Annotated in this window: 202 protein-coding genes, 3 tRNA genes, 1 pseudogene and 2 riboswitches (2 of these 208 cut by a window edge); of the genes and pseudogenes, 124 read left to right on the top strand and 82 right to left on the bottom strand. The window is 40.7% G+C overall.

All coding sequences use genetic code 11. From position 1 onward, the window contains the following. Both N6A79_RS10525 and N6A79_RS10520 read left to right on the top strand, forming a co-directional pair. Nucleotides 1–5 carry the 3' portion of a site-specific tyrosine recombinase XerD gene (locus N6A79_RS10525; RefSeq protein WP_182417581.1) on the top strand. 943 nt of this gene lie to the left of the window's left edge, so the window shows 5 of its 948 coding nt (coding positions 944–948); its start codon lies off the left edge, out of view; the stop codon is at nucleotides 3–5. A gap of 163 nt (nucleotides 6–168) precedes the next feature. After that, nucleotides 169–1,122 carry an acetyl-CoA carboxylase carboxyltransferase subunit alpha gene (locus N6A79_RS10520; RefSeq protein WP_182417580.1) on the top strand — a complete coding sequence of 318 codons (954 nt, stop codon included), beginning with the start codon at nucleotides 169–171 and terminating at the stop codon, nucleotides 1,120–1,122. A 152-nt stretch (nucleotides 1,123–1,274) separates the two neighbouring features. On the opposite strand, the gene N6A79_RS10515 is transcribed toward N6A79_RS10520, so the two are convergent. Continuing rightward, the gene (locus tag N6A79_RS10515) at nucleotides 1,275–1,730 is read right to left on the bottom strand and encodes a hypothetical protein (RefSeq protein ID WP_268545899.1); all 456 of its coding nucleotides are present in this window, start codon (nucleotides 1,728–1,730) and stop codon (nucleotides 1,275–1,277) included. A 651-nt stretch (nucleotides 1,731–2,381) separates the two neighbouring features. Here N6A79_RS10515 and infA point away from each other — a divergent pair. After that, nucleotides 2,382–2,600 (top strand): translation initiation factor IF-1, encoded by a 219-nt coding sequence (gene infA, locus N6A79_RS10510; protein ID WP_182417578.1) that lies wholly within the window; start codon nucleotides 2,382–2,384, stop codon nucleotides 2,598–2,600. Between the two features lie 329 nt (nucleotides 2,601–2,929). After that, nucleotides 2,930–3,553, top strand: coding sequence for a Maf family nucleotide pyrophosphatase (locus N6A79_RS10505; protein WP_410007262.1), 624 nt, complete (start codon nucleotides 2,930–2,932; stop codon nucleotides 3,551–3,553). A 111-nt stretch (nucleotides 3,554–3,664) separates the two neighbouring features. On the opposite strand, the gene N6A79_RS10500 is transcribed toward N6A79_RS10505, so the two are convergent. The 6 genes from N6A79_RS10500 to N6A79_RS10475 all read right to left on the bottom strand — a co-directional run bounded on the left by N6A79_RS10500 (nucleotide 3,665) and on the right by N6A79_RS10475 (nucleotide 10,194). Continuing rightward, on the bottom strand, nucleotides 3,665–4,927 hold the full coding sequence (locus N6A79_RS10500) for a porin (RefSeq protein WP_268545898.1): 1,263 nt from the start codon (nucleotides 4,925–4,927) through the stop codon (nucleotides 3,665–3,667). Between the two features lie 509 nt (nucleotides 4,928–5,436). Continuing rightward, nucleotides 5,437–6,924, bottom strand: a complete 1,488-nt coding sequence (locus N6A79_RS10495) for an acetyl-CoA hydrolase/transferase family protein (protein WP_268547580.1) — start codon at nucleotides 6,922–6,924, stop codon at nucleotides 5,437–5,439. Nucleotides 6,925–7,029: 105 nt separating this feature from the next. After that, complete coding sequence (gene pyrF, locus N6A79_RS10490) at nucleotides 7,030–7,731, bottom strand: orotidine-5'-phosphate decarboxylase (RefSeq protein WP_182417577.1); 702 nt, start codon at nucleotides 7,729–7,731, stop codon at nucleotides 7,030–7,032. A 262-nt stretch (nucleotides 7,732–7,993) separates the two neighbouring features. Next, entirely contained in the window at nucleotides 7,994–8,728 is a 735-nt protein-coding gene (locus N6A79_RS10485; RefSeq protein ID WP_262078518.1) for an amino acid ABC transporter ATP-binding protein, read from the bottom strand. 84 nt (nucleotides 8,729–8,812) lie between these two features. Next, nucleotides 8,813–9,523: an ABC transporter permease subunit gene (locus tag N6A79_RS10480; RefSeq protein ID WP_268545897.1), complete on the bottom strand. Its 711-nt coding sequence runs from the start codon at nucleotides 9,521–9,523 to the stop codon at nucleotides 8,813–8,815. Between the two features lie 5 nt (nucleotides 9,524–9,528). Then, a complete protein-coding gene (locus N6A79_RS10475) occupies nucleotides 9,529–10,194 on the bottom strand; it encodes an amino acid ABC transporter permease (protein WP_268545896.1) in 666 nt (221 codons plus the stop codon). Between the two features lie 222 nt (nucleotides 10,195–10,416). On the opposite strand from N6A79_RS10475, the gene N6A79_RS10470 reads away from it, so the two are divergent. From N6A79_RS10470 to N6A79_RS10450, 5 genes are all read left to right on the top strand, one after another. Next, a complete protein-coding gene (locus N6A79_RS10470) occupies nucleotides 10,417–10,827 on the top strand; it encodes a hypothetical protein (protein ID WP_182417573.1) in 411 nt (136 codons plus the stop codon). 170 nt (nucleotides 10,828–10,997) lie between these two features. After that, nucleotides 10,998–12,005 (top strand): sulfate ABC transporter substrate-binding protein, encoded by a 1,008-nt coding sequence (locus tag N6A79_RS10465; protein WP_268545895.1) that lies wholly within the window; start codon nucleotides 10,998–11,000, stop codon nucleotides 12,003–12,005. Between the two features lie 128 nt (nucleotides 12,006–12,133). Beyond that, nucleotides 12,134–12,955, top strand: a complete 822-nt coding sequence (cysT, locus tag N6A79_RS10460) for a sulfate ABC transporter permease subunit CysT (RefSeq protein WP_268545894.1) — start codon at nucleotides 12,134–12,136, stop codon at nucleotides 12,953–12,955. Nucleotides 12,956–12,957: 2 nt separating this feature from the next. Next, nucleotides 12,958–13,851, top strand: a complete 894-nt coding sequence (cysW, locus tag N6A79_RS10455) for a sulfate ABC transporter permease subunit CysW (protein ID WP_268545893.1) — start codon at nucleotides 12,958–12,960, stop codon at nucleotides 13,849–13,851. A gap of 7 nt (nucleotides 13,852–13,858) precedes the next feature. Next, a complete protein-coding gene (locus N6A79_RS10450) occupies nucleotides 13,859–14,893 on the top strand; it encodes a sulfate/molybdate ABC transporter ATP-binding protein (protein ID WP_268545892.1) in 1,035 nt (344 codons plus the stop codon). Nucleotides 14,894–14,972: 79 nt separating this feature from the next. Here the strand turns inward: N6A79_RS10450 and N6A79_RS10445 are convergent, their stop codons facing one another. From N6A79_RS10445 to N6A79_RS10435, 3 genes are all read right to left on the bottom strand, one after another. Next, nucleotides 14,973–16,262 (bottom strand): adenylosuccinate synthase, encoded by a 1,290-nt coding sequence (locus N6A79_RS10445; RefSeq protein ID WP_182417568.1) that lies wholly within the window; start codon nucleotides 16,260–16,262, stop codon nucleotides 14,973–14,975. 422 nt (nucleotides 16,263–16,684) lie between these two features. Continuing rightward, nucleotides 16,685–18,523: a dihydroxy-acid dehydratase gene (ilvD, locus tag N6A79_RS10440; protein WP_182417567.1), complete on the bottom strand. Its 1,839-nt coding sequence runs from the start codon at nucleotides 18,521–18,523 to the stop codon at nucleotides 16,685–16,687. A gap of 389 nt (nucleotides 18,524–18,912) precedes the next feature. Beyond that, the gene (locus N6A79_RS10435; RefSeq protein WP_268545891.1) at nucleotides 18,913–20,319 is read right to left on the bottom strand and encodes an MATE family efflux transporter; all 1,407 of its coding nucleotides are present in this window, start codon (nucleotides 20,317–20,319) and stop codon (nucleotides 18,913–18,915) included. Between the two features lie 298 nt (nucleotides 20,320–20,617). Here N6A79_RS10435 and N6A79_RS10430 point away from each other — a divergent pair, with 298 nt between their 5' ends. After that, nucleotides 20,618–22,015, top strand: a complete 1,398-nt coding sequence (locus tag N6A79_RS10430) for an MFS transporter (protein WP_268545890.1) — start codon at nucleotides 20,618–20,620, stop codon at nucleotides 22,013–22,015. A gap of 216 nt (nucleotides 22,016–22,231) precedes the next feature. Continuing rightward, complete coding sequence (gene ispG, locus N6A79_RS10425) at nucleotides 22,232–23,467, top strand: flavodoxin-dependent (E)-4-hydroxy-3-methylbut-2-enyl-diphosphate synthase (protein WP_268547579.1); 1,236 nt, start codon at nucleotides 22,232–22,234, stop codon at nucleotides 23,465–23,467. A gap of 256 nt (nucleotides 23,468–23,723) precedes the next feature. Here ispG and N6A79_RS10420 read toward each other — a convergent pair whose 3' ends face one another. The 3 genes from N6A79_RS10420 to N6A79_RS10410 all read right to left on the bottom strand — a co-directional run bounded on the left by N6A79_RS10420 (nucleotide 23,724) and on the right by N6A79_RS10410 (nucleotide 26,792). Next, nucleotides 23,724–25,481, bottom strand: a complete 1,758-nt coding sequence (locus N6A79_RS10420; protein WP_268545889.1) for a lysozyme inhibitor LprI family protein — start codon at nucleotides 25,479–25,481, stop codon at nucleotides 23,724–23,726. A 22-nt stretch (nucleotides 25,482–25,503) separates the two neighbouring features. Continuing rightward, complete coding sequence (locus N6A79_RS10415; RefSeq protein WP_268545888.1) at nucleotides 25,504–26,427, bottom strand: LysR family transcriptional regulator; 924 nt, start codon at nucleotides 26,425–26,427, stop codon at nucleotides 25,504–25,506. Nucleotides 26,428–26,546: 119 nt separating this feature from the next. Then, nucleotides 26,547–26,792, bottom strand: coding sequence for a hypothetical protein (locus N6A79_RS10410; protein WP_182417562.1), 246 nt, complete (start codon nucleotides 26,790–26,792; stop codon nucleotides 26,547–26,549). Between the two features lie 334 nt (nucleotides 26,793–27,126). Between N6A79_RS10410 and grpE the strand changes: the two genes are divergently transcribed. The 9 genes from grpE (at nucleotide 27,127) to N6A79_RS10365 (ending at nucleotide 37,372) form a co-directional block, all read left to right on the top strand. Beyond that, nucleotides 27,127–27,783, top strand: a complete 657-nt coding sequence (gene grpE / locus N6A79_RS10405) for a nucleotide exchange factor GrpE (RefSeq protein WP_182417561.1) — start codon at nucleotides 27,127–27,129, stop codon at nucleotides 27,781–27,783. 293 nt (nucleotides 27,784–28,076) lie between these two features. Further along, entirely contained in the window at nucleotides 28,077–29,534 is a 1,458-nt protein-coding gene (locus N6A79_RS10400) for a DUF4139 domain-containing protein (RefSeq protein WP_268545886.1), read from the top strand. Nucleotides 29,535–29,635: 101 nt separating this feature from the next. Then, nucleotides 29,636–31,093, top strand: coding sequence for a DUF4139 domain-containing protein (locus N6A79_RS10395; RefSeq protein ID WP_268545885.1), 1,458 nt, complete (start codon nucleotides 29,636–29,638; stop codon nucleotides 31,091–31,093). Nucleotides 31,094–31,244: 151 nt separating this feature from the next. Continuing rightward, nucleotides 31,245–32,702, top strand: a complete 1,458-nt coding sequence (locus tag N6A79_RS10390) for a DUF4139 domain-containing protein (RefSeq protein WP_268545884.1) — start codon at nucleotides 31,245–31,247, stop codon at nucleotides 32,700–32,702. Between the two features lie 36 nt (nucleotides 32,703–32,738). Further along, nucleotides 32,739–34,205, top strand: a complete 1,467-nt coding sequence (locus N6A79_RS10385; protein ID WP_268545883.1) for a DUF4139 domain-containing protein — start codon at nucleotides 32,739–32,741, stop codon at nucleotides 34,203–34,205. Nucleotides 34,206–34,374: 169 nt separating this feature from the next. Further along, nucleotides 34,375–34,725: a hypothetical protein gene (locus N6A79_RS10380; RefSeq protein ID WP_268545882.1), complete on the top strand. Its 351-nt coding sequence runs from the start codon at nucleotides 34,375–34,377 to the stop codon at nucleotides 34,723–34,725. A 107-nt stretch (nucleotides 34,726–34,832) separates the two neighbouring features. Then, on the top strand, nucleotides 34,833–35,879 hold the full coding sequence (locus N6A79_RS10375; RefSeq protein ID WP_268545881.1) for a DUF4139 domain-containing protein: 1,047 nt from the start codon (nucleotides 34,833–34,835) through the stop codon (nucleotides 35,877–35,879). Between the two features lie 66 nt (nucleotides 35,880–35,945). Continuing rightward, a complete protein-coding gene (locus N6A79_RS10370; protein WP_268545880.1) occupies nucleotides 35,946–36,242 on the top strand; it encodes a hypothetical protein in 297 nt (98 codons plus the stop codon). Nucleotides 36,243–36,265: 23 nt separating this feature from the next. After that, the gene (locus N6A79_RS10365; RefSeq protein WP_268545879.1) at nucleotides 36,266–37,372 is read left to right on the top strand and encodes a DUF4139 domain-containing protein; all 1,107 of its coding nucleotides are present in this window, start codon (nucleotides 36,266–36,268) and stop codon (nucleotides 37,370–37,372) included. Nucleotides 37,373–37,456: 84 nt separating this feature from the next. Here N6A79_RS10365 and hydA read toward each other — a convergent pair whose 3' ends face one another. The 4 genes from hydA to N6A79_RS10345 form a co-directional block, all read right to left on the bottom strand. Further along, on the bottom strand, nucleotides 37,457–38,914 hold the full coding sequence (gene hydA / locus N6A79_RS10360) for a dihydropyrimidinase (protein WP_268545878.1): 1,458 nt from the start codon (nucleotides 38,912–38,914) through the stop codon (nucleotides 37,457–37,459). A 70-nt stretch (nucleotides 38,915–38,984) separates the two neighbouring features. After that, nucleotides 38,985–40,232, bottom strand: coding sequence for a Zn-dependent hydrolase (locus N6A79_RS10355; RefSeq protein ID WP_268545877.1), 1,248 nt, complete (start codon nucleotides 40,230–40,232; stop codon nucleotides 38,985–38,987). A gap of 199 nt (nucleotides 40,233–40,431) precedes the next feature. Beyond that, entirely contained in the window at nucleotides 40,432–42,726 is a 2,295-nt protein-coding gene (locus N6A79_RS10350; protein ID WP_182419736.1) for an NADP-dependent malic enzyme, read from the bottom strand. Between the two features lie 234 nt (nucleotides 42,727–42,960). Further along, nucleotides 42,961–43,197, bottom strand: coding sequence for an Lrp/AsnC ligand binding domain-containing protein (locus tag N6A79_RS10345; protein ID WP_262078489.1), 237 nt, complete (start codon nucleotides 43,195–43,197; stop codon nucleotides 42,961–42,963). Between the two features lie 433 nt (nucleotides 43,198–43,630). Here N6A79_RS10345 and N6A79_RS10340 point away from each other — a divergent pair, with 433 nt between their 5' ends. After that, the gene (locus N6A79_RS10340) at nucleotides 43,631–43,987 is read left to right on the top strand and encodes a DUF930 domain-containing protein (RefSeq protein WP_246708062.1); all 357 of its coding nucleotides are present in this window, start codon (nucleotides 43,631–43,633) and stop codon (nucleotides 43,985–43,987) included. A gap of 802 nt (nucleotides 43,988–44,789) precedes the next feature. Here the strand turns inward: N6A79_RS10340 and N6A79_RS10335 are convergent. Further along, nucleotides 44,790–45,152, bottom strand: a complete 363-nt coding sequence (locus N6A79_RS10335; RefSeq protein ID WP_268545876.1) for a hypothetical protein — start codon at nucleotides 45,150–45,152, stop codon at nucleotides 44,790–44,792. Between the two features lie 528 nt (nucleotides 45,153–45,680). Here N6A79_RS10335 and N6A79_RS10330 point away from each other — a divergent pair. Further along, nucleotides 45,681–45,905, top strand: coding sequence for an alcohol dehydrogenase catalytic domain-containing protein (locus N6A79_RS10330; RefSeq protein ID WP_268545875.1), 225 nt, complete (start codon nucleotides 45,681–45,683; stop codon nucleotides 45,903–45,905). A 56-nt stretch (nucleotides 45,906–45,961) separates the two neighbouring features. Here the strand turns inward: N6A79_RS10330 and N6A79_RS10325 are convergent, their stop codons facing one another. After that, a complete protein-coding gene (locus N6A79_RS10325) occupies nucleotides 45,962–46,180 on the bottom strand; it encodes a hypothetical protein (RefSeq protein WP_268545874.1) in 219 nt (72 codons plus the stop codon). Nucleotides 46,181–46,189: 9 nt separating this feature from the next. Between N6A79_RS10325 and N6A79_RS10320 the strand changes: the two genes are divergently transcribed. After that, complete coding sequence (locus N6A79_RS10320; RefSeq protein WP_268545873.1) at nucleotides 46,190–46,411, top strand: hypothetical protein; 222 nt, start codon at nucleotides 46,190–46,192, stop codon at nucleotides 46,409–46,411. Nucleotides 46,412–46,462: 51 nt separating this feature from the next. Here the strand turns inward: N6A79_RS10320 and N6A79_RS10315 are convergent. The 4 genes from N6A79_RS10315 to N6A79_RS10300 all read right to left on the bottom strand — a co-directional run bounded on the left by N6A79_RS10315 (nucleotide 46,463) and on the right by N6A79_RS10300 (nucleotide 49,435). Then, nucleotides 46,463–47,220, bottom strand: a protein-coding gene (locus tag N6A79_RS10315; protein WP_268545646.1) for an IS5 family transposase whose coding sequence is annotated in 2 segments (ribosomal slippage) — nucleotides 46,463–46,887 and nucleotides 46,887–47,220 — 759 coding nt in all. Because the reading frame shifts where the segments join, the coding sequence is not laid out codon by codon here. A 283-nt stretch (nucleotides 47,221–47,503) separates the two neighbouring features. Next, nucleotides 47,504–47,929, bottom strand: a complete 426-nt coding sequence (locus N6A79_RS10310) for a hypothetical protein (RefSeq protein ID WP_268545872.1) — start codon at nucleotides 47,927–47,929, stop codon at nucleotides 47,504–47,506. Next, nucleotides 47,926–48,366 carry a hypothetical protein gene (locus N6A79_RS10305; RefSeq protein WP_268545871.1) on the bottom strand — a complete coding sequence of 147 codons (441 nt, stop codon included), beginning with the start codon at nucleotides 48,364–48,366 and terminating at the stop codon, nucleotides 47,926–47,928. Before N6A79_RS10305 ends, N6A79_RS10310 begins: the two co-directional genes overlap by 4 nt. 49 nt (nucleotides 48,367–48,415) lie before the next feature. After that, nucleotides 48,416–49,435, bottom strand: coding sequence for a LacI family DNA-binding transcriptional regulator (locus tag N6A79_RS10300; RefSeq protein ID WP_182417546.1), 1,020 nt, complete (start codon nucleotides 49,433–49,435; stop codon nucleotides 48,416–48,418). A 419-nt stretch (nucleotides 49,436–49,854) separates the two neighbouring features. Between N6A79_RS10300 and N6A79_RS10295 the strand changes: the two genes are divergently transcribed. From N6A79_RS10295 to groL, 4 genes are all read left to right on the top strand, one after another. Then, nucleotides 49,855–50,136 (top strand): HlyU family transcriptional regulator, encoded by a 282-nt coding sequence (locus tag N6A79_RS10295; RefSeq protein ID WP_262078481.1) that lies wholly within the window; start codon nucleotides 49,855–49,857, stop codon nucleotides 50,134–50,136. 54 nt (nucleotides 50,137–50,190) lie between these two features. Continuing rightward, complete coding sequence (locus N6A79_RS10290) at nucleotides 50,191–50,505, top strand: DUF2293 domain-containing protein (protein ID WP_268545870.1); 315 nt, start codon at nucleotides 50,191–50,193, stop codon at nucleotides 50,503–50,505. 292 nt (nucleotides 50,506–50,797) lie between these two features. Continuing rightward, a complete protein-coding gene (groES, locus tag N6A79_RS10285) occupies nucleotides 50,798–51,094 on the top strand; it encodes a co-chaperone GroES (RefSeq protein ID WP_182417543.1) in 297 nt (98 codons plus the stop codon). A gap of 75 nt (nucleotides 51,095–51,169) precedes the next feature. After that, nucleotides 51,170–52,813, top strand: a complete 1,644-nt coding sequence (groL, locus tag N6A79_RS10280; RefSeq protein ID WP_182417542.1) for a chaperonin GroEL — start codon at nucleotides 51,170–51,172, stop codon at nucleotides 52,811–52,813. 147 nt (nucleotides 52,814–52,960) lie between these two features. Here the strand turns inward: groL and N6A79_RS10275 are convergent, their stop codons facing one another. Next, complete coding sequence (locus N6A79_RS10275) at nucleotides 52,961–54,229, bottom strand: mechanosensitive ion channel family protein (RefSeq protein ID WP_268547578.1); 1,269 nt, start codon at nucleotides 54,227–54,229, stop codon at nucleotides 52,961–52,963. A 359-nt stretch (nucleotides 54,230–54,588) separates the two neighbouring features. On the opposite strand from N6A79_RS10275, the gene N6A79_RS10270 reads away from it, so the two are divergent. The 3 genes from N6A79_RS10270 to rpoD all read left to right on the top strand — a co-directional run bounded on the left by N6A79_RS10270 (nucleotide 54,589) and on the right by rpoD (nucleotide 59,957). Beyond that, nucleotides 54,589–55,287 (top strand): fumarylacetoacetate hydrolase family protein, encoded by a 699-nt coding sequence (locus N6A79_RS10270; protein ID WP_268545869.1) that lies wholly within the window; start codon nucleotides 54,589–54,591, stop codon nucleotides 55,285–55,287. Nucleotides 55,288–55,565: 278 nt separating this feature from the next. Continuing rightward, the gene (gene dnaG / locus N6A79_RS10265) at nucleotides 55,566–57,488 is read left to right on the top strand and encodes a DNA primase (RefSeq protein ID WP_268545868.1); all 1,923 of its coding nucleotides are present in this window, start codon (nucleotides 55,566–55,568) and stop codon (nucleotides 57,486–57,488) included. A 456-nt stretch (nucleotides 57,489–57,944) separates the two neighbouring features. Next, nucleotides 57,945–59,957, top strand: a complete 2,013-nt coding sequence (rpoD, locus tag N6A79_RS10260) for an RNA polymerase sigma factor RpoD (RefSeq protein ID WP_182417539.1) — start codon at nucleotides 57,945–57,947, stop codon at nucleotides 59,955–59,957. A gap of 208 nt (nucleotides 59,958–60,165) precedes the next feature. Here rpoD and N6A79_RS10255 read toward each other — a convergent pair whose 3' ends face one another. Together N6A79_RS10255 and modA are read right to left on the bottom strand one after the other, a co-directional pair. Continuing rightward, nucleotides 60,166–60,720, bottom strand: coding sequence for a hypothetical protein (locus tag N6A79_RS10255; RefSeq protein WP_268545867.1), 555 nt, complete (start codon nucleotides 60,718–60,720; stop codon nucleotides 60,166–60,168). 96 nt (nucleotides 60,721–60,816) lie between these two features. Beyond that, a complete protein-coding gene (gene modA, locus N6A79_RS10250) occupies nucleotides 60,817–61,560 on the bottom strand; it encodes a molybdate ABC transporter substrate-binding protein (RefSeq protein WP_268545866.1) in 744 nt (247 codons plus the stop codon). A 68-nt stretch (nucleotides 61,561–61,628) separates the two neighbouring features. Here modA and N6A79_RS10245 point away from each other — a divergent pair, with 68 nt between their 5' ends. Genes N6A79_RS10245 through N6A79_RS10230 form a run of 4 tightly spaced genes read left to right on the top strand, consistent with a single transcriptional unit; the run spans nucleotide 61,629 to nucleotide 64,924 of the window. Beyond that, the gene (locus tag N6A79_RS10245) at nucleotides 61,629–62,708 is read left to right on the top strand and encodes an ABC transporter substrate-binding protein (RefSeq protein WP_268545865.1); all 1,080 of its coding nucleotides are present in this window, start codon (nucleotides 61,629–61,631) and stop codon (nucleotides 62,706–62,708) included. A gap of 53 nt (nucleotides 62,709–62,761) precedes the next feature. Then, entirely contained in the window at nucleotides 62,762–63,769 is a 1,008-nt protein-coding gene (locus tag N6A79_RS10240; RefSeq protein ID WP_268545864.1) for a FecCD family ABC transporter permease, read from the top strand. Next, entirely contained in the window at nucleotides 63,770–64,546 is a 777-nt protein-coding gene (locus N6A79_RS10235) for an ABC transporter ATP-binding protein (RefSeq protein ID WP_268545863.1), read from the top strand. A gap of 30 nt (nucleotides 64,547–64,576) precedes the next feature. Beyond that, nucleotides 64,577–64,924, top strand: a complete 348-nt coding sequence (locus N6A79_RS10230) for a hypothetical protein (protein ID WP_182417534.1) — start codon at nucleotides 64,577–64,579, stop codon at nucleotides 64,922–64,924. A gap of 23 nt (nucleotides 64,925–64,947) precedes the next feature. On the opposite strand, the gene N6A79_RS10225 is transcribed toward N6A79_RS10230, so the two are convergent. The 5 genes from N6A79_RS10225 to N6A79_RS10205 all read right to left on the bottom strand — a co-directional run bounded on the left by N6A79_RS10225 (nucleotide 64,948) and on the right by N6A79_RS10205 (nucleotide 68,980). After that, on the bottom strand, nucleotides 64,948–66,267 hold the full coding sequence (locus N6A79_RS10225; RefSeq protein WP_268545862.1) for an NAD(P)/FAD-dependent oxidoreductase: 1,320 nt from the start codon (nucleotides 66,265–66,267) through the stop codon (nucleotides 64,948–64,950). A 119-nt stretch (nucleotides 66,268–66,386) separates the two neighbouring features. Continuing rightward, nucleotides 66,387–66,599: a helix-turn-helix domain-containing protein gene (locus N6A79_RS10220; protein WP_182417532.1), complete on the bottom strand. Its 213-nt coding sequence runs from the start codon at nucleotides 66,597–66,599 to the stop codon at nucleotides 66,387–66,389. A 2-nt stretch (nucleotides 66,600–66,601) separates the two neighbouring features. Further along, nucleotides 66,602–67,180: a DUF2975 domain-containing protein gene (locus N6A79_RS10215; RefSeq protein ID WP_268545861.1), complete on the bottom strand. Its 579-nt coding sequence runs from the start codon at nucleotides 67,178–67,180 to the stop codon at nucleotides 66,602–66,604. Between the two features lie 427 nt (nucleotides 67,181–67,607). Further along, nucleotides 67,608–67,817: a cold-shock protein gene (locus N6A79_RS10210; RefSeq protein WP_182417530.1), complete on the bottom strand. Its 210-nt coding sequence runs from the start codon at nucleotides 67,815–67,817 to the stop codon at nucleotides 67,608–67,610. A 383-nt stretch (nucleotides 67,818–68,200) separates the two neighbouring features. Beyond that, nucleotides 68,201–68,980, bottom strand: coding sequence for an acetoin reductase (locus N6A79_RS10205; protein WP_268545860.1), 780 nt, complete (start codon nucleotides 68,978–68,980; stop codon nucleotides 68,201–68,203). Between the two features lie 410 nt (nucleotides 68,981–69,390). Here N6A79_RS10205 and N6A79_RS10200 point away from each other — a divergent pair, with 410 nt between their 5' ends. The 8 genes from N6A79_RS10200 (at nucleotide 69,391) to N6A79_RS10165 (ending at nucleotide 78,353) form a co-directional block, all read left to right on the top strand. Further along, nucleotides 69,391–70,935, top strand: a complete 1,545-nt coding sequence (locus N6A79_RS10200) for an ArnT family glycosyltransferase (protein WP_268545859.1) — start codon at nucleotides 69,391–69,393, stop codon at nucleotides 70,933–70,935. A gap of 44 nt (nucleotides 70,936–70,979) precedes the next feature. Next, a complete protein-coding gene (gene tam, locus N6A79_RS10195; RefSeq protein ID WP_268545858.1) occupies nucleotides 70,980–71,753 on the top strand; it encodes a trans-aconitate 2-methyltransferase in 774 nt (257 codons plus the stop codon). A 15-nt stretch (nucleotides 71,754–71,768) separates the two neighbouring features. Then, on the top strand, nucleotides 71,769–72,755 hold the full coding sequence (locus tag N6A79_RS10190) for a TraB/GumN family protein (RefSeq protein ID WP_268545857.1): 987 nt from the start codon (nucleotides 71,769–71,771) through the stop codon (nucleotides 72,753–72,755). 210 nt (nucleotides 72,756–72,965) lie between these two features. Then, nucleotides 72,966–74,618: an electron transfer flavoprotein-ubiquinone oxidoreductase gene (locus N6A79_RS10185; protein WP_268545856.1), complete on the top strand. Its 1,653-nt coding sequence runs from the start codon at nucleotides 72,966–72,968 to the stop codon at nucleotides 74,616–74,618. Between the two features lie 843 nt (nucleotides 74,619–75,461). Next, entirely contained in the window at nucleotides 75,462–76,211 is a 750-nt protein-coding gene (locus N6A79_RS10180) for a carbonic anhydrase (RefSeq protein WP_268545855.1), read from the top strand. Between the two features lie 183 nt (nucleotides 76,212–76,394). After that, complete coding sequence (locus N6A79_RS10175) at nucleotides 76,395–76,949, top strand: biotin transporter BioY (RefSeq protein ID WP_182417523.1); 555 nt, start codon at nucleotides 76,395–76,397, stop codon at nucleotides 76,947–76,949. Beyond that, nucleotides 76,946–77,926, top strand: a complete 981-nt coding sequence (gene bioB, locus N6A79_RS10170) for a biotin synthase BioB (protein WP_268545854.1) — start codon at nucleotides 76,946–76,948, stop codon at nucleotides 77,924–77,926. Before N6A79_RS10175 ends, bioB begins: the two co-directional genes overlap by 4 nt. Nucleotides 77,927–78,119: 193 nt before the next feature. After that, a complete protein-coding gene (locus N6A79_RS10165; protein ID WP_268545853.1) occupies nucleotides 78,120–78,353 on the top strand; it encodes a hypothetical protein in 234 nt (77 codons plus the stop codon). Nucleotides 78,354–78,666: 313 nt separating this feature from the next. On the opposite strand, the gene N6A79_RS10160 is transcribed toward N6A79_RS10165, so the two are convergent. Continuing rightward, nucleotides 78,667–79,227 (bottom strand): ActR/PrrA/RegA family redox response regulator transcription factor, encoded by a 561-nt coding sequence (locus N6A79_RS10160; protein ID WP_268545852.1) that lies wholly within the window; start codon nucleotides 79,225–79,227, stop codon nucleotides 78,667–78,669. 242 nt (nucleotides 79,228–79,469) lie between these two features. After that, nucleotides 79,470–80,756: an ActS/PrrB/RegB family redox-sensitive histidine kinase gene (locus N6A79_RS10155; RefSeq protein ID WP_182417520.1), complete on the bottom strand. Its 1,287-nt coding sequence runs from the start codon at nucleotides 80,754–80,756 to the stop codon at nucleotides 79,470–79,472. 291 nt (nucleotides 80,757–81,047) lie between these two features. Between N6A79_RS10155 and N6A79_RS10150 the strand changes: the two genes are divergently transcribed. The 5 genes from N6A79_RS10150 to N6A79_RS10130 all read left to right on the top strand — a co-directional run bounded on the left by N6A79_RS10150 (nucleotide 81,048) and on the right by N6A79_RS10130 (nucleotide 86,792). Further along, a complete protein-coding gene (locus N6A79_RS10150; RefSeq protein WP_268545851.1) occupies nucleotides 81,048–82,160 on the top strand; it encodes an S-(hydroxymethyl)glutathione dehydrogenase/class III alcohol dehydrogenase in 1,113 nt (370 codons plus the stop codon). A gap of 36 nt (nucleotides 82,161–82,196) precedes the next feature. Beyond that, nucleotides 82,197–83,039, top strand: coding sequence for an S-formylglutathione hydrolase (fghA, locus tag N6A79_RS10145; protein ID WP_268545850.1), 843 nt, complete (start codon nucleotides 82,197–82,199; stop codon nucleotides 83,037–83,039). A 104-nt stretch (nucleotides 83,040–83,143) separates the two neighbouring features. After that, on the top strand, nucleotides 83,144–84,247 hold the full coding sequence (gene ychF, locus N6A79_RS10140; protein WP_268545849.1) for a redox-regulated ATPase YchF: 1,104 nt from the start codon (nucleotides 83,144–83,146) through the stop codon (nucleotides 84,245–84,247). Nucleotides 84,248–84,405: 158 nt separating this feature from the next. Continuing rightward, nucleotides 84,406–85,713 (top strand): aminotransferase class V-fold PLP-dependent enzyme, encoded by a 1,308-nt coding sequence (locus tag N6A79_RS10135; protein WP_268545848.1) that lies wholly within the window; start codon nucleotides 84,406–84,408, stop codon nucleotides 85,711–85,713. Nucleotides 85,714–85,868: 155 nt separating this feature from the next. After that, nucleotides 85,869–86,792 (top strand): YiiG family protein, encoded by a 924-nt coding sequence (locus N6A79_RS10130; protein WP_268545846.1) that lies wholly within the window; start codon nucleotides 85,869–85,871, stop codon nucleotides 86,790–86,792. A gap of 153 nt (nucleotides 86,793–86,945) precedes the next feature. Here N6A79_RS10130 and N6A79_RS10125 read toward each other — a convergent pair whose 3' ends face one another. The 7 genes from N6A79_RS10125 to fabA form a co-directional block, all read right to left on the bottom strand. Next, on the bottom strand, nucleotides 86,946–87,515 hold the full coding sequence (locus N6A79_RS10125) for an adenine phosphoribosyltransferase (RefSeq protein WP_182417515.1): 570 nt from the start codon (nucleotides 87,513–87,515) through the stop codon (nucleotides 86,946–86,948). Between the two features lie 126 nt (nucleotides 87,516–87,641). Continuing rightward, nucleotides 87,642–88,499, bottom strand: coding sequence for a cytochrome c1 (locus N6A79_RS10120; RefSeq protein ID WP_268545845.1), 858 nt, complete (start codon nucleotides 88,497–88,499; stop codon nucleotides 87,642–87,644). After that, nucleotides 88,493–89,755, bottom strand: coding sequence for a cytochrome b (locus tag N6A79_RS10115; RefSeq protein ID WP_268545844.1), 1,263 nt, complete (start codon nucleotides 89,753–89,755; stop codon nucleotides 88,493–88,495). The genes N6A79_RS10120 and N6A79_RS10115 overlap by 7 nt, the downstream gene beginning before the upstream one ends. Before the next feature lie 3 nt (nucleotides 89,756–89,758). Continuing rightward, on the bottom strand, nucleotides 89,759–90,307 hold the full coding sequence (gene petA, locus N6A79_RS10110; protein WP_268545843.1) for a ubiquinol-cytochrome c reductase iron-sulfur subunit: 549 nt from the start codon (nucleotides 90,305–90,307) through the stop codon (nucleotides 89,759–89,761). Nucleotides 90,308–90,640: 333 nt separating this feature from the next. Then, a complete protein-coding gene (fabI, locus tag N6A79_RS10105) occupies nucleotides 90,641–91,459 on the bottom strand; it encodes an enoyl-ACP reductase FabI (protein ID WP_268545842.1) in 819 nt (272 codons plus the stop codon). A gap of 112 nt (nucleotides 91,460–91,571) precedes the next feature. Further along, nucleotides 91,572–92,792: a beta-ketoacyl-ACP synthase I gene (gene fabB, locus N6A79_RS10100; RefSeq protein WP_262078432.1), complete on the bottom strand. Its 1,221-nt coding sequence runs from the start codon at nucleotides 92,790–92,792 to the stop codon at nucleotides 91,572–91,574. A 309-nt stretch (nucleotides 92,793–93,101) separates the two neighbouring features. Beyond that, entirely contained in the window at nucleotides 93,102–93,614 is a 513-nt protein-coding gene (gene fabA, locus N6A79_RS10095) for a 3-hydroxyacyl-[acyl-carrier-protein] dehydratase FabA (RefSeq protein WP_182417509.1), read from the bottom strand. Nucleotides 93,615–94,051: 437 nt separating this feature from the next. Between fabA and irrA the strand changes: the two genes are divergently transcribed. Continuing rightward, complete coding sequence (gene irrA, locus N6A79_RS10090; protein WP_182417508.1) at nucleotides 94,052–94,483, top strand: iron response transcriptional regulator IrrA; 432 nt, start codon at nucleotides 94,052–94,054, stop codon at nucleotides 94,481–94,483. A gap of 530 nt (nucleotides 94,484–95,013) precedes the next feature. On the opposite strand, the gene N6A79_RS10085 is transcribed toward irrA, so the two are convergent. The 7 genes from N6A79_RS10085 to N6A79_RS10055 form a co-directional block, all read right to left on the bottom strand. Continuing rightward, entirely contained in the window at nucleotides 95,014–95,319 is a 306-nt protein-coding gene (locus N6A79_RS10085; protein WP_268545841.1) for a SelT/SelW/SelH family protein, read from the bottom strand. A gap of 11 nt (nucleotides 95,320–95,330) precedes the next feature. Next, a complete protein-coding gene (yihA, locus tag N6A79_RS10080; RefSeq protein WP_182419731.1) occupies nucleotides 95,331–95,981 on the bottom strand; it encodes a ribosome biogenesis GTP-binding protein YihA/YsxC in 651 nt (216 codons plus the stop codon). Between the two features lie 5 nt (nucleotides 95,982–95,986). Beyond that, on the bottom strand, nucleotides 95,987–97,903 hold the full coding sequence (gene yidC / locus N6A79_RS10075; RefSeq protein WP_268545840.1) for a membrane protein insertase YidC: 1,917 nt from the start codon (nucleotides 97,901–97,903) through the stop codon (nucleotides 95,987–95,989). Beyond that, entirely contained in the window at nucleotides 97,893–98,294 is a 402-nt protein-coding gene (rnpA, locus tag N6A79_RS10070) for a ribonuclease P protein component (RefSeq protein ID WP_182417505.1), read from the bottom strand. The genes yidC and rnpA overlap by 11 nt, the downstream gene beginning before the upstream one ends. 21 nt (nucleotides 98,295–98,315) lie before the next feature. Next, on the bottom strand, nucleotides 98,316–98,450 hold the full coding sequence (rpmH, locus tag N6A79_RS10065) for a 50S ribosomal protein L34 (protein WP_005864709.1): 135 nt from the start codon (nucleotides 98,448–98,450) through the stop codon (nucleotides 98,316–98,318). Between the two features lie 253 nt (nucleotides 98,451–98,703). Further along, nucleotides 98,704–99,675, bottom strand: a complete 972-nt coding sequence (locus N6A79_RS10060; protein ID WP_268545839.1) for an Lnb N-terminal periplasmic domain-containing protein — start codon at nucleotides 99,673–99,675, stop codon at nucleotides 98,704–98,706. A 174-nt stretch (nucleotides 99,676–99,849) separates the two neighbouring features. Beyond that, nucleotides 99,850–100,785, bottom strand: a complete 936-nt coding sequence (locus N6A79_RS10055) for an Lnb N-terminal periplasmic domain-containing protein (RefSeq protein WP_268545838.1) — start codon at nucleotides 100,783–100,785, stop codon at nucleotides 99,850–99,852. A gap of 388 nt (nucleotides 100,786–101,173) precedes the next feature. Between N6A79_RS10055 and N6A79_RS10050 the strand changes: the two genes are divergently transcribed. Next, the gene (locus tag N6A79_RS10050) at nucleotides 101,174–102,055 is read left to right on the top strand and encodes an alpha/beta hydrolase (protein ID WP_268545837.1); all 882 of its coding nucleotides are present in this window, start codon (nucleotides 101,174–101,176) and stop codon (nucleotides 102,053–102,055) included. A 91-nt stretch (nucleotides 102,056–102,146) separates the two neighbouring features. Here N6A79_RS10050 and N6A79_RS10045 read toward each other — a convergent pair whose 3' ends face one another. Further along, nucleotides 102,147–103,358 (bottom strand): CynX/NimT family MFS transporter, encoded by a 1,212-nt coding sequence (locus N6A79_RS10045; RefSeq protein ID WP_268545836.1) that lies wholly within the window; start codon nucleotides 103,356–103,358, stop codon nucleotides 102,147–102,149. Between the two features lie 520 nt (nucleotides 103,359–103,878). Here N6A79_RS10045 and N6A79_RS10040 point away from each other — a divergent pair. Next, nucleotides 103,879–105,231, top strand: coding sequence for a methylmalonyl-CoA mutase family protein (locus tag N6A79_RS10040; protein WP_268545835.1), 1,353 nt, complete (start codon nucleotides 103,879–103,881; stop codon nucleotides 105,229–105,231). A gap of 115 nt (nucleotides 105,232–105,346) precedes the next feature. Here N6A79_RS10040 and N6A79_RS10035 read toward each other — a convergent pair whose 3' ends face one another. Together N6A79_RS10035 and N6A79_RS10030 are read right to left on the bottom strand one after the other, a co-directional pair. Further along, on the bottom strand, nucleotides 105,347–106,660 hold the full coding sequence (locus N6A79_RS10035) for a hypothetical protein (RefSeq protein ID WP_268545834.1): 1,314 nt from the start codon (nucleotides 106,658–106,660) through the stop codon (nucleotides 105,347–105,349). A gap of 43 nt (nucleotides 106,661–106,703) precedes the next feature. Then, entirely contained in the window at nucleotides 106,704–107,699 is a 996-nt protein-coding gene (locus tag N6A79_RS10030; protein ID WP_268545833.1) for a LacI family DNA-binding transcriptional regulator, read from the bottom strand. 215 nt (nucleotides 107,700–107,914) lie between these two features. On the opposite strand from N6A79_RS10030, the gene ptsP reads away from it, so the two are divergent. The 3 genes from ptsP (at nucleotide 107,915) to N6A79_RS10015 (ending at nucleotide 113,293) form a co-directional block, all read left to right on the top strand. Further along, entirely contained in the window at nucleotides 107,915–110,461 is a 2,547-nt protein-coding gene (ptsP, locus tag N6A79_RS10025; protein ID WP_268545832.1) for a phosphoenolpyruvate--protein phosphotransferase, read from the top strand. Beyond that, nucleotides 110,461–111,393: a 1-phosphofructokinase family hexose kinase gene (locus N6A79_RS10020; protein ID WP_268545831.1), complete on the top strand. Its 933-nt coding sequence runs from the start codon at nucleotides 110,461–110,463 to the stop codon at nucleotides 111,391–111,393. The genes ptsP and N6A79_RS10020 overlap by 1 nt, the downstream gene beginning before the upstream one ends. A gap of 127 nt (nucleotides 111,394–111,520) precedes the next feature. Then, nucleotides 111,521–113,293 carry a PTS fructose transporter subunit IIC gene (locus N6A79_RS10015; protein WP_268545830.1) on the top strand — a complete coding sequence of 591 codons (1,773 nt, stop codon included), beginning with the start codon at nucleotides 111,521–111,523 and terminating at the stop codon, nucleotides 113,291–113,293. A gap of 101 nt (nucleotides 113,294–113,394) precedes the next feature. On the opposite strand, the gene N6A79_RS10010 is transcribed toward N6A79_RS10015, so the two are convergent. Further along, nucleotides 113,395–114,246, bottom strand: a complete 852-nt coding sequence (locus N6A79_RS10010; protein WP_268545829.1) for an LOG family protein — start codon at nucleotides 114,244–114,246, stop codon at nucleotides 113,395–113,397. Nucleotides 114,247–114,389: 143 nt separating this feature from the next. Here N6A79_RS10010 and dapD point away from each other — a divergent pair, with 143 nt between their 5' ends. Both dapD and N6A79_RS10000 read left to right on the top strand, forming a co-directional pair. Then, complete coding sequence (dapD, locus tag N6A79_RS10005) at nucleotides 114,390–115,244, top strand: 2,3,4,5-tetrahydropyridine-2,6-dicarboxylate N-succinyltransferase (RefSeq protein ID WP_268545828.1); 855 nt, start codon at nucleotides 114,390–114,392, stop codon at nucleotides 115,242–115,244. A gap of 237 nt (nucleotides 115,245–115,481) precedes the next feature. Then, nucleotides 115,482–116,162 (top strand): DUF1266 domain-containing protein, encoded by a 681-nt coding sequence (locus tag N6A79_RS10000; protein WP_268545826.1) that lies wholly within the window; start codon nucleotides 115,482–115,484, stop codon nucleotides 116,160–116,162. A gap of 148 nt (nucleotides 116,163–116,310) precedes the next feature. On the opposite strand, the gene N6A79_RS09995 is transcribed toward N6A79_RS10000, so the two are convergent. After that, nucleotides 116,311–116,401, bottom strand: a tRNA-Ser gene (locus N6A79_RS09995). 502 nt (nucleotides 116,402–116,903) lie between these two features. On the opposite strand from N6A79_RS09995, the gene N6A79_RS09990 reads away from it, so the two are divergent. From N6A79_RS09990 to N6A79_RS09955, 8 genes are all read left to right on the top strand, one after another. Next, nucleotides 116,904–118,277, top strand: a complete 1,374-nt coding sequence (locus N6A79_RS09990) for a porin (protein WP_268545825.1) — start codon at nucleotides 116,904–116,906, stop codon at nucleotides 118,275–118,277. Nucleotides 118,278–118,596: 319 nt separating this feature from the next. Continuing rightward, entirely contained in the window at nucleotides 118,597–119,715 is a 1,119-nt protein-coding gene (locus N6A79_RS09985; protein ID WP_268545824.1) for an aminotransferase class I/II-fold pyridoxal phosphate-dependent enzyme, read from the top strand. Next, nucleotides 119,712–120,089 carry a DUF423 domain-containing protein gene (locus N6A79_RS09980; RefSeq protein ID WP_246708058.1) on the top strand — a complete coding sequence of 126 codons (378 nt, stop codon included), beginning with the start codon at nucleotides 119,712–119,714 and terminating at the stop codon, nucleotides 120,087–120,089. Before N6A79_RS09985 ends, N6A79_RS09980 begins: the two co-directional genes overlap by 4 nt. Nucleotides 120,090–120,135: 46 nt before the next feature. After that, a riboswitch (TPP riboswitch) is annotated at nucleotides 120,136–120,257 on the top strand. A 130-nt stretch (nucleotides 120,258–120,387) separates the two neighbouring features. Next, on the top strand, nucleotides 120,388–121,350 hold the full coding sequence (thiO, locus tag N6A79_RS09975; protein ID WP_268545823.1) for a glycine oxidase ThiO: 963 nt from the start codon (nucleotides 120,388–120,390) through the stop codon (nucleotides 121,348–121,350). A gap of 87 nt (nucleotides 121,351–121,437) precedes the next feature. Beyond that, complete coding sequence (thiS, locus tag N6A79_RS09970; protein ID WP_268545822.1) at nucleotides 121,438–121,635, top strand: sulfur carrier protein ThiS; 198 nt, start codon at nucleotides 121,438–121,440, stop codon at nucleotides 121,633–121,635. Nucleotide 121,636: 1 nt separating this feature from the next. Next, nucleotides 121,637–122,410 carry a thiazole synthase gene (locus N6A79_RS09965; RefSeq protein WP_262078402.1) on the top strand — a complete coding sequence of 258 codons (774 nt, stop codon included), beginning with the start codon at nucleotides 121,637–121,639 and terminating at the stop codon, nucleotides 122,408–122,410. After that, nucleotides 122,407–123,015: a thiamine phosphate synthase gene (locus N6A79_RS09960; protein ID WP_268545821.1), complete on the top strand. Its 609-nt coding sequence runs from the start codon at nucleotides 122,407–122,409 to the stop codon at nucleotides 123,013–123,015. Before N6A79_RS09965 ends, N6A79_RS09960 begins: the two co-directional genes overlap by 4 nt. Continuing rightward, entirely contained in the window at nucleotides 123,012–123,755 is a 744-nt protein-coding gene (locus N6A79_RS09955) for a hydroxymethylpyrimidine/phosphomethylpyrimidine kinase (RefSeq protein WP_268545820.1), read from the top strand. Before N6A79_RS09960 ends, N6A79_RS09955 begins: the two co-directional genes overlap by 4 nt. 15 nt (nucleotides 123,756–123,770) lie before the next feature. Here the strand turns inward: N6A79_RS09955 and N6A79_RS09950 are convergent, their stop codons facing one another. Further along, nucleotides 123,771–124,178 (bottom strand): STAS/SEC14 domain-containing protein, encoded by a 408-nt coding sequence (locus N6A79_RS09950; protein ID WP_268545819.1) that lies wholly within the window; start codon nucleotides 124,176–124,178, stop codon nucleotides 123,771–123,773. Between the two features lie 540 nt (nucleotides 124,179–124,718). Between N6A79_RS09950 and N6A79_RS09945 the strand changes: the two genes are divergently transcribed. The 5 genes from N6A79_RS09945 to N6A79_RS09925 all read left to right on the top strand — a co-directional run bounded on the left by N6A79_RS09945 (nucleotide 124,719) and on the right by N6A79_RS09925 (nucleotide 130,262). Next, a complete protein-coding gene (locus tag N6A79_RS09945) occupies nucleotides 124,719–124,961 on the top strand; it encodes a GlsB/YeaQ/YmgE family stress response membrane protein (RefSeq protein ID WP_268545818.1) in 243 nt (80 codons plus the stop codon). Between the two features lie 305 nt (nucleotides 124,962–125,266). Further along, a complete protein-coding gene (locus N6A79_RS09940) occupies nucleotides 125,267–125,998 on the top strand; it encodes a L,D-transpeptidase (protein WP_182417481.1) in 732 nt (243 codons plus the stop codon). A 78-nt stretch (nucleotides 125,999–126,076) separates the two neighbouring features. Next, on the top strand, nucleotides 126,077–126,736 hold the full coding sequence (locus tag N6A79_RS09935) for a GNAT family N-acetyltransferase (protein WP_268545817.1): 660 nt from the start codon (nucleotides 126,077–126,079) through the stop codon (nucleotides 126,734–126,736). A gap of 138 nt (nucleotides 126,737–126,874) precedes the next feature. Next, nucleotides 126,875–128,479 carry an ABC transporter substrate-binding protein gene (locus N6A79_RS09930; RefSeq protein WP_182417479.1) on the top strand — a complete coding sequence of 535 codons (1,605 nt, stop codon included), beginning with the start codon at nucleotides 126,875–126,877 and terminating at the stop codon, nucleotides 128,477–128,479. A gap of 181 nt (nucleotides 128,480–128,660) precedes the next feature. Beyond that, a complete protein-coding gene (locus N6A79_RS09925) occupies nucleotides 128,661–130,262 on the top strand; it encodes an ABC transporter substrate-binding protein (protein WP_268545816.1) in 1,602 nt (533 codons plus the stop codon). A 241-nt stretch (nucleotides 130,263–130,503) separates the two neighbouring features. Here N6A79_RS09925 and N6A79_RS09920 read toward each other — a convergent pair whose 3' ends face one another. From N6A79_RS09920 to N6A79_RS09910, 3 genes are all read right to left on the bottom strand, one after another. Beyond that, on the bottom strand, nucleotides 130,504–133,626 hold the full coding sequence (locus N6A79_RS09920; RefSeq protein WP_268545815.1) for a multidrug efflux RND transporter permease subunit: 3,123 nt from the start codon (nucleotides 133,624–133,626) through the stop codon (nucleotides 130,504–130,506). Nucleotides 133,627–133,746: 120 nt separating this feature from the next. After that, on the bottom strand, nucleotides 133,747–134,880 hold the full coding sequence (locus tag N6A79_RS09915; protein ID WP_262078394.1) for an efflux RND transporter periplasmic adaptor subunit: 1,134 nt from the start codon (nucleotides 134,878–134,880) through the stop codon (nucleotides 133,747–133,749). A 130-nt stretch (nucleotides 134,881–135,010) separates the two neighbouring features. Continuing rightward, nucleotides 135,011–135,565, bottom strand: coding sequence for a TetR/AcrR family transcriptional regulator (locus tag N6A79_RS09910; RefSeq protein ID WP_262078393.1), 555 nt, complete (start codon nucleotides 135,563–135,565; stop codon nucleotides 135,011–135,013). A gap of 367 nt (nucleotides 135,566–135,932) precedes the next feature. On the opposite strand from N6A79_RS09910, the gene N6A79_RS09905 reads away from it, so the two are divergent. The 3 genes from N6A79_RS09905 (at nucleotide 135,933) to N6A79_RS09895 (ending at nucleotide 138,801) form a co-directional block, all read left to right on the top strand. Beyond that, nucleotides 135,933–137,045, top strand: a complete 1,113-nt coding sequence (locus N6A79_RS09905; protein ID WP_268545814.1) for a PLP-dependent cysteine synthase family protein — start codon at nucleotides 135,933–135,935, stop codon at nucleotides 137,043–137,045. Between the two features lie 92 nt (nucleotides 137,046–137,137). After that, nucleotides 137,138–137,569: a Cu(I)-responsive transcriptional regulator gene (cueR, locus tag N6A79_RS09900; protein WP_268545813.1), complete on the top strand. Its 432-nt coding sequence runs from the start codon at nucleotides 137,138–137,140 to the stop codon at nucleotides 137,567–137,569. 80 nt (nucleotides 137,570–137,649) lie between these two features. Then, nucleotides 137,650–138,801 (top strand): alpha-hydroxy acid oxidase, encoded by a 1,152-nt coding sequence (locus tag N6A79_RS09895; protein ID WP_268547577.1) that lies wholly within the window; start codon nucleotides 137,650–137,652, stop codon nucleotides 138,799–138,801. A 58-nt stretch (nucleotides 138,802–138,859) separates the two neighbouring features. On the opposite strand, the gene carA is transcribed toward N6A79_RS09895, so the two are convergent. Beyond that, nucleotides 138,860–140,056, bottom strand: a complete 1,197-nt coding sequence (carA, locus tag N6A79_RS09890; RefSeq protein ID WP_268547576.1) for a glutamine-hydrolyzing carbamoyl-phosphate synthase small subunit — start codon at nucleotides 140,054–140,056, stop codon at nucleotides 138,860–138,862. Between the two features lie 411 nt (nucleotides 140,057–140,467). Between carA and N6A79_RS09885 the strand changes: the two genes are divergently transcribed. Beyond that, nucleotides 140,468–140,920: a GatB/YqeY domain-containing protein gene (locus tag N6A79_RS09885; protein WP_182417472.1), complete on the top strand. Its 453-nt coding sequence runs from the start codon at nucleotides 140,468–140,470 to the stop codon at nucleotides 140,918–140,920. A 376-nt stretch (nucleotides 140,921–141,296) separates the two neighbouring features. Continuing rightward, nucleotides 141,297–141,902, top strand: coding sequence for a glutathione S-transferase family protein (locus tag N6A79_RS09880; protein WP_268545812.1), 606 nt, complete (start codon nucleotides 141,297–141,299; stop codon nucleotides 141,900–141,902). A gap of 220 nt (nucleotides 141,903–142,122) precedes the next feature. On the opposite strand, the gene N6A79_RS09875 is transcribed toward N6A79_RS09880, so the two are convergent. Further along, complete coding sequence (locus tag N6A79_RS09875; protein ID WP_182417458.1) at nucleotides 142,123–142,593, bottom strand: 6,7-dimethyl-8-ribityllumazine synthase; 471 nt, start codon at nucleotides 142,591–142,593, stop codon at nucleotides 142,123–142,125. A gap of 53 nt (nucleotides 142,594–142,646) precedes the next feature. Next, a riboswitch (FMN riboswitch) is annotated at nucleotides 142,647–142,793 on the bottom strand. 296 nt (nucleotides 142,794–143,089) lie between these two features. Between N6A79_RS09875 and N6A79_RS09870 the strand changes: the two genes are divergently transcribed. The 5 genes from N6A79_RS09870 (at nucleotide 143,090) to N6A79_RS09850 (ending at nucleotide 147,574) form a co-directional block, all read left to right on the top strand. Continuing rightward, on the top strand, nucleotides 143,090–143,539 hold the full coding sequence (locus N6A79_RS09870) for a MarR family winged helix-turn-helix transcriptional regulator (protein WP_268545811.1): 450 nt from the start codon (nucleotides 143,090–143,092) through the stop codon (nucleotides 143,537–143,539). After that, nucleotides 143,536–145,245 carry an MFS transporter gene (locus N6A79_RS09865; RefSeq protein WP_268545810.1) on the top strand — a complete coding sequence of 570 codons (1,710 nt, stop codon included), beginning with the start codon at nucleotides 143,536–143,538 and terminating at the stop codon, nucleotides 145,243–145,245. Before N6A79_RS09870 ends, N6A79_RS09865 begins: the two co-directional genes overlap by 4 nt. Nucleotides 145,246–145,326: 81 nt before the next feature. Beyond that, the gene (locus N6A79_RS09860; protein ID WP_268545809.1) at nucleotides 145,327–146,454 is read left to right on the top strand and encodes an HlyD family secretion protein; all 1,128 of its coding nucleotides are present in this window, start codon (nucleotides 145,327–145,329) and stop codon (nucleotides 146,452–146,454) included. Nucleotides 146,455–146,605: 151 nt separating this feature from the next. Next, nucleotides 146,606–146,845, top strand: coding sequence for a hypothetical protein (locus N6A79_RS09855; RefSeq protein ID WP_268545808.1), 240 nt, complete (start codon nucleotides 146,606–146,608; stop codon nucleotides 146,843–146,845). Nucleotides 146,846–147,421: 576 nt separating this feature from the next. Further along, a complete protein-coding gene (locus tag N6A79_RS09850; RefSeq protein WP_268545807.1) occupies nucleotides 147,422–147,574 on the top strand; it encodes a hypothetical protein in 153 nt (50 codons plus the stop codon). Nucleotides 147,575–147,600: 26 nt separating this feature from the next. On the opposite strand, the gene N6A79_RS09845 is transcribed toward N6A79_RS09850, so the two are convergent. Both N6A79_RS09845 and N6A79_RS09840 read right to left on the bottom strand, forming a co-directional pair. Further along, nucleotides 147,601–148,221 carry a hypothetical protein gene (locus N6A79_RS09845; RefSeq protein WP_262078383.1) on the bottom strand — a complete coding sequence of 207 codons (621 nt, stop codon included), beginning with the start codon at nucleotides 148,219–148,221 and terminating at the stop codon, nucleotides 147,601–147,603. 788 nt (nucleotides 148,222–149,009) lie between these two features. Beyond that, nucleotides 149,010–149,387: a hypothetical protein gene (locus N6A79_RS09840; RefSeq protein WP_268545806.1), complete on the bottom strand. Its 378-nt coding sequence runs from the start codon at nucleotides 149,385–149,387 to the stop codon at nucleotides 149,010–149,012. A 276-nt stretch (nucleotides 149,388–149,663) separates the two neighbouring features. On the opposite strand from N6A79_RS09840, the gene N6A79_RS09835 reads away from it, so the two are divergent. Then, nucleotides 149,664–150,665, top strand: coding sequence for a hypothetical protein (locus N6A79_RS09835; RefSeq protein ID WP_268545804.1), 1,002 nt, complete (start codon nucleotides 149,664–149,666; stop codon nucleotides 150,663–150,665). Between the two features lie 587 nt (nucleotides 150,666–151,252). Here N6A79_RS09835 and N6A79_RS09830 read toward each other — a convergent pair. Together N6A79_RS09830 and N6A79_RS09825 are read right to left on the bottom strand one after the other, a co-directional pair. Then, nucleotides 151,253–151,432: a hypothetical protein gene (locus N6A79_RS09830; RefSeq protein ID WP_268545803.1), complete on the bottom strand. Its 180-nt coding sequence runs from the start codon at nucleotides 151,430–151,432 to the stop codon at nucleotides 151,253–151,255. Between the two features lie 158 nt (nucleotides 151,433–151,590). After that, nucleotides 151,591–152,079: a hypothetical protein gene (locus tag N6A79_RS09825; protein ID WP_268545802.1), complete on the bottom strand. Its 489-nt coding sequence runs from the start codon at nucleotides 152,077–152,079 to the stop codon at nucleotides 151,591–151,593. 212 nt (nucleotides 152,080–152,291) lie between these two features. Here N6A79_RS09825 and N6A79_RS09820 point away from each other — a divergent pair, with 212 nt between their 5' ends. After that, nucleotides 152,292–153,749 carry an alkaline phosphatase gene (locus N6A79_RS09820; protein ID WP_182417468.1) on the top strand — a complete coding sequence of 486 codons (1,458 nt, stop codon included), beginning with the start codon at nucleotides 152,292–152,294 and terminating at the stop codon, nucleotides 153,747–153,749. Between the two features lie 188 nt (nucleotides 153,750–153,937). Continuing rightward, complete coding sequence (locus tag N6A79_RS09815) at nucleotides 153,938–154,390, top strand: hypothetical protein (RefSeq protein WP_268545801.1); 453 nt, start codon at nucleotides 153,938–153,940, stop codon at nucleotides 154,388–154,390. A 69-nt stretch (nucleotides 154,391–154,459) separates the two neighbouring features. Here N6A79_RS09815 and N6A79_RS09810 read toward each other — a convergent pair whose 3' ends face one another. The 3 genes from N6A79_RS09810 to N6A79_RS09800 all read right to left on the bottom strand — a co-directional run bounded on the left by N6A79_RS09810 (nucleotide 154,460) and on the right by N6A79_RS09800 (nucleotide 158,276). After that, the gene (locus tag N6A79_RS09810) at nucleotides 154,460–154,840 is read right to left on the bottom strand and encodes a DUF1090 domain-containing protein (protein ID WP_182417470.1); all 381 of its coding nucleotides are present in this window, start codon (nucleotides 154,838–154,840) and stop codon (nucleotides 154,460–154,462) included. 970 nt (nucleotides 154,841–155,810) lie between these two features. Next, a complete protein-coding gene (locus N6A79_RS09805) occupies nucleotides 155,811–156,149 on the bottom strand; it encodes a zinc ribbon domain-containing protein YjdM (RefSeq protein WP_182419727.1) in 339 nt (112 codons plus the stop codon). Nucleotides 156,150–157,061: 912 nt separating this feature from the next. Continuing rightward, nucleotides 157,062–158,276 carry an MFS transporter gene (locus tag N6A79_RS09800; RefSeq protein WP_268545800.1) on the bottom strand — a complete coding sequence of 405 codons (1,215 nt, stop codon included), beginning with the start codon at nucleotides 158,274–158,276 and terminating at the stop codon, nucleotides 157,062–157,064. 1,095 nt (nucleotides 158,277–159,371) lie between these two features. On the opposite strand from N6A79_RS09800, the gene N6A79_RS09795 reads away from it, so the two are divergent. The 24 genes and pseudogenes from N6A79_RS09795 to murB all read left to right on the top strand — a co-directional run bounded on the left by N6A79_RS09795 (nucleotide 159,372) and on the right by murB (nucleotide 188,069). Continuing rightward, nucleotides 159,372–159,887, top strand: coding sequence for an Hcp family type VI secretion system effector (locus tag N6A79_RS09795; RefSeq protein WP_263499734.1), 516 nt, complete (start codon nucleotides 159,372–159,374; stop codon nucleotides 159,885–159,887). 331 nt (nucleotides 159,888–160,218) lie between these two features. Next, nucleotides 160,219–162,942 (top strand): type VI secretion system tip protein TssI/VgrG, encoded by a 2,724-nt coding sequence (gene tssI / locus N6A79_RS09790; protein WP_326848734.1) that lies wholly within the window; start codon nucleotides 160,219–160,221, stop codon nucleotides 162,940–162,942. A 9-nt stretch (nucleotides 162,943–162,951) separates the two neighbouring features. Then, nucleotides 162,952–164,142, top strand: coding sequence for a DUF2169 family type VI secretion system accessory protein (locus N6A79_RS09785; protein WP_263499735.1), 1,191 nt, complete (start codon nucleotides 162,952–162,954; stop codon nucleotides 164,140–164,142). Then, the gene (locus N6A79_RS09780; RefSeq protein WP_268545798.1) at nucleotides 164,132–164,542 is read left to right on the top strand and encodes a PAAR-like domain-containing protein; all 411 of its coding nucleotides are present in this window, start codon (nucleotides 164,132–164,134) and stop codon (nucleotides 164,540–164,542) included. Before N6A79_RS09785 ends, N6A79_RS09780 begins: the two co-directional genes overlap by 11 nt. A 16-nt stretch (nucleotides 164,543–164,558) precedes the next feature. Continuing rightward, nucleotides 164,559–169,328 (top strand): RHS repeat-associated core domain-containing protein, encoded by a 4,770-nt coding sequence (locus N6A79_RS09775; protein ID WP_268545797.1) that lies wholly within the window; start codon nucleotides 164,559–164,561, stop codon nucleotides 169,326–169,328. A 4-nt stretch (nucleotides 169,329–169,332) separates the two neighbouring features. Next, a complete protein-coding gene (locus N6A79_RS09770; RefSeq protein WP_268545796.1) occupies nucleotides 169,333–169,935 on the top strand; it encodes a hypothetical protein in 603 nt (200 codons plus the stop codon). Between the two features lie 213 nt (nucleotides 169,936–170,148). Further along, nucleotides 170,149–170,751 (top strand): hypothetical protein, encoded by a 603-nt coding sequence (locus N6A79_RS09765; protein ID WP_268545795.1) that lies wholly within the window; start codon nucleotides 170,149–170,151, stop codon nucleotides 170,749–170,751. 97 nt (nucleotides 170,752–170,848) lie between these two features. Beyond that, nucleotides 170,849–171,046: a hypothetical protein gene (locus N6A79_RS09760; protein ID WP_268545794.1), complete on the top strand. Its 198-nt coding sequence runs from the start codon at nucleotides 170,849–170,851 to the stop codon at nucleotides 171,044–171,046. A 270-nt stretch (nucleotides 171,047–171,316) separates the two neighbouring features. Then, on the top strand, nucleotides 171,317–171,529 hold the full coding sequence (locus tag N6A79_RS09755; protein WP_268545793.1) for an RHS domain-containing protein: 213 nt from the start codon (nucleotides 171,317–171,319) through the stop codon (nucleotides 171,527–171,529). 18 nt (nucleotides 171,530–171,547) lie between these two features. Then, on the top strand, nucleotides 171,548–172,129 hold the full coding sequence (locus N6A79_RS09750; protein ID WP_326848773.1) for an RHS repeat-associated core domain-containing protein: 582 nt from the start codon (nucleotides 171,548–171,550) through the stop codon (nucleotides 172,127–172,129). Between the two features lie 9 nt (nucleotides 172,130–172,138). Next, entirely contained in the window at nucleotides 172,139–172,618 is a 480-nt protein-coding gene (locus tag N6A79_RS09745; protein ID WP_268545792.1) for a DUF7919 family protein, read from the top strand. Nucleotides 172,619–173,322: 704 nt separating this feature from the next. Then, a tRNA-Thr gene (locus tag N6A79_RS09740) sits at nucleotides 173,323–173,397 on the top strand. A 256-nt stretch (nucleotides 173,398–173,653) separates the two neighbouring features. Next, a pseudogene (locus N6A79_RS15910) lies at nucleotides 173,654–173,812 on the top strand (SMI1/KNR4 family protein); the annotation flags it as partial. Nucleotides 173,813–174,031: 219 nt separating this feature from the next. Then, nucleotides 174,032–175,018 carry a 16S rRNA (cytosine(1402)-N(4))-methyltransferase RsmH gene (gene rsmH / locus N6A79_RS09735; RefSeq protein WP_268545791.1) on the top strand — a complete coding sequence of 329 codons (987 nt, stop codon included), beginning with the start codon at nucleotides 174,032–174,034 and terminating at the stop codon, nucleotides 175,016–175,018. Then, nucleotides 175,015–175,407 (top strand): cell division protein FtsL, encoded by a 393-nt coding sequence (gene ftsL / locus N6A79_RS09730; protein WP_182417434.1) that lies wholly within the window; start codon nucleotides 175,015–175,017, stop codon nucleotides 175,405–175,407. Before rsmH ends, ftsL begins: the two co-directional genes overlap by 4 nt. Continuing rightward, a complete protein-coding gene (locus N6A79_RS09725; RefSeq protein ID WP_182417433.1) occupies nucleotides 175,404–177,137 on the top strand; it encodes a peptidoglycan D,D-transpeptidase FtsI family protein in 1,734 nt (577 codons plus the stop codon). Before ftsL ends, N6A79_RS09725 begins: the two co-directional genes overlap by 4 nt. Nucleotides 177,138–177,542: 405 nt before the next feature. Further along, complete coding sequence (locus tag N6A79_RS09720) at nucleotides 177,543–178,985, top strand: UDP-N-acetylmuramoyl-L-alanyl-D-glutamate--2,6-diaminopimelate ligase (RefSeq protein ID WP_182417432.1); 1,443 nt, start codon at nucleotides 177,543–177,545, stop codon at nucleotides 178,983–178,985. Further along, on the top strand, nucleotides 178,982–180,475 hold the full coding sequence (locus tag N6A79_RS09715) for a UDP-N-acetylmuramoyl-tripeptide--D-alanyl-D-alanine ligase (RefSeq protein ID WP_268545790.1): 1,494 nt from the start codon (nucleotides 178,982–178,984) through the stop codon (nucleotides 180,473–180,475). The genes N6A79_RS09720 and N6A79_RS09715 overlap by 4 nt, the downstream gene beginning before the upstream one ends. Before the next feature lie 167 nt (nucleotides 180,476–180,642). Further along, on the top strand, nucleotides 180,643–181,716 hold the full coding sequence (gene mraY / locus N6A79_RS09710; protein ID WP_262080627.1) for a phospho-N-acetylmuramoyl-pentapeptide-transferase: 1,074 nt from the start codon (nucleotides 180,643–180,645) through the stop codon (nucleotides 181,714–181,716). Between the two features lie 37 nt (nucleotides 181,717–181,753). Beyond that, complete coding sequence (gene murD, locus N6A79_RS09705) at nucleotides 181,754–183,181, top strand: UDP-N-acetylmuramoyl-L-alanine--D-glutamate ligase (protein WP_268545789.1); 1,428 nt, start codon at nucleotides 181,754–181,756, stop codon at nucleotides 183,179–183,181. A gap of 179 nt (nucleotides 183,182–183,360) precedes the next feature. Beyond that, nucleotides 183,361–184,515: a putative lipid II flippase FtsW gene (gene ftsW / locus N6A79_RS09700; protein WP_268545788.1), complete on the top strand. Its 1,155-nt coding sequence runs from the start codon at nucleotides 183,361–183,363 to the stop codon at nucleotides 184,513–184,515. Nucleotides 184,516–184,519: 4 nt separating this feature from the next. Then, nucleotides 184,520–185,686, top strand: a complete 1,167-nt coding sequence (gene murG / locus N6A79_RS09695) for an undecaprenyldiphospho-muramoylpentapeptide beta-N-acetylglucosaminyltransferase (protein ID WP_268545787.1) — start codon at nucleotides 184,520–184,522, stop codon at nucleotides 185,684–185,686. Continuing rightward, the gene (gene murC / locus N6A79_RS09690) at nucleotides 185,670–187,073 is read left to right on the top strand and encodes a UDP-N-acetylmuramate--L-alanine ligase (protein WP_268545786.1); all 1,404 of its coding nucleotides are present in this window, start codon (nucleotides 185,670–185,672) and stop codon (nucleotides 187,071–187,073) included. Before murG ends, murC begins: the two co-directional genes overlap by 17 nt. A 24-nt stretch (nucleotides 187,074–187,097) precedes the next feature. Then, on the top strand, nucleotides 187,098–188,069 hold the full coding sequence (gene murB / locus N6A79_RS09685) for a UDP-N-acetylmuramate dehydrogenase (RefSeq protein WP_268545785.1): 972 nt from the start codon (nucleotides 187,098–187,100) through the stop codon (nucleotides 188,067–188,069). Between the two features lie 75 nt (nucleotides 188,070–188,144). On the opposite strand, the gene N6A79_RS09680 is transcribed toward murB, so the two are convergent. Beyond that, complete coding sequence (locus tag N6A79_RS09680) at nucleotides 188,145–188,468, bottom strand: YodC family protein (RefSeq protein WP_268545784.1); 324 nt, start codon at nucleotides 188,466–188,468, stop codon at nucleotides 188,145–188,147. Between the two features lie 143 nt (nucleotides 188,469–188,611). Continuing rightward, nucleotides 188,612–189,007 (bottom strand): VOC family protein, encoded by a 396-nt coding sequence (locus N6A79_RS09675; RefSeq protein ID WP_268545782.1) that lies wholly within the window; start codon nucleotides 189,005–189,007, stop codon nucleotides 188,612–188,614. A gap of 218 nt (nucleotides 189,008–189,225) precedes the next feature. On the opposite strand from N6A79_RS09675, the gene dld reads away from it, so the two are divergent. Next, nucleotides 189,226–190,950, top strand: coding sequence for a D-lactate dehydrogenase (gene dld, locus N6A79_RS09670; protein WP_268545781.1), 1,725 nt, complete (start codon nucleotides 189,226–189,228; stop codon nucleotides 190,948–190,950). Nucleotides 190,951–191,051: 101 nt separating this feature from the next. Then, nucleotides 191,052–191,882 (top strand): formate dehydrogenase accessory sulfurtransferase FdhD, encoded by an 831-nt coding sequence (fdhD, locus tag N6A79_RS09665; RefSeq protein WP_268545779.1) that lies wholly within the window; start codon nucleotides 191,052–191,054, stop codon nucleotides 191,880–191,882. Nucleotides 191,883–191,975: 93 nt separating this feature from the next. On the opposite strand, the gene N6A79_RS09660 is transcribed toward fdhD, so the two are convergent. Further along, nucleotides 191,976–192,266 (bottom strand): putative quinol monooxygenase, encoded by a 291-nt coding sequence (locus tag N6A79_RS09660; protein ID WP_268545778.1) that lies wholly within the window; start codon nucleotides 192,264–192,266, stop codon nucleotides 191,976–191,978. 284 nt (nucleotides 192,267–192,550) lie between these two features. On the opposite strand from N6A79_RS09660, the gene N6A79_RS09655 reads away from it, so the two are divergent. From N6A79_RS09655 to N6A79_RS09640, 4 genes are all read left to right on the top strand, one after another. Further along, nucleotides 192,551–195,013 carry an ATP-dependent helicase gene (locus N6A79_RS09655; protein WP_268545776.1) on the top strand — a complete coding sequence of 821 codons (2,463 nt, stop codon included), beginning with the start codon at nucleotides 192,551–192,553 and terminating at the stop codon, nucleotides 195,011–195,013. 165 nt (nucleotides 195,014–195,178) lie between these two features. Then, a complete protein-coding gene (hflK, locus tag N6A79_RS09650; RefSeq protein WP_268545775.1) occupies nucleotides 195,179–196,372 on the top strand; it encodes an FtsH protease activity modulator HflK in 1,194 nt (397 codons plus the stop codon). Nucleotides 196,373–196,374: 2 nt separating this feature from the next. Beyond that, nucleotides 196,375–197,259, top strand: coding sequence for a protease modulator HflC (gene hflC / locus N6A79_RS09645; RefSeq protein ID WP_268545774.1), 885 nt, complete (start codon nucleotides 196,375–196,377; stop codon nucleotides 197,257–197,259). A gap of 153 nt (nucleotides 197,260–197,412) precedes the next feature. Then, nucleotides 197,413–198,042 (top strand): hypothetical protein, encoded by a 630-nt coding sequence (locus tag N6A79_RS09640; protein ID WP_268545773.1) that lies wholly within the window; start codon nucleotides 197,413–197,415, stop codon nucleotides 198,040–198,042. A gap of 46 nt (nucleotides 198,043–198,088) precedes the next feature. On the opposite strand, the gene N6A79_RS09635 is transcribed toward N6A79_RS09640, so the two are convergent. Beyond that, nucleotides 198,089–198,271, bottom strand: a complete 183-nt coding sequence (locus tag N6A79_RS09635) for a hypothetical protein (RefSeq protein ID WP_268545771.1) — start codon at nucleotides 198,269–198,271, stop codon at nucleotides 198,089–198,091. 385 nt (nucleotides 198,272–198,656) lie between these two features. On the opposite strand from N6A79_RS09635, the gene rimP reads away from it, so the two are divergent. From rimP to N6A79_RS09600, 7 genes are all read left to right on the top strand, one after another. After that, a complete protein-coding gene (gene rimP, locus N6A79_RS09630) occupies nucleotides 198,657–199,355 on the top strand; it encodes a ribosome maturation factor RimP (RefSeq protein ID WP_182417415.1) in 699 nt (232 codons plus the stop codon). Nucleotides 199,356–199,423: 68 nt separating this feature from the next. Continuing rightward, nucleotides 199,424–201,070, top strand: a complete 1,647-nt coding sequence (gene nusA / locus N6A79_RS09625; protein WP_268545770.1) for a transcription termination factor NusA — start codon at nucleotides 199,424–199,426, stop codon at nucleotides 201,068–201,070. Between the two features lie 69 nt (nucleotides 201,071–201,139). Beyond that, on the top strand, nucleotides 201,140–201,781 hold the full coding sequence (locus tag N6A79_RS09620) for an RNA-binding protein (protein ID WP_268545769.1): 642 nt from the start codon (nucleotides 201,140–201,142) through the stop codon (nucleotides 201,779–201,781). Next, nucleotides 201,778–204,678 (top strand): translation initiation factor IF-2, encoded by a 2,901-nt coding sequence (gene infB, locus N6A79_RS09615; protein ID WP_268545768.1) that lies wholly within the window; start codon nucleotides 201,778–201,780, stop codon nucleotides 204,676–204,678. Before N6A79_RS09620 ends, infB begins: the two co-directional genes overlap by 4 nt. 231 nt (nucleotides 204,679–204,909) lie before the next feature. Next, entirely contained in the window at nucleotides 204,910–205,314 is a 405-nt protein-coding gene (rbfA, locus tag N6A79_RS09610) for a 30S ribosome-binding factor RbfA (RefSeq protein WP_182417411.1), read from the top strand. 26 nt (nucleotides 205,315–205,340) lie between these two features. Beyond that, a complete protein-coding gene (gene truB, locus N6A79_RS09605; RefSeq protein WP_268545767.1) occupies nucleotides 205,341–206,303 on the top strand; it encodes a tRNA pseudouridine(55) synthase TruB in 963 nt (320 codons plus the stop codon). A gap of 326 nt (nucleotides 206,304–206,629) precedes the next feature. Beyond that, a tRNA-His gene (locus N6A79_RS09600) sits at nucleotides 206,630–206,706 on the top strand. Between the two features lie 103 nt (nucleotides 206,707–206,809). On the opposite strand, the gene N6A79_RS09595 is transcribed toward N6A79_RS09600, so the two are convergent. Further along, complete coding sequence (locus tag N6A79_RS09595; protein WP_262078337.1) at nucleotides 206,810–207,286, bottom strand: Lrp/AsnC family transcriptional regulator; 477 nt, start codon at nucleotides 207,284–207,286, stop codon at nucleotides 206,810–206,812. Between the two features lie 321 nt (nucleotides 207,287–207,607). On the opposite strand from N6A79_RS09595, the gene putA reads away from it, so the two are divergent. Together putA and N6A79_RS09585 are read left to right on the top strand one after the other, a co-directional pair. Then, nucleotides 207,608–211,279 (top strand): trifunctional transcriptional regulator/proline dehydrogenase/L-glutamate gamma-semialdehyde dehydrogenase, encoded by a 3,672-nt coding sequence (putA, locus tag N6A79_RS09590; RefSeq protein WP_268545766.1) that lies wholly within the window; start codon nucleotides 207,608–207,610, stop codon nucleotides 211,277–211,279. 117 nt (nucleotides 211,280–211,396) lie between these two features. Continuing rightward, entirely contained in the window at nucleotides 211,397–211,930 is a 534-nt protein-coding gene (locus N6A79_RS09585) for an RNA 2'-phosphotransferase (protein ID WP_268545765.1), read from the top strand. 48 nt (nucleotides 211,931–211,978) lie between these two features. Here the strand turns inward: N6A79_RS09585 and N6A79_RS09580 are convergent, their stop codons facing one another. From N6A79_RS09580 to N6A79_RS09565, 4 genes are all read right to left on the bottom strand, one after another. Next, the gene (locus N6A79_RS09580) at nucleotides 211,979–213,292 is read right to left on the bottom strand and encodes an ammonium transporter (RefSeq protein ID WP_442784231.1); all 1,314 of its coding nucleotides are present in this window, start codon (nucleotides 213,290–213,292) and stop codon (nucleotides 211,979–211,981) included. Nucleotides 213,293–213,471: 179 nt separating this feature from the next. Next, nucleotides 213,472–214,092 (bottom strand): DNA-3-methyladenine glycosylase I, encoded by a 621-nt coding sequence (locus N6A79_RS09575; RefSeq protein WP_268545764.1) that lies wholly within the window; start codon nucleotides 214,090–214,092, stop codon nucleotides 213,472–213,474. Between the two features lie 21 nt (nucleotides 214,093–214,113). Then, entirely contained in the window at nucleotides 214,114–215,709 is a 1,596-nt protein-coding gene (xseA, locus tag N6A79_RS09570) for an exodeoxyribonuclease VII large subunit (protein WP_268545763.1), read from the bottom strand. A gap of 83 nt (nucleotides 215,710–215,792) precedes the next feature. Next, entirely contained in the window at nucleotides 215,793–217,166 is a 1,374-nt protein-coding gene (locus tag N6A79_RS09565; RefSeq protein WP_182417404.1) for a glutamate--cysteine ligase, read from the bottom strand. Nucleotides 217,167–217,658: 492 nt separating this feature from the next. On the opposite strand from N6A79_RS09565, the gene N6A79_RS09560 reads away from it, so the two are divergent. Continuing rightward, complete coding sequence (locus N6A79_RS09560; protein WP_268545762.1) at nucleotides 217,659–219,134, top strand: catalase; 1,476 nt, start codon at nucleotides 217,659–217,661, stop codon at nucleotides 219,132–219,134. Between the two features lie 180 nt (nucleotides 219,135–219,314). On the opposite strand, the gene N6A79_RS09555 is transcribed toward N6A79_RS09560, so the two are convergent. The 3 genes from N6A79_RS09555 to N6A79_RS09545 all read right to left on the bottom strand — a co-directional run bounded on the left by N6A79_RS09555 (nucleotide 219,315) and on the right by N6A79_RS09545 (nucleotide 223,902). Further along, entirely contained in the window at nucleotides 219,315–220,109 is a 795-nt protein-coding gene (locus N6A79_RS09555; RefSeq protein WP_268545761.1) for a hypothetical protein, read from the bottom strand. 312 nt (nucleotides 220,110–220,421) lie between these two features. Continuing rightward, nucleotides 220,422–221,219: a hypothetical protein gene (locus tag N6A79_RS09550; RefSeq protein ID WP_268545760.1), complete on the bottom strand. Its 798-nt coding sequence runs from the start codon at nucleotides 221,217–221,219 to the stop codon at nucleotides 220,422–220,424. A 226-nt stretch (nucleotides 221,220–221,445) separates the two neighbouring features. Further along, the gene (locus N6A79_RS09545; protein ID WP_268545759.1) at nucleotides 221,446–223,902 is read right to left on the bottom strand and encodes a hypothetical protein; all 2,457 of its coding nucleotides are present in this window, start codon (nucleotides 223,900–223,902) and stop codon (nucleotides 221,446–221,448) included. Between the two features lie 87 nt (nucleotides 223,903–223,989). Between N6A79_RS09545 and N6A79_RS09540 the strand changes: the two genes are divergently transcribed. The 3 genes from N6A79_RS09540 to N6A79_RS09530 all read left to right on the top strand — a co-directional run bounded on the left by N6A79_RS09540 (nucleotide 223,990) and on the right by N6A79_RS09530 (nucleotide 226,578). Continuing rightward, a complete protein-coding gene (locus N6A79_RS09540) occupies nucleotides 223,990–224,718 on the top strand; it encodes an NAD-dependent deacylase (protein ID WP_268545758.1) in 729 nt (242 codons plus the stop codon). A gap of 70 nt (nucleotides 224,719–224,788) precedes the next feature. Then, nucleotides 224,789–225,478 (top strand): hypothetical protein, encoded by a 690-nt coding sequence (locus N6A79_RS09535; RefSeq protein ID WP_268545757.1) that lies wholly within the window; start codon nucleotides 224,789–224,791, stop codon nucleotides 225,476–225,478. Nucleotides 225,479–225,579: 101 nt separating this feature from the next. After that, nucleotides 225,580–226,578, top strand: a complete 999-nt coding sequence (locus N6A79_RS09530) for a cation diffusion facilitator family transporter (RefSeq protein WP_268545756.1) — start codon at nucleotides 225,580–225,582, stop codon at nucleotides 226,576–226,578. 71 nt (nucleotides 226,579–226,649) lie between these two features. On the opposite strand, the gene N6A79_RS09525 is transcribed toward N6A79_RS09530, so the two are convergent. The 5 genes from N6A79_RS09525 to N6A79_RS09505 all read right to left on the bottom strand — a co-directional run. Further along, nucleotides 226,650–227,165, bottom strand: a complete 516-nt coding sequence (locus N6A79_RS09525; protein ID WP_268545755.1) for a GNAT family N-acetyltransferase — start codon at nucleotides 227,163–227,165, stop codon at nucleotides 226,650–226,652. Between the two features lie 172 nt (nucleotides 227,166–227,337). Then, a complete protein-coding gene (locus N6A79_RS09520; RefSeq protein ID WP_268545753.1) occupies nucleotides 227,338–227,871 on the bottom strand; it encodes a DUF934 domain-containing protein in 534 nt (177 codons plus the stop codon). A 1-nt stretch (nucleotide 227,872) separates the two neighbouring features. Beyond that, on the bottom strand, nucleotides 227,873–229,543 hold the full coding sequence (locus tag N6A79_RS09515) for a nitrite/sulfite reductase (RefSeq protein ID WP_268545752.1): 1,671 nt from the start codon (nucleotides 229,541–229,543) through the stop codon (nucleotides 227,873–227,875). A gap of 78 nt (nucleotides 229,544–229,621) precedes the next feature. After that, complete coding sequence (locus N6A79_RS09510; protein ID WP_268545751.1) at nucleotides 229,622–229,915, bottom strand: DUF2849 domain-containing protein; 294 nt, start codon at nucleotides 229,913–229,915, stop codon at nucleotides 229,622–229,624. Between the two features lie 42 nt (nucleotides 229,916–229,957). Further along, nucleotides 229,958–230,686 carry the 3' portion of an NAD(P)-dependent oxidoreductase gene (locus N6A79_RS09505; RefSeq protein ID WP_268545750.1) on the bottom strand. 339 nt of this gene lie beyond the right edge of the window, so 729 of the gene's 1,068 nt are visible here — the last part of the coding sequence; its start codon lies off the right edge, out of view; the stop codon is at nucleotides 229,958–229,960.

The following is a 230,686-nucleotide window of genomic DNA, read 5'->3' as shown; positions in this document are numbered from 1 at the left end:
GGTAAAAAAATAAAATTTGCCATGGAAAGGGCGTTTTTTTGTTTTCTTTTAAGCGCAATCATTGTTAAAGAAAGTAAAATTGTCCCAAATACTTTGGTCTTTAACGCTTGCTTCATGAAAAGTGCATAGAAGATAGCTCCAAAATTACTCGTGTGGATTAAATAGTTGATGTATAATTACCTTGATTTTGAAAAACCTGTTGCAGATCTCGATGCCCAGATTTTTGAGCTTAAAAAGCTTAGCCAAGAAAAAGACAGTGTCAATATGAGTGATGAGATTGACCGTCTTGAAAAGCGCTCTGCGCAGGCATTGCGTGATCTTTATAAAAAATTGACCCCATGGCAAAAGACGCAAATTGCGCGTCATCCGGATCGTCCGCATTTTTTAGATTATGCCAACCACCTATTTAGCGATATCACTCCATTAGCTGGAGATCGTAAATTTGGTGAAGATGAGGCTTTGCAAGCTGGCTTTGCTCGCTTTCAAGGGGAAGCTATTGCCTATCTTGGTCTTGAAAAAGGTCATGATACGCAAACACGCTTGAAACATAATTTTGGCTCCGCCCGTCCTGAAGGCTATCGCAAAGCCGTTCGCATCATGGAAATGGCTGAACGCTTCAATCTTCCTGTGGTGTCAATCATTGATACAGCCGGAGCTTATCCTGGTGTTAGTGCGGAAGAGCGCGGTCAAGCGGAAGCCATTGCTCGGTCAACGGCTGAAATGCTAAATCTTAAAGTTCCTGTTGTTGCTATCGTTATCGGCGAGGGCGGTTCTGGCGGTGCTATTGCTATAGCCGCTGCTAATCGCGTTTACATGCTCGAGCATTCGATTTATTCAGTTATCTCACCAGAAGGTGCAGCTTCTATTCTTTGGCGCGATGCCACCCGCGCAAAAGATGCAGCGACCAATATGCGCATTACAGCGCAAGATCTTTATGAGTTAAAGATTATTGATGGTATTATTCCAGAGCCTTTGGGCGGTGCACATCGTGATCGTGAAGCAGTGATGGATGCAACTGGAAATATTATTGCTGCTGCGCTTAAAAGCATGGCCGATAAGGATGGTATTACTTTACGTGATGAGCGGCGTGAAAAATATTTGGCTATTGGTCGCAACCTTTAATCGACTGTTTTTTGTATTGTTTGATTTTTTTCTTAGAATTTTATTCGGCATCAAATAACAAAAGCAAAATAAAAAGACCTATCTGATCGATCATGAAATCAGATAGGCCAATTGGTTAGCTTGATTTTAGCTAACGGGGATTTTTGAAATTTTTAACGCAAATGCTGTGGTGCAATTTTAGCAGCATTAATGCGGCCTTGGTTTGCGGTCTTTGCTTCTGACTTTTCAGGAACAATAGTAATTGAAATATTTAAGCCAGCAGATGCGGTACGGCCACCTGTTGCGCCAGCACTACCACCTGCACCACCGCTAACTGCCATTGAGCGCGCACGGCTATTTACAGCGGCTAATTGCGTTGAAAGCTTATTGGTTTCAACGCAACCTTTTTGATTTCCAACAGTCACATAGCACCAAGCTGAATTGCAAACACCAACATTAACTTCAGTTCCCTTAGCAATTGTGCTTGTTATAGCGGCACCATTTGCAGGTGCATTATGCAATGATAAGGCAGGGGCTGAAATTGTGGTTGCTTGTGCAGTAAGTGCGCTGCCAATTACAGCAATTGCTAGAGTTGAAGCTACGATAATTGATTTTGCAAAACGGTTCATGATCTTAGTCCTTTAATTTTTATGGAAGAACCGCAAAACCCGTTATTTTTAGCAAAGTTTCTCTATTCGCGAAAACTCGTTTCGCGCTTATTTGCTTCAAATTTTGACAAGGTTAGACTGTTAACGGGAAGCGCTTTTGGCTTCCTGTTGTTAAATTCTTCTGAGTTGTTCGATTAATTCTCTTAGCTGCTTGGCTCAATTACCATCTGTCAGCGTCCATACAACAAAAACGACTTAGCCGGCAAAAGGTTCCAGAAAAAGTTTACAAAAAGTAAATTTTTATAAATATAGATATATTTATAAAAAGCGTTTCATTTTGTTAATCCTAATTTAGATATATGGAATTTTAAATTTTCAAAAAATTGCTTTTTAAGTATTCAAATTGATAAGTGATTCTGTATTGCTTTGGGCTTTTATAAGTTGGTCTTGAAATCTTGATGTTTTTCTGTTATAGAGCCGCTAAGTGTTGCTGATTATGGCTGTTTTCATTGAATTTGATGCAGATAAATGTGCTTTTCATGTAAAAATTATGTGGCAAGTATGCTTTATTATTCACAAGGTGACAATTATCATATAGGTTTCGCGCCAAGGTGGCGAGGGCCGGCCCGTAAATGGGTTTATTATTTTTTTATTCAATAGAATAGGGTTTCAATGGCTAAAGAAGAAGTTTTGGAGTTCTCAGGTATTGTTACTGAGCTTCTACCAAATGCAATGTTTCGGGTAAAACTTGATAATGAGCACGAAATTATTGCCCATACAGCCGGAAGAATGCGTAAGAACCGTATCCGCGTGCTTGCAGGCGATAAGGTCATGGTCGAAATGACCCCTTATGATCTGTCTAAGGGTCGTATTACCTATCGTTATAAATAGTCTATTTTTATTTACCATAGCAGCTTTTAATTCATACTATGGTTCAAGATAAAAACTCTAGATTAATATGGTATAAAGATGAATAATAGAGGTCTATTAATAGATCTCTTATTTTTATGTCTTTTATAAAAATCAGGCTTTGTTTTGGTGTTGCTTTTTTCAAGCAAGCATTTGGCTTTTTCATATAGCCGCTAGTTATTTTCCATTTTATAATTTGATTTTACTTGATGTTAAAATAGTTGGTCTATTTTGCAGTCTGGTTGCTATTAAAGCAGCAGGAAAATTGTTTATTGACTATATGGCGGACAAAAATGCAGCATGATGAAGTGATTAAAAATGAAATGCCTTTAATATTGGCGTCAGCGTCACCACGCCGTATGGCATTATTGAAACAAATAGGTATTGAACCAGATCATTTACATGCAGCTGATATTGATGAAACACCAAAGCGTGGTGAACACCCATTTTATTTGGCAAGACGCCTTGCATTAGAAAAAGCTCAAAAGGCGGCGCAAGTCATACGGTTAATACCACAATATGAAAAAGCGCCAATTATTAGCGCCGATACGGTTGTAGCAGTTGGGCGAACCATCTTGCCTAAGCCTGATAGCGAGGATGAAGCTCGCGAATGCTTGCGCCTATTATCAGGGCGTAGCCATAAGGTTTTTACCGCAGTTTGTGTATTATGTGCCAAGGGTCATCTGCATCACCGGGTTGTCGAAACCCGCGTGCGTTTTAATCGTTTACCAAAATCTGTGATTGATGCATATGTTTTATCGGGTGATTGGCGCGGTAAAGCTGGCGGCTATGCTATTCAAGGTCTAGCCGGTAGTTTTGTATTACGCATTGTTGGTTCTTATAGCGCAGTAGTTGGCTTGCCATTGGCTGAAACAGCAGAACTGTTGCGATCTGTTGGTTATCCTGTTTATGAGAATTGGAGCATGATTTCTTAAAGGAAAGACTTATGCTGTAGAAGTTGGCAAAAATCGGTTTTAGCGGTCGAAAAAAAGCCGGCTTGGAATTATCCAAGCCGGCTTTTTAAATAGAATTTCTAATATTTAAGATTAGAATGAGCGTTGTAAACGAAGCATGCCTTGGAATGCATTTTCGCCTTTCATGCTATTGCGAACGCCAGAGCTTAACAATGCACCAGCATCGCTGTAAATTGCCTTATAACCGTAATTGCTATCCCATTTTGTGTAAGCAATTTCAGGGGTAATTGTTAAGCCAGGGACGATTTGGTGTGAAATATTAGCAGCGGCTGAAAAAGTACGCTCATCATCATAGCCAGCTTGGAAATTGAAGCTTGTATTTTTGGTAAATTTGTAGCTTCCACCACCCCAAACAACCCAATCGCCGCCCCAGTCACCGATGTTTGAGTTATAAATGCGTACTACACTGATATAGTCTTTTTTGAACGCTTTAACAGATGTATCAACTTTGTAGTAGTCGTCCATGGATTTATAGCCACCCATAACCCAAACTGAGAACTGATCTGTTACATTAAGATCAAGGCGAAGCTTACCAGCCCATTCCTCATTGCGGGCATCATAGGCAGCAACGGCAGAGACCGCACCCCAACCTTGTTTAAACTTCAAGCCACCCAAAACATGCGGTGCATAATCATCAATTTGCTGACCCACAAGTTTATAGCTCCGTTCAGCGATGTACCGATTAGCAACACTGTCATAATAGCGATTATAACGGGTACCATTAATATCACTTCCAGAACCTTGCTCAACACCAATAATTGCAGAAAAGCCGTTACCAGAATTATAAGTATAGCTAATCATATTTGTGCGTGTAGAACCTTTAGGTGATAACACGTCATCGTTCATGACTTTACCTAGGTAGCCAGTCCAATGTGCAAAGATTGACTCGTCCATACCAACGCGAAGACCGCCAAGTTCAATATATGCAAAACGCAATGATGTCTTATCGCCGGCTGCACCCCAGTTAGCGCCACCTTGCCACTCTGAACGTAGGTCAATATAAGTGCGTAGTGTTCCAAGTTCAGTTTCAGCTGCTGTATGGAAGCGTAGTGTCGCACGCGAACGCCATGCGTAAGTATCGCGTTCAATGCCATCACGCGAGGTCGCATATACGTCGTCGCCGCCTTTTATTTCGGCGCGAACATAGCCTGAAATACGCATGCAGGTTTCAGTGCCTGGAATATAGTAGTAACCAGCACCATATGCGTCGCAAACGCGAACATATTCAACCGGTTCAGGTTCAACGGGAACGACAACAGCATCTGCTGCATTTGCTGCGCTATATCCAGCGAGTAATGCGAGCGGCACTAGCGGTAAGGTTTTAAGAATTGACATTTATTTCTCCACTGCCAAATTTATTTCTTGGCAAGGATTAGAAAAACAATATTACAGTGCCGTGTTATGAGTGTTACAATAATATGAAACCATTGGATCAGTGCTTTAGTATAAGTGATGCATTGCTTTATGTGTTATTATTGCAACATATTTTTGTTAGAAAATACTAAACCTTGAGCGGGAAAGCAATTGGCATAGAATCACATACCTAATATTGACGCGATTAGAACAAATATTCCAAACCTTAGTAACTTTGAAAGGATGCAAATGATTGCTTAGGTGTAAACCATCATGGTTATTATGAGGGTATCGGAAAAATATAAACTATCCATAAGCTATTATGGGAAACAAATAACGCCAATCTTTGTATAAAAGACAAAACCGCAAAGGATTTTTAACCCCCTGCGGTTGAGAAAAATTAAAAGTTGGGCATTTCAATTTAAGGTGCTGGCTATAGTACTTGAATAGCCAGCTTCGAATGCAAAAATGATCTAAAAATTTTTATAAATTTAAAGCATGCTGCCTTCTTGTTGCATTTTTGTGTGCCATGAAAAGGCTTCTTCAAGCATATGCGGTGTGTGGCCGCCGCGTTTTACCGCACGGTCAAAATAATCCTGCATTTTATCGCGATAGCTTGGGGCAATACAGTTTTTGATGATGGTGGCGGCGCGCTCGCGCGGTGCAAGGCCACGTAAGTCGGCAAGCCCTTGATCGGTAACAAGAATATCAACATCATGTTCAGTATGGTCTATGTGGGTTACCATTGGTACAACCGATGATATTTTTCCCCCCTTTGCCAAGGATTTAGTGACAAAGATAGAAAGAGAGGCATTGCGAGCAAAATCACCAGAGCCGCCAATACCATTCATCATATGGGTGCCATTGACATGGGTTGAATTGACATTACCATAAATATCAAATTCCAAGGCGGTGTTAATAGCGATAAGACCAAGGCGGCGAATAACGCCGGGCATATTGCTGATTTCTTGAGGACGCAATATCAAGCGGTCTTTATATTTTTCAATATTGTCAAAAACGCGCTGACCGCAGGCTTGGCTTAAGGTAATTGATGAGGCAGATGCAAAAACCAGTTTGCCAGAATCCATTAAGTCAAAGGTTGAGTCTTGCAAAACTTCGCTATACATTTTTAGGTCTTCAAACGGGCTTTGCAAAAAGCCGCTTAAAACAGCATTTGCAATAGTGCCAATGCCGGCCTGCAGAGGCCGCAGTGATTGTGTGTAGCGTCCCTTTTTCATCTCATGAATAAAAAATTCAATCAAGTGATTTGCGATAGCTGCGGTTTCGGTATCAGCTGGCAATATATTTGATGGACTATCAGGCAGATTACTAATGACAATCGCAGCAATTTTTGCGGGATCAACCTTAATATAATTGGTGCCAATACGGTCCTCTGGTTTGACAATCGGAATTTGTGTGCGTCCAGGAATTAATTGTGGAATATATATATCATGCAATCCTTCCAATGCTGGATTGCAGGTCATATTAATTTCAACAATGACTTTTTTAGCTTGCTCCACAAAGCTTGCCGAATTGCCAACTGATGTGGTTGGAATGATGCCACCATCTTCACGAATAGCTACGGCTTCAACAATGGCAATATCAACAGGTGCTAATTGGCCGGCACGCAATTGCTCAACCGTTTCGGAAAGGTGCTGGTCAATAAACATAACTTCGCCGCGATTTATCGCATGGCGCAGGGTTGAATCTACCTGAAAAGGCATGCGGCGTGCAGTAATCCCTGCATTGCAAAGCAGTCCATCAATATCATGACCAAGGGAAGCACCGGTTAAAAGCGTTATTTTGAATGGATCTTGCTCAGCACGCTTTACCATAGCAAGCGGCACACATTTTGCGTCGCCCGCTCTTGTAAAACCGCTCATGCCAATAGTCATGCCATTTTGAATAAGGCTTGCCGCTTCTTCACTTGACACAATTTTCTGTCTTAAAGCTGCACTGCGGATACGTTGGTCATACATGATATTATCTCTAAAATTAGCACGAAGCATTACAAGGACACTGCTCTTTTTAATAAAGCAGTGGGCGAAATTTCCTCCCATTTGTATTATTATAACTCTTGCGAGTTAGACAGCAGCCTTTTCCATCTCCTCAAGGATAGACTGTGTCACCAAAACCGGATCTTCGGCTTTGATAATAGGACGTGCTACCACCAAATGGCTTGCACCGGCACGAATGGCGTCAAATGGTGTCATAACCCGCTTTTGGTCGCCATGGTCTGTGCCACTTAGGCGAATGCCCGGAGTAACGAGTGCCATAGTATTACCGATTACTTGGCGTAAAGCCATAGCCTCATTGGCTGATGCGACAATACCACCCATACCAATATCACGTGCTTGTTTTGCCCGTTTTAACACAAGATCTTGCGGTGTATCATTGTAGCCTGCATCTTTTAAGTCTTGTGCATCCATCGAGGTTAAGACGGTAACGCCAAGCAGGCATAAATCACTTCCCTTTGCCGCTTCGACCGCTGCTTGCATAGCTTTTGGGTAAGCATGAAGGGTTAGCATCGAAACGCCAAGGTTTAAAATACTTGAAACGCCACCAGCAATGGTATTATCGATATCAAGTAATTTCATATCAAGAAAGATTTTTTTGCCATCTTGGATGAGTTCTTTGGCAAAATCCAAACCACCAGTAAAAGCAAGTTGATGGCCGATTTTATAGAAGGTGGCATTATCGCCAAGGGTCTTGATAATAGCATTGGCTTCACTAACGGTTGCAACATCAAGGCCTACAATAAGGCGATCGCGCATATCCTGCGTCATTATTAACTCCTCTTCATGAGTTTGTTTTTGCATATTTTTAAAACTATTAAAAGCAAAAAATGCACGAATTTTTATAAGCAATGATCACTGTTTTTTGTGACAAAAAAATCAGAAAAAAGTGCTCTTTTAGGTTATTATTTATGCCCATCTAGTTATTAGTTTGATTCTAACTGCGCATGTCCATTTGCGGTTTATGCGCTGTTTTTTTGGCAAAATACTAGCATTACATTGTTTAATTGCGTTTTATATGAGTATTGGGTGGTTAAGCGTTTGTTGGCCGCATATCAGCCAAAAAATCTTTTATGCGTTGATGGCGCGGTGCATCAAAAAACTGCGGCGGCTCTGCATCTTCCAAGATTATACCCTTATCCATAAAAATTATCCGGTCTGCAACATTGCGGGCAAATTCCATCTCATGGGTAACCACAATCATTGTGAGACCTTCCTTGGATAGTCCTGTCATTACATCAAGCACTTCTTTCACCATTTCAGGATCAAGAGCGGAGGTCGGCTCATCAAAAAGCATGACTTTGGGTTTCATGCATAAAGCACGAGCGATGGCAACACGCTGTTGCTGGCCGCCGCTTAATTGCCTTGGATAGGCATCGGCCTTATCTTCAAGCTGCATGCGGGTTAAAAGTGAGCGTGCATAGCTTTCCGCGTCAGTCTTGGAGGTTTTACGCACACGGCGCATAGCAAGGGTTAGATTATGCAATACGCTCATATGGGGAAATAGGTTAAATTGTTGAAACACCATACCTACATCGCCGCCAAGCTCTAAAACATTTTTACAATCTGGTGCTAGATGATGACCAGCGATTTCAACCGTGCCACTTTTGCGTTGTTCAAGGCCATTAAGGCAGCGTAATAATGTTGATTTACCCGAGCCTGATGGCCCGCATAAAACAATACGCTCGCCCGATTTTACCGTTAGGTTTATATCATGCAAAATTTGCGTTTTGCCGAAAAATTTAACTAGGTTTTCAACCTTAATCATTTAGAAACCTTCATTTCCTTGCTGATTATATTATCAGTCTTGTTTTTAATTTGTTTTAAATTAGGCGTTTTAAAAATGAAAAATTTATTTCGTTCTCTGACCTGTTATCGATGCTGGTAAAAAATAATATTCCAACACTCTAAATATCATTGCAATGACAAAGCCAATACACAAATATAATATTGCTGCGGATAAAAATGCTTCGAAAGCGGATGAACTATTTGACATAAATGTTTTAGCGGTGCCAAATACGTCCATGACAGTAATAACACTAGCTAGCGAACTACCTTTTAAAACGATTACCATTTCATTGCCAATCGTTGGTAGTACATTACGATAAGCTTGCGGCAATAAAATATCGAAAAGTCGAAAGCGTTTTTTTAGGCCAAGAGAAATAGCTGCTTCGCCTTGGCCAGTTGGAATTTGCCGCAAAGCACCTAGTAAAATTTCTGCCATATAAGATGCTGAGTTAAGACCAATAACAAACATAGCACAATATTTAGCATCATTTAAAATGAACCATAATAAGCTACCGCGCTCAATTGCAAGCCCTGTGCTTATTTTGCCAAACAGATTATAAAAGATGAATAATTGTACGAGTAAGGGGCTACCGCGTGTCATGAAAGTGTAAATGGCAACTGGCCAATAAAAAATCGATGACTTAGAATAAAGCGCTAGGGCAAAAGGCAAAGCTAATAATTGTCCAATGAAAAAAGCACTAAGGGTGATTACAATTGTTAACTGTAAGCTTGGTAAAATTGCCGCGAAAGATTGTAAAAAGACATCAAGTGACATAGCGGCTATCTCCTTTGCGACATATATTTATCGCCCGACTTGAAAAGAATAGTCGAGAGAGTGGTAACAGCGATGTAAATCAATGCAGCAGCAATATAAAACTCCATCTGCGAACGTACAGCACTGCCGCCAACAGTAGCTTTGCGCAATAATTCTTCATAGCCAATAGCTGAAACGAGCGCGCTGTCCTTTAATATAATAAGCCATTGGTTGCCAATTGCTGGCCAAGCAAACATAAAAATTTGCGGTATAATAATTTGGATGAAGGTTGTTGCACGGCTAAGGCCAAGGCTAGTTGCTGCTTCCTTTTGTCCCGCTGGAATGGTATTCAAGGCACCGCGCAATATTTCAACAAAATAGGCCGATGAGACCGCTCCAAGGGCCAGAATTCCAGCAATTAACCCATTAACTTCAATATAAGTGCTAAATATATTCGTTAATAAAAATGTGCCGCCATAATAAAATAAGAAAATAATTAAAATTTCAGGGATACCCCTAATAAAACCAATATAAATAATAAATAAAAATCGTAACGGTGCAGGTACACTATTCCAAATAAAGGTGATAAAAGTTGCTAATAAAAGTCCAAGAAAAAAACCACCTATCGAGATTTGCAGGGTTACTATAAGCCCCTGCATTAATTGGGGGAAATAGGCTATAATTGCAGACATATGAAAATACCGAAAATTTGCACTTTATAAAAAATCTAGCGCAGTCTTATATGGTTTAAAAAGAATATGGAACCATTAAGGGTAATAATTATTGCAGAAGGGAAAAAAAGCAAGCTTTTCCACCAAGGATGGATTAATATAGTTTAATATTTTCATGCAAATAGCTACATTTGAAGTTGTATATGTTTTAATTCTAAAATAATAAGAATATTGCGAGGGATAATGCAAAACCACATAGATTTTTCATGCCAAAATATTCATATTGATTATAGCGATGATAATGTTAGATTCGCGGCAAGTGATAATGATCTTGATCCAAAGCAATATTTGATAATTGATATTATTACCAACCCCACAAGCCAAGACATACAGCTTGGCATGGTTGGTTATTATATTGAAATCCATAGTCAAATTTTGGAACAATTAATGCTTATTGAAACGCAACTGGGACAATATGGCGCCATAGCATCCATTGGTTTAACCAATACAGATTTGCGAATAGATTTTGATAAGGCAAGCCGAATTGGCAAGCAGGTGGATTTTCTAAAACTACACTTTCCCGAATATGAAAAGGCTAACATCCATCATTTTTTTAAAACTTATTTAGATGATCTTTTTAATGATGCAATTTAAGATAAATGACGCAGCCTTTACTAAAAACAGGCCATTATCGCATTTATTTTTTATAAAGATAATTTAGTGAGCAAAATTTTTTAATTAGCTACTAATAAAAACAAAGTCTGTTCTTTGAAAATTTTTCAATTGCCGCCACAAATAAGTTAAGTTTTATAGTGAGGGTAATTATGCGAAAGATTTTGACATTAGCTGCTGTTGTAACTGCATTTTGGGCAACACCGCTCAAGGCAGAAGACCAAAAAATTCTCAATGCTTCTTATGATATTTCCCGTGAGCTTTATGGCAAAGTTAATGAAGCTTTTATTCCGCTTTATAAAAAAGAAACTGGCATTGATCTCACCATTGATCAATCTCATGCTGGGTCATCAAAGCAGGCAAGATCTATATTAGAAGGCTTGGAAGCTGATGTTGTAACCTTTAATCAGGTAACTGATATTGATATTTTGGCAAAGGGTGGTTTTGTTGATAAGGATTGGCAGAATAAATTTCCCAATAACGCTTCGCCCTATTATTCTTTTCCCTCTTTCTTAGTGCGTGCAGGCAACCCAAAGAATATCAAAAATTGGGATGATTTGGTGCGTGATGATGTGAAAGTTGTGTTTCCAAATCCCAAAACTTCCGGCAATGCACGTTATACCTATCTTGCAGCCTATGCTTTTGCCAAAGAAAAATTTGCCAAAGATGATAATAGTGATGAAAAAGCTAAAGAATTTGTGAAAAAACTATTTGCCAATGTACCGGTTTTTGATACGGGCGGACGCGCCGCAACCACCACCTTTATTGAACGTAATATTGGTGATGTGCTGATTACCTTTGAAACGGAAACAATAAATATTGCGCGTGAGTTTGGTACCAAAAAGGCTGAAGTTGTAACGCCGGAAGTAAGCCTTTTGGCAGAATTTCCTGTCGCGGTCGTTGATCGTGTTGCTGATAAGCGTGGTACTCGTAAAACGGCAGAAGCTTATTTGAATTTTTTATACTCAGCAGAAGGACAAAAAATTCTTGCTGAAAACGGTAACCGCGTTAATGACCCAAGGGTCAAAGCCGAGTTTGAGGATAGATTTCCAAAAATTCGTCTTTTAACCGTGAGTGATGTTTTTGGCTCTTGGGATAAAATTCAAAAAGAGCATTTTGCTTCAGGTCAAATTCTCGATCAGCTTTATGAGCAACGCTAAGTTTAACCTATCCTATATTGGCTTATAAACCATGTGCTTTAAACCACATGGTTTTCTGTTTAACCAAAAGGCGAATGAATTGCCTTTTGGTAAGCTTTTTCTACAAAAATAAAATAAAGGAATGAAATGTGAAAAAGCAGGTTCTACCCGGATTAAAACTCTCGCTTGGTATTACGCTCATTTATGTTGCACTTATTATCGCCTTGCCTTTGGTTGCCTTGGTTATGAAGGCAGCAGGTTTAGGTTTGGCGGATTATTGGGCGATTATTTCAGCGCCGCGTGCGGTCGCAAGCTATATGGTAACGGCGCTTTGTGCACTGACTGCAACAATTTTTAATGTGTTTTTTGGTTTGGCTCTGGCTTGGGTCTTGGTGCGTTATGAATTTCCCGGTCGCCGCTTGCTTGATGCTATTGTTGATTTGCCTTTTGCTTTGCCAACCGCCGTTGCAGGTATTGCCATCACGACTTTTCTAACCAAGGGCTGGTTTTATGAAGGGCTTTTAAAGCCGCTAAATTGGCAAATTGCCTATACCCAATTGGGTATTATTATTGCTATGGCTTTCACCAGCTTGCCTTTCATTGTGCGTACCGTGCAACCCGTGCTTGAAGAACTTGATCCAGCCTTGGAAGAGGCTGGGCAATCTTTAAGCGGTAGTGATTTTGAGGTATTTTTTCGTGTTTTGTTGCCGCAGCTATATCCCGCCTTATTGACCGGTATGGCACTTTCCTTTGCGCGGGGCCTTGGTGAATATGGCGCCATTATCTTCATTTCAAGCAATCAACCGTTTAAAACCGAAATTACAGCTCTGCTTATCACTATTCGTCTTGATGAATATGAATATGGTGCGGCGGCTGCCATTGCCTCTGTTTTGCTTATCACTGCTTTAATCATGTTGGTCATCACCAATATATTGCAAAGTCGTGCATCGCGCTATTTGGTTAGGAGCTAAATATGGCACAATCTAAACATAAGCATCATGCACGCATTGGTGAAGCACCGCTTATTCGCTATGGCTTACTGGCTATAGTGTTTGTTATCACAGCCATTTTTCTTATTGCGCCGCTATTTGTTATTATGAATGAAGCTTTTTCTGCTGGCTTAAGCACTTATCTTGCGGCTTTAAACAATGCTGATACTTTGCATGCAATTTTTCTTACCTTGATAACTGCGTTGATTGTTGTACCCATTAATATGGTTTTTGGTATTATGGCAGCGTGGGCTTTAACCAAATTTACCTTTCCGGGGAGGCGCGCCCTTATTGTCTTGATTGAAGTGCCGTTTTCAATTTCACCGATTGTTGCGGGTACCGCTTATCTTTTTGTCTATGGGTTGCAAGGCTTTTTTGGTGAATGGTTACAAGCTCATGATTTGAAAATCATGTTTGCATTGCCCAGCATCGTGCTTGCCTCAATGTTTGTGACTGCGCCCTTTGTTGCGCGTGAACTTATTCCATTAATGCAAGTGCAGGGCAGGGATCTAGAAGAGGCAGCTACATCGCTAGGCGCGGGTGGTTTGCGGACTTTTTTTAGCGTGACATTGCCTAATATTAAATGGGCACTGCTTTATGGCGTTATTTTATGTAATGCTCGTGTCATGGGAGAATTTGGTGCTGTATCAATTGTATCGGGCAATATTCGCGGCCAAACCAATACATTACCGCTACATGTTGAGCTATTATACCATGATTATCAAACAGTTGGAGCTTTTGCGGCTGCGTCGATTTTGACATTGCTTGCAGTTATTACCATCATTGCCAAAATTACCGTAGAGCGGCTTGGTGCAGGGCGCAAACATCTTCACCAGCAAAAAAATATCACATCACAAAAAGCCAAAGCGGTACATTGAGGTTAAAATGAAAATTACCCTAAAAAATATAGAAAAAAAATTTGATAATTTTCATGCGGTGCATAATCTTTCATTAGATATTAAAAGTGGCGAGCTGATTGCTTTGCTTGGACCCTCTGGTTCAGGGAAAACTACTTTATTGCGCATGGTTGCTGGTTTAGAATTTGCAGATAATGGCCATATTTATTTTGGCGAACACGATGCCACCAATATACCAGTGCGCGATCGCGGTGTTGGTTTTGTTTTCCAGCACTACGCACTTTTTCCCCATATGACAATTTTGGAAAATATTGCCTTTGGTATGAAAACCAAACGCGCGAAAAAACGTAGCCAACCTGAAATAGAACAACGGGCCAAGGAATTATTGCAGCTTATCCAATTGGAAGGCTTAGCGAACCGTTTTCCAGCACAATTATCAGGCGGGCAAAAACAGCGTGTGGCTCTAGCGCGTGCTTTGGCGGTTGACCCTAAGGTTTTATTGCTTGATGAGCCTTTTGGGGCATTAGATGCCAATGTGCGTAAAGATTTGCGCCGCTGGCTGCGTGAAATCCATGATGAACTTGGTATAACAACATTATTTGTAACTCATGATCAAGAGGAAGCTCTGGATCTTGCTGACCGTGTGGTTATCTTGAAGCAAGGTAATATTGAGCAGCTTGGTACGCCTTATGACGTTTGTAATAATCCACAATCGGCCTTTGTGATGAAGTTCTTAGGCGACACCCATATTTTACCGGTTAAAATTAATAATGGTTATGCAAAGCTTGATAATCTAAATCTTGATGCAAGTGGCTTGCCAAATGGTGACGCGCAATTATTTGTTCGTCCTGATGATCTTAGCTGGGGTGGTGAAGTAGGGCAGAGGGATGATGCTTTGCCAGTTACAGTCACGAAAATTATGGATAGACCGGGCCATCGGCGTTTGGTGGTTAAAACCAATGATCACCATGTTTTGGAACTGGATGTGCCAGCGGAAACGATCATTGATGAAAAACAACAAGGCAGCGTTATCATTAAGCGTACGCAGTTTTTCACGATTTGATATTGGTTGTTAGCTTATTACCAACAAAAAAGGTTGCCATATTTCCATGGCAACCTTTTGTTTTTAAGAAGCTTTTTGGTTAATCCTCGAATGGATCGGTCACTAAAATGGTGTCTTCACGCTCTGGACTGGTTGAAAGCAATGCAACCGGTGCGCCAATCAATTCTTCCAAATGGCGAACATATTTGATTGCCTGTGCTGGAAGATCTGCCCATTTGCGAGCGCCAGCGGTGTTTTCTTTCCAACCTTCAAGAGTTTCATAAATTGGTTTAACGCGAGCCTGCGCCCCCATTGAAGCTGGCAAATAATCAATCACTTCACCATCTAATTCATAAGCAACGCATACTTTGATTTCATCAAGGCCATCAAGCACATCAAGCTTGGTAAGGGCAATGCCGGTAATGCCACAAACAGCGATCATTTGGCGTACTAATACTGCATCAAACCAACCACAACGGCGCTTACGACCAGTAACCACACCAAATTCATGGCCGCGTGTGCCAAGGAATTCACCAACTTCATTCATTTGCTCGGTTGGGAATGGGCCTTCGCCAACACGGGTTGTATAGGCTTTTGCAATGCCTAATACATAATCGATTGATGCTGGCCCCATGCCTGAACCCGTTGCAGCTTGACCGGCAATGGTGTTGGACGAGGTAACAAATGGATAGGTACCAAAATCATTATCAAGCAATGCGCCTTGTGCGCCTTCAAAAAGAATACGCGCACCACTGCGGCGTTGCTCATCAAGATATTTCCATGTGCGATCCATAAAGGGTAGGATTTCGCCTGCAACTTCCATCAATTCATCAAACAAGCCTTGTGCCTGAATTTCAGGCTCACCCATGCCACGACGCAGCGCATTGTGATGGGTTAAAACGCGCTCGATTTTTGCCATCAAAGTTTCAGGCTCAGCCAAATCGGTAAGACGAATAGAACGACGACCAACCTTATCTTCGTAAGCAGGGCCAATGCCGCGCTTGGTTGTGCCAATTTTCAAGCCAGTAGTGGCGTTTTCACGTGCTGCATCAAGATCGCGATGAAGTGAAAGAATAAGCGGTGCATTTTCAGCAATGCGCAATATTTCAGGGGTAATTTCAACGCCTTGATCGCGCAATTTTTTTACTTCTTGCACAAAGTGATGTGGGTCAACCACAACGCCATTGCCAATAACGGAAGACTTGCCACGTACAAGTCCTGATGGCAAAAGTGACAACTTATAGCTTACACCCTCAATAACCAGCGTATGCCCAGCATTGTGGCCACCTTGATAGCGCACAACAATATCAGCACGCTCTGATAACCAGTCAACAATTTTACCCTTGCCTTCATCACCCCATTGGGCACCGACAACGACTACATTGGCCATTTATAAACTCCGCTTTGGTTCTATGCGTTATATATTCTGATGTATCATGCCATTCTTAAATTTTAAGAAAATCCATGATGATAATTTTAAATTTTGCCTGTTCTAAAAGCTTTAAAGCACAGAAATTTATCTGAATAATATGACTTGGTCTCATGCTTTTAAACATATTTTATCCAAGGTGCAGCGTTTAAAAGCGGTAACACGCGCACAAATATTATCAGTTAAAACTGCAAGGCTTATAAGAATCGCCATATGTCAATCAAACCTAGCTTTTATAACCAAACTTTACAAAAGTTGCGACTCTTGATTTAGTGATTAACATAATTAAACCAAAACAAATTGTGGTTTAATTTCAGCAAAAAGCCCACGCTTCATAAAAAGCGTAGGCTTTGATATTTGATTGCCTAATGCCCAAAAACTATTTAAATTTCGCGCACAGCACCCTTGGCAGCTGATGTGGTCATTGCGGCATAGGCTTTTAAAGCCTTGGTGATTTTCCGCTTGCGTATTTCCAATGGCTTCCAAGCGTCCGTGCCTTTTTCTTGCATTTTTTCACGGCGGTGGGCAAGAACAGCATCATCAACGGCTAAATGGATTTTGCGGTTTGGAATATCAATTTCAATGATATCACCTTCTTCCACCAAACCAATTGTACCACCTTCCGCTGCTTCTGGCGAAACATGGCCAATAGAAAGACCTGATGAACCACCTGAAAAACGACCATCAGTAATCAAGGCACAAGCTTTACCAAGCCCCTTGGACTTTAAGTAACTGGTTGGATAAAGCATTTCCTGCATACCGGGGCCACCGCGTGGGCCTTCATAGCGGATAAGTACAATGTCGCCAGCCTTGACCTTATTGTTCAAAATGCCAAGAACAGCTGTATCTTGACTTTCAAAAATACGCGCAGGGCCTTTAAATACCAAGATTGAATCATCAACACCAGCAGTTTTAACAATACAACCATCTTCCGCCAAATTACCATAAAGTACGGCAAGGCCGCCATCTTGTGAATAGGCATGTTCTTTGGTACGGATAACGCCCTTTTCACGGTCAAGATCAACGCTTTCATAACGGCGCGACTGGCTAAAAGCAGTTTGGGTTGGAACGCCGCCCGGTGCTGCACGGAAAAAATCATGCACAGCCGGATCATTGGTTTGCTTTACGTCATAATTGCGCAACGCATCGCGCATGGTAGGCGAATGGACAGTATAAGTTGTGTTATTGATAAGGCCAGCACGGTCAAGCTCACCCAAAATGCCCATAATACCGCCAGCGCGATGAACATCTTCCATGTGAACATGGGCAACCGCAGGTGCTACCTTACATAAAACTGGAACTTTGCGTGATAAGCGATCAATATCAGCCATAGTAAAATCAACTTCGCCCTCTTGCGCCGCAGCTAAAAGGTGAAGAACCGTATTGGTTGAGCCGCCCATGGCAATATCAAGGGTCATGGCATTTTCAAAGGCTGGCAACGTTGCTATAGAGCGTGGCAAAACCGTTTCATCATCGCCCTCGTAATAGCGCTTGGCAAGTTCGACAATGCGGTGACCTGCTTCTTCAAACAAGCGTTTGCGATCTAAGTGGGTTGCAAGGGTTGAACCGTTGCCGGGTAAAGATAGACCAAGCGCTTCAGTTAAGCAATTCATTGAATTGGCGGTAAACATACCAGAGCATGAGCCACAAGTTGGGCAGGCAGCACGCTCAATGGCGTTTACTTCTTCATCGCTGTGGCTGTCATCTGCTGCAGCAACCATGGCATCAACAAGGTCAAGGGCAATTTCTTTACCGTTTAAAACAACCTTGCCAGCTTCCATTGGACCGCCAGACACAAAGATTGTTGGTATATTAAGGCGAAGTGAAGCCATTAACATACCCGGTGTAATTTTGTCACAATTGGAAATGCAAACCATTGCATCAGCGCAATGGCCATTGACCATATATTCAACAGAGTCGGCAATAATTTCGCGTGATGGCAGTGAATAGAGCATGCCGTCATGCCCCATTGCAATACCATCATCAATTGCAATGGTATTGAATTCCTTGGCAACACCGCCAGCCTTTTCAATTTCGCGCGCCACAAGCTGCCCAAGATCTTTCAGATGCACGTGACCTGGCACAAATTGCGTGAAAGAATTGACAACCGCAATAATTGGTTTGCCAAAATCATTGTCTTTCATACCTGTGGCACGCCACAGGCCGCGAGCGCCGGCCATATTACGGCCATGGGTGGAAGTACGCGAACGATAGGCAGGCATTGTAACCTCTTTTTGATTTATCGATTAAGCAGCAATTTATAGCACAATTGCTACTTTAAAACTATTCTTAAATTCATAATGGTTTTGCCGCAGACTAAAAATTTTCGCAAGCCTTATTTACTCAACAAGCGTCAATCCAGTAAGAAAAGTCGGTCATAAAAGACCACTCAAAAGCCGCCTAAAGGGAGGCATAGCGTAAGTCTTAAAAAAAATCTTTTAAAAATCAATGTATTAATCATTTATTATTGATAAGATTCTTATCTGCAACAAAATGAAAATCCGCTTTATCACATTGTTGTTATTTTTGGAAAGAAAAATATGCATTTTGCGCAACATTATTACCAAAAATAATTTTTGATGAATAATGCCAAGTTTCTTTCGCGTTGGATTTACGCATTTTTTTGCGTTTTTTCCGATGGTTGAGTCATGGAATTTTTACGCCATAAGCCGGTTTTATAATAGATAAAGGCGAGGATGAGGCAGGTGAAGGCACCAACTGGGAAGCTGATCCAAATCGCATCAGCACCAAGAATATTATAGGTAAGATAATAAAACCCAAGGCGTACAGGATAAAGAGAAACAAAGATAATTAACAATGGTATGATAACAACACCATTTGCACGCATGGTTGCAAATATCACCATGGCCATACCAAACAGCATATAGCTCCATGTTGCACGATATTGCATGTGGTCAGCAATAGCCATTGCGCCACTTTCTTTTCCTAAGAAAAGCCCAAGGACGGGGCGATCAAAAATCAATAAAATGGCAATGATTGAGCCCGTTAATAAAAGCGTTGATAGAAGTCCTGCTGTATTAACCTTGTTAACGCGCTCCCATTTTCCAGCACCGATATTTTGTGCAACCATTGCGCTTACTGCGGCACCCACCGCCATAGAGGGCATTTGCACATAGGTCCATAGTTGTTGCATGGCGCTATAGGCGGCAGTTGTCATCAAGCCTTCGCGGTTGACGAGGCTAATCATGACAAGAGCAGCGGTTGCCATCACCACCATTTGCAACCCCATAGGCACGCCCTTGCCAATAATTATTTTTAATAAGTTAATACGCGGGATAAGATAATTGAGTTCCCGTCCAACCAAGCGTAGCGGTAATTTACTCCAATACATCGTAACTATCATGGCAATTAATGAACCGTAGCCAGCAATAATAGTCGCGACCGCCGACCCAACAATGCCTAATTGGGGAAAAGGTCCAACACCTAAAATCAGCAAGGGATTAAGTATAATATCAAGTACGACATTTAGACCCATAAACCACATAGGAGTCATCGAATCGCCCGAACCACGCATGCCCATCATAACAATCACTGACATCATGGTTGATGGCAGGGCTATGAAAATTACCCGTAAATAGGCATGCGCCTGAGTAAAAGCATCTTGTGGGGTGTTAAGATGGGTTAATATCCAGTCGGAAAATGTCCAACCTAAAACGCCAACTAAGATTGATAATATTAAACAAAACCCAATTGCCGAACCAAAAATACGCCGTGCCGCATCAATGTCATGGCGACCAAAATATTGGCCTACCATGACCGTTGCTGCCATGCCAAAACCAAACACAGCCGAAAACACTAAAAACATGATGATGCTAGCATTTGCCGTTGCTGCCAAGGCCGTTTCACCTAAAAATTTACCAACCCATACAGTATTGATAGATGCATTAAGTGATTGCAATATATTAGAAAGCAATGTTGGCAAGGCAAAAATAGCCAAGGTTTTAAAAATCGGACCTTGGGTTAAATCTCTTGACTTGGTGGCATTGGCTGTTGGCATAAGATAACTTCCTACAATGAAGCAAAATTAAATAAAAGGTGTATTTAAAATTTAAAAACAAAATTTCGTTGCACGCTTGATATCACATCAACTTCAAAAGTGATATGAAATATACGTTACTTTTTAGCTCTTGGGAATTGATGATTAAATTGCTAAAACTGGTTAAAACAGGCGCGACCAAAATCTACGAATTGTTTGTGGCTTTGTAACAATGATTGTTCATAACAAGTTTATTTAAAAAAATGCAAATTTAAGTTATCGACAGAAAAACATCATTATTTTCGGTAAGGAAATTATTGTGATCCGTATTTTGCCACTTGTACTAGCAGTTGCTTTATTCATGGAAAATATGGATGCCAATGTCATATCTACCTCCTTGCCAGCGATTGCGCGTGATTTAGATACTAGCCCAATTGCATTAAAATTGGCGCTTACCTCTTATCTTGTGTCGCTTGCTATTTTTATTCCGGTAAGTGGCTGGATGGCAGACCGCTTCACCGCACGCCATATTTTTCGTATTGCTATGGCGGTTTTTATTTTTGGCTCAATCTTGTGTGCAATATCCAATTCCCTCACCGGTTTTGTTTGTGCGCGTTTTTTGCAAGGCATTGGCGGCGCCATGATGTCACCGGTTGGCCGCGTCCTCCTTATTCGCTCTACGCCCAAAGCTGATCTTATCAATGCTCTTGCTTGGCTTACCATGCCAGCTCTTATTGGACCCTTAGTTGGCCCGCCGCTTGGCGGTTTTATTACCACCTATTTTTCATGGCATTGGATATTTCTAATCAATGTGCCCGTTGGACTTTTAGGCATGTTTTTTGCAACGCTTTATTTGCCACGCGATGAAGTGCCGATATTGCGTCCACTTGATTGGCCGGGCTTTTTCCTTTCCGGTATTGGTCTTGCTGGTATAATTTTTGGTCTTTCTATGGTCAGTTTGCCAGCATTGCCAATGTGGTTGGCTTTTGTGACAATTTTGATTGGGCTTATTACGTCCTATTTTTATTTACGCCATGCAAAAACTGCCAAGCATCCTTTGTTAGATTTGAGCCTTTTTAAAGATCCCATTTTTCGCAAATCGATCACGGGCGGCAGTTTTTTCCGCATTGGGCTTGGCGCCTCGCCATTTTTATTGCCGATGATGCTACAAATTGCCTTTGGTCTTTCGCCTTTGCAATCGGGGCTTATTACCTTTGTTGGCGCAATTGGTGCGCTCGGTATGAAACTTGGTGCAACAAGTACCTATCGGCGCTTTGGCTTTCGCAAGGTCTTAATGTTTGGCTCTATTTTTTCAGCCGCAACAATAGCAATTAATGGGCTTTTTACACCACAAACATCATATTTGTTGATGCTTGGAATTTTGCTTGTCGGTGGCTTTTTGCGATCATTGATTTTTTCAGGGGTCAATTCATTATCCTATGCCGATATTGCCCAAGATAAAGTTAGCCAAGCCGCACCTATTGCATCTGTTGCGCAGCAATCATCGGTGGCTCTTGGTGTTGCTATTGCAGGTACCGTTCTTGAGGTGAGCCTTTCCATGCATGATGGTGGTTTAGGATTAACGGATTTTCATATCGCGTTCTTTATTGTCGCAGCAATTAGCGCAATTTCTTTCTTTATCTTCCGCACATTACCTAAGGACGCAGGACATGCTTTGGCGGAAAAGAAAGCAAAACTCATTAGAACTGAAAAATAATGCTTGATTGATGACGAAATGGAAACCATATGTCACAATTATGGCTTATAAAAATTATGGCTTATAAAAAAGCAAGACAAAGCAGTCTTGAATGATTATAAGTGATAAACGGCTAACACATTTGGTTGTACAAAATTCAAATGGAAAAGACGATTTTGATAAATATTATAGAACTCATAGATTTGAGTTTTGACGTTAACAGAGTATAGTTGGAATATGACCTCACAAAGCTATTTTTCTGCGCCTTTTCCTCGCCGTAAATCGGTTGCTGTAGGGGTTGGTGGTGTAACAGTTGGCGGTGATGCGCCGGTTGTTGTACAATCAATGACCAATACTGATACTGCTGATATTGATCAGACCGTTGCACAGGTTGCCGCGCTTGCTCTTGCTGGTTCTGAAATGGTGCGCCTCACCGTTGACCGTGATGAATCAGCCGCCGCAGTTCCTTATATTCGCGAACGACTTGAACGGCTTAATATTTTTGTACCCTTAATTGGCGATTTTCATTATATCGGCCATAAGCTTTTAACCGATCATCCGGCTTGCGCTGAAGCCTTGGCAAAATATCGTATTAACCCCGGCAATGTCGGTTTTAAAGATAAAAAAGATAAGCAATTCGCTGATATTGTTGAAATTGCTATTAAACACAACAAGCCCGTACGTATTGGCGTTAATTGGGGTTCATTAGATCAAGAATTATTAACCCGCCTTATGGATGAAAATGCAGCTCAAGGTGGAAAACTCTCAACCCAGCAAGTGATGCGTGAAACTGTGGTGCAATCGGCACTGTTAAATGGTGCTCTCGCCGAAGAAGTAGGACTTAGCCGCGACAAGATTATTTTATCGGCAAAAGTAAGCCAAGTGCAAGATTTGATTGCTGTTTATACAATGCTTGCAGCACGTTGTGATTATGCTTTGCACCTTGGTTTGACCGAAGCTGGTATGGACACGAAGGGCATAGTTGCCTCATCTGCTTCAATGGGAATTTTGTTGCAACAAGGCATTGGTGATACTATTCGTATTTCATTAACGCCAAAACCGGGCGGTGATCGCACCCGTGAAGTGCAAGTGAGCCAAGAACTTTTGCAAGTTATGGGCTTTCGCCAATTCATTCCAATTGTTGCCGCTTGCCCTGGCTGTGGGCGCACAACCTCAACCGTCTTTCAAGAATTGGCGGAAAAAATCCAAGCCGATATTCGCCGCAATATGCCAATTTGGCGCGAGCAATATCCAGGTGTTGAATCTTTAAATGTTGCGGTTATGGGCTGTATCGTTAATGGCCCTGGTGAATCAAAACACGCTGATATTGGTATTTCGCTGCCTGGTACTGGCGAAACACCGGCAGCACCGGTTTTCGTAGATGGCAAAAAAGTTGCGACCTTGCGCGGTGAAAACATCGCGGCAGACTTTGAAAAAATGGTTTCAGAATATATTGAAAACCGCTTTAGTTAAATAGTTGGCATACATTAAAGACATAGGCTTTTTTCGTTAGGGAAAGTCTATGGTTTTTTGTTCCCCCAAATTAGTTGAAAGTTCTCTATGGCCAGCAATTTGAGTTCGCAAATTTTTTGCTTAACTTTTCATATAAAATCTATGGGTAAAAATTTAAGAAAACACCACTATATTAAATATCATTTTGGTTGATAGTAAGATCAATTAACTAACTAAGGATGTAATCTTTAAGCTATCGGTGCTGACGTTTAAAAGCCTATGGCCTTATCTCCTCGACATCAAGATTATAAACAACCGGCCAATCTTGCCAATCAATACCTGCGCAAGTGTCCATACGCGTTACTTTTGTGCGGCGAAATCCATCGGGCGTATAGCTATAGTCAGTGATTATACCACAATCTCCAAGTGCTCTGCCTTTTGGAAAATCGGTAAAGGTCATGGTTGGTTTTTCTAACCCAAAAGAATTATAAAATTCATTTCGCCTATCTTGATTATCTATTTTTTCCGTAGGATAGGGTTTATAATTATCTTTAGGCTGCAAAATTGTGTAAGAGCCATTATATGCACCCGTATTGTCGCACATTGCATAAAAGTGATCGCCATTGCTCGCATGAAAAATAACATCTGACCATATATTGCGGTTGCAGGCGTCTTCGTCAGGAGATGGCAATAAGGATTCAGGCGTTTTAACATTAATATCATCAATAAAGAGACGATAGGCCTTTACCTTTGGCAGGCTTACCACTTGATTGGGATAGAAAAAATCGACGTAATCCTTAGTATCTTGATAAAAGTTTTGAAAGCTTTTCAAGTTTAATGCAACTTTACTGTCTTTTGCGTTGATTAGGCCAAAATTAAGCACTTTGTCATGCAGTAGATGATGCATTATATTTTCGATATGGTCATTTTTTACATTAATATTGAATGATCCTTGATTATCCTCCGCCGTGGGTTGGTTTTGTAAAAAAGCTGAAATATCGCCCTTTTTCTTATCATCAAAATAAGCATAGGCTTGATATTGCATTTCAATTTTATCTTTTTTAGGCTCATCATTGTGTTGAGCCTCACTTAAGTAAAGCATAAAGCGTATTTCAGCCGGCTTTGTACTATGATATTGCCATTTTATAACAATGTAGTTGGGTAGGCTTGAAAAGCTTTCACCACCATGTCCAACTGCAGTGCAACTATAACTTTGGTCGCAACCAATTTCCCATTGGTTATCTTTAATGGCTGGCTTATTGGGTAAAAAACAATCGGCCATATCACAATAAAAACTCAGTTCCTCTTGCCGATGACGGGTTATTAAATCTTTACAACGGTTAATACGAAAAATTGGCTTTGGGCTTGCTACATCAGGGTTAAGATCATTCATAAAAAGGCAAGCTTTGTCTTTAAATTCTACCCAAGCGCGCTGCTCATTGCGCAATGATATGGCAGGCGGATTAAATTGCTTGTAATACTCATCATTTTCTGTGTCTGAAAAAATGTCTTCTAGCCGTTTTCTAATAAATTGATAGGCCTTATTAAGCTCGCGATCGGATATTTCAATGTCGGATAGAAGGTCATCAATTTCATAGTCGGAAAAATGACAAGTAGCACCGTCATTACAATAAAACTGCTTCAATTGAGCTATGCGATCCTCAACAATAGCGCCGCGGCAACCAAAAAAATGCATTACCTGTCCTTCACGGCCACGAAAGCCGTCAAAAAAAGGCTGGCAGGACTGCTCTTTAAACGTAATCCACAAGCGTTGTTGATCTATGAGCTGCTTTTTGATTGTTTCGCCATTGGGGTGGCTTTGATAGCTATCGATTATTTTACGCCATGTAATATTTAGATCATTATCTATACGCTTGAGATAAACTGCCCCACAAGTCGACCAATCAAAATTGGTTCCATCTGCCTTATCATCTAGGCATTTGTCATAAAGCGCATCAGCATGGGCACTTTTAGAACTAGAAAACATGGTTAAGCCAAACAGTACAACTAATAAGCCATAAATAATTTTTGACATAACCGCCCCCTTTATACGTTATCTAGCTTTCTATAACTTCGTCATCCTTAGCGTTTTTATAATCGCGAAACCATTTTGCCATAAAATCCAAAAACAACCGAACGCGGGTGGGTAAATAACGCCTATCGGGATAAACAACATAAATGCCGATACCGCCCAAACGATAATCAGCAAGCACCTCTTGCAAATTACCACGCTTAATCTCTTCCTCCGCAACAAAATCTGGCATGCGAGCAAGACCAAGTCCAGTAACCGCTGCTGTTCGGGTTAAAAAGGGGCTATTAACTTCTATTGGCCCATGAATGGGGATTGAATATTCATGGCCATTAAGGTCGGTAAAGAACCAATTGTTAAATCCACGATTATTTCTATCAACAAGACAGGGAAAATTGGTGAGCTCTTCTGGCGTTTCTGGTATGCCATGACGTTCTAGTAAGGCAGGTGAAGCACATACAATCGACGAAACATCCATTAATTTACGCGCAACTAACGAGGAATCATCAAGACGTGTGATGCGGATGGCAACATCAAAACCTTCATCAATCAAATCAATGAAACGATCTTCAACGTGAATATCAAGATTTATTTTAGGATTTGCTTCGCAAAAATCAATTAATGATCGCCCTATCGGTGATGCGGCAAAAGGATGTGGCGCCGATAATTTGATCTTACCTTGGACGATTGCCGTGGCCTCCGCAACGCTATTGCCAAGGTCTTCTATTTCGCGGACAATATCATGGGCGCGAAGGTAATATAATTGTCCAGCTTCGGTTAAGGATAATTGCCTTGTGGTACGGTTAAGCAATAAAACGCCAAGCATATCTTCAAGCTCGCGTACTTGTTTTGACAATAACGCCTTGGAGCGACCGCTTTTGCGTCCTGCGGCTGAAAACCCTTCAGCTTCAACAACGGCAATGAAAGAACGCATTCTGGTCAATAGGCCCATAGGTTTTCCTTTTAGGCAATTTGCGCAAGGCATCATGCACTTGCATCACTCATAAATATTTAATAAAGCGCATAAGAAATTTTATAATAAAATTTGTTTTAATGTCTTTGCTTTATTTTCTAAGGTTCTAAACTTAGATCAATAATTGTTTTGTCTTTGCCTTCAATCACAGTAAGCTTTGTTTTATAATCTTGTTGGTTTTTTGCAGCTTCTATTAAAGCTGAAATATCCAATCCTTTTTCTTGCATACCTTCAATACCACTAGAGGGCAAAATTTTGCTTAACAAATTAACAAAAAACAAAGGTATTGTGTAATTTTCCTTTTCAATGCCGTCAACTGTCTTAACAATACGGATTTTTTTCATATCTAACCTATAATCAATTTCGCTATATATTAGGCATTGTTTTTGGCTTAAATATAGCGGATTTTTTATTAAAATTTTGTTAGGGTTATATCGTGGATTAACGTCTAATATATGCGTGATAGATTTTAATTGGTCAAAATAATATGGTAATATGGATAAGCTTTTTAGCCAAGTGGCGCAATATTTTTCATAAAAAAACGTTATTATCACCAAATTTATAGGATTTTCTGTAAAATTTGTTATAACGGCATATAATTTATAGTTTTGCCCTTGATTTTCGCGCTATAAAAATCGATATCGAGGGTAAGAGAAATTTGTAAACAATGGAATTGACATGTCTGACGAAAAATACGTTGACGAGAACATTGAAAACGCTCGTGATTTAAGAAATCCAAAGGATCGCGATGAGCTTAGGCAAGCTGCCGATGACTTTTTAAAGACACGCAAGGCTGAAGAACGCATGGAAATTGAAGATGAAGAAGGTGTTATCACTGCACGGAATATTGATTTGCTGCAAGATGAGAACGCATCTTTAAAAGACCAATTATTGCGTGTTGCTGCTGAAATGGAAAATTTGCGCCGCCGCACTGCGCGCGATGTAAATGATGCAAAAACCTATGCGGTTGCAAATTTTGCACGTGATATGCTTGCCGTGTCCGATAATCTTGGTCGTGCATTAACTGCTATTCCAGCTGATGCCCGCGAAGGCGATGCTAATTTGAGCAATCTTGCTGAAGGCGTTGAAATGACGGAACGCTTGATGCAGACCACTATGGAGCGTTATGGTATTACCAAAGCTGGTGAAATTGGTGATCGATTTGATCCAAACTTTCATCAAGCAATGTTTGAAGTGCCAGATCCATCACAGCCAGCAAATACCATTGCTCAAATCATTCAAGATGGTTATGTGATTGGTGAACGTGTATTGCGCCCGGCATTAGTTGGCGTAACAACCGGTGGGCCGAAAGATGTGCCAGTTAGTGAAAAATAGTCAGTGAAAAATAGCCACTGATAAATAGGCAATGAAAAATAGTTAGTGATAATTTACTATTTTATTAAGGTGAGATGGCAAAATGTTATCTCACCTTTTATTTTAGAAGACTATGTCAGATATTGAAGTATTCTGCACATATCAGCTAATTTTTAAGAAAATATGGCAAAAAAATCTATTGAATTATTAAAAATAATTTATTTTTGCTGCAAAAATGTAGAAAAAAAGTCTTATTCATTCCCTTTAATGACAAAAATCAAACATTGATATTTTTGTTTTATTAAGGAGACTTCATGAAAAAGGCTAATATGCTACTTGCAAGCTGTGCAACTTTGCTCATTGCAGGCATTGCCCAATCTTCGGCTCAAACAAGCGCTGAAAAAGTAAGTTCGGGCGATGCGCGTAAAGAAGTTGCAGTTACCATTTATAATGAAAATTTGGCATTGGTGCGTGAAGTGCGCGACCTTGATTTACAAAAAGGCGTTAATCATTTTGCGTTGCGTGATGTTTCTGGCATGATTAAGCCAGAAACTGCCATTATGACCACCAAGGATAATGCTAAGCTTTATGTGATTGAGCAAAATTTCAATTTTGACCTTTTAACACCAGAAGCTTTGACTGAAAAATATGTCGGTAAGGAAGTTACCATTGTTAGTCGCAACCAAGATGGTAGCGAAAATTCAGAAAAAGCCACCATTCTTTCCAATAATTCTGGCCTTGTTTTAAAATATAGTGACCGTATTGAAATTGGTTTGCCAAAGGATGCGCGAATAAAATTTGATGCCTTGCCGCAAAATCTTCGCGATCGTCCAACACTGGTCACTGATATTATGAGTGATGAGGAAGGAGCTAAGGAAGTTAATATCGCCTATCTTTCAGGTGGCTTTAGCTGGAAAGCGGACTATGTTGCTGAACTTAACAAAGATGAAAATAGAATTTCGTTAAAAGGTTGGGTTACCTTACAAAATAATAGTGGCACATCTTTTAAGGATGCTAAATTACAACTGGTTGCAGGTGAAATTAATAGAGCACGTGGCTATGTACGTGCGGAAATTCGTGGGGGAGATGACGTTCAAGCCCGTAGCTCTCCATTTAAGGAGGAAATGGCTGAAGAACCTTTTCTTGACTACCATCTTTATAGTTTACCGCAACCAACTACGCTCAATAATAATCAAATCAAACAAGTGGCCTTGATGGGCGCAGACAATGTGCCGGTCGAAAAGCGCTACATTGCTGCGGCTACAAGCAGTTCATTTTCTACCTATAACAGCGATGAAGAAGGGCAAGCACTTACTGTTGGTGTCTATTTTAATTTTGTAAATGATAAGGAATCCAATTTAGGCGTGCCTTTACCCGAAGGCGTATTGCGTGCCTATAAGCCTGATAGTAAGGGCAATGTGCTTTTTATCGGTGAAGATAGCATTGCTCACACTGCTGATAAAGAAACCGTGCGGGTGAAATTTGGCAATGCCTTCGATGTTAAGGTTTACGGCAAAACCTTGGAGCATAAAAAGGTTGGTTTGAGTTTAAATTCAAACCCAATTTATGAAATTACAAATGAACTCACGGTTAAAAATGCTAAGGATGAGCCGGTTGTGATTGAAATTCCAGAAAATTTTTATAGTAATTGGGAAGTGCTGCAAGAGAATATTCCGCATGAAAAGCGCAGTGCCTATTCTGCCGTATGGAGAGTAAAGGTTGACCCTAAGAGCTCGAGTGTACTTACCTATAAGGTACGCACCAGCAATTAGCTTTTCGTTGCCCCGCTAATTGCGGGGCAACAAAACGAAAAGCAACTCACAGTTATAAAACCGTTTGAAACCTGCGATAAAGACATTTTAAAGGGGGGCTTATGAAAAAAGCAGCTTGGCTGTTTTTGAACAGTTTAATCTTTTGCTTTACCTCAATTACTCAATCTTTTGCGCAAGACCAAAACGCGCAAGTAAGTACCAGTGATGCTGGCAAAGATATTGCCATTACTATTTACAATGGAGATTTGGCACTGGTGCGTGAAGTGCGCGATCTTGATTTACAAAAAGGCGTTAATCATTTTGCATTGCGTGATGTCTCCGGCATGATTAAGCCTGAAACGGCGATTATGACTACCAAGGACAATGCCAAGCTTTATGTGATTGAGCAAAATTTTAATTTTGATCTTTTAACGCCAGATGCTTTAACTGCAAAATATGTCGGTAAGGAAGTTACCATTGTTAGTCGCAACCAAGATGGTAGCGAAAATTCAGAAAAAGCCACCATTCTTTCCAATAATTCTGGCCTTGTTTTAAAATATAGTGACCGTATTGAAATTGGTTTGCCAAAGGATGCACGAATAAAATTTGATGCTTTGCCGCAAAATCTTCGCGACCGCCCAACACTGGTCACTGATATTATGAGTGAAGAAACAGGCAATAAAGAAGTTAACATTGCCTATCTTTCAGGTGGCTTTAGCTGGAAAGCCGACTATGTTGCTGAACTTAACAAAGATGAAAATAGAATTTCCCTAAAAGGTTGGGTAACACTCCAAAATAATAGTGGCACATCTTATAAGGACGCGAACTTGCAGTTGGTCGCTGGTGACGTTAATAGGGCGACTAATTATGGAAAAAATATCGTGATTGGCGGCGAGATTGGGGAGGTGAAGATCTTCGAGGACGCAACTAAACTGGCTGAGGAATCTTTCCTTGATTATCATCTTTATACTTTGCCGCAGCCAACCACACTTAATAATAACCAAATCAAACAAGTGGCCTTGATGAGCGCAGACAATGTGCCAGTCGAAAAGCGTTATATCGCTGAGGCAGCCCAAAGCAGCTATTCCAATGACAACGCGAATGAAGAAGGCGAACCACTTAAAGTTGGTGTCTATTTTAACTTTGTAAATGATAAGGAATCCAATTTGGGCGTGCCTTTAGCCAAAGGCGTATTGCGTGCCTATAAGCCGGATAGTAAGGGCAATGTGCTTTTTATCGGTGAAGATAGTATTGATCACACTGCTGACAAAGAAAATGTGCGGGTGAAATTTGGCGATGCATTTGATGTTAAAGTCTATGCAAAAACATTAGAAAGCGAAGAGGTTGGCTTAGCTCTAAAATTAAAAATAATTTTTGAGACTACAAATGAGATCACAATTAAAAATGCCAAAGATGAGCCCGTTGTGGTTGAAATTCCAGCCACTTTTTCTAACGATTGGGAAATTTTGCAGGAAAATATGCCTCATGAAAAGCGTAATGCTGATACTGCGGTATGGCGAGTAAAAGTTGATCCAAAGAGTGCGAGTGTACTTACCTACAAGGTACGCACCAAAAATTAAGTTTAAATTGCCCTGCACAACTGCGCAGCAATTTGTTTTTTATCAATAGAATTAAATAATTCCTTTAAAATTGTGCGGCGGGTTCGCGTTTGCATTAGGCACAAAAGGCAACGAGAGAAACTTAAAATTTAATTTCACATAAGGAGGTTTCATGAAAAAGACCAATGTTTTAATTGCAAGCTGTGCAACCTTATTTATTGCAAGTATTGCTCAATCTTCAGCTCAAACCAGCGCTGAAAAGGTTAGCTCGGGCGAGGCGCGAAAAGAAGTTGCCGTAACCATTTATAATGAAAATTTGGCATTGGTGCGTGAAGTTCGAGATCTTGATTTGCAAAAGGGCGTTAATCATTTTGCTTTGCGTGATGTCTCCGGCAAGATTAAGCCTGAAACGGCGATTATGACCACTAAGGACAATGCCAAACTTTATGTAATTGAGCAAAATTTCAATTTTGATCTTTTAACGCCAGACGCTTTAACTGCAAAATATGTAGGTAAGGAAGTTACCATTGTTAGGCTCAACCAAGACGGCAGTGAAAATTCAGAAAAAGCGGTCCTTCTTTCCAATAATTCCGGCCTTGTTTTAAAATATAATGACCGAATTGAAATTGGTTTACCAAAAGATGCGCGGATAAAATTTGATACCTTGCCGCACAATCTTCGCGATCGCCCAACACTCATCACCGATATTATGAGTGAAGAAACAGGCAATAAAGAAGTTAATATTGCCTATCTTTCAGGTGGCTTTAACTGGAAAGCCGACTATGTTGCTGAGCTTAACAATGACGAAAATAGAATTTCCCTAAAAGGTTGGGTAACACTCCAAAATAATAGTGGCACATCTTATAAGGACGCGAAATTACAGTTGGTGGCTGGTGATATTAATCAAGTTGATCTTAACGCTCACAAAGATAAGTGGGCTGGAGGAAGCAGTCAGGATAAGGTAATGGTAATGTTCACACCTATGCAGCAGGAAGCGCTGCTTGACTATCATCTTTATACCTTGCCACATCCAACCACATTAAATAATAATCAAATTAAACAAGTGGCTTTAATGAGCGCAGATAATGTGCCAGTCGAAAAACATTATAGCCTTGAGGAGACTAGGCGCATATATTCTCACTATAATATGGATGAAGAAGGAGTGCCACTTAAAGTTGGGGTCTATTTTAACTTTGTAAATGATAAGGAATCCAATTTGGGTTTGCCTTTACCCAAAGGCGTATTGAGAGCCTATAAGCCTGATAGCAAAGGCAATGTACTTTTTATCGGCGAAGATAGCATTGATCACACTGCTGACAAAGAAAATGTGCGGGTAAAATTTGGCGATGCATTTGATGTTAAAGTCTATGCAAAAACCTTAGAGCACGAAAAGGTTAGCTTGAGTTTAGATTCAAGAAAAGGTTATGAAACAACAAATCAACTTACGGTTAAAAACGTTAAGGATGAGCCCGTTGTAGTTGAAATTCCAACTAATTTTTATAAAAACTGGGAAATATTAAATGAAAATATTCCTCATCAAAAACGCAGCGCCAATACTGTTATATGGCGCGTAAAAGTAGATCCCAAAAGTGAAGCTGTACTCACCTATAAGGTACGCACGAGTAATTAATCATAATTTAAGCATTTTTACGTTGAGGATTATTTCATGAAACAGTCAAAAATACTTCTTGCCAGTTGTGCATCATTATTGGTGGCATCAATCACCCAATCATCAGCACAAACGGTGGATCAACAAATAATTTCTGCTCAGTCAAGTAAAGAGATAGCAATTACCCTTTATAAAGATAGTCTCGCATTAGTGCATGAGCAGCGCGATGTTAACCTTAGCGAAGGTATCGCCAGCATTGCTTTTCGTAATGTTTCGCGCATGATACGACCGGAAACAGCCTTTTTGAGTTCTGCGCAAACACAACTCCAGATGTTGCAACAAAGCTTTCATTTTGATCAGTTAACTCCAGCCAATTTAACGGCAAAATATGTTGGCCAACAAGTCACCATTGTTAGCCGCGACAAAAATGGCGAAGAACGCTGTGAAAAGGCAACCATTCTATCAAATGATTCAGGCCTTATTTTGCAATATGCCGATAGAATTACTGCCGGTCTTCCTGCCGATGTGCGCGTTGATTTTGGCAGCTTACCGCAAAACCTATATGACCAGCCAACTTTGCTAGCCAAGGTGATGAGCAGTGAAGAGGGCAAAAAGACCGTTGATCTTTCTTATCTTTCTAAAGGATTTGATTGGGTTGCAGAATATGCGGTAAAGCTTAATGCTAGCGAAGACAAAATGCTTTTTACGGGTTGGGTAACAATTAAAAATAATACGGATATCAGTTATCAAAATGCAAAATTAACCCTAATTGCGGGCAAAGCTGATGTTTTTGGTTCTTATGAAAAAAAGGGTAAAACAAGGATAGATATTGAAGAGCCCGGCATTACTCTAGCCGACCAATCTTTTGAAGATCGCGCTGCCTTCAATTACAATTCCTATACCATATCGCAGCCGGTCACCCTTAATCATGAAGTTGACACGCAAGCAGCTTTGGTAAATGGCGTGGAAGTACCGGTCGTTAAGCATTATATTCTTGACGGCGAAGGCAGCAATTCTAATGATTATAGCTATAGCAAGTCGAGCTCTATTGGCGAACAAAAAGCCACTATTGGCGTTTATTTTGATTTTGCCAATGATAAACAATCCAATCTTGGTATGCCTTTGCCAAGTGGCAATCTTAGAAGCTTTGCTTTGGATAAAAATGGCAGTCCAGTATTTTTAAGTCAAAATATTATTCAACATGTTGATCCCAATGCCAAGGTGCGGTTAAAGTTTGGCAATGCGCTTGATATTTCGGCACAAATGAAAGGTACAGAAAGCAAAAAATTTGGCTTAAGCTTAAAATCTGGCTCTACTTCTGAAACCACCAATGAAATTACCTTTAAAAATACCAAAGATGAAGCCGTTACTGTCGAGGTTCCACGGCGTTTTTATGGCGAATGGGAAGTTTTGGAAGAAAGCATTGCCCATGAAAAGCGCGATGACAAACATATTGTGTGGAAGGTCAAAATTGATCCAAAAAGCGAAGCCACGTTAACCTATACAGTTCGTGTAAGCGAATAAAATAGCGTTTAACCAAAGAGCATGTCCGCTTTATTAGGAAGCTAAGACATGCTCTAAGCTGCTAATCGCATTGCGTTTTTTAAAAGAAAAACCATTGATGGATTTTCGCATCAAGCGCTTTAAGCCCATAAAGACATTGAATAGGCCAATTTTTCCATAAGGGGTAATAATGAAAAAGACCACTCAATTAGTTGCTTGCTGCGCAAGTCTTTTACTTGGCAGTACCCTACAGGTCTTAGCAGAAGACGTGATGGAAGTAACAAGTTTTGGCGACGCCCGCAAAGAAATTGCGCTGACAATCTATAATGATGATTTGGCCTTGGTGCGTGAGGTGCGTGATCTTGATTTTAAAAAGGGGTTAAATCACATTGCATTGCGTGATGTTTCAGGCAAAATCAAACCAGAGACAGCAATTATGAAGTTTAAAGACAATGCAATAATTCATGTTCTTGAACAAAATTTTAATTTTGATCTTTTAACCCCTAATTCTTTGAGTAAAAAAATGTTGGCAAGGAATTAACTATTATTCGCCGTAACCAAGATGGCAGCATTACTGAAGAAAAGGCATTTCTTCTTTCAGCCAATAATGGTCTTATTTTCAAATATGCTGACCGCATTGAAATAGGTTTGCCAAAAGATGCACGGATAAAATTTGATAGCCTGCCGCAAAATTTACGTGATCGGCCAACGCTCGTGACCGACATAATAAGCGATACTGCGGGCACACGCCACGTCGATATAGCCTATCTTTCCAGTGGTTTACATTGGGAGGCGGATTATGTTGCACAATTAAACAAAGACAATGACAAAATGTCTTTAAAGGGCTGGGTAACATTAAAAAATAATAGTGGTACGAGTTTTGAAAACGCCAAAATTCAGCTTGTCGCAGGTGAGCTTAACTTGGTTCCTGAAGAACGAAAAAACTTAGTAGAAAAGGCAGATCGGGTACAAAATTTTAATTTTGGTGTTTCTGCAAAATTTGAAGCGCCCATACTTGATTATCATCTTTATACGCTACCACAACCAACGGCCCTTAAGGATAATCAGGTAAAGCAAGTCGCGTTGATGAACATTGAGAACATACCAGTTTACAAATATTATGAGCTGTCGTACTCAGACTTAACCCAACGGCGATATGACACGCAATCTAAAGATTGGGATCGTCGTGAAAAACTTAGTGCTAGCGCCAATTATTATTTTTTAAATGATAAGCACTCCAATTTGGGAATACCAATGCCAAAGGGAACTTTGCGTAGCTATAAAGCAGATAATAAAGGTGACATGCTGCTTTTAAATGAAAAATTTTTAAATCACACGATGGAGGGCGAACGCGTAGCTTTAAAATCGGTTACTACCGATGATATAAAGGCTTATGACGATATAACAGGGTTATCTAAAACCGAAATTGAAAATGGCACCATTTCGGAAGCAAATCATAAAATTACAATAGAAAATACAAAAAATCAGGCTGTCGAAGTTTGGGTACGGTTTCATTTTGAAGATGAGTGGGTGATTTTGGATGAAAATTTGTCCCACATCAATGTTGACGCATATAACGTGCTTTGGAAAGTAAAGCTAGAACCAAACGAGCAAAAAGTTTTCAATTATAAGCTACGATTACATATCAAAAAGAGGGTGCAAAATTTTGTTTTTGGAGTAAGCACCAAATTTTAGTTGCACATAACCATGGTAAGGTATTTTGATACGGTTGGTATAAGGTTTTTAGCGTGAGGGTAATTTATGGAAAGAGATGAAAATAAAAACGTAAACCACCAAATAGAAATGCGCCCTATTGATGAACAGGTGAGTTTTAGCAATGCGCGTAAAGAAATTGCGGTTACAATTTATAATGAACATTTAGCTCTTGTGCGTGAAGTGCGCGACCTAAATTTGAATAGTGGTATGAACCGCATTGCCTTGCGTGATGTTTCTGGAAAAATACGACCAGAAACCGCAATTATGACTGCTACAGACGGTACTGAGTTGAACGTGATTGAGCAAAATTTTAATTTTGATCTCTTAACACCGGATGCCTAACCGAAAAATATGTTGGCAAAGAAGTGACAATCGTCATGCGCAATAGTGCTGGCGATGAGTATGAAGAAAAGGCAACTATTCTTTCCAATAATTCTGGTCTTGTTTTACAATATTGTGACCGTATTGAAATTGGTTTACCCAAATATGCGCGAATAAAATTTGACGCATTGCCACAAAATTTACGCGATCGCCCAACCTTAGCAACCGATATTATGTGTAGCAAAGCTGGTACGCGGCAAGTGGAAATTTCTTATCTTTCAAGCGGCTTTAGTTGGATTGCCGATTATGTTGCCGAGCTTAACCAACAAGAAAATTGCATTTCCCTTAAAGGTTGGGTCACGCTTACCAATAATAGCGGCACAGATTATCATGATGCTACGGTTAAACTTGTTGCGGGGAAAATCAATATTGTAAAATTAGACTGGATGGTAACACAATCTGGTGTACTTTACGACGGCGCGGGAACAGGTAAGGCATTCTCTGGACACGAAAGTTTATTTGACTATCATCTTTACACGTTACCTTATTCAACGACACTTAAAAATAAACAGGTAAAGCAGATTGCCTTAATGGCCGCTTATGATATCCCAGTTCAAAAATTCTATAAAGCCGAACCACATCTATTTGGCTCGTATTTAACGAGTAATACGAATTCCAATAATGAAGGTGAGCCTTTTAATGTTAATGTCTATTTTTCATTTTTCAATGATAAACAGTCTAATTTAGGTGTGCCATTGCCTAAAGGTATTTTACGCGCTTATAAGCCGGACAAGCAGGGAGATCCACAGCTTATTGGCGAAGATTCTATTAAGCATACAGCAGAAAATGAGTGGGTATCCTTTACACCAGGTAACCCTTTTGACGTTAATGTATATGGTAAGGTCACAGATGCCAAAAAGGTAGGTTTGGGTGATAGCCCATCCTATGAAAAGACTAGCTTAATAACAGTTAAAAATGCCAAGGATGAAGCCATCGTAGTGGATGTTCGTATTTTCTTTCCAAAAGAGTGGCAAATTTTGGAAGAAGATATTGTCCATGAAAAACTAAATGCAAATTATGCACGTTGGAAAGTCAATGTAGAGGCTAAAGGACAAACTGTATTTACCTATAAGGTGCGCTCTAAAGATTAATGATTTTCTCCAATCTACAATGCAGGAGTATTTATTGGTTTTATTTCAACAAAATACTCTTGCGTCGTGCAGTCAAGGCTCTATTTATATCCCAGTCGTTATTGGTAGCGCGTTGCGTTTTACAAGCTGAGGCGTTGCTAATTCTTTCCACTTGGAAAGTGCTTCATTCGCCACATTCCATGGTTGGCGTTCAATAAACTTGCCATCCCCAGCTTGCGCTATAACTTCGCCATTGTCATAAGCAATTTTGCCGCGCGTTAGCACAGTTTTTGGCAAGCCTACAACTTCCATTCCTTCAAATACGCTATAATCGATGGCTGAATTTTGTTGCTTAGCTGAATAGGTCTTTTTGGCTTCTGGGTCCCATATGACAAGATCAGCATCAGCACCTTCGATAATTGCACCCTTTTGCGGATAAATATTTAAAATTTTTGCAATATTGGTAGAGGTAACTGCAACAAATTCATTCATCGTTAAGCGCCCAGTGCGCACCCCATGGGTCCAAAGCAAGGCAAGCCGCTCCTCCAATCCGCCAGTACCATTGGGAATGGCAGTAAAATCATTTAACCCACGGCGTTTTTGCTCTGTTGTAAATGCGCAGTGATCTGTTGCAACCACTTGTAGCGAACCTGCAGTTAAACCCGCCCAAAGGCTGTTTTGATGTTCCTTGTTGCGAAAGGGTGGAGACATCACGCGCCTTGCTGCATGATCCCAGTCCTTATCCATATATTCACTTTCATCTAAGGTAAGGTGTTGGATTAGTGGTTCGCCGTAAACTCGCATGCCCTTTTGCCTTGCCCGCCGGATTGCTTCATGGCTTTCTTCGCATGATACATGTACCACATAAAGTGGAACGCCAACTTGGTCAGCTATCATAATCGCCCGATTAGTTGCTTCTCCCTCAACTTCAGGGGGTCTTGACCATGCATGGGCTTCAGGGCCAACTTTACCTTCTTTGGTCAACTTTTGTTGTAGTTGCGCTATGATGTCGCCGTTTTCAGCATGGACTAGGGTCAAGGCTCCCAATTCCGCGCAGCGTGAAAATGAAGCAAACATCTCATCATCATTGACCATGATTGAGCCCTTATAGGCCATGAAATGCTTGAAGGTGTTAACGCCGCGCTTAACCACTTCATGCATTTCATTAAATATTTGCTCATTCCAACCGGTAATTGCCATATGAAATGAATAATCACAACGTGCTTTACCGGCCTTTTGAAACCAAGATTGTAAGCCGCCAAGTAGGCTACCATTTTCATCGGGTAGGGCAAAGTCAACAACCATGGTGGTGCCACCTGCTATTGCCGCCTTAGTACCAGTGTCAAAGTCATCGGCAGAATGGGTTCCCATGAAGGGAAATTCTAAATGTGTATGGGGATCAATGCCACCGGGAATGATATAGCAACCTTTGGCATCTATAATACGATCGCCTTGTAAATTATCACCGATTGCCGCGATTTTTTGGTCTTTGATTAAAATATCAGCCTTATAGCTACGATCTGCCGTAACGATAATACCGTTTTTTATAAGCTGTGTTGTCATGCTCACCTCCCAGTTTTCACAACGATTAACACATTTTCAAGAGCACCTTTAAATGATCTCCCACATAATTTTATTCAATAATTTCTGCTGTTGCTAATACGGCGTTCAACAATACATCGCTACCAGATTTTGCCCATTGCGGCGTAATCGTTTCATCTTCATTATGGCTTAATCCATCAACACAAGGACACATAATCATTGCGCTTGGAGCAACATGGCTAATCCAGCATGCATCATGGCCTGCGCCAGATACGATATCACAATAGGAATAACCTAGTTGTTTTGCAGCGGAGCGCACTTTGTCAACGCAGGTCTTATCAAAGGTTACTGGATCAAAACCGCCTACTTCTTGCCAACTAAACTCCAAACCCAAATCCGTGGCAATTTTTTTACCCTCAAGAATGAGAGCATCAACCATAGCCTGAATTATTGTTTTATCAGGATGGCGAAAATCGATGGTAAAAACGGCTTTACCAGGAATAATATTGCGTGAATTAGGATAGATATTGGCCATGCCAACTGCGCCCACCGCATGGGGAGGGTAGCGCCAAGCAATATCATTGACACGGTCTAAAATGCGCGCCATGCCAAGGCCTGCATCAATGCGCTTGACCATTGGTGTTGATCCTGTATGAGCTTCTTTGCCTAAAAGGGTAATTTCAATCCATTTTAAACCTTGGCCGTGAGTAACAACGCCAATATCAATTGCTTCATCTTCTAAAATCGGACCTTGCTCGATGTGAAGTTCATAATAGGCTTTAATTGGATGTTTTCCGCAAGGCTCATCACCAACAAAACCAATGCGCTCTAACTCAAGGCCGAATTTTTTACCTTCACTATCGGTTTGTTGTTTTGCCCAGCTTTCCTCAATTACACCGGCAAAAACACCTGAAGCAACCATAGCAGGTGCAAAACGTGCACCTTCTTCATTGGTCCAATTGGCAATTTCGATAGGGTGGCGCGTTTTTATGCCAAGATCACGAATGGTGCGGATAACTTCCAAACCTGCTAATACCCCTAAAACACCATCATATTTGCCGCCGGTTGGTTGTGTATCAAGATGGCTACCCATGACAACCGGTGGGAGATGATTTTCAGTGCCATCAAGGCGGGCAAACATATTGCCCATAGTATCAATTTTCATGGTAAGGCCAGCATCCTTACACCATTTGGTAAATAACAACCGCCCCTCGCGGTCTTCATCGGTAAGAGTTTGGCGATTATTACCGCCCTTTATACCGGGGCCAATTAAGGCCATTTCCATTAAACTGTCCCAAAGTCTTTCACCATTTACCCGATGATTATCGCCAACAAGCATTTTTTGCCCCTTTATTTATTGTAGCATCGAAGATGATTGGGGCAATTATTGCTTGATAAAAAGCGTTGTGTCAAACATTGAATTGCAATCCACTATGGTGGAATATTTGGTTTTTGCGGCGCATAAAAAATGCCCCGTTTTTCAACGAGGCTTTTTTATAGTTTTAATTTTGGATGCTAGTTTATCAGCATATCCATTTTTAACGAACTGCACCATAGGCTGCAAGTGCGGCCATATTTAAAATTTCGCTGTCTTTTGCACCTAAAGGCACAATTTGCACTGATTTTTCAAGACCTACTAGAATAGGGCCAATAATGGTGGCTCCTCCTAATTCTTGCAGCATTTTGCTAGCAATTGATGCCGAGTGATAGCCAGGCATAATAAGGACGTTAGCTGGTGCCTTAAAACCCATAAATGGATATTGTTCCATAAGCTTGGGATTTAATGCGACATCGGCACTCATCTCGCCATCAAATTCAAAGTCAACCTTGCGTTCTTTTAAAATCGCCACAGCTTCTTGAATGCGCTGGGCGCCTTCGCCTTTCATGTGACCAAAGGTTGAAAAAGCAAGGAATGCAACGCGTGGTGTATAGCCCATGCGGCTAGCCAAATGCGCTGACTGTTCTGCAATATCGGCAAGGGCGGTCGCGTCCGGATGTTCATGCACTGCTGTATCGCTAATAAATACGGTGCGACCGCGACAAAGCGCAATGGAAACGCCCATTAATCTTGCATTTTCTTTAACCGAAATTACCCGGCGCACATCAGAAAAAGCAGTTTCATAATTGCGGGTTACGCCAGTTACCATGGCATCTGCATCGCCCATGGCGACCATGGTTGCAGCAAAGAAATTACGGTCATTATTAATAAAGCGGTGGCAATCGCGTCTTAACCAACCTTGTCGCTGTAAACGCTGATAGATAAAATCGGCATAGTCGTCGCGTCGGGCATTAGATGACGCATTGGCAATGGTAACGCCTTCACGATCAAGATCAATACCGGCCTGCTTTGCTGTTTCATGAATTTTTTCTTCACGCCCAACCAATACTGCACTACCTAACTTTTGATTAACGTAGGAAAGCGCCGCCCGCATGACTTGTTCTTCTTCACCCTCGGCAAAGACCATGCGCTGAGGTTCATTGCGCACACGCTTATAAATATCACCCATGGTGGATGCAATTGGATCACGGCGAGCTGCTAATTCATTTGCATAAGCGTCCAAATCTTCAATTGGTTTACGCGCAACGCCGCTTTCCATCGCCGCTTTTGCAACAGCTACAGGAATTGCGGCAAGAAGACGTGGATCAAAAGGCACAGGAATAATATAGTTGGGGCCAAAACGTGGACGATTGCCCTGATAGGCAGCGGCAACATCATCTGGCACTTCTTCACGAGCAAGATTTGCTAAAGCGTAAGCTGCTGCTTCTTTCATTTTATCGTTAATAGTTGACGCACGCACGTCAAGAGCACCACGGAACATGTAAGGGAAACAAAGAACATTGTTAACCTGATTTGGATAGTCAGAGCGACCCGTTGCAACAATAGCATCGGAGCGAATTGCCGCCACTTCTTCTGGGGTAATTTCAGGATCAGGATTGGCCATCGCAAAAATAATTGGATTGGCTGCCATTGATTTGACCATATCGGCAGTAAGGGCGCCCTTGGCAGAAACACCAAAGAACACATCGGCATCTTTTACCGCATCAGCAAGGCTACGAGCATCAGTTTTCACAGCATGAGCCGATTTCCACTGGTTCATATTTTCTTGGCGGCCCTCATAGACAACGCCTTTGGTGTCACAAAGAGTAATGTTTTCAGAAGCAAAGCCGACAGCCTTTGCAAGTTCAATACAGGCAATGCCAGCAGAACCGGCGCCATTACAAACAAGCTTGGTTGTTTTCATATCACGCTTGGTTAAATAAAGCGCGTTAATAAGGCCGGCAACGGCGATAATTGCTGTTCCATGCTGGTCGTCATGAAAAACAGGAATGTCCATCATTTCACGCAAACGGCTTTCAATAATAAAGCAATCTGGCGCTTTAATATCTTCAAGATTAATGCCGCCAAAGCTTGGGCCTAAATAGCGTACAGAATTAATAAAGGCCTCAATATCAGTTGTATCAACTTCCAAATCAATAGAGTCGACATCAGCAAAACGCTTAAATAATACCGCCTTACCTTCCATGACCGGCTTTGAAGCTAATGCACCAAGATTACCAAGCCCTAAAATAGCGGTGCCATTAGAAATAACTGCAACAAGATTGCCCTTTGCCGTATAGTCATAGGCGGCAGCAGGATTTTTGGCAATAACCTCAACTGGAACCGCAACGCCTGGCGAATAGGCTAATGACAAATCACGCTGAGTTGCCATTGGCTTGGTTGGAATAATTTCTAACTTACCAGGGCGGCCTTCAAAGTGATAATTGAGGGCTTCTTGATCGCTTACGGCTTTTGATGATTTTTGTTCTTTGGTAAGGCCACTATTGGGTGCCATGGATATATCTTTCATTTAAAATTTCACACACAATTAGCATATTATCCGACACAATGCCGTAATAGCTTTAATTTTTTTCAATCAGCCCTTTTAAAGCTTTTAGATAAAAAGACAAGAAATGTTTAAAACTGTTTGTGATGATGTGCAATAAACTTCGCACACTTTATGTTTGAAGCGACGCAAAGTCTCATATGCGATAATATTCATTGATTAACTTACCAATGAAAATGAATTTTAAAAAGCTGTAAACGTCATGGTGGTCAATGAACGTACAATACCTGGGATATCTAAAACATTCTCACTAAGGAATTTACCAATATCCTTGTCTTCTGCTACATAAATTTTGAGAAGAAGATCAAATTCACCACTGGTAGAATAAAGTTCAGAAACAATTTCTCTTGTATAGAGTATATCGGCAACCTCGTAGGTTTTGCCAGGTACACATTGCAGTTGCATGAAAATCGGCTTCATAATTTATCCTCAACTATTGGGTTTATTCCCTATCTTATTAAAGTGGTATTAAGCTTTTGTTAACTCGTAATTGCGAAAATTTCCAAAATAATGAAATTGTCTTATGATTATAGTGATGGGCAACATGTTGTGATCTTATTTTAGGTTTTTAAGATATAAAGTTTCATCAAGAATTTCGTTAAGATTTGAAGGTTAAAAAGGATGCGGTGTTGAAATATGCATCGATTCATCGCCTTTGGTTTTCAAAGTCAAAAATTTAATAGGGTTTATAAGAATGCGAGCCAATAGGAAAAATGCTATCATAGAGGATAGTTTTCCCATAAATAAAAAATCCATAATGCAGCAAATATTTTCTGCATCTGGTTTGTCGGTACATTTTTTAAAATACTATTATTTTTATCGAAAAATAGCTCTATCATTAGTGGCTATAGTAATGCTTACTTTGATAAATAATGCTCATGCATTAACCGCTTCAGAGATAATGCAGCTTAATAAACTTGACCCGCAAACACGCATTGAACAACGTTGCGATATCGAAGCTATGAGCCGCCTTGGTAAGGAAAAGCGTTGGCGACCTGACAAGGTTTTGGCTTATGCATTTTCAGATCCTGTTATGAGTGCACATACAGTGAAAGCTAAAGGTGCGGCCTTCAGATCGAACGGCAATTGGTATCGTTTATCCTATATTTGCAAGACCCAAGATGATTTTGTAACCATTAATACTTTTGAGTATAAGATAGGAGATCTTGTGCCGCGTAAGGATTGGGATAAGCATTATTTGGTTCCATAGCGCTTTATAAAATTAAAGTGCTGGTATTCTTACCTGAAAAAATTTTAACATGATTTTTTATGCTTTAATATTTAAATATTATTTTAAATTGCAACTTATAAATGACTTTTTGAGAGAAATTTTAATTTTTTTGTAATTAAATATTGAATTTTTTGTAAGAAATACTTGCTATATATAAAATATAGAAAATTGATTTTATAGAGAGGATGGATATTATGATATTTTAATATCATAATATATTAAAATTTCAGATAAAATTTGAAGATCTTCTAACCCTCCTTTGCTTTAATTATGTCATTAAATAAACAAAAATAGTGTAAATGTCATATTAAGTATATATTAATATGCAAATTTTATATATATCTATTATTAAGTGGAAGTTGTATATTTCTATATTTTAATTTTGATATGCAGCATATCAAAAATTTATATAAGTATTCAGGTGTTGCAGAGATAAAAATCTGCAATAGCAAGGTGTCTGGCTTATCGCCCCCCGCTTGAAGCTGGATACCTTGCTCCTCGTTTTACTTAACCAATTTAATTCAAAATACGTGGATTAGATTTGGTGGTAAAATGGCTACTAGTTCTTAAGCACAGGAACAGCACAGGATATTTGGCATTGTTACCCCGAACAGCTAGATATCCTGTTGGTTCATGTACAATATCAACCGGTTATTTATCAAGTTTCATGTGTGCCTTGTTCTAGCATGTTGTGCAATTTTCTTTGCAACTTTAAATGTTTTACAAATTCCATCGATTAAATAGAGGTAATATACCTTGCACTATTGGAAGTAATCAAAACTCAGCTTTTTAATGCAGTGCTTTCATTTTTAGCGGCGCAAAGAGCATCATATTCACTCAACACCGATGATAGTTCATTTTCTAAAACTATTTTTGATTGCTCACTAATATAATCAGCTAAATCCTGCGGTATTCCTGAATAGGTTATATAGCCAACCGTTGCACGAATTGCTTCAAATATATTTTTTACGGTTGTTTCACGTGCTGTGGGTGATGCATCCTGTGCCAGAAGCATAATAAAAAGTGTTTTACTGATGGCTGAGTGTACATTAATTTGGCATTGTTGATAAATAGAGTTTTGACGAAGTACTTCAATTTTTTCGTCTAGAAGCCTTAATTTAGTCGATAGTTCTGAATTAAGCATGTGCATATCCATTATAAATCCCCGTTATATATAATAAATATCGAATAATAATTGGTGTTTAAATACATTACAAGTATATTTATAACCTTTATTCAATATTATTGAATTATTAAAATTATCTTTATTATTATATTATAATAATTTACTATTTTTATTTGTTTCATTGAGTGATATTTCACCAATATGAAAAATACATTCTTATGAAATTTTTACGGCATGTTTAAACTGATAAGGGGGCAATGGTGGTGTTATTATCCTTATGAGAAAAACTAATCTATGCCCCAATTTTTCAAGCTATAAATAAACAGGGCCAAGGTTAATTCACGTGATGATAGGTTATATTCAACCTTTGGCGATACTTGTGCTTATTTTCTAATTTTCATTATCTTGAAAGGAAAATCAATCAGAATAATGAAAGGGTAAGAAAAATGAGCATGAGTGCTTATAGGAAACCAAAAGACATTCAGGCTGATGATAGTCTCTTAGTTTAGAAAGTACTACCCTGCAGGCAAAGGGCACGATTTTTGGGTGGAAATGAAGGCGGTTGCAGTTAATCCCGTTGATGTTGAGCTACTAGCAAATACTATTCCCAAAGAAGGTTATCGCGTACTTGGCTTTGATGCAGCGCGTAGGGTCAAAGCTGTCGGTGACGGTGTAACTTTATTTAAGGAAGATGATGAGGTTTTTATGCTAGCGCGATTGATCGTAATGGTATTAACGCGCAATTTCATTTGGTCGATGAACGTATCGTAGGCCATACGCCAACAAGCTTAAGCTTTGCCGAAGCCGCGGCACTACTTTGACTGTTATCACTGCATGAGAAGCGCTGTTTGATCGATTGCAAATTCAAAAGGCAAGATATCGGGTAATAAAAATATTCTTATTATTGGCGGTGCCGGTGATGTTGGTTGTAGGGCAATACAATGGACGCATGCTTTAAGCAATTTAACCGTGATTGCAACCTCTTCAAGAGATGAAAGCCGCGCTTCGATACACCAAATGGGGCAGATTACATTATTAATCATCATGAAGATTTGGTGTCTCAGCTTAAAAGATTGGCCATAGATGAAGTTGGTTATGTATTATCCACCAATGCAACAGAACAATATTTATCGCAGTTACCATTGATAATGGCGCCGCAAAGCCATCTTGTGCTAATCGATGATCCTCAATCCCTGGATGTGCGCAGTTTTAAAGCAAAATCTATCGCAGTTCATTGGGAACTTATGTTTTCGCGCTCATTATTAAAAAAAACATGACAGGGTGCAGCAGCATTTATTGTTAAATAAAATTACTAGGCTCAGGACTCATTAATTAAGATAGAATATTACGGTTGCGGCGATGCATATAGCCGAGAAGAAGGTGTGTGCACATCGGTCATAGCGTGTCGCGATGCGCCGCCAGTCTTTTAGCTTGGCAAAGAGGTTTTCGATTATGTGACGCAACCGATAAGTTTGCCTGTCATAAACTATCTCGGTGGTTCTGCCCTTTCTGGGCGGAATGCAAGCCTTTATTTTTTTGTCAAGCAATGCCTGCCGGAACCAGTCAGCATCGTACCCCCGGTCTGCAATGAGTTCCTTGGCATCTGGCAGATGCGCTAGCAAAAGAGCGGCTCCTTTGTAGTCACTCATCTGCCCTTCAGTTAGTAGCAGACATATTGGCTTTCCATCTTGATCGCAGACCGTGTGCAGCTTTGAATTCAAGCCGCCTTTCGTGCGCCCGATACGGCGGGGAATATCCCCTTTTTTAACAGGCTGGCAGCCGTGCGATGCGCCTTGAGGTGTGTGGCGTCAATCATGATGCGTTGAGGTTTTGGGCCCTGTCCGGCCAGCATTGCGAAGATGCGGTCAAATACACCCAACCTGCTCCAGCGGATAAAGCGATTATAGAGCGTTTTATGCGGACCATAACCGAGGGGCGCATCTTTCCATTGCAGACCATGTTTGATGACATAGACAATGCCGCTGATAAAGCGCCTGTCATCGACACGAGCAACCCCATGAGACAGTGGAAAACAGGGCGATATTCGCGCCATCTGCTCTTCGCTCAATAAAAACAAATCACTCATTAGTTTCACCTCCACAAAACCAATGAATCACAAATCAACAAAAAAAGGAATCCAAAAAATTAATAGGTCCTGACCCTAGATTGATAAGGGTGAAATTAGAACAACGCTCACTTAGTTATTGTCACCAATCAATGTGCATAATTTGAAAGAAGCGTATTCTCGGCTTGAGGCTAGTAATGTGACGGGAAGATTAGTCATTGAAAACTGGCAATAATAGTTTGGCTAAAAAATGCCTTTTTATTTTTGACTATTTAGAATCTTGGATAATTTTAAAAAAATTCAATTACCGCAAAGAGCCAGCACATAAATTAGGCTTTAAGAAGAAGTAACTAAGGTGATATTCCATGGAATTATGGTCAATCCAACCTGAATCTGCATTCATGGCAAGGTCATCCTTGTTAATATAAAAATAGACTTTATTTTGATAAAATCGGATCAACGTAAAGCCGATGAATTCAGCATCAAGTACAATTCCTGTCTGGTCTTTAACAATTGCTTTAGCGAAAAAATCGTCATGGAGATTAATCGTTATAGAAATATCTGCGTCATTGTTAGAAAAATGAATGAACAGTGCCGCGCCATTTGGTGTAAAAAATTTGTCAAAAGCTAAAAGATTGCTAACGTTTTTATTCAAAATATCATGCTTGGCAAGTTGCGGATCAAAGGGAAGATTGAGATCAAATAAGATGTCAAAATCATTGCTCATCATGTACTTAATCCAGTCATTTTGGTGTTATAGCTTGCAAGATTCAGTCGCGACTTGATTGTAAGATTAATCAAATCGCATTCTATAACGCTTATTTGCTCATCTTTAACATTATTGTTAGCGCGATGAATTCCTTCAAAAAATAGTGCTTTGTCCTTATAAATCTCAATATATTTAATATAATTCATCCAAATGGAAGCTTGAACTCCTCTTACTGTTGTAATGGATAAACTAACATCATCAAACATCGGCGCTATACACATTGATAGTTCACGCAACCTATTTGAAAAGGTTAAATCAATAAAGAAAATATCACTATCAAATTCAGCTCGCGAATAGACTGCATCTTTAAAATAAGCACAATGGTTCAGTAAAAATTCCTTATTTTTCACCGCTATATCAGCATTCCAAAGATCAAATTTTAATAAAAATTCTTCCATTAAATTTCCTTTTTGAAATGTCCCATACAGCAATGAGATATATCGATAATTAGCGCGGCTTAACCTTACCCGTTGATTGGCGTATATGGAGTTCAGGCTTTATCAGCTCATGTCCGTCAAGTACTTCCTTGCCATTTAGAAGATCAAGCAGCGCAAGAGCCGCACGTCTGCCAACTTCGCGTTGACCGTTCCAAACAGTGGTAAGGGCAGGGGTTGCAATGGCAGCTTCTTCCAAGTCATCATAGCCGGTAACAGAAATATCTTCACCAACTTGCAATCCAGCCCGGGCAATGCCATTCATTAGTCCAATGGCAACAAGGTCATTCCAACAAACAGCAGCAGTTGGTTTATCCTTCAGGGCTAAGAATTGTGGGGCTGCTTCAAAGCCTGCTTGTTTGGTGCGTGGTCCAGAAATACGCCATTCGGGCTTTGCTTCAAGCCCTGCTTTTTGCATGGCATTGAGATAACCTTGGTAGCGATCACGCCCAGTAGAGGTGAAATCTGTGCCACCAATCATAGCAATTTTTTCGTGCCCTAAAGAAATTAAATGGTTGGTTGCAAGGGCAATGCCAAATGTGTCATCACCCGTAAAAACCGGTGCTTCAATGCCATCAATACGGCGCGCAACAAAAACCATTGGCAATCCGTTTTCTTGGGCAATGAGGATGTCTTTTAAAGGAGTACCAATTGCCGGAGACATTATAACGCCATCAGCACCTAATTGCAGCAATGTTTCAATAAAGTTGCGTTGCTTTTCTACTTGGTCATAATGGTTGGAAAGAATAAAGGTTTGCCCTGAGCGGTCAAGCTCGGTTTCGATGGAGCGTAAGATTTCAGCGAAAAACGGATTCATAATGTCATGCACAACAACGCCGATAATTCCAGAGCGGGAGGTGCGCAAACTTGCAGCCCGGCGGTTGTAAATATAGCCAATATCTCGAGCAAAGGTTTTGATGCGATTGCGCGTTTCTTCGGCAACCAAAGGGCTATCGCGTAGGGCAAGTGATACGGTCGCCGTTGAAACGTCAAGAGCTTCTGCAATGGTAGATAGTTTGATTTTTTGCGCCACCGATTAATCCTCCACTTAAAATCGTATGATATGTTTATTATTAGCTATACTGGATTTTACAATGAGTTCTAGTCCAAATCGTTCGCAATTCGTTTATTGTATTGAGTGTTAAGTGTTTTCTTACCAATGTTGCGAGATGTTTTTATGATGCAGCATATTAATGTGCTGATTTTGCCGATTAAGCCATTTTGATAATTTTACATGATTAATAATGATGGCGAATAACATACGTGGTTTTAAATAGTGGGTGAAAAATCGCTTTATAATTGTCACAATAATGGTTATGCCTAAGTTGTGAATTGGGATATTGGATGAAAGAGGGCTTTGTGAACTATCGAAAATGCCCCAATAATATGCTAATTTATAATTATGTGTGAAAACATCTAAAGCAGGTTATCAAGGCGAAGACGGAGCAGACTATGTCATTTTTTAAAAAACTTTTTGGCGGCGGCGATAAAACTCCTAAGGAAATCTCCTCGGATCCAATTGACTATAATGGTTTTACAATCAAAGCCACGCCTTTTGCTGCCGATGGTCAGTATCAATCTTGCGGTGTTATTAGCAAAACTATTAATGGTGAAGTGTGCGAGCATCGTTTTATCCGCGCTGATAAATTTGCAAGTACCGATGTGGCGTTTGATATGATTACAATTAAAGCCCGTCAAATTATTGATGAGCAAGGCGATAATTTGTTTAAATAAATAGATTATTGTATCAATATCTTTGTGTCGATTTTGATAGGTGGATATCAACAAATGACAACAAAAAGAAACGAGACGCATAGCAAAATTTTAACTGAGCTTTTCCCCGCGATTCCCTTTATTGATGCAGAGGCGATAAAAGAGGCTGTAACGGCTAAGCATTTGCGCAAATTTCCTCCTTCAATCGCTATTTGGTTGGCTGCCATTGCCTATATCCGCCATAATTATACAGATTATGACCAATTGCGTGATGATGGCTATGATCGTGATAGTGCATTGCATTTTGTGCGCGATAGTATCAATGAAACTTTGACGATATGGCGTTCAAGCCGCTATTTAGAAGATGATGAAGAACAACAGCTTATCTAAACTTATTGTGATATAGCTCATTTAAAAAAGTTTCTTTAGTCACATCACTGACATATTACATGCCTATATTTTATTCTTAGGCATGATGCTTAGATGTGAATCTATCTAAATGACCATAATATGTGTTTGGTACATAAAAAAATAAAAAATATTTTTGCTCATTCCTTGACAAATGCCTTTTCAATTTTTATCTCTAATGCATCGTTAGCACTCTCAACTATCGAGTGCTAACAATAGAGGCATAAAGCCTTATTCAATTATTAGGTTAACATTTTTACTAAGGGTAAAAACCATGGCTACACCAAATTTCCGCCCGCTCCACGACCGTGTTGTGGTTCGCCGCGTTGAATCAGAAGAAAAGACTGCTGGTGGCATCATTATTCCTGATAGCGCCAAAGAAAAGCCACAAGAAGGCGAAGTTGTTGCTGTTGGCGCAGGCGTACGTGATGAAAACGGCAAGGTTGCAGCTCTTGATGTTAAGGCTGGCGATCGCGTTCTTTTCGGCAAATGGTCTGGCACTGAAGTCAAGCTTGGCGGCGAAGATCTTTTGATCATGAAAGAATCCGACATTATGGGTATTCTCGGCTAATCATTAGCTTTTGAGCCTGTACCTATCCGTCTATTTTTAAAAATTCGGGAAATTTCCCTAAAAGGAGTTAAATAAATGGCTGCTAAAGAAGTCAAATTTGGCCGTGAAGCACGTGAGCGCATGTTGCGCGGTGTTGATATCCTTGCCAATGCTGTTAAGGTAACACTTGGTCCAAAAGGCCGTAACGTTGTTATTGAAAAGTCATTTGGTGCACCACGCATCACTAAAGATGGTGTTTCAGTTGCTAAAGAAATCGAACTTGAAGATAAGTTTGAAAATATGGGCGCACAAATGGTGCGTGAAGTTGCTTCTAAAACCAACGATATCGCTGGTGATGGTACAACAACTGCAACCGTTCTTGCACAAGCTATCGTTCAAGAAGGCGCAAAAGCTGTTGCTGCCGGCATGAACCCAATGGATGTAAAGCGCGGTATTGATGCAGCTGTTGCTGAAGTTGTTGGCGTATTGCTTAAAAAAGCAAAGAAAATCAACACATCTGATGAAGTTGCTCAAGTTGGTACAATTTCAGCTAATGGTGAAGCAGAAATCGGCAAGATGATTGCTGAAGCTATGCAAAAAGTTGGCAATGAAGGCGTTATCACTGTTGAAGAAGCTAAAACTGCTGAAACAGAGCTTGAAGTTGTTGAAGGTATGCAGTTCGACCGCGGTTACCTTTCACCATATTTCGTCACCAATGCTGAAAAGATGGTGGCAGATCTTGATGATCCTTACATCCTTATCCATGAAAAGAAGCTTTCAAACTTGCAAGCTCTTCTTCCTGTTCTTGAAGCTATCGTTCAAACCGGTAAGCCACTTCTCATCATCGCTGAAGATGTAGAAGGTGAAGCATTGGCAACTCTCGTTGTTAACAAGCTTCGCGGTGGTTTGAAAATCGCTGCTGTTAAGGCTCCTGGCTTTGGCGATCGTCGTAAGGCAATGCTTGAAGATATCGCTGTTCTTACAGCAGGTCAGGTTATTTCTGAAGATATTGGCATCAAGCTTGAAAACGTAACCCTTGACATGCTTGGCCGTGCGAAGAAAGTTGCTATCACTAAAGAAACCACCACAATTGTTGATGGTGCTGGTGAAAAAGCTGAAATCAATGCACGCGTTAGCCAGATTAAGGCTCAGATCGAAGAAACAACTTCTGATTATGATCGTGAAAAACTTCAAGAACGTCTTGCTAAGCTTGCTGGTGGCGTTGCAGTTATCCGCGTTGGCGGTGCAACTGAAGTTGAAGTTAAGGAAAAGAAAGACCGCGTTGACGATGCATTGAATGCAACTCGCGCCGCTGTTGAAGAAGGTATTGTTCCTGGTGGTGGTACCGCACTTCTTCGCGCTGCTAACGGCATCACCGTTAAGGGTATCAATGCTGACCAAGACGCTGGTATCAACCTTGTTCGTCGCGCTCTACAAGCTCCTGCTCGTCAGATCGCAACCAATGCTGGTGATGAAGCTTCAATCGTTGTTGGCAAGATCCTTGAAAACAGTGCTGATACATTTGGCTACAACACTGCAACTGGTGAATATGGCGATCTTATCGCTCTTGGTATTGTTGATCCAGTTAAAGTTGTTCGTTCTGCCTTGCAGAACGCAGCATCAGTTGCTGGTCTTCTTGTTACCACTGAAGCCATGATTGCAGAACTTCCTAAGAAAGAATCTGCAATGCCTGCAATGCCAGGTGGCGGCATGGGTGGTATGGGCGGTATGGACTTCTAATAGTTCAAACCCCTTTAAAAATAGAGAAAAGCGGCTCATTGAGCCGCTTTTTTTATGATATTATATCGAAGTTGCAGCTTATAAAATTGCCCAAACCTTGAAAAGATTTGGGCGACTAAATAGGCTTAAATAACGGGCGGTTGATGATTATTGAGCAGTATCGCTATTATCTTTAGCGGTGTTTACATGATCGATGTTTCTAGTATTGCGTTCCATGACAATATGCATCCAATCCTTGCCGCTTGGTGATTGGAAAATTTGTAAGCCAAATTCGGGTATGATTGAATATAAATGGTCAAAAATATTCGACATAGTATTTTCATATTCTGCCCAGACGACAGTATTGGTAAAGCAATAAATCTCTAACGGTAGCCCATTAGCATCGGGTGCTAATTGGCGAACCATCAAGGTCATTTTTTGATGAATACCGGGATGGCTTTTCAAATAGGCGGTAATATAAGCTCTAAATGTGCCGATATTGGTCATGCGTCTTGTGTTGGCTGCAATAGCCGCCTTGTCTCCAAGCTTGCCATTCCACTCGGTTATCTCTTTGGTTTTGCTGTCAAGATAATCGCGCAGCAGTACATACTGCGATAAATGTTGCTTATCTTCTTCAGTTAAAAAGCGAATACTGCTTTGGTCGATAAAAAGCGCGCGTTTAATTCGGCGACCACCAGATTCTTGCATGCCGCGCCAATTGATAAATGGATCGCTCACCAATTTTCGGATGGGAACAGTGGTAATAGTATTATCAAAATTTTGCACCTTAACCGTATAAAGGGCAAGCTCGATAACCGTACCGTCAGCACCTAGATTTGATACGGTAATCCAGTCGCCCACCCGTACCATATCGGTAGAAGCAATTTGCACACTGGCAACCAGTGATAGCAATGTATCTTGAAAGACCAGCATTAAAACCGCAGCCATGGCACCAAGGCCTGACAGAAGAATAAGCGGCGAGCGATCAATTAAGGTGGCAAGGATCAAAATGGTGGCAACGGCAAAAAGTGCAACCTTTACAATCTGAATTAGCCCTTTGATGGAGCGCATTTTTAAATGTTGGCGGTGGTGATAAATATCTTCAAATGCGCTGAGCATGGAAGAAATGGCTAGGGCGATGGTAAGAATGATAAAGGCATTGGCGACATTTTCAATAATTTTGGTGGCAGCCCCTGGTAGTCCAGGTACAACGCCAACTCCAACCGAAAATACCAATGCCGGCGCAATATTGGCAAGGCGCGAAATGGCAGAGCGAATAAAATCATTATCGCCACCTTTTACCATATTAAGCAGCCGATAAGAGCCACGCAATAGCAAAGCGCGGACCAAAAAATTCACAACAAAAGAAGCGACAATCAGAATAGCTAGCCAAATTAAAGTTTGAAGCCAAGCGTGCTGGCCTAATAATTGCTGCATTGTTTCATCCACTTGTTGCACTCCTTGTTCTAGGTTCGAGCCCACCATACTCTCCTTTAAATGGTATCTATTGCTTTTACTGTTCATAAAAACAGCTTTTCATTTGGTTAGGTTTAGCGGTATATTATCGAAAAAATAGGGCAATAAGATCATAATTATTTTATAAAGCGCTATATCATATTAAGTCGAGACAATTATTATAAGATCGTTGCTAATTTCACATTGAAAGATCATTTTATAAGACTGCTATAAGCTCTCACTGGTTCGTGAAAGCACCGTGAAAATGTTTTTTAAGTTTATGCTTACACTTTGCGATGTGATTGATTATAGTATTGTTAATTGATGATTAGGAGATCGTTATGGGTAAAATTTTGTTTGACCTTCCAGCAACACCTTTAGTTCCAGTTGTGGGTAGCGGGGATCTTTTTCCGGTAAATCGTATTTTTTGTGTAGGTCGTAACTATGAAGATCACGCCAAGGAAATGGGCGCAGCAGTTGATCGTGAAGCGCCTGTTTATTTTACCAAACCCGCCTCGGCGGTTGTTTTGTCTGGCGGCACTATTCCCTATCCTCCTGGTACGACAAATTTTCATTATGAAATGGAATTGGTTGTCGCAATTGATAAGCCAGCTTTTAGAGTTGGTGTTGATGAGGCGCTTAATAGCGTGTTTGGTTATGCCTGCGGTCTTGATATGACACGGCGTGATTTGCAACAATATGCTAAGGATAGACGCTATCCGTGGGATATTGCTAAGGCGTTTGAAAATTCAGCGATTATAACGCCAATAACGCCAGTTGAAGAATTTGGTGCGGTTAATGATCAGCATATATGGCTCAAGCTTAATAATGAAACCAAGCAAAGTTCTCATTTAAATGCCCAAATTTGGAGTGTTGAGGAAATTATTAGCCATTTATCGCATTATTATCACTTAACTGCTGGTGATCTTATCTATACAGGTACACCATCAGGTGTTGGTGCGGTAAAGTCTGGCGATATCATAACTGGTGGTATTGATGGACTTTCAGCGTTGGTTATTGAAATTGGTAATGCTGAATAGCAAAGTTATTTTAATCTTTTGCCATGGGTAGCAGTGTTTAAAAGCATTTGCCAGAATAAAAATCTGTGCCTGGGCTTTCACTCCATAAAAATAATAATTATATAGGCGTTAAGTCACATAGCTATTGAATGTTTATGCGATTTAATGTCTATAAAATTATCCATTGCTTAAAAGCTTGCTGAAAACTATGGCTTGGGTTATGGCAATATGGTTGTGCTGTTGGGCTTTTAACATTAAAGTTCCTTTGCTCGTTTTATGATCAATATCAGGTTTTATTAATGCGTTTTTCACCGGATTTTCTGGACGATATTCGAGGCCGTGTCCCTATTTCAACGGTGGTCGCAACGCGCGTTACATTTGACAGTAAAAAAAGCAATGCATCCCGCGGAGATTATTGGGGTTGTTGTCCATTTCATGGTGAAAAGACGCCAAGCTTTCATTGTGATGATGGCCGTGGGCGCTATCATTGTTTTGGCTGCGGTGAAAGCGGTGATCATTTTCGTTTTTTAATGACACTTGATGGCTTAGGTTTTACGGAAGCAGTGGAACGGGTAGCGGATATGGCTGGTGTGCCAATGCCAAAAGCTGATCCGCAGATGGAGCAGCGCGAAGCGCGTAAAGCCACGCTTTATGATGTCATGGAAATGGCTACTCAATTTTTTGAGGCGCAATTGCAAAATAGCCAAGGCAATGAAGCGCGCCAATATTTACAAAATCGTCAATTGCCGCAAGCAATACAAAAACGTTTCCGCCTTGGTTTTGCGCCGAATAGTAAAACTGCACTAAAAGATCACCTCCTAGCCAAAGGTGTTAGCGTCAAACAAATGGACGCCGCTGGTCTTATCGTGACAGGAGCAGATATTCCAAGTCCATATGATCGTTTCCGTCATCGTGTTATATTTCCAATTGCGGACTTAAAGGGGCGAATTGTTGCTTTTGGTGGTCGTGCTTTATCAACTGAAGTGCGGGCGAAATATTTAAATTCGCCAGAAACCGAATTATTCCATAAGGGCAATTTGCTTTATAATGGCGGCGAAGCACGACGAGCAGCACAAGCTAAAGGCGGTGAAGCAGCAAAGCCTATATTGGTTGTTGAAGGTTATATGGATGTCATTGCCCTTGCTAAAGCCGGCATTGATAATGCTGTGGCACCGCTTGGTACTGCACTAACCGACGAGCAATTACAACTTTTATGGCGCATGTCAAATGAGCCAGTTTTGTGTTTTGATGGCGATGGCGCTGGCATTAGTGCAGCTTACCGTGCCATTGATCGTGCCTTACCTTTGTTAAAAGCCGGTGTGTCTTTGCGCTTTGTGACATTACCTAATGGTAAAGACCCCGATGATATTATTCGCGATAATGGTGGCGAAGCATTTTTGGGTTTAGTGAGTGAAGCGCAGCCATTGATTGAAATGCTTTGGCAACGTGAAGTAAATGACGGCTTAACTGAAACGCCTGAACAGCGCGCCGCTCTTGAAAAGCGATTAACGACAGCTGCTTTTTTGATTAAAGATGAAAGTCTGCGCCATTATTATTTGCAGGATATTCGTAATCGACTTCGCGATTTTTTCCGCCCTAAATTTCAACCTTTTCAAAAAGGGCAAAAGGGCCAGCAAGGTAATTTTGGTAAAAAGACACTCCAGACGATTGCAGCAGGGCCATCACAAAATCTCAATAATTCCGATCTTGCTTGGTCATCAAGAACGCCAATGGCATCGCGTGATGCGGCTATTTTGCTAACCCTTGCCAATCATCCCGCCCTTTGGCATGAAAATTTTGAAGCGCTTGCGGCTTTAGAATTTGCTCATGATGGTTTACAAGATTTTCACCGGGCTATGCTTAATATTTTGGCTGAGTGGTGCCCCGATGATGGTTCTGCTATGCATGAATTGTTAATAAAACGCGGCCAAAAAGCAATATTAGATCGCATCAGTATGATGATGCGCAATTTAAATACCCGCTCTTGTACGTTAGAAGCGCCGATTGAAGATGCGCGTGAGGCATTAAAGCAAGCATTGTACTTGTATTCTAGTGCACGCAACCTACATAAACGATTAAGAGAAATAGAAGTTGATCTTTTAGCAAATCCTACTGAAGAAAAACTGGCTTTGCTAATGGATGTGAGGGCAGAGTTGGAACGTAGTAATGCCACTGAAGCGCTGATTGAAGGCTTTGGTGCATGGGAAAAAGAAAAAGGTTAGAATCACTTTTTTGTAAAATGATTCGCTTTTTTCTTGCGAATCAGACAATTAATCTCGTTAGATTAGGATTGTCATGAGCGCCACCGCAGATTTCTTGGGTGTTGGCGTTGCTTTTGGTTGTCTATTCGTATGGCTTTATGATTGAGCTATACCAATCTAAAATGAGATTATTTTTAAAAAAGCTAAAATTTTGTAATTTTTACAATGTCTTGCTTGAATGTTAATGTTTGGTTATTTTATAGGAAATACTATAAAAGCCACAATAAGTATTTATAATGCAAGATGTTCAAAGGAAGTAACATTTATATATTGGTAAATTATATAGTGTAGACACGCTTTATAGAGAATTTAGCTTTTATTGGAACTTTTGCGCCAGCAAAGGTATTTATAAGGTTTATAGTCTATGGGTCGATTGATAATGGCCTTAGGCAAGTGAATGTCTGGAGTGACGACGGTATGGCAAGCAAGGTTAAGCACAACGAGGAAAATGAAGCTGAACGCGAAGTTAATGCGGATGGCCCACTTCTCGACCTTTCCGATGACGCTGTCAAAAAGATGATTAAAATCGCCAAGAAGCGCGGTTATGTCACTATGGATGAACTCAATGCAGTGTTGCCTTCTGAAGAAGTAACGTCTGAACAAATTGAAGACACCATGGCGATGCTTTCTGATATGGGCATCAATGTTGTTGAGGATGACGAGCAAGAAGGTGACCCTGAGGTTGCGGAAGTTGAAGGCGGCGGTGAACTTGTAGAAGCTGGATCGACCGCGCTTGCTGTTGCTACTAAAAAAGAACCAACCGACCGCACAGATGATCCGGTACGCATGTATTTGCGCGAAATGGGCGCAGTTGAGCTTTTATCACGTGAAGGTGAGATTGCCATCGCTAAGCGTATTGAAGCTGGCCGCGAAACAATGATTGCTGGCCTTTGTGAAAGCCCGCTTACTTTCCAAGCTTTGATTATTTGGCGTGATGAATTAAACGACTCTCGTATTTTATTGCGTGAAATTATTGATCTTGAAACGACTTATGCCGGTCCAGAAGCGCGCCAAGCGCCAATCGTACAGCGTTTTGATCTGGAAGAAAAAGCCGAGCCAGCGCCGCGCCGTCCATCGCGTGATGATGAAGATGATATCACCAATGTTGGCGGTGAATTGGGTATTGATGATGAGGACGAGGACGAGGATGAAGTAAACTTGTCGCTTGCTGCAATGGAAGCAGAACTGCGCCCGCAAGTGATGGAAACTCTTGATCTTATCTATGACACCTATTTGAAATTGCGTAAATTGCAAGATCAACAGGTTGAAAACAGCTTAACTTCTGAAAATGAAGCTTTGTCGCCAACTCAAAAGCGTCGCTTAAAAGAGCTTAAAGATCAGCTTATCAAAGCAGTTAAATCCTTGTCGCTTAACCAAAACCGTATTGAGGCATTGGTCGAGCAGCTTTATGACATCAATAAGCGTCTTGTGCAAAATGAAGGTCGTTTAAAGCGTCTTGCCGATTCTCATGGTGTTCGGCATGAAGAATTTTTGAAAGCCTATCAGGGCCGTGAGCTTGATCCAGATTGGCTAAATTATGTGCTTACTTTGAAAGCGCGTGGTTGGGTAGAATTTGCTAGCCGTGAAGAGCGTCATATTCTTGAAATTCGTGGTGAAATTCAAGAGCTCGCCCAAGAAACGGGTATTTCAATTGGCGAATTCCGCCGCATTGTCAATCAGGTACAAAAAGGCGAGCGCGAAGCAACCATTGCTAAAAAGGAAATGGTAGAAGCCAATTTGCGCCTTGTGATTTCAATTGCTAAAAAATACACCAATCGTGGTTTGCAATTCCTAGACCTTATTCAAGAAGGTAATATAGGCTTGATGAAGGCGGTTGATAAGTTTGAATATCGCCGTGGTTACAAATTCTCAACCTATGCGACTTGGTGGATTAGACAGGCAATTACCCGCTCTATTGCCGACCAAGCTCGTACTATCCGTATTCCAGTGCATATGATTGAAACAATTAATAAAATTGTACGCACATCACGGCAAATGCTACACGAAATTGGCCGTGAGCCAACACCGGAAGAATTGTCAGAAAAATTGGCAATGCCGCTTGAAAAAGTGCGCAAAGTGCTCAAAATTGCCAAGGAACCGATCTCCCTTGAAACACCCGTTGGTGATGAAGATGATTCACATCTTGGCGATTTCATTGAAGATAAAAATGCGCTATTGCCAATTGATGCGGCTATCCAAGCCAATTTGCGCGATACAACCACGCGCGTTTTGGCGTCCTTAACCCCACGTGAAGAACGTGTATTGCGCATGCGTTTTGGTATTGGCATGAATACCGATCATACCTTGGAAGAAGTCGGGCAACAATTCTCGGTTACGCGCGAACGTATCCGCCAGATTGAAGCTAAGGCATTACGTAAGTTGAAGCATCCTAGCCGTTCGCGCAAATTGCGTTCTTTCTTGGATTCATAAATAATTGTAGCTCTATAGCTTACAAATAGTTTTGATTAAATAAAGGTGGGTTTTCCCACCTTTTTTGTTGTGTTCGTTTTTATATTAAGCTTTCTTGTAGCTCAATTGTTTCAAGGTTATAAAACCATTTTTGTAAGGATTTTAATATTGCTAAATAAGCGCTGCTCGTGGACAATATTTATCAATGTCAGCTTATGGTCCAAAGCTTTCATTGACGCCTATTTTCGCAATCATAACCTATCATTTGTTGTTGCCCATTTTGATTATTTTCCATGAACTCAGTAAGTGCTTTTGAGTGCGGACAATAATCGTTCAAATGTTCTTCTGCTTTTTTTAAAAGTCGCCCATTTAGGCCACGGATTTGTTGAGAATTTATTGAAAAATTGTCTTCTCGAACGGTCAGAGACAAAAGGCAATAATATTGTTTTTCCCTTGGGCTATCCCATAAGTAATCTGCAATTGTATTTTTTACTTTATGTGGTTGTAAAACAAATATTTGCGGTTGATACCATGTAATTTTTTTAGCAGGAAGTTTTATTTTATTGGCCTTATTCGTTGCTGGGTCAATTTGATAGAAGCTGTCTTTTATAGATTCAGTTTTTGAAGGCTTACCTAAAAGACCAATAAGTTGGCTTTCTGTGTTTAAACTTGTACAAAATTTATAAAGATCCCAATGACGATATAAGAGTGCACCACTAAAAGCAGTATTTCCTGTTAAGAATAGTAAAATGGCAATTAGAGTAAAGCTTAATATACGCGCCATAATATCCCCGTCAAATGACTCATCATTTTGCTAAAGTAGTAAGTCTAATACTATCTAAAATAATGCCTAAAACATTTTGTTGCGCTAAATAATACTTTATACAATAGAAAATCCAAAATCTTTAAAAATCTTACGCGTTTCTGATGCCAATAAATAATTGCTAAACTGTTGTGCAGCTTTTGTAGTTGGATTCATCATCGCCATATAATAGTGGGCATTAACGGCAAGCGCATCGGGCAGTTCAATTAATCTAAATGCAGTGTTAAGTTCACATTGTTGTTTTGCATTGCTATAATAGCCAATAATAATATCGCTTTGATGATGAATGAGGCTATCAAACAAGGTCTTTTTTAAACCAATATTGGCATCATTGATAAGTGCGCCGCCAACCAACATTTGGGCTTGCTGCAACAACCGCTCAAATGCGCCTTTATATAGCTTTTCAAAATTTTTAAAAACTTCTAAGGCATAATCACCACCGGGATCAGCCTTTGGTGTTGATATGCCAATTTTCAAGTCTGGCTGCATAAAACTTTCAATAAGATTATTTTTATCAATAGTGCTGTCCTTAAGTACAGTGCAGCATAGGCGATTATTAATAAAGTGCGATGGCTGGGTGGTCAATCCTGCTTCAAATAGGCTTTGCGGCCAAGCCTTGTTGGCAGAACAAAAAATATGGGGTCGCTCGCCATTTATAATTTCTTGGTAAAGAAGACCAGCGGGGCCAAAGCGAAATGCAAGCTGGGCATTATCAAGCTGTTGCTGCCATTTGTCTTTTATTGCATTAAAGCAGCTATGGAGGCTGCCAGCTGCATAAATTTCAAGTTGTTGCTTTTGCATGATTGCACCCTTGTATATAAATTAAATTGTTATATAGTCTTACTATATAACGATAGGAATGTCTATTTATGAATAAAATTTACAAAACTTTCCATTTTAGCACGCGCTTAAAGTCGCTTACTTTAAGTGCTTTTGCACTTGTTGCATTTTCTTTAACCCCAGCTCTTGCAGATCGACAATTTACAGATCAGCTTAATCGTAGTGTAACGGTACCTGACAAGGTTGAGCGTGTGGTGGTTCTGCAGCACCAAACCCTAGATATTTTAGTTGAGCTTGATGCCGATAAGAAAATTGTTGGTGTTTTAGATCGTTGGCCAAAGCTTATCCCGGGTCTTGATACATATGCCCCCGAATTGGATAAACTGCCAAAAGTTGGTGATTTAACCAGTGTTAATATTGAGGAAGTTGTTGGTCTTAATCCTGATGTGGTTTTTGTTACCAATTATGCACCACAAGCAATGATTGATCAAATCACCAAGGTGGGTATTCCAGTTGTTGCTATTTCCCTATCAAAAGGCGAGGGGATTGAAGCGCCCAAATTAAACCCGACCTTTGCTGATGATGATGCGGCTTATTCAGAAGGGCTACGTGAAGGTATTAAGTTAATTGGTGCTATTGTCGATCGCGATAAACAGGCTGATGAGCTTATTCAATATGCATTTGATAAGCGTAAAATTGTTGAGGATCGCGTTGCTAATATTGCGGATAAAGACCGCGTGCGCCTTTATATGGCTAATCCGGATCTTCATACCTATGGCAGCGGAAAATATACTGGCGTTATCATGAAGCGTTCGGGCGGCACTAATGTTGCTGAAGGCATCAAAGGTGCGGCACAAGTATCGATTGAGCAGGTGGTTTTGTGGGATCCGCAAGTGATCTTTGTTCAAGATCGTTATGCAAGTGTCGCTGATGATATTCGCAATAATCCGCAATGGAAAGAAATTTCAGCGGTGAAAAACAATAAAATCTACATCACGCCGGAATATGTAAAGCCTTGGGGTTATCCTTTACCAGAAGCTTTGGCGCTTGGCGAACTTTGGATGGCAAAAAAGCTTTATCCTGAAAAATTCGCAGATATTGATATAAATGAGGTTGTGCAGGAATATTATCAAAAATTCTATCGCCATTCCTATGATGGTGAAAACTAGAATTTAAATTACAAGAAATGCAAAAATGTTAAAATGGTAAGGTTTAAATTGTCGTGAAAATTTTTATAAATTGGCTTATTTACGCCATTCTACCTCTATCATTATTTATCATAGCATTGATGATGGGGCGATTTTTTATCGCCCCTGAAGCTATTGTAAAGACCTTAGCTGCCCATATTTTTGGGTTTGAGGTTGATGTTCCCGCCCGCGTGCAATCGATTATTATTGATACGCGCTTGCCGCGCATATTTGGCGCAATGCTAGTTGGTGCAGCCCTTGCTCTTTCAGGTAGTTGCTATCAGGGCGTGTTTCGTAATCCCTTGGTATCTTCTTTCACATTAGGCGTATCGGCTGGTGCTGGCTTTGGTGCAGCTCTTGCCATTTTACTTTTTGCCAATAATTGGATGGTGCCGCTTAGTGCCTTCGCCTTTGCCTCGCTTGCGGTTCTTTGTTGCTTTGGTATAAGTCGCCTTTACCGTTCATATAATATTTTGATTTTGATTTTAAGCGGCATTATTGTTGGTTCAGTGTTTACGGCTTTATTAGCTTTAGTAAAATACACCGCCGACCCATTTTCAAAATTACCTGTGATTGAATATTGGTTGCTTGGTTCGCTTGCTTCCATTGGCAATAGTGATGTGATCATTATTGCAATAATGATGATCCCAGCCGCATTTATTTTAATATTGTTGCGTTGGCGATTAAATATTTTAGCTATGGGTGATGAAACAGCACGCCAATTGGGCATTAATCCGGCACTTTATCGTTTTATCTATATCGCTGCTGCGACTCTTATTGCCGCTGCGGCTGTTTCTGTAAGCGGTATTATTGGCTGGGTTGGTTTGGTTATTCCTCATATTACCCGTATTATTATTGGCCCAGATTTTAGAAAGCTTATCCCCGCATCAATTGCAATTGGCGCATGCTTTTTGTTAATTATTGATAGCCTATCACGCTCGCTCACTTCGATTGAAATTCCATTAGGCATTTTAACCGCACTGGTTGGTGCGCCAATTTTTCTTATTTTATTGCGACGTAATAGCATGGGGTGGAATTCTTAAATGTTGGAAACGCGTCATCTTTCATTTTGCCATCAAGGGCAAAAAGATAATACTTTTTCGGATATTTCGATTGCTGTTGAGCCAGCAGAAGTTTTGGCTGTTCTTGGTCCTAATGGAGTTGGAAAGTCAACTTTTCTACGCACGCTCATTGGCTATGAAATGGCCGCCGCTGGTGGCTCTTATCTTGGCGGTAATGCCTTAGCGCGTTTAAGTTATAAGGATATAGCGCAAAAAATTGCTTATATACCCCAACAAAGCAGTGTTTCTTTTGCGTTTTTGGTGCGTACGATCATTGAAATGGGTATTTCGCCGCATTTATCAACTTTTGAAACACCTGATGCAAGTACTGGTGAGGAGGTTGAAAATGCAGCACGGCTGTTAAAAATTAGCCACCTACTTGATAAGCCGATTAATGAGATTAGTGGCGGTGAGCAGCAGCTTGTCTATATAGCGCGCGCTTTGTTGCAAAAAACGCAATTTATCATCATGGATGAGCCAACAGCCCATCTTGATTTTGCCAATCAAGCGCGATTTTTAACCCTTGTATCGCATTTGTCAAAAAATGGTATTGCGCTTATTTTTTCAACCCATATACCAGACCATGCCTATTGTGTTGCTGATAAAGTGCTATTATTGCAACCAAATGATCACCATTTTTATGGTACTGCACAAGAGGTTATGACCAACGAAAATCTTTCAAATGCTTATCAAATAGATATTGAAAGCTTTGATTATAAAAACCGACATTTATTCATTGTTGGCAATGAAGCGCGATAATTGAAGATGAAAATTGTGGCGATAGAGTATTTGGGTGAAGATGAAGCAGACGTAATAATCAGTGATGGGAATTTTTCTTGCTGTGCCTTTGCTCATCCTTTCAACCAGAATTTAGGCGACATCATATCAACGCCACTCCTACCGCTTGATGTGATAGGCTTAATGCGTGCGTGTGATAAAAACTTTTGTATAAAGCAGCATGAGCAAAATCCCCATTCCTATTACTATGATATTGTTGGAATTATTTTAATAAGCCAAAAAACTATCATGGTAAAAGTGGGAGATATTATATTTGATCTATCTGACGCAGATATTCCCAAGGATATCTGCCACGGTGAAATGGTTGAATTTACTGTTTCCCGCATAGATCTAGAGTGAATAAGTTAAAGTAGGAGGCAAAGCTAACATTCAAGCCCGGCTGATTTTCGCGCCCACCATAAAGTAAGATCAGCGCCAAGGCTTAAAAATGGCTCCGGTGGATTGCTTGATGGGCCATCAGAATTTAACAAGAAATCAATGAGCTTGTTTTTTTCACCTTTAATATGGTCAGCGAGCAAAGTACCAAGCCCCGTGGATTTGGTAAGCCCTAAACCATTACAGCCAGAAATTGCAAAAATATTCTTATCCAAATTGCCAAAAAAGCTTTTTTGATTGCGCGTTATGGCAATGCCGCCCCCCCAAAAATATTCAAATTCCACATTCTCAAGCATTGCAAAGCGATTTTTAAAGGATTGTTGAATATTTTTCTTTGCTTTTTCAAGCATGTTTTTACGTGGCAAGGCCTTTGGGTTGAATGTAACCGTATTGCGCAGCAATAGACGATTATCGACAGTGCGCCTTAGCGTTGTACCGCTTGGGTCAGCTGGAATAATTCCCCAATAATCCTTGCCGCCAAGCAATTCTTGCTCATGTGTGGTTAATGGGCGCGTTAGGCCGGCATAGGTAAACATTGGTAAAATGCGGTTTTTTAAAAAACCAAATTGCGGAACAAAACAATTATTGGCCAAAATAAGATTATCAGTAATAATTTTGCCATTGGCATGATGAAGGGTTATTTGGGCACCTTTTTCAAAACCAGTAATTGGAGTATTTTCAAAAAGCTGGATATTATTTGGTAAAGAGTTGGCTAAGCCTTTTAAAAGGGCAGCAGGCTGCACCAAGCGCGTGCCCTTAGTGTAAATTGCCTTTTTATAAAAACCCGTGCCAATATGATATTGAAGCTGCGGCCCTTCAATAATTTCAAATTCTTCGCCCATTTTTTCAAGGCCACGGCTATAAGAATCAAGAATATTAATACCTTTTGGCTCCACCGCCGCTTGATACTTGCCGGCATGGCGAAGGTCGCAGGCAATGTCATTGTCTTTAATAATTTTTTCTAACACATTAATGGCAAGAAGATTGATTTTTTGATTGATCTTGGCAACGGTCAAATCACCAATATAGTCAGGTGCTGTAACGTCATGGGGTAAATCAATCATAAAGCCAGAATTGCGACCAGATGAGCCAAAACTAACGCTTTGCGCGTCAAGGAGTAAAATTTCATCATTTGGAAAATGCATGGCAAGTTGGCGGGCTATGGCAAGTCCAGCAACACCTGCACCAATAATAGCAAAGCGGGTTAGCGATGTACCTTGATGGCTAGGCTTTGCAGTGCGGGGTTCGCTCAAGTGAAACCATCCGCAGCTATTATCATCATTGGGAGTTGGTGTTGTCTTTAACATGATTGGCTCATTTTTGGTAAATTGCGCTATTATCAGTTCGGTAATAGGTGAAATCAAAACTAATATCTACATAAAATAGCGTATAAAAAAGGCGAGTTTAAAACACGCCTTTTATAAATTTATAGTTCTTCGCTCGCATATTCAAGCAAATCTGCCGGCTGACATTGCAAGACCATGCAAATTGCTTCGAGCGTGGAGAAACGAATGGCTTTCACCTTGCCAGATTTCAGCAAGGACAAGTTGGCTTCCGTAATGCCTATTGCTTGCGCGAGTTCATTGGAGCGCATTTTGCGTTTAGCAAGCATGACATCTAGTCTAACAATAATCGCCATGGTTAAACTGTATGCTGTTGTTCATCGGCCATTTTTTCAGCGAGCTGCATGACGTGAACCAGTGGCAACATAACAATGCCTGTTAGAATTGGAAAAAGATTGCTTGAGCCAAAGCCGACGACAATTAGTCTATCGCCATTATTGTTGAAAACAGTCAAAGCTAGGGCCATGATAGGCTCACTTAAAAATAAGCAAATGCCATAGGTAATAAATGCGAAGGCAACATGTTTAAATATTTGAACATGTGCTTTGGTAAATAATAACCCTTGTGCATAAAGCTTTAAAAGTTTGCGTAGCAACCAAAAACCATAAAAGATTGGGGCGGAAAATAAAAGGTTTATGACGAGCGCCATTAATCTTACCGTAAATTCAGGGCCGTTAATGATGATTTCACTAGAATTTGGTAATCCCGTATTGATGCTATTCGTGGTAGAAAGCCAATCTTGAGCAATTTGAGAAAGGGGCGTAAAAACCCAATAATACACCATGAACAAAATAAATAAGACTAACATGATGTCGAGCGTAATTCGGCTTGGTTTGGTATTAATCGCAGTCTTGTTTGGTTGAGTCTGAAAAGACATGATATTCTCCTATGGATGCCCTCATCTCGTAGAATATCATATTTTTATCGATAAACAATAATTATTATTTTTTTTACGATAAATTTTTATAGGTCATGTGGTAGGTAAACCATTTAGTTCTATGATTTTGTTCTTATATCTAAGCTTAAAATGACTGAAATGAACCTGGGGTAGCTCTTTTGGTAAAACGGGGGAAGATATAAAGAGTATGTTGGACGTATCTTATGTTAAAAGCAGTGCGGAAGGTTGCAGATTTGATATTGCTTCCTTGTATAGTGAAAGCTGCTTTTGCTTGAGGGGAATTAATTGTTTAGTGGGTAAATGGTGTTTGCAATCAAGCTTAGAACCATTGCATTGCGCGACAGACAAATAAAAAAAGGCCGGATAAATCCGACCTTTCTAAAAAAGCAATTAATCTTTTAAAAGATTAAGCAGCTGTAAGGTTACAAGCTGACATTTTGCCTGAACGCTTGTCGCGCTGTAATTCGAAGCCAATTTTCTGGCCTTCATCAAGCTTACGAAGACCTGATTGTTCAACAGCTGAAATGTGAACAAATACGTCTGCGCCACCATCATCTGGTTGAATGAAGCCGAAACCCTTGGTTGAATTAAACCATTTAACTGTGCCTGTGGTCATAATAAACCCTTTCATAGCAATAGAAGATATTGCGGAAACCGCATGTTTTGGCGAAGTTTTTGAGAGGGAGAATTAAAGGCATAGTTTTAGGCGCAGAAATTATAGCTCATATAAAAAGTTCGTTGTGTTGCACAATAATTGAAATTCAAATCATTGTCAAACAAGATATTTATTTAACATCAAATTAAATATATTATATAATCTATAAAAATAATTTTAAAAATATTACTATAGTTTTAATTTTGTTTTTGTATTTATTAGTAAAAGCTTAAAATGTGAAAATAATTAAATTTATGTTCCTAGCTCCCAAATAAAGCACCTATAAAAATATACATATAGATGCTTTATTGTTTTTTAAAAAATTATATACTATTGGCTAAGCTTTAGCGATAAACAATGCCACCATCGGTTAGTATGGATTGGCCGGTGATATAATCTGAATCGCTACTTGCTAAAAATGATACGAGATTCGCCACATCATCAGGAGTTTGAGCCCGCCCCAAGGCGATGCCTTCGACATATTTTTTATAAGTGGCGCCAACCGGTGCGCCAGTAAGGTCGGCAAAGCGTTGGTCTATCTCTACCCACATATCGGTGCCTACAATGCCAGGGCAATAGGAGTTTACGGTAATGCCAGATCGCGCATATTCTTTGGCGGCAGATTGGGTCAGCGCGCGAACAGCAAATTTGGTTGCAGAATATGCTCCAAGCATTTCAAATCCATCATGGCCAGCAATAGAGGAGGCATTAATGATTTTACCCTTTTGTTTACGGGAAATGAATTTTTTTGCAGCCGCTTGAATGCCCCATAATACACCTTCGACATTAATGCGTAGGATGCGCTCAACTTCTTGTTCAGTGATATCAGCAATTGGGGTTACTTGCGCGATGCCGGCATTATTGACAATAACATCAAAGCCACCAAGTTCGCTTTCTGCTTTGTCGATTGCTGCATAAATGTTATCACGATTAGAAACATCAGCCGTTATCGCAATGGCCTTTTTACCTAATGCTTCAACTTCCTTAGCGACTTCAGCAATTTTGTCGGCCTTTAGATCAACAAGGGCAAGATTAAAGCCATCTTTTGCTAAGCGTAAAGCAATCGCTCGGCCAATTCCTTGACCTGCACCAGTAACAAATGCAACTTTCGATTTATCTGTCATGTTATTTCCCTTTACTGTTGTTGAAATGAATAGATCTAATTTTTAAGTGACGCTTATGGTGCAAAATTTTAAAGTTCTTTACTCCCCATGAAAACACCATATTATTCGGTCATTCATTGCATTATTCATACAATTGAACAGCAAAACTGAAAAACCTTATAATAGACATAGGTGGAGGCAGATTTAATTGTAAGGGAGGCGAAAAAATAAATCGTATTTTCAATGATTTAGTATATTAAGTGATTTAAATATTGTTTTTTAGCATCGCCAACTCTTTGGTAACTATCTTAACTTATTTGATAGTTTAAAATTTATTGATTAAGTGGTTTGTTATAAGTGTCATTTTTGTTGAATATGATATCGCGTATTGGCAAGGATAATTTTTTTGAAAATGAAAAAAGGCGTATGTGATGAGTAAGGATAGCATCATTGTGGATGATCACCAAAAGCCACGAGAGGCTGAATTTTGTGGAAATAGGTTCGCATTTTTGGCGCTGATTTTCATTATTGGGTATTTCTTATTTGAAGCGCTATTTGTAAGCTTTATTTCAAATGGTGCAGGCCTTGATGATGCAGAGCAATTAGCCAATATCAGTTTTTTTGATTGGGGTTATGGTGGTTCACAGCCGCCGCTTTATACATGGCTTTTAATTGGTCTTACATCGGTTTTTGGCACGCATTTTATTGTTCTGCAATTCGTAAAATTTACTATTCTTGCTAGCCTTTTTTTATCCGTCTATTTTGGGTTGCGCAATTTAAAAGTGCAGCCATTAGTTGCTGCAAGTGCAATGCTTGGTATATTTTTATTGCCGCAAATTGCTTGGGAATCACAGCGTGCTTTGTCTCATTCAGTGCTTGGCACCGCAAGCTGTGGTTGGGTGTTTTGGGCGATGACGCGATATTTTCAACGCCAAAGCATTATTAATGCAATTTTAGTTGGTTGTTGTATTGCTATATCAGTCCTTGGTAAATTTAATGATATTATCTTTATTGTTGCAATTTTGATGGCTTTTTTAAGCTTCGAACAGGGTAGGAAATGGCTTTTTCAGCTAAAAACGGTTTTAATTTTTATGACTGCAGCAATATTATTATTTAAGCCATTAAGCTGGATTTTAAACCATTTTCATGCAACGTTAGAGCGTTCAAATAAATTTGGCGTAGTTAGTCAACATAGTTTTATTGTGAAGCGCTTTTTAGGTGCAGAGGAGCTCATCCATGCCGTTCTTGCCTTTGGCGGGTTGGCTTTTATCGTTGCGCTAGTTGTTTATCTTTTTAATAGGCCCGCACAAGAAGGGCTTAATTATACAAAAGCAGAAGAATTTGCATTAAAACTTGTTGCTAGAATTTTACTTTTTGCATTGCTTATTGTCTTCATTTCAATAATTTTAAGTGGCGCTACACAGGTTAAAGATCGATGGATGCAGCCAGTTCTCATTCTTTGCCCTGCTTATTTCGCTCTTGTGCTTTTTTATTATACTCGGAAAAATCGTGCCTTAATATCATATGGGGTTTGTGGTATCATTGTTGCACTTGTTGTGCCAACTGTTTTGTTTTTTGCTCTTCATATGGGAAGCGGTCGACATTTGCCACTAGGTTTGCTTGACTATAATCAATTATATGAGGCAATTGAAAAGGAAGGCGCAATTGCAACGATTGTGTCGCCTAATACGAAATATGCAGGCAATTTACGACTTTATAATTCCGACATGAAAGTCGTTCATAATGAGACTGTGAATGCTGAGCAGCGCTTACAATTTCCGCTATTAATACTTGATGATAAAGATGCCGATAAACTGAAAAATCCAGTAGCATATGGAGAAGCGTTTAAAGGTTCTTTGGGGGAATATATTTATCATTTAACCTATAAAGGGGGGCTTAAAGCTAAGACCATTAAAATCGCCTATAAAGGTCATCCCGATCAGTTCAAAATATTTAGGTACTTTTATATTCCATAAGTTTTTTGATTTAGCGGTGTCAGTGTGTTTTTAAAGGGTAGAAAATGAAAGACTGGTCAGCCAATCAATATTTAATGTTTAACGATGAGCGAAGCCGGCCAGCGCGCGATCTCATCAGTGCGATTTCCAGGCATGATGAAATAGCAATAAAAAATATTGTTGATATTGGTTGCGGGCCGGGCAATTCTACCGAGCTATTGCAGCATTACTGGCCAAAGGCGAGAGTATCGGGGTTTGATAATTCGCCTGATATGATTGCCAAGGCCAAAAGTCGGCTGCCTCAAATTCATTTTGAAATAGGCGATATTGAAAGCTGGAATGTGCCGCTAGATACTGACTTACTTTTTTCCAATGCGGTGTTTCAATGGTTGCCTGATCATATAGCGCAATTACAACGCCTATCTGGTGAAATGAAAAATGGTGCTATTCTTGCCATTCAAATGCCAGATAACTTAAATGAACCAATCCATCAGGCGATGATTGACGTTGCACAAGATCCGCGTTGGTGTAGTCGCATTGGTAATATTGCACGCGACAAATTAGAAGATACTGGTGTTTATTATGATGCAATGGCGCCTTTAGCATGTCACATTGATCTTTGGCATAGTATTTACAATCATGTTATGGATGGACACCAAGCAATTGTTGATTGGGTAAAAGGTGCAGCCCTGCGCCCTTTCTTAGCGCCATTGAATGATACCGAAAAAGAAATATTTTTAAATTTTTATCTGGATCGGATAAAAAAATCCTATCCTGTGCAAAAGGATGGCAAGATCTTACTGCGCTTTCCTCGCTTTTTTATTGTGCTTAAGAAGTAAAAGGTTTTGACTAAAATGTTTAGAAAATTAATGGCATTGGTCACTTTATTTGCCCTATTTGGATTTAGCAATTTTGCTTTCGCTCAAAATATGATGTGCGGCAAAGACTTGCGTGATACGTTTGATGCGCAAACCTTGCAACAGATAGAAGAAGCCGCTAGCAAAATTAAAAATGGCGATAGCCGCTTTTGGAAAATTGAAAGAGACGGCATTGAGCCATCGTATTTATTGGGCACAATGCATGCTAGTGATGCCCAAATTGTCAAAATGACTTCCGCGGAACAGGCAGCCTTTGATAAATCTTCGCGGGTAGCTTTGGAGTTGATTGATATAGGCGATGAAACCGGCGGTAATCTGCTTAATACTATTCTGGCAAATAGTAAGTTGCTAATGTATGAGGGAGATAATAGTGTTAAGGCGCAAATGACAGAGGAGCAATTTCAAAAGTTTGATGCCGCCTTAAGGCGACGCGGTATTGCCTATTCTACAGTCAATCATATGCGGCCTTGGTTTTTTAGCATGCTTTTTATCTTGCCTGACTGTCCGCAAACAGGTGGTGTGGCTTTCGATGCGCAAATTGAACTAAATGCGCAACATGCTGGTAAAGAATTACTTGGCCTTGAAACGATAGAAGAGCAATTGGTGGCTTTGTCATCCTTGCCAGAACGCGTATCTATTGCAGCAATTATAGATGCTATTGAAAATAAAGATCTCTTAAAAGATATTTTTACCACGATGGGTGAGCTTTATGTTGAGGGGAAAATATCGATGATCAATTCTCTATCGGACTATTTGGATGAAGAGAGGTTAACGGTTGCCAATATGCACGAATATGAAGCTATTTTGATCGATAAGCGCAACGCTGTGATGGCGCAACGCGCCGAACCTCTGCTTAAAAAGGGTAATAGCTTTATTGCTGTTGGAGCTATGCATCTTATTGGAGATACAGGATTGGTGGAAGCTTTTCGAAAAATGGGTTATCAAGTGACTGCTTTGAAATAGCCAATGCTTAGGTTATTAGCTTAAATAATAGAAATATCATGTTGTAAAAAATGGCTAGGGTTCTTTAGCCACTGTTTTCGGGGCTTAATATTTGTAACCGCTTTGGAGTTTTTTAAGTAAGAGCGTGATAATCTTTGCTTGATATTAGAGAGGCAGGAAGTTATTAGAATAAATATAAATTAAATTTCAGTGGTATGGGTTGGACGTAATATGGACGCGCAAGAGCGGGAAAGTATGGAATTTGATGTTGTCATTGTTGGGGCAGGGCCAGCTGGTCTTGCGGCATCAATACGTTTAAAACAAATCAATCCTGATCTTAATATTGTTGTTCTTGAAAAAGGGGCTGAAGTTGGTGCCCATATTCTTTCTGGCGCGGTAGTTGATCCTATTGGTATCGATGCGCTGCTGCCCAATTGGCGTAAAGATGCGAGCCACCCTTTTAAAACTGCGGTAACTGATGATGTATTTTTTGATTTAACCGCAACTAAGGCAAAGACAGTACCAGCATTTATGTTGCCAAAGCTTACTTCTAATCACGGTAATTATATCGTATCGCTTGGCAATGTTTGTCGCTGGCTTGCTGAGCAGGCTGAAGCACTAGGCGTTGATATTTATCCCGGCTTTGCTGCTGTTGATGTTGTTTTTGATGATAATGGCGCCGTCAAAGGTGTAATTACTGGAGATATGGGGATTGAGCGCGATGGTACTCAAGGGCCTAATTATACGCCTGGCATGGCATTGCTCGGCAAATATGTATTAATTGGCGAAGGCGCGCGCGGCTCTTTAGCTAAGCGATTGATTAGCCATTTTGATCTTCAGCAGGGGCGTGATCCGCAAAAATTTGGCATTGGCATTAAAGAGCTTTGGGAAGTTGCCCCCGAAAAGCATAAGGCAGGGCTCGTGCAGCATAGTGCTGGGTGGCCATTGGATAATCAAACCGGTGGCGGATCTTTTCTGTATCATTTGGAAGATAATCAGGTGGCAGTTGGCTTTGTTGTACACCTTAATTATAAAAACCCTTATTTGTCACCCTTTGAAGAATTCCAGCGTTTTAAAACCCACCCAGCCATTTCACCACTTTTTGAAGGTGCTAAGCGTATTGCTTATGGCGCACGCGTTATTACCGAAGGTGGCTGGCAATCCGTGCCAAAGCTGACTTTTGCGGGAGGCGCACTTATTGGTTGTTCTGCCGGATTTGTAAATGTGCCGCGCATTAAAGGTTCGCATAATGCTGTATTATCGGGGCTTTATGCTGCTAATCATATTGCACAAGCAATAGCTGAAGGTAGGGCACAGGACGAAGTTGTAGAAATTGAAAATGAATGGCGACAAAGTGCAATAGGTAAGGATCTTTATCCTGTGCGAAATTTTAAGCCGCTTTGGTCAAGATTTGGTAGCAAGCTTGGGGTTGCGCTGGGTGGTTTTGATTTGTGGTGCCAGCAATTATTAAAATTTTCAGTTTTTGGCACGCTGTCGCACGGTAAGGCTGATTATGCCTGTTTAGAGCCTGCCGAAAAGCACCAAAAAATCGACTATCCAAAGCCTGATAATGTGTTGACTTTTGATCGCTTGTCTTCGGTCTTTTTGTCCAACACCAATCATGAGGAAGATCAACCTTGCCATTTAAAATTGGCATCATTGGACGTGCAAGAAGCGTCTGAATTGAGCAAATATGCAGGCCCATCAACGCGCTATTGTCCTGCCGGTGTTTATGAATGGGTGGAAAAAGATGGTAAGGAAACCTATGTCATTAATGCCCAAAATTGTGTGCATTGCAAAACTTGTGATATCAAAGATCCAAATCAAAATATTAACTGGACATGTCCGCAAGGCGGTGAAGGGCCAGTTTATCCTAATATGTAAGTTTTAATGGATCAAGTTGCTGACGTTAGACAGGGGAAGCGTTTTGGGTGATTACCTGGAACTATCCATCACTTTTTCAAATATACCGCTTTGTTTGTAATGCGTGATATGTTTAAGATTCTTAAATCTCGCCGATGTTTTTTTAAAAACTATATAGCTTTGCGCTAAAATGCCTAAAATAAAAATTTCTGTTTGCATATTCAGTAATATATTTGTGATTGCTTGCATATTAGAATAATTAAATGTGAACCAATTTCCTGCTAAAATTGCAGAGCTTTGTCTTGCTTTTTAAGCAATATGCTCAAATTGTGTTCTTACTTTAATTGGGGCTCGTTTGTGATAGTTATAGACATATTATTGATTTTATTTAATGAATAGTATTTTAAAAAGTTTTACTGTTATTTTTTTTGTTTGGATTCCTAAAATTTGCTTAAAATATGGCTAAAATTAGTAAAGCATTTTTTGCAGGTTTTTACTTTCAATTTGTTAAACATTGTTATTTGCAATTTATTTTTTTTGAGATTAACCAGTACTCATTAAAGTGTTTTACTTGTCATAGGTATTTTAAATTAAACTTGTCAAATATAGTTATGTTTTTTGTTTGGGCTTGATGGTAGTTGAGCGAAAATAAATTAATACGGGCTGCTGATTGCTTGAAAAAATGTCTAACGGGTTTGGTTTAACATAAAAGTGATGTGCATTTTAATCGCTAGCGAATTCGGGCAAATTGTCTTTTGTAAGTGCTGCGCTAGGTAACAATAATAAACATCTTATCTGAAATAATTAGCATTTTGGTGTGATGTAAAAATTCAAATTCATATTTATATGCATAAGGGCGTTATTATGAAAAAAATTAAAACTCTCATTCTTTCTAGTGTTTTCTCTCTCTCATTGGTTTGTGTAGCTTCTGCTGGCGTGCATTGGGGCTATGAAGGAGCCGAGGGACCTGAATATTGGGGTGATTTGGCGCCAGAATACGCACAATGTAAGATTGGTAAAAATCAGTCGCCGATTGATATTCAAGAAATTCATGAAAGTAGCGAAAAAAGTCCAATTAAGATCCATTATGAAATTACTGCTGATGAGTTGGTAAATAATGGTCATACAATTCAAGTTTCCCCAAAAAATGCTGATGATTATTTGACTTTCAAGGGTGAAAAATACTTCCTTAAGCAATTCCATTTCCACGTACCAAGTGAAAATACAATTTTGAAGCGTTCCTTCCCATTGGAAGCACATTTTGTGCATGCTACGAAAGAAGGTAAATTGCTTGTTCTAGCCGTAATGTTCAATGAAGGTGAAGAAAGTAAATCATTTAAACAAATTCTCTCTAGCATTCCTGAAGAACACGACAAAACGGTTGATGTTGGTGAAGAAATTGATTTGGATGATATGATCCCAAATACGGAACATTATTATCATTTCGATGGTTCTTTAACAACACCTCCTTGCAGTGAAGGTGTAACTTGGATCGTGCTTAAAGATACTAAAACAATAGGAAAAGACCAGGTTGAAGCTTTAGCTAAAATCTTAAAGCATCATAATAATCGTCCTATTCAACCATTGAATGATCGTAAGGTTGATGAAAACTAATTAATTTTATCTTTATAAATAATAACTTGACGTGGCGGAATGAAAACTCATTCCGCCATTTTTTTACGATGAATAAAATTATAGATAAAATTAAAATAAATATACTATATTGATTTAATTTATCTGATAAGTGTAAGATGTAAGTGAGAATCATGAGAAATTATAGATAAAATTGAGATTGAAATGAAAACAGCGCTTTCTACACTATCGCTCACCCAAATTAGCCTTAAACATGTTGTGGCTTTTGTTGCTGGTTTGGCGGCACTTATTATTTCGTCAAAAATTCAAATTCCATTTTGGCCAATTCCAATGTCTATGCAGGTGGCTGTCGTCTTTTCATTGGGTTTGTTAGGGGGTGGGCGTTATGCATTTTTGACATTAATGGCATTTTTAACTATTGGTGCAGCTGGATTTCCAGTCTTTGCCAATTCACCGGAGCGAGGGCTAGGTCTTGCCTATATTCTTGGTCCAAGCGGTGGTTATCTTATTGGTTTTGTTATTGCTGGTACGCTTATCGGCTATATGCGTAACTTGTCCCTATACAAAGTCATATTAGGTGCAATTGCACTATTATTGGTTATCTATTTTTTGGGCACCTTATGGCTTTCTCTTTATGTGCCAGCTAACCAATTGCTATATGTTGGTGTATTTCCTTTTGTTTTGAGTGATTTTTTAAAGCTTACTTTGGCTATTGGACTTTGGTATGGTGTAAAAAATATTAAGGTGCGAAGCAAATGAGCAACTATACTGCAAGTTTGCGCTATGATTGGACAATAGCAGAAATTGAAGCACTTTATTGCCTGCCTTTACTGGAGCTTTTGAGTAAGGCAAATGATGTACACCGCCAATATCATCCAAAGGCCGAAATACAGATGGCTAGCCTTTTGTCGATTAAAACCGGCGGTTGTCCTGAAAATTGCGCTTATTGTTCGCAATCTGCACATCACAAGGAAACCGAACTTACTCGTGATAAGCTAATGCAGCCACAAAAAGTAATAGAGCTCGCACTGTTAGCCAAACAAGCAGGCGCATCGCGATTTTGCTTAGCGGCAGCTTGGCGGCAAGTCAAAGATGGTCCTGAATTTGACGCGGTGCTTGAAATGGTGCGAGGCATTCGGCATTTGGGCATGGAGGCGTGCGTCACGCTTGGTATGTTAAAGCCCCATCAAGCAAAAAAATTGAAACAGGCCGGCCTTACTGCTTATAATCATAATATTGATACAAGTCCGCAATTTTATAGCAATATTATTACCACCAGAACATTTGACGACCGTTTGAAAACCTTACAATATTTACGTGATGAACAAATTGAACTTTGCTGCGGTGGGATTATTGGTCTTGGGGAAACTATAAAAGATCGCTCTTCGATGTTGCAAGTATTAGCGCGGCTTTATCCGCACCCTGAAAGCGTGCCGATAAATGCTTTAGTGCCTATTATCGGCACGCCTTTGCAAAATCAAAAAACAGTGGATTCGCTTGAGCATATTCGCATGATTGCAACGGCGCGGATCATTATGCCAAAGTCTGTCATTCGTCTAGCGGCAGGTCGCTCGTTACTTAATAAAGAGGCACAAATCTTGTGTTTTCTTGCTGGTGCAAATTCGCTTTTTTATGGCGAGAAACTTTTGACAACACCTAATAATCAAGAAGATGAGGATCGGGGTTTCTTAAACGCGCTAGTGGCGATTAACCCGAAAGCGCAAGCATTGGTCTAAAAGGTAGGAGAGTTTTTATGAAGTAAAATATTAAAGCCTTCTGCCCTTTATTATGGCAGTTTTAACTCTATTTTCTTTAGGTCTTGGCTTCGGCATTAAATAATCTTAAGCCTTACACACTTGATAGCAAGATAAAGGATTATATGCCCTTTATTCTGGTAGCGTAAAATATCAGTAGGGTTGGCGCGGCTTATTGGCTGTTGCAGGCCATGAAGCATATTATAAGGATTTGGCTGGTAGTGTCCGTGTCAATTTAAATGCCAGTGATAAATTATCCCTTTGGTTACTAGTTGGCTATAAATCTGAAGTAATCATTATCGTATTGATAATTCCTATCAACCATGCATCATTGATGGAGAATTTTTTATTAGTATTTATTGCCTTAATGAAAGAATTTATAGCGATTGGGGGCAAATGGTCGATATAGAGGATCTGTGTATATCAGATTGATGAAAAACGTCTTGTAATTTGCAGTTAAATTATGATGGGGCAAATAGTTTCGCGACATCGGCCAATCTCATATATGAAGCTGTGCCAAACTTACTCATCAATCCAGAAATTAATTATATTCTTTGGGAAAACAATTACCACTTGCATAATTATGTAGTTTTAATGAAAGGTAAAAGTGCCTTTTACTGCATGCTAAAGATACTATGCTTTTTTACGCAATTAGTTTCAAATAAAGCGGATAATGGTTTTTGAATAGTATTATCCGCTTTATTATGTTTTAATTTATTTGCCTATTTGGGTGCATGTTTGGCTAAAATACGCTGCAATGTCCGCCGATGCATATTAAGGCGGCGTGCAGTTTCAGACACATTGCGGTCGCACATTTCATAAACCCGTTGAATATGTTCCCAGCGCACACGATCTGCTGACATTGGATTTTCTGGAATGGTTGCCTTTTGTCCCGGCAATCGGGTCAAGGCTTCAAAAACTTCATCAGCATCAGCGGGCTTAGCCAAATAATCAATTGCCCCCAGTTTAACTGCATTAACTGCAGAAGCAATATTGCCAAAGCCGGTTAAAACAATAACCCGTGTTTGGGCGCTGTAATTGCGCATTTCCTCGATAACGTCCATACCGTTACCGTCAGTTAACTTGAGATCGATAACTGCAAAATCTGGTGCCGCATTGGCGTGAAGCATGGTAATGGCGTCACGAACAGTTTCAACTGCGGTAACGATAAAACCACGGGCTTCCATGGCTCGTGCCAATCTTTGTAAAAAAGGACGATCATCATCTACTAAGAGGAGTGTTTTTCCAGCAACCAAGTTTTCTTCTTCTTGGTCTTCCCGCATATTTATATCCATCTCTTACCCAATAAAACTTGTGTCGTTTTATGCACAAGCTAAAAAAGTTGTTGCCTATGCCCCTTTATCGCCAAGACTTGTTTCTGTGTCAAACCTTAAAATTAAAACTGCTTTAGTTAAAGCTTTTAAATGTTATAAAATGTTGATTAATGTTTTTAGTCTGTGCATTTTAATATTATCATCAATAATATCGATCATTGATGATCCAAATGGTTCAATCATATAGCCGATCAACTCAATGCTGATCGTGGCCATAAAATTTTGATTTCGGCACCAAGTGCAGAGTCTGGATTATTTCTAAATTCAAGCATAGCACCCGAGCGTTCAAGCAAGGTTTTGGCAATAAATAAACCAAGACCAAGGCCTCCACCATGGCTATCAGTTTCGCGGCTGGTGGTATATGGCTCGCCAATACGGTCAATAATATGAGGTGGAAAGCCCATGCCGTCATCGGTAATAATGATCTCTACGTCTTTATTAGTCCATTTATAATTGATGATAACTCTGCTGCGGGCAAAATCCACCGCATTTTCAACTAAGTTGCCAATACCATATAAAATACCAGGGTTGCGGGCAATTTCAGGCTCCTTATCGTTAGAGCCAATATTGGTTACTATAATATCAATGTCAAAGTCACGCAGTGGTGCTACAGCTTCCTCAATTGCTGAGGTAAGTTTTAATACAGCAAAATGATCTGGGGTTTCAGTCGAGAGGCTAGTAAGGCGCTGCAATATTTCACGGCATCTTTGGCTTTGGCTAATAAGTAGTGCAACATCTTCTTGCACTGTTGCATCATTTTTTAATTGAATACTTAATTCTTTGGCGACGAGCTGAATGGTTGCAAGCGGTGTGCCAAGCTCATGGGCCGCCGCCGCCGCAATACCATCTAAAGCTGAAAGGTGCTTTTCTTGTAATAAAATTAGCTCTGTATCCGTCAATGCATCGGCAAGTTTGCGCGCTTCTTCGGCAACGCGGAAGGAGTAAAAAGTGGTAAAAGTTAATGATGATATGATAGCTGCCCAAACGCCCACAATGAACAATGGTGGTAATTCTAATGCTGTTCCTTGATACCAAGGTAAGGGTAAGTATTTGACAGCTAAAAGCGTTGCACAGCCTATGACAAAAAGGTTGAGTAAGACGATAAAGCGCACTTCAAGAGAAGTTGCAGCAAGAGCTGCAGGGGCGATCATCAATACAGAAAATGGATTCTGCAAACCGCCAGTAAAAAATAATAAAATCGATAATAATGCAATATCAAGTCCTAATAATAAGGTCGTGCCTATTGGAGATAAACGATGATTGGGTGGATAATAAAAATTGAGAAAAATATTGACCAATGCCGAAAAAGCGATTGTCACCATTGCTGCCCTTAAGGGTAGGGGAAAGCCAAAATAAAGGGCAACAAACAACACTGAAGATGTTTGGCAAATGATAGCAAGCCATCTTATGCGGACAAGAGTAACAAGGCGTAAAAGGCGAGAATGATTGGATGCGCGTTCAAAAATTTGACTATACATGGCTGCCTTAACCCCTAACATGAATATGTTCATAGACGGTATTCTATTTGCCTTTGTCAAGAGACTAGCAAAGCCGCTATCAAATATGGTCGGATTTTCTACTAAAAAACGCCGAATAAATTAGGCATGGAAAATAAATTATAAAGAGAGCATTTAATAAGACTAAGGAATCGCATAATCTTGAATTATTATAAATTATTGGGTTGGTACATTTTAACAAGGTATTCGTAACCCCACCAGCTTCAAATCTAAAGTGCAAGCTGAAGCGCAAATATCAAATTGGAGTAGACAATGAAAACACGTGCGGCAGTTGCTTGGGAAGCTAAAAAACCCCTTACCATTGAAACCATTGAAATTGGTGGGCCAAAGGCTGGTGAGGTTCTTGTCGAGATTATGGCAACAGGCGTTTGCCATACGGATGCTTATACACTTTCTGGGCTTGATTCTGAAGGGCGGTTCCCAGCCATTCTTGGTCATGAAGGCGCTGGTATTGTGCGCGAAATTGGTGCGGGTGTCACATCGGTAAAAGTGGGCGATCATGTTATTCCACTTTATACGCCAGAATGTCGTGGTTGCAAAACTTGCCTTTCGCAACGCTCCAACCTTTGCACATCAATTCGCTCTACCCAAGGTTTGGGGCTAATGCCTGATGAAACATCACGCTTTTCTTGTGATGGCGGTGAAATTTTTCATTATATGGGGTGCTCAACTTTTTCTAATTTTACCGTTTTGCCAGAAATTGCAGTTGCAAAAGTGCGCGAAGATGCGCCTTTTGACAAGATCTGTTATATTGGTTGCGGCGTCACTACTGGTATTGGCGCTGTTGTTTATACAGGCAAGGTTTGGCCAGGAGCTAATGTTGTGGTCTTTGGGCTTGGCGGCATTGGTCTTAACGTCATTCAAGGTGCGCGTATGGTTGGCGCCGATAAAATTATTGGTGTTGATTTAAATCCATCAAAAGTTGAGCTTGCTAAAAAATTTGGCATGACGCATTTTATCAACCCTAATGATGTTGGCCGCGATAAGGTGGTTGAGGCTATTCAAGATATTACCGGCGGCGGCGCAGATTTTTCTTTTGAGTGTATCGGCAATGTTCATACTATGCGCCAAGCATTGGAATGTTGTCATCGCGGCTGGGGTGAAGCTATTATTATTGGCGTTGCGCCATCAGGTGCTGAAATTTCAACCCGTCCTTTCCAATTAGTGACGGGGCGCGTGTGGAAAGGTTCAGCCTTTGGTGGTGCAAGAGGGCGCACCGATGTGCCAAAGATTGTTGATTGGTATATGGAAGGCAAGATTGATATTGACAGTCTTATCACGCATACCATGCCGCTTGATGAGATTAATACCGCTTTTGACCTGATGCATGAAGGAAAATCAATCCGCTCGGTTATTCTTTATTAAAAACTCTATTGCCCAAAATATAAAAAGGTAAGCCAGATGGAAATAGTTTCACAAGCCCTTAGCTTTGGTGGTGTTCAAGGCGTCTATCGGCATAAGTCTTTGGTTAATCATTGCGATATGACTTTTGCTTTATTCATGCCGCCACAAACTAAAAATTCTAAAGTCAAGGTGCCTTTGTTATGGTTTCTATCAGGGCTTACCTGCAGCCACCAAAATGTTATGGATAAGGGCGAATATCGGCGTCTGGCGGCCGAGCTTGGGGTTGCAATAATTTGCCCTGATACCAGTCCGCGTGGTGATGATGTGCCCGATGAACCTGATAATTGGCAATTTGGTAAGGGCGCTGGTTTTTATGTTGATGCGCTAGAGACGCCTTTTACCAAAAACTATAATATGTATTCCTATATTGTCGAGGAATTGCCTGCATTCGTTGCAGAAAATTTTGCTATTGATATGCATCATCAATCAATTATGGGACACTCAATGGGTGGCCATGGCGCGATGATGATTGCGCTTAAAAACCCTTTGCGTTTTAAGTCGGTTTCAGCTTTTGCGCCGATTGTTAACCCGTCAACCTCTGATTGGTCTATTGGCGCTTTTAAAAAATACCTTGGTGAGGACAGTGCAAAATGGCGGAGCTATGATAGTGTATGCTTGATTGAAGATGGCGCGCGGCTCGATAATTTGCTGATCGATCAAGGCAGTAAAGATAGCTTTCTTGAAAAAGGTTTGAAGCCGAAATTATTGGTTGAAGCATGTGAAAAGGCGAATATGCCACTTACTTTAAACATGCGTGAAGGCTATGACCATTCATATTTCTTCATTTCAACCTTTATGGATAATCATTTACGTTATCATTTTAACTTTTTAAAATCGTAGTCGTTTTTTCAAGCCTAAAAGCTAGAATTTTTCTTGGTGGTAAAAATTGAAAAATATGCTATAGGCAAGAAATAATTTTCAAAAAAACAGGATTAGCGCAAACCATGGGTTTCAAATGTGGTATTGTTGGCTTGCCAAATGTTGGCAAATCAACCCTTTTCAATGCTTTAACCAAAACAGCAGCGGCTCAAGCCGCCAATTATCCTTTTTGCACCATTGAGCCAAACACTGGCGAAGTTGCTGTGCCAGATCCACGGATGCGCCAAATTGCTGCTATTGCTGGTTCAAAGGAAATCATTCCAACACGGATTAATTTCGTAGATATTGCGGGCCTTGTGCGCGGTGCGTCGAAGGGCGAAGGTCTTGGCAACCAGTTTCTTGCCAATATTCGTGAAGTCGATGCGATTGTTCATGTGTTGCGCTGCTTTGAAGATGATGATATTACCCATGTTGAAGGGCGTATTGATCCTGTATCTGATGCGGCAACGGTTGAAACAGAACTAATGCTTTCAGATCTTGAAAGCCTAGAGCGCCGTGTCGCGGCTATGCGCAAAAAAGCAGCAAGCAAAGATAAAGAAGCATTAAGTGTTTTGCCTATGATGGAAGAAGCATTAACGCTTTTACAAGAGGGTAAGCCTGTTCGCTTGCTCTTGAAGGGTATTGCTGCTGAGGATCGCACAATTCTTGATGGCCTTAATCTTCTAACTTCAAAACCCGTGCTTTATGTATGCAATGTTGCAGAAAGCGATGCGGCGACAGGTAATGAGTTTTCAAAAGCCGTTGATGAAATGGCTAAGGAGCAAGGAGCGGAATCAGTGATTATTTCTGCGGCGATTGAAGCAGAAGTTGCCCAATTGCCTGATGAAGAAGCTGGTGAATATTTGGATGCTATGGGCTTGACCGAGCCAGGGCTTGATCGCCTTATCCGTGCTGGTTATCATCTACTGGATCTTATCACCTATTTTACTTGTGGCCCAAAAGAAACCCGTGCTTGGACAATTAAACGTGGTACCAAAGCACCGCAAGCAGCTGGTGTTATCCATAGTGATTTTGAACGCGGCTTCATTCGTGCGCAAACCATTGCCTTTAATGATTATGTAACCCTTGGTGGTGAAGTACCAGCAAAAGAAGCTGGTAAAGCGCGTGATGAGGGTAAGGAATATGTGGTACAGGACGGCGATGTCATGCTGTTCCGCCATAATACTTAAATACTTTCAACCAACACGCCTTTGATGAAATCAAAGGCGTGTTGTATTGTCAAATAAAGGTCATAAGTCTTTAATGCCAATGACATAAAACAATGGCACTGCCTTTTATCAAATAGCACTAAGCCTTTTTGCATCTTTTGATTGCAGTTGGCTTAAATATGAAAGATAAAGAGGCAGCAATGACATTAAAAAGACGGCAATTTTTAATTGGATCAGTTCTTGGTTCAACCTTAGCAAGCAGCCTTGTTTCAAAGGTAAGCCTTGCACAAAATAAGCCAAATATTCCCGAAAGTAGTAGCTCGTCTTCAGCGCCCGATTGGGTTGATCTTTATGATGTAGATCGTTCACTTGCCAATTTGGAAAATGCCTATTGGGGCATTATGGCAAAGCCAGTGCTTGAACGCTATATTGAGGAAACAAAACGGGTTAATTTTCAAAATACAATCTATGCCCGCTCAAGCTTTGGTGTAGATATGAAAGCATCATTACAATCGGTTGCAGAATTAGCTGGGGTTGGTGCTGATGAGATTGCTTTTACACGCGGTGCTACCGAAGCGCTGCAAATTTTAATTTCGGGCTATAATAAGTTAGAGCCAGGCGATGAAGTACTTTATAGCGACCTTGATTATGACTCTATGCAATATGCTTTTAACTGGCTTCAACAAAGGCGCGGCGTTAGTGTTAAGCGCTTTGCTATTCCAGAACCTGCAAGCTATGAGTTAATTCTTGATACCTATAGAAATATTTTGGAAAATAGCCCCAAGGCAAAGCTATTACTATTAACCCATTTATCTCATCGTACTGGTCTTGTTATGCCCGTTCGGGAAATCGTTGAGATGGCAAGGGCCAAAAATGTTGATGTCATTGTTGATGCTGCTCACTCATGGGGGCAACTTGATTTTAATATTGATGATCTTGGTGCTGATTTTGTTGGCTGTAATTTACATAAATGGATTGGTAGCCCGGTTGGGGTAGGATTTTTTTATATACGTCGTTCACGATTAGATGCAATTGATACTCATCTTGCCGATGGTGATTGGCCAAGTGACAATATCAGATCTCGTATTCACACCGGCACGCTGAATTTTGCAACTATATTAACTGTACCGACAGCTGTTGATCTTCATAAAAAAATTGGTGTCGTAAAAAAGCAAGCGCATTTGCAAAAGATGCGAAATCGCTGGGTCGATGCTTTACAGGAAAATAAGTTCATAGAAATTTTAACCCCCAATGATCCGCGCCTTTATGGTGGTATCACTTCGTTTCGCATCAAAGGAAAAACATCAAAGGAAGACAATAATGCAATTGTTAAGCAATTGCGGGATGAATTTTCAGTTTTAACCGTGCGGCGCGGCGGTGTTGTTAAGGGGGATTGTATCCGCGTTGCACCTGCACTCTATACTACAAATAGTGAGATAGATCAATTTATAACAGCTATAAATAATATTACTGATCAATATAAATAGTATTGAAGTTGTATAAAAATTTGCAATTTGTATAAAGTCGTGTGTAAATTTTATGGCTTACCATTTTCTATTGATATTTTATTATAAAAATATTTAATACTAACTGACGTAATCTAAATTTTTTTTGAAGTAACAATTAAACATAGGACCTAAATATGAAGAAATTTATACGCCAAGTTTTTGTCGCTTTGTGTTTTACTGGCGCATTAAGCTGTAGCTTTGTCGGTAGCGTTTTTGCTCAAACGCAAGAAGAAGCAAGTGAGGGTGTTGACCGCGCAGCAGTTGCCAAAACAAATGCCTATGTTTCGTTGCTCAACCGCACTTTGCGTGCCAATGAATCGCTTAATTTTTACAAAAGTTGGGTTGATATGAAAGTTGGGCCTACGGGGAAAGAGCGTCATATTTATGGTAATTATCCAACCTATGATGTGAAGAGCCTCATCGAGTCTGCGCGTGCTAAGATTGATGCAGAACCTGCAATGCCTGAACTTGATAAAGCTGTTGCAGCTTATATCGAGGTTTATGAAAAATTAGCGCCTGTTCTTAACAAAGCCTACAAATATTATGAGCGCCAAGATTATAAGTCAGATAAAATGGCTGGCGGTAAAGAATATCACAAGGTAATTGCTGAGCTAGATCCTCTTTATACACAAACCTTGAGTGATTTTGAAAAGGCATTGAATGTTGAAAAGGATAAGCTTGACCTTGCTCTCTTAGACCAGATTGAAAAGCAAGAAGGCAAAAAAGACGCTTGGCATAAGCAAAATGTCATGTTGCGTGCGCATCATGTTATGGATTTATTGCCAAGCAATGAGACACCGATTGTCGATATGAAAGAATTTAATGCTGCAATGGAAAAATATGGCACTGCAGTTAAAGATATGGATGATTACACCGCCGAAAATCCAAGCGCATTGATGGGGTTTGAAGTATTCCCAAGCCAATTACTTGGCAGCCTACGCACTGTGCAAGAAGTGTTGGCTAAAAATAAAGGCGATGGTCGTAAAGGCGGCGTACCTCAAGCGCTGCAAATGCTTACAACTACTTATAACACTATGGTGACGTTGTCTTCAATGTAAGCTAATTATGCTGCATTGAAAGTAAACCACATCATCGTCAATTTTAATGGCAATAAAGCTATAGCCTTTATTGCCATTTTTATTTTGTTTAATTGCAAATGAAATTATAAGATGAATTGTGCTGTTGATAGGGATAGACTATTTAATTTCGATTTAAGCATCATCAAAGCTCATCAAGGTGCAGACATCAACACCAAGATTGCGCAATTTTTCTGCGCCGCCAAGCTCTGGTAAATCAATAACAAAACAAGCTGCTACCACTTCCGCCTCCAATTGGTGCAATAACTGTACGGCTGCAACGGCTGTGCCGCCAGTGGCGATTAAATCATCAACCAAAACCACTTTTTCACCGGGGCGTATCGCATCGCGGTGCATTTCCATTTCATCAACACCATATTCAAGACTATAGGCGATGTGCACTTTATTAAAGGGAAGTTTTCCTTTTTTGCGAATAGGTACAAAACCCGCCGATAATTGGTAAGCCATAGCCCCACCGATAATAAAGCCACGGGCTTCAATGCCAGCAACCTTGTCAATTTTTGTACCAACAAATGGATAAACCATCGCATCCATAGCAAGGCGAAAGGCACGGGCATCACCTAAAAGAGTCGTAATATCACGAAAGACAACGCCGGGCTTTGGATAGTCTCGAATTGCGCGAATGGAAGGGCGCAAAACTTCAGTCAAATTGGCATTATTTAAATCAAAAGGATGATCGCTCACGGTTTTCCGCCTTTTAAAACTAGAATTTTAGACATGTTTCTTTATGAATGCATTTTATCAAGTTAAAGCATAGTTATCAAATTTAGCAAGATCAGCTATAAATGTGCAATCCAATTCTATAAAATGCTATTTCTTCTCAGCCCAAATACGTCTCTTGCTATAATAGGCAAGTCCAGCAAACATGATTAAAAAAACAATGACGCGAAAGCCAGTTTTCTTGCGTTGTTCCATATGCGGGTCAGATGCCCACATCAAAAAAGCTGAAACATCTTTGGCATATTGATCAAGGGTTTGTGGGCTGCCATCTTCATAAACAACACTATCATCATAAAGCGGCTGCGACATGGCGATGGCATCGCTTGCATTAAAATAGGGGTTATAATAGGTGCCCTCAGTAATCTCATGGCCGCTAGGCGCATCGCTATAGCCAGTAAGAAGCGCGTAAATATAATCAGGACCGGCGGAGGTGTAATTGGTAAAAACATCGCCGATAAAGCCGGGGAAGGGGGCAGGTATGGATCTTGCCCGTGCCATTAACGATAAATCAGCCGGTACTGCTCCATTATTGGCAAAAGCGGCTAGCTTATCATTGGCGAATGGTTTGGGGAAATAATCAACCGGTTGGGCAGGGCGCATTTTAATCTCGCCTTCCTCATCGGGTTCGCTAGGTACTTCATAGCCTGCTGCTAATGCTTTAATTTTTTCATCATCAAGACCAATGCCTTTTAAATGACGGAAAGACACAAATTTTAAAGAATGGCAAACCGAGCAAACTTCTTGATAGACCTTAAAGCCGCGTTGTAACTGATTTTTGTCATAAACACCAAAGGGGCCGGAAAAGCTCCACTCTTGTTTTACTGGTTGCTCTATCGGATAGTGGGGGACAGCCTCATTATCTGAACTGTGACTTATGGCTGCATTGAGAGATAGGCCAAGAATAGCAAAGGCAAGGGCAATAGTTTTCTTGATTGATAATTTTACCATAGGCTTTTCCCCCGTTCTTTACGCACAGCAAGATCAGCCGTGATAGAGGCTGGAAGCGGTAAAGTTTTTTCAAAACGCGGTAAAAATGGCATAATAATTAAAAAGAAAACAAAATAATAGGCAGTACCAATTTGCGCCCATAAAATATAAATATCTTCAACAGATCGCGTACCAAGCCAGCCAAGCATAATGACATCAGCAATAAATAGCCAAAAGAACAATTTGAAAATAGGGCGATAGCGACATGAGCGTATTTTAGAGCGATCAAGCCATGGCACAAATATTAATACGCCAACTGAGCCAAATAACACTAAAACGCCGCCAAGGGTTGAGTTTATTGGACCAAAATCAAAAGTTATGGCGCGTAGCATCGCATAAAAAGGCAAAAAATACCATTCAGGCTGAATATGTGGCGAGCTTTTAAGCGGATCGGCTTCAATAAAATTATCAGGGTGGCCAAGATAATCCGGCATATAAAAAAGAAACCATGCAAAAAATATTAAAAATACGCTAATCGCAAAAATATCTTTTATCATTGCAAAGGGAGTAAAAGGCACGGTTTCATCAGGTTTTTGAACCTCAACACCCGTCGGGTTATTTTGCCCAACAACATGGATAGCCCAAACATGAAGACCAACTAACAAAAGCAAAATAAACGGAAAAAGATAATGCAAAGCGTAAAAACGGTTTAATGTTGGTTGCCCAAGACTATAGCCGCCCAAAATGGTTTCATAAAGCCAATCTCCAATAAAAGGTATTGCTTTGAAAAAATTGGTTATGACGCTTGCAGCTGAAACCGACATTTGACCCCAAACCAGTACATAGCCAAGAAAGGCAGTCGCCATCATCACAAAATAGATCAGCACACCCAAAATCCAAACAATTTCACGCGGCCGTTTATGCGAACCATAATAAAGACCGCGAGCAAGATGGATATAGGCGGCAATAAAGAAAAATGATGCGCCAACCCCATGCCAAGGACCAAATAGCCAACCAAATTGCCCATCACGCATGAAACGCTCACGCGATTCAAAGGCAATAGCCACATCTGGCACATAATGCATAGCCATGACAATGCCGGTTAATATTTGCGAAACGAGCATTAGGCTTAAAATGCCGCCGAAGGTGTAAAAATAATTCAAATTGCGTGGTACAGGAAAAGAGACGGCTAGATCATGCATCATGCGCATTACAGGCAAGCGCTCATCCATAAACTGGCCTAATTTGGTTTTGGGGGTATAGCTTGATTTTTTCATAGCCTAACCAATCCGCACAATGGTATCAGAAATAAACTCATAAGTCGGGATAGCAAGATTTTTATTGGCTGGACCATTGCGCACTCGTCCTGCTGTGTCGTAGCTTGAGCCATGGCAAGGGCAGAACCATCCGCCATAACGCCCAGATTGACCAAGCGGCACACAGCCAAGATGGGTGCATAAATCAACCATGATTATCCAGTTTTGTCGCCCTTCGCCAGCACTACGGTTTATATCTGTCGCTGTTGCACTTGCTTCCATATTATTATTGCGGGCATTTTGATCCTTTAAGGCATCAAGCGGCGTTTCTTGCGATTCCTTAATTTCTTTTGGAGTGCGATTGCGGATAACCACTGGCTGACCACGCCATTTGACAATAATGGACATGCCTTCTTCAATGCCAGATATATCTACTTCTATCGAGCCAGCTGCAAGCGTTGCTTCATCAGGTCGCATCTGGTCAATAAATGGCCAACCAACGGCGGCAACACCGATACTACCTGCAACACCCGTTGCTAAAAACAAAAAATCGCGTCTTGTCTGCTTGCTCATATAGGGTCTATAGCGAATGCTAATCCAATTATCATTGTCTTTGTTAAAGTCATGATCGACATAATTTCAATTATATTTAAGGTCTTTTAATATGAGTAAATTTCCATGTCGAAAACCCAAAATAACCGACCTATTTTATACTATTTTTCCTTAGCACGCTCGTTTCTCTGCGCCAAGTTTGAATTATTATAATTTATCGCGCGAAAAGTCGCAGTAGGTTGTTTTTTAAATTATAATATTGATTAGCATCCTGTATTAGCCATTTAGGCATAAAAAAAGGAAAGGTTTTATGGCCTTTCCTTTTCATAAAAATTCATGTGAATTTATGTGTTACTATTCGCCCAAAGCTTCTTCACTTTGGGTCAATTCTTCCAAGGATGGTGTAGATAAAATATTATAACCAGAGTCAACATAATGGATTTCACCGGTTACACCGCTTGACATATCTGATAATAAATAAAGGGCAGATTGACCAATTTCATCAATTGATACGGTTCTGCGCAGTGGCGCATTGCGGCGTTGATAGGAGAAGATGGCGCGTGCTGCGCCAATTCCATTACCTGCCAATGTGCGTACGGGACCGGCTGAAATTGCATTAACGCGAATATTTTGAGGGCCGCAATCAGCCGCACAATAGCGTACCATTGTTTCAAGCGCTGCTTTAGCAACACCCATCACATTATAATTTGGCACGACGCGTTGTGACGCTCCATAGGTCAGCGTTATGATAGAGCCACCATTAGGCATTAATTTTTGCGCGCGCTGTACAACTTCTGTAAAGGAAAATGCCGAAATAACCATAGTACGGCTAAAGTTTTCACGCGTTGTCACATCGACATAGCGCCCCTTTAGCTGTGATTTATCGGAAAAGCCAATGGCATGAACGATAAAGTCAATGGTTCCCCATTCCTTTTCTAAAGTTTCAAATACTGCATCAACCGATGCAATATCTTCCACATCACAGGGCAGTAAAAATTTTGATTCTAGCTTTTCAGCAAGCGGTTTTACTCGTTTACCAAAAGCATCACCTTGATAGGTAAAGGCCAATTCAGCACCCGCATCAGCAAGTGCGCAAGCAATCCCCCAGGCGATGGAATGGTCATTAGCAACACCCATAATCAGGCCGCGCTTACCCTTCATCAATCCCTGCATTTTATTCTCCATCGACCATGGATCTTATCCCGGTCGCATGTACCTGAATAGTGATCTCGTTAGTATTTACCGTTTTGTTCAATTTAAATTCTTTATTATGGGCTAATAGCACTTAGCGGTATTTTTGAAAAACCAGCGATGCATTGGTGCCGCCAAAGCCAAAGGTGTTGGATAGCACTGTATTAAGTTCAACATTATCGCGACGTTGGCGCACAATTGGCATATCTGCAAATTGTGGGTCAAGCTCATCAATATGGGCGCTTTCGCAGATAAAGTTATTTTGCATCATCAGCAATGTGTAAATAGCTTCTTGTACACCAGCTGCTCCAAGTGAGTGACCGGTTAAGGATTTGGTTGCTGAAATTGGTGGGCTCTTATCAGCACCGCCAAAAACGCGGCGAATAGCTTCTATTTCTGGTGGATCACCAACCGGTGTTGACGTTGCATGTGGGTTTATGTAGTCAATTGGATTATTGACATTGGCAAGAGCCATACGCATGCAACGCTCAGCGCCTTCACCTGATGGAGCCACCATGTCATGACCATCAGAGGTTGCGCCATAGCCGATGATTTCGCCATAGATTTTCGCGCCGCGCGCCTTAGCGATTTCAAGCTCTTCAAGAACCAAGACGCCAGCACCACCAGCAATGACAAAACCGTCACGATTAGCATCATAAGAGCGCGAAGCACGTGATGGTGTATCATTATATTTTGAGGACATGGCACCCATGGCGTCAAATAATACCGACAGCGTCCAATCCAGATCTTCACAACCACCGGCAAAAACGCGGTCTTGCTTGCCGTATTGAATGGTTTCAAAAGCATTGCCGATACAATGGTTTGATGTCGCACAAGCAGATGAAATACTATAATTAACGCCTTTAATTTTGAAAAATGTGGCGAGTGTTGCTGAAGCGGTTGAGCTCATGGCTTTTGGAACGGCAAAGGGGCCTACGCGTTTAGGGCCTTTTTCGCGGGCAATATCAGCTGAATCCACAATTGCACGAGTGGAAGGACCACCAGAGCCCATAATAATGCCGGTGCGTTCGTTTGATACTTCAAGAGGGCTTAAGCCCGCATCAGCAATGGCTTGATCCATAGCGATGTGGTTCCATGCGGTGCCGCGGCCATGAAAGCGCATGGCGCGCCTATCAACCAATGCTTCAATATCAACAGTGGGCATACCAAAGGCTTGCGCCCTAAATCCTAGATCCGCATATTCTTGCGAAAATGAGATGCCCGATTTTGCTTCTTTTAAGGAAGCAAGCACTTCGTCAGGGTTATTTCCGATTGACGAAACAATCCCCATGCCGGTTACAACAACTCGACGCATCAATTTCTCCTTGGGTAGAACGGGATAATACTTACGTAGTTATCCCTGTAATTCTGTTTGCACCAATTAAATAGGGTGCAATATGTCCTATTAAAGACATGCTGGTGTTTATACATCAAAAGCAGACAAAGTCTTTGCAATTTATGCAAATTTTAATCTGCATTCATGCCAACATGAAAATTAAGACATATTTGTAAATAAATCAAATTTTGGCTAAATTACAATAATCCGATCAACCACGACCATAAAGCCGTGATTGATAATGGCATAATCTAAAGTGCAACTAACCATAGCTGATTGTTGATAATGCTATTCTTTTGATTTAAATAGCCCAACACGCAAATCGCTGGCACGGTAGATAATTTCACCATCAGCCTTGACCCAGCCATCAGCAATGCCAAGTACTAGACGACCGCGTAATACGCGCTTGAAATCTATGCCATATTCAACGAGCTTGGTTTGCGGTGTTACCATGCCAGTAAACTTGACCTCTCCAGTTGAAATGGCGCGGCCCTTGCCAGGTTCGCCAAGCCAACCGAGGAAAAATCCTGTAAGTTGCCACAACGCATCAAGACCAAGACAGCCTGGCATAACTGGATCGCCAATGAAATGGCAAGGGAAAAACCATAAATCTGGCTTAATGTCTAATTCAGCGCGAATCATGCCTTTTCCGAAATCGCCGCCTTGATCTGAGATCGCGGTGATTCTGTCAAACATCAACATTGGCGGGGCAGGAAGCTGTGCGTTTCCTTCTCCAAACATTTCCCCACGGGCGCAGGAAAGCAATTCTTCAAATGTATAGCTAGACTTTTGCTCAGCCATGTTATCTCCATTTATCAAGGCAGATATATATGATATTTAGGTTGCTGCCTTTTTAACATTTGCACTCTCCTAACACAGACAACCACTGCAAGTAAAATCAAAATAGCGCTAAAAAGGGCGTATTTTTGACAAGTCACAATGGTTTATTAGCTTTTTTGCTGGCTATATCTATTTTGAGGAAGAGTTTATCCACAAGCTGAATTAAAACTATACCTTTTTTGACAAGTTTTATTGGCAAAGTTTACAAAAGCGGTTGATTGCGCATGTTTTTAGGCTTATTGTTGATATTACGGACAGGGAAACCTGATGGAAGCGTCTAATCTGAATTTTAGGGCAGGCTTATAAATTTCTTTGAAACTACGTAGTTTCTATAAATATTTGATAAGTTTTGCAAAAGTTATGAATTTGGGTTAAACTTGGGATTTTGAGATAAGCCGATGTATATTGAACCTATTTATGGACTTGAAGACAGATTGCGGGCAAGTGGCTTACGGCCAACCAAACAGCGCCTAGCACTTGCAAAAATGATTTTTGCTAAAGGTCATCGTCATATTGCCGCTGAGGAATTGCATGAAGAAGCAGTAACTGCTGCCGTGCCAATTTCACTTGCCACCGTTTATAATACTTTGCATCAATTTACCGAAGCTGGTCTTTTACGAATTATTGCTGTTGAAGGCTCAAAGACTTGGTTTGATACAAATATTTCGGACCACCATCATTTTTATCTTGAAAATGAAGCAAGGGTTATTGATATTCCTGAAGGACCACAAGGGCAACCCGTTATTACCAATTTGCCAATTCCACCTGAGGGTATGGAAGTCGTTAATGTTGATTTGATTGTGCGTGTGCGTCCTATTCAACGCCAGTAGTTTTAGCTTAGTAAATAATATTGATGAACTCCAGTAAAAATTTATTCTAGTAGTTCTTTAAATATTTATTGTATTGCAAACTTTAACAATTGAGAAAAACCTATGAACCTAATTGGTTCATAGGTTTTTTGTGTTTTATAGGTGTTATATTGAGTGAAGTGAAGTTAAGGCGAGCGAACGGTGTGGCGATTTTCGCAAATAAAGCCAATTTAAAATGCTGAATGCGTGATTGAAAAATATTAAGGTATTGGGGTAGGATCACATTGCCATATAAAAGAAACAAAGCATTATCAAATAAATATAAATTGAATCTTCAAAAGAGTGAATATTTGTGTGGCTTTGCCCCGGGGTCAAGCGTTTTTGCTAAAATTTATTGTGTAATCAACTTTAGGGGGCAAAGGCTTGTTGTTCTATATTATAAGCCTAAAGAAAATAGTAACAAGGTGTTGAAAGCTTTAACGTAAATGCTTTTTTGGCTATGTCATTTAAGCTATGATCCACATAAAATCACCAGTAAAGTCGATAGATTTTTAATCGCCTTTTGTTGCGGTATGTCCATCAATATGACCAAGCTTGCGGTCTGGCCAAACAACATCCCGTAGTAATTGCTTTAATATTTTAGCTTCTGGAAAGCCATTATCACGCTTGCGATCCCAAATAAGATTATCATCGACGTGAATGGTAAAAATACCGCCGGTGCGTGGTCGCAGAATAATTTCGCCAATATCGGTACCGAAGGTTTGTAAAATTTCTTGAGCCAGCCAAGATGCTCGCAACATCCAATTACATTGCGAGCAGTAGGTTATGATGATTATCGGACCTTGATTGCTCATCATTGATAAAAACCTTATGAAATGGCTTCGATAATGGCAGCCTGTACATCGTCAATGCCTTCACCTTTTTCTGAAGATGTAGCAAGTAGGATAGGGAAGGCGGCAGGGCGCTTGGCGATGGCGGCTTGCGTCGCTGTAAAGAGTTTGTCAAAGTCTGACTTTTTAATTTTATCAGTTTTGGTGAGAACGATTTGGTAAGAAACCGCAGCTTTGTCTAACAAGTCTAAAACGTCTGCATCATTCTTTTTGATGCCATGGCGTGAATCGATCAACACATAGACACGCTTTAAGGTTGTGCGGCCACGTAAATAATCAAACACCAAGCGTGTCCATTGTTCGACTTGCGCTTTTGGTGCTTCTGCAAAGCCGTAGCCCGGCATATCGACCAAAGCCATGGGCGGCAAATCACCGTCCACACCGCTATAGCCGTCTGGAACGAAATAATTTAGTTCTTGTGTGCGGCCTGGCGTGTTAGATGTACGCGCCAAGCCTTTGCGGCCAACAAGGGCATTGATGAGTGATGACTTACCAACATTGGAGCGACCAGCAAAGGCAACCTCTGGTGGTCCTTCAGGTGGGAGGAATTTCATTGAAGGCACGCTTCGAATGAAAACCCAGTTACCAGCAAAAAGTGGGGCTCTATTTGGTTTATCGTTCACAGGTATTGTCCCTACTTCTTTGTCTTGTTGGTTTTATTATTTTGACTGGCACTTTTGTTTTGATTGCCACTTTTATTTTGGTTGGTCACAGACGCCGTTGCCGGCTTCTTTTTAAACACACTTTTCAAATTATCAAAGAGCTCAATTTTCACGCCTTGACGCTTCATAATGATACCCTGTTGGATAACTGAAAGCGTGTTGTTCCATGCCCAGTAAATAACCAAACCGGCTGGGAATGCTGCCAACATATAGGTAAATACTAAAGGCATCCAAGTGAAGATCATCGCTTGTGTTGGATCTGGCGGGGTCGGGTTCATGCGCATTTGAATGAACATGGTAATACCCATAATAATTGGCCAAACACCAATAAGCATGAAATCAGGCACATGATAAGGCAATAGTCCAAATAAATTGAAGAGCGATGTTGGGTCTCTTGCGGCCAAATCTTGAATCCAACCGAAGAATGGCGCGTGACGCATTTCAATGGTGATATAAAGAACCTTATAAAGTGCGAAGAAAATAGGAATTTGGATAAGAATTGGCCAACAACCTGCAAGCGGATTAATCTTTTCCTTGCGGTAAAGCTCCATAATCGCTTGCTGTTGTTTGGTTTTATCTTCAGCATATTTTTCGCGGATTTCAACCATTGCAGGTTGTACAGCCTTCATGCGCGCCATAGATTTATAGGATTTATTCGCAAGCGGAAAGAGAATGGTTTTCAAGATAACGGTGGCAAGCAAAATAGCAATACCAAAATTACCAACCATTTTATAAAGCCAGTCAATAAGTGTAAACATTGGCTTAACGATAAGACCAAGCATACCCCAGTCAATCAGCAAACCAAAGCGGTCAATATGCAATTGTGATTCATAGCGATCAAGAATTGCAACTTGCTTTGCACCTGCAAAGGCATGGTTTTTAAAGGATTGCGTTGTACCAGGCGCAATGCTTACGCCGCTTCGATTAAAGTCCGATTGATAGCGGGTACTATTGTCATCGCGATAAGAAAAACTGGCGGTAAAAGGTGTGGTTTGGTCAGGAATAACGGTGACTGCCCAATATTTGTCAGTAATACCAATCCAACCACCAGTCTGTGCGCCAAATTTAACAATGCGATCATCGCCTTGCGCTTTGGCCAAATCAGCATAAGTTTGGTGTTGGCTATTGAGCTGGCCCAATACGCCGATTAACCCTTCGTGGAGGAGATAATTTGCGTTGGATTCACTTGGCGGCGATACGCGTACAACGCGACCATAAGAGCCAAGAGTAACGGCTTTATCGCTATTATTTGTAACTTTGTCTTCAAATGTAAACATGAATTCATCGTCAACTGAAATCGTGCGATAGAATATAAGTCCTTCACCATTGTCATAGCTCAAGGTAACAGGTGTTTGTGGGGTCAAAGTTTGGTTTTCCCCCTCAACCTTCCATAGGCTGGTGTTTGTGACGATCTTATTTGAAGAGTCCGGGGTGACGAAGCCAAATTCAGCCATATAGCCTTGCTTAAAATTGCTTGGATTGAGCAAAGCAATTAGCGGCGAATCTTTATCAACCGTCATTTGATATTTTTTTAATAAAAGATCATCAAGCTTAGCGCCATAAAGATTGATCGAACCTTTAAGATTAGGCGTGTCAATTGCTACGCGCTTTTGGCTAGCAATAACGGCTTCGCGTGCTTGCGGGGTCATTTCAACACTACCAGGCGCCTGGTTGGTGCCGGCTGGAGCTGTTGTGGTCGTGCTATCAGCATTATTGTCAGTAGGAAGCGTTCCTACTGGATTTTGCGCTATTTCCTGTTCAATCTTTTGGGCTTGGTTGGCGACATTTTGCTCCACTTCATTTTGTGGGTTAACAAAAAAATAGCTCCAACCTATCATGATAGCCATTGATAGGGCGATAGCGATAAAAAAATTGCGATTATATTCCATCAGCTGAATCCAGTTGCGGCTTTATGTTTTGTGCCTTACGCCTAATACGACGCTTAAGCTCATTGACTAATTGTTCAAAGGGGACGTGTAAAATATCAGGTCGGGCAACAAAAACGTAATCGGTTGCTTGCGCCAAGTCCTGCTCGATGCTGATGCGTACAGCTTCCCTTAGGCGTCTTTTAATGCGGTTTCGCTTTACGGCATTGCCGTTTTTTTTGCTAACCGTAAAACCAATGCGAGCTGCGCCGTGATTCTTATCTTGGGCGTCCGCATTTTGTTCTTTCATTTCCAGTAGAAAAAGCGGACCACGCCGCTTTTCACCATTTCTTAAAGCCAAAAATTCTGCCCTCTTACGAAGGCGGAGTGGCTTTTTCTTATCAGGGGAAAGCACGACCGGCTATCACACCCAATATTAAGCTGAAAGACGCTTACGACCGCGTGCACGGCGAGCAGCAATAACCTTGCGGCCACCAGCAGTAGCCATACGCGCACGGAAACCGTGGCGGCGCTTGCGAACAAGTTTAGATGGTTGGTATGTACGTTTCATTTATTTTAATACCGCGGTGTGCGGCCCTTCTTGGTTCTAAAACTGCTTTTTTATAAGGTGCAGTTTGACTTGGAACAATTGTTAAACTGCCCGGCTTTTAACCAGACAGTTGTCGCGCTTATACGGATTAGAGGGGGGAAAGTCAATCAACAAGTGGCTTTAAAAGGCTTATCGCTTGGTTACCAACAATAGAATATTATTTTTTTTACTTAAAAGAAAGATGGCATTTTCAGCCACTGCTTAGCCTAAGCGATCATTGTTTGGCAGCAACAAGATCGGGTGGCACTGGTTGGGCAATGCTTATATAAGCCTTAGTCATAGTGTCATGGAGCGGTAATGTGGTGTCGATGAAACCATTTTCATAAAGATAATAGGGAAGGAGCCCAGAAAGTATCACACGGTAATCGCTTGGTAAGTTAGGAAAGCGCTTTTTAGCTAATTCAAATATGACAGTGGTGCAATTGCTAGAAAATGTATTATAAAAACGGGCATTATGTGCAAGGTCATTGGCTGCAGTTAGATATATTAATAAAAGATTTTTTGCGTCTTCCTTGCTGACTCTAAGGGGATAGCGAAAAACACTTTCATATGGGCTGTTTGCACGTTGATAAATGATATCTTCTGTAGTGCCGGCTAGCATGATCAATTCATATTTTTTAAAAAATCCGGCGATATTGGAATATTCTTCATCTCGTTCAATGCGCAATTCTGACGAAAATATAATTTGTCTACCATCAGCAAAGTTAAAGCCAACCAATGAATGGGCAAGATATGGCCCCATCCAATAGGATAGATAAAGATCAACTCCAACAACGCTATTCATGTCATATTCGCCATCAATCCATGAGGTATAGGTATATGTAGGATCGCTCCAATCAAAATTGCGGATATTATGGATATGGGCTGTTTGACCATCAAAATCGGCGGTAACACCATGGGTAAGGGTTGGGTACCAAAGGCGGTCATTGGAAGGAATAATCGTTTGCCACCAAGCAAATACGCATATAAAACTTAGTAAAACCGCAATGCGTCCTCGCCAAGGCCTTTTGCTCCATTGCGTCCATATAACCCAAAGGGAAAATAATAGCCAAAGCGCAAGGAAAATATAGCCGACAGCTTTACCAAAAGGCGCTTGATAATAAAAGGCAAGCCCTGTCCATATAAAGAAAAGGATCAATAGCAAGGATAAGATAATTTTAAATATGATCTTAGTTACTTGTTTCACTATCTATTTCCCCTATAGACCTGAACTGTGTTCAGTTAAGTAACACAAGAATAATGGCAAAATTATTCTCAAAAAATGTCATAAATATATATTCTGTGAACAGATGTTGATGAAGGGGTATCTTAAGCGGTTATTGGGGGTATTTTTATATTTTAGTAAGTAGAATTTCTTTGCTTATGGAGTTTCTGGGGGCAAATGTGCGTTTTTTACCACTTGTTCCAAACTTACCGATGTATCAATAAAACCATGATCATAAAGATAGGATGGCAATTGCCCTGAAAACAAAATTCGCCAATCTTTGGGGATGGAGGGCTCTAATATACGAGCCATATCAAAGACGACCGTCGTGCAATTGGCCGTTGCCGTATTATAAAAACGCGGCGTTTTAGATAAAGCATTTGCCTTTTCAATATAGGTTAAAAACAGCGCCTGTGTTTGACCAGAAGATGTTTTAAGCGGGTAGCGATAAACTTGTTCTTTGCGGATATCGGTGCGTAAACGAATAATATCTTCTTTGGTTGCTGCAATGGTGATGAGTTCAAATTCCTTGAAAAAACCACCAATTGCTGAAAATTCTTGGCCTTTTTTGCGGCGAATTTCCGAAGAAAAAATTAGCTCCTGACCATTGTCAAATTCAAACCCAACTAAAGTATGGGCAATGTAAGGCCCCATCCAGTAAGACAGATATATATTCATGCTTTTTAAATGAGTAAGATCAAAACTTGCATCAAACCAACGGGGTATGCCTTGCTCAGGTGTTTGCCAATCAAAATCGCGAATATGAGAAACATGAACGGTGCTGCTGGTTAAATTAGCGGTGACACCATATTGTAAAGCTGGATCCCAATCTCCATTCAAGGATGGCTTAATCGTTGACCACCAAATTCCAAAGCTGATAAAGGCAATAATTGCTATTATTCGCGCGGCGCGTGGTTTCCATTGCCATTCGCTATAAAGTACAAAACCTGCAAGAATTAGCCAAATCAAGCCAATGATTGAAAAAGCAATGCTATTGAGTTGATAGAAAAAACCAAGGCCACACCATAAAAAGCCAAGCAGTAGAACTAAGGTCCATGTGAGATGAAGCAAAATCTTTAAAAATTTTCGCATGCTAGGTTTTTCGCTTTTTATTGAGTCGACGATTATTTGAAATTATTAGCCTAATTAAACACTTTTTAGTCACTTTTCTACAAGTCGGCGGTGGAGTATGGGATCGTTTTAATTTAGCCAATTTTTATCTGTATATTATTTGTTGTCTGTAAATTGCGCTATTAGTCATCTATCTGAAATATGAATATGTAATTATATGATTTGATAGACGGCTAATTTTCTCGTGAAACATGTGTAAGTGCCGTTGTTTATATTTTAAAAAATTTGGTTTAAGAAATTCACTTAGGAAAGATATGAGCGAACAAGGTGCTTGCTATTTTAAATATGAAAAATTATTTTACCAGTTCAAATTCATATTTCCTAAACCAATATATGGCATAGCAAAGATATGATGAAACGTTTTTACCTGACACTCTTCATTCTATCTGCAGTTTGCAGCCCCGTTTGGGCTAATGATAATGATTGTCTTTCACAAGCTTCGGCATCTTGTTTGGATAATTTGCAAACAACAGATAAGACCGATAGGCAAAATACTGTTGCGACCGATAGTCGCGCAGTAGCCGTTGACGCCAATGCTATCAAAGCTAAGGCACATAATAATGACGTGCAAGCTATAAGCCGCAATAGTGAATTTATTTATCAGATTGATCGGCCCCAAAACGCATCTGGCGATGTTGTTGTATTAATGCATGGTTCTGGTGGTAATGAAAAAAGCCTTATGCCTTTTGCCCGTTCGATCTGGCCACGAGCAACCTTGGTGGGTATTCGTGGTCGTGTTGTGCAAAAGGGTCAAAGACGTTGGTACACCAAAATAACTGCAACGCGTTTTGATCAAAAAGATGTAAGCCGCGAGGCTGAAGCTTTTGTAAGCTTTTTAACCAAACTTGCTGATGAAAATGAGTTGGATATTAGTCGCTCCACCTTTATTGGTTATTCCAATGGTGCAAATTTGCTCGCCGTTGTACTTTTACAACAACCTGATCTTGTGCGCCGTGCGGTGTTGATGCGTTCTATGCCAGTGCTTGATACAATGCCGCGTGCGAATCTTCATAAGACAAGTATCTTGACCCTATCAGGACAAAAGGATCGGCTTTACTCTCCTTTTGCGCCGGTATTGTCGTCTCTGCTGAAAAATAATGGTGCGAAGGTTGAAAGCCATATGATTGCTGCTGATCATATGATTGGAGAGCTTGATAAAAAGCAAATTACCGCTTGGCTTGGGAACGGTAACAGCGATAGTCTGTCAGCAATGTCCAAACCAACAAAGTAATGGCAAAGTTTTTGCAGTAAAACTTAGCAAAATATTTGCTTGTTTTTATTTGCCCCTTTGCATGCAAAGGGGCAATGTTTGGTGATTAGGCTTAATCAATCCGTTCTGCTTTTATCGGAATTGTTTTGGGGCGACCTGCAAGATAGCCAGTAAATGCCGCACCAAGGCAAAGGGCAACAAATAGACCAGCTGTGGCATCAAAACCACCACTTGCTTCATGAATAATGCCGACAAGAAATGGACCAATGGCAGCAATGCAATAGCCAATGCCTTGCGCCATGCCAGAAAGGTGGGATGCAACTGGCGCATCGTGGGAGCGCAAAGCAATAATCACCATAGCAACTGCGATTAGGCCGCCTTGTCCAAGACCTTGTAAAACCACCCAAATCCAGATTGTTGAAATAGGTGCCAAAATAAAGCCAACAAGTCCAATGCCCGCAATAGATGTTAAAAAGACGCATATGCCGCTTTGGCTGCTTCTACGGCCAGCAATAAGTGGCATAATAAGACTTGCAACCACTTGAATAAGAATTGAAACCGAGGTGATAATTCCTGCCTGTTCAGGTTTAATACCCCGTTCCACTATTATTTGGGCAAGCCAACCAAAAACTGAATAGGCAAGTGCTGATTGTAATCCCATAAATAAAGTTACTTGCCAAGCAATTGGCTGCCTCAATAGACCTTTAACTTGGTAGCGACCTTGTGCGCCTTGTCCTGAATGGCTTTTTAATTGTGGTAGCCATAAAATAATGGCTAATAATACTGGGATCGCCCAAGCCGCGAGAGTGAGCTGCCATGAACCATTTAAAATGTGTTTTAAAGGAACGGTAAAGCCAACAGCAATGGCAGCGCCGCCGCAAAGCGCCATGGAAAATAGTCCCGTCATTAACGGAATATGATGGGGGAAATCTCGTTTAACCAAAGACGGCATCAATACATTACCAAGAGCAATGGCAGCGCCAGCCAAAATGGAACCTAGATAAAGCGTTGATAATGGTCCAAACCCGCGTAAAGCAGTTCCAATAGCCAGTACGATTAATGCTAAGAACATGGTGCGTTCTGCGCCAATTTTAGATGCTCCCCACGGTGCTAGTGGGGCAAAAATGCCAAGGCAAACAACTGGCAATGTTGTTAATAACCCTGCCTGAAAGCCACTTATGCCGGTTGAATTGGAAATGTCGGGAGAAAGTAAAATCGAAAGGCTTGAAAAAACCGGTCTTAGATTTAAGGCAACAAGAATTAAAGACACCCCCAAATATATGCTCCACGCTTTGCTGCGTTGGGCATTTGAATAACCAGACATTTCATTCCTTTCAAAATTTTCAACCGAGCATTTAGACGCGAATCAGATGCTTATTTGAAATTTCAGTTCTTTGTGAGATACCTTGGTTGGGTAAGCGGTTCAAAAAATCAAGGCATTGCGAGAATTTTGCTCTGGTAAAACGTTCAATTTTTTATGAAGAGATCGTGAAAGCGTTATAAACTTGCTATCAATCATAAGCGCAATAGAACTAGAATAGATTTAATTTTAAATAAAGTGCTAGCTTTTCATGGTTTAAGAACAGTTGGGTTAAGCACAATTTTTATTCAAATAAAATATGTGGTCCAAAGGTAGTAATTGTGCGCTGTTATGAAAGATTGGCCTTTGTAAAAATGCGTTAGTTTTTAGAAAGAAAAATCAATTTTTTTGCCGGATTTGGTTATATTGGTAAAAAAAATGCGATCTTGAGCTTTTAGGTGTTTTCGTCGGTGCGGAAAAATGCTTTATGTTTATAAGACGTGATGCTTTAATGTGTGTAAATATAATGGAGACGCTGCAAGTTATGGATAACAAATTATCTGTTGAAAGCGTAAAAAGTCAACAAGGCGCTGGTGGTATGTCTAATCGACGTCAATTTGGTTGGTCGGCAATGCAACGGGCTGATGATCCTGACGTTAATCGTGCAAATAAACAGTTGAAGCAAGATATTGCCAATGGCGCCAATGGTGTTGCTATTGTTTTTGCTGGCGCCCATAACGCTTATGGATTTGGATTGCCGCCGGAGCCTGATACAATTGAAAAATTGTTTGACGGCGTTGCTCTTGATGGTTTGCATCTGCGGTTAGAAAACCATTCTCATGGTCGTCCGATTACGGATACATTTATTACCTATTTGCAAAAAAGTCGTATTGACCTCAATCGCACACAAATCACTTTCGGCACTGACCCGACAGCAAGTCTTGCAACGACAGGTCGTCTTAAAATGTCTATTGCAGCATTAAAAGCGTCTTTACCCCAGTCTATGTCGGCTTTTTTCTCATCTGGGCTTCCAGGTGTCGTGCTTGAAGCGGATGGTCGTCCTTATCACAATGCAGGAGCAACTGAGGCGCAGGAAATTGGCGCAATGTTGTCGGTTGCGGTTAGTCACTTGAAGATGATTGAAGATGGTAGACATCATATCCTATATGCGCTGCCTCATATTGGTTTTGCAACATCACTTGATCAAGATCCCGTTCTTGGCAAGGCAAAATTGCGTGCATTGAGACTTTTATGGCATAGAATTCAAAAGGGTCTTGGTGTCGAAAATCCATTTCCTGCCATCATTCATGTCGAAACATCCATGCGGATGATGAGCGCCCATGACCCATTATTAAATGTTTCCCGCTGCAATCTTGCAAGCTATGCTGCTATTTCATCGGGTGTTGTGTCACTCAATGTCTTACCTTTTTCAATGCCACTTGGGCTTGCGGATTCATTTGCACGCCGGCAAGCCTTGTTAAGCCAACTTATATTGGCCGAAGAAAATGCCGCAACATCTGCTTTTGATGCAAGTGAAAATAGCGAAAATAGCGCATCTGCGGATATGCTTGTTGATGCTGCATGGGAAGAATATCAGCGCTTTGAACGTGCGGGCGGCATTTTAGAAACTTTGATTGATGGTAGTCTTGAATTGCGTTTTGAAGAGGCTCGTGATTTACGGACCACAGCATTCTTGAAAGGTGAACGCACTATTTTAGGCGTGACCAAAGCGCGGTTGCAAAATGAGTTGCCAGTTTGTGGTATTTATGATCAAAAGCCTAGCCAATTTGTTGCTGATGGCATTGTTCATTGCAAACCATTAACCTTTAAACGCCTTGAAACATGCTATGAGGAAGCGGCAGCAATAGCACCTGTTGGTGCTGCGCTAGTTGTTTAACCAGTTTATTCTTTTATCATTTATTGGGCAGTAGATGCTTATAAAGCGATGTTTTGAATAAGTCTTTGCGATAAAAAGCGGTTTTAAATATTAAAACCGCTTTTACATTATAATATTATGTTTTCTGTTGACTTAGTAGCCAGTGGCGCACACTGGGGATTGCATAAGCTATTGGCCACGTCCAGACATGGCCACCGCCGCGACCATTTTCGCCAACAGGAATGACCGTGCCAGTACGAAAAGCAACATAATATATATTGCTATCTGGCCCTTCATTGATCATGTTGTCTTGAGCTGCTTGAAACTCAGATGGACTTGACTTGCCATCCCATATAGCACGGGTTATTTTAGCACCATTTTGTTCCAGTTTATCGGTTATCGCATTCATGCCAGGATATGCCTTATCATCATCTTGTGAGACGATAATCCAAATTTTATGCTTGGCTAGGGGCGCAACCTGTGTAGGATCCCATTGACCGGCAACTAAAAATGAGGCTGCAAAGAAATCAGGATATTTAATATTCAACGCAATGGACGTCATGCAACCACCCGACTGGCCTGTTGTGTAAAGGCGTTTGCTATCAATGTTATAATCGCCTAATAGGCTTTTGATAAGACGAATGGTAACATCTGCGTAATCGCTAGTTTGCGAAGCGTCATTTGCAATGGCGGTTGGATATTGAGGGGCAAGGACAAAAGCGGGATTGACTTCTTGATCTAGCGGACTTGCAAAGGAAACGGCTCCCAATCCTTGTTGTAAGGTCCTAAGTGGATTGGTTCCGGTAACACCAGCATCATGCATGAATAAGACTAATGGATAAGACTTGGCTTTATCGTAATTTTTAGGAATATATAAATTATAATTGAGCAGTAGACCAGTTAAAGGATCGACATATCTAAATTGCAAAAAATCATCAACAATAAGATTTACTTGTCTTGTATTGATAATGGCTTTATTCGTTGGGGCGTAGATGTTTCCCGATACTGTTTGTAATGGTTGAACTTGTGAGACCATGACCGTTGCAGGCGTTTCAATTTTAGGCGAATATGTTTCTGCCCCCTCGTCATTTGGATCAAGCTCAAGGATAATAAAGACACCATTGCTCGCATTTGGCGTTTTTTTAGCGTTATTGCTTGCATAGGCTTTCAATATGGTGCGACCAGCAACACTCCATTGAGTATTTGATATATTTTCATGCTGGATTGCTTGGTCATATTCAATGATTGCCGCAGTTGTGCGTTGGCTGCGCCCAAATACCTCCGTAACAGCAGTGACAGATTTAATATGGTCGCTATAAAATACGGATGCATTGATTGCTTGAGCGCCGCTTGGTGTGGCGCTTGATTGAGCCTTTGAAATTTTGGGTAAGATAGTCATCGCACCAAGAATAGCCGGTGCAAGCGCAATAAAATTACGACGTGAAGGCATAATAAATCTCCATTTGGCGCTTATATGGGAACCTCATCAATCTTTAATAATTTTGAGTAGAGTTCCTAAAAATTGGCTGACCAGCTAATACTACCAATTCAGGATCTATTTCAGGTTTTTCCATGCGCTGAAATAATAGCCTTACCGCTTGTTGAGCAATAGCTTCTTTGGGTTGGTCGATGACGCTAAGTCCGCCAGCGATGAGAGCTGCCCATGGCTCATCATCAAATGTTGCAACGGATAATTGTTGTGGGATAGAAATTTTTGCTTGCAACAAGGCTGTGCAAACACGCAAGGCTAAAACACCATTGCTGATAAACACGCCGTCAATATCAGTGATATTTTTAAAAATAGCTGCAATCTGGGAAAGGGATGATCCATGGGCAATGGCTTGGCTACTGGCAGCCAACCCCATCTCTTGAATCGCCATTTCATAGCCGTTTTTGCGGGCAAGACCAGTAATGCTATTTTCGCTATAAAGACAAAGAATTTTTTTTCTGCCATTTTTAACCATATGTCGAATCATTTCATGGCTTGCATTTTCATTGTCGATTTTTACTTGGTCAAATTTAGCATGTGGGAGGGTTCGGTCAATCAAGACTAAGGGAATAGAGGATGGCCAATTATCAAGATTGCTAAGGCCTTCAGGTGTTGAAGCAAGGATAACACCTGCAACCCGTTCTTCAATCATTTGCGATAAATGTTCTTTTTCACGCTCAGTATTTTCATCCGTATTACATAAAATAATACGAAAGCCCTCTTTTTCTACTGCCTTTTCAATAAAGCGAGCAATACTGGTAAAAAAAGGGTTGCGAATATCGGCAACAATCAATCCTATTGTTTTGTTTTGCCGCGAGCGTAATCGCCGTGCCGCCAAATTAGGCCGATAGCCAGTTTTCAAAATGGCAGTTTCAACCTTTTCGCGCATATCATCACTGACCTTGCCATTGGCAAGGGTGCGCGAAACGGTTGCCGTTGAAACGCCAGCAGCTTTAGCTACATCTTTGATGCTAATTGTTTTAGAGCAAGATTTTACCACTGATATTCCATCATATTTTATATTCAAATTTCTAGTTAAAGCAGAAAGAACTTGAGTAGGATCGTCTATATAAGGCTATTCTAAGGATTTTGGAATAATATGTTTATTAATTTGCAATTTATTCGTTTTTTATTACCTGAAATATAATCGACTTGACATTAGGTAAGAAAACGTTTTCACTCAATGCACCTTAAGTTTTAATTTAGGATTATGCAATGGCTTTAAACAGCACTTCCTCAAAAGAAAAACTCATCCAACTTGGTAGCGATGTCATTGACAAAAAATCGGCAATTGAAGCGGTCGGCAAATTATTGATTGATGCTGGCGCAGTGGATGAGGGGTATGTCAACTCTATGTTGGGACGTGAAAACGTTGCTAATACCTGGCTAGGTTCCGGAGTTGCAATTCCTCATGGCATGGTTGAGGATAAGGATCTGGTTAAAGAGGACGCAGTTGCTGTTTTACAAGTTCCCAAGGGGGTTGACTGGGGAAATGGTGAGGTGGCCTATCTTATTTTTGGCATCGCGGCTAAAGGGGAAGGCCACCTCAATACATTACGCCAATTGACAAGATTGTTGCGAAAGCCGATCGTTTTAGAAAAGCTTATTAAAACTAATGATAAGCATGATGTTGTTGAGGCAGTTTTTAACGGTAATGATGGCGCACAAGATGAAGCTGCTGCAAATCTTGCCCCAGTTAAAGATTATGCCATTTGTGAAGAATGGTCGGTTGATTATCCAAACGGTCTTCATGCGCGGCCAGCATCAGTTTGGATTGATGCGGCAAGAGCATCTAAAACAAAATTGCAGGCACGCAATGGCAATGTCATTTCAGATATTAAAAGCTTGGTGTCCTTACTTGAACTCAATGCCAAAGCTGGTGATATAGTTGTTTTTTCAGCAGCCGATGATGATGGAGCAGATAATGCACGCCAAAATTTGCAAACCTTTATCAAGGCGGTAAAAGGTTTAACTGCCTCAGAAAAGCAAGCCGCAGAAAAAGCAGCACTTAAAAAAGCTGAACAGGCAATGACCAACTGGGTGCCGCCATCAGGAAAAACTCCAATAATTGGTGTTAGCGCTAGTCCGGGCTTGGCAATAGGTGCGGTTTATAAAGTAAGTAGCCAAAATGTTGAGGTTGCAGATATTCCAGTAAGTATAGCGCAAGGCGGTCCAATCCTTCAACATGCAATTGAAACAACGCGCGCTCAAATGAAAGCGCTGGTTGATGATGTAACGAGGCGTTTGGGTGCCAGTGATGCTGCAATTTTTTCAGCACAAAGTGAATTGCTTGATGATGAAAGCCTAATTGCTGCAACGTGCCGTCATATGGTTGAAGGACATGGCGTTGCTTGGTCTTGGTCAAAGGCTATCCATGAAACGGCCGAACGCCTGAAGTCCTCTAGCAATCCATTGCTTGCCGCGCGTTCAGCTGATTTGTTAGATGTTGGTCGCCGTGTGCTTGGGCAAATCGATCCAGCTCTTGCCACTGGCTCATTAAGTGATCTTCCAGAAGGTGGCGTGATTATCATTGCTGATGATTTGTCGCCGTCAGACACTGCAGGGCTTGTCCCCGGCCGTGTCATTGCAATAGCAACAGCTTTAGGTGGTCCAACGTCTCACACTGCAATTCTTGCACGTACGCTTGGCTTGCCTGCTGTTGTTGCAGCTGGTCCGTCGCTGCTTGATGCACGAGATGGGCAATTTGCAATTATTGATGGCAATGGAGGCGGTGTTTGGTTCGATCCTGATAGTGTTGATCAAAATGCCGCAAAAGCTGAAATTGAAAAAATTGCAAAAGAGCAGGAAAAGCAAAAGGCCGAGCGGGGACTTCCAGCGACAACGCTTGATGATTATACAATTGATATTGCTGCTAATATTAATCAGCCTGAGCAAGTACCGCTTGCTCTTTCGCAAGGCGCCGAAGGCGTTGGACTTATGCGAACAGAATTTTTATTTTTAGAGCGCGGTGATACTCCTGATGAGGATGAGCAATATGCAACCTATCGCGCAATGCTTGATGCTTTAGGCGATAAGCCACTTATTGTCCGTGCGCTAGATATTGGCGGCGATAAGCAGGTGGCGCATCTTGATTTACCCCATGAAGAAAATCCGTTTTTAGGCGTGCGCGGCGCACGTTTATTATTGCGGCGGCCAGATCTTCTTTATCCGCAACTGCGCGCATTATATCGGGCAGCTAAAGATGGTGGCAATTTATCCATAATGTTTCCAATGATTATGTCGCTTGATGAAGTTTTGGCTTTAAAAGAACGGGCAGAAGAAATTCGTCAATCTATTGGCGCACCTAGTGTGCCTCTTGGTATTATGATTGAAGTTCCAGCTGCAGCGATTATGGCAGATGTTCTTGCCGAGCATGTAGATTTCTTTTCCATTGGAACAAATGATCTTACCCAATATACATTGGCAGTGGATCGGCAAAATCCTGATCTTGCAGCCTCGGCAGATAGTTTGCATCCATCGGTTTTACGCATGATTGATCTAACAGTTAAGGGCGCGAAAAAATATGATCGTTGGGTGGGAGTATGTGGCGGTATTGCAGGCGATGCTTATGGGGCAACTTTGCTCGCAGGACTTGGCGTTACCGAACTTTCGATGACACCGCGTGATATTCCCGCGGTTAAAGCACGCTTTCGAACAGAGAGCCTAACACAAATGCGCCAACGCGCCCAAAATGCTCTTCAACTTAAAACCGCAAAAGAAGTGCGCGCATTAGATAAAAAAACTGTGCAGGATAATAAATAATGACCAGTTCCATAATGACCCTTACTTTAAATCCAGCAATCGATGAAACTGTCTATCTTGATGATCTGACAATTGGTAATGTTCATCGTGCAAATTTAGTGCGTTATGATGCAGGTGGCAAAGGCATTAATGTTGCTGCATGCCTTGGTGCTTATAGCATTCCCGTTGCTGCGACAGGATTTTTAGGCGATGAAAACCTTACCATTTTTGAAAATTTTTTCGCAGCACGTCATGTTGACGATCGTTTTATTCGGCTTAAAGGTGCAACACGCACAAATGTCAAAATTTTAACGCCAAATGAAACAACCGATATTAATTTACCAGGACTTGCTCCCGGTAAGCTCGAGTTAAATCAGCTTAATACAAAACTTCATGAAGAAAATACTGGTTATCTTGTGCTAGCCGGTAGTTTGCCGCCAAGTTGCCCGCAAGATATTTATGCAGACCTTGTCGCGGCACAGCATGCTCGTCATCATTTTAGTATTGTTGATTGTTCAGGCGCGGCTCTCAATGCTGTTTTGTCAGCTCCATATTTACCAATGGTTGTAAAGCCCAATATTGCTGAGTTGAGTGAATGGGCTGGATATAAGTTAAATAGCATGGATGAAATTTTGGCTGAAGGATTTAAATTACAGCAAAGTGGTGTTAGTTTGGTTGTGATATCCATGGGCAGTGAAGGTGCGTTATTTATTTCGCGCCATGGAGCAATTCACGCGTCAATCAAAATAGAAAATATAGCAAGCACCGTAGGTGCAGGTGACGCTATGGTGGCGGGTATTGTCGCAAGTTTAGTCGACCATGCTGATTTAGAGGCAACTGCACGCCTTGCTACAGCTTTCGCAGCAGGCAAATTAATGCTTACTGGTGCTGATTTACCTGAACGCTCGGTGATTTCGCAGTTTTCTCGTGAGGTTACTTGTCGGATTTTGTAAAAGTGTGGGATTAAATATGAAGAAGCAAGAATATTGGTGCTGTGTTGCAATATTTTTCGTATCTTTAATCTAACCACGCTCCGTCATAAAGAATATTAACTGCCGTTAAAATGGCGGGAGGGATAAGATGAAACTCTTTATAGTAATTGAAGAACAGGGCAATCAGGTCCTTGATGTCTTGGCGCGGGAAGCCTTATCCGCTGCCGCACTTGCAGCAAAATTGGAGGTCGAAATATCAATCAGTCCTAAAGGACAGGCTTTGCGTATTCCCGTTGCTCGTGACAAAGATGACATTTTGCTGGTTGTGAGCGATACCGCTGAACCGCTTGATAATAGTGACTATGCCGCACGTTTTAATGGTGGGGATGTTTATAATATTGAGCTTGATGATGTCTTAAATGATGCATCTGCAATATTAGCGCGGTTTGCTAATGGGAAAGGCGCTTCAAAAACAGAGAAGTCAGATAAAAAAGAGATTGATGACGCAGGCAAAGACAATCTTGGTGGAATAAAAAATATTGTAGCCATCACGTCATGTCCAACTGGTATTGCCCATACTTTTATGGCAGCCGATGCTTTACTTGATAGTGGTAAAGAACTTGGTATTAACATCCGAGTTGAAACACAAGGCTCTGTTGGTGCTGGTACTCCCTTAACGGCAGACGAAATTAAAGATGCTGATCTTGTTATTATTGCAGCTGATCGAGAAGTTGATCGTTCGCGCTTTGCTGGCAAACCTGTCTATGCAAGTGGTACAAAAGTAGCCATTAATAAGGGAACAGATTATATTAAGGAAGCAGCTAACAAAGCTAAGCTTCAATCCAATCAAGCTGCAGAAGAAGATAATACGCAACAAAATGCTAAAGGTGCAGGTGTTTATAAGCATTTGATGACAGGTGTTTCTTTCATGTTGCCTTTTGTGGTGGCAGGTGGGTTACTTATAGCATTCGCCTTTGCTATTGGCGGTATTGGTGTTGATAAAGAAAGTAGTGGTTTTGCGCATACAATTTTTATTATTGGTGCGCAAAAAGCCTTTGCTCTCATGGTTCCTATTCTTGCCGGCTATATAGCTTTTTCTATCGCTGATAGACCAGGTCTTGCACCTGGATTAATCGGCGGTCTTTTCGCTCAAGAAATTGGCGCGGGCTTTTTAGGAGGAATTATTGCAGGATTTTTAGCGGGCTATTTTGTATTGGCAATGATCAAATTTATTAAATTGCCGCGTAGTCTATCTGGATTAATGCCAGTTTTAATTATCCCGCCGATAGCAACCGCCTTTGTCGCCCTAATCATGATTTATGTAGCGGGTGATCCAGTTGCACAAATTAATCATGGGCTTGAAGCTTGGCTAAAAAGTTTAGGTGGAGCAAATGCTGCATTGGTAGGACTTATTATTGGTGCTATGATGGCGTTTGATTTTGGTGGTCCAGTTAATAAAGCGGCTTATGCGTCGTCGGTCGCTTTAATAGCTCAAGGGATTGGTGGTCCTATTGCTGCGGCAATGATTGCGGGTATGACACCGCCGATAGCATTAGCTTGTGCATCAATTATTTTTCCAAATCGCTTTACCGATGAAGAGCAAAATTCACGTGTTGCAACTTTTATTTTAGGGTTGGTCTTTATCAGTGAGGCCGCAATACCAACTGCTGCTCGTGATCCGTTTCGGGTTATACCATCCCTTATGTTAGGTTCTGCATTCGCTGGTGCACTTGCTTATGGCTTGGGTACAAGTTTGAGTGCCCCTCATGGCGGTATTCTACTTGTGCTTATTCCCAATGTAGTTACAAATTATTTTGGTTATTTTGCTGCTTTAATAGGTGGGAGCGCTGTATCTATTATGTGTCTCGGTTTGTTTATGAGACCCATTAAGAGTAGCGTAACAACCGCAGTCAATGTTTAATATTTTGCCTTGCAAACAAAAATTTAAAAATAAAGGCTTTGCTCGTTTTTCTAGCAAAGCCTTTTTAATATTGTGATTTGAATGTAAATTCTTATCATTGTTTAAACAGGGCTTTTTAAATCATAAAAACTGCGGATTTTATCCCAGCCTTCTTGCGCGGTGTCCACATAGGTTAAGAGATCCAAATCATCCGGTGAAATCGTACCTTGTTCGGCTAAAAATTCAACATTGATGGATTTTTGCCAAAACTCTTTGCCAAATAAGATCACAGGTACGCGTTCCATGCGCCCAGTTTGAATAAGAGTTAAGGTTTCAAATAATTCATCTAAAGTTCCAAAGCCGCCTGGAAAAATTGTCAAAGCCTTGGCACGAATCAAAAAATGCATTTTGCGAATGGCAAAATAATGGAAATTAAAACAAAGATCGGGCGTTACATAAGGATTTGGTGCTTGCTCATGAGGTAAAACAATGTTTAGGCCAATACTTGGTGCACCTACATCATCTGCACCGCGATTGCCCGCTTCCATCACACCCGGTCCGCCACCGGTCACAATGACAAATTCGCGGTGGTAAGTCGTGGCCGAATATTGCGAGCAAAGGCGGGCGAAATGCCGGGCTTCGTCATAATAGCGGGAGGCAAGTTCAAGATTTTTCCGCTGAATGTCGTTTTTAGCCGCCCATGCATCTTGGCCGGGTGCTGGAATACGCGCACCTCCAAAAAGCACAACCGTTGAGCGAATGCCGCGCTCACTTAAAGTGATTTCCGGCTTCATCATTTCAAGGCCTAAGCGCACGGATCGCATTTCGCGGCGCATTAAAAAGTCTTCATCCGTATAGGCAAGGCGATAAGCGGGTGATTGTGTTTGCGGTGTGATCGGAACTTTATGGATAACTGCGGCATCATCATTCGAATGGGGAAACGGAGTCCAACCTTCTTTTTCTTCAGGAAGCATTGCTTGTCCTTTCATTCTTATTTTTAGGTTCAAGTAACATTTTATCGTATCAATACGTATTGCCCGTAGTTGCTGCCTATACGTTTTGCAAATAATATGCTTAATGGGTTTAAAGTTTTTTAACATCAGTAATGGAGATTTTTATGACGCAAGCAAATTATCATGCGTTGGAAGCACTTATTGAGCAAGCCTTTGATGCACGCGATTCTATTTCAACCGATACAAAAGGTGAAGTGCGTGATAGCGTCGAGCATGTGCTTAGCCTTTTGGATAAGGGCGAGTTACGGGTGGCAGAACGCCGTGATAATGGCGAATGGCATGTTAATCAATGGGCTAAAAAGGCTGTTTTACTTTCTTTCCGGTTAAACCCTATGGCACTTATTAAAGGTGGTCCTGATGGTTCATCATGGTGGGATAAGGTGCCATCAAAATTTCATGGTTGGGGCGAAGAACAGTTTAAGCAAGCAGCCTTCCGCGCTGTTCCTAATGCGATCGTGCGTCATTCTGCTTATATTGCACCTAATGTTATTTTAATGCCATCCTTTGTCAATCTTGGCGCTCATGTTGGTGAAGGTACAATGGTTGATACTTGGGCAACCGTTGGTTCATGCGCGCAAATTGGTAAAAATGTCCATCTTTCTGGCGGTGTTGGTATTGGCGGTGTATTGGAGCCATTGCAGGCAGGTCCAACAATTATTGAAGATAATTGCTTTATTGGCGCGCGCTCTGAAGTGGTTGAAGGCTGTATCATCCGCGAAGGTGCCGTTCTTGGTATGGGCGTTTATATCGGCAAATCCACTAAAATCGTTGATCGCGCAACAGGTGAAATTTTCTATGGTGAAGTGCCACCTTATTCGGTTGTTGTTTCGGGTAGCTTACCAGGTAAAGATCTTGGCGATGGTAAACCAGTGCCAAGCCTTTATTGTGCGGTCATTGTTAAACGTGTTGATGAAAAAACCCGTTCTAAAACATCAATCAACGATCTTTTACGTGATTAATCCTTAATTTTATAATTTCATTTGCCTTTTGCATTCGTAAAAAATCGAGCGATCGTCGTCGTGATATACTCCGTGAGTTTTAGGTTTAAAATGAACGGAGTATATTATCTGGTATTTAATATTTTTGTTTAGTTCCGTCTTTGAAGGCTAGAGAATGTTATCGTCTTTTTTTAAAAAATATTCTTTTCACATGCTAGGCGAGATAAACCTCCTTTAACAAAGGACTAAATAACAACCATGGCGGTTAATGCGCCTTATAGTGAAGGTCGTGTTGAGGAGTGCCAGTATGTGGCCGCAATAGAATCAGAAAGAAGACTAAAAAGCGCCCTGAAATCAGCTTGGGGCATAGTTGATGGCGAAAGCTTTGAGGATATTTCTGGTTGGTTGTTACATGAAGGTCATCGATATTATTTTGATATGGTGGCTGAGCGCGCCATTGCGATGAATAAAAATCCTACCATAGAAAGAATGAACGAGGATGTGGAATATTTTTCAAAGCTCGAAAATAGTGAAGGGCTTGTGGAATATTATGAAAAGCTAATTACACTTTTGGAAAGTGATATTTTAAGACGGTTGCAGTTGCCGCCGGTTAAATCCATTATGGCATGGGATATGGCACGCCTTATCGGTATTACCCTCAATGCTTTAGCATTAGAATATGTGGATGAGGATAAAGCTTGGGAAAGTTGTAGTACAGCATTATCTATGACACGCTATCATTATAGCAATTGGAAAGAGTTTGCCGATGCTTTTTTATTTGGTCGGGCTTTTTGGTTTGATTTTGATGATGAAACTATGCCCGAAATCTATGGGGAATTGAAGAATAGATCAAAAATTACGATAAAATGCTTCATGATCCCAATTCTGTTTGGTCTCGCTATCCCTTGCATTATAAATAATACGCAAGGCCAAATCTGAGATTGGCATTTTAATAATGAGATTAAGCAGGATTTATCTTGAAAAATATCAACATGACAACAAATAAATTGCCCAAAACGATTTTTGGCTAGAAAATTCATGTTCATAAAATAAAGGGGAATGTTTTTTATTTAAATTGGAAAGTATCTGGCGGAGAGAATGGGATTCGAACCCATGAGAGCCTTTTGAGCCCTACTCCCTTAGCAGGGGAGCGCCTTCGACCACTCGGCCATCTCTCCGTGAGATGTGGTTGCAATAAACATTATTTTATATGAGTGCAAGCACTATTTAACAAAAATCACATTTTTTTTATTTAAGTATATTTGACGCTAGTTTTATCTAGAATCATTTTAAATTTAATTGACCTATAATCAAGGTGTATTGGCTGCAGGCTTTCAAAAAGTCTTTATCAAATTCGAGTCGCTTACTAGGCAATTAGTTCTTATGAAGGGTGCCATCCCCAATAAGTTCGGCTAAATATTAATCCTTTCCTAACAAAATAAGAGCAAATTTCCGCTTTCATGACAATTTCGTGACTTTTTTGCAACAAGCTGACCTTTACTGTTTTAACAACCGTTCCAAATAGCAATTATTGGTTGTAACAAAAAATCTAGGCTGTATGTTCAAGCTAAGAAGAAGGAGCGCTTCGGGGCGACTTTTTCGGTTAAGGGGATCGGGAGCCTACTCTCACAATTTTTAAATTGCCCCGACCTATGTGAAACTTTGACTGGAGGTCATACTATGAACATTAAGAGCCTTCTTCTCGGCTCCGCTGCAGCACTTGTTGCAGTATCTGGTGCAAAAGCAGCTGACGCAGTTGTAGCCGTTGTTGCAGATCCAGAGCCAGTAGAATATGTACGCGTTTGCGACACTTATGGCGCAGGCTACTATTACATTCCTGGTACAGAAACTTGCATGCGTATTTCAGGTTATGTTCGCGCTGACATCAAGGGCGGCGATGACGTATATGCTCGTACTCGCGGTAATACATCAAATGTTATCGGCGCTGATGCAGTAGGTAACCCAATCCGTGGTAGCCGTAATCTTCACGGCGTCAATCGTGATACATATGCTTGGCGTACACGTGCAACTCTTCGTTTCCATACAGCTTCAGAAACTGAGCTTGGCACACTTCGCACATTTGTTGAGCTTCGCTCGCAATGGCAAGGTGGCGAAGAATATGGTGATGCAAAAGATCAAACACAACTTCGTTTTGCTTATATCGAACTTGGTGGTCTACGCGTAGGTATGGATGAATCAATTTTCAATCATTGGACAGGTTACTTCGGTAAAGTTATCAATGATGATGTATTGAACCCACTTACATATAGCCGTACAAACGTAATCAGCTATACTTTCAATGCAGGTAATGGCTTCTCAGCTATTTTGGGTGTTGAACAAGGTAACTCAGATGGCGATCGTTACGGTCAACATTTGTTCCGTACCTATACCGATGGTATTGCAGACTACAGAATTGGTTATACTGAGCATGGTTTTGGTCAGCAAATCGATGATTACGCTCCACATGTTATTGGTGGTTTGAAGTTCGCTCAAGGTTGGGGTTCGCTTTCAGCTGTTGCTGCATATGATGCACGCAACGAAGAGTGGGCTGGTAAAATCCGTGCTGACATTAATGTAACCGATCAGTTCTCATTGTGGGTAATGGGCGGCTATAAGTCAATGGATGATTATTATGCCGATGACAATACTTATGGTGTAGCAGGTACTGGTATCCGCGCTTCTTTGAACAATGCTGGTATTGCTCAGCTTGATCATCTTGGTGTTTATCGTCAAGTTAACTCAATCTATGGTGATTGGGGTGGCGATTGGGCTGTTTGGGGCGGTGGTTCATACAAGTTCACCCCTGCAACTAGCTTCAACTTCCAGGTTGCTTATGAAGCAGCTCGTACATTCTACGCAACTGCCAATATTTCTCACCAGATCGTTCCAGGTTTAACAATTACTCCTGAACTTACATACATCAAGTGGGATAATAACTACGGTTATGCAACAATGTATGACATTAATAACAATGTAACTTCTCTCGGCGTTCGTGACAGCATGAAAGGCCAGAGTGCATTCCAAGGTATGGTTCGCCTTCAGCGTTCATTCTAATCCTAATTTAGGATTGGTTTAGAATTAACCCGGTAGCTTCGCTGCCGGGTTTTTTCATGTCTATTGGCATCGGCTCGGTTTAATTCTTAGTTATTGCACTGGTCTAATTGCACATACAATTTTGCTCGGTTGGTTAAGTTGGGTGCCTAGAACACTTGCAGTTTTGAGGGTTTTTGTTGTTTTGTCGATATGCTTCAAATAAACTTTCATTTATAAATATCTTTTGTTCTTGATCAACGAGACGTGAAGTCAATAATATTTTGAAAAATTGGTTTTCATGATATTGATCCAATATTCTTTTAAACGGGTTTTTACCAATATGTCTTATCCCAAAATATTGCCGCAGATTGATAATATTCCCCTTGCTGTGCCTTTTGTTGGGCCTGAAACACTAGAACGCCAGAGTGGTCATAATTTTTTGGCACGCATTGGCGCAAATGAAAATGGATTCGGGCCGGCTCCATCTGTTTTAAATGCCATTGCCAATGGGATTGCTGATATTTGGCATTATAGTGATCCTACTAATTATGAAATTCGGCAAAAATTAGCTAATTTCTATGATGTTGAACTTGAAAATATTGCAATTGATGCGGGTGCGGATACCCTGTTGGGACTTATTGTTCGTCAATTTGTCGGTAAGGGTGATAAAGTAATTAACTGTCTTGGTGGTTATCCAACTTTTAATTACCATGTGACTGCTTATGGCGGTTTAGTTATTAGTGTACCATACCGCGACTATCGTTCTGACTTGCTTGCGCTACTAGAGGCTGCCAAAGCAAATGACGCAAAAATAATCTATCTTGCTAATCCTGATAATCCTCTTGGCTCGTGGCATGAGAGTTGTGAGTTAGAGCAGTTTATGGCAGCAATACCTGAAAACATTCTTTTAGTGCTTGATGAAGCATATGGGGAAACTGCGCCTGACGGTACGTTACCTCCTATGCTTCCATTGCGGCCTAATGTTTTGCGCGTCCGCACTTTTTCAAAGGCTTATGGCCTCGCGGGAATGCGTTGCGGCTATGTCATCGGTGATAAACATTTATTGAGTGGTTTTGACAAAATCCGTGATCATTTTTCATTATCTATTTTAACCCAAAAAGCCGCTGTTGCTGCGTTAGAAGATCAAGTCTATTTGCATGGCGCTATTAGTAATATCATTGCTTCACGTCGTCGTTTGCATGCTATTGCTTTGGAATTTGGCTTTATTCCTTTGGCTTCAGCGACTAATTTCGTTACAATGGATTGCCAGAGGGGAAATGTGTTTGCGCATAATCTTTTGATTGAGTTGCAAAATCGTGGCGTGTTTATTCGCAAGCCGGCAGTTCCTGGGCTTGATCATTTGATTAGAGTAAGTACGGCTCCCGATCATATTATCGATATTTTCGAAGAGGCTTTAAGGCCGGCAATAAAAGCTTGTGAAAAAGGTGAATGCCTATGATGGTACGTATCTCAAACCGGATATTTTGTTTTGCCGGTGGTGTTTTTGGGGCAGCTGGTATGGCTTCTTACGCGGCGGCCTCCCATGTTTCGCAAAGCAATTATGGGACTATCGCGCCTATTTTGCTTGGTCACGGTATTTTATTAGTGGCTTTGGCTTTAGCTGATAAAAGATCAATGTTTACGCGTCTTAGTGGCGCACTTATTGTGCTTGGTGTCACGCTTTTTGTGGGGGATTTATTATTTCGTCAAACATGGGGTATTCGTTTGTTTTCCTATGCGGCGCCTATTGGCGGTATGACGATGATTTTTGGTTGGTTGTTTTTTTGCCTTATGGCATTCTTGCCTGGTCCAGCAAAAGAAAGCTCAACATAAAACTTGTTTTATGTTGGGTTAATTGATATATCTTTTAAATATTGAATAATTTCACCTGGGGAGCTCTGTCAAGGAGCTGAGATATTGCTGGCTTATTTAAAGCGGCGCAATGACCCATAGAACCTGATCCAGATTATGCTGGCGGAGGGATGGTAGAATGAGCAGTAGCTCCTTTAAACTTTGTGTTTCCAATTCTATTTTTCTATCTTTCGTTTTGTCATCAAAACACTGGCTCTGTGTTTTGTGCGTTGGGTGTTTATATCAGCATAAAGCGGTTTAGAAATAGAAAGGAACCAGTATGAAAGTGCTTATTAAAGGTGCTGGCGTTGGCGGATTGGTTGCAGCTTATCAACTCTTCTTAAAAGGCGCTGATATCACAGTTTCTGCGCCTCTTGATAGTTTCTCCCATTCGGCAAGTTGGTATGCCGGTGGCATGTTGGCACCTTATTGCGAGCGCGAAAGTGCGGAGCAAATAGTTGAGGATTTAGGGCGGCAAGCAATGGGTTGGTGGGCTGAAAACCTTCCTGATTTAGTGCAACATAATGGTACATTTGTCTTGGCACCACAACGCGACCAAGGCGAACTTAATCGTTTTGCACAGCGCACCACCCGTCATGTTTTGGTTGATGAAGCTATGATCGCTGAGCTTGAACCAGATCTTGCAGGACGGTTTAAAAAAGCTTTATTTTTTGCTGAAGAAGCAGACATAGACCCACGTAAAGCGTTGCAAGGTTTGCAAGATAAACTAATTCAAGGAGGGGCTGCCTTTATTGCTCCTTTGCAAAATGAAGAAGAAACTGAGGATTATGATGTCATTATCGATGCAACTGGCATTGCGCGCTTAGGTGTCGATAAGGATTTACGCGGTGTTCGTGGTGAGATGCTTTTAGTGCGCTGCCCAGATGTCCATATAACAAGACCCGTTAGACTATTACATCCGCGCATTCCGCTGTATATTGTACCACGTAGTGACCATACTTTCATGATTGGTGCAACAATGATTGAAAGCGATTATGATGGTCCAATCAGCGCTCGCTCAATGATGGAGCTTTTGAATGCTGCCTATACATTGCATCCTGCCTTTGCTGAAGCGGAAATAATTGAAACCGGAGTTGGCGTGCGACCAGCCTATGCCGATAATTTTCCACGAATGACACAAGAGGGTAATCGCCATTTTTATATAAATGGCTTTTATCGTCACGGATTTTTATTATCACCAGAAATGGCACGCCGCGTTACCGATAAGCTTTGCCCTGATTGATTATTTTATATTTAAAGTCGTCTATAAGGCTTGGTAGACATTTATCACAAATATTTTAACGCGTCGCTGATTTAATTGGAGTAGTTCATGCAGGTTTTTATCAATGGCAATAGAGTTGAAACAAAAGTGCAATATCTAGCAGAGCTTTTGAATGAACAAGGTTTCAAGGGCGAGTGGTTAGCGACTGCCCAAAATAGTGAGCTTGTAAGCGCAAATGAACGTGCTTTATGTCTCATTAACGAAAACGACCGTATTGAAGTCTTAAGTCCTATGCAGGGAGGTTGATATGTTAACGCTTTATGGAGAAGATGTAACGTCGCATTTGCTTTTAGGTAGTGCACAATATCCATCACCTACTATCTTGGCTGAAGCAGTGCGCCAGTCACAAACAGATATTGTCACTGTTTCGCTTCGCCGGGAAACAGCTGGTGGTAGTCAAGGCGGTCAGTTTTGGCAGTTAATTCGCGATCTTGGTGTTAAGGTTTTACCAAATACTGCGGGTTGTTATTCGGTAAAAGAGGCTGTAACTACAGCAAAAATGGCACGAGATTTATTTAAAACAGATTGGGTGAAGCTTGAAGTTATCGGCAATCAAGACACTTTGCAGCCTAATGTTTTCGCTCTTGTCGAAGCGGCACAAATTTTAAGTGATGATGGTTTTAAGGTCTTTCCTTATACAACCGATGATCTCATAGTTGGTGAAAAGCTGCTTGAAGCTGGCTGTAAGGTGCTTATGCCTTGGTGTGCGCCCATTGGTTCGGCAAAAGGACCGCGCGATTGTGATGGTTTACGCGCTATGCGGGCACATTTTAATGATGTTCCGTTGATTGTTGATGCAGGCATTGGCAGGCCATCGCATGCGGCCATTGTTATGGAACTTGGCTTTGATGCGGTATTGCTCAATACGGCTGTCGCTAAAGCCGGTGATCCAGTTAAAATGGCTTATGCGTTTAAGCTTGCTATTGAAGCTGGAAAACAAGCCTTTGAAGCACAATTTTTAGAGCCGCGTGATTTCGCAGCCCCCTCAACACCAGTTATCGGACAGGCGGTATTCTCATGAGATTAGATCCTTTTTATCCCATTTTTGACAGTGCCGATTGGTTAGAGCGCCTTGTTCCGCTTGGTATTAAATTGGTTCAATTGCGCATGAAAAATCAACCCGATGATGTTATTCGCCGACATATTCAAAGGTCAAAGGTGATTTGCCAAAAGCATGATTGCCAACTTATTATTAATGATTATTGGCAATTAGCAATTGAAGAACAATGCGATTTTGTGCATTTAGGGCAAGAAGATTTAAGCATAGCTAATGTCGATGCTATTCGCAGCCATGGTTTAAAATTAGGTCTATCTACCCATGATGAGGATGAACTTGCCACTGCACTTGCGCAAAAGCCCGATTATATTGCTTTGGGGCCAATTTATCCAACTATATTGAAAAAAATGAAATGGGCACCGCAAGGTCTTGAAAAATTGGGTAAATGGCGGCAAATAATAGGTCAATTGCCACTTGTTGCTATTGGTGGTTTAAATGTTGATCGGCTTAATGGTGTTTTTGCAGCAGGCTGTGATAGTGCAGCAGTGGTAACTGATATCACTTTAAATCCTTCACCTGAAACGCGGGTAGAGGAGTGGTTAAGCCATACAGCCAAGTGGCGTGCATGACTTTTCCTAATGTACTTATTATCGCTGGTAGCGATTCATCGGGCGGTGCAGGGGTTGTCCGTGATATAGAGACAGCAAACCATTTATTTTGTAAATCATCGGTGGCAATAACCGCAGTTACAGCTCAAACCGATCAAGGCGTCATTGCTGTTGAACCAATGGAACCTTTACTATTGGAGCAGCAGATTGAAGCTGCAAGGATTGCTAATCCAATAGCTGCAGTAAAAATTGGCATGGTGGCGACAGTTGAAAACAGTGTTGTTTTACAAAATCAGCTTGCTTGTATAGCTAAAACGCCAATTATTTTTGACCCTGTTTTGGTTGCTAGCTCTGGTGGCCCCTTAAGCAGAGAAAACCTTGTTGAGGCGATAACCGCAAGGCTTTTGCCTTATATCGATATTTTAACTCCAAATATAATTGAACTCGCAACTTTGTTAGGTGACAAGCCGGCTCCAAATGATGACTATGCTATTAAGCAAGCAAAACAACTTTTGCATAGGGGCGTTAAAGCAATTTTAGTAAAGGGTGGCCACCTTGATGGTTTGGAAGCAAGAGATTACCTTGTAACAAACGAAGATGTTATCACGTTTTCACAGCCGCGTTTAGCGGTGCTAAGGCGTGGTACCGGCTGCACTTTGTCAACAGCTATTGCCTGTTATATGGCATCAGGAGACAGTCTTTCGCAAGCAATTGGCAGGGCGAAAGATTTTCTTTATGCACAATTGCTTGCATTGGTTTAAGGTGGATTTTACATTTTATTCTTCATTCTCTACCGGTTTGCTTTTAACAAAATCCCATGCAGCGTTAACATCATCTGCCGCAAACCAACGAAAATTGGGAGCCAAAAATGGACTTAAAAATTTGGTTGTAAAAGACATATAGCTTGGTCCACCAACTACAGCGTATCGATCGACTTTATCATGCAATTCCTTGTTCATGGAAAGTGCATCGGGTTTAAATAAAGCCGACCATTCAACCTCATCAGTTCCATAAAAAATAATGATTATATTGAATTTTTCATGCAATGTCGCTTTAGCTTCCATGAGGCCATAGAGATTTTCAATATCAGCATCGTTAAGTGAACCTTTGATAGCAAGTGCTAAGGTTATAGGATTATCTGTTTTAATTTTTCTGATTGGGGAAGGGGTAAGGTCGACTACCATTGCACTATCCTTTTAAATGAAATTTAAGGCATTCTTATAATTTAAGGCATTTTTACAATAATGTGTAAAGTGAATTTTATGTTTAAAGTATATATAATCAAATGCCCGTAATTCCTTATTAATGTAATTGATGAACCGTTTGGGTTCTTGTTATTTTTAGAAATAAGCTAATTTTGTTATAACCAAAACTTAAAAAGCCATTTAACATTGATACGTTTGAAAGTGCTATTCAATCTTTCTAGTATTTGTATCTGAATTAAATTCGTATTAATCTTGCTAGGTGTTTATTGTTTATTTTAACTGATGGTTATGCTATCTTATAATAACATTATTAGGTTGGTGGTTTACAAAAATTTACACGAAATGCTTTGAAAATTATTTTAAAAATTTGTTTTTCATGTTTTGAATCTTATATAATAATTATTGGAGGAACTTTTTTGAGTTCTCGCCATTTATAATATGAGAGATTTGTTTTCAAAGTTTCTGACTGCAATATTACAAAGAATTTTTTTAATCGTCATTCATAAAGGAGATGAACTCATGGGCTTAGGTTTTTTTGCAAGCATAATTGTTGGTGGTCTTGCGGGCTGGTTCGCGCAAATGTTCATGAAAAGTGGCGGCGGTATTATTCTCAACATTATTTTAGGTATAGTCGGTGCCGCACTTGCAAGCCTTGTACTTGGTTGGTTTGGTGTTAGCTTTTATGGCTGGCTTGGCTATCTTATCGCTGGTTTTGTTGGTGCATGTGTCCTTATTGCTTTTGGTCGGGCAATCAGGGGATAAATACCGCTACTTTGCTGTTTTCTTAAAGGCGCTGTAAATCTAGGTGATTTATAGCGCCTTTTTGTATTTTTCTTGAAAACATCAAAAATGATGATGCCACATTGATGCGTTTGGCTTATGTTTTAATATTGTTATTTCTATCTTTACAATATTGCGCTTTGTAAATGAGTTTTTGGGGTTAACGTTTTTTCAATATTGCTAGCGTTAAATAAGGTCTTAAGTTTTGGGAGAAAATACATTGATAGGATGGGTTGTCTTGCCATTTTATTTTTCTCAAATAGGTTTTATTACTTGAAGGTTGTATCATGACCAATGAACGTTCGTTACAAAATCGACGACTAATGTTAAAAGGCACCGGTCTTTTTATGATGAGTGGTCTTGCTGGATGTACAATGGACCGCTTTTTGCCCGCCATTGATACAACTACGACGAGTGCAATCATTGGCCCTAATGGTGGCAATGCCATGAGGCCACCAATTAGCGTTGATGCTAGGGTAACATCTTCTGATACTATGTATGCAGCCGTTAACGAACGTGGTTTCCAGTTGCAAGCCATCCCTTATGACCAAATACCTCGCCAATACCGTCGCCAAATTGTCCCTAATACAACGGGTGAGGGACCCGGGACGATTGTTGTTGATGCAAAAAACTATTTTCTTTATTTTACTCAAAATGGCGGTGATGCTATCCGTTATGGCGTTGGTGTTGGGCGTGCTGGCTTTAGTTGGTCAGGGCGTGCTAAAGTACAATATAAGCGCGAATGGCCTGTTTGGACACCACCTGCCGAAATGATAAAACGCCAACCGGAGCTTGTGCAATATAGAAATGGTATGCAGCCGGGGCCAACTAACCCATTGGGAGCGCGCGCATTATATATTTACCAAAATGGCAACGATACTGGCTATCGTATTCATGGTTCGCCAGAATGGTGGTCTATTGGTAAATCTATGTCATCAGGTTGTATTCGCTTAATTAATCAAGATATTATTGATCTTTATGCTCGTGTTCCTGTTGGTACGCCTATTTTGGTGCGCTAAATCTTAATATCGATTTAAATAGATCAATATATCAACGGAAAATAGCTTTTTTACTATTGGCTGCTAAGCGGGGGTGTGATGGTTGAAAAATTGGCGTGGAATGGCTGTACAGCTCCTGAGCAAAAGATAATCGAAGGGCAATATGTCCGCTTGGTCCCGCTTTCAATAGCTGCGCACTTGAGTGATTTATTTGCGGCTTCAAAAAATGGGTTGGCTGAAGAGCGTTTCTTATATTTAGCAGAACTTCCACCTATTGATATTGAAGAATTTAAGTGCTGGATGGCAAATGCCATAAATAACGTTAATCTTCAATTTTTTGCGGTGATTGATAAAAGAACCAATCGTGCAGAAGGGCGCTTTGCCCTTATGCGCATGGATTTGGATAATGGCATTATTGAAATCGGCCATATCCTTTGGGGCGATGCTATAAAGCGCAGCCGCATCGCTACCGAGGCATTTTTTCTAGTTGCTGATTATGTTTTTGCATTAAAATTTAGACGTTTAGAATGGAAGTGTAACAATAATAATGAGCCTTCTAAAAAGGCAGCCCTCCGCTTTGGTTTTCAATATGAAGGCTTGTTTCGCCAACATATGGTCGTTAAGGGACAAAATCGCGATACCGCATGGTTTTCCATCATAGATCGGGATTGGTCTGATTTGCGACAGAAATATTTAAAATGGCTTATGGCAGAAAACTTTAACGAAAATGCTGAGCAAAAGCGCCCCCTTAATATATAAAATGAACGCTTTACAAGTTACCTAAAATTCATTTACCTTAAGATACCTATATATTTACATTGGGTTCTAAGTTTTGGAACATATAAAAAACGTTAATATGCCATGTTATTTCCAACTGACCGCACAGGGAGGTATCTTATGAAAATTTTGAAATCTACTTTAATGGCAACGGCTTTAGCTGCATCGGTATTAGCTGGCATTGTCGGTGCTTCAGCTAAAACTCTTGTTTATTGCTCAGAGGCATCGCCTGAAGGCTTTGATCCTTCCGCCTATACATCTGGTACAACATTTGATGCTGCAGGACGTGCATCCTATAGTCGTTTGCTTGAATTTGTGGTTGGCACTAGCAATACCGAGGCTGGTTTGGCTGAAAGTTGGGATATTTCGGATGACGGCTTAACTTATACATTTCATCTGCGTAAAGGTGTAAAGTTCCAAACTACTAATTATTTTACCCCTAGTCGCGATATGAATGCTGACGATGTGGTGTTTTCTTTTGAAAGGCAATGGAAAACAGATAACCCTTGGTTTAGTTATACGCCGGGTATCCTTTGGCAATATTTCGATAGTATGGATATGGGCAAACTTTTAAAATCAGTTGAAAAGGTTGATGATTATACTGTAAAAATTACTTTAACGCGACCTGAAGCACCATTCCTTGCTAATATGGCTATGGATTTTGCGTCGATTGTTTCAAAAGAATATGCCGATAAATTGCAAAAAGATGGTAAGATGGAGCTAATGAACCAGCAACCGGTTGGCACAGGGCCATTTATTTTTGTTGGCTATCAAAAAGATGCGGTTATTCGCTATAAGGCAAATCCTGATTATTATCGTGGTAAACCAGCCGTTGATAATTTAGTTTTTGCGATCACTCTTGATCCATCAGTTCGTATGCAAAAATTAAAAGCTGGTGAATGTCATATTGCATCATATCCCAACCCCAATGATGTTGCTGAATTAAAAGCAGATAAAAATCTCAATGTACAAGAGCAAGCGGGTCTTAACGTTGCTTATCTTGCCTATAATACTGAAGAAGCGCCTTTTGATAAAGCGGAAGTGCGCCGCGCTTTAAACATGGCAGTTAATAAGCAAAGTATTGTTAATGCAGTTTTTGGTGGTGCAGGGCAGGTTGCACAAAATCCAATCCCGCCAACAATGTGGGGGTATAATAAAGCTATTAAACCAGACCAATATAATCCTGATGAAGCCAAAAAAGTGCTTGCAGAAGCCGGGGTAAAAGATCTTTCAATGAAAATCTGGGCGATGCCAGTTTCGCGCCCTTATATGCCTAATGCTCGCCGCGCCGCCGAACTCATCCAGTCAGATTTTGCTCATATTGGTGTAAAAGCTGATATTGTGTCGATGGAATGGGGGGAATATCTAAAAGCGGGCAATGATAAGGGGCGCGATGGTGCTATGATTATGGGCTGGACAGGCGACAATGGCGATCCTGATAATTTCATGGGGGTGCTTAATTCTTGTGTCGGCATTGGTACCAATAATTATGCGCGTTGGTGCAATAAGGAGTTTGAAGATATCATTTTAAAAGCTCGCATCAGTAATAATCATGATGAGCGGGTAAAGCTTTATGAAAAAGCACAAGAGGTGTTTAATAGAGAGGCACCATGGCTCGTCATTGCTAATTCTACTGTCTTTATGCCAATGTCCAAAAATGTTAAAAACTATGTTATGGACCCGCTAGGGCTTCATCGTTTTGAAAATGTTGATATTGAAGAATGATATTGGTAATTTAAAATTGTTAAAGCGGGTGATTTTCACCCGCTTTTTTTAATTTCGCTACTTCTATCATTCATAAAAATATTCGCTATTTGATGTTTAAACGCAAAAAAATTGCTTGCTGTTTTTGTAATTTTGCCGCGTGATAATCGTTGAGACCGCAGTTTTTGGGAAGGAATGCGCAATGATGATAAATAAACTTATTCGCACCGCTATTATTGCTACAGCTTTTTGTGGGGTAGCCACCACTGTGTCAGCTAAAACCTTGGTTTATTGCTCTGAAGCCTCGCCTGAAGGTTTTGATCCAGCGCTTTATACATCTGGTACAACTTTTGATGCAAGTAGTCGACCAGTTTTTAATAAATTAGTTGATTTTGTTAAAGGCACCAGCAATATCAAATCTGGCCTTGCGGAAAGATGGGACATTTCTGATGACGGTTTAACTTATACATTTCATCTAACTAAAGGTGTTAAGTTCCATACAACCAGCTATTTTACTCCAAGCCGAGACTTCAATGCCGATGATGTTATTTTCTCTTTTGAGAGGCAATGGAAGAAGGATAATCCATGGCATAATTATACCCCTGGCGTATCGTGGCAATATTTTGAAAGTATGGAAATGAACACATTGTTCAAATCCATCGACAAAATTGATGATTATACAGTGCGTTTTACTTTAAACAGGCCTGAAGCCCCATTTCTTGCTAATATGGCCATGCCCTTCGCAGTTATCTATTCCAAGGAATACGGTGATAAGCTTGAAAAAGAAGGTAAAATGGAATTGATGAATCAACAACCGGTTGGTACAGGGCCATTTATCTTTGTTGGCTATCAAAAGGATGCTGTTATCCGCTTTAAAGCAAATCCTGACTATTTCCAAGGCAAACAACCTATTGATAATTTGGTATTTGCAATCACTCTTGATCCATCTGTTCGTATGCAAAAGCTTAAGGCAAATGAATGCCAAATTGCTTCTTATCCCAATCCTAATGATTTGCCCGATTTAAAGGCTGATAAAAATCTAATTGTACAAGAACAAGCTGGGCTTAATATTGCCTATCTTGCCTATAATACCGAAGAAGCACCTTTTAATAAAATAGAAGTGCGCCAAGCTTTGAATAAAGCAGTCAATAAGCAAGCTATTGTTGATGCTGTGTTTGGTGGTGCAGGTCAAGTTGCACAAAATCCAATTCCACCAACAATGTGGGGTTTTAACAAAAATATTAGGCCGGATGAATATAATCCTGAAGAAGCAAAAAAGATGCTTGATAAAGCCGGCGTCAAGGATCTTTCAATGAAGATTTGGGCAATGCCGATATCGCGTCCTTACATGCCAAATGGTCGTAGAACTGCTGAGCTTATTCAGGCAGATTATGCTAAGGTTGGTATCAAAAGTGAAATTGTTTCGATGGAATGGGGGGAATACCTAAAGGCGGGCAATGATAAGGGGCGCGATGGTGCTTTTATGATGGGTTGGATCGGTGATAATGGTGACCCTGATAATTTTATGGGAGTATTAAACTCCTGTGCTGGTGTTGGCACTAATAATTATGCGCGTTGGTGTAATAAGGATTTTGATGATCTGATACAACGTGGTCGCACGACTACGGATCATGATGAGCGTGTTAAAATTTATGAAGAAGCGCAAGAACTCTTTAATAAAGAGGCTCCATGGCTAGTTATTGCCAATTCAACCGTATTTATGCCAATGTCCAACAAGGTTAAAAACTATATCATGGATCCTATGGGGTCGCACGCTTTTGACGGTGTTGATATCGAGGAGTAGTTGTAAACAACGTATGATAGAAGGATTGTGTTTATTCGCCTGCTGTCATGGTGGTGGATAAGAGTAAATAGGATATTCTTAGAGCGTTTTCCGAAAAGTGTGAAGCGGTTTTCGGGCAAAAACGCGATGTAAACAATGGATTAGAGCGCATTTCGATCTGATTCAATCAGATCGAAATGCGCTCTAATATAAAAGGCCATCAGTTCAACTGATGGCCTTTTATTATTTAAGGTATAAAATATTAAGCGACTTCGTCTTTTTCCTGAACTTGTGGCTTTACTTTAAAGAAGCGCAGGATAATGAGGAAGAAAACTGGCACAAACATAACAGCAAGAACTGTCGCGGTTATCATGCCGCCAAGTACGCCTGTACCAATTGCATTTTGACTGCCCGCGCCAGGACCATTAGCAATTGCAAGGGGTAATACGCCAAGCGAAAATGCCAACGATGTCATCAAAATTGGTCTAAAGCGTAATTTTGCCGCTTCCAGTGCTGCACTAGAAAGAGACATACCCTGACCATAAAGCTCACGTGCAAATTCCACAATCAAAATAGCATTTTTCGCCGATAGCCCAATAATGGTGATAAGACCAATTTTAAAATAAAGGTCATTTGCCATATCACGCATCATCACCGCAAGAACACAGCCAATAATACCAAGTGGCACCACCAACATCACTGATACCGGAATTGACCAACTTTCATAAAGTGCTGCTAACAATAGGAATACAAAGAGAATAGATAGCGCAAATAAAAGGGTAGATTGCGAACCAGATTTAATCTCTTCTGCCGTTTGTCCTGACCATTCAAAACCATAGCCTTCTGGGAGTGCTTTAGCAATACGCTCCATTTCAGCAATTGCATCACCGGTTGAATAACCAGGGGCTGGTGAACCAGTGATACGCATTGATGGATAGGCATTATAACCAATAACCTGCGCAGGTCCTTTTTGCCAATTAACATGAGCAAAGGCTGATAAAGGCACCATTCCGCCATGGGTATTTTTGACGTGAATGCTTAACAACTGAACCGCATCAAGCCGCTTGGTATCCAATGCTTGAACAACAACACGTTGCAGCCTACCTACATTTGGAAAGTCGTTAACATAGGCCGAACCAAGATTGGCTGAAATAGCTGTATTAATATCAGCAAATGTCACACCAAAAGCATTTGCCTTTTCACGATCAATTTCAAGATTGACCTGTGCTGATTCAGGCAAACCTTCGGGGCGCACACCAGCTAGAATTGGACTTTGACTTGCCATGGCAAGCAATTGTCCCGTAGCTGCATTAAGCGACATGTTTTCTGAACCGCCACGATCTTGCAGGCGGAAACTAAAGCCATCAGTAGAACCAAAGCCGTCAATTGCTGGGGGTAGAACTGCAAATATTTGACTAACATCCTTAATTGATGCCAATTGTCCATTCGTCCAGTTAACAATATCTTGGGCTGATTGCCCTTTGCCGCGTTCGCTCCAGTCTTTTAAGGTTACAAAGACGATTGCTGCATTGGCACCTGACCCTGAGAAGCTAAAACCACGTACGCCAATAACATGATCAACGGCATCATTTCCGGCAAAAATTTTATCAATTTGTGATAGAACTTCATTGGTTCGATTGGAGCTAGCCTCTGGTGGTAATAATGCACTGACAATAAGATAGCCCTGATCTTCATTTGGGGCAAAGCCTGTTGGTAATTTCACATAAGTATAGCCGAGCCCTAAAAGGATAGCCACATAAATGACCATAACACGACGGCTTTTAGCTAATGCGAAACGCACACCACCTTGATAATGATTGGTCAAACTATTAAAGTTGCGGTTAAACCAACCAAAAAAACCGCGCTTATCGTGATGCCCTTTGGGAACAGGCTTCAAGAATGTTGAACAAAGAGCGGGTGTTAAAGTAAGCGCCAAAAGAGCCGAGAATAAAATAGACACTACCATGGTAAGCGAGAATTGGCGGTAGATTACACCCGTTGCACCTGGGAAAAATGCCATAGGTACAAACACGGCTGAGAGAACAAGTGTAATACCAATAATCGCGCCGGTTATTTGATGCATCGCCTTTTGGGTTGCCTGTTTGGGTGGCAACCCTTCCTCTGCCATGATGCGCTCAACATTTTCAACCACCACAATCGCATCATCAACCAGAATACCAATGGCAAGCACCATAGCAAACATTGTTAGCACATTGATGGAAAATCCTGCCGCTAACATAATGGCACAAGTACCAAGCAAGGCCACCGGAACGACAATGATGGGAATAAGCGTATAGCGGAAATTTTGTAAAAAGAGAAACATCACCAAGAAAACCAAAATGACGGCTTCAATCAAGGTATGAAAAACTTTTTCAATCGATGCCGACACAAAGGGTGTCGTATCGTAAGGGATAAGATAGCTTACGCCTTTGGGAAGAAATGCTCCTAGCTCTGCCATTTTGGCATGAATAAGCTTTGATGTAGCAAGGGCATTACCGGAATTGGATAATTGAATGGCGGCAGCAGCAGATTGCTTGCCATCAAGTGTGGTAGAAAAATTATAATCTTCCGCACCAAGTTCTACACGGGCAACATCCGATAGCCGTACGGTTGAGCCATCAGGATTTGCACGTAAAATAATAGATGAGAATTCTTCAGGTGTTGCAAGCTGCCCTTTAACCAATACGGTTGCCGTGAGTTCTTGGGTTAAAGGATTGGGATCTGCACCAACACGGCCTGCAGCTACCTGCGCATTTTGCGCACGAATAGCAGCGGTTACATCGTCAACCGATAGATTTAGTCCCACCATACGGTCTGGATCCAGCCAAACACGCAATGCGCGCTCTGATGCAAATAGTTGTACGCGTCCAACCCCGTCAATACGGCGCAACTCACCAAGGATATTACGGCTCATATAATCACCAAGGGCCACACTATCATACGAACCATCTGGTGAAATAAGGCTGATAAACATCATAAAGCCGTTGCCAGCTTCTTCAACCTGGATACCTTGATCGACGACTGATCGCGGCAAACGTGACTCAACACCGCGAATTTTGTTTTGCACATCAACCTGTGCCTTGGCGATATCTGAACCTGTATTAAATGTTGCCGTAATTTCAAGGCCACCATTTGAATCAGTGCTTGATTCAAAATAGGCAATATTTTCTACGCCATTTAATTCTTCTTCAATCTGGCGGGTAACACTGGCATAAACTTCCTGCGGTGACGCACCAGGGTAAGACGTCCGGATTGTTAATTGCGGCGGAGCAATTTTTGGATATTGCATTATAGGTAGATAAGGCAATGCAATAATACCAGCCAATGTTATGAATATCGCTATAACAAAGGCAAAAATAGGTCTTTTAATAAAAAACTGGGCCATAATGGTCTCGTTTCATCGGGGGCTTATTTTAAATATTTCACAAACATTATAAATGCGATCTATTATCAGCATTTCATAATGCTGCAGATTTAAATAGGTTTAAACTGCTCATCGACATTGTTATTGGCTAATCGCTACACTAGTGCCGTCTTGAACTTTTGCACCGCCATCGATAATGACCTTATCGCCACTTTTGATACCAGTGCGCACAATCCAATTATTATCAATAGCTTGCCCAAGGGTAATATTACGCAAATGCGCGATATTCATTTCATCAACAACATAGACCTGCGCACCACCGCTATTATCACGAATAATGGCTCGTTGCGGCACAAGAATTGCAGAACTATCAACTGCCTGTTCAATACGCACCCGCACATAAAGGCCAGCTAAAAGCTCGTCCTTTGGGTTTGGAAACTCAGCACGTAAGGTGATTTGTCCGGTGGTTGAATCGACTGACGCTTCCGAAAACAACAGGCGGCCTTTTTCACTGTAAGGTGTGCCATCATCAAAAACCAGTTGTACACTTGCTTCCCCTGGGGCTGGGCTTTCAAGATCACCAGCATCTAAGCTGCGCCGAAGTTCACGCACGGCATTGGAAGACTGGGTAAAATCGACATAAACAGGGTCTAGCTGTTGAACCAAAGCAAGGTGATTAGCATCGCTTGGGCTAACCAAAGCGCCTTCCGTTACTAAGGCACGACCAATGCGGCCGGATATTGGTGCACGCACTTCAGTATATCCAAGATCCAATTTTGCAGCATCAAGTGATGCTTGTGCTAGGGCCACATCCGCCTCAGCTTGTGCAAGAGCTGCAACAGCATTATCGTAATTGGTTGTCGAGGTAACCTCACGCTCGCGCAATTGCGATTGGCGCTCGGCAAGTTGCTTAGCATTTAATTCAACAGCCTTAGCGCGGGCAAGGGAAGCCTCGGCGCTAGCAACGCGTACACGAAATGGCATGGGATCAATACGATAAAGCACTTCGCCTTCTTTTACTGTGCTACCTTGGGTAAAAACACGCTCAACTACAATTCCAGAAATGCGCGGCCGCACTTCGGCAACTCGTGTTGGTGCAACCCGGCCGGGTAATTCAGTGACAACAGGAACCGATTGCGGGGTGGCAACGACAATATTAACGGCAGGGGGAGGGGGAGCTTCACCACCTTGTTCTTGCGCGTAAAGCCCATAAGATGATGCGCTTAAAAGCAAAAATGGTAGGATGATTTTGGTTAAAAAAGCTGGGGGACGCATGAGGATATACCTATTACTTTTGGGAGATTAATAAAGATGATACTTTTACTCAAGTAAATATATGGTAAAAGTGAAATTAAATTTAAGCTAATTAGTATTTTATAACTTAATCGAATATAATGGAATAAAATCAAATTTCTGCATCTTGACCATTATTTTTTGCTAAATTATCAATATGATCCAGTATTCTTTGACGCTGGTCTTCATTCCACGGAAAAACGCCAAGCATTTCAAGACTGCATAAACCATGCATAGCTAAATAAGCTAGGGAAGCATTGGGTTTATCTAAGTTTTCTATATTGAGATCTTTTATGTCTTTCCAAATATATTGGATGATTTGTTCACGGATAGCTTGATTGTTTGCCATGCTTGCACAAATAGCAAGACTAACGGCGCGTTCATTATCGCCACAATGTCGCCTAATCACTTCAATGTTAGCCGACATCAGCGACATGCCTTTGGATTGTTCATCGGCGACGATTTGATCATAGCATGAAAAATGCCGTTTGATGAGCGCGCTGATCAAAGCCTCTTTGGATTTATAATCATAAAGCACAGTCGCCTTACTAACCCCAGCCTTATTGGCAACGGCTTCAACAGTTAGCTTAGCAACGCCGCTTTCTATCACAACGGCTTCAACAGCATCTAAGATCTGGTTTTGATCTATACTGCGTTTACGACCCATTCTTTTAGACCTATAAGCTTACATAAATTTATTTCTATATTGGTGATTTATATATTTCCAACCATTCGTTTATAAAAAATATTTCAATTTGTCAATTCTAGTTTTAAGAGTCGTTTTATCCTTTCAATGGGCGCTTTGAAATAAAAAAGCGATATAAATCAGGCAAAATTGCCTTAAGCGCTGCAGGTCGATTTCATTAAATAGATAAAATACGATAAAATTAGTAATCTAATAAAATATATGAAAATAGAATTTTATGCTATTTTTTGAAAAAAATTTAAAAATTTACGAATGTTAATTGCTTTAATTTTAAAAAATATATTTTATTATGACGAAGTCAGCATAAACAATTATTCGGTAAATAGATATGAACAACCATATGACCTTTCCCTCCCTTGATGCCCCAAGTCTTTGTACACGCCACTGGTTGGTGGAAGCAATTGAATGTCTTGAAGCCGAGGCCAGCCGCTCAGCTGATACTCATTTGCTACGTTTAGATTTGCCAAGCTGTAATGGCATTACCCTTTATTTAAAAGATGAATCAAGCCATTCAACCGGTAGCTTGAAACATCGTTTAGCGCGTTCGCTGTTTCTCTATGCTTTATGCAATGGCAAGGTAGGGCCACAAACCACCATTATTGAAGCATCAAGCGGTTCAACCGCTGTATCAGAAGCCTATTTTGCTAAATTGCTAGGTCTGCGCTTCATTACCGTTGTGCCGCGCACCACATCGGTTGAAAAGATTGCTGCAATTGAGTTTTATGGCGGGGAAGTTCATTTTATTGATGATCCAAAGAGTGTTTATAAAACAGCTCAAGATCTAGCTGATAGACTAAATGGCTATTATATTGACCAGTTTACTTATGCCGAGCGTGCAACAGATTGGCGTGGCAATAATAATATTGCTAATTCAATTTTTTCGCAATTAAGCCGCGAAAAAAATCCCATTCCTGATTGGATTGTTGCAAGCGCTGGTACAGGTGGTACATCGGCGACCCTTGGCCGCTATATCCGCTATGGTTGTTATTCTACTCGTCTTTGCGTTGCAGATCCTGAAGGTTCGGTGTTTCACAAGCATTATATGGATCGCAGTATCCGAGAAATTGACGGTTGTAATTCGGTCATTGAAGGTATTGGCCGCGCAAGGGTAGAGCCATCATTTTTACCTGATGTCATTGATCGCATGATTGCAGTACCTGATGAAGCAAGCCTTGCCGCCATGCGCGTGATCAGCAAACTTATCGGTCGTAGTTGTGGTGGTTCCACGGGGACTAATCTTTGGGCGGTTGGAAAAATTGTTTCTGACATGATTAAAAACAATCAAACCGGCAGCATTGTCACCCTGATTTGTGATAGCGGCGAACGTTACCGCTCTACCTATCTTAATGATAATTGGCTCGCCAAAAAGAACCTCGATATTGCTCCCTATGTGGCAGCACTGGAAGCACTATTTATCAATGGGCGAGCTTTTACCAAATAATATAATCTTAGCAATTATGATTGCATTTTTTAGCAAAATACCTAACTTTACATGGAGCTATTCTTTAGCTCCATTTTTTGTGGGAGAATTGTATGAATATAGGAGAAGCAGCCAAGGAAAGCGGCGTTTCTGCCAAGATGATCCGCCATTACGAGAGCATTGGTCTTATTAAGGCAGCCCATCGTAGTGATGCAGGCTACCGCCATTACGCAATGCAGGATCTTGATACTTTACGCTTTATTCGCCGCTCTCGCGATTTAGGCTTTTCGCTTGATCAAATTAACACGCTTTTGTCACTTTGGCGTGAACAATCGCGCAGCTCTGCTGAAGTAAAAAAACTAGCCGCTCAGCACCTTTCAGAACTTGAAGAAAAGATGGCAGCTTTGCGCGAAATGAGCGATAAATTGCGACTGTTGATTAACCAATGTAATGGCAATGATGATCCTGATTGCGCCATTATTGAAACCTTGGCAGGAAGTACCCCAAATAGCCATTGCTGTGCTTCACCTAAGCAATTGGATTAATTATTTTATATTTTGGCTATTTTTTATGTAAACTATGCGATTTTAGGTGCAACTTAGACAGTTTTTATGGAAGGCCGATGATGAAACAATTGCTCGATATTGCTGATTTTAAAAAGGCAGCAAAGCGCCGCGTTCCAAAAATGTTTTTTGATTATGCCGATTCAGGTGCATGGACAGAAAGTACCTATCGCGCCAATGAAGATGATTTTAAACAAATTAAACTGCGCCAAAAAGTTCTCGTTGATATGACAGGTCGCAGTTTGCAAAGTGAAATGATTGGCCAAAAGGTGGCCATGCCGGTTGCCCTCGCGCCAACGGGTCTTTGTGGCATGCAGCATGCCGATGGTGAGATTCTTGCTGCACAAGCGGCTGAAGAATTTGGCGTGCCCTTTACCCTATCAACCATGAGCATTTGCTCGATTGAGGATGTGCGATCTTCCACAACAAAGCCCTTTTGGTTTCAGCTTTATGTTATGCGCGATCGTGATTTTGTTACCAATTTAATTGAGCGCGCCAAAGCTGCCAATTGCAGCGCCTTGGTGCTTACATTAGATTTACAGATATTAGGGCAACGCCATAAGGATTTGCGCAATGGGCTTTCCGCACCACCGCGCTTTACACCAAAACATATCATGCAAATGGCAATGCGCCCGAAATGGTGTTTTGACATGCTTAAAACCCAAAGGCGCACTTTTCGCAATATTGATGGCCATGCTAAAGGCGTTAGTGATTTAAGCTCGCTATCTGCTTGGACGGCAGAACAATTTGACCCCAAATTAAATTGGCAAGATGTGGAATGGATCAAGAATAAATGGGGTGGCCCACTCATTCTAAAAGGCATTCTTGACGCAGACGACGCCCATAAAGCGGCTGAGAGCGGTGCTGATGCCTTAATTGTTTCTAACCACGGTGGCCGCCAGCTTGACGGCGCATCCTCAACAATTAGCATTTTGCCAGAAATTATTAATGCAGTCGGCAGCAAGATTGAAGTGCATTTAGATGGCGGCATCCGCTCTGGGCAAGATGTTCTAAAGGCTTTAGCTTTGGGTGCAAAAGGCACCTATATTGGCAGGCCATTTCTTTATGGGTTAGGTGCAAACGGTAAGCAAGGCGTGCGTCAAGTCTTGGATATTATTGCTAAAGAGCTTGATATCACCATGGCACTTTGCGGCAAACAAAAAGTAACAGATCTTGACGAAAGCGTTATTTATAAACCGCAAATTTCTAGTTAAAAGTGCAAAAACACCCATCACCATACAATTATGGTGATGGGTGTTTGAAAATCAAAATTTAAGCTTTATGTTTTTTGACAAGATCCATAAAGCGGTCAAAAAGATAATGGCTATCTTGTGGGCCAGGTGATGCTTCAGGATGGTGTTGCACTGAAAAAACTGGTTTTCCAACCAAACTGATGCCGCAATTTGTGCCATCAAAAAGTGAAATATGGGTTTCTTCAACACCTTCAGGCAGGCTTTTTGAATCGACCGCAAAACCATGATTCATTGAAACAATTTCAACCTTATCGGTGGTGAAATCCTTAACCGGATGGTTGGCACCATGGTGACCTTGATGCATTTTTATGGTTTTGCCGCCCATGGCAAGCGCAAGCATTTGGTGACCAAGACATATACCAAAAATTGGAATACCACTATCAACCAAAGTGCGAATAACGGGTACGGAATATGCTGCCGTAGCGGCTGGGTCGCCAGGGCCGTTTGAAAGGAAAATACCATCTGGTTGCATAGCAAGTACATCTTCTGCGCTTGCTGTAGCTGGTACGATTGTCACTTTAGCATCACGCCCTGCAAGCAAACGTAAGATATTTCTTTTAATACCATAATCAATAGCAACAATATGATATTTAGGTTCGGTTTCTTCGCTATAGCCTTCATTCCAAACCCACGGCGTTTCACTCCACGGCATTGATTGACCGATGGTGACATCTTTTGCAAGATCAAGCCCTTCAAGACCAGACCAGCTTGCAGCGCGCTGCTTTAACGCAGCCATGTCAAATTTACCATCAGGACTATGGGCGATAACGCCATTAGGTGCGCCTTTTTCACGGATAAGAGCAGTGAGGGCGCGAGTATCAATACCGCAAAGAGCAATAACGCCGCGTGATTTTAACCATTGGTCTAGACCTTGCGCAGCACGATAATTAGATGGATCAGTGATATCGGCTTTTAAAACAGCACCAACTGCACCAAAATGATTGGCAGGGGTTAAATCTTCAATATCTTCTTGGTTGGTACCAACATTGCCGATATGGGGAAAAGTGAACGTAACAATTTGTCCAGTATAGGAAGGGTCTGTCAGGATTTCTTCATAACCAGTAAGGGCAGTGTTAAAACATACTTCTGCTTCGATTGCGCCCGTTGCTCCAAGGCCTTTTCCCTCAATCACTGTTCCATCTGCAAGTACCAATACGGCTGTTGATATTGACTTTTCCCATGGAGTGGCTGCTAAGGTGCTGATATTTTGGGTCATCATCGGTCTCTTTCTATATTCCGTGGGCAAAGATACTAAGGGCACGGATACTAAAAATAGTGCCATTATCATGCTAAGCTATTTATATTTGCGCATGTCAAAAGGGCGGATGCGGTCATCCACCTTAAAATATAATATCATGTCTGGCTAAGATTGGTATTATATCGGTTAATTTCAAAAAATAAAGTGAAGATTACGTCTTTTGACCATTCTTTTAATCTTTACCCACTTTTTTAGGACTAATTAGATTTAAATAGCAATGATTTGCTGTCATTGCCTATAATAAATGGTTTTCCCTTGAATTGCATAAATTTCACATCAAATATGCTATGTGTTTACATTATGGCTTCAAACTTGCTGTGAAACTGTTATAGAAGTCCCTATATTGAATTTAAAGCGGAGATTAGGCTGATGTTGCGTGAAGATATTGCTGTTGCACTTAAAAAAGCAATGATCGAAAAGGATAAAGTGCGTCTATCGACCTTGCGCTTGGTAAATGCTGCCATACAAGATCTTGATATTGCAAGACGTGGCGATGGTAAACCTGCCGCCGAAGATAGTGATGTGCAGGCCTTGCTTGCTAAAATGATTAAACAGCGTGACGAATCGGCAAAGCTTTATGATCAAGGTAGCCGTCCAGAGCTTGCAGAGATTGAGCGTAATGAAATTGCCATTATCCGTGAGTTTTTACCCCGTCAGCTTGACAGTGCAGAAATGCAAGCAGCTATCAAAACGGCTATTGCTGCAACGGGCGCTGAAAGCTTGCGTGATATGGGTAAGGTAATGGCGCAATTAAAAGAGCAATATATGGGGCAAATGGATTTTTCAGCTGCAAGCGCGATTATTAAAGAGCAATTGCAATAGTAGTTTAGTTTTTAAGGCTAGAGCTTGCTTTTCTGACATTAAAACAAGCTACCTATCTATTTAAAAATGTGGTACCTGCCGGGGAAGATACAGCAGGTACCGTCTCGCTGTTCATTTTTATTTCCAATGTTTATAGTGCATTTTAAAAATACTGATAATAATGTAACTATAGTAGCTTATCCATTTTTACAGGGGCAAAGATAAAAAAATCAAAATTCTTTGACCGTGTGGTAAACTTTAACCAAAAGTAATCCCCAACTTTTCACCATTTGATTTTTAATATCGTTTTGCGTTGCCCACTCAACACTGCTGACAAAAACTGACACAAGTGATGGATATAGACATTTCATAACGACCAAAAAAGAGGAAAGTTGAAATGACAAATATCCAATTTTATACCCATCCCCAATCACGCGGTTGTACTGTGCGTTGGATGTTCGAAGAGCTTGGCATTGCCTATGATGCTCATATTCTTGATTATGGCACAACTATGAAAGAACAATCCTATCTTGATATTAATCCTATGGGGAAAGTTCCAGCTATTGTCCATAATGGTAAAGTTGTAACCGAAACATCGGCAATTTGTCTTTATCTTGCTGATGCCTTTTTTGACAAGGGCTTAGCGCCAGCTTTGTGCGATCGTGCCGATTATTATCGTTGGAGCTTATTCATTGCTGGACCATTTGAATCTGCTTTTATTGATGGCTTTCGCAAATTGGAGATAAAACCAGAAGAACGGATCATGCTTGGTTATGGTACAATTGAAGAAATGATGACAATTCTTGCCAATCACCTTAAAAATCGTGAATTTGTTGCAGGTGATAAATTTACTGCTGCAGATTGTCTTGTCGGTGCTTTTTGCGCTTTTGCCATTTTTAAGGGTGGCTTAGAAAACGAGATATTGAAGGATTATTGTCTACGCCTTAGCGAACGCCCAGCCTATAAACGGGCAAGGGCAATTGATGAAGCCTTGGTTAAATAAGCGTTTTAAATAGCTATCTATAAAAACTATATGATAGAACCATTATAGCCAAAACTCGCTAGCCTTTCAGTCTATTTGTTATTTTTGTTTTAAAATAATGTTGTATTTAGAAAGGCTGGCAATTGTTTTGTGATTTAGCCTCTCAAGGCACAATATGTCTAATACGCTAGAGCATGGTAAGATTATACTTAAAACAGACGCGCTCTAGCATTTTTTTGCATTATGCAGGAATTTTCTTATTGGTTTGATGTAACATAATTAAAGCATCGGCAGCTTCTTGTCCTTTTTGGGTGAAATGGTCAAAGAAAATTTTTTCATGAAAGGCCGTTTCGTGAAAATGGTGAGGTGTTAAAACAACACTAAAGACGGGAACATTTTCATCAAGTTGGACGCGCATCAAGCCATCAATAACGGCGCTTGCTACAAAGTCATGTCGGTAAATACCACCGTCAACCACAAAACCTGATGCCACAATTGCATGATATTGCCCTGTGCGAGCAAGCTTTTGGGCAAGTAACGGTATTTCAAAAGCACCGGGTACATCAAATTTTTCAATCTGGTTTAATTCGGGCGCATTTTCAGCGATGCGGCTTGCAAACCCCTTATAGGCTTCATCAACAATATTAGCGTGCCAACGAGCCGCAATAAAGGCGATTTTTAAAGCTTTTTGTGTTTCATTACTCTGATTCATAGGACAACTCCAATTGAAACAGGGCAAACAGCAGCAACCACTACTGCGGCCACTGCGATTCTCTTCCATCCGGACTATACCGTCGGCTCTGGCATCTCACCAGATCTGCTGACCTTTTGTTTTGAAAACAAAAGCGCTCGCGGGCTCAGGTTTTACCCCATACCGCCGGTGGGGAATTACACCCCGCCCTGAGAAACATGCATTATTGCAAAATTGTTTTAAGCAAAATTGTCACTGCTTGTCTATTAAAACCGTTTCAAAATAACATAATTGTCATAGGGTGGTGGTTTACTCAAATAGAATAAAATTACAGAGGTTAAATAAATGCAGCTAAGCAGATTTGCAGACGTCCTAAGCGCTAAGGAATATAAAATTTAGTAATCACTAAATTATGATAAGGTCACTCTTATGTGAGAAGCATGTTTGATTATTGAAAATAGCAAAGGATAAATATATAAGCACGGTAATAGTTAGCCTCCTACATGAATATAGTAATATGACAACTACACCAGAAAAACAGGCTGAATTCATTGATTTGCTTTTGAAAGTCAGCCGAAAAATCCCTGTTCTTTTTGATAGTTATGCCCGAACTCGTGGTTTAACTCTTGCGCGCGCCCGCACTTTGCTTGCTTTGAGTCGAAGCGATGGTATTTATCAAAAGGAGCTTGCTGAAAAGTTAGACATTGAAAATGCTAGTATGGTGCGATTAATCGATGCGTTAGAAGAGCAAGGATTGGTCGCAAGAGCGGTTGCGCAAGGTAATCGGCGTGCAAATACTATTCATTTAACTGTTGGTGGTAAGGCAATTGTTGAGGAGTTGGAAAGCCATAGTGCAGCTTTACGCAATGAATTGTTGTTTGGCATCATGCCAGGCAAACTGGATGAGGGAATTGAAATTTTAAAACATATGGCAGCCCATATTGGCGAAAAGCGGTGTATGCCATGAGTGGTGAGGCTAGAACAGCAAATAATGAAGCGAAAGTTGTGAATGTCCCTCCGGTTCCCCAAGATCAGCCAATGCCTCCCTATAAGGTTGGCAAGATATTTGCTTTTGCTTGGCCGCGCTCGCTGCTTTATATTTTTGCCGCAACCATTCTTTCATGGGCGCAAGGCTTTGGCATGAATGTTATTCAGGCTAATATCCCACAACTACAAGGCTATTTTCATACAACACCGATTGAAACCGCTTGGCTTATGGGCGCCTATATGGCACCTAATGTTAGCTTTGCAATATTATTGATTAAAATTCGGACCCAATATGGTTTGCGCAATTTTGCCGAATTATCGATTATTTGCTTAGTTCTCGTGTCGGTGATGCAATTATTTGTATCAGACTTTAATAGCGCGTTGATTGTTCGCTTTTTTGGCGGCGTTGCTGCTGCTCCCATGTCGTCTATTGCTTTCATGTATATGATTGAAGCTTTTGCGCCTGCTAAAAAACAAACTATTGGTCTAAGCCTCAATCTGTTAAATGTATCACTTAACATGCCGTTGTCGCGTATTGTTTCGCCATTTTTGATGGATAATGGCGGTTTACATGGGCTTTATATGCTGGAAATAAGCCTTGCACTTATTGGTGTTGGTCTTATCTTTTATTTACCCTTAACGCCAATGCCTCGCGCCAAAGTTTTAGAAAAGCTAGATGTCGTAAGCTATTCTTTTTTCGCTTTAGGGCTTGGTATTAATGCAGCAATTATGCCGGTTGGTCGGCTTTATTGGTGGCGTGAAGCACCATGGATGGGTTGGTGTTTGTTTTTTGCAGGTATATTCATCGTTATTGGCGCAATTATCGAACTTAACCGTAAAAATCCACTTATTGATCTGCGTTGGTTATTTTCGCGCGATATGTTGCATTTAGCGATTATTTTATTGATTTTTCGTGTCTTGCTTTCCGAGCAATCAACTATAGCAGCCAATTTCTTTAATCTGTTTGGTTTGTTGAATAGGGAGCTTGTACCGCTTTATTTGCATGTCATCGCTGGTACTATTGTTGGCGGTTTGTTATGCGCATTTTTCCTAAAGCCAGGGCGTGAAGACATTTTTCATATCGCTGCGCTCATTCTTCTGGCCTATGGCTCATGGCTTGATAGCCATGCAACTAACCTAACACGACCAGAAGAAATGTATTGGAGCCAAGCAATGATCGGCATGGGGGCTGGCTTATTCTTGCCGCCATCAATGTATAAGGGCTTGGCATCGGCTCTTGCCCGTGGACCCAAATATATTTTGAGCTTTATTGCTGTATTTTTATTTACGCAAAGTACGGGCGGTTTAATGAGTTCGGCATTTTTTGGTAGTTTGCAAATTATGTTTGAAAAATATCATTCCAATATGATTAATCAGCAAATTATTTTGAGTAATCCTATGGTGGCTGGGCGTATACAACAATTATCTGTGCCTTATGCGCAAGTTTTAACCGACCCAACATTGTTAAATGCAGAAGGCTTGGCAACCCTTGCCAAACAAGCCACATTAGAAGCGAATATTTTGGCTTATAATGATGTTTTTCGCATTTATTCATGCATTGCACTGGCTTTATTGGCATTTTTACTTTGCCGGATCGTCTGGAATGATGTTTCACGGCGGTTGGCTGAAAAGCGAGAACAGCAAAAGATTGAAAAAAATGGAGAACTACAAGTTCCTGCAAATTAGCAAACGGCTTTTAATCTGTGCAGAATAAAGGCTTAATTTATAAAATATCGAAAGACGATAGGCAGAATTAGAGATTGAAATATGATTACCTTTCTTAGATCAAAAGCATCGATCGTTGCAATTGTTGCAGGTGTCGCAGGCGGCCTCGGGATTCTTTATGCATGGCAATTGCCGCCTTTTGCGTCTGCGGTGCAAACGACGGATAATGCTTATGTGCGTGGTTTTGTAACCGTTTTAAGTCCGCAAGTGACAGGCAATATTGCTGAAGTTGCAGTTAAGGATTATGAAAAAGTTGCTCAAGGGCAACTGCTAATCCGTATTGATGACCGCATTTATAAACAAAAATTAGAGCAGGCAGAGGCAAGTTTAGCATCAAAAAAGGCAGCCCTTGCCAATTCTTTCCAACAAGAAAAATCGGCTAATGCCAAAATTTTATCGGCTGAGGCGCAAATTGCAAGTGCGAAAGCTGGTCTTCATAAGGCAGAGTTAAATTGGCAACGTATTGAGCCTTTGACACAGCGCGGTGTTTCTACCCAAAGTGATGCAGATAGCGCGCGTGCAGCACTTGACCAAGCAACTGCCGCCAAGGAGCAGGCAGATGCAGGGCTTGACGTTGCAAAACAAGATTTGCAAACCATTATTGTTGCCCGCAAAGGGCTTGAAGCTGATGTTAATGGCGCTGAAGCCGCAGTAGCGCTAGCGCAGATCGACCTTGACCACACCAATATTTACTCGCCACGCAATGGCCGCGTTGGCGAGGTTGGGGCAAAGCTTGGCCAATATGTTGCAATTGGTACGCAATTATTGGCGGTTGTACCAGATGATGTTTGGGTGGTTGCTAATTATAAGGAAACTCAACTTGCTAATATGAAGGTGGGACAACCGGCAAGTTTTACCGTTGATGCTTTGAATAATATGGAAATGAAAGGTGTTGTCACACGTTTTTCACCGGCTGCTGGTTCTGAATTTTCAGTTTTAAAACCAGATAATGCAACGGGTAATTTCACCAAAGTCGCACAGCGCATACCTGTGCGTATCGAAATTGATCCAGACCAAAAGGGTATTGACCGTTTAGCGCCCGGCATGTCGGTTATGGTGCATGTTGATACATCAAAGCCGGGAAAGGAACAAATTACTAACTTTAACGGTAATTTAAGCCATATTCCTGCCGAGTTACCGGAAAACTCCACCACACCGGAAGCTAAATAGGTTAGACTTTATGTTATTACTTGTTCATTTCAAATTTGGTAATGAACAAGTAATTTATATTGTCGTAAATTGCTATGGCTAGGTGCGTATAAATTCGGCATATCTAAATTGAAAAATGGTGAATGTGTGTTAAAATTTTAAAAGTGCCAGAGTGGATACTGAAGCGGCCAACGCTTGCAATCTGGATTTACCTGAGACAATGCTTCTTGTCGTTGGTTTTTGTTTAGCTGTCACCTTAATTGTCACACCTGTCTATTTATGTGTTATGGTTGTTGCTGCGACAGGAGTATTCGCTGCAACTTGGTCTATACTCGTAATCATTGTTGCCTATGCAGCTTTTGCCTTGGTGCTTGAAGATGTTTTAACTTGCCTTAACGTTCAACCATTTTAATTGGTGATCTTGCGGCAAAATATCCATTAGTTGCTAGGGCTATGAAGCTTGTTGGTGATGTCTAGAAATTTCTAAAAATATTGCCAAGCAGTTACGGAACTCTTAAAATCTGTTTGGGCGGCGGTTGTTTCCGCCTGGAACGGTAATCTTGATCGCTTGACCGATATTATTAATACTATTACACAAAAAGGGTAAAGCTAACTAATATGACCCCGCAATGGAAGAGGGAAAGTCTTGATTGGGGCGGCGATGAGGAATCGCGCGAACAATGGTTGGCAAATGATGTTATTCAACAACGTATAAACCAAGCACAATAAAGTACCAGCAGTATTGAATTGCACCAACTAAAGAATGAACCACTAGGCGTATTGGAGTTTCAACCAATAACCAAGGTTAAACAATTACCTATGATCATTCACTTCCAAAGTACCGTGTTCAGCGTGTTGATAATGATGCTGTGCCGGACTTAAACCCCGTTGCACCAAGCATAGGGCAACTAGTCCAAATCAAATCAAGGCACGAGTTACAACGACAATCCCTGCTAATTTAGCGCAAAAATCGGAAGTTAAAAAAGATGTGAATGTAAGTGTTGTCGCGGCTAACATTATCATTAATAATACAATGGACACAGAGGCCGCAGCCAATGCTGCGGCGATAAAGGTAAGTGGTGTGCTATATTGTGAAATTAACAAGGCTATTGCAAATAGTGCAGATGACGTAGCGCGTTGAAGTGCTATTTGCCTGATAAAGTTAGTTTAGATTTGAAAACCGCTTTTTAGTGTAAATCCAATTAATAATAAAAATAATATAAAAGAAATAGAAATACCAAAAAATCTACAGCAAGCGGACATTCTAATATCACGATCAGTTAGCGAGAGTAAAATTATATAAATTATCAGGTTAAATAAAATAACTGAGAATGGAATAAATAATAAATATGCATTGAGTTTGGCTTTATCTCCGCTAAAAAATGAGAAGGTTATTGTGATAAAAACCACAGCATAAAAGTAACCCATAATAGGAGATATAAAATCTTGTTTTTCTTTTAAGAATGAAATAGATTTTTTTAGGTTACATAGTTTAAATAAAATTATCCACCAGTATGCTGAACCCGCTATACAAATATTTATATAAAGAGTTTTGGCATCAAAAATAAATTCTATGTATTTATACCAAAGAGTGTTTCGTTCTAGATGTAGCATATCAAAATTTGTTGGATTTAATGGGCAAAAATACTCCCATACCCACCCCGAAAGTAATGCAAAACCTGCTGTGGCTATAAATATCAAGGCAAAAATTATAAACTTTCCGTTTAGAATAAGAAGCTTAAAAACCGCATCACAATAATCTTCTTTTTTTAATTTGTTGTCGTTCATTAATCAACTTTCTGTTTTTAATTACTTTGCAATAACCTTGTTGTCATCGCAGCAAAGGCAGGGTTAAATTTAAAATGGAATAAATACGTGCGGGGTCTGTGCGTTTTTGGATTTTGATACCATCTTCAAATATTTCTACATCGGCTATTGGTAGCCAATTGTTGCCTCGCTTTGGTTATTTCCTTCAAAGGCAAGTGGAGCGGTTGGCACAATTAGCCGGCCATATGCTGTTACTATTCTTTTCTTTTCTGGGGCAATTGCACCGCTGCTACTAGGGTCATGAAAACCTTTAAAAATCGAAATGGAGGTTCCATGGCTTTTACGATTGTCCGTGCTTTTTAGTTTGATACGGCTAACCTATTTTTCAAGCCTAAAAGCTTCTCGCCATATAGAAATCAATCATTGTTCCTAGCAGCTAGAATGCCTGCGAAGCTTTCAAAATCAAAATCTTCTAATTCAGTCAAAGCTGCCTACTTGGTTTATGAAAGTTGCTGTGTTGCAATCCCATCTACTTGTTAAGCCTTACGAGGTTTTATAAATGCGGAATATATTGCAATTGATGGGATAGCAAAACAAATAAGCCAACAATTTACACTGGCGGATGGGGTCATCAAAAATAAAAATTGATAATGCCAATAAAGCAAATGGATAATCCACAACGGCTAACACTATTGTTGCAAGCTTTTTTATATTGCTGCTCTCATGGCTTTGTAAACTACAGCGCAGATGCTGGACTTGGCAAAGTTGCGTAAAACATTGATGAAAGGGGCTTAATGCTTTTTTTTAAATTACTTTAATGTTCCATTTACACATTTTGAAGCAATAGTCTTCGTATAATCTCTAACTGCTTTTTGTTTTCCTTCTTTAGTTTTAGCTATTGGGTGTGAATAGGCACCAGACATAATCGTTCTTAGATTTTTCCTTGCTTCTTCACTTACTTTGGTTCTACTTACTCCCTCAAGCAGATTATTTAAGGGCTCGCCTATTTGTCTCAGGCTCATGGACGAGGATGCTACTTTAACATATTGCTCACACTTAGCTTTGTTAATTTGACGCGTTCTTTCGGCTTTATCTGCACTGAAATTGTTGGATTGCGCATTTGCAAATGATGATGAAATTAGCGGTTGGGTGACTAGCAATAAACTTAACAATAAAATTCTAAACATTTCTGGCCCTCTGTAATATTTCAAAGCAATGATGCAAATAAGAAATGCACAAAACAAAATAAAAATAAAGGGGCTTTAAGTCCATTTTTTATTAAAACATCTAGAAACCTTTTCAATAGTAATTGAATTTCAAGCACAGATTTTGAGAATGTAGTGCGTAATTAAAGCCCGCCGTAATTATCAAAATAACAAATTAACAAAATGAGTGTAGATTACGAATGATATTTGCGACAAGGCCGTATAAGATCATCTGATAATAAATTGAGTGAGGCTCTAATGAAGTTTGTTTTTAATTTAATCGCTTTGGTATTGTTGTTCTTTTGGGGAGGACTGATGCAAGCCTCGGCCACGCAGTGGAAAAATGAGCGCACCGGTAAGACGGTAGATCTATTGGAAGGCCAGAGCTTGTTAGAAATTTTACCGGGGCAATCATACTATCTTTTGAAAGGGACCACCTATCAGCAAGTAGCAACAGTAACAGTAAGGCGTTTTGCAATTGATAACATTAAAGAGTTTCAAAAACAGCTCACAGAAAATAGATCGCGCAGTGTCGAAAATTTCAAAATCATAGAGGATTGGGCTGGGTTCAAAATTGATGGGAATGATGCCTATCGGTTGGTGTCCATTGAGGATGTTTTTGGTTCTGAACACAAAATAACAGAAACCCTTCTCTTAGCACAACAAGATCGTTACTGTTTGATCAATCGCCAAGTCGAAGTAAGCCCTAATCAAGAGCCAACCGAAATTTTAAACAATGCTGAGTCGAAGGAACTGGCTCCACTATTTGATAAGATGCTATTGAGTTGTGTCAGTGATGCCCCTGCCATCCCATTTCCCCTTCATGGTGAGTGGAAAAATAAATTAACAGGTAAAACTGTAACGTTGCCTTCAGATTGGGAGGGTATTGAAATAAAGCATCCAGAGACTGGAGAATTGATCGAGAGTGATCAAGGCACGGCGGTCTCGTATAATAACGGCATGTGGGAGTCGATAATTTTTATGGCTTTTAATGAAACTCTCAAGCTAGCAAGAGATGAAATGGTTGCACAGTATTTAAGTAGGATTTACGATACTAAGAAAACAAAGCAAACAATCGCCGGACAACAAATTGAGATTGTGAAAGGCTGTCTAAAAAATAACATTAGTTGTTATGAAATTTCGCAATTAAACATAGGAGAAAACTTTGCATTTTTTGTGGTTTCGTATCTGAAGGATAAAGAGCCGTCAAAAAGCCGTGAAGAGATACTGACTGCTTTAGTGAAAAGCATGGTGCCTTAATGGCAAGCATTAGTGCTGAAGAACAGATGCTTTGCGGTCACAAGCCTTTTACAAAATTGAGTGTTGTCGCAAATATTTTTAGTCATCTATGTTATTAAAAAGCATTATCAGTAGCCCCGCTTTTGGGCGGGGCTTTTTATGGGGGCGATATACCAAGAGATTTATTGAATGGCTTTCCAGGTAATTGAACAATCATCACAAGGCACACTGTACTATCGCAAGTCTGCTTAAAGGGGGTATCCTGTTGGACGCACAAAAGGCTCACCAAGTTCAAAATTTATTTAGTCTGCGATCAAGACGGCAAGCCAATATGTCTATTATTGTGCGAAAAACAAGTAAGTAACTATAAAGGCGCGGTTCTTCTGTTACCAGTTCTGCTTGATGCGCAAGAACTGATTGTTGACAGAGGTATTGACACAGACTGGTTAAGGCAAGCGTTGTTTGATCTTTCCTTCCCTAATGTGTACAGCCACAATCATATACTTTGACAAAACAATTTAGAAATTACCTCATAAGATTGAAAACTTGTTTGCAAAACTTAAACGTTGGCGGCGTATCGCAACAAGATGTGCCCAACGAAAATTGGTTCATACTTTCTTTGCAGCCATATGTATCGCTGTAGCTAAACTATTGGCGGTAGAAAGTGCCGTCATTTTACTTGATTTGGTAATGGTGGTGGCAACATTTTGCGTTGTATTGGTTAAACTCCGCATGAAATCATCCAAACGCTCAACCACAATACGTACCGACGATACAGCTTCAACCAATAGATTGCCTGTTGTCGATGATAAATTATATAGAGAAAAAACACTTCATAATAAAAAAGCAATGAGAAACAGTAAGACCAGAATACCTGGCGCATAATCCATTTTTACCAAGCATGCCATGGTTAAAATTGCATGGACGACTGGTAAACCAATAGCGCTTAAAAAATCACTGCTTTTAATAAACCAACATTTGATCCTACTTCTGATAATACGAGGGCATAATTTGGGGCGCGTTGATAAGCGGTTTCGGCTGCTTTGTCTTGTTTGGCCACATGAAATTTAACGCCGTTTTGCAAATATTGTCTTGTTTCACGCACAGCTACTTTGCTTTCAGTAACTTTGTTGAGCACCAATATGATGCGATCAAGATCAATGCCCTTTTCGACAAGTTCATTGGCAAAGATGAGTTGCGGTTCAAGGTCGTCAATTGGTAAACCAGTTGGCACAAAAATCAAATTAGATAGCTTGGTAATTTCAAGACTTGGGTGATCTGAAACCGGCTTTCCATCGGCAACAACAAGATCCACCATTTTACGGCTCATCATTGTTGGCATATTATAAGCTTGGCCAAAAATAACGGGTTGATGACCTTTTTCTTCGCTTAGCTTATATCCATATAAAAAGCTTCGTTGTAGGTATCTTATCATAAAACAATTTTTGAATAAAAAATGAATTTTATTTCAAGAATGCTTTTTGATAAAATGAATTGGCAGAAAACCGCCCACTTCTTATAAAAAAGTTGGGATTTTTATTTTCCTTAATGTATTAGCTCGTTTTTGTCCGAAAATAGCGACGTGTCATATCACTGAAATATAGGTGCAGTATCCGCATTCTACATTCTGGCAAAAAGGGATACTCCATGAAACTTCATAAACTTGTACTTTTGGCTCTTGGCCTTACAACTGTCTTTGGCGGTGCTGTTTCTCCGTCAATGGCGCAAGATGCACCTGCAAAAAACGTTATCTTATTAATAACTGATGGTGCGGGTATCAATACATGGCGTGCAGCAAGCTATTATCGCCATGGTGCTCTTGGCCATGAGGTCTATGATGATTTTGATGTTAAGGCATTTATGTCAACCTATCCACTCAACACGTCTAATACGCCAACCAAAACTAATGATGGTTCAGTTACTTTCAATGCATCTGAGCTTTGGGATGCGGCACCAAGTAATGAAGTATTCAAGGGATCGCTTGGTAATTATCCTGGTTATTTCAAAGGCTATGACTATACACGTACCGACTATACCGATAGTGCTGCTGCAGCAACAGCTTTGGCAACAGGACAAAAGACTTATAATAATGCTATTAATTGGTCGAATAATGATACCAAGCTAAAACATATTGGTGAATACGCAGTTGAAAGTGGTCGCTCATTGGGCTCGATTTCGACTGTGCAGTGGACTCATGCGACACCGGCTGGCTTTCTCTCGCATAATGCTAGTCGTAATGAATATAGCGCGATGGCGCAAGATATCGTTAATTCTGGTATGGCAAGCGTTGTCATGGGGGCAGGACATCCAAACTTCGATAAGGAAGGCAAGCCCGTTGAGGCCAAGGATGATAAAGCCTATCGTTATGTAGGTGGTAAAGACACTTGGGATAAGCTTAAAAACGGCGAAACAGATTATGTTCTCATCGAAACCAAAGAGGATTTCGAAAAACTTGCTGCAGGTAAGTTTGATCTTGGTAATAAAACCAAGCTACTTGGTACAGTTCAAAATCATTTAACAACTCAGTTTAATCGTCCAGGCGTTGCCATGGGGCAGCCTCTTGAAAACCAACCAAGCCTTGCAACCATGACCAAAGGCGCACTTAATGTGCTTTCAAAAAATGAAAAAGGCTTTTTCTTGATGGTTGAAGGTGGTGCGGTTGATTGGGCCGCACATGCTAATAATCTGCCGCGTTTAATTGAAGAGCAAATCGATTTTAACCTTGCGGTTGAAGCGGTTGCAGAGTGGGTTGAGGCCAATTCATCATGGGATGAAACCCTAATCATCGTAACGACTGATCATGGTAACGGTTTGTTGCAGGGACCAGATAGCAATAGCACTGCCTATTCGGACCTTATCAATCAAGGCGCTGGTGCTTTGCCGCTTGTTCGCTGGCATACAGATACCCACACACGTGAATTGGTTCCGCTTTATGCTCATGGTAAAGGTGCAGAATTCTTCCGTGATGTAGCTAAAAAAGATGCTGGTCTTGCTGCTTATCATGCAGCAGAAGAAAATCAGATTTATGTTGATAATACAGATGTGTTTCGTGCTTCTCTTGCTGCGTTTGGCTTGAAAGAAACGCCGCTAGCACAGGGGAAATAAATCCTAATAGTTTAAACTAGCATTAATATTTGAAATGCCCGCCCAAGCTTTACCGGCTTTGGCGGGTTAATTGGTTTAAAAGAGTATGAAAGCCTCTATCGCTAAAAAAGGATTAAATGGCGTTTGAAGGCAATAAATGGAAATCATCAGATCTATGTTATTTTATAGCTTAAGGTGGGAAGCAGATCATGAAATTGTTAAGTAAATTCACATTGTCTATGATAGCTATCATGGGATTATTTGGCACCAACACAAGCATAGTGTTGGCTGCTGAAAAACCAATTATTAGCATTTTAAAAGATACGGCTAAGGCTGAAGTTATTCGCGCTAAGCGCAAAGGTGATATTGTTGAAATTGAGGTTCGCTTTAATACGGTGGTTGAACCATTTAGTGGTGCCATTATTTATGAAAAGCTCAATCGCGATTTAGTTTTTATCAGTAGTGGTGAACAAAAATGGCCGCTTGATGCCGCAGAAGATTCTGCGCCCCAAGATCTTAAACTGAATTTTAGTTATGATATGACAAAAACACCACGTATTGGTCAGTGGAAAGGCAAATTTATAGCTCCGCCATCAAATGTCAATAAGATTAACCTTCATATTGATGGCTTGCCTGTGATTGAAAACGTTTCAATCAAATAGTTTATTGACATAAAAAACCCTGCATAAGAATTTATGCAGGGGTCTCAACTGTTTTATGATTTTAATAAATTATCGAACGTTGCTGCGAGCTTCTTCAAGTTCGCGGACAGCTTCGTCAAGCTTTTTGGTCTTCTTAGCAATTTTCTTGGCATCACCGCCCATTTTGGCGTCTTCTAGTTCTGCCTTACGCTGAGCTACTTTGTGTTCCTTTTCAGCAACCTTTTGTAAATTGCTTGCACGGCGACCTGCATCGGTGCAATGCTGGTTTACTTCACTTAAAGCCTTTTCTAGGCCTGCAATTTTATGGGTATGGCCATGTTGACGGGCATAATCAATTTGCTTTTGGATGTTTGCTTTTTCTATTGCACATTCGCCAGTGGCGCTTTGAGCGCTTGCAGCAGCAGGAACGAGTAAAAGCAATGAACAGCCAAGGATAAGTTTCTTAATCATAATAACTCCTTTTTGTATTATTTATAGCTTATATATAAGCCATATCGAAAGAATAATCCAATAGTATTTTTAATAAATTACCAATTTTAATTGAAGTTTAAAAACGAAATGAAAGCTAATTTGAATATTTGTTCAGATTCCATTCATTTTTCCATAATTTATCCAGTTATGATACAAGTATAGTTTGATTTATTCTTATTAGCTTTTTTATTGATTAGTTTTTTTCTAATTAGCTATTTTTATGATTCTCACAATTTATATATCAAATATGCCTAGTATCTAGGACTTAAAAAGATATTTTAAAATGCTGATAGGTTGTGCTAGTTTAACAAGATATCGAAAAAATATAAGTCAATCTAATAATATACTATAATAATACGTAACTGTATTATAATTTACTGCTATTATATTTAATAGCTTTCCATGACGAAAATAAACTTTAGCTATAAGAATTGAATCATTAGAAACATCTTATTTGATGATTATGTAATATTATAAAAAGACAAATTCAATTCAAACTGCGATAGCCTTCGTCACTTATAATAGCATGATTGTTAGCTCTTTGCTATTGCTATTGCTGTGATGAAGAAAAAGTGAATTGAGACCGCTACTTAGCTATGCATCTTCTTCATATAGGCAAAGCTGTTGCGTAGAGATGCAGTCTTAACGTATCGATATAATCGCCAAAGGCATTTAAACGAGATTTGAATATTAACCGCATTATTAATGCGGTATGGTTGGCATCTTGCCCATTTGACCTTTACACTGCTGTCGATTGAGGTTTTCTTTTGTAGTTGCAGAAGGCAAGACGTTTTGTGATGTTTTTTTGCCTATGAAGGTGTTAGTTGGTTGGTATTAAAGCTATAAGGCTTATTGGCTGCATAACTAACGGCCGCAATCAGGCAAAGTTTTGCAAATATAGAGATTGGGGCATAGACACTATTGCATCAAATGCCCCAATAAATTGCAATTAGTCTTGCACTTTTTTGACGAATTCAGACTTTAGTCCCATTTGACCAATGCCAGGAATTTTACAATCAATGTCGTGATCTCCATCAACAAGGCGAATGTTTTTTACCTTAGTGCCAACTTTAACCACCGAAGACGATCCTTTTACTTTAAGATCTTTGATAACACTTACGGTGTCGCCATCATTAAGCTCAGTACCATTGGCATCACGAACAACAATTTTATCGCCACTTTGGGTGGATGCATTCCACTCATTACCACATTCGGGGCAAATATAGTTGCTACCGTCTTCATAAGTATAGGTTGAATTGCATTGTGGGCATGCTGGAAGCTCACTCATCATATAGTCCTTATTTTCATTCCTAAAGGGATACATCATGGCTTAATGAAAAACTTTGATGTGTTTATATGGCTTGGTTGTTATCCAAACTCTTTATTCAAGAAATATTATTATAAGTTTTGAATTTTTCTAATTTTGAAAAGACCCATACAAGAATTTTGCAAATTTTAACAGTAAAATTTTTAAATAGGTAAAATTCAACGCAATTTAAGGGCAAATAGGTTTTATCATTGCAGGTTATGCCTTTAGTAAGGTGCGGCTTTTGGTTTGACGCCTATAGCAAACATGTTTTAAACTAATTGCCCTGCTTTAATGTTAAAACAATTATATTGCTTTTATCTAACCAACCCAACAGGCGATCTTTTATTGTTATGGCTGCTGTGTGACACATTTGGTCCTGCTCATAATTTCTGTAATCAGTAATATGTGCGATGTTAGCGATAGGCGAAAGTAAGGTAATATGCACATTGAAGTTCTATGAGAATGTAGATTTAATTTATTTTTGTGTCCTTTCAGGATAGAAGTATATTTCACGGTAACTTTGTTGAAGAGCCTTGAAAATATTTATATTTCTCAGCGGCTATTCTTGCATTCAATCTTTGGGTTATCACGAAAATTCTTCATAACATTTCGTTCAAATTAATGGCGCCTGAAACTGAGTATATTAGCTGAAATACCAAAGGATATCTTTAGTTATACAAAAATTTTATCGCAAATTTTAATGGTAATGTATTTGTAGCGCAAATGCGCTGCCTTTATAGAATTTCGAGTATCTTTATTTAAAAAATATTGTTAAATAATTGCCCTTATTGATTAATCGTCCAGAAACTCTTCTTGTGCTTGAAGCTGATCAATAGCATTTTTTATTTGCTGAGCGGTTCGAGGCGCAAGCTTTATTGCATGTTGCAAATTTTAAGTTTTACTTACTCCCTCAGCTTCCTTTTTTATGTAAAAGCACAAAATTAAAGCAAGAAAAAGCAAACAGCTTGTAAAGATTATTACCGTTGTCCAGCCGCCTTTAAACCAAAACCAACCGCCAAAAGCACCGATAAAGCTTGAACCCATATAATAAAACAAAAGGTAAAGCGCAGATGCGTGTCCTTTAGCACCTATAGCTATGCGCCCAACCCAAGTACTTGCAACCGTATGTGCCGTAAAAAAGCCTATCGTTATCAAGGTGATACCCAAAATGAAGATATTAAGCGATGTGCTTAAGGTACAAATTAGCCCTAAAAATAATATAAAAACTGCTGCAATGAGTAAATTGCTACGTGGATATTTTTCAGTAAGGCTACCAGCGATAGGTGATACTATCATACCAGCAATAAAGCTTAAAAAAATAAATCCAATTTGTGTAGGGCTAAGGTTAAATGGTGGAGTTGATAGACGAAAATTAGCATAATTCAAAATGGCAACAAAAACACCAAAAATCAAAAATATATAGCAAAAAATTAATAAAAGCCGCTTGGAGCCAATATGACCAAACCAGGCATGGACATGATGGCGAACGTCAAAGCCCTTATGGCGGATAAAACGGTGGGGAACAGGCAGCAAGATGTAAAAGGCAAGAGCAGCAAGAAAATCAATAATACCGATAATTGCAAGCGCACCATGCCAATCAAACCATTCGATCAAAATGCCCATGCCCACCCGACCCATCATGCCGCCAAAGGCTGTGCCGCCAACATAAAGCCCCATGATCTTACCAAGGCCTTTGGGCGAGATTTCTTCAGCCAAATAAGCCATGGCAACGGCAGGGACACCGCCTAGCATAATACCTTCAAAAGCGCGGGCGGTAAGTAGCCAGTGCCAGCTTGGTGCAAATGCTGCCGCAAGATTACATAGGGCTGCACCCAGCATTGAACATGCCATAAGGCCTCGTCGCCCTAAAGCTTCGGAAAAAGCACTTGATAGTAAAATTGAAATTGCTAAAAAACCGGTTGAAAGTGATAAAGCAAGTGAACTTTCAGCAGGTGTCACATTAAAATGATTGGCAAATGATGGTAATAAAGGTTGTACGCAATAAAGCAGTGAAAAGGTAACAAAGCCTGCAAAAAACATAGCAAGACTAATGCGATGAAAAGCTTTTGTCGTTGGCAATATGCCGTCGTCAATTTTAGGTGTCATTAAATTGTTCATGTTTTATTTTTTTGCATTTTTGATCATTATCGGGGTTCGATTTGTTACATCAAAGATAAATTTTGAGCAAAAATCAAAATAATAATTCGTGATCACCAATTATTTTATGAATATTAATTGGCATTGAGCTAGGGGCAGGACTCATTAATTAAAAAAACAAGTACAATAAACTGCAAAAATATACAATTTTGACTTAAGCGGATGAAGGCGAAAAGTGGATGGTATACACATTTGAGCTACACGACGCTATAGATTGCGGATGTTTTTGCGTCCTTTCAGGATATGGCAAATTTACGCGGTAACTTTGTCGAAGAGCCTTGAAAATATTCATATTTGGGGCGGCTCTTCTCACATTTAATCTTTGGGTTCTTACAAAATTTCCTGATACCATTGCGTTCAAATTAAATGGTACAGCTCCTTTTTTATATTCCGTGTATCGTTATGACGAATAATTGTCGTTTAGTTACAGCTTGAATGTTGTATTTTTTAGGAGCTGCTATTCCTAAAATTGTTTCGCAAAGGATCATGTTGCAAAATTTCGTATTTCAACAATGCAATTTAAAGACAATATTTGTGTCAATCCATTGTTGACAGACGAAATATTTTATTCGTTTTCTGTTATTTTTGAGTTAGTGAAAGTGGTTTTGATAAATATCAAGGATTTTTTATATTAGAGTATTGATAATGTTCTAATAACTGCAAAAAATTGCAGTCGACTGCAAGTTTTTGCAGTCGGGTGTTTTTCTTTTTGTTATCTTATAGTTAGGTGCGGTTTTAGCTGTTTTGGGTGAATTTGGACTGCAATTTTTTGCAGTTATTAGTACTTGCTAATTATTGAATGTATGGCAACTAAAATTTATTTTTCTTTTTATTTTCAATTGCTTGGAATTTTATTTTTGTTGTTGCTCCGAGCTGGCATGAAACTTGCTTTGTATTTGGTGTGGGCAAGGGTTTTCATTTCTCCTTTGAACTTTCTTTGCTCACAGGACTGTTGGCTACCATCATTTTAAGCTCTCAATCGGGGGTAAAGTGCCGTCAGTTTTTAAAATGTAAGTTTGTTTGTTTATATAAAAGGATAAAGAAATGCCAACACCAGCCTATATTAAAATCGAAGGTACAACACAGGGTCCAATTACTCAAGGTGCAGCTTCTGAAGATTCAATCGGCAATATCTGGCAAGAAGGTCATGAAGACGAAATCCTCGTTCAGGCCATTGATCATGTTGTTACCATTCCTCGTGATCCACAGTCAGGTCAGCCTTCAGGTCAGCGCGTCCATAAGCCTTTCAAGTTCACAGCAGCTTTGAGCAAAGCAACTCCTTTGCTTTATAATGCGCTTACTTCAGGCGAAATGCTCAGCACTTGTGAAGTGAAATGGTATCGTACCAATACATCAGGTAAGCAAGAGCATTTCTTCACCACCAAGCTTACTGATGCGATCATTGTTGATATTGACTGCAACATGCCTCATTGCCAAGACCCAAAAAATGCTGACTTTACCCAATTGGTAACTGTATCACTAAGCTATCGTAAGATTGAATGGGAACATGCAGTTGCTGGTACTTCAGGTGCTGACGATTGGCGCGCACCTAAGGTTTAATCCTATTTGCAAAGAATGAAGCGTTCATCTGGGATTGAAAAATAAACGCTTCATTCTTGCACTTGCACCCTCATTGATAAGATCAGAGCTATGAATGAGGGAGTTAAGCATCGGCATGGCATGCGGGGTATAGCCATGCCGATGGATATTTAGCCATTAGGCTATGAGCTTAATGGCTTATTAATTTAAGTAATACTTTTTAAATAAAGACAATGGGGGCGTTTAGTTTTGTCCCATTGAAGGGAAGACTTGGCTTTTGTGGCTTTGTTTGACGTTTTAAATAATTCTGCTTTCAATACATCATCCGGAGAAGTGTAAAATGAATCCAATAATGCAACTTCCAAAACAATTCCAAGATCAGGATATTGCCTTTAGCTATTGGATGAAGGAAGCACCTAATGACACCTTTGTCGTCACTGCCTTTGCGGTTGACGAAGCGATCTTTGGTATGACAAAGATTGAAGTCATGCTGTCAAGCAGTGATGATAATATTGATTTGCAAGCCTTGCTTGATAGCCCAGGCACCTTAACTGTACATCATAAATATATGGAAACCTTGCGTCATTTCTCCGGCGTTGTGGTGGAAGCTGAGCGCGGTGACAGAGGTCATCACCGTACTGCTTATCGTCTTGTGCTTATGCCAAGTCTTTATCGTTTGGATCATGGTTCTGATTGTCGTGTATTCCAGACCAAGAAGGTTGGCGATATTGTTAAAGAACTGTTCTCAGAGCATGGCATTGACAATGTCATTTGGGATATTGATGAAGGGTCGCATGATGCCCGTGAATATTGCGTGCAATATCGTGAAAGCCATCTTGGCTTTGTTGAGCGTATTTTAGCTGAAGAAGGTATTTTCTATTACTTCGAGCATGATAAGGAAGGCCTGTTAAAGCTTATCATCTCCGACAAGCCCAATGTTTTGCATGATTGCCCAGGCTTAAAAGAGATTGAATATAATTCCTTATCATCAGGTTCAGTTAAGGGGCTATTTTGCTCTTCGCTTTCTTATCGTGAGAAATTGCGCGCCACAACGGTTGTGCAGCGCGATTACACCTTCAAGAACCCAGTTTATAATCAGGAGCATAAGGAGCGCACCGCTAACCCCAATGGTGAAAAGCATGATTATGAGCTTTATGATTATCCAGGTCGCTATAAGAAGGATAGTGCCGGTAAAGCCTTCACCCGTTATAAGCTAGAAGCAACCCGTGTTGATGCGTCGCTTGGCTATGGTGTATCTAATGCGCCGCATTTGCTGACTGGCCATGCGATTACCTTGTTTGAGCATCCAGATGATCGGTTAAACCAAAAATGGCGGCTCCTCACCATTCGTCATGAGGGCGTACAGCCACAAGCATGGGGTGAGGATGCACAAGGTATCGGCATGGCTGACACTGGCATTGTTGCACCGGGCTTGCATGGTACAACGCTATCGGGCTTAAGTTTTGGTACGACATCATCGCATAGCCCTAATCTGCTCACCCAGAGCTTAAACCGTCGCATGGGGCTAGCTATTGCAGGCAACAATAACGCAAGCGATAACGCCACCGTCTATGCCAATGCCTTTGCCGTGCAGCCATCGCATTTGCCCTACCGCGCCCCACAGACAAGCAAGCCTCTCATCGATGGCCCACAGATTGCAACCGTTGTGGGGCCAGAGGGCGAAGAAATACACACCGACCAATATGGCCGCGTCAAGGTTCACTTCCCATGGGACCGCCACAAAGACCCAAAAGCAGAGGATTCATCATGTTGGATAAGGGTGAGCCAAGCATGGGGTGGCGGTGAATATGGTAACCTTGCTATTCCGCGTATTGGCCATGAGGTGATCGTCGAGTTCTTAGAGGGAGACCCCGATCAGCCGATCATTATGGGTCGTACCTATCATGAAATGAATGTCTCGCCTTATAAATTGCCCGATCATAAGACCAAAATGGCGATCCGCTCTAATTCGCATAAGGGCAATGGTGGCTTTAACGAGCTTTCCTTTGAGGATGAGAATGGTCAAGAAAACATGTTCATGCATGCAGAAAAAGACCAAACAATCAAGGTTAAGAACAACCAGACACAGCGTATCGATGCCAATGCTATTCAAAATATCGGCGCTAATCAAGCGATTGAAGTCGGTAATAACGTCAACCATCAAGTTGGCGGCGGTATGAATACCGTCATCGGTGCCATTGGTGGCGCTGCATCAGGCATATTGGGTAATGTTTTACAAGGCCTTATGGGGCAATCAGCGGGGTTGTTACAACAAGGCATGGCAATTGCTGCTCAAGCTATGATGGCAAGTGCTGCAAAATCTGGCTCTGGCAGTGATAAGGGTAGTAGTGCGGTAAAATCAGCCGCAGCGACAGAACAAGCACCAATGCTAAAATCACCGGCACAAAAATCATCAACTCAAGGCGAGCAAACCAAACAGCTATCAACTCGTGATCAATTAATACAGGCTGGTGAAGATAGAAAAGCTGAAAAAGCCTTAGAGAAAAAAGGCCTTGAAAATATGATTAAGCCTTTATCAGATAGTGCAGAAGCCATTCAAAAGGAAACTGAAGGATTTAGCAAAATTTTATCAGCGGGTTCTGCCCTTGCCTCACTTGCTGGTTCTGGTGAGAAAATGGATATGTTGCGCGGTGCGTTAAACGTTGCCACGCAAGCTGGGCTTCGCTCTGGCGGTGGTGCAGGTATGGCAGCGGCAAGCTCAGGCCTATCACAAATCATTGGTGGGCTTATTGAAAAAGGTATCCGCAATACCACCGTCGAAAAGTTTGACAATAATACCATCGGCATTGGCTCAACCGAACAGGTGGGACAAGTTAAAGTGACAACTGTTGGCCATGTTCATACGGAAAAAGTTGGCAGTACAAGAGCTATCATGGCTGGAGAAGAATTTGCTGTTATGGTTGGTCCTGAAAAGGATGAAAATAATAATCCCATACCGCCAAAAGCTTTGTTGATTATGAAAGCGGATGGAACGATTGTTCTTAAAGGAGCGCGAATTTTTCTCGATGCTTCTGGGCCAATTGAACAAAAAGGTGAAATTATCAATCTCAATTAAAGTATTGTTATGCAAATCAAGAACCTAACACCATTTACACATTTGCGCTTTTCTAAATCTGATAATAAAGGTTTAGAATTTGGTGTTGTCGCATTAAAAGCAACTTATGTTTTTGATGATGATAGCAATTTGCAAATAAGTGACGAGCAAGAAGCCATTAATGCTGAAGAAAAGACCTTTGGTGCACCTGCCTTTTCCAGTTTGAAACAGCCAACGGATCTGGTGGGGTATAAACCATCAACTGATATCATTGTTAATGCAACGGCTTATTCGCCAAAAGGACAACCAACAAAGGCATGGAATGTTGGCTTTGAACTTATGGATGCTAATGGAGTAAAAATTCAAAAAACATTGCGGGTAACAGGTCCTAGATGGTGGATACCGAAATGGAAACGTACTTTAACCGATGATGAAAAAGCAAATTGGAGAGACTATAAACATCTCTTTGAGGGCTGGGAGTTATCTGAGCCTGAAGCTATTACTTCTTTGCCCATTCGATATGAATATGCATATGGCGGTAGTGTGCATAAAAGAAATGATGAAAATGATAATCCTATTATCGAAGCGTTTGAATATAATCCTGTAGGCCGAGGTTTTATTGACCCTGAGTGGAGTGATTACACTCAAAAAATTGCTGCCCCCCAGATTGAAGATCCTAATGATCTCATTAACGATCCCTATAAACAATATATGCCTGTAGGATATGGGGCTATTCAACGTGCGTGGTTACCGCGCCGTCCTCTTGGTGGAACATTTGACCAACATTGGATAGATAATATTTGGCCAAAATGGCCTCAAGATCACAACTTTGCTTATAATAATGCAGCAAGTTCTAACCTATGGGGACATGGCTTTTTAAAACTTCCGATAACGGTTCAATGTGTCAATCTTCATCCAATAAAAAGCAATTGGTTTTTTACCTTTAATGATTGCGATGTTCATGCAGTTTATCATTTAACTGATGAAACAGAATTTGGTGGCCAGCCTCGTCTTGATACAGTGCAAATCGATATCGAAGCAGACGATCCCTTTGATAATTATGCATTTTTAGTTTGGCGATTGATTTACAAACAAGATGAAACAGAACGTCTTATCATGGGTTTTTCTGATGACGCCCCAAATAATATTGAAATGAAAACGCCTCATCCTGATGATTGTGGCATTTATAGTGATGCATTGGAGAGACCTGATGGCAACTAGACCTGTTTCTGGCCGTATGGACGATTGGAATTATATAAGTGCGGTTGGGCCAGATGTTTGTTTAACCCCGATTGGTTCAGCTAAAGTGCCTGTAGCTTATGATTCATTTGTAACTTTTGAAGCAAGTGAGCGTACATCGAAAAGTGTTTACAATAATAAAAAAGAGGATTTTCAAGTCAATACACGGGCAAAAAAGATCCAAGGTCATGAACCAGGTATTGATAAGGGGGTGGTTGTCCAAGGCCACCAAAAATATGCAACAATCCGAAAAGGGTCTTCAACCGTTTTTTCTGAAGGTTGGCAAGTGGTGCGTGATGGTGATCCTGCATGGATTAATCGACCAGATAAAGGCGCAGTTGAAAAACGTAGTGCAGCTCAAAAAAATAAAATAAAATACTAAAGAAAGGGGAACCATTATGTCTAATGGGTTTGATGCAGATCCTTTTGTACTTGATAATGTTATTATGGAAACTAAACCAACCGATTTAGATATTATGCTTGCTAATCGCCATAATTTACCAGCTGGTACGATGTTTTCTGGAGAAGTAGGAACTGGATATTTAGACTATACTTTAGAAGATGGAATAACTAAGCAAGTCTTTGATAAAGACTTTTATGTTCCTCCTGAAGAACGCACGGGTGATAAATCAGTCGATATTCAAGATTGGGATCCTGACAAAAAGCAAAAAAAGAAGGATGATGAAACAGAAACTTCATCTCGAGAACAAGGAGAAAATCCCAACACTATAGCAAATGCAGGTGCAAGAGCTTTTACAAATCAGGCTGCGAGTACTGATGAAGAAGACGAATATAAACAAAAGCCGGGAGAAACAGATAGAGAATGGTCTGCTCGTATGAAAAAGGCATACGATGATTTAAAGAAACAATACCCAGGAAGCGGATTTTTAGGAGCAAATCCTAATGTTGATCCTGAATTTGAAAATAAATTAAATAAATTACAAACAGCGTTGATGAATAATGAAAAATTTGATGCTGATTTTATAAAAAATTACCAAAGATTAAAAGATGACGCTTTTGAAAACCCTCAAAAATATGGCGTATTAAACAATGAGGAATATTTTGGTTCCCTTATAAATGAAAATGCAGAATTGCGTACTAATTTTTTTTTAAATGATGCTGCCGAAATTCACATATTCAATTTCATGGCTAGGGATGGCAATGTATATAGATATACGGGGTCATACAATGCGCATAGAAATTTCAATGGTGATTTAGATGATGCAATGATGACATTTAAAAATATTGATTATGATCTTGAACCATTTGAACAAGAAAGAGCACGAAATAATTTTACTCTCCTTCCCAAAACCGATGAGGAAAAAGAGGCTTTGACTGCGGTGACTGCAATGGCAATAGCAGGTATGGTGGGTGGTGGTAAAGGAGGAAAAAAACCAAGAATATTGAGACGAAAGTACATAAAAAAACCGACAAATCCGACGAGGAATGGTGAAGCAATAGTTGGCGATCCCGTTGTCATTACACGTGGGGAATATATAGAGACATGGGATGATTTTTATATTGAAGCAACCATACCGCTGCATGCAACGCGTTATTACGGCAATCAGTTTAATATTGCTGGCGGTCCGTTAGGGCGCAATCGTATTTCACCTTTTGATGTTGTTTTTCGTGTTACACCTGAAAATACACTTGAATATTTTGATGAAGAAGGCAACCGCATTGGCTTTGATCGCCCGCATGGCATTGGCAGTGTTGGCAATGCGGCATTTCCTAATTATAGGCTTTCAGCGCCCCAATTGCGACATTTGCGCTTGCGTGATAGACGCGTCGAGAAACATTTTCGTCAATATAAGGATCGTCTCTACCGTCTTGAGAAAATTGAAGATTTAAACGGCAATAGCATCAAATTTATTCGTGATAAACAAGGAATATTGCTTGAGCTTCAGCATTCTGATGGTTTTTCTTTAAAGTTTGAAAATGATGCAGCGGGGCAACGTAGATCGATCAAATGGCTGGTTGATGGTGGCGAAGCGCATCTTGTAACTTATCATTATGATAATTTTGGTAATATGCTCAAAGCAGATTGCGAAAATTCTTTTTGCATTACCTATACTTATGATGAAAAAAATCGCTTAAAATCATGGAATGATCGAACAGGCCGCTCTAAAACTGTTTTCACTTATGATCATGAAGACCGCGTTATTCATACAGAGACAACAGGCCCTTGGAATAATGATATATTTGAATATGATAGGGAAAATCGTGTTAGCACCTATCGTCCAGGTGGCGGTGAGGTTTTTGAACGCTTTTGGTATGATGAAAATGAAAATATTTTAAAAGAACAAACGCCAATTGGCGCAATTAAATCTTTTGAATATGATGGTGCAGGCTTTAAAACATCTCAACAGGATGAAGCGGGAAATACCAGCAAATGGCAATATGATAATGCTGGCAATATCATCAATTTTACCGATGCTGAAGGGCGTTGGGCGCATTATGCTTGGAATGATTTTGGATCGCCCAATGTGGTGGTTGATGGTGAAGGGAATTCTTGGAAATATGATCATGATGGTGCAGGCAATGTCATTAGCGCTATTGATGCTGAAGGGCATGAAACGCGAATAGAATGGACACAAGCTGGGCAGCCGTCAATTATTCATTTTGCGGATGGCGGCAAAGAACAGCGTTTTTATGATCAACATCACCGTCTTATTGAAATTATTTTAGCAAATGGCGGTAAGGTTAGGCTCGAACGCGATATTTTTGGCCGCGTTATCAGTGAACAAAGCCCTGATGGCAACTTAACACGAATTTTTTATGACCACTCAAAAGGCAAAGAATTTTATCAACCAACGCGGATTGAGCGTGCTGATGGATCAGTCATTGAAAGGAAATTCGATGCAGAAGGGCAAGTATCTTATGTAAAAGATGCGCAAGGGCGGCAATGGACCTATCATTATGGGCCATTTGATCTACTTTTAGGCATGCAAGAACCTGGCGGCGGCCAGCTTTCTTTTGAATATGATGTTTTAAAGCGTTTAACCTGCGTTAAAGATGCGCTGCAACGCCAATGGCATTTAGAGCGCGATGCTGCAGGGCGCATTATTCGTGAATGTGATTTTGCTGGTCAAAACTTCTATTATCATTATGACGATGTTGGCAATGTCATTAAACGGATTAATGCTGATAATAGTTTTATCGAATATAGTTATGATAAAACCGGCCTTTTATTATTGGAAAAGGCTTTTTCTGCACAAGGTGATCTTCAAGAGACCACTTCATTTGATTATGATGGCCGACAATTATTAAAACGGGCAGAAAACGGCTCAAGCGTTATTGCCATTACCCGTGATAAAAATGGCCGCATCATACAAGAAGGCTGTAATGGCCGTAAAATTACCAGCCAATTTGATGCTATGGGCAGACGCGTTAGCTATCAAATTGGCCAAAACTTAGCTAAGTTTTATTATGATCCTCTTGGCTCTTTAACGCAAATGGTCATTGGCAACCATAAGCCGATGGATTTCCAATATGATATTATGGGACGTGAGACACAAAGGCAGTCTCACAGTGGTTTTTCTTTAAATCAAAGCTATGATGCATTAGGGCTATTAACCAGCCAAGAGGCAGGATTTGCCCTTTCTACCCTTGGTCGTGGACTTGAGGGAGCAAGGGCGGCACAATTGCGTGGGTTTGATGCAGTTAAGGCCGCCGCTCAAGTCAAGCGTGATTATAGCTGGAACAAAGCTTTTGAACCGCTAAGCATTAAAGATCAACGTTGGGGTGACACCAATTATTCTTATGATGATAATGGCCAAATTACCAAGGCAAGTTCTAGCGATGGTAGGGTTGAACAATTTAACTATGACCCTGCACGTAATATTACTGGCTTTAGTGATGAAAATAATATTCTAAGCCATTGGCAACAAGCTAAAGGTGGGCGGATTACCGATGCCAAAGGCGCCAATGGTGAACATATTGCCCTTGAATATGATGGGTGTAACCGTATTATCAAGCGGATTGTTACACGCAATGGCTTTCGCCCCAAAATCTGGTATTATCAATGGGATGCAAAAGATCGGCTCATTGGTTGCACAACCCCAACGGGGGAACGCTGGACTTATCATTATGATCCATTTGGACGGCGTATTTTTAAAATCAATGCCAGCATTGCGCAAAAAGCGCTATTAGCACAATCACCCGAAATTACTGAGATTGAGAAGAACCGTGGTGCTTATCACGAAGATAGTCATCAACGAAGCAGTGGTGAACTATCAAACGACACAATCGTCGGCATAGCCTATCTATGGAATAGTGATACCATTGCCGAGGAAGCACCATTAAAAGCAAGTGGTGAAGCGGATTGGAACAATGCCACCAAATGGCATTATGAACCTGATACATTTAGGCCAATTGCTAAGGAAACGCCTGATAGCAAGTTATTCTACATCGTCAACGACCACCTTGGCACACCACGTGAAATGTTTAGCGAGGATGGAAAGCTTGTTTGGGCTGCACAATATCGCACATGGGGTGCTGTTCATAAAATCTGGCAAGCAGATAATGACAATGATATCCGTGGCCCCTATCCACCACCTATACGCGGCAATTTAGCATTTAAATATGACACGGTGGAAGCTGAGGCGGCGCAAACCTGCCCCATCCGCTTCCAAGGCCAATGGGAAGATGTGGAGAATGGGCTTTACTATAACCGCTACAGATATTATGATCCACTCGCCGCACAATATATCTCACCCGATCCAATTGGTTTGGTAGGTGGGTTGCGCCCCAATGGATATGTTCATAACCCTAATGTGTGGATAGATCCGTGGGGGTTGGCAGGTAACGAAGCCACAGTAACCCATGTTACTTATACAGATATTGATGTTGCTACAGGTAAGCCATATGTTGGATATGCCAGTATGCCAGGCGACCATACGCCTGAAGAGGTTATAAAATATAGATATAGCGGTAATTACTCTCGTTTCGGCGGTGAGCCTCCAAAAGGCATTTATAAAGGCTATGATGGGGAGGGAAAACAAATTGCCCGAGGATTGGAACAGATAAAGTTTGAAGAAGCTGGTGGTTTAGAAGGAACTGCAAACAAACAAAACCCAGTTGGTAAAAACAATAAAAACAGGGCTGCTTATTTAAGTAAAGCCAAACAATACCTATTAAATCAAGCAAAGGCGAATAAATCAGGGTGACAATATGAGAACAATTAATAAAGAAGGTATCATCATATCAATGAAATTGCGTGATGATCTTTATACTATTGGTATGACGCTAAAAACTGCTGGCTTTTTGGTGTTTGATATAAAAAGCAAAGATGGTCAATGGCACAAAGATAGTCTTAAAAATGTGAAACCCTTGCTTAGGGTTTTTGCTGTAACAAAACTTATCTTCAATCATTTGGGCGTTGAAAAACTTGAATTAGATTATGACCAAGCCGCAGTTAAAGCATTTGAAGATTATAGATGGATTGATCCATATATCTATTTTGACAATCCCTATCATGACGGCACATTTTATGATAAGTTTTGGCTTGGTGGTAAATTATTACAAATGGATAGCAATTTTGATAAGCGCGAAGTTATTAACTGGAATTTAAAACTTCCAGAAGATCGTGAGGTTATTGAAAAAACGGAAATGATTAATATGTGGTCAAGTCAGAGTTTACAAGATCGTCTTGTTCGGTATTTTGACACTGGTATTAACCGAGATGACCTGAAGTTTTTTGTTTTCCCTGGCCTTTGGGATGATATTGATAAATTACGTCCATTAACTCGCCGAGTAGCGATACCTTGGAGATAAGACAGATAATATAGTGTTTAGATAATGTCATATCGCATTGATAAGTTTACATAATTGTCAAAATTAAAAAGCATATAAAACAATAAGCAAAGGCCTATTGCTTAAGGTTCAGCATTCTGATTGGCAAAAACAATAAAAACAGGGATGCTTATTTAAGTAAAGCTGAACAACACCTATTAAATCAAGCAAAGGCGAATAAATCAGGATGACATTATGAGAACAATTAATAAAGAAGGTATCATCATATCAATGAAATTGCGTGATGATCTTTATACTATTGGTATGACGTTAAAAACTGCTGGCTTTTTGGTGTTTGATATAAAAAGCAAAGATGGTCAATGGCACAAAGATAGTCTTAAAAATGTGAAACCCTTGCTTAGGGTTTTTGCTGCAACAAAACTTATCTTCAATCATTTGGGCGTTGAAAAACTTGAATTAGATTATGACCAAGCCGCAGTTAAAGCATTTGAAGATTATAGATGGATTGATCCATATATCTATTTTGACAATCCCTATCATGACGGCACATTTTATGATAAGTTTTGGCTTGGTGGTAAATTATTACAAATGGATAGTAATTTTGATGAGCGAAAAGCTATTAACTGGAATTTAAAACTTCCAGAAGATCGTGAGGTTATTGAAAAAACAGAAATGATTAATATGTGGGCACACGAAGATTTACAAGATCGTCTTGTTCGGTATTTTGACACTGGAATTAACCGAGATGACCTGAAGTTTTTTGTTTTCCCCGACCTTTGGGATGATATTGATAAATTACGTCCACTAACTCGCCGAGTAGCGATACCTTGGAGATAAGACAGATAATATAGTGTTTAGATAATGTCATATCGCATTGATAAGTTTACATAATTGTAAAAATTAAAAAGCATATAAAACAATAAGCAAAGGCCTATTGATTAAGGTTCAGCATTCTGATGGTTTTTCATTAAAGTTTGAAAATTATGAAGCTGGGCAACGTAGATCGGTCAAATGGCTGGTTGATGGTGGCGAAGCGCGTCTTGTGACTTACCATTACGAGAAATTGGGTTTTATGTTCAAAATGGAAATCGACCTTTGGGGACAGCTTACATGTAAAATGAAATTGAACTAAAAGTTATGGAAAAAAGTTAAAATTTTGAGCCAATCCAGATCATATAAATAATGTTGGAAAATTTCCTCGAATATTGATATACGAGTTTAGCATTCCTGAATTAAATTTAATTTTTAAAATATGCCTGATAAAACTAGCCATTACTAGTTAGATTACTTAGGAAACACTGTTAAAAGCACGTGGTGAGGCTAATTGGAACAAGGCGACAAACAAGCATTATGAGCTTAATACGTTTAGGCAATAGCTAAAGAAACAGCAGATAGTGAACTGTTGTACATTGTCAACGATCATCTTGGCACGCCACGTAAAATATTTAGCGAGGACGGCAAGCTTGTTTGGGCAGCACAATACCGCACCTTTTTAATTCCTTGGTGCGCAGTTCATAAAATCTGGCAGGCTGATAATGACAATGATATTCGCAGCCCATATCCACCACCAATACGCGGCAACTTAGCATTTAAATATGATACGGTTGAAGCATAAGCCGCGCAAAACTGCCCCATTCGTTTCCAAGGCCAATGGGGAGATGCGGAGAATGGCCTTTACTATAACCGCTACAGATATTATGATCCACTCGCTGCACAATATATCTCACCCGATCCAATTGGTTTGGCAGGTGGTCTGCGCCCCAATGGATATGTTCATAACCCTAATGTGTGGATAGATCCGTGGGGACTACCGGCAAAAGTAATAGCTGGTCATGGTGCTAGGTCAGAACTTAACCCAAAAAAATTAACAGTACCTCCGAATACAGTTATTACAATGGCGAAGGATAATACTAAAATAATTAATTCTACTGGTCGATTTTTAGAACAAGGGGATACAGCTGGATTATTGGAATTAATAAAAGAAGGAAAATCTTTGGGCACGCGTATTGCACAAGATGTTGATGGCTTAGTTACTCATTTACCGGGAAAAGAAATATACGATTATAGGCTATTTCCCGGAGACAAGCTGGTTTATAGTGGTGATAATTTTATAACGACATCTCAACCAAAGTGGCTAAGTGATATCATAAAAGAAAATGGCCCTGGCCGTTATGTATGGGCAGCGTGTACCGAAGTTTTAGATAAGGCAAAATAGGATGCTACAATGGAATATAAAGACTTATCAGCATATAGATTTCAAAGTGATGATGGAAATATAATATTAAATATCGGTTGGCTAAATGATAATTCATTTCAAAAAGGTAATGTTCACATTGAAGTGAAACGGAAATTAGAAAAATTGATAAGAGGTGAATTTAATAATATTAATATAATCGCTTTTGTTACGCGAGGCTTAAATTTATGTCCTCTATGTAAACGAACACCGAGTGATCCTTGGGGTAAACCAATTATATTGGGTGATATAAACCTATCACATGTAGAAATATTGATACCATCGACAATTGATAAAAATTGTTTTTATATTTCTCCGAGTTTAATATACCACTATATTGATGTGCACCAATACTACCCACCGGAAGATTTTTTAAATTCTATATTACAATTTCCTGAAGATACGGAGTATGATGCTCAAGTCATTGTTGGAGACGAACCAACGTTTTTGAGAGCAATCAATTCTGATTAAAATTGGCTGTTATTTTCTATATTTTTTTCTTATAAACCATTATTAAAATAGAAGTCTATTTTATTACCAGCCAATTTGATGCTATGGGCAGACGGGTTAGTTATCAACTTGCTGCAAATATTATTCGTAATCCACACTCATTTTGATAACTTGTTATTTTAATAATTAATGGCTGCTTTAATTATGCGCCACACTCTCAAAATCTGTTCTTGAAATTCAAGGTTATCAAATGAGTTAAAGCATTTTATTTATTAAAAAAACATAAGTTAACCTATTGAATCTATGTTAAAAATTTATAAATCACTTCAAAAAATGATAAGAAAGGCTTAAAAGAATGATTTTTAGATTTTGGAAAAATAAAAGCATGTTGCCTATCATGTATTTTGAATAGCCTTTTTTCTAGCCTTGCTGATTCTTGGCACTTAAACCAAACTAATTTCACTAAAGTCCAAGGCAGCTAGGCCTTGTATCGGCAGAAAACAATATTTCTGTTTATTCTGTTTTCAATTCAACCTTAATTTTGGTTTAGTGATTCCACACTTAACCAATAATTTAATTTTAGTTCCCAAATAAGCTGTCAGCAAATGCCTAGCTTGTGTATAATTTTAGCAATAAACTTAAAAAAAATAAAAAAATTAGAAAAAAATGATAATATAAGCTTGCACAAATTGTTTTGATATGGCAAGAACCGCCCACAACAAAATGCTGTGGTAGCTCAGTGGTAGAGCACTCCCTTGGTAAGGGAGAGGTCGGGAGTTCAATCCTCCCTCACAGCACCATAAAATCAATTACTTAATTTTAAAAATAAGTTCTCTTAAGGTTCACCGAACCTGTTAAGATCAAACCTCGCTTTTTTTCAATGTATTTTCAGTGGATCTTAAATAATCTGGTAAAAATCTTGCATGGACTTGTTCTATAATGCTTGTGCTCGAATGTCCTAGACTCAAAACTCATTAATCCTGGAAGAATAGAGCAAAAGATTTTTGAGGTAAAAATATGTCATATGATTTAGATAAATAATTAGATAAATTAAACAAAAAGAATATTAAAACACCGATTGTACCGCCTATACCAGATGATAATTTAATTAAGCAGTATGAGATGGAAACAGATATAAAATTTCCATCCGACTATAAGAAATTTATTAAAAAGTTGGCTAAGCCCTATACAATGGTCTTGATAATATACTTTTAAGTCCCGACCTTAATAATCCTCGTGCATTAATCTCAGTAATTAATGATGCACGTGAATGAAGTCATGAATGATAAAGAATTCACTAATTAATTTTTTAAATTAACATTTTTCATGGTCTTTCTAATAATTCGTTAAGCATAATGGCGCAAAATGTAACCAAATCAGCTTGGAGAGGTCTCCTCATGGTTGTATGGGTTTAAAAAGCAACGAAGGCAAAAGATGACTGAAGGTTATGAGCGTCACATACCTGTAATGCTAAAGGAAGTTTGCGATAGTGTCGCACCACTTGAAGGGACAACTATTGTTGATGGTACCTTTGGAGCAGGAGGTTATTCGCGTGGCTTTTTAGAAAAAGGCGCAAATGTCATAGCGCTTGACCGTGATCCAAATGCCATTGCTGGTGCAAAAACATTGCTAGATCAATATAATGGACGGCTTACGTTGATTGAAACGGCTTTTTCTAATATCGCACAAGTTGTTGACAAAAAGGTCGATGCGGTCGTTCTTGATATTGGTGTTTCATCGATGCAGATAGACGAAGCCGAACGCGGATTTTCTTTTCAAAAAGATGGGCCGCTTGATATGCGTATGTCACAAAAAGGCGTAAGTGCTGCCGATGTGGTTAACCGTTTAAAGGCTGGTGATCTTGCGCGTATTTTTGGATTTTTGGGAGAAGAACGCCAAGCAGGCCGGATTGCACGTATGATCGAGGCAAGACGCGAGACAACGCCTTTTACGCGCACGGGTGATTTGGCAAAGGCGATTGAAGCGTCAATTGGACGTAAACCTAATGCCATTCATCCAGCTACTCGCGTTTTTCAGGCCCTTCGTATTTATGTTAATGATGAACTTGGTGAACTTGCAAAAGCCTTATTGGGGGCAGAGCAAATCTTAAAGCCAGGTGGCAAGTTGGCTGTCGTTACTTTCCATTCGCTAGAAGATCGTATGGTAAAGCGCTTCTTTGCCGATCGTTCAGGTAAACGACCACAGTCGCGCCATATGCCTAATAGTTCGGATCTTTTGCCCTCATTTGAACCGTTGTTTAAAGGTGCAATGGCAGCAAGTGAAGCGGAAATTGATATAAATCCGCGTTCGAGATCAGCAAAATTACGGGTCGGGGTGCGCACCGATAATCCTGCCTATGATAACGATATGGCCATTTTTCAGCTTGCAGATCTTGCGCCACTAAAAGGACATTCGCGATGACTGTTTTTCGCACATCTCATATTATAATGGTTGCTATTATGGTCTTGGCTGCTGCCATAACTTATAAGGTAAAATATGATGCGTTAAAGCGTTATGCTGAAGTGCGTCGTATCGAGCGACAAATTAGTGCTGAAAAAGATACACTTGCTTTGTTAAAAGCAGAATGGGCAATGATGACAACGCCTACTCGTATGATGCGTCTTGCCGAGCAATATAAGGATGGACTAAATTTGGCAACAATCGAACCGCGCCAGATCGTTAAGCCAAATGATATTCCAGAACGCTTGCCTGACGAAATTGAAAAGCTCATCATGAATAGTGAAGAATTACTAGCTGGGGAACTTGGTCAAAACAGCGATACGATAAAGACCGGGAGTGTAAAGCCATGAAGTTAACCAATTTCTTGTTTCGGAAAAAAGCTCCTTTAACTAAGTTTGAAGTTTTAGAAAAACATGCATCCGATGCAAAGCGTACCAGTCGTCGCATGTTTTTTGTTGCTGCCTGTTTTATGGGGGTCTATGCGGTTATTGGTGGGAAGCTTTACCTTTATGGTCAACAAGGTGGTGAGATAGAAGAAGCGCGTGGTCCTGCCCAGCTTGATATGACATCGCGGCCTGATATTGTAGATCGTAATGGGGTATTGCTCGCCACTGACATTAAAACATATTCGCTTTTTGCTGAGCCACGTCGCATAATTGATGCCAATGAAACGATTGAACTTTTATCAACGGTTTTGCCAAACCTTAATTGGGAAACTACTTATAAAAAATTGCGTCGTGATACTGGTTTTGCTTGGATTGAACGTGGATTAACGCCGCGGCAAAAATCAGACATTATGGCGCTTGGCATTCCTGGTGTCGGCTTTAGAATGGAAACGCGGCGCTTTTATCCATCAGGACCTGCTGCATCGCACATTTTAGGCTTAGTTAATATCGACAATCAGGGTATTGCCGGTATGGAAAAATATATCGACAATGCTGGTCTTAGTGATTTGCGTGCGGCTGGGCTTGCTGATCCATCGTCATTGGAGCCAGTTAAGCTTTCAATTGATATCCGCGTGCAATCAATTGTGCGCGATGAACTCGTACAGGCGATGGAACGATATAAGGCGATTGCCGCGGGTGCGGTTGTATTAAACGTTAAAACGGGCGAGGTTATTGCTTTAGCCTCTATGCCTGATTTTGATCCGAATAATCCAGTCAATGCTTTGGAAAAAGATCGGCTTAATCGCATGACCGCCGGTACCTTTGAAATGGGATCAACCATTAAAAGTTTCACCACTGCTATGGCGCTTGATTCAGGCAAGTTTCGTTTAAATTCGATGATTGATGCATCAAAGCCTTTGCGTTTTGGTCACCAAACCATTCGCGATTTCCACGGTAAATATCGCCCACTCGCTTTATGGGAGGTATTTATCTATTCGTCCAATATTGGTTCAGGTCGTGAAGCCGATACGGTTGGTATTGAGGGGCACCGTGCATTCTTGAAGCGTTTAGGTCTTTTAGATCGCATGACAACCGAATTACCAGAAGTGGCGCGTCCTGTTGAACCACGCACTTGGAAAAAAGTTCATTCTATGACCATTGCTTTTGGACATGGCATGATGACGACGCCGCTACAAACTGCAGTTGGTGCTTCAGCTTTAATGAATGGTGGCCATTTGATTGAGCCAACCTTCTTGAAGCGCAATCAAGCAGAGGCGCTTGAGCATTCGACTAAAGTGGTTAGCGATGAAACAAGCCGTGATATGCGTTACCTTTATAAGCTGAATGCCGATATTGGTTCGGGACGTCGTGCAGCCGTAAAAGGCTATCGTGTTGGCGGTAAAACGGGCACGGCTGAAAAGGTTGTAAACGGTAAATATTCCAAGAATAAGCGCTTTAATTCTTTCCTTGCTGCTTTTCCAATGGATGATCCAACCTATATGGTGCTAACAATTATTGACGAACCGCAACCAGAAGAAGGTAAATTTACCGCGACTGCTGGTCTAAATGCTGGACCAATGGCGGCAAATATCATAACACGATCAGCTTCGTTTTTAGGAATTTCGCCAGATTTTATGGAAGAAAGCGCGCCGATCCTCGCGGCAGGTGATGTTTCAGGCAATTTACCTGACTAAGACACAAAAAACATTAAATGTATTTATAGAAATGACAATAAAAGCAGTTGGTTAGATCGATTGATTGTCAATATTCAAGTAATACTGATGGTGAATGGTAAAGATACAAAAACCAAATATCTAGAGTGTTTTTACAATTAAACATAAGTGAAAAATGCACTAGATTATAGTAATGAAATGCTGCTATATGTTTATATTGATAAATATAAACTGACAGATAATGGTAATGGAATTATGCCTTTTGGGCGTATTTTGGGTAGTTCTGAGCAATAATATAAAGATTGGCTAGGTAAAAATAGTGATTTAAAGTGCTTATAAGGTGCAGTTTTTTGATTTTAAGATATAAGCACTATAGGATAACTAAATCCTGCTTTATGCAGAAGCCATTTTGGGAAAGGGCAGAATATGAAGCTCGCAGATTTGTTAGGCAGTAGAGATATTTCTCCAACAATTAATATCACTGGCCTTACAGCTGACTCTCGCGAAGTTTTGCCAGGTTATGTGTTTTTTGCTTTAAAAGGCAATGCAGGAGATGGCCAGCAATTTATTAGTGATGCCATTAAGCATGGTGCTAGCGCGGTTATTAGTGAAAAGCGTAGCCAAAGTGCTAAAATTCCCATTCCTTTTTTTGAAGTTGACGATGTGCGCCATGCATTGGCCATGGCTGCTTCGCGTTTTTATCCACGCCAACCGGAAGTTATTACTGCAGTAACCGGTACGAGTGGTAAAACATCCGTTGTTTCACTGTTGCGACAAATTTGGTGGGATACAGGTTTTGCCGGTGCAAGTATTGGCACTGTTGGTGTTTTTTCTCCTAAAATTAGCCGCTATGCAGCTCTCACTACACCGGGGCCGGTTGAATTGCACCGTGTTTTACAAGAGCTTAATGACGAAGGCGTAACGCATCTTGCGATGGAGGCATCTTCGCACGGTATTGATCAAAGGCGTTTGGATGGCGTTCGTTTAAGTGCTGCCGCCTTTACCAATCTTGGCCGCGATCATTTGGATTATCATGCCAATTTAGAAGAATATTTTAACGCAAAAATGCGGTTGTTTAATACGTTACTCCCCATGGATGCACCAGCCATTATCTATGCTGATAATAAATATTCCGAAAAAGCTATTGAACATGTGGTTCGCGCCAAACGCAAGGTTTTAACCGTTGGGCGCAAAGGTTCATTCATCCGCATTAAGCGGGTAGAACATGAACGTTATCGCCAATATGCCGAAATTGAATATGACAATGAAATTTATGAAATTTTATTGCCATTAGCGGGTGACTTCCAAATAGCCAATGCCCTTGTTGCGGCAGGTATCGCCATTGCGACGGGTGTACCGGGTGCGGCAGTTTTTCGTGCATTGGAGCGTGTTAAAGGCGCACCGGGTCGGCTCGATCTTGTCGGTACAACCAGCGATGGTGGTGCGGTTTATGTTGATTACGCCCATAAGCCCGATGCTATGGATAATGTTTTAAAATCTGTGCGTCCTTTCACCAAAGGTAAAGTCATTGTTGTTTTTGGCTGTGGTGGTGATCGCGATAAGGGTAAAAGAGCGATTATGGGTGAAATTGCCAGTAATCTTGCTGATATTGTCATTGTTACCGATGATAATCCGCGCTCGGAGAATCCCGATGATATTCGTCGGCAAATACTGAAAGGCGCAACCAATGCTATCGAAATTGGTGATCGTCGCGCAGCTATCCGTGAAGGGGTGGCTCTTATGGGGGCAGGGGACACACTGATTATTGCGGGTAAGGGGCATGAAGAGGGGCAAATTATTGGTAGTAAGGTATTGCCTTTTTCAGATCATGCCGAAGTCCATGCCGCATTGGAGGCTCGTAGCCGATGAATTCCACATTACCACAAGAATCGAATGGCACGCAAGAATTGAATGCACCGCTTTGGAGTAAAGAAGCTTTTTATGAAGCGATTGGCGGCAGCGTTTTTGGCGAATTTTCAAATGATATTTTTGGTATTTCCATTGATAGCCGCAGTTTGCAAAAGGGTGATGCTTTTTTTGCTATTGCGGGCGATAAGTTTGATGGTCATGATTTTGCCAAAGGCGCATTTGAAAATGGTGCAACGATTTTAGTAGTTGATGAACCGCATAGCCAAGATATGCAATTATTGGCCAAAGAATTTCAAAAATCGCTTTTAATTGTTGATGATGTTTTAAAAGCCTTGGAGCGATTAGGCGAGGCTGCCCGTTTGCGCAGCAAGGCAAAAATTATTGCTATTACTGGGTCGGTTGGGAAAACCACCACCAAAGAAGCTTTGCGTCATGTGTTAAGTGGTTTTGGCAGTGTTCACGCCAATCCTGCATCTTTTAATAATCATTGGGGGGTACCGCTAACCTTAGCAAGAATGCCGCAAAATATTGATTTCGGCATTTTTGAAATTGGCATGAATCATGAAAATGAAATTAGGCCTTTGGTAAAATTGGTAAAGCCGCATATTGCGTTAATTACGCGAATTGGTGCGGCCCATATGGGGTATTTTTCTTCACTTGAAGCAATTGCTGATGCTAAAGCGGAAATATTTGAAGGCATTATTCAAGGTGGTAATGCACTTATCAACATAGATGACGATCTTGGCGCTTATCTTGTTGATAAAGCGAAACAAACTGGCATTAGCTCAATTTTAAGTTTTGGCGAAAATAAAAAAGCTGATTACCAATTGCGTGAAGTCACTTTAAACGCCCAAAATTCTGATATTACTATAGAGACACCAAAGAAAAGCTTATCGCTTACTATTGGCGTACCCGGTCGTCATATCGTACAAAATATGCTGGCAGTGATTGCAATATGTGATCTTTTGAAGCTTGATCTTATAAAGGTTGGTCAATCGCTTGGCTCTTTACAAGCTGAGAGTGGGCGCGGTGCGCGGCATATTTTAAAAAATGCCAATGGTGATTTAATTACCCTTATTGATGAAAGCTATAATGCTAACCCTACCTCGATGCGGGCAGCATTATTATTGCTCAAAAATTGCCAACCTAAAAATCAGGGCAGGCGCATTGCCGTGCTTGGCGATATGTTGGAATTAGGGCGTTTTTCGCAGAAATCTCATGAAGATTTAATCGTGCCGATTAAAGATGCCAAGGTTGATGTAGTTTTTCTGGTTGGTAACGAGATGAAAGCCTTAGCCGAGAAATTCGAACATGAAAATGATGGTGAGGTAAGTGGCGCGCCATCTCAAAAAGTTATTTGGCAAGAAACTATTGCACAATTACAACCGCTTGTTTTAGCCGAGCTTCATGGAGATGATGTCATTATGATAAAATCATCTAACGGCATTGGTTCTGCAAAAATCGTTCAAGCATTGCTATCCCTTAATTAAAAATGCTTTTGATAATAAAAATTAACCACTTTTATTATATGACATTGTGAAAGACGAATGAGTTTTTTCATTCGTAACAAGATTTATAACCATATTATTGCCGTTTGCATTCAATCGGTTGTTTAATAAAGGCCGCCGCCATGTTTATGTATTTGCCTGATTTTTTGATGAATTTGCCTGATTGGCTTCCAGAAGGATTGCGTAGAATTCCAGGTCTTGGCGTCTTCCGGTATATTTCGTTTAGAACGGGTGCGGCCACCTTAACATCAGCAATGATCGTATTTTTATTTGGCCCTAGCATTATTGCAGCCTTGCGTCTGCGACAAGGGCGCGGTCAGCCTATTCGTGCTGATGGACCGCAAACTCACTTTAAAAAAGCAGGTACCCCTACCATGGGCGGTTTGATGATATTGACTGGTGTTGTCGTATCATCCCTATTATGGGGTAACTTACACAATGTTTATTTCTGGACAGTATTGCTTGTCATGTTATCTTTTGGATTGATTGGCTTTTATGATGATTATTTAAAAGTTACCAAGCAAACCGATAAAGGATTTTCTGGCAAAGCGCGGTTGAGTCTCGAAGCGTTGATTGCCGCAATTGCTGCCTATGTCATTATGCGTGCGGGTAGCAGTGGTCTTGCCTTTCCTTTTGTTAGTTACATGCTCAATCTTGGTTGGTTCTTTATTCCTTTTGCAGCCCTTGTCATGGTGGGCACTGGCAATGCCGTCAATTTTACTGATGGGTTAGATGGGCTTGCTACCGTACCAGTGATGGTTGCAGCCGCATCCTTTGCTTTGATTGCTTATTTATCGGGTAATGCTGGCTTTGCTAGTTATTTGCAGATTCATTATGTGCCTGGTACTGGCGAACTTGCAGTGCTGTTAGGGGCGGTGATCGGTGCAGGTCTTGGATTCTTGTGGTTTAATGCGCCACCTGCTGCCATTTTTATGGGTGACACTGGCTCGCTTGCGCTTGGCGGTATGCTTGGTGCCATTGCAGTTGCCACAAAGCATGAAATTGTCTTGGTGATTATTGGTGGTGTGTTTGTTATGGAAGCTCTATCGGTTATTATTCAGGTTGGCTCATTTAAACTAACCGGCAAGCGGGTTTTCTTGATGGCACCTATCCATCACCATTTTGAAAAAAAAGGTTGGACTGAAAGCCAAGTGGTTATCCGGTTTTGGATAATATCTATTGTTCTTGCCTTAATTGGCCTTGCTACATTAAAATTGCGATAAGCGTAGTTTAATCAAAATCATATCAAATGGGGTTTTCATGATTACGGTTTCTAGTTTTAAAGGTGAAAAAGTAGCCCTTTTCGGTCTTGGTGGCTCTGGTATTGCAACCGCTAAAGCTTTGATTGCTGGCGGCAGCAAGGTTATTGCTTTTGATGACAATCTTGCAAGTGTTGAACGGGCAAAACAAGAGGGTATTACGACAGGTGATTTACATTTCATTGATTGGAGTGAGATAAAAGCGCTTATTCTCGCGCCCGGTGTACCACTAACCCATCCTCAGCCCCATTGGTCCGCGCAAATAGCTAAAGCAAACAATATTGAAATTATTGGCGATATTGAATTATTTGTGCGCGAGCGCAATGCATTTTTATTGCGCAATCATTTATCATCGCAAGATTGTCCGTTTATTGCCATTACTGGTACTAATGGTAAATCAACCACAACGGCACTTATTGCCCATCTGCTTCAAGAAGCTGGCTATGATGTGCAAATGGGTGGCAATATTGGCACCGCAATTTTATCGCTTGAGCCTTTTGAAAAAAAGCGTTGCTATGTCATTGAGTGTTCATCATATCAAATAGATCTTACGCCCTCAATTAATCCCACCATTGGTATTTTGTTAAATCTCACTCCAGATCATATTGATCGTCATGGTACTTTTGAACATTATGCTGCAGTTAAAGAACGATTGATAAAAGGTTCAAATATTGCCGTTGTTTCAATCGATGATATTTTTTGCGAAAAAATCGCTATTCGCGTTTTGGAGCGTCAAAATAAGTTAATACCATTTTCAACCAAGCGGCACATTGACAATGGTTGGTTTGCAGAAAATGGCAATATATTTAGAGCTGGCCATAAAGAACAACAAAAAATTACCAATCTGATCGGCATTGTTTCTTTGCGCGGCGTTCATAATGCGCAAAATGCCCTTGCTGCTTTGGCTACATGTGTAGCAATCGGTGTTGACGAAAAAAAATTGGCAGCTGCCATTTCAACTTTTAAAGGGCTTGCCCATCGTATGGAAGAGGTGGGCCGTAAAGATCATGTTGTCTTTATCAATGATAGCAAGGCAACCAATGCCGAGGCGACAGCACCAGCCCTATCAACCTTTGATCATATTTATTGGATTGCAGGGGGCGTTGCTAAAGAAGGTGGAATTTCATCCTTAAAGGAATTTTTCCCGAAAATTCGCAAAGTCTATTTAATCGGCGAAGCGGCAACAGGATTTGCGCAAACTATTGGCGATAACATAGATGTGGTAATGAGCAAAACCCTTGAAAAAGCTATAGAGCAGGCCTCCCTTGATGCTTCACTTGCTAAAGCTGAAATAGAGGCGCAAAGTGGCTCAGATGCAATTGCAGCTGTTTTATTGTCACCTGCTTGTGCAAGCTTTGACCAATTTGCCAATTATAGTGCACGGGGTGATGCTTTTAGGGATTTAGTGCAAAATACAATATTGCGCTAATTTAAAAATAATTGTGCTTAACCAAAATTTTTAAAAATATTAACTATTCTCTATTTCTTTGCGTTTATGCTGCAATAAAATTTCCTAATTTTAAAAATTTCAGGAAAAAGTGGCAATCTAATTTTTGTTGTTTTGTAATATAAAGCAACAAAAGACGCAAAGAAAAAGGAAGCAATAGCATGGTCAGTCGCGTTGATCGTGGAGCAGTTGCAAATTGGTGGTGGACCATTGACCGCTCAATTCTTGCCGCCTGTCTGATGTTGATGGGACTTGGCGTGTTCTTATCCTTTGCCGCAAGTCCAGCAATTGCAAGCCGCATCGGTATTGCCGACAGTTTTCATTTTGTGAAATTGCATATAAAATATATCGTCCCCGCTTTTGTTGTGATGATCACCATATCCTTTTTCTCGCCCTATAATGTACGCCGCGCAGCGATTGTTTTGCTTGGTGTCTCATTGGTGCTATTGGTGGCTGTGTTGGTTATAGGTATAGAGATCAAAGGTTCGAAGCGTTGGATTTCAATGCTTGGAGTGACCATTCAGCCATCAGAATTTATGAAGCCAGCCTTTGTTGTTGTTTCAGCTTGGCTTTTTGCTCAGCATGGTGAAAAAAATAAAATACCTGGTTACACATCAGCAATTGCGCTTTTTATTATAACTGCGACATTATTAGTGCGTGAGCCCGATGTTGGCCAAACGATTCTTATTACTGCCGCATGGGGAGGATTGTTCTTCCTTGCCGGTATTCCATGGATCGTGGTACTTTTCTTTATTGCCCTTGCTATTTTCGGCGGTTTTGGTGCTTATATGCTTCTTCATCACGTACGTGAGCGAATTGATGCTTTTTTGCATGGCGAAGGTGATACTTTTCAGGTTGATGTGGGGCGCGAAGCAATTATTAATGGTGGTTGGTTTGGGCAGGGACCTGGCGAAGGTACAGTAAAGCGGATTGTGCCTGATGCGCATACGGACTTTGTTTTTTCTGTTGCGGCGGAAGAATACGGAATTATTCTGTGTGTTCTTATTGTTGCATTATTTGGCTTTATCGTGATCCGTTCACTTTATATTGCTTCAAAAGAACAAGATAAATTCACTTGCTTTGCAATTGCTGGTATAGCAATGTTGTTTGGCGTGCAATCGATTATTAATATTGCGGTGAACTTGCATCTTATGCCACCCAAAGGTATGACCTTGCCATTTATTTCTTATGGTGGTTCGTCTCTTGTAGCGATTGGTATTACTATGGGCTTTTTATTGGCATTAACCAGAAAGCGTCCAGAAGCGCGTATGTCACAATATTACTCACGAATGAATTTATCAAAAACGGTAGCATGATAAGATGACAAAAGGCAAAATTGTTTTAGCAGCAGGGGGCACTGGTGGCCATTTATTTCCGGCTGAAGCTTTAGGGGCAGAGCTACAAATGCGTGGCTATGACGTGCATCTTTTAACCGATGGTCGTGCGCAACGCTTTGTTAGTTTTTTTGATGCAGATCATGTCCATGTTATTAATTCTGCTACTATCAAGGGTAAAAATCCAATTGCCATTATTAAAACGCTTTGGCAATTGCTCAAGGGCGTGCGGCAATCGCGTAAATTATTACATAGCTTAAAGCCGGTTTTGGTTTGTGGTTTTGGCGGTTATCCAACACTTCCTCCACTTTATGCTGCATCCTCCATGGGAATTCCAACTCTTATTCATGAGCAAAACGCGGTCATGGGGCGAGCAAATCGCTTTTTAGCAGGCAAGGTCACAGCCATTGCCGGTGGTTTTTTACCCCAAGAAGGTGAATTTGCCTCAAAGATTATTGTAACCGGTAATCCCGTGCGGCCAGCGGTAATAGATGCTGCCAAACTACCTTATAAAGCAGTTGAAGCTGGTGCGCCTTTTAATTTACTTGTTTTTGGTGGTAGTCAAGGTGCAAGCTTTTTTTCTGAAATTTTGCCGCAAGCCTTAAAGCTTATTGATGAAACTAAGCGTAATTCTATTTTAGTGACGCAACAAGCGCGACCACAAGATATTGAAGCGGTAACGCAAGCATATGCTGATTTGGGCATAAAAGCTGAAATTGCTAGCTTTTTTGATAATATGGCAGAGCGTATTGCTAATGCTCAATTTATAATAGCGCGTTCTGGCGCATCGACAGTTGCAGAAATTGCCGCTATCGGCAGGCCAGCTTTATTGGTGCCTTATCCTTATGCACTTGATCATGATCAGGCAGAAAATGCCGCATCCCTTGCAACATCTGGCGGCGTTAAGGTATTAGCGCAAAAGAATATTGATGCAGATGTTATGGCTGAAATTATAACCGGCGCACTTGATGATCCAAAGCTAATGGTAACGATGGCAGCTGCAGCACATCAAGCAGGACGTGTACAGGCAACGCAAAGTTTAGCTGATTTGGCTGAAGGCTTAATTGCAAAAAAGACAATCGCTGAGATAAAACAAAAAGAAATTGAACAACAGACAAGCAAATTGGAGAACAAGCATGAAAATGCCGCTTAATATTGGCCTTATTCATTTTATCGGTATTGGCGGTATAGGTATGAGTGGCATTGCCGAGGTGTTGCATAATCTCGGCTATCAAGTGCAGGGTTCGGACCAAAGTGATAATGCCAATGTGATACGTTTGCGTGAAAAAGGCATTAAGGTTTTCATCGGCCATGATGGAAAAAATCTTGGTGATGCGGAAGTTGTCGTTGTTTCCACCGCGATTAAAAAGACCAACCCTGAATATATGGCAGCACGTGAACGCCTATTACCAATAGTGCGCCGTGCAGAAATGCTGGCCGAACTCATGCGTTTTCGCCAAGCTGTCGCGATTGGTGGTACCCATGGCAAAACTACAACCACGTCAATGGTTGCGACATTGCTTGACGCTGGTGGTTATGATCCAACCGTAATCAATGGTGGTATCATCAATGCCTATGGTACTAATGCCCGCATGGGTGAAGGTGATTGGATGGTGGTGGAAGCCGACGAAAGTGATGGCACATTTTTAAAATTGCCAGCTGATATTGCGGTTATTACCAATATTGACCCAGAACATCTTGACCATTATGGCAGCTTTGATGCGGTGCGCGAAGCATTCCGCCAATTTGTTGAAAATGTACCATTTTATGGCTTTGGTGTTATGTGTCTTGATCATCCTGAAGTTCAAGCTATGGTTAGCCGCATTGATGATCGCCGCATTATTACTTACGGCAACAATCCGCAGGCAGATGTGCGCTTTCTTAATCATCATATGGAAGGTGCAAATTCGCATTTTGATGTGATTATTCGTAACCGTAAAACGGGCGAAACGGTTGAGATGAAGGATCTTGTTTTGCCAATGCCAGGGCTTCATAATGTATCAAATGCGACTGCGGCTATAGCTGTTGCCCATGAGCTTGGCGTGATGGATACAGCAATTGCTAAAGGATTGGCTGCTTTTGGTGGAGTAAAGCGTCGCTTTACCCATAGCGGAAGCTGGAATGGAATTGAATTTTTTGATGATTATGGTCACCATCCAGTGGAAATTAAAGCGGTGTTAAAAGCCGCGCGTGAGGCAACTAAAGGTAATGTCATTGCGATTGTACAACCGCATCGTTTTTCGCGTTTGCATGATTTGTTCGATGATTTTGCCACTGGTTTTAATGATGCCGATCGTGTTGTTGTGGCGCCAGTTTATGCCGCAGGCGAAGAACCAATCGAAGGTGTATCGGCGCAAAGCCTTGTTGAGCGAATTAAAACCGCAGGTCACCGTGATGCACGCTTTGTGAGCGGTGTTGAAGATTTACCTGCTATGATCAAAGATATTGCTAAGCCCGGTGATTTTGTGGTGTTTTTGGGTGCTGGTAATATTACGCAATGGGCTTATCAAGTGCCGCAAGAATTGCAAAAATTGGCTTAAAACATTTGTTGATTGGTTTTATAAATGACAATATATAAAGCAATTGATGGTGAAGCACTTTTAAAACAATTGCCAATTGACCAATTGCGGGGTCGTTTGCAGGCCAATGCTGATATGAGCAAGGTTACATGGTTTCGCACCGGTGGCCCTGCTGAGGTATTTTTTCAACCGGCAGATGAAGACGATTTGGCAGTTTTACTACAATCATTGCCAGAACATATTCCATTAACCATCGTTGGTATTGGCTCTAATTTGATGGTGCGTGATGGTGGTATAAAAGGCGTTGTTGTTCGCCTTTCCGCCAAAGGTTTTGGCAATGTTGTCATCAATGATGTTGGACAATTGGTTGCGGGGGCTGCTGCATCGGATAAAAGCTTGGCTACTGCTGCACTTAACGCGAAAATAGGGGGCTTTCATTTTTATTTTGGTATCCCCGGCAGCATTGGCGGCGCTTTACGGATGAATGCCGGTGCCAATGGTATTGAGACGGCAGAGCGTTTGGTGGAAGCCCATGCACTAGATCGGCAAGGTAATAAGCATATTATTAAAGCGGCTGATATGGGCTTTTCTTATCGTCATATTGCTATTGCCGATGATCTTATTTTTACCTCTGCGGTATTTTCTGGTCATCAAGCCAATGAATCTGATATTATGGCGGCGCGTGACGAGGTTATTCAACATCGCGAAAATGTGCAGCCGGTGCGAGAAAAAACTGGTGGCTCAACATTTCGTAATCCTGATGGCACGTCAGCTTGGAAAGTTATTGATGAGGCAGGGTGCCGTGGTTTACAAATTGGCGGCGCACAAATGTCGCCCATGCATTGCAACTTTATGATTAATGTTGGCAATGCAACCGCCTATGACCTTGAATTATTGGGTGAAACAGTACGCCAAAAAGTATTTGCCAATTGCGGTATTGACCTGCATTGGGAAATTAAACGCATTGGCCAATTTTTACCCGATAGACAAGTGATGTCTTTTGAGGCTGAGCTTTAAGTCGAAATATTGCGCCCCATTCGCTTATCAATAAAATCAAAGGTGCAACTTATAAAATTGCACCTTTGATTGTATCTAGTCTTCATCTTTACGATCAGAAGAAATCGTATCTGCTGCGGCTGTTTTGGGCTTGGCAGTTTTAGACTTTACAGCCTTTTTGTTTGTTTCATCGCCCTTTGCAACAATTGGTGTTGTTTTAAAAACAGGTAAAAGGTCAGCTTTTACTTTGTCTGTTTTTTCAACCGGATTAACCAATTCAATAGTATCTTTGCGAAAAACTGCCGTTTTAAGTCTATCATCTTTAAACCAGATACAGGTTGCCTTGCCGCCATCAACCTTTTGGGTGGTCATGGCAGGGCCACCTGATTTAAGCTTTACAATATCGCCAACTTTAAACATAGTTTTTCCTTTAATTCATCGCGAAAGTTAAACTATTATAAGTCACCAATATTGCGGTTTTATTATAAAATAGATTTCAACTGAAATAGCTAAAAGAACTTTGTTCGTGATTTGGCAAATTATAATGCAAAATATTAAAAAAACTAACCAAAGCGACCACCTTTTTCAATAACTTCAATTTGGTAGCCATCAGGGTCGGTCACAAAGAAAAAACGTGCAACTTTTTTACCCTGTTGATCTAATTGCACCAATTTACGTGGGGCAAAGCCATGACGTTCAAATTGGGCATGGGTAGCATCAATATCATCAACGACAAAAGCTGCATGGCCATAGCCATCACCAAGATTATAAGGCTCGGTTCGGCCTTTATTGACTGTTAATTCCAATTCAAAACTATTTTCTTCATTGCTCAAGTAAATTAATGTAAAGTCGTCAAATTCTATTTTTTCTGCAACCTTTAAATTGAATGCTTTTTGGTAAAAATCAACTGATCGCTTTTCTTCAAGGACGCGGATCATGCTATGGACAAATTTTGCCATTGTCTTTTCCTTTACAGGCTATTTAGCTTCGTTCTAAATACAACTATAGCGTTTTTATTAAAGTTAGCCAAGGCATGCCAATATCCAACAAACAAGTCTTATGGGTTTTATCATATTAATCGTTTTAATATAACGGCTTAGTTTTAAATGTTTTACTTATAATGAAAAATGCATTAGAGCTGAAAGAAAATGGTTTACTTGATTTAGGGAGGCTCAACATGACCGATAATTCTGTTATTGCTAGTATTAAAGGTATTGTTGGTGAAAAGTATTGCTTAACCGATGCAAATCAAACCGAGCGTTATCGTAAGGGCTTCCGCTCAGGCGAAGGCGATGCAAAGCTAGTCATTATCCCTGGCTCATTAACAGAATTATGGCAGTGTTTAAAAATATTGGTTACCAATGATTTCATTATCATTATGCAGGCATCTAATACGGGCCTTACGGAAGGATCAACCCCTAAAGGCAGTTATGAGCGCGATGTCGCAATTATTTCCACCCTTCGCCTTGATCATATTTATGTGTTGGATGAGGGCAAGCAAATTATCAGTCAACCAGGTGGCACTCTTTATAAACTTGAGGATATTTTAAGCAGCTTTAATCGTGAGCCCCATTCGGTAATTGGCTCGTCTTGTATAGGTGCATCTATCATTGGTGGTATTTGTAATAATTCTGGCGGTGCTTTGGTAAAAAGAGGGCCAGCTTATACGGAATTATCGCTATTTGCGCAAATTGATGAAAAAGGCGAGTTACAACTTGTTAATCATTTAGGCATTGATCTTGGTGAAACTGCAGAAGAAATCTTGACCAAGCTTGATAATAAGGTGATCGATCCAGCATGGGTTAGCTATGATGTTGGCGCGGCTTCCAATCATGAATATAGCCAAAAAGTGCGTGAGGTGGATGCGGCAACCCCTGCAAGGTTTAATGCTGATCCCTCAGGGCTTTTTGAAGCTGCAGGCTCTGCAGGTAAAATAGCGGTTTTTGCTGTACGCCTTGATAGTTTTGCGAAAGAAGAAAACAGTAAAATCTATTATATTGGTACCAATGATACCAATGATTTAACTGTTTTGCGCCGCCGTATGCTAAGTGAATTTGATGAATTGCCGATAAGCGGTGAATATATGCATCGAGACTGTTTTGATATTTCTCATAAATATGGCAAAGATACATTGCTTATGATTCATAAGCTTGGCACTAAACGCTTGCCGGGCTTTTTTGCCTTTAAAAAATCACTTGATACAAGACTTGAGCATTTATCGTTTTTGCCGGTAAATCTATCAGACCGTATGATTCAATTAGCGACGCAGCTTGTGCCAGATGTTATGCCAAAACGTATGCTTGATTATCGCAATCAATATGAACATCATCTTATTTTGAAAGTTTCGAGCAAATTGTCGGAGCAGACTGAAGCTTTGCTAAATGAAACTGTTGGATCTGGTTGGTTTTTATGCGATGCCGATGAAGGCAAAAAGGCAATGCTTAATCGCTTTGTTGCAGCTGGCGCTGTTATTCGATATGCGCTGGTTCACCCCAAAACATCAGAAGATGTCTTAGCACTTGATATCGCCTTGCGGCGCAATGATGATGATTGGTTTGAGCGCTTGCCTCCAGAAATTGATGCGCAAATTGAGCAAAAGGCTTATTATGGCCATTTTTTCTGCCATGTGCTGCATCAAGATTATGTGGTCAAAAAAGGTGTTGATGTTAAAGCATTAAAGGCAAAAATGCTGGAAGTGCTTGATAAACGCGGCGCGGAATATCCAGCAGAGCATAATGTTGGCCATCTTTATAAAGCAAAGCCAGCCCTTGCCAATCATTATATGAAGCTTGATCCAACCAATAGTTTTAATCCCGGCATTGGTAAAACAGACAAAACGCGTTTTTATGCTGCTTGTTGTCCAGATTGTGATCCGTCCTTTAAGGCGGAAAAAGTAAATTGACAAAGGCTACTGTTTAGCCATATGCATTTGATTTAAATAGCTGTTTGTTTTCAAATAGCTATTTTGCTATGTTGGCCAAAAGATAATTTGGATTTAATAAATTGAAGAAGAAAATCCCCATTTTTTCCGAGCTGGTGGGCGCGCCGGTTAACCGTATGGACTGTGTCACACGGGTGGAAAATGGCGTGAAACAGCCAATTGAGGTTGCCATTGCCGAAGAAATAGCCGTAGCTGTAAGTTATGACGGCACGACCCATGCAGTAATGATGGCAACCCCCGATGATTTGGCAGAATTTGCTGTTGGTTTTAGTTTAACTGAAAACATTATTTCGCATATTGATGAAATTGATGAAATTAATATTAATCAACTTGATGATGGTGTTGATATTCAATTGCGATTAGATGAGCGGCCGCGAACTGCTTTTTTAAAACGTCGTCGCCATATGGCAGGCCCTGTTGGTTGTGGCCTATGCGGTGTTGAATCTATTGAAGCTGCAATGCGCATTGTACCTCAGTATAAAGGTGATATTTCGCTTACAGCAAACGATATTTGTGACGCTGTTGGACTTTTGAATTTGGGGCAAAAATTAAATCAACTCACCCGCTGTGCCCATGCTGCCGGTTTTTATGTTGCAGGGCAGGGATTACTGGAAATTTGTGAAGATATTGGCCGCCATAATGCCGTTGATAAGCTTATAGGCACTTTGCTTCTGCAGGGAGTTGATATTGGCGCTGGGGCAATTGTTGTCACTAGCCGTTTGTCCGTTGAGATTATTCAAAAAGCTGCAATTGCTGGTAGCGGTGTTGTTATTGGTATTTCAGCGCCAACGGCTGAAGCCTTGCGCATAGGCAAGGCTGCTAATCTTACAGTTATTGCAAGGGCGCGTGGACAAAGCTTTGAAATTCACTCAAATGCAGAGCGCATTCTTTGAGATATTTATTTTAGGTCAAAAGTTTAATTGTTTGAGCTAAAAGCACCAAATCTATTTAAGTTTTATCTCATTTGTAGCTTTAGGAATGAGTTATTACAGATTAAGCTCATCCATTAAGATGATCCGTGCATCTTGCTTCTTATGCAAATCGATAAGCGGTACTAATTTTTGAAAATGCTCGCTTGCACTATGAATATCCAATGCATTTTTATCTGGCCATTGTTCGATGAAAATAAAATGGCTTTTATCTTCTTGGTCTATGCAAAGATTATACGAAATACAAAGTGGCTCTTTACGAGTTTCATCAACGAGCTGTTTAAAATATGGCAAAACCACATCAATAGCATCTTCTTTTATGAAAAATTCAGCAATAACTTTTAACATATTCATTTCCTTTGCTTTAATTGATAATTTCATCAAAATTATCAATGCTAATAAAAGCAATATTTCATTAATTAAGTCAAGGCGTTAAAAGTCAGAGCTCTGATATAATAGGTGAAGCCTCGCCAATGTTTTTTGCAAATCGTTAGAAATTGTACCGTAGTTTTGCAGATTATTATTTGAGGTTTAAAACAAAAATGATGTCTTTGTTTAAATTCCCTAGGAAAACTTTTAAATTTTTAATCGCGGAACTGGCAGTTTAGTTCATAATGCACTAAATATAAACTATGAGCGATTTTCCAGATGATATACCGTTTTTTGACGATGATGAAAAGCCACAGCGTGAAGATGTTCCACCAGTAAGAACTGGTGGCATTGCGGCAAGGGCTATGGCTGCGCGGCAATTAAAGCCAGCGGAAGCCGCCTATCTTGATGGGTTAAATCCTGAGCAACGTTTAGCAGTTGTTACCACAGAAGGACCGGTGCTTGTGCTTGCCGGTGCAGGAACGGGTAAAACCCGTGTTTTAACCACCCGTATTGGCCATATTTTATCCTTAGGCCTTGCCTATCCTAGCCAAATTTTAGCCGTTACCTTTACCAATAAAGCCGCGCGTGAGATGAAGCACCGTATTGGCGATCTTGTTGGCGGAGCGGTTGAAGGCATGCCTTGGCTTGGTACCTTCCATTCAATTGGTGTTAAATTATTGCGCCGCCATGCCGAGCTTGCTGGTTTACGCAGTGATTTTACAATTCTTGATACTGATGATGTTATTCGTCTTATCAAACAACTTATTCAGGCTGAAGGGCTTGATGATAAGCGTTGGCCAGCTCGCGCTTTTGCGCAAATGATTGATGGCTGGAAAAATCGTGGCCTATCGCCTGAAAAAATTTCTGAAGGTGATGCACGTTCATTTGGTAATGGCAAGGGCCGTGAACTTTACCGAGCTTATCAAGATCGCCTGAAAGTTTTGAATTGCTGTGATTTTGGCGATTTGCTGTTGCATCCAATTCGTATTTTCCAAAACAATCCCGATGTTTTGCGTGAGTATCATAAAAAATTCCGGTATATTTTAGTTGACGAATATCAAGACACCAATACAGCGCAGTATTTGTGGTTACGCCTTTTAGCGCAACGCCCAAATGGCGAAACGGTTAATTTGTGCTGTGTGGGCGATGATGACCAGTCTATTTATGGTTGGCGCGGCGCTGAAGTTGATAATATTTTACGCTTTGAAAAAGATTTTCCCGGCGCTGTCGTTGTGCGGCTTGAGCGCAATTATCGCTCAACCACCCATATTTTGGCAACCGCATCGCACCTTATTTCTTATAATGAGGGGCGGCTTGGTAAAACTCTATTTACCGAGCTAGATCACAGTAATGCACAAAAAGTGCAAGTGCATGCGGCTTGGGATTCTGAAGAAGAAGCCCGCGCCGTTGGCGAAGAGATTGAACAATTGCAACGCCAAGGCCACGCGCTTAATGACATGGCTATTTTGGTGCGTGCTTCATTTCAAATGCGCGAATTTGAAGATCGCTTTGTAACGCTTGGTTTAAATTATCGGGTGATTGGCGGTCCGCGCTTTTACGAGCGGATGGAAATTCGCGATGCTATGGCTTATTTTCGGGTTGTTGCGCAACCTTTGGATGATCTTGCTTTTGAGCGTATTGTTAATACGCCAAAGCGCGGTCTTGGTGATGCTACTATTAGGCAAATCCATGATGCGGCGCGGGCGCGTAATATTTCGATGTTTGCCGCAAGTGCAGAACTGATTGAGACCGATGAATTAAAGCCAAAGCCGCGCAGTGCCTTGCGTGAAGTGGTGGAGAATTTCCGCCGTTGGCAAGATAGGCTCAATAATACCCCCCATACTGAACTTGCTGAAGCAATACTTGACGAGTCTGGCTATACGGCAATGTGGCAAAATGATCGCTCGGCAGAAGCTCCGGGGCGGCTTGAAAACTTGAAAGAGCTTATCCGCTCAATGGAAGAGTTTGAAAGCCTGCGCGGCTTTTTAGAACATGTCTCATTGGTCATGGATGCCGAGCAAAATGAGGCGACTGATGCGGTTAATATTATGACCTTGCATTCCGCTAAGGGCTTAGAATTTGATACGGTGTTCTTACCAGGTTGGGAGGAAGGGTTATTTCCCCATCAACGTTCCCTAGATGAAGGGGGGCGATCTGGTCTTGAGGAAGAGCGCCGCCTTGCTTATGTTGGTGTAACGCGGGCTAAAAAGAATCTTCATATTTGGTTTGTTTCCAACCGCCGTATTCATGGCCTTTGGCAAACAACAATTCCCTCACGCTTCCTGGATGAATTACCGGAAGGTCATGTTGAAGTTGGTGCGGTAGACACCAGCTATGGAGGCTATGGTCAATCGCGCTTTGATCGCCATGATCCATTTGAAAACACCTATGCAACACCCGGTTGGCAACGTGCCCAACAACATAAAAATAAGGCAACGCGCGACAATTGGGGGAACCGTTCTGGTGCTAATGTTGAGCGCGTTGGCTATGGTGAGGCGCAAGCAGGATTTGGCGCAAATAAGTTTAACGGCAAAACAATTAATGGGGAATTAGTTGCAAAATCTGTTTCTGATGTAGCATCGGATTTTAAGATTGGCGATCGTGTTTTCCATATGAAATTTGGCAATGGTGATGTTGCGAATATTGAGGGAACTAAATTAACCATTGATTTTGACAAGGCGGGACAAAAGCGCGTTGTTGATAGTTTTGTAAAAAAACTTTAAATTTTATCATAAATAGACATTTTATCTAATAATCGTCGAATTTTTTAATAAAAGACTAAAAAAATCAGAAAAAAATGGTGTCTTGCGTTGAAAGCCACCATTTTGATCCCTATAACCAATGCACGATCAATTAAGCGTGAATTTCATGCAAAAAATGAGGTAGAGATGCCCTGGAGTAATCAAAGCGGAGGCAGCGGCCCATTGGGAGGCAGCGAAAGTAAAAGCGGCCCATGGGGCGGTGGAAATAATAATGATGGCAACAAAAGCCCTTGGGGTCGTCCCAATGGCAGCGGCAATAATGGTAATAATGGCAGTAGTAACGGTGGTAGCGGCGGCAATAATGGCGGCGGCAAAAATGGACCAACACCGCCAGATATGGACGATTTATTACGCAAGGGCCAGCAAAAATTGCAACAATTTGGCGGTGGAATGATTGTTTTTGTTATCATAGTCCTTGCCGTTATTTTCGTTGCTTATAAATCTATTTTCTTTGTGCAGCCAAACGAAAAGGCTATTAAACTACGCTTTGGTGTGCCTCAACAACAAATTTTATCCGATGGCATGCATTTTCGCTTATGGCCGATTGAAGATTATGTAAAAACTGGCACAGCTGAACGCAACATTAGCATAGGAAATGATGAAGTTTCTGGCCTTATGCTAACAAGCGATCAAAATATTGTTAATGTAAAATTTGCCCTTTACTTTAATGTTACCCATCCGGAAGAATTCTTGTTTAACGTTTCTCAACCAATTGAAACAATCAAGCAGGTGGCAGAAAGTGCTATGCGCGAGGTAGTAGGGCGTCGTCCGATGAATGATGTTCTGCGTGATAAGCGTCCAGAAATCGCCCGTGAAGTTGTGGCCATTATTGCAAATACACTTAATCAATATAAAGTTGGTGTAACCCTTAAAGAGGTAGCAATTAATGATGCTGCTCCTCCTAAAAAGGTGATGGAGGCCTTTAATCTTGTCCAACAGGCTGAACAGCAGCGAAACCAAATGGTTAGTACTGCAGATCAGTATCGGAATAAAAAAGAGGGTGAAGCACAGGGTGAAGTATCTCGCCTAGTTGAAGCTGCAAGCGCATATAAAGCCCGCGTAATTGCAGAAGCGGATGGTCGCGCCCAACGCTTTAGAGCTATTGCACAAGAAGAAAAGAATGCACCTGACGCAACACGTTATCGTATTTACGTTGATACGATGGAGCAGGTTTTATCATCACCTAATAAGTTGGTGATTGATAAGGGTAATAGCGGCGTTGTACCTTATTTGCCGCTAAATAATATGTTGCGGGCACCTACAGCAAGTAGCGCAACCTCAACGACGACAACTAATCCAAGCATTGGGGGAGCGAAATAATCATGAAGCAGGGTTCTCTGATTGCAATTCTAATTGCCTTAGTTGTTATTGTTGTTGGCATATCAATGTCCGTCTATATTGTTTATCCTAATGAGCAAGTTGTTGTAAAACGGGTTAGCCAAATTGTGCGGACAGAAAAAGCTCCTGGGCTTTATTTTAAAATGCCATTGGTTGAAGATGTTGTTCGGGTTGATAATCGCTTATTGCGTTACGACCTGCCAACCTATTCAGTGCAGGTAAAAAATGGGCGCTATTATGAAGTCGATGCGTTCTTAATTTACCGCATTGTTGATGCTGAAATGTTCATTAAGCAAATTGGTGATGGTCGTCCAGAAACTGCGGAAAAGCGCAATCTTGATCAACGTTTTCGTAGTGCCCTTGGTGCTGTTTATGGTGTTCGTGATTTTAATGCCGCCCTATCAGATCAACGAGTTGAAATGATGCGCGATATCCAACGGCAGATGGTTGAAGAAGCAAAGCCTTTAGGTATCGATATTGTTGATGTGCGTATCCGTAAAACTGACCTGCCGACAGATTTGTCGAATGGTATTTATGAGCGTATGAATCAAGAACGCCGAGCAGCAGCTGAAAGTATTTTGTCTCTTGGTAATGCTGAACGCATCAGCATTATCGCGAAGGCTGATAGAAGCTATGTGGAAAGCGTTGCCATTGCTGCGCGTGATGCCGAAGTTTTAAAAGGTGAAGGACAAGCTGAGGCCGCACGTTTGATGAATGATGCGGTAGAGTCAAATCCAAATTTTTACCAGTTTTGGCTATCGATGGATAAGTATCAAAGTATCAAAGATACACCAATGGTTATTACGCCAGATTGGTCATTTTTTGATCTTATGCGCAACCCAACTGGAGTTGTAAAACCACAAAACTAGGATATATCCGTAGTTTTTTATTAATGAAGCGCGGCTGTGAAATATTGGCCGCGCTTTTTTATTTTTTGCTTTAATTCCAAAAATTAGCGAGTTATTATTACTGGGGAAATTTGTCGTCTTTGATGATAAAATTTTAATCGTGATGGGGAAATTATGACTTTTATACGCAATGATCTATTTGAGCTCTTAAATCCCGATTTTTCTGAGTTGTTACATGAAAAATATTTATATTGCGTAGTTGAATATGTCCAATTACATTTAAAAGGAGATTATGAGGGCAAGGTTAGTCATAAATTGGCTGCACTTCATGCTATGGAAGAGATATTGTTGCGTATTGAACGATATTTTGAAAAAGTAAGACTTTCTTCATGTAATAAAAATGATGACTTTAATTTTACGAGAAAGATTGAAGTAGATAAGTTGAGTGGAGTGCCATATTCGGTTGACCGTTTTTTCTTGAGACCTAGTTGGGTTTGGGATGGTATCTTCGATGAGAAAGGCAATTGTATTAGTGGTAGGCTAAATAATTGTGAATATGAGCAATATGCTTATGCTTTTGCATTAACGCCTTATTTTATGGCGGAAAAAAATTTAGATGATTGGGAGGCTGTTAATTATGAGCTTTTTCCAAATCGCAAAGAGTTAGAAATCTATTCTTGGAATGACGATTGGCAAGAGTTTTATTTTAGTAATGGTAAAGAATGGTGGGGTTGTTTTTATTGGACTGTTTATGATCCTTTGACGAAAGTTTTTACAATTGTTGCAGCTTCAACTACTGACTAGTCGCTGTCTTGAAGTAGGCGACAGCGAGTACGGTCGTATTTAAAATTTATTTTTTGTTAGTTTCAACAATAGAAAATGTGACTGCCTTACCTTTCACTATTGTGATTATCTGGCGCAGGTGATCTTTTGGGGTAAGTTTAAGGCTTTGAGGCTCATATTTTTCAAGTTCGCGCTCTTTGGCAAGGCGTTTGTTGATCATGTGTATGATGTCGTCATTTGATAAACGCATAGCAAAACCTAAACTAAATTGGTTGGTAAAATTCTAAGACAAAGTAATGTACCTATCAAGCTATTTTGCAATTAGTCGAAATAAAAAATCTCTTTGATACGGAAGAAACATGTGGTGTTTTACGCTTATCAACTATCCCCCCTTGAAATAGCGGGGGAAATAGAGTACATAAGGATAAATTCTTGATCACGTTGACAAGGGTGGGCCATCTTGGACCCGCTCTTTTTTGTTACCTAAATCAAGGTAAGAAAGTATTTTAATCGGCTTTTGAATTATTAATTTTGTGAATCTAAAGCTTGATGAATGAAATCTTATATTTTTGAAATATTACTGTTTTAAAAAGCTTAAAGCTTTTTACAAAAACATCTTGATACAGGACCTATTAATGACAAAAAATACCAGTGACACGGTAAATGATCACAGTGACGAACAGGAAGTTAATGTGCCTGTCAGTGATATAAATGAACCTCGTTTATTTGAAGAAATTGGGGTTGAAGCACGTGTTAATGCTGTTATTGCACCAGTTTTGAAACCTCTCGGCTATCGTATCGTTCGCATTAATCTTTCGGGTCTCAATGGTCTTACCTTGCAGATTATGGCAGAGCGCGCCGATGGCACGATGACCATTGATGATTGCGAAATTGTTAGTCGTACGGTTTCTCCTGTGCTTGACGTTGAAGATGTTATTGAACGTAAATACCATTTGGAAGTTTCATCTCCTGGTATTGATCGTGCGCTCGTGCGTAAATCTGATTTTGTTAATTGGCGTGGACATATTGCTAAGGTCGAAACCAGTGAAATGGTTGATGGTCGCCGTAAGTTCCGCGGTCATATCGAATCAGTGGATGGTGATGGTTTTACTATAAGGACAGATAAGGCCGCCTATGGTGAAGCATTGTCAGTTAAAATTGGTTTTAATCTTTTAAGTGATGCAAGGCTTATATTGACAGATGATCTTATTCGCGATGCTTTGCGTAAAGATAAGGCTTTGCGTCAATCGCTTATTCCTGAAGATGAGTTGGGTGGCGATGATGTGCAAGATAATGAAAATGCTGACGGCAAGGATGTTTCCAAGCAGTCTTAAAAAGCAAAATGACGTAAATTGCCTTGCTTTGTTGGGGCGTTGCGACAACCAAATAAGGAGAGAACCCGATGGCTGTGAGTGCTAACAGACTTGAACTTCTGCAAATTGCGGATGCTGTCGCTCGTGAAAAGTCTATCGATCGTGAAATTGTTATTGCTGCTATGGCCGATGCTATTCAAAAGGCTGCGCGTTCACGGTTCGGGCAAGAAACAAATATTCGCGCCGAGATTAACTCGAAATCGGGTGAAATCAAGTTGCAGCGTTTGCTTGAAGTTGTTGATAAGGTTGATGATTTTGTGACGCAAATTTCATTGAAAGATGCGCAAAAAATTAAGGCTGATGCAAAGCTTGGCGAATTTTTATCTGATCCTTTACCTCCCATGGATTTTGGTCGTATTGCAGCGCAGTCTGCGAAACAAGTTATCGTACAAAAGGTACGTGAAGCTGAGCGCGATCATCAATATGAAGAATATAAGGATAAGATCGGCGAGATTATTTCTGGTTCGGTTAAGCGCGTTGAATATGGCAATGTGATTGTTGATCTTGGTCGTGGCGAAGCTATTTTGCGTCGTGATGAGCTTATTCCGCGTGAATCCTTCCGTTATGGTGATCGTATTCGTGCATTTGTGCATGATGTGCGCCGCGAGCAACGTGGTCCGCAGGTATTTTTATCCCGTACTCATCCACAATTCATGGCCAAATTATTCACCATGGAAGTGCCTGAAATTTACGATGGTATTATCGAGATTAAATCGGTTGCTCGTGATCCAGGTTCGCGCGCTAAAATTGCCGTTGTGTCTCGTGATGCTTCGATTGATCCAGTCGGTGCTTGCGTTGGTATGCGTGGTAGTCGTGTGCAAGCGGTTGTTACTGAGTTACAAGGTGAAAAAGTCGATATTATTCCTTGGTCGCCAGAGCCAGCTTCTTTTATCGTTAACGCATTGCAGCCAGCAGAAGTTGCAAAAGTTGTGCTTGATGAAGAATCTGAACGCATCGAAGTTGTGGTGCCAAGCGATCAGCTTAGTCTTGCAATTGGTCGTCGTGGTCAAAATGTACGTCTTGCCTCGCAGCTTACCGGTTGGGATATCGATATCCTAACGGAAAAAGAAGAGTCTGAACGGCGCCAAAAAGAATTTAACACGCGCTCCAATCTGTTTATGGAAGCGCTTGATGTTGATGAGATGGTCGCACAGGTTCTTGCTTCTGAAGGCTTTGAGTCAATAGAAGAAATTGCTTATGTTGATGCTGATGAAGTAAGCTCAATTGAAGGTTTTGACGAAGATACTGCAGTTGAAATTCAACAACGTGCACGTGATTATCTTGAGCGTATTGAGGCAGAGCTTGATGCAAAACGTCAAGAGCTTGGCGTTAGCGATGATTTACGTGAAATTCCGAATATGACAACCGCAATGATGGTTGCTGTTGGTGAAGATGGTGTAAAAACTGTTGAAGATTTTGCTGGTTATGCGGCAGACGATCTTGTTGGCTGGCGTGAACGTAAGGGCAATGAAACTGTCAATTATCCAGGTGTTTTCTCTAATTTTGAGGTAAGCCGCACTGAGGCTGAGCAAATGATTGTTGCTGCTCGCGTCATGGTTGGTTGGCTAACGGAAGAAGAAATTGCTGCCGAAGTTGGCGACGAAGAAGCCATCTCAGAAGAAGCTGAGCATGAAGCTGAAGGCGATGACAATTTACAGTCGGCGCATAAAGAATAGCTTGAGTGAATTATGTTTTAAGCGATGGGGTGAAAGCCCTATCGATAAAAAAGGGAAATTATAATATTTATGAATGACCGAACTTGTATAATTACAAGAGAAAGCGGATCCAACGCAAATATGATTCGCTTTGTAAGCGGTTTAAATGGTATTGTTGTTCCCGATATCAAGGGCAATTTGCCAGGGCGTGGTGCATGGGTTTTAGCTTCACGCGCTACTCTTGAAGAAGCAATGCGACGCAAAGCATTTTCAAGAGCATTTAAAAAAGATGTTGTGGTTGAAGAAACCTTGGCTGATTTGGTAGATGAATTATTAAAAAAGGCAGTTCTTGGTAGTTTCGCAGTAAGCCGACGTGGCGGTTGTATTGTAAGTGGTGCGATGAAAGTCGATAGTGCCATTCGTTCTGGAAATGCCACATTAATATTGCATGCACAAGATGCAGCAGAAGATGGAAAGCGGAAAATTGCTCAGGCAATTTTTGCAGCTGAAAGACAAGGATTGGGTGCCGTGCCGGTAGTAGATATTCTCTCCGGCGATGAAATGAGTTTAGCTTTTGGTGGTAATAATGTGATGCATGCTGCAGTCTTAAAAGGCATGGCAGCGAAGGGGTTCATGGAAAAAGTGCGAAAATTGCTGCTTTATCGCGGCGATAGCCTGATGAACTGGGACGATAAAACGGCAGATGTCGCGAAGGAAGCGGAAACGGAATGACCGATAAAAAAGATGATGATCAGGGCCAAGGTGGCTCAAACAAAAAAACACTTACGCTTAAGCGTACTGGTGTCGAACATAGTACGGTCAAGCAAAATTTCAGCCATGGCCGGACCAAAGCCGTTGTTGTTGAAACTAAACGGCGTAAGGTTACACGCCCTGATGAACGCCCTGAAAGCGTAACGCAGGTTGTAGCTAAGCCGCATATTGCACCACGGCCTAAGCCAGCGATTGAAACTGCGGCCCCACAACGTGGTAAGCAAAAAGCTAATACGCTTTCTACAGCTGAAATGTCTGCACGTACGCGCGCTTTAGAAGGCGCACGTATCCGTGCTGAAGAAGAGCGTATCCAAGCAGAGGCCGAGGCTAAAAGACGCGCATTAGAAAATGCCGAGCTTGAGCGTAAGGCTGCCGAAGAAGCAAAGTTGAAAGCTGCCGAAGAAGCTAAGCAAAAAGCTGAAGAAGACGCACGTAGGGCTGCTGAAGAAGCAAAGGCTCCTGTTGTTAAGGCGGAAGCTGCTAAGCCGCAGCCTAAAAATGATGCACAGCGTAATGAGCAGCCAAGAAACGCCCAAGGGCGCAATAATGATCGTAATGATCGCGGTAATGACCGTAATGGTGATCGCAATAATGATCGTTCTGGGCAGCGCCGTGGTGGCAATGCGTCGCAAGGCAATGCTTCACAAGGGCGTGGCGGCGATCATGCACGCGGTAGCAATACCCAAAATCGTCATACGCCACCACAGGCACGTGAAGGTGGTATTGCACGTATTGGTCGTGATGGGGCTCGTATTAAAGAAGGTGCGCCGCAGGCTCGTAATCGCGCAGTTGATGATAATGCATCGACCGTTATTGATCCAATTCTAACACCAAAAGCGCGTACCCAACCAGTAAAACGTGTTGAAGTTGATGAAGATGATCGTCGTAATGGCGTGAAGCGTGGTGCAGCACCTAGCAAGGTGGATGCTGCTCGTACACCGAAAGTTGTTAAAGGTGCGGATGAGCGTCGTCGTGGTAAGCTTACTCTTACATCCAATCTTGAAGATGTTGGTCAAGCACGCGGTCGTTCGATGGCAGCAATGCGCCGTCGTCAAGAAAAATTCAAGCGGTCGCAAACCCAAGAAGTTCGTGAAAAGATCTCGCGCGAAGTTGTTTTGCCAGAGACTATTACACTTCAAGAGCTTGCCCAGCGTATGGCAGAGCGTTCAGTTGATGTTATCAAGTTCTTGATGAAACAAGGGCAGATGATGAAGCCGGGCGATGTTATTGATGCAGATACTGCTGAGTTAATCGCATCGGAATTTGGTCATACGGTTAAGCGCGTGTCGGAATCTGATGTTGAAGAAGGTATCTTCAACATGGCTGATGACGCAAGCAAGTTTGAATCAAGGCCGCCAGTTGTGACGATTATGGGTCACGTTGATCATGGTAAGACGTCGCTACTTGATGCTATTCGTAATGCTAATGTGGTTTCAGGCGAAGCTGGTGGTATTACCCAGCATATTGGTGCTTATCAGGTTGAAAAGAACGGTCATAAGATTACCTTTATTGATACACCTGGTCACGCTGCCTTTACAGCAATGCGTGCTCGCGGTGCGCAAGCCACCGATATTGCAATTCTAGTTGTTGCAGCCGATGATAGTGTCATGCCGCAAACGATTGAATCTATCAATCATGCTAAAGCTGCTGGTGTTCCAATCATTGTTGCTATCAACAAGATTGATAAGCCAGAAGCAGATGTACAAAAAGTGCGTATGGCATTGCTTCAACACGACGTCTTTGTTGAAAGTTTGGGCGGTGAAGTTTTGGAAGTTGAAGTTTCTGCAAAAGCTGGAACTAATCTTGACAAGCTACTTGATGCCATTCTTTTACAAGCTGAAGTACTTGATCTTAAAGCTGATCCTGAACGTACTGCTGAAGGTGTGGTTATTGAAGCCAAGCTTGATCGTGGTCGCGGTCCTGTTGCTACGGTTCTTGTACAAAAAGGTTCATTGCACCCAGGTGATATATTTGTTGCCGGTGATGTTTGGGGACGCGTTCGCGCGCTCGTAAACGAACGCGGCGAACATATGAAAGAAGCAGGTCCTTCAACTCCGGTTGAAGTGCTTGGCATGCAAGGTACACCGCAAGCTGGTGATCGTTTTGCTGTAGTTCAAAATGAAGCGCAAGCGCGTGAAATTTCTGAATATCGTCAACGCTTGTCACGCGATAAGGCCGTTGCAAAACAGGCTGGTTCTCGTGGTTCCCTCGAGCAGATGATGAACCAATTGCAAACAACTGGCATCAAGGACTTCCCATTGGTTATCAAGGGCGATGTTCAAGGCTCGATTGAAGCTATTGTGAGTTCGCTTGAAAAACTTGGTACTGATGAAGTACGTGCTCGCATCGTCCATTCGGGTGCTGGTGGTATTACTGAAAGCGATGTGGCTCTTGCGGTTGCTTCCAATGCTGCGATTTTTGGTTTCAATGTGCGTGCCAATAAGCAAGCACGAGATGCTGCTGAAAGCCAAGGCATTGAAATTCGCTACTATAATATCATTTACGATCTCGTTGATGATGTTAAGTCAGCAATGTCTGGTATGCTTTCGCCAGAACGCCGTGAAACCTTTATTGGTAATGCTGAAATTCGTGAAGTCTTCAATATCACCAAGGTTGGTAAGGTTGCAGGCTGTCTTGTTACTGATGGTAAAGTTGAACGTGGTGCGGGTGTACGCCTTATTCGTGATAATGTTGTTATTCATGAAGGCAAGCTTAAAACCCTTAAACGCTTCAAAGATGAAGTTAGTGAAGTTAATATGGGTCAAGAATGCGGTATGGCCTTTGAAAATTACGAAGACATTCGCGCCGGTGATACAATTGAAGCATTCCGCGTAGAGCATATCACCCGTACATTGTAAGCTATGAAGATATATATGGTATGTTGGAATCTTGTCCTGTTGCCATATATAACAATTTATAAACAGCAATAAGTCACAATTAAAATAGGGAGCGCTTTGCATTTGTTATGGTGTGAAGCGCTTTTATTACATTTAAATTAGTAGGTCCTGACTCTCGTCTTTGGGCAAATTTAATATCAAAAATGCTATTACAGCTCGTAGTCGTTAATGAGCTGATTGAAAGGTAATGCAATGAAACATTCTGGGCCCACACAGCGCCAGCTTCGTGTTGGTGAAGAGGTTCGTCATGCTGTAGCTCAATTTTTACAACGTGGAGAGCTAAGTGATCCATTTTTGGAAAAAGTGGTTCTTTCTGTCTGCGAAGTGCGGATGTCGCCAGATTTAAAAATTGCCACATGCTATGTTGCACCTCTTGGCGATGTTGACGGCGAAGCTGTGGTCAAGCAATTAAATTCACATGTGCGATTCATTCGTGGCGAGTTATCACGTATTTTACGACAAATGAAATATATGCCGCAATTTCGCTTTAGACTTGATACAAGTTTTGATAATTTTTCTAAAATTGATGCTTTATTACGTTCCCCTGAAGTGATGCGTGATCTACATCAAGATGATAACGAAGACGATAATAAATAATAAATTTGGCATAGGATTATAATTGAATGGCACGCCAGCGTAAGAGAAAAGGTCGGCCGGTTTCCGGTTGGGTAATTTTAGACAAGCCAAAAGGTATGGGGTCAACCGAAGCGGTTTCAAAAATAAAATGGTTGTTTAGTGCCGAAAAGGCTGGCCATGCTGGTACGCTTGATCCATTGGCATCAGGTCTGTTGCCAATTGCTTTGGGTGAAGCGACAAAAACTGTGCCTTATGTCATGGAAGGTACCAAGGTTTACCAATTTGTTGTTGCTTGGGGTGCCGAGCGTAATACCGATGATCTAGAGGGCGAAGTCACTAAAACAAGTGATAAACGACCATCTCGCGAAGAAATTGAAGCAATCTTACCCCATTATACTGGCGTAATTTTGCAAAAACCACCACAATTTTCGGCTATTAAAATTGATGGAAATCGTGCTTATGATTTGGCGCGGGAAGGTGAAAGTGTCGAGATACCCGCCCGTGAAGTTGAAATAGATGCTATTTCAATTTTAGAAATGAATGAAGATGGTTCATCTCTGTTTGAAATTGAATGTGGCAAAGGTACTTATGTGCGCTCATTAGCGCGCGATATGGGGCGTGAACTTGGCTGCTATGGTCATATTGCTGAATTGCGCCGTATTGAAGTTGCGCCTTTCACCGATGAAGATTTTGTAACCTTGGAAGAGCTTGAGGCTGCGTGCCCACCAAAGCCGGAGCCAAGGGAAGAAGGTGAACCATTCCAGCGCCGTGATTTTTCCGCCATTGATGGCCTTTTAATTGAAACTGGCGCTGCACTGGATTGTTTGCCGCAATATGCCATTGGTGAAGACCAGGCACAGCGTATTCGCACCGGCAATCCGATTATTTTGCGTGGCCGCGAAGCAATTTTTGAAACAGATGAAGCTTGTGTTACTTTTAAAGGTAAAGTGCTAGCTATTGGCGCTATAGCACAGGGTAAATTCCAGCCGAAGCGCGTGTTTACAATCTAATTCAACGCAATTCTTTATGAATTTCAAAATCCCAGAACTTACCAATAAGTTTTGGGATTTTTTATTTTGTTTTGTCATCAAAATATTAAAATGTTCTCCATAAAAATAAAGATGCTTTTATCTATAATTTTCGATTCTTTTAAAGAATGCCCATCAGGATTTAAGCGTTTTTAAGTCGCTTGAGGTCAGGAAACTACCTCAATCAAGCGTATCGCTCGGCCCAATCTAAGTATTTTAACAGAATATTTTAAAAAATTGGCATAAAGCTCTTGCAAATGAGTTCGAATTTCCGTATGTCAGCCAAGCAGAATTTAATATTCTCTTGTGCGGTTGTAGCTCAGTTGGTTAGAGCGCTGGTTTGTGGCACCAGAGGTCGTAGGTTCAACTCCTATCAACCGTACCATTTCATTTCACAAAAATACATAAAATTAGAAGTCATTACATTTATTAAAGCGCTTAGCCTATTTGTGGGCTATCCTTTAAAAGTGCTCAGTCTTCTCAAATGCTTATCGCTTAAAACCAGCATCAACAATATTTTGCATAGCAACAAAGGTAGAGGTTGAAGCGACAAAAGGCAGCGTTGATATTTTCTCACCAAGCACAATACGGTAGCGTTTAATGTCGCTGGTACGCACTTTTAATAAATAATCAAAATTGCTAGCGATCATATGGCATTCTTCAACTTCACGAATCTTTTTAACCGCTTCATTGAATTGTAAAAGCGCGGCTTCGCGTGTGTCGCTTAGTTTTACTTCGGCAAAAGCAATATGGTCAAGTCCCATGCGTTCCGGGTTTAAAATAGCGCGAAAGCCAGTAATAACGCCATCATCAGTCAGTTTTTTAAGACGTAATTGACAGGGAGTTTTTGAAAGTCCAACTTTTTCAGCAAGGTCGGTTATAGAAATTCGGCCATTTTCAACTAGAGCATCTATGATTTTATTGTCGATGCGGTCGATTTCACCATTATGTATGAATTTACTCAAGATTTTTCCTAATTAAAATTGTAAAATTAGTGAATTTACCTAAAATTATGCTAATCTTTAGTTTAATGCAATGATTTTCTCGTGCTATAAGTGTTTTTCAAATGGGTATTTTTTCTCTGCATCTTTAAATAATTAGGTAGAAAAATATATGCTCAAATTTTGGTCGATATGGTTGTTTAAAAGGTTGATAACGCCTTTAGAAGCTAACTTATTGGCCGTTGCAATTCTTTGGCTAAGCACCATTTATAAGTTTAGTAAATATGCCGCCAATCCAAATATCAACGGGTTTTCCCGGTTTAACCTCTTTTTTGGGTGATTTTTATGAGTGCTGAAATTTTTAAGCCTGTTTTTGCAGATTATGCTCCACCAATTGCCAAGCCAACCAGCTTGCGCGAAGATATTACAAGCGCCTATCGCCGCGCTGAAGAAGAATGCTTGGCTCCGCTTTTGGATGCTGCAACTTTTGATGCTGAAACAAAAGGCAAAATCGCTACGACGGCTCGCAAATTGATTGAAACCTTACGCGCTAAGAAAAAAGGCGGCGGCGTTGAAGGTTTGATCCATGAATATTCTTTGTCAAGCCAAGAGGGTATCGCCCTTATGTGTCTTGCTGAAGCATTGTTGCGTATTCCTGATAAGGCAACCCGTGATGCGCTTATTCGTGACAAGATCACCGGTGGTGATTGGAAATCCCATATTGGTGGTGGTCGTTCGCTCTTTGTCAATGCAGCAACATGGGGTTTAGTTGTAACAGGTAAGCTTACCTCAACTGTTGATACAAATACCCTATCATCATCACTTACCCGTCTTATCCAGCGTTGTGGTGAGCCAGTGGTACGTAAAGGCGTTGATATGGCCATGCGTATGATGGGTGAACAATTTGTGCGTGGTCAAACCATTGATGAAGCTGTAAAGCGCGCCAAAGCTGTTGAAGAAAAAGGCTTTCGCTATTCTTATGATATGCTTGGTGAAGCAGCAACTACTGAAGATGATGCCGAGCGCTATTATAAGGATTATGAAACTGCCATTCATGCTATCGGTAAAGCTGCCAATGGCAAGGGTGTTTATGAAGGGCCTGGTATTTCGATTAAGCTTTCTGCGCTTCATCCACGCTATTCGCGCTCACAAGCTGATCGTGTTATGGGTGAATTATTGCCGCGGGTTAAAAAATTAGCTTTGCTAAGCAAGCAATATAATATTGGCCTTAATATTGACGCTGAAGAAGCAGATCGCTTGGAAATTTCGCTCGATTTGCTTGAAAGCCTTTGCTTTGATAATGATCTTGCTGGTTGGAATGGTATTGGCTTTGTGGTGCAAGCCTATGGCCGCCGTTGCCCATTTGTGCTTGATTATGTGATTGATCTTGCGCGCCGCTCTGGCCACCGCATGATGGTGCGCTTGGTTAAGGGTGCTTATTGGGATTCTGAAATTAAGCGCGCGCAATTGGATGGGCTTGAAAGCTATCCAGTTTATACGCGCAAAGTTTATACCGATGTTTCCTATATTGCTTGTGCGACCAAATTGTTAAATGCGCCAGATGCAGTATTCCCACAATTTGCAACCCATAATGCGCAAACTTTGGCAACTATTTATAATATTGCTGGTCCTGATTATACCAACGATAAGTATGAGTTCCAATGCTTGCACGGCATGGGCGAGCCACTCTATGAAGAAGTGGTAGGCAATGACAAATTAAAACGCCCAGCCCGTATTTATGCGCCAGTTGGTACCCATGAAACCTTGCTTGCTTATCTCGTTCGCCGCTTGCTTGAAAATGGGGCTAATTCGTCTTTCGTTCATCGTATTGCTGATATGTCTGTCACTGTTGACGAAATGATTGCTGACCCTGTTGATGTCGTTCGCGCGATGCCAAACCCTGGCAGTCAAAATGATGCACTTTTCTCACCAGAGGATATGTTTGCGCCAAGCCGTAAAAATTCGGCTGGGTTTGATCTTTCTAATGAAGATGTGTTGAGCGCATTAAGCAAGGATTTTTTAGTAAGTACGGCGCAAAAATGGGTGGCAACACCTTTTGGCGATAAGCATAGCAATGAAGCAAAACCAGTGCTTAACCCTGCTGATCAGCGCGATGTTGTGGGACAAGTTGTTGAAGCCAGTCTTGATGAAGTTAAACAAAGTGTAGAGCGTGCAGCAAATGCGGTTAGCACTTGGCATAAGGTGCCAACGAGTGAGCGTGCAGCCATGCTTGAAAAAGCTGCTGACTTATTGCAGGAGCGCATGCCAACTTTGCTTGCATTAATTGCCCGTGAAGCTGGTAAATCGATCCCTAATGCTATTGCTGAAGTGCGTGAAGCTATTGACTTCTTGCGCTATTATGCAGCTGAGGCTCGCTCCACCATTGGTGAAAAACATCTTCCGCTTGGTCCGGTAGTCTGTATTAGCCCTTGGAACTTCCCATTGGCTATTTTTACAGGTCAAGTATGTGCAGCTCTTGTTGCTGGCAACCCAGTTTTGGCAAAGCCCGCAGAAGAAACACCTTTGATTGCGGCTGAAAGCGTGCGTATCTTGCATGAAGCTGGTATTCCGCAAGATGTTGTTCAACTCGTGCCCGGTGAAGGCAATGTTGGTGCAGCTTTAGTTGCAAGCGACAAGATTGCTGGTGTAATGTTTACCGGCTCTACCGAAGTTGCCCGCCTTATTCAGGCTGAACTTGGAACGCGTTTATTGCCAAATGGCAAACCAATTCCGCTTTTGGCGGAAACTGGTGGTCAAAATGCTATGATCGTTGATTCATCAGCCCTTGCTGAGCAAGTGGTGTTTGATGTTATTGCATCGGCTTTTGATAGTGCAGGTCAGCGTTGTTCGGCATTGCGTGTGCTTTGCTTGCAGGAAGATGTGGCAGATCGCATTCTTGAAATGCTAAAAGGTGCATTAAATGAATTGCGTGTTGGCCGTACCGATACAATTAATGTTGATGTTGGGCCAGTTATTAGCCAAGAAGCGAAAGACAATCTTAATCGCCATATCGAAACCATGCGTGCTATGGGTAATAAGATTGAGCAATTGCCATTGGGAGAAGCAACCAAGTTTGGTACTTATGTTGCGCCAACCATTATTGAACTAAACGCGATGAGTGAATTAAAGCGGGAAGTTTTTGGCCCTGTCTTGCATATTATTCGTTATAAGCGTGACAATCTGCATCAGCTTATTGATGATATTAATGCAACGGGTTATGGCCTAACCTTTGGTTTACATACACGTCTTGATGATACCATTGCCGATGTTATCTCTCGCGTTAAGGTTGGCAATATTTATGTTAACCGTAATATTATTGGTGCGGTTGTTGGATCGCAGCCTTTTGGTGGTCGTGGTCTTTCGGGCACTGGTCCAAAAGCGGGTGGCGCTCTATATTTAGGTCGCTTATTGGCTAATCAACCAGAGCCAAATCTGCCCGGTGCTACCTATTCAAATGCTATTCTTACTGATTTTGCTGTTTGGCTTGATGGGCAGAACAGAAAAGCAGAAGCAGGTTTTGCCCGCTTGATTAGCGTTAAATCACGCCTTGGTCTTGATATTGAATTGCCAGGTCCAGTTGGTGAAACAAACCGCTATCTCTTGCATCCACGTGGTAAGATTTTAATTGTTCCACAAAGTGAAGCAGGGCTATATCGTCAAATTGCAACAGTTCTAGCAACAGGTAATCAGGTGGTTATTGATGCAGGTTCTAATTTGCAGAAAAGCTTGCCAAATTTACCACAATCAATCTTCTCACAAATTTTGTGGAGTGATAATTGGGCAGCTGACGGCGCATTTGCTGGCGTTTTGATTGAAGGTGAAGGTGAATTTGTCACCAAAACCTTGAAGCGCATTGCTGGTCTTCCTGGTCCACTGCTTTTGACCCAAGCTGCAACGTTAACGCAGATGGAAGCAACAGATAGCGCCTATTGCCTTGATTGGTTGGTGGAAGAATTGTCAATTTCAGTTAATACTGCTGCCGCCGGTGGTAATGCTAAACTAATGGCTATTGGCTAATTTTAGTTTCATATAATTATATTGAAGGCCGCTTTTAAGCGGCCTTTTATTTTACATTTATATTTTTTGCCAAAAAATGATCAAAAAAACGCCAATTTTTTAATCTATCGACACGCTATGAGTAAACATATAAGTAAATTTTTAAGTTTGATTTTGCGCCATGAGCCGCAGAAGATTGGTTTGACCTTAGACGAAAACGGCTGGGCTAATGTCAATGAACTGCTTGAAAAAGCGGCTATTTATGGCACGGTGTTTAGTCGCCAAGCCTTGTTTGATGTGGTGCGTGATAGTGATAAAAAACGCTTTACCTTATCGGATGATAAAAAGCGCATCCGTGCTGCCCAAGGCCATTCCATTGCGGTTGATTTGGCGTTGGAAGCATCCGTGCCGCCTGCAATTTTATTCCATGGCACGGCTGAAACGAGTGTCGATTCTATTTTAAGTGAGGGTATCAAGCCGGGCAATCGTCAAAAAGTACATTTATCCTTGGATGAAGTAACCGCTTTTAAAGTAGCGCAGCGCCACGGTAAACCCGTTATTTTGCATATTGATGCAGCAAAAATGCATGAAAATGGTCTTGCTTTTTGGCAAGCGGAAAATGGTGTATGGTTAACCGATTTTGTGCCTATAGACTATATAAACTTAGCGTAAAGAAAATTTAAAAAAAGGCCGCATATGCGGCCTTTAGTTTAAGCTTTGTTAGTGGATTGTTTCACCGTGAAGTGAAATATCGAGCCCCTCAATTTCTTGCTGCTTGGTTGGGCGTAGGCCAATGGTAAATTTAATCGCATAAAGAATGATTGCGGTGACAATAGCTGAATAAACAATTGCGGCAACAAGACCAACAAATTGGATCCAAACACTAGCATCTTTGCCTGCTTCATTAATCGCAGCATCAGCAAAAACACCTGTTAACAATGCGCCAACAATACCACCCACACCGTGAACGCCAAAAGCATCAAGAGAATCGTCATAGCCAAGCAGGCGCTTTAGCCATACAGCCGAGAAATAACAGACGCCGCCGCCAATAAGGCCGATTATTAACGCGCCTGTTGGATTGACAAAACCAGCTGCTGGGGTAATGGCAACAAGACCGGCAACCGCGCCTGAAATAATACCAAGAACGCTAGGACGCTTTGACATTGACCATTCAACAAACATCCAAGCAAGAGCTGCAGCGGCTGTTGCAATTTGTGTATTGATAAAGGCAACCGCCGCAAGTCCATTCGCTGCACCAGCAGAGCCTGCATTAAATCCAAACCAGCCAATCCATAATAGTGACGCACCAATCATCGAAAGGGTTAAATTATGTGGTGCCATATTGGTTGAACCGTAGCCACTGCGCTTACCAATAATAATAGCTGCAACAAGACCTGCAACACCAGAGTTCACGTGAATAACTGTGCCACCGGCAAAATCCAATACGCCATCCTGTCCCAAAAAGCCACCGCCCCAAACCCAATGGCAAATTGGTGTGTAAACAAGCAGTAACCAAGCACCCATAAAAATTAATAGAGATGAAAATTTCATGCGCTCGGCAAAGGCACCAGTCATAAGGGCAGGGGTAATGATGGCAAAGGCCATTTGGAAAACTACCCATAAATATTCAGGAATAGTATTGTATAGCGAATTAATCGTAATGCCATGCAGGAAGAGGTAACTAAAATCGCCCCAATAGGCATTGCCTTCACCAAAGGCAAGCGAATAGCCAACAATAAACCATAAAACGCTTACCAAGCAACAAACCGCAAAACTATGCATCATGGTGGCAAGCACGTTTTTTTTGCGCACCATGCCGCCGTAAAACAGTGCAAGGCCTGGTATTGTCATAAGCAACACAAAGGCAGCGGACACCAACATCCATGCTGTATCACCAGTATCCAGAGTGGGAGCTGCAGCCCCAGCCGTTTGCGCAACAACTTCTTGCCCAAAAGCAGGGCCAATATGTGAAAGCCCAAAGCCTGAAAATAGAACAATTGCAACAAAGGCAATGTATTGTTTGAATTTCACCATAAAACTTCTCCATTGAAAGCAATGGACGCATGCGCCCTTGTCTTTTCTATAACAAGTTTCATGCCAGTTTGAAAAAACGTAATATTTTTAATGGTTTATGGTTTTGTCATGGATTTAGTTGATAAAATTTGCTTAAAATTTATGCTGTTAAAAAGTTGATGCATTAAAAATAGGCAAATTTATTGACTTTGCATCTTAGCTAATAGTGGTCGGCAAAAACATCCTTCGATATGGTCATTAATCAAGCCCATAGCTTGCATAAATGCATAAATTGTGGTGGGGCCAACAAAGGAAAATCCGCGTTTTTTTAAGTCCTTTGATAGGCGTTTTGATGCTTCGCTGACGGGATTAGCTTTTAATGTTGCAAGATCATATGTGGCAAATAACTCAGATTTTGGCGGTTTGAATGACCAAAAATAGCTATCAAGAGAACCTTTTTCTTCCACTATTTTCAAGGCGCATTTGGCATTATTGATAACCGAATTGATCTTGCCGCGATGGCGCACAATGCCGCTATCGCTTAACAGCGCTTCAACCTTTTTGTCATCATAATTTGCAATAATGTTAAAGTCGAAACCATCAAATGCGCGGCGAAAATTTTCACGCTTTTTTAAAATTGTATACCATGATAGTCCAGCTTGGAAGCCCTCTAGGCAAATCTTTTCAAATAAGCGAATATCGTCATGCATGGGATAGCCCCATTCATGATCATGATATGCAATATAATCTTCATTGCTGCCTGCCCAAAAACAACGCATTCTGCCGTCAAATCCTTGAACTAGACCATTATCATTGCTCATATTCATCCTCGACTTAAGCTTTTAGAAAAGTGAACCTTGTGTGTCATTATCAGGTTTGGTTATTTTTGTAGGTTTATCCGCTTTGGTAGCTTTTGGTTTTTTTGCTGGCTGGATTGTTTCTGCTTGTGAAGGCGAGCTATTTTGCAGCATCGCATTTTTAAAATGGCTGTCGCATGGGGAGCCACCAATGGTTGCTTGCCTTTCATCATCAGCAAAGCGCAAGGTTACAGCTTGATTGGCATGCGTGTCAGTTGCCCTTTTTATAGGGATTTTATGTTCATCAACAACCAACACAAAGCCGCGTTGTAAAATGCTGGTGTAAGATAGGTTCAACATTAAGCGGTTAAGTTCAGCGAGCCTTTGTTTTTTCCGCTCAATAATTCGTTTAAATGCATTAGTCATTTGCTTTTGATAACGTTCAAGCCGCTCAATACCCATTTTGCTTTGGCGGTGTAAAATATCAGAGTTTAGGCGCTTGCTAATAAGTGCAAGCTCTCGTTTCTTATTATCGATGAGCCGCGATATAGTATTGGCTGAAAACCGCTTTTTACTCGTTTCAAAGCGATAGTGCTTTTGCGCAAGATTATTCATCAAGGCGCGGTTAAGGCGCTGTGCTGCTTCATCAAAACGCCGGCGTGGCAACGCAAATAATTGGTCAACCGATGGTAGTGCGCGGGTAAGCCCAGTTAATTTTTGGCGGCGATAATCAAAATTACGCCGCATAATGCTTTCAAGACGTGCATTAAGAGTGGCAATATGCGCTTCAAGATCGCTTTTTACCGGTACTGCAAATTCCGCGGCTCCCGTTGGGGTTGGTGCGCGCATATCAGCCACATAATCAATCAAAGTCCAATCGGTTTCATGGCCAACGGCGGAAATAAGCGGAATGGTAGATTGAGCGGCAGCCATTACCACAGCTTCATCATTAAACCCCCAAAGGTCTTCCAAACTGCCACCGCCACGAGCAACAATTAATACATCAGGTCGAGGAATTGTGCCGCTAGTATCAAGCCGATTAAAGCCATTAATGCCGTTGGCAACTTCTTGCCCACTGGTTTCTCCTTGCACGCGCACCGGCCAAACTAGTAAATGCACGGGAAAGCGGTCGGATATGCGGTGGATAATATCGCGGATTACCGAGCCGGTTGGTGAGGTGATTACTCCGATAACCATTGGCATGAAGGGGAGGGGGCGTTTGCGATCATCGCTAAATAGGCCTTGTGCTGCAAAGCGCCTTTTGCGTTCTTCCAAAAGTGCCATTAAAGCACCGGCGCCAGCTGGCTCTAAATTATCAATCATTATTTGATATTTGGAAGAGCCAGGAAATGTTGTAAGCTTGCCTGTAACAATCACTTCCATGCCTTCTTCTGGCTGGAATTTTAGCTTGCTCATTACGCCGCGCCAAATCACCGCTTCAAGGCGGGCTTTGTCATCTTTAAGGGCGAAATAGGCGTGTCCTGATGAGTGAGGGCCGCGATAGCCAGATATTTCACCTCGCACCCGCACATTGCCGAAATTTTCTTCAACACTGCGCTTTAATGCGCCGGAAATTTCAGAAACAGTAAATTCAACCGCATTTGATTTTTTTGCTTCTGCAGCTTCAAAAAGATCGCTCATTGTTTATCGCCTGTCATGCAACAATATTATAGTGGCTGATGTTGGTTTACCATCAGCCATTGCTATTTTAAAAGAATGCTTATTTAATAAGCATATTCACTAAAGATTGGGTCTACTGAACCGCCCCAGATACTATTATAATCATTTAGCATTTTTGTTGCATCGCTATGGCCACGGGTAATGATTTCATCAAGCGAGTTTAAGAAATGACTTTCATCATTGCCTCTATCATTTAACTGGGCACGATTTTTTAACCCTATCCGTGAAATAGCTAATGCTTCACGGGCAAGATCTAACAAGCTTTTGTTACGAAAAACAGTTTTTAAGCCTTGTGTTGGGACTGCATTGCGCATTGCCAATACTTCTTCAAAGTTCCAGTCACGGGTTAAATCTTCGGCGGCATCAAGGGCGGTGCTATCATAAAGCAGTCCAACCCAAAAAGCAGGTAAAGCGCAAATCCGCCGCCATGGACCACCATCTGCACCGCGCATTTCTAAAAAGCGCTTTAAACGAACTTCAGGAAATAGGGTTGAAAGATGGTTAGCCCAATCACCCATATTGGGCGCATAGTCATCAACACGACCCTTGAAGCCTCCATTCATGAATTGGCGGAAGGTTATATCGGTGGCTTGATGGTAATGACCATCACGTAAAACGAAATACATCGGAATATCAAGAGCCCAATCGACATAATCGCCAAAGCTAAAATCTTTATTAAAAACGAAAGGCAGCACGCCCGAGCGCTGGTTGTCGGTGTCGCGCCAAATTTCTGACCGCCATGACAAAAAGCCGTTGGGTTTACCTTCAGTAAACGGTGATGTGGCAAAAATTGCAGTTGCAATAGATTGCAATTTCATGCCGATTTGCATTTTACGGCGCATATCAGCTTCTGATGAAAAGTCCAAATTCACTTGAATGGTTGATGTGCGATACATCATATCAAGGCCATGGCTGCCTACCTTTGGCATATAATCACTCATGATTTTATAGCGTGATTTTGGCATAACTGGCGTTTCACTTAAAGTCCATTTAGGGCTGCCACCAGCACCTAAAAAGCCAATGCCAAAAGGTTTAGCAATTTCATGTACTTGCGCCAAATGAGCATTGACTTCACGGCAGGTTTGATGCAGCGTTTCCACCGGCGCACCTGATAGCTCGAATTGGCCGCCCGGCTCCAAGGATATAGCACCGCGTCCAGTTGGTTCCACAAGGCCAATAATATTGCCCTCATCAATGATAGGTTCCCAGCCAAGCATGGCTTGCATACCTTCTAATAATGCGCGGATACCTTTATTACCAGCATAAGGGACAGGTCTATTGCCATCAATATAAAAGGCAAATTTTTCATGCTCGGTACCAATACGCCATTGGTCTGCACTTTTGCTGCCTTCTGCCAAATGCTCGATCAGATCTTGGCGTGAATGGATTTCGGTATTGTCTGTTGTATCGCGTGCCATGGTGCCGCTTCCCTGTCGAATCTAATTTTCTTGTCTTAAAACTCTTAAAGCATTTTGTACTGTCATGCTATTTTTTTTGTTTTTTCCCATGTGGAACCAAAACGAGGTTTTGATAACGTGCTGTTTTTGCGAGAAAATAAAAATTGTAATAATTTTTTCTTATAGGAAATCTAAAAAAATATAATTTGATTTTATCGAAAATTCAATTTAATTATAGAAAAAATTATGATAGATTGGAAATAGTCTAAATTTAAAAAAGAATAAAATGTTTAATATCGTCAAAATAGAATGCAAAAATAATAGTGTGATTGTAGCTAATTTATATGTATGTAAGTTATAATTTTCTAATATTTTCTATTTTATTTGCCTTAAAACAATAAGTTAAATTGACGATAAATTGCTATTTACTAAAAATTTGACGATTAGAGACTATTCCCTTGCGCAATAACTGCCCTATCTACCCTGTTTAGAATAGTTTTAAAGGAGTGTAGAATGAGTGAACGTCCTAAATTAACCACCACCGCCGGCTCACCTGTACCAGATAACCAAAACTCAATTACCGCTGGTGCCCGTGGCCCTGTGCTCATTCAAGATTATCAATTACTTGAAAAATTAGCGCATCAAAATCGGGAACGTATTCCAGAACGTACAGTCCATGCTAAAGGTTGGGGTGCATTTGGTGAGCTAACGATTACAGGTGATATTTCGCGCTATACCAAAGCAAAGGCTTTACAGCCCGGCGCTAAAACACCAATGTTAGCGCGTTTTTCGACCGTTGCTGGCGAACTTGGCGCGGCCGATGCCGAGCGCGATGTACGCGGTTTTTCGCTAAAATTCTACACAGATGAAGGAAATTGGGATCTCGTTGGTAATAATACGCCGGTTTTCTTTGTGCGTGATGCTTATAAATTCCCTGATTTTATTCACACACAAAAACGCCATCCACGCACGCACATGCGTTCCAATACCGCGATGTGGGACTTTTGGTCTTTATCGCCTGAATCCTTGCATCAGGTTACCATTTTGATGTCGGATCGCGGTTTGCCAGTTGCCCCCATGTATATGAATGGTTATGGCTCGCATACTTATTCCTTATGGAATGATCAGGGTGAGCGTTTTTGGGTAAAATTTCACTTTAAAACCATGCAAGGTCATCGTCACTATACCAATGATGAAGCCAAAATAGTTGTTGGCGAAAATCGTGAATCCTACCAAGAAGAGTTATTTGGCACGATTGAACGCGGCGAATTTCCCCGTTGGAAATTACAAGTGCAAATCATGCCGGAAGAAGATGCTGAAAAAACATCTTATAACCCATTTGATTTGACGAAAGTTTGGCCGCATTCAGAATATCCGCCAATTGATCTGGGTATTATGGAATTAAACCGTAATGCCGATAATTATTTTGCCCAGATTGAGCAAGCGGCATTTTCACCTTCAAATATCGTGCCGGGCATTAGTTTCTCACCCGACAAGATGTTGCAAGCGCGTATTTTTTCTTATGCCGATGCCCATCGCCATCGCTTAGGCGGCAATTATGAACATATTCCGGTTAATAAGCCAGTATGTCCCGTTCATCATTATCACCGTGATGGCCAAATGAACACGGTAGGCGGTATACAAAGCGGTAATCCTGATGCATATTATGAGCCAAATTCTTTTAATGGCCCATTTGAGGATAAATCTGCCCTTGAGCCACCACTCAAAATTTCAGGTGATGCTGCACGCTATGATCATCGTGAAGGTAACAATGATTATGTGCAGGTGACGGCATTATTTAATATTTTTGATGAAGGTGAAAAGGCCCGCCTCTTTAATAATTACGCCGACGCGATGAAAGGTGTTCCTGATTATATCATCGAGCGCCAACTTGGACACTTGGCCAAGGTTCATACTGATTTTGAGCAAGGAGTGCGCTCGGCTTTGAAAGCAAAATATAATTACGGTGCTGCGCGCAGTGATATTTAAAGATAGTCGCATCCGTAATCGGTAATAAAAAAAACGGCTTCAATTCATTGAGGCCGTTTTTTTAACAGTTGAATAGACAATATCTACAGCAATATGGCAATTTAGAATATGCCTCTGTTTTATTTGATTAAATTAACTTAAATCTTAGCCAAATGGAAATAATTTAACGTGGACTAACCATTAACTATAGAAGTTAACAGAAAGAGCATATTCTTGGTCTTGGTTAAAGAAAAGTTCGCTATCATTACCGTCTGAAAAAAATGTTAAGGCATCAGCGCGACCTATTGGCATGCAACCGTCAAAGATATTGGCATATTGGCTATAAATCCAATCATTATAAAGTTTTGATTTTATTGGGTTCGCTTTTTCAATATTTAAAACTTTACTATTGCGAGTAAAATTTTTGGAGTTTATAAAATTCTCATATTGATTAAATTTGCCTGTGATTTTAAAAATTTCGCGATTAATGGTAAATTCGTAAAATGTTTCAATGTAATAATTAAGGTCAAATTTTTCTGGAAAGTTTATATCCAATACTTCTTGTTTCATAAGCTCTATATAATCAGCTACTTTTAAATTCGTTTGCATTATTACATCGATATTTTGTGTAAAATAAGCTTCAAGCTGCTTGTATAGATCTTTTGCTATATCGTGACCTCTATATAGACGAAGATCACCTTGAAATGCATATAAATTATCAATAAGTTTGAAACGGGCATATCCGTTATTGTTTTCAATATTATTATATTGTTCATCAAGCCAAACGCCATTTGATGACACGAAATGTAATTTGGTATTTGGATAAGAGGGGATCGAAGATACTGTACAAAGCGGATAAAACAGCCCCTTTAAAGTATCATCGGCAAAAACCTTATCAAAGTCTGGATAAAAATCAAATTGCATCTCCTTGGGAAATTTATATTGGTCAATTTCTTTGGTTAACCACTCAGGATACAATGCGAATTCTGTTGTCATTAAAGTTCCTTTCTAAATAAGACTTTCAGTTAAGGTATTGTAGCCGACATCTATTTATTGTTGAAGCTGGAAATATTTGAAATTTTTATTCTTTTGCATTGTAAGATGCAAATTTTAACAAAATAATTTAAATCTTAAAGTTGAATTCACTTCAATATTGCTCAAACATATTCTCTTTATTGTTTGAATGAAAATTAGTACTTTGATAGTGATTTTATAAAGTATATAATATAGCCATTAGGGTGATGTTAAAACAGTTTCATAAATATTTTACTATCTTAAGGGCTAAAGAAAATATCATAGACCCGTTATTTACTCTTCGTTAAGTGTTCTTTTTTTCAATCGTCTTATCATTTCAAGTATGAAAACAGTACCTATTAATGTTATAATGATATTGAAACTTGTTCTTAATATTAGATTTTTTTTAACCAATACATAACCAAGTGTCATATTGGTTGGAAATAATTTTGATGCATAAATATCATTATTAATGTAGTAGGGCCTTTCATATAAGACCCTGCGTGTATATTGCTTTTCCTGATAAGTAATACTTATAATATCACAAATATCTTTTTTATTTTTTGATTTGCGTCTACTGTCTTTTCCCCAGAGCTTAGGTGGGCAATAATTAAAATTTGTATTATTAATAATTGATTTTGAAACTGCACCGTCTAATTTTATTGGATTTGCATATATAATCCAATCTTTTACAAGCAAAATGCCATTTTGCATTATAAAAAACGTGAGTATTAGAATAGGCAACAAAATCAGCGGTCTACTGATAAAAGCTGAAAATTTATATATTTTATCTATCAAATAATTGAGATGAGAGATAATTTTATATAAAATATTTCGTTCGCTTAGTATGTGCTTATATAGAAAAAAATTGTCATTTTCTGGCAGATGATCGAAATAGGATATAAAAATAACCAAAAAAGTAAAAGCTACAAAATAATATAGGTTGATAGGTAGAAAGCTTACAAATGCATCTAATGATACCCATAATGATATTAATAGAAATAAAAAAATTGAAAATTTTAATGTAAATGACATTAAATAAATCAATTTATACTTAAAATCTTCCTGTAATGGGGTAAGTATTTTTTGCATAATATTGCCTTACAATATATTTATTAATATAGATTTATTTTAAAAAAATATTAAAAAATAATTGGCTTTGTCAATAAAAAACTAAATATTACCGCAGATCAAAAAAGCTGCAAGAATGTTTAGAACACGTCTATTTAGTATTAAAACAGTAACGTGTTCTAAATTTTTTATTTTAGCCCATTGGTCAAATGCAAAAGAATTTGAACTTTTGATCGAATATTTTAGCCTATTTTAAAAATGACAAAAGCCGTTGCAAAAGTTTTTTAGGTTTACTGTCTTTTATAACCACCGCTAATTGAGCCCGGCTTTGCTGTGCTTCTTCAAAAATTTCTACTTGATCATGATTACTAGCCCATTCCTCAATTTCACCCAAAAGTGCAAAAGCACGCTCTAATGCAATAATACGTTCATTTCCTTCACAATGCTCGCTCCAACTGAGCAATGTTGCTACAAGATTTTGTAAGTGAACAATATATTCAACTTCTGAATCGGTCATTGTGCTAGCAGTAAGTGCTTCTTCAAAAGCTGCTACTGAACGGGCATAATCGGCATTAAGATTATCGCTATAATTGTTTTCAACCATATGTTTGAGGATTAACCCGTAATTGGATTGACTGGTAAGCCACTCTCCGGGCAATACATCTTTACGAATGCGTGATATGGCTTTCTTTATTGTTTGCGCTGCATAATGAATATAGGATTTTGCTTCTTCCCCTTCACTGCGGCGAGCTAAAGTATAGAACAAGTTTGCAATATTACTTTCAAGGCGCATCAACTCAATTTCACTTTCGCGCTTTTCTGCTGATTGCAAAGCCAGTCTAAATGCAAGCTCAGCCTCTTTTAACCGCTGTAAGCCACTTTCGCTTTGGTCATTTTCACCAATATTGGCAAGCGATAATGCTATGCAGTTTTGAAGTTTTGCTTTAAATTCTGGTGCGTCGTCACCATCAATTTTTTGTAATACTTGTCTAAAAATTTCTATCGCTTCTTCATATAAAGCAAAGCGTTTTACCGTATCGTCATTATTGGCGGCAGCATAAAATGCCATACCAAGATCAACAAGAACCGATAGCCATTGTTCATGATTATTAGCTTCAAGGGTTGATGAAATGCATTGACGTAAAATATCAATTGCTTGAAATCTAAAGCTTTGCCCATTTTTACCACCAATAAAGGTTGCTAAAGCAAGTAAATCCTTACCTAATGCCGCTTCAAGAACAAATGCACCAAAGCTATCACTTATGTCTTTGTGTGCTTCGATAACTTGCTTATAAATAGCGATGGTTTCTTCCAATATAGCAATAGCATTATCAGGATCATAACTATGGACATAGTGGGAAAGAGCAAGGGAAAGCTCTACTTTTAAGCGCCAAGTTGTGGGTGTACGGTCATTCTCAAGGCTTTTGAGTACATTGCGATAAATTTCAGCTGCTTCAATATGAGCATCACTGCGCTTTTTGCCGTTTAAGTGATTACCAAAATTATAAAGAACTTTTGCAAGCTCAATCTGATTTGAAAGCCATTGATTATTTTGGTTATGTGCTAAAGCTGGTGTATCGCTTTGTCGCAATATATCCGTGGCAAGCTGATAATAATTGTGGCATTCATCTTCATTGCCAATATTATGAAAAATTTGCGCAAGGTTTAGATATTCCTTACCAAGATTGCTTTGCATAACGGCAAGACCATAAATATCATCACTTTGCTGAAATTGGCTAATCAGCTCTTTATAAAGCATTACTGCTTCTAATGTGCTAGAAACTGCTTGTTGATCATCCAATGTTTGCGCATAAGTTGAAATTGCAAGAGCAAGTTCGATGCGTAGCCGCAAAATAACTTGGGGGGCAATCTCACTTGAAGCGGTTTGTAGTGCTATACGCATGGCATCAACTGCCGCACTTGCTGCATTGCGGCGTTGTTCATTTTCATTGAGCAGCGCAATGCGGAAAAAAGCCCGACCAAATTCAAAATGACCAAAAAACCATTCTAATGGGTGGCTTGAAGGTGTATAATAATTCAAAACAGTTTTAAGCATCTCAACCGAATGCAATAAGGCCTTTAATGGGTCTTCGATATTTAAGGTTGAAATTTCTCGCCATGCAATTGCTTCGCCCAATACTGCATCGGCCCAGTTTTCAAACTTTTCCTTTGCTTGGAAAATTTGCGCTGCCTGTTTAAAAACACCGATTGCCAATTTTGAAAACTCATGCTTATTATCCCCAAGCGAGAGGTCAGCACAGATACGGTATAGTTTACCAAGTTCTACGAGTACCAATGCTTTATCAAACAGGTCGCTTTCAAGCGAGCGCTCGTCAATTAGCTCAAGTAAAAGCTTTTTGGCGCGCTCTAGCATTAAACGGCTATTATCGCCACCTTCACGCTGCGCATAAGCGCCAATGGTACGGGCAAGAACCAAAACGGCTTCTTGATATTCACTCTTAAATTCAGCATTTTCCGCATAAAATTTAAGCGAAGGCTCAAAAGTTTCTATGGCTTTTTTATAATTGCTAAATGCCAAGCGATCATCTTCACTGGCAGCTAATGCTGCTAAAGCCGATCCAAGTTCAAAATTGGCCGCCGCCCATTGTTTTGTTTTTCGTGCACGATTATGCAATGCCAAAAGATTATCAGCTTCTTCAACTCGTTCTTGCAATTTGCTTTGCGCTTCTGCATCCATTGCCAATAATCATACTCCTGTCAAATTTAATGCGTTATATGTTTATCTGCATTAAATCATCATTTCAATTGCTTAAAAAAGTGACTTATAGATATGTATCGCTCGTCCAAAATACAAAGTGCACCTGCTATTTTAATTTTAACTGGTGCTGGAGTCTCGGCCGAGTCGGGAATACCTACTTTCCGCGATAGTGGCGGTACATGGAATAACTATTCCGTTGAAAAGGTGGCAACACCGCAAGGTTTTGCCGATGATCCACAACTTGTTTATGATTTTTACAATAAAAGACGACAGGATGCGCAACTTGCCAAGCCAAATGCTGCTCATTTTGCTCTTGCCGAATTGGAAGCAAAGTGGCCTGGCGAATTTTTATTGGTTACGCAAAATGTTGATTCACTGCATGAGGCAGCTGCATCCAAAAAAATACTGCACATGCATGGGCAGTTAAATTCTGCTCTTTGTACCGCCTGTCACAGTCAAAATCCGTGGCAAGGCGATATGGACGAACAAAGCCAATGCCCAAGCTGCGGCACTATTGGAAGTTTGCGCCCTGACATTGTTTGGTTTGGTGAAATGCCTTACCACATGGAAAAAATTGAACAGGCCTTAAGCCAATGCGATATATTTGCCGCAATTGGAACATCGGGGCAGGTTTATCCTGCTGCTGGCTTTGTTTGTATGGCATTAGAAAATGGGGCAAAAACCTATGAGATAAATCTAGATTGTGGCAATGATATATCGAGTTTTTTTGATCATTGCCTTGCAGGTAAGGCAAGTGTGACCGTGCCTGATTTTGTTGCAAAAATGCTATCGCGTCTTTAACCAAATGGTATTCTGTCGCGTTTTTTCCATTTTGCTTTAACTAAAAATAAGAGCAATAAAGGGATAATTTATGGTTCAGCGTATTATATGGGTGCTTTTAATCACCATGTCCTACTGGCTTTTTAAAGGTTATCTTTATAGCGAGGGGGTGTTTGGCTTCAGTTTCGGCTTTTTAGTATTTTTTATAATTACCAACTATGCTTTCATGCTTTTACTTTACGGCAATCTTGGTGATATTCTTGAAAAATACTTACCTGAAATTAGTATTGCTAAAACAACAAAATTTTTAATTTTTATCCCGTTATTTTTGTCGATTTCATTAGCCTTTATTTTGAATTATATTGGCCTAATCGGCGGTTATAGCTTAGCTTTTTGTGAAATGGCTTGGGTATTTGCCAACATCATAATATTCTATCTACTGGTAGCAAAACGCTATCCACCTGTTGTTAATGTTACAATTTCGCGTAAGTCTTTTGAATATTTTTTTTTAGAAAGCTATTGGGATTTTATTAGCAAGGATGAGCTGCATGTTGTGCCATTGGAAGAATATTTTGACCAAGATCAACTCATCTCTTTTATGGAAGATTATTTTACGATAGGTGGTATTGCAAAAGCCGATGTAGCGGCCAGAATTGCCTCTTTTCCTTGGCAAGATTATTTTCATAAAAAATCAAAGAAAAACTCGCTTTATTATCGTGATATTGAACGCTATTTTGTTGATTATTTTTTTGTGCAGTCGGTGCAAAATCTGGAGGTTTAATCATCTGCTTTCGTCGTCGTTTTGGCTATGGCTTCACAGTTTTGTAAAAATGCGCTAGTATTGTTAACTTATTTATTATCAATCCTAGGTGAAAAGTTAAAATGTCAACTAACGAGCCATATGTGCCGCAAAACGATAATATCGACCCTTTAGAGCAATCCTCCTTAAATCAACTAGCTGAGCAAAAGCTTCTTAAGCTTTCAGTTTTTGTAACTTTGGCCGTTGCGCTTTTTGGCGTTATTATGGGAATTATTACCAATTCCTCATCTATTATTTTTGATGGCGTCTATTCAAGTGTTGATTGTTTTTTTAGCCTAGCTGCTTTGCTTGTGGTACGCTTAATCCATTTAGATAGTTTACGCCTTAGTAAGCGAAGTCACCAATTAGCAGAGCGTTTTCAATTTGGTTTTTGGCATTTAGAGCCGATGGTATTGGCGATCAACGGTATATCTTTGTCGATTGCGGTATTATATGGTTTGTTTGAAGCTATTAATTCCATTTGGAATGGTGGGCAGGTTCCATCTTTTGATTATGCAATTCTATATGCGTTAATCGCGGTAATTGTTTGTTTTGGCCTTGCTTTTTATGAAGCGCAACGCAACAAAGAAATACAGTCAGAATTTATCGCAATGGATATTAAAGGTTGGATTATTTCTGGCTGCTTGAGCCTTGCAATCTTAATTGCTTTTTTGTTTGCTTTTGCGATTAACGAAACAAGCTATATCTGGCTTATTCCTTATATTGATCCTGTGATCCTGGCGCTTATTTGTTTGGCAATGGCGCCAATGCCGTTGCGCGTGGTTCTCAAAGCCTTAAAGGAAGTTTTCTTAATTACCCCGCGCAGCCTTGATGCTCATATTACAAATAGTGTTGATGAAATTGTTTTACGCCATAACTTTGTTAGTGCCCAAACCTATGTTGCTAAGGTGGGTCGTTCAACGATGATTGAAATTCATATTATTGTGCCACAAGATTGGCGAATTGATACAATTGCCAAGCTTGATGCAATCCGTGGAGAAATTAGCGAGGCTATTGGCGATGCTGGTCCTGACCGCTGGTTAACTGTAAGTTTTACAGGTCTTGAAGATTGGGCAGTATAATTTTTGTCTATTATGCAGAAAATCCATATCGGTTTTCTGCATAGTTTATGGGTTATACTAATTGCTGTATTTTAAGAAGCGTTAAAACTCTCATGATACTCAACGCGGCCTGTCGGCGTATCACCATTAAACGCTATTTGCATGAAATATTCTGCAGGCAGCCCTTCATATCTTAAGGTTTTACATTGTTGAAAGCCAAAACGTTGATAATAATGTGGATCACCTGCAACTACGCATCCCTTGCCACCCATGGCTTTAAGCCGAGCTAGCCCCTCATTGATCAAGGCTGTGCCTATGCCTTGGCCATGTCTTGATGGTTCAACTGCGACTGGGCCAAGTCCATACCAACCTAAATTATGACCATCAATTCTTATGGGTGAAAATGCGATATGCCCGACTATTTCATCACCACTTAAAGCAACAAGAGAAAGTGTAAGCTGGTTTGCGGTGCGTAGCGCATCAATAATCGCGCCTTCGGTGCCGTTGCTATGTTGATTATTTTTAAATGCTTCTTGGGTTATTTGGCGTATATAATCGCTATCCGCAGGGCTTTCGGCTCTTATTTCTATAGTCGTTGGGTTTACCATTTTCTAAACTCTCCATAATTCGTCAGCTAAAGGGAGATCATATTGCCAAAGTTAAGCCAAGCAAAATTTATTATTTCCATATAGCAAAAAAACAGCTTGTTCATTGAAGTTTTCAAATGAACAAGCTGTTAAATAATGTCGTTGAGATGTTAAATTTTTAAAAAAAACTGTTTTAAATGTTGCGCCAAAGACGGCGTGTTCCTGCCCCTAAGGTTTGCGTTTCTAATCGCTCAACGCCGCTTGAGGGTTGATAAAAACCAGAATATTTGATCAGCTCATCTTTTTCCAATCGCTCTTTTGTTAAAGCATGGGTAACTTCAAGGCTATCAAAGCCAGAGCGTAAGAGGTTGGATACTTGGTCAATAAGTACATCGCCGACGGCTCTTATCTCGCCTTTAAAACCGCGATTTTTTAAGCGTGCTGCCTTAGAGTAAGCTCGCCCATCTGTGTAGGCTGGCAAATCAAGAGCAATAACGGCAATATCTTCAAAAAATGGTGTTAGTGCATCTATATCATCGCTTGCCGCAACAAAAACACCCGTTCCTTTCAATGCACTTGCATCACCATTTTCTGCTCTAAATTGCAGCCAATAGGCAAAGGGCAAAATTGCGCGGTGGTTGCCAGCTTCTTCCAGCGTTTCAGCGCGAATAAAGGGATCTTCGCGAAAGCCAGCACGATCCCATAATTTAACATTATCTTGCTCCATATTAAGCGGCCTTTTCAACTGGTGGATAAAGGGCTTGTTTGAACGGCTCCATGCCAAGACGGCGATAGGTGTCAATAAAACGTTCATCCTTGTTTTCACGCAAATCAAGATAGGTATTAACCACCGTCTCAACAGCATCGACAATTCGGTCAGGCTCAAAGCCACGGCCCGTTATATCGCCAAGCGATGTATGGTTGCCATCGCAACCACCAAGGGTAAGCTGATAGAGTTCCTCGCCCTTTTTCTCAACGCCTAAAATGCCGATATGCCCAATATGGTGATGGCCGCATGCATTGATACAGCCCGAAATATTTAGGTTTAATTCGCCGATATTTTGTTGGCGCGCATTATCACCAAGGCGCGTGGAAATAGCTTGGGCAACAGGTATGGAACGAGCATTGGCAAGGGCGCAATAATCAAGGCCCGGGCAAGCAATCATATCGGTTACAAGGCCAATATTGGCATTGGCAAGATTGCGGCGGTGAAGTGCATCATATACGGCGCGCAAATCTGCTAATGCGACATGGGGTAACACCAAATTTTGCCGATAGGTAACGCGCAGTTCCTTATCAGAATAAAGCTCGGCGAGATCGGCAACCAATTCCATATCTTCGGCAGTCGCATCACCCGGTATGCCGCCAACGGGCTTTAAGGAAATGCTAACAATGCTATAATCTTCATTCTTATGGGCGGTAACATTATTTTTTACCCAAATATCAAAAGCATTATCCAATTGGCGCATTTTTTTAAGTAAATCACGTCCTTCTGGACGCGGCGTAAGATCTGGTGCAGCAAAATAGCAGTTAATCGCGTCAATATCGCTTTGCGGCAACTTCAATTCACTATTTTTAATTTGTTCAAATTCTACTTCTACCTCATTAGCATATTGTTCAACGCCCATTTCATGAACAAGGATTTTAATGCGGGCTTTATATTTATTATCGCGTCGCCCATGTAAATTATAGACACGAATTGCCGCTGTCGCATAGGTTAGCAAATCTTCTTCAGGTACAAAATCTTTGATAAGTTTGGCAACCATCGGTGTGCGGCCTTGGCCGCCACCAACATAAAAGGCAAAACCAAGGTGCCCCTTGTCATTGCGTTTAAGCCAAAGGCCAATATCATGAACTTGAATAGCCGCGCGGTCAGTTTGTGCACCAACAACAGCAAATTTAAATTTACGCGGCAAATAGCTAAATTCTGGGTGCAAGGATGACCATTGCCGCAAAATTTCTGCATAAGGGCGGGGATCGGCAACTTCATCACCTGCAGCACCAGCAAAGTGATCTGATGTCACATTTCTAATGCAGTTGCCTGATGTTTGAATAGCATGCATTTCAACTTCTGCCAATTCCGCAAGAATAAGTGGAATATCTGATAATTTTGGCCAGTTGAATTGGATATTCTGCCTTGTGGTAAAATGGCCATAGCCTTTGTCATAGCGGCGGGCAATTGATGCTAATTTGCGCAATTGGCGAGGTGATAATGTGCCATAGGGAATAGCAACGCGCAGCATATAGGCATGCAATTGCAGGTAAACACCATTCATCAACCGTAAAGGTCTAAATTGCTCTTCGGTGATTTCGCCGTTTAAGCGGCGTTGCACCTGATCTGAAAATTCGCTAACACGAGTTTTGACAAAAGCGCGGTCAAATTCATCATAACGATACATGGATTTATCCTCTTGGCAATTTAGAATTGGATATTTAAATTGCGGTAAAACATGAATTTTAAGGCAGAATTGAAAATCCTATGGATTGAGCGGTGCTGCGCCATAAGCAATAGTTGGACCATTTTGCCGAATACGCTCACGCAGCCGGATTGGGCGCAGCTGGGCATCCTTTTCATCGACATCGATCAAATTGGCATCAATAACGATGTTGGTGGCAATCCCCAATTTTTGCGCATCTTCCAAAATGCTTGTCTCTTCGGGCGTAACTGCTAGCAAAGCATTATTAGCGTCCTCGCTCCATTGCCCATTCTTGCTGTACCAAACAACGCGCCCATCACCTAATTTATTGGCTGTTAAAATTTTTGCTGCCATTTTACTCCACCCTTTAAAACAATAATGCCTATATCGCGCTTGCTATGCAGCTTTTGGTGCATATTGGTTGCTAATATTTGCGTAATTATGTTGAAATGCCACATCCGAAAGCGATGGTAAAACAGCAAAATCTTGCTGGTTAATTTCCAGTAAAGCTATATCCCTCAGCATTTGTGCTCTATCACCATAAAGGCGCACAATCTGCTTGCCGCTTTCAATTAAGTTGATAAGAAGTTTTGTGCACTCTAGATCGTCAAGGGTGTTTTTAGGAGTGACAAACCGCTGTGCATCGCGCCGGCCTATGGTTAGCAGATCTTCATCAATGCTATGATCATAAACGATACCATCGGCCATTAATAATACGCGCTGGCTGTGCAGCGTAATCTGGTCAGCGTCAAGATTTTGTGCATTTAATAAATATAAACGCCCTTTATTTTCTTTGAAAGCGTGGATAAGATCAAATGCCTCCCGTTCGGCAGCTGCTGGATTATTACGTTCCAATTCCTCAACAATTTTTCCATTAAAAAAACGAAACCAAAAATTACGCCGTGTCAAACCTTTGGCAATGGAGTTATCGACAAGTGTTCTAAGTTTTGCTGCAAGAGCAGCTACCTTACCAATTTGCGGATTTAACAAAGCCTCGATCTGGGCGCGGATCATTTGTGCAAGGACTGGGCTTGCGCCTTCTGAACCAATCGCCACCGATATTGGTGCACGATTGACAAGGGCAGGGGTGAAAAAATCGCACATATCTGGACGATCCACCACATT

The organism is Bartonella sp. HY761 (genome assembly GCF_026743145.1).
Classification (GTDB): Bacteria; Pseudomonadota; Alphaproteobacteria; order Rhizobiales; family Rhizobiaceae; genus HY038.
The sequence above is the reverse complement of the archived record's forward strand: the minus strand, read 5'-3'. Positions and strand labels throughout refer to the sequence as shown.

Coding starts and splice junctions, on each gene's coding strand:
- N6A79_RS10520 (WP_182417580.1), top strand. CDS start 169: ATGTATAATTACCTTGATTTTGAAAAACCTGTTGCAGATCTCGATGCC.
- N6A79_RS10515 (WP_268545899.1), bottom strand. CDS start 1,730: ATGAACCGTTTTGCAAAATCAATTATCGTAGCTTCAACTCTAGCAATT.
- infA (WP_182417578.1), top strand. CDS start 2,382: ATGGCTAAAGAAGAAGTTTTGGAGTTCTCAGGTATTGTTACTGAGCTT.
- N6A79_RS10500 (WP_268545898.1), bottom strand. CDS start 4,927: ATGTCAATTCTTAAAACCTTACCGCTAGTGCCGCTCGCATTACTCGCT.
- N6A79_RS10495 (WP_268547580.1), bottom strand. CDS start 6,924: ATGTATGACCAACGTATCCGCAGTGCAGCTTTAAGACAGAAAATTGTG.
- pyrF (WP_182417577.1), bottom strand. CDS start 7,731: ATGACGCAGGATATGCGCGATCGCCTTATTGTAGGCCTTGATGTTGCA.
- N6A79_RS10485 (WP_262078518.1), bottom strand. CDS start 8,728: ATGATTAAGGTTGAAAACCTAGTTAAATTTTTCGGCAAAACGCAAATT.
- N6A79_RS10480 (WP_268545897.1), bottom strand. CDS start 9,523: ATGTCACTTGATGTCTTTTTACAATCTTTCGCGGCAATTTTACCAAGC.
- N6A79_RS10475 (WP_268545896.1), bottom strand. CDS start 10,194: ATGTCTGCAATTATAGCCTATTTCCCCCAATTAATGCAGGGGCTTATA.
- N6A79_RS10470 (WP_182417573.1), top strand. CDS start 10,417: ATGCAAAACCACATAGATTTTTCATGCCAAAATATTCATATTGATTAT.
- N6A79_RS10465 (WP_268545895.1), top strand. CDS start 10,998: ATGCGAAAGATTTTGACATTAGCTGCTGTTGTAACTGCATTTTGGGCA.
- cysW (WP_268545893.1), top strand. CDS start 12,958: ATGGCACAATCTAAACATAAGCATCATGCACGCATTGGTGAAGCACCG.
- N6A79_RS10450 (WP_268545892.1), top strand. CDS start 13,859: ATGAAAATTACCCTAAAAAATATAGAAAAAAAATTTGATAATTTTCAT.
- N6A79_RS10445 (WP_182417568.1), bottom strand. CDS start 16,262: ATGGCCAATGTAGTCGTTGTCGGTGCCCAATGGGGTGATGAAGGCAAG.
- ilvD (WP_182417567.1), bottom strand. CDS start 18,523: ATGCCTGCCTATCGTTCGCGTACTTCCACCCATGGCCGTAATATGGCC.
- N6A79_RS10435 (WP_268545891.1), bottom strand. CDS start 20,319: ATGCCAACAGCCAATGCCACCAAGTCAAGAGATTTAACCCAAGGTCCG.
- ispG (WP_268547579.1), top strand. CDS start 22,232: ATGACCTCACAAAGCTATTTTTCTGCGCCTTTTCCTCGCCGTAAATCG.
- N6A79_RS10420 (WP_268545889.1), bottom strand. CDS start 25,481: ATGTCAAAAATTATTTATGGCTTATTAGTTGTACTGTTTGGCTTAACC.
- N6A79_RS10415 (WP_268545888.1), bottom strand. CDS start 26,427: ATGGGCCTATTGACCAGAATGCGTTCTTTCATTGCCGTTGTTGAAGCT.
- N6A79_RS10410 (WP_182417562.1), bottom strand. CDS start 26,792: ATGAAAAAAATCCGTATTGTTAAGACAGTTGACGGCATTGAAAAGGAA.
- grpE (WP_182417561.1), top strand. CDS start 27,127: ATGTCTGACGAAAAATACGTTGACGAGAACATTGAAAACGCTCGTGAT.
- N6A79_RS10400 (WP_268545886.1), top strand. CDS start 28,077: ATGAAAAAGGCTAATATGCTACTTGCAAGCTGTGCAACTTTGCTCATT.
- N6A79_RS10395 (WP_268545885.1), top strand. CDS start 29,636: ATGAAAAAAGCAGCTTGGCTGTTTTTGAACAGTTTAATCTTTTGCTTT.
- N6A79_RS10390 (WP_268545884.1), top strand. CDS start 31,245: ATGAAAAAGACCAATGTTTTAATTGCAAGCTGTGCAACCTTATTTATT.
- N6A79_RS10385 (WP_268545883.1), top strand. CDS start 32,739: ATGAAACAGTCAAAAATACTTCTTGCCAGTTGTGCATCATTATTGGTG.
- N6A79_RS10380 (WP_268545882.1), top strand. CDS start 34,375: ATGAAAAAGACCACTCAATTAGTTGCTTGCTGCGCAAGTCTTTTACTT.
- N6A79_RS10370 (WP_268545880.1), top strand. CDS start 35,946: ATGGAAAGAGATGAAAATAAAAACGTAAACCACCAAATAGAAATGCGC.
- hydA (WP_268545878.1), bottom strand. CDS start 38,914: ATGACAACACAGCTTATAAAAAACGGTATTATCGTTACGGCAGATCGT.
- N6A79_RS10355 (WP_268545877.1), bottom strand. CDS start 40,232: ATGCTTGTTGGCGATAATCATCGGGTAAATGGTGAAAGACTTTGGGAC.
- N6A79_RS10350 (WP_182419736.1), bottom strand. CDS start 42,726: ATGGCACCCAATAGTGGCCTTACCAAAGAACAAAAATCATCAAAAGCC.
- N6A79_RS10345 (WP_262078489.1), bottom strand. CDS start 43,197: ATGAAGCCGATTTTCATGCAACTGCAATGTGTACCTGGCAAAACCTAC.
- N6A79_RS10340 (WP_246708062.1), top strand. CDS start 43,631: ATGCTTACTTTGATAAATAATGCTCATGCATTAACCGCTTCAGAGATA.
- N6A79_RS10335 (WP_268545876.1), bottom strand. CDS start 45,152: ATGCTTAATTCAGAACTATCGACTAAATTAAGGCTTCTAGACGAAAAA.
- N6A79_RS10325 (WP_268545874.1), bottom strand. CDS start 46,180: ATGATGATTAATAATGTAATCTGCCCCATTTGGTGTATCGAAGCGCGG.
- N6A79_RS10310 (WP_268545872.1), bottom strand. CDS start 47,929: ATGATGAGCAATGATTTTGACATCTTATTTGATCTCAATCTTCCCTTT.
- N6A79_RS10305 (WP_268545871.1), bottom strand. CDS start 48,366: ATGGAAGAATTTTTATTAAAATTTGATCTTTGGAATGCTGATATAGCG.
- N6A79_RS10295 (WP_262078481.1), top strand. CDS start 49,855: ATGTCATTTTTTAAAAAACTTTTTGGCGGCGGCGATAAAACTCCTAAG.
- N6A79_RS10290 (WP_268545870.1), top strand. CDS start 50,191: ATGACAACAAAAAGAAACGAGACGCATAGCAAAATTTTAACTGAGCTT.
- groES (WP_182417543.1), top strand. CDS start 50,798: ATGGCTACACCAAATTTCCGCCCGCTCCACGACCGTGTTGTGGTTCGC.
- groL (WP_182417542.1), top strand. CDS start 51,170: ATGGCTGCTAAAGAAGTCAAATTTGGCCGTGAAGCACGTGAGCGCATG.
- N6A79_RS10275 (WP_268547578.1), bottom strand. CDS start 54,229: ATGCAGCAATTATTAGGCCAGCACGCTTGGCTTCAAACTTTAATTTGG.
- N6A79_RS10270 (WP_268545869.1), top strand. CDS start 54,589: ATGGGTAAAATTTTGTTTGACCTTCCAGCAACACCTTTAGTTCCAGTT.
- dnaG (WP_268545868.1), top strand. CDS start 55,566: ATGCGTTTTTCACCGGATTTTCTGGACGATATTCGAGGCCGTGTCCCT.
- rpoD (WP_182417539.1), top strand. CDS start 57,945: ATGGCAAGCAAGGTTAAGCACAACGAGGAAAATGAAGCTGAACGCGAA.
- N6A79_RS10255 (WP_268545867.1), bottom strand. CDS start 60,720: ATGGCGCGTATATTAAGCTTTACTCTAATTGCCATTTTACTATTCTTA.
- modA (WP_268545866.1), bottom strand. CDS start 61,560: ATGCAAAAGCAACAACTTGAAATTTATGCAGCTGGCAGCCTCCATAGC.
- N6A79_RS10245 (WP_268545865.1), top strand. CDS start 61,629: ATGAATAAAATTTACAAAACTTTCCATTTTAGCACGCGCTTAAAGTCG.
- N6A79_RS10235 (WP_268545863.1), top strand. CDS start 63,770: ATGTTGGAAACGCGTCATCTTTCATTTTGCCATCAAGGGCAAAAAGAT.
- N6A79_RS10225 (WP_268545862.1), bottom strand. CDS start 66,267: ATGTTAAAGACAACACCAACTCCCAATGATGATAATAGCTGCGGATGG.
- N6A79_RS10220 (WP_182417532.1), bottom strand. CDS start 66,599: ATGGCGATTATTGTTAGACTAGATGTCATGCTTGCTAAACGCAAAATG.
- N6A79_RS10215 (WP_268545861.1), bottom strand. CDS start 67,180: ATGTCTTTTCAGACTCAACCAAACAAGACTGCGATTAATACCAAACCA.
- N6A79_RS10210 (WP_182417530.1), bottom strand. CDS start 67,817: ATGACCACAGGCACAGTTAAATGGTTTAATTCAACCAAGGGTTTCGGC.
- N6A79_RS10205 (WP_268545860.1), bottom strand. CDS start 68,980: ATGACAGATAAATCGAAAGTTGCATTTGTTACTGGTGCAGGTCAAGGA.
- N6A79_RS10200 (WP_268545859.1), top strand. CDS start 69,391: ATGAGTAAGGATAGCATCATTGTGGATGATCACCAAAAGCCACGAGAG.
- tam (WP_268545858.1), top strand. CDS start 70,980: ATGAAAGACTGGTCAGCCAATCAATATTTAATGTTTAACGATGAGCGA.
- N6A79_RS10190 (WP_268545857.1), top strand. CDS start 71,769: ATGTTTAGAAAATTAATGGCATTGGTCACTTTATTTGCCCTATTTGGA.
- N6A79_RS10185 (WP_268545856.1), top strand. CDS start 72,966: ATGGACGCGCAAGAGCGGGAAAGTATGGAATTTGATGTTGTCATTGTT.
- N6A79_RS10180 (WP_268545855.1), top strand. CDS start 75,462: ATGAAAAAAATTAAAACTCTCATTCTTTCTAGTGTTTTCTCTCTCTCA.
- N6A79_RS10175 (WP_182417523.1), top strand. CDS start 76,395: ATGAAAACAGCGCTTTCTACACTATCGCTCACCCAAATTAGCCTTAAA.
- bioB (WP_268545854.1), top strand. CDS start 76,946: ATGAGCAACTATACTGCAAGTTTGCGCTATGATTGGACAATAGCAGAA.
- N6A79_RS10160 (WP_268545852.1), bottom strand. CDS start 79,227: ATGCGGGAAGACCAAGAAGAAGAAAACTTGGTTGCTGGAAAAACACTC.
- N6A79_RS10155 (WP_182417520.1), bottom strand. CDS start 80,756: ATGTATAGTCAAATTTTTGAACGCGCATCCAATCATTCTCGCCTTTTA.
- N6A79_RS10150 (WP_268545851.1), top strand. CDS start 81,048: ATGAAAACACGTGCGGCAGTTGCTTGGGAAGCTAAAAAACCCCTTACC.
- fghA (WP_268545850.1), top strand. CDS start 82,197: ATGGAAATAGTTTCACAAGCCCTTAGCTTTGGTGGTGTTCAAGGCGTC.
- ychF (WP_268545849.1), top strand. CDS start 83,144: ATGGGTTTCAAATGTGGTATTGTTGGCTTGCCAAATGTTGGCAAATCA.
- N6A79_RS10135 (WP_268545848.1), top strand. CDS start 84,406: ATGAAAGATAAAGAGGCAGCAATGACATTAAAAAGACGGCAATTTTTA.
- N6A79_RS10130 (WP_268545846.1), top strand. CDS start 85,869: ATGAAGAAATTTATACGCCAAGTTTTTGTCGCTTTGTGTTTTACTGGC.
- N6A79_RS10120 (WP_268545845.1), bottom strand. CDS start 88,499: ATGGTAAAATTATCAATCAAGAAAACTATTGCCCTTGCCTTTGCTATT.
- N6A79_RS10115 (WP_268545844.1), bottom strand. CDS start 89,755: ATGAAAAAATCAAGCTATACCCCCAAAACCAAATTAGGCCAGTTTATG.
- petA (WP_268545843.1), bottom strand. CDS start 90,307: ATGAGCAAGCAGACAAGACGCGATTTTTTGTTTTTAGCAACGGGTGTT.
- fabI (WP_268545842.1), bottom strand. CDS start 91,459: ATGCAGGGATTGATGAAGGGTAAGCGCGGCCTGATTATGGGTGTTGCT.
- fabB (WP_262078432.1), bottom strand. CDS start 92,792: ATGCGTCGAGTTGTTGTAACCGGCATGGGGATTGTTTCGTCAATCGGA.
- fabA (WP_182417509.1), bottom strand. CDS start 93,614: ATGGCTGAGCAAAAGTCTAGCTATACATTTGAAGAATTGCTTTCCTGC.
- irrA (WP_182417508.1), top strand. CDS start 94,052: ATGTATATTGAACCTATTTATGGACTTGAAGACAGATTGCGGGCAAGT.
- N6A79_RS10085 (WP_268545841.1), bottom strand. CDS start 95,319: ATGATGAGCAATCAAGGTCCGATAATCATCATAACCTACTGCTCGCAA.
- yidC (WP_268545840.1), bottom strand. CDS start 97,903: ATGGAATATAATCGCAATTTTTTTATCGCTATCGCCCTATCAATGGCT.
- rpmH (WP_005864709.1), bottom strand. CDS start 98,450: ATGAAACGTACATACCAACCATCTAAACTTGTTCGCAAGCGCCGCCAC.
- N6A79_RS10055 (WP_268545838.1), bottom strand. CDS start 100,785: ATGCGAAAATTTTTAAAGATTTTGCTTCATCTCACATGGACCTTAGTT.
- N6A79_RS10050 (WP_268545837.1), top strand. CDS start 101,174: ATGATGAAACGTTTTTACCTGACACTCTTCATTCTATCTGCAGTTTGC.
- N6A79_RS10045 (WP_268545836.1), bottom strand. CDS start 103,358: ATGTCTGGTTATTCAAATGCCCAACGCAGCAAAGCGTGGAGCATATAT.
- N6A79_RS10040 (WP_268545835.1), top strand. CDS start 103,879: ATGGATAACAAATTATCTGTTGAAAGCGTAAAAAGTCAACAAGGCGCT.
- N6A79_RS10035 (WP_268545834.1), bottom strand. CDS start 106,660: ATGCCTTCACGTCGTAATTTTATTGCGCTTGCACCGGCTATTCTTGGT.
- ptsP (WP_268545832.1), top strand. CDS start 107,915: ATGGCTTTAAACAGCACTTCCTCAAAAGAAAAACTCATCCAACTTGGT.
- N6A79_RS10020 (WP_268545831.1), top strand. CDS start 110,461: ATGACCAGTTCCATAATGACCCTTACTTTAAATCCAGCAATCGATGAA.
- N6A79_RS10015 (WP_268545830.1), top strand. CDS start 111,521: ATGAAACTCTTTATAGTAATTGAAGAACAGGGCAATCAGGTCCTTGAT.
- N6A79_RS10010 (WP_268545829.1), bottom strand. CDS start 114,246: ATGCTTCCTGAAGAAAAAGAAGGTTGGACTCCGTTTCCCCATTCGAAT.
- dapD (WP_268545828.1), top strand. CDS start 114,390: ATGACGCAAGCAAATTATCATGCGTTGGAAGCACTTATTGAGCAAGCC.
- N6A79_RS10000 (WP_268545826.1), top strand. CDS start 115,482: ATGGCGGTTAATGCGCCTTATAGTGAAGGTCGTGTTGAGGAGTGCCAG.
- N6A79_RS09990 (WP_268545825.1), top strand. CDS start 116,904: ATGAACATTAAGAGCCTTCTTCTCGGCTCCGCTGCAGCACTTGTTGCA.
- N6A79_RS09985 (WP_268545824.1), top strand. CDS start 118,597: ATGTCTTATCCCAAAATATTGCCGCAGATTGATAATATTCCCCTTGCT.
- N6A79_RS09980 (WP_246708058.1), top strand. CDS start 119,712: ATGATGGTACGTATCTCAAACCGGATATTTTGTTTTGCCGGTGGTGTT.
- thiO (WP_268545823.1), top strand. CDS start 120,388: ATGAAAGTGCTTATTAAAGGTGCTGGCGTTGGCGGATTGGTTGCAGCT.
- thiS (WP_268545822.1), top strand. CDS start 121,438: ATGCAGGTTTTTATCAATGGCAATAGAGTTGAAACAAAAGTGCAATAT.
- N6A79_RS09965 (WP_262078402.1), top strand. CDS start 121,637: ATGTTAACGCTTTATGGAGAAGATGTAACGTCGCATTTGCTTTTAGGT.
- N6A79_RS09960 (WP_268545821.1), top strand. CDS start 122,407: ATGAGATTAGATCCTTTTTATCCCATTTTTGACAGTGCCGATTGGTTA.
- N6A79_RS09955 (WP_268545820.1), top strand. CDS start 123,012: ATGACTTTTCCTAATGTACTTATTATCGCTGGTAGCGATTCATCGGGC.
- N6A79_RS09950 (WP_268545819.1), bottom strand. CDS start 124,178: ATGGTAGTCGACCTTACCCCTTCCCCAATCAGAAAAATTAAAACAGAT.
- N6A79_RS09945 (WP_268545818.1), top strand. CDS start 124,719: ATGGGCTTAGGTTTTTTTGCAAGCATAATTGTTGGTGGTCTTGCGGGC.
- N6A79_RS09940 (WP_182417481.1), top strand. CDS start 125,267: ATGACCAATGAACGTTCGTTACAAAATCGACGACTAATGTTAAAAGGC.
- N6A79_RS09935 (WP_268545817.1), top strand. CDS start 126,077: ATGGTTGAAAAATTGGCGTGGAATGGCTGTACAGCTCCTGAGCAAAAG.
- N6A79_RS09930 (WP_182417479.1), top strand. CDS start 126,875: ATGAAAATTTTGAAATCTACTTTAATGGCAACGGCTTTAGCTGCATCG.
- N6A79_RS09925 (WP_268545816.1), top strand. CDS start 128,661: ATGATGATAAATAAACTTATTCGCACCGCTATTATTGCTACAGCTTTT.
- N6A79_RS09920 (WP_268545815.1), bottom strand. CDS start 133,626: ATGGCCCAGTTTTTTATTAAAAGACCTATTTTTGCCTTTGTTATAGCG.
- N6A79_RS09915 (WP_262078394.1), bottom strand. CDS start 134,880: ATGCGTCCCCCAGCTTTTTTAACCAAAATCATCCTACCATTTTTGCTT.
- N6A79_RS09910 (WP_262078393.1), bottom strand. CDS start 135,565: ATGGGTCGTAAACGCAGTATAGATCAAAACCAGATCTTAGATGCTGTT.
- N6A79_RS09905 (WP_268545814.1), top strand. CDS start 135,933: ATGAACAACCATATGACCTTTCCCTCCCTTGATGCCCCAAGTCTTTGT.
- cueR (WP_268545813.1), top strand. CDS start 137,138: ATGAATATAGGAGAAGCAGCCAAGGAAAGCGGCGTTTCTGCCAAGATG.
- N6A79_RS09895 (WP_268547577.1), top strand. CDS start 137,650: ATGAAACAATTGCTCGATATTGCTGATTTTAAAAAGGCAGCAAAGCGC.
- carA (WP_268547576.1), bottom strand. CDS start 140,056: ATGACCCAAAATATCAGCACCTTAGCAGCCACTCCATGGGAAAAGTCA.
- N6A79_RS09885 (WP_182417472.1), top strand. CDS start 140,468: ATGTTGCGTGAAGATATTGCTGTTGCACTTAAAAAAGCAATGATCGAA.
- N6A79_RS09880 (WP_268545812.1), top strand. CDS start 141,297: ATGACAAATATCCAATTTTATACCCATCCCCAATCACGCGGTTGTACT.
- N6A79_RS09875 (WP_182417458.1), bottom strand. CDS start 142,593: ATGAATCAGAGTAATGAAACACAAAAAGCTTTAAAAATCGCCTTTATT.
- N6A79_RS09870 (WP_268545811.1), top strand. CDS start 143,090: ATGACAACTACACCAGAAAAACAGGCTGAATTCATTGATTTGCTTTTG.
- N6A79_RS09865 (WP_268545810.1), top strand. CDS start 143,536: ATGAGTGGTGAGGCTAGAACAGCAAATAATGAAGCGAAAGTTGTGAAT.
- N6A79_RS09860 (WP_268545809.1), top strand. CDS start 145,327: ATGATTACCTTTCTTAGATCAAAAGCATCGATCGTTGCAATTGTTGCA.
- N6A79_RS09845 (WP_262078383.1), bottom strand. CDS start 148,221: ATGAACGACAACAAATTAAAAAAAGAAGATTATTGTGATGCGGTTTTT.
- N6A79_RS09840 (WP_268545806.1), bottom strand. CDS start 149,387: ATGTTTAGAATTTTATTGTTAAGTTTATTGCTAGTCACCCAACCGCTA.
- N6A79_RS09835 (WP_268545804.1), top strand. CDS start 149,664: ATGAAGTTTGTTTTTAATTTAATCGCTTTGGTATTGTTGTTCTTTTGG.
- N6A79_RS09825 (WP_268545802.1), bottom strand. CDS start 152,079: ATGATAAGATACCTACAACGAAGCTTTTTATATGGATATAAGCTAAGC.
- N6A79_RS09820 (WP_182417468.1), top strand. CDS start 152,292: ATGAAACTTCATAAACTTGTACTTTTGGCTCTTGGCCTTACAACTGTC.
- N6A79_RS09815 (WP_268545801.1), top strand. CDS start 153,938: ATGAAATTGTTAAGTAAATTCACATTGTCTATGATAGCTATCATGGGA.
- N6A79_RS09810 (WP_182417470.1), bottom strand. CDS start 154,840: ATGATTAAGAAACTTATCCTTGGCTGTTCATTGCTTTTACTCGTTCCT.
- N6A79_RS09805 (WP_182419727.1), bottom strand. CDS start 156,149: ATGAGTGAGCTTCCAGCATGCCCACAATGCAATTCAACCTATACTTAT.
- N6A79_RS09800 (WP_268545800.1), bottom strand. CDS start 158,276: ATGACACCTAAAATTGACGACGGCATATTGCCAACGACAAAAGCTTTT.
- N6A79_RS09795 (WP_263499734.1), top strand. CDS start 159,372: ATGCCAACACCAGCCTATATTAAAATCGAAGGTACAACACAGGGTCCA.
- tssI (WP_326848734.1), top strand. CDS start 160,219: ATGCAACTTCCAAAACAATTCCAAGATCAGGATATTGCCTTTAGCTAT.
- N6A79_RS09785 (WP_263499735.1), top strand. CDS start 162,952: ATGCAAATCAAGAACCTAACACCATTTACACATTTGCGCTTTTCTAAA.
- N6A79_RS09780 (WP_268545798.1), top strand. CDS start 164,132: ATGGCAACTAGACCTGTTTCTGGCCGTATGGACGATTGGAATTATATA.
- N6A79_RS09775 (WP_268545797.1), top strand. CDS start 164,559: ATGTCTAATGGGTTTGATGCAGATCCTTTTGTACTTGATAATGTTATT.
- N6A79_RS09770 (WP_268545796.1), top strand. CDS start 169,333: ATGAGAACAATTAATAAAGAAGGTATCATCATATCAATGAAATTGCGT.
- N6A79_RS09765 (WP_268545795.1), top strand. CDS start 170,149: ATGAGAACAATTAATAAAGAAGGTATCATCATATCAATGAAATTGCGT.
- N6A79_RS09745 (WP_268545792.1), top strand. CDS start 172,139: ATGGAATATAAAGACTTATCAGCATATAGATTTCAAAGTGATGATGGA.
- rsmH (WP_268545791.1), top strand. CDS start 174,032: ATGACTGAAGGTTATGAGCGTCACATACCTGTAATGCTAAAGGAAGTT.
- ftsL (WP_182417434.1), top strand. CDS start 175,015: ATGACTGTTTTTCGCACATCTCATATTATAATGGTTGCTATTATGGTC.
- N6A79_RS09725 (WP_182417433.1), top strand. CDS start 175,404: ATGAAGTTAACCAATTTCTTGTTTCGGAAAAAAGCTCCTTTAACTAAG.
- N6A79_RS09720 (WP_182417432.1), top strand. CDS start 177,543: ATGAAGCTCGCAGATTTGTTAGGCAGTAGAGATATTTCTCCAACAATT.
- N6A79_RS09715 (WP_268545790.1), top strand. CDS start 178,982: ATGAATTCCACATTACCACAAGAATCGAATGGCACGCAAGAATTGAAT.
- mraY (WP_262080627.1), top strand. CDS start 180,643: ATGAATTTGCCTGATTGGCTTCCAGAAGGATTGCGTAGAATTCCAGGT.
- murD (WP_268545789.1), top strand. CDS start 181,754: ATGATTACGGTTTCTAGTTTTAAAGGTGAAAAAGTAGCCCTTTTCGGT.
- ftsW (WP_268545788.1), top strand. CDS start 183,361: ATGGTCAGTCGCGTTGATCGTGGAGCAGTTGCAAATTGGTGGTGGACC.
- murG (WP_268545787.1), top strand. CDS start 184,520: ATGACAAAAGGCAAAATTGTTTTAGCAGCAGGGGGCACTGGTGGCCAT.
- murC (WP_268545786.1), top strand. CDS start 185,670: ATGAAAATGCCGCTTAATATTGGCCTTATTCATTTTATCGGTATTGGC.
- murB (WP_268545785.1), top strand. CDS start 187,098: ATGACAATATATAAAGCAATTGATGGTGAAGCACTTTTAAAACAATTG.
- N6A79_RS09680 (WP_268545784.1), bottom strand. CDS start 188,468: ATGTTTAAAGTTGGCGATATTGTAAAGCTTAAATCAGGTGGCCCTGCC.
- N6A79_RS09675 (WP_268545782.1), bottom strand. CDS start 189,007: ATGGCAAAATTTGTCCATAGCATGATCCGCGTCCTTGAAGAAAAGCGA.
- dld (WP_268545781.1), top strand. CDS start 189,226: ATGACCGATAATTCTGTTATTGCTAGTATTAAAGGTATTGTTGGTGAA.
- N6A79_RS09660 (WP_268545778.1), bottom strand. CDS start 192,266: ATGTTAAAAGTTATTGCTGAATTTTTCATAAAAGAAGATGCTATTGAT.
- N6A79_RS09655 (WP_268545776.1), top strand. CDS start 192,551: ATGAGCGATTTTCCAGATGATATACCGTTTTTTGACGATGATGAAAAG.
- hflK (WP_268545775.1), top strand. CDS start 195,179: ATGCCCTGGAGTAATCAAAGCGGAGGCAGCGGCCCATTGGGAGGCAGC.
- hflC (WP_268545774.1), top strand. CDS start 196,375: ATGAAGCAGGGTTCTCTGATTGCAATTCTAATTGCCTTAGTTGTTATT.
- N6A79_RS09640 (WP_268545773.1), top strand. CDS start 197,413: ATGACTTTTATACGCAATGATCTATTTGAGCTCTTAAATCCCGATTTT.
- N6A79_RS09635 (WP_268545771.1), bottom strand. CDS start 198,271: ATGCGTTTATCAAATGACGACATCATACACATGATCAACAAACGCCTT.
- rimP (WP_182417415.1), top strand. CDS start 198,657: ATGACAAAAAATACCAGTGACACGGTAAATGATCACAGTGACGAACAG.
- nusA (WP_268545770.1), top strand. CDS start 199,424: ATGGCTGTGAGTGCTAACAGACTTGAACTTCTGCAAATTGCGGATGCT.
- N6A79_RS09620 (WP_268545769.1), top strand. CDS start 201,140: ATGAATGACCGAACTTGTATAATTACAAGAGAAAGCGGATCCAACGCA.
- infB (WP_268545768.1), top strand. CDS start 201,778: ATGACCGATAAAAAAGATGATGATCAGGGCCAAGGTGGCTCAAACAAA.
- rbfA (WP_182417411.1), top strand. CDS start 204,910: ATGAAACATTCTGGGCCCACACAGCGCCAGCTTCGTGTTGGTGAAGAG.
- truB (WP_268545767.1), top strand. CDS start 205,341: ATGGCACGCCAGCGTAAGAGAAAAGGTCGGCCGGTTTCCGGTTGGGTA.
- putA (WP_268545766.1), top strand. CDS start 207,608: ATGAGTGCTGAAATTTTTAAGCCTGTTTTTGCAGATTATGCTCCACCA.
- N6A79_RS09585 (WP_268545765.1), top strand. CDS start 211,397: ATGAGTAAACATATAAGTAAATTTTTAAGTTTGATTTTGCGCCATGAG.
- N6A79_RS09580 (WP_442784231.1), bottom strand. CDS start 213,292: ATGGTGAAATTCAAACAATACATTGCCTTTGTTGCAATTGTTCTATTT.
- N6A79_RS09575 (WP_268545764.1), bottom strand. CDS start 214,092: ATGAGCAATGATAATGGTCTAGTTCAAGGATTTGACGGCAGAATGCGT.
- xseA (WP_268545763.1), bottom strand. CDS start 215,709: ATGAGCGATCTTTTTGAAGCTGCAGAAGCAAAAAAATCAAATGCGGTT.
- N6A79_RS09565 (WP_182417404.1), bottom strand. CDS start 217,166: ATGGCACGCGATACAACAGACAATACCGAAATCCATTCACGCCAAGAT.
- N6A79_RS09560 (WP_268545762.1), top strand. CDS start 217,659: ATGAGTGAACGTCCTAAATTAACCACCACCGCCGGCTCACCTGTACCA.
- N6A79_RS09555 (WP_268545761.1), bottom strand. CDS start 220,109: ATGACAACAGAATTCGCATTGTATCCTGAGTGGTTAACCAAAGAAATT.
- N6A79_RS09550 (WP_268545760.1), bottom strand. CDS start 221,219: ATGCAAAAAATACTTACCCCATTACAGGAAGATTTTAAGTATAAATTG.
- N6A79_RS09540 (WP_268545758.1), top strand. CDS start 223,990: ATGTATCGCTCGTCCAAAATACAAAGTGCACCTGCTATTTTAATTTTA.
- N6A79_RS09535 (WP_268545757.1), top strand. CDS start 224,789: ATGGTTCAGCGTATTATATGGGTGCTTTTAATCACCATGTCCTACTGG.
- N6A79_RS09530 (WP_268545756.1), top strand. CDS start 225,580: ATGTCAACTAACGAGCCATATGTGCCGCAAAACGATAATATCGACCCT.
- N6A79_RS09525 (WP_268545755.1), bottom strand. CDS start 227,165: ATGGTAAACCCAACGACTATAGAAATAAGAGCCGAAAGCCCTGCGGAT.
- N6A79_RS09520 (WP_268545753.1), bottom strand. CDS start 227,871: ATGGAGCAAGATAATGTTAAATTATGGGATCGTGCTGGCTTTCGCGAA.
- N6A79_RS09515 (WP_268545752.1), bottom strand. CDS start 229,543: ATGTATCGTTATGATGAATTTGACCGCGCTTTTGTCAAAACTCGTGTT.
- N6A79_RS09510 (WP_268545751.1), bottom strand. CDS start 229,915: ATGGCAGCAAAAATTTTAACAGCCAATAAATTAGGTGATGGGCGCGTT.